General features: G+C 71.1%; 204 protein-coding genes, 4 tRNA genes, 1 pseudogene and 1 riboswitch (2 of these 210 cut by a window edge). Of the genes and pseudogenes, 59 read left to right on the top strand and 150 right to left on the bottom strand.

Annotation, left to right across the window (positions count from 1 at the left end; translation table 11 throughout):
- Together NOSIN_RS01770 and NOSIN_RS01765 are read right to left on the bottom strand one after the other, a co-directional pair.
- A protein-coding gene (locus tag NOSIN_RS01770) for a 3-hydroxyacyl-CoA dehydrogenase (protein ID WP_077689062.1) crosses the window boundary here: on the bottom strand, window positions 1-1,027 show its 5' portion. Its footprint begins 188 nt before the window's first position; only the first 1,027 of its 1,215 coding nucleotides appear in the window; it begins with the start codon at window positions 1,025-1,027; its stop codon lies off the left edge, out of view.
- Window positions 1,028-1,178: 151 nt separating this feature from the next.
- A complete protein-coding gene (locus NOSIN_RS01765; protein WP_077689061.1) occupies window positions 1,179-1,565 on the bottom strand; it encodes an SCO5389 family protein in 387 nt (128 codons plus the stop codon).
- A gap of 214 nt (window positions 1,566-1,779) precedes the next feature.
- On the opposite strand from NOSIN_RS01765, the gene nucS reads away from it, so the two are divergent.
- The 5 genes from nucS (at window position 1,780) to NOSIN_RS01740 (ending at window position 6,991) form a co-directional block, all read left to right on the top strand.
- Entirely contained in the window at window positions 1,780-2,457 is a 678-nt protein-coding gene (gene nucS / locus NOSIN_RS01760) for an endonuclease NucS (RefSeq protein WP_077689060.1), read from the top strand.
- A 143-nt stretch (window positions 2,458-2,600) separates the two neighbouring features.
- On the top strand, window positions 2,601-3,509 hold the full coding sequence (locus tag NOSIN_RS01755) for an ABC transporter ATP-binding protein (RefSeq protein ID WP_077689059.1): 909 nt from the start codon (window positions 2,601-2,603) through the stop codon (window positions 3,507-3,509).
- Window positions 3,506-4,339, top strand: coding sequence for an ABC transporter permease (locus NOSIN_RS01750; RefSeq protein WP_236743276.1), 834 nt, complete (start codon window positions 3,506-3,508; stop codon window positions 4,337-4,339). The genes NOSIN_RS01755 and NOSIN_RS01750 overlap by 4 nt, the downstream gene beginning before the upstream one ends.
- 146 nt (window positions 4,340-4,485) lie before the next feature.
- Window positions 4,486-5,151, top strand: coding sequence for a DUF1707 SHOCT-like domain-containing protein (locus NOSIN_RS01745; protein WP_077689058.1), 666 nt, complete (start codon window positions 4,486-4,488; stop codon window positions 5,149-5,151).
- A 247-nt stretch (window positions 5,152-5,398) separates the two neighbouring features.
- Window positions 5,399-6,991 (top strand): M28 family peptidase, encoded by a 1,593-nt coding sequence (locus tag NOSIN_RS01740; RefSeq protein WP_077689057.1) that lies wholly within the window; start codon window positions 5,399-5,401, stop codon window positions 6,989-6,991.
- A 312-nt stretch (window positions 6,992-7,303) separates the two neighbouring features.
- On the opposite strand, the gene NOSIN_RS01735 is transcribed toward NOSIN_RS01740, so the two are convergent.
- Window positions 7,304-7,597, bottom strand: coding sequence for a MerR family transcriptional regulator (locus NOSIN_RS01735; protein ID WP_077693341.1), 294 nt, complete (start codon window positions 7,595-7,597; stop codon window positions 7,304-7,306).
- A gap of 160 nt (window positions 7,598-7,757) precedes the next feature.
- Here NOSIN_RS01735 and NOSIN_RS01730 point away from each other — a divergent pair, with 160 nt between their 5' ends.
- The 4 genes from NOSIN_RS01730 to NOSIN_RS01715 all read left to right on the top strand — a co-directional run bounded on the left by NOSIN_RS01730 (window position 7,758) and on the right by NOSIN_RS01715 (window position 9,833).
- Window positions 7,758-8,186 carry an Hsp20/alpha crystallin family protein gene (locus tag NOSIN_RS01730; RefSeq protein ID WP_077689056.1) on the top strand — a complete coding sequence of 143 codons (429 nt, stop codon included), beginning with the start codon at window positions 7,758-7,760 and terminating at the stop codon, window positions 8,184-8,186.
- A gap of 86 nt (window positions 8,187-8,272) precedes the next feature.
- Entirely contained in the window at window positions 8,273-8,581 is a 309-nt protein-coding gene (locus tag NOSIN_RS01725) for a hypothetical protein (protein ID WP_077689055.1), read from the top strand.
- Window positions 8,582-8,604: 23 nt separating this feature from the next.
- A complete protein-coding gene (locus NOSIN_RS01720) occupies window positions 8,605-9,201 on the top strand; it encodes a cob(I)yrinic acid a,c-diamide adenosyltransferase (protein ID WP_077689054.1) in 597 nt (198 codons plus the stop codon).
- A 185-nt stretch (window positions 9,202-9,386) separates the two neighbouring features.
- Window positions 9,387-9,833: a hypothetical protein gene (locus NOSIN_RS01715; RefSeq protein ID WP_077689053.1), complete on the top strand. Its 447-nt coding sequence runs from the start codon at window positions 9,387-9,389 to the stop codon at window positions 9,831-9,833.
- Between the two features lie 74 nt (window positions 9,834-9,907).
- Here the strand turns inward: NOSIN_RS01715 and NOSIN_RS01710 are convergent, their stop codons facing one another.
- The 26 genes from NOSIN_RS01710 to NOSIN_RS01585 form a co-directional block, all read right to left on the bottom strand.
- Window positions 9,908-10,423 carry a hypothetical protein gene (locus tag NOSIN_RS01710; protein WP_077689052.1) on the bottom strand — a complete coding sequence of 172 codons (516 nt, stop codon included), beginning with the start codon at window positions 10,421-10,423 and terminating at the stop codon, window positions 9,908-9,910.
- Window positions 10,424-10,473: 50 nt separating this feature from the next.
- Window positions 10,474-10,773, bottom strand: a complete 300-nt coding sequence (locus NOSIN_RS01705; RefSeq protein WP_077689051.1) for an MTH1187 family thiamine-binding protein — start codon at window positions 10,771-10,773, stop codon at window positions 10,474-10,476.
- A gap of 450 nt (window positions 10,774-11,223) precedes the next feature.
- Complete coding sequence (locus tag NOSIN_RS01700; RefSeq protein ID WP_077689050.1) at window positions 11,224-11,706, bottom strand: DUF2550 domain-containing protein; 483 nt, start codon at window positions 11,704-11,706, stop codon at window positions 11,224-11,226.
- A 30-nt stretch (window positions 11,707-11,736) separates the two neighbouring features.
- A complete protein-coding gene (locus tag NOSIN_RS01695; RefSeq protein ID WP_077689049.1) occupies window positions 11,737-12,126 on the bottom strand; it encodes a F0F1 ATP synthase subunit epsilon in 390 nt (129 codons plus the stop codon).
- A 128-nt stretch (window positions 12,127-12,254) separates the two neighbouring features.
- Window positions 12,255-13,697, bottom strand: a complete 1,443-nt coding sequence (gene atpD, locus NOSIN_RS01690; RefSeq protein ID WP_077689048.1) for a F0F1 ATP synthase subunit beta — start codon at window positions 13,695-13,697, stop codon at window positions 12,255-12,257.
- Between the two features lie 5 nt (window positions 13,698-13,702).
- Window positions 13,703-14,620 (bottom strand): F0F1 ATP synthase subunit gamma, encoded by a 918-nt coding sequence (locus NOSIN_RS01685; protein WP_077689047.1) that lies wholly within the window; start codon window positions 14,618-14,620, stop codon window positions 13,703-13,705.
- A 3-nt stretch (window positions 14,621-14,623) separates the two neighbouring features.
- A complete protein-coding gene (atpA, locus tag NOSIN_RS01680; RefSeq protein ID WP_077689046.1) occupies window positions 14,624-16,264 on the bottom strand; it encodes a F0F1 ATP synthase subunit alpha in 1,641 nt (546 codons plus the stop codon).
- Between the two features lie 65 nt (window positions 16,265-16,329).
- Window positions 16,330-17,154, bottom strand: coding sequence for a F0F1 ATP synthase subunit delta (locus tag NOSIN_RS01675; RefSeq protein ID WP_077689045.1), 825 nt, complete (start codon window positions 17,152-17,154; stop codon window positions 16,330-16,332).
- Window positions 17,154-17,702, bottom strand: coding sequence for a F0F1 ATP synthase subunit B (locus tag NOSIN_RS01670; protein WP_077689044.1), 549 nt, complete (start codon window positions 17,700-17,702; stop codon window positions 17,154-17,156). The genes NOSIN_RS01675 and NOSIN_RS01670 overlap by 1 nt, the downstream gene beginning before the upstream one ends.
- A 28-nt stretch (window positions 17,703-17,730) precedes the next feature.
- Complete coding sequence (gene atpE, locus NOSIN_RS01665) at window positions 17,731-17,949, bottom strand: ATP synthase F0 subunit C (protein ID WP_073704647.1); 219 nt, start codon at window positions 17,947-17,949, stop codon at window positions 17,731-17,733.
- Between the two features lie 107 nt (window positions 17,950-18,056).
- Window positions 18,057-18,911, bottom strand: a complete 855-nt coding sequence (gene atpB / locus NOSIN_RS01660; protein ID WP_236743275.1) for a F0F1 ATP synthase subunit A — start codon at window positions 18,909-18,911, stop codon at window positions 18,057-18,059.
- Window positions 18,912-19,004: 93 nt separating this feature from the next.
- Complete coding sequence (locus NOSIN_RS01655) at window positions 19,005-19,226, bottom strand: hypothetical protein (protein WP_077689042.1); 222 nt, start codon at window positions 19,224-19,226, stop codon at window positions 19,005-19,007.
- Between the two features lie 60 nt (window positions 19,227-19,286).
- Window positions 19,287-19,727 carry a hypothetical protein gene (locus NOSIN_RS01650; protein WP_077689041.1) on the bottom strand — a complete coding sequence of 147 codons (441 nt, stop codon included), beginning with the start codon at window positions 19,725-19,727 and terminating at the stop codon, window positions 19,287-19,289.
- A 225-nt stretch (window positions 19,728-19,952) separates the two neighbouring features.
- A complete protein-coding gene (locus NOSIN_RS01645) occupies window positions 19,953-21,116 on the bottom strand; it encodes an MraY family glycosyltransferase (protein WP_077689040.1) in 1,164 nt (387 codons plus the stop codon).
- Between the two features lie 12 nt (window positions 21,117-21,128).
- A complete protein-coding gene (locus NOSIN_RS01640) occupies window positions 21,129-21,935 on the bottom strand; it encodes an L-threonylcarbamoyladenylate synthase (RefSeq protein ID WP_077689039.1) in 807 nt (268 codons plus the stop codon).
- 85 nt (window positions 21,936-22,020) lie between these two features.
- Window positions 22,021-22,884, bottom strand: a complete 864-nt coding sequence (gene prmC / locus NOSIN_RS01635) for a peptide chain release factor N(5)-glutamine methyltransferase (protein ID WP_077689038.1) — start codon at window positions 22,882-22,884, stop codon at window positions 22,021-22,023.
- Window positions 22,881-23,948: a peptide chain release factor 1 gene (gene prfA / locus NOSIN_RS01630; protein WP_077689037.1), complete on the bottom strand. Its 1,068-nt coding sequence runs from the start codon at window positions 23,946-23,948 to the stop codon at window positions 22,881-22,883. The genes prmC and prfA overlap by 4 nt, the downstream gene beginning before the upstream one ends.
- 108 nt (window positions 23,949-24,056) lie before the next feature.
- The gene (gene rpmE, locus NOSIN_RS01625; protein ID WP_077689036.1) at window positions 24,057-24,266 is read right to left on the bottom strand and encodes a 50S ribosomal protein L31; all 210 of its coding nucleotides are present in this window, start codon (window positions 24,264-24,266) and stop codon (window positions 24,057-24,059) included.
- Between the two features lie 199 nt (window positions 24,267-24,465).
- On the bottom strand, window positions 24,466-26,298 hold the full coding sequence (locus tag NOSIN_RS01620) for an L-lactate permease (protein ID WP_077689035.1): 1,833 nt from the start codon (window positions 26,296-26,298) through the stop codon (window positions 24,466-24,468).
- Window positions 26,299-26,553: 255 nt separating this feature from the next.
- Window positions 26,554-28,545, bottom strand: coding sequence for a transcription termination factor Rho (rho, locus tag NOSIN_RS01615; protein ID WP_077689034.1), 1,992 nt, complete (start codon window positions 28,543-28,545; stop codon window positions 26,554-26,556).
- 443 nt (window positions 28,546-28,988) lie between these two features.
- Complete coding sequence (gene thrB, locus NOSIN_RS01610; protein WP_216349821.1) at window positions 28,989-29,927, bottom strand: homoserine kinase; 939 nt, start codon at window positions 29,925-29,927, stop codon at window positions 28,989-28,991.
- 201 nt (window positions 29,928-30,128) lie between these two features.
- Window positions 30,129-31,187 (bottom strand): threonine synthase, encoded by a 1,059-nt coding sequence (gene thrC / locus NOSIN_RS01605; RefSeq protein ID WP_171986544.1) that lies wholly within the window; start codon window positions 31,185-31,187, stop codon window positions 30,129-30,131.
- Between the two features lie 261 nt (window positions 31,188-31,448).
- Entirely contained in the window at window positions 31,449-32,735 is a 1,287-nt protein-coding gene (locus tag NOSIN_RS01600) for a homoserine dehydrogenase (RefSeq protein WP_077689031.1), read from the bottom strand.
- A gap of 65 nt (window positions 32,736-32,800) precedes the next feature.
- The gene (gene lysA / locus NOSIN_RS01595; RefSeq protein ID WP_077689030.1) at window positions 32,801-34,186 is read right to left on the bottom strand and encodes a diaminopimelate decarboxylase; all 1,386 of its coding nucleotides are present in this window, start codon (window positions 34,184-34,186) and stop codon (window positions 32,801-32,803) included.
- 121 nt (window positions 34,187-34,307) lie between these two features.
- A complete protein-coding gene (locus NOSIN_RS01590) occupies window positions 34,308-35,396 on the bottom strand; it encodes a DALR anticodon-binding domain-containing protein (protein WP_077689029.1) in 1,089 nt (362 codons plus the stop codon).
- Window positions 35,393-35,779, bottom strand: a complete 387-nt coding sequence (locus NOSIN_RS01585; RefSeq protein ID WP_077689028.1) for a response regulator — start codon at window positions 35,777-35,779, stop codon at window positions 35,393-35,395. The genes NOSIN_RS01590 and NOSIN_RS01585 overlap by 4 nt, the downstream gene beginning before the upstream one ends.
- A 130-nt stretch (window positions 35,780-35,909) precedes the next feature.
- Here NOSIN_RS01585 and NOSIN_RS01580 point away from each other — a divergent pair.
- Window positions 35,910-35,981: transfer RNA gene (locus NOSIN_RS01580), tRNA-Arg, on the top strand.
- Window positions 35,982-36,052: 71 nt separating this feature from the next.
- Here NOSIN_RS01580 and NOSIN_RS01575 read toward each other — a convergent pair.
- Entirely contained in the window at window positions 36,053-36,586 is a 534-nt protein-coding gene (locus NOSIN_RS01575) for a helix-turn-helix transcriptional regulator (RefSeq protein ID WP_227014907.1), read from the bottom strand.
- Between the two features lie 67 nt (window positions 36,587-36,653).
- Entirely contained in the window at window positions 36,654-37,064 is a 411-nt protein-coding gene (locus NOSIN_RS01570) for a VOC family protein (RefSeq protein WP_077693340.1), read from the bottom strand.
- A gap of 165 nt (window positions 37,065-37,229) precedes the next feature.
- Between NOSIN_RS01570 and NOSIN_RS01565 the strand changes: the two genes are divergently transcribed.
- Window positions 37,230-37,730 (top strand): LURP-one-related/scramblase family protein, encoded by a 501-nt coding sequence (locus NOSIN_RS01565; protein ID WP_077689027.1) that lies wholly within the window; start codon window positions 37,230-37,232, stop codon window positions 37,728-37,730.
- A gap of 179 nt (window positions 37,731-37,909) precedes the next feature.
- On the opposite strand, the gene NOSIN_RS01560 is transcribed toward NOSIN_RS01565, so the two are convergent.
- From NOSIN_RS01560 to NOSIN_RS01550, 3 genes are all read right to left on the bottom strand, one after another.
- Window positions 37,910-38,464, bottom strand: coding sequence for an ATP-binding protein (locus NOSIN_RS01560; protein WP_077689026.1), 555 nt, complete (start codon window positions 38,462-38,464; stop codon window positions 37,910-37,912).
- Window positions 38,465-38,689: 225 nt separating this feature from the next.
- The gene (locus NOSIN_RS01555; RefSeq protein ID WP_077689025.1) at window positions 38,690-40,225 is read right to left on the bottom strand and encodes a glycerol-3-phosphate dehydrogenase/oxidase; all 1,536 of its coding nucleotides are present in this window, start codon (window positions 40,223-40,225) and stop codon (window positions 38,690-38,692) included.
- An 82-nt stretch (window positions 40,226-40,307) separates the two neighbouring features.
- Window positions 40,308-40,910, bottom strand: coding sequence for a TetR/AcrR family transcriptional regulator (locus NOSIN_RS01550; protein ID WP_077689024.1), 603 nt, complete (start codon window positions 40,908-40,910; stop codon window positions 40,308-40,310).
- A gap of 17 nt (window positions 40,911-40,927) precedes the next feature.
- Here NOSIN_RS01550 and NOSIN_RS01545 point away from each other — a divergent pair, with 17 nt between their 5' ends.
- Window positions 40,928-42,568 carry an FAD-binding oxidoreductase gene (locus NOSIN_RS01545; RefSeq protein ID WP_375539666.1) on the top strand — a complete coding sequence of 547 codons (1,641 nt, stop codon included), beginning with the start codon at window positions 40,928-40,930 and terminating at the stop codon, window positions 42,566-42,568.
- A gap of 66 nt (window positions 42,569-42,634) precedes the next feature.
- Here the strand turns inward: NOSIN_RS01545 and NOSIN_RS01540 are convergent, their stop codons facing one another.
- Window positions 42,635-43,558, bottom strand: coding sequence for a hypothetical protein (locus NOSIN_RS01540; protein ID WP_077689023.1), 924 nt, complete (start codon window positions 43,556-43,558; stop codon window positions 42,635-42,637).
- Between the two features lie 181 nt (window positions 43,559-43,739).
- Between NOSIN_RS01540 and NOSIN_RS01535 the strand changes: the two genes are divergently transcribed.
- Window positions 43,740-46,292, top strand: coding sequence for an ATP-binding protein (locus tag NOSIN_RS01535; RefSeq protein WP_077689022.1), 2,553 nt, complete (start codon window positions 43,740-43,742; stop codon window positions 46,290-46,292).
- A complete protein-coding gene (locus NOSIN_RS01530) occupies window positions 46,273-46,968 on the top strand; it encodes a response regulator (protein WP_077689021.1) in 696 nt (231 codons plus the stop codon). The genes NOSIN_RS01535 and NOSIN_RS01530 overlap by 20 nt, the downstream gene beginning before the upstream one ends.
- Before the next feature lie 25 nt (window positions 46,969-46,993).
- Here the strand turns inward: NOSIN_RS01530 and NOSIN_RS01525 are convergent, their stop codons facing one another.
- On the bottom strand, window positions 46,994-47,923 hold the full coding sequence (locus NOSIN_RS01525) for an aminoglycoside phosphotransferase family protein (protein WP_077689020.1): 930 nt from the start codon (window positions 47,921-47,923) through the stop codon (window positions 46,994-46,996).
- Window positions 47,924-48,299: 376 nt separating this feature from the next.
- Window positions 48,300-48,977, bottom strand: coding sequence for a sirohydrochlorin chelatase (locus tag NOSIN_RS01520; RefSeq protein WP_077689019.1), 678 nt, complete (start codon window positions 48,975-48,977; stop codon window positions 48,300-48,302).
- 810 nt (window positions 48,978-49,787) lie between these two features.
- On the opposite strand from NOSIN_RS01520, the gene NOSIN_RS01515 reads away from it, so the two are divergent.
- The 3 genes from NOSIN_RS01515 to NOSIN_RS01505 all read left to right on the top strand — a co-directional run bounded on the left by NOSIN_RS01515 (window position 49,788) and on the right by NOSIN_RS01505 (window position 52,464).
- On the top strand, window positions 49,788-50,603 hold the full coding sequence (locus tag NOSIN_RS01515) for a nucleotidyltransferase domain-containing protein (RefSeq protein ID WP_077689018.1): 816 nt from the start codon (window positions 49,788-49,790) through the stop codon (window positions 50,601-50,603).
- 108 nt (window positions 50,604-50,711) lie between these two features.
- Window positions 50,712-51,266, top strand: coding sequence for a peptide deformylase (gene def, locus NOSIN_RS01510; protein WP_077689017.1), 555 nt, complete (start codon window positions 50,712-50,714; stop codon window positions 51,264-51,266).
- Window positions 51,267-51,498: 232 nt separating this feature from the next.
- The gene (locus NOSIN_RS01505) at window positions 51,499-52,464 is read left to right on the top strand and encodes a coiled-coil domain-containing protein (RefSeq protein ID WP_077689016.1); all 966 of its coding nucleotides are present in this window, start codon (window positions 51,499-51,501) and stop codon (window positions 52,462-52,464) included.
- A gap of 30 nt (window positions 52,465-52,494) precedes the next feature.
- On the opposite strand, the gene NOSIN_RS01500 is transcribed toward NOSIN_RS01505, so the two are convergent.
- The 3 genes from NOSIN_RS01500 to NOSIN_RS01490 are packed head-to-tail and all read right to left on the bottom strand — an operon-like array spanning window position 52,495 to window position 55,790.
- A complete protein-coding gene (locus tag NOSIN_RS01500; RefSeq protein WP_077689015.1) occupies window positions 52,495-53,778 on the bottom strand; it encodes an MFS transporter in 1,284 nt (427 codons plus the stop codon).
- 48 nt (window positions 53,779-53,826) lie between these two features.
- The gene (locus NOSIN_RS01495) at window positions 53,827-54,618 is read right to left on the bottom strand and encodes an alpha/beta hydrolase (RefSeq protein ID WP_077689014.1); all 792 of its coding nucleotides are present in this window, start codon (window positions 54,616-54,618) and stop codon (window positions 53,827-53,829) included.
- A gap of 17 nt (window positions 54,619-54,635) precedes the next feature.
- Window positions 54,636-55,790 (bottom strand): CPBP family glutamic-type intramembrane protease, encoded by a 1,155-nt coding sequence (locus NOSIN_RS01490; RefSeq protein WP_077689013.1) that lies wholly within the window; start codon window positions 55,788-55,790, stop codon window positions 54,636-54,638.
- A 177-nt stretch (window positions 55,791-55,967) separates the two neighbouring features.
- On the opposite strand from NOSIN_RS01490, the gene NOSIN_RS01485 reads away from it, so the two are divergent.
- The gene (locus NOSIN_RS01485; RefSeq protein ID WP_077689012.1) at window positions 55,968-58,124 is read left to right on the top strand and encodes an elongation factor G-like protein EF-G2; all 2,157 of its coding nucleotides are present in this window, start codon (window positions 55,968-55,970) and stop codon (window positions 58,122-58,124) included.
- Window positions 58,125-58,268: 144 nt separating this feature from the next.
- Here the strand turns inward: NOSIN_RS01485 and NOSIN_RS01480 are convergent, their stop codons facing one another.
- Together NOSIN_RS01480 and NOSIN_RS01475 are read right to left on the bottom strand one after the other, a co-directional pair.
- A complete protein-coding gene (locus NOSIN_RS01480) occupies window positions 58,269-59,072 on the bottom strand; it encodes a M48 family metallopeptidase (RefSeq protein ID WP_171986543.1) in 804 nt (267 codons plus the stop codon).
- Between the two features lie 6 nt (window positions 59,073-59,078).
- Window positions 59,079-60,938, bottom strand: coding sequence for an amidohydrolase (locus NOSIN_RS01475; protein WP_077689011.1), 1,860 nt, complete (start codon window positions 60,936-60,938; stop codon window positions 59,079-59,081).
- A 445-nt stretch (window positions 60,939-61,383) separates the two neighbouring features.
- Here NOSIN_RS01475 and NOSIN_RS01470 point away from each other — a divergent pair, with 445 nt between their 5' ends.
- A complete protein-coding gene (locus NOSIN_RS01470; RefSeq protein ID WP_077689010.1) occupies window positions 61,384-62,550 on the top strand; it encodes an acyltransferase family protein in 1,167 nt (388 codons plus the stop codon).
- Window positions 62,551-62,667: 117 nt separating this feature from the next.
- Here the strand turns inward: NOSIN_RS01470 and NOSIN_RS01465 are convergent, their stop codons facing one another.
- Window positions 62,668-63,606, bottom strand: coding sequence for a CDP-alcohol phosphatidyltransferase family protein (locus NOSIN_RS01465; RefSeq protein ID WP_077689009.1), 939 nt, complete (start codon window positions 63,604-63,606; stop codon window positions 62,668-62,670).
- Between the two features lie 235 nt (window positions 63,607-63,841).
- On the opposite strand from NOSIN_RS01465, the gene NOSIN_RS01460 reads away from it, so the two are divergent.
- Complete coding sequence (locus tag NOSIN_RS01460) at window positions 63,842-65,281, top strand: GuaB1 family IMP dehydrogenase-related protein (protein WP_077689008.1); 1,440 nt, start codon at window positions 63,842-63,844, stop codon at window positions 65,279-65,281.
- Between the two features lie 111 nt (window positions 65,282-65,392).
- Here the strand turns inward: NOSIN_RS01460 and NOSIN_RS01455 are convergent, their stop codons facing one another.
- A complete protein-coding gene (locus NOSIN_RS01455) occupies window positions 65,393-66,187 on the bottom strand; it encodes an endonuclease V (RefSeq protein WP_077693337.1) in 795 nt (264 codons plus the stop codon).
- 233 nt (window positions 66,188-66,420) lie between these two features.
- On the opposite strand from NOSIN_RS01455, the gene NOSIN_RS01450 reads away from it, so the two are divergent.
- The 8 genes from NOSIN_RS01450 to NOSIN_RS01415 all read left to right on the top strand — a co-directional run bounded on the left by NOSIN_RS01450 (window position 66,421) and on the right by NOSIN_RS01415 (window position 75,168).
- Window positions 66,421-66,816 (top strand): DUF3592 domain-containing protein, encoded by a 396-nt coding sequence (locus NOSIN_RS01450; protein WP_077689007.1) that lies wholly within the window; start codon window positions 66,421-66,423, stop codon window positions 66,814-66,816.
- A gap of 573 nt (window positions 66,817-67,389) precedes the next feature.
- Window positions 67,390-69,975, top strand: a complete 2,586-nt coding sequence (locus NOSIN_RS01445) for a nitrate- and nitrite sensing domain-containing protein (protein ID WP_269087582.1) — start codon at window positions 67,390-67,392, stop codon at window positions 69,973-69,975.
- Between the two features lie 2 nt (window positions 69,976-69,977).
- The gene (locus NOSIN_RS01440; RefSeq protein WP_077689005.1) at window positions 69,978-70,433 is read left to right on the top strand and encodes a roadblock/LC7 domain-containing protein; all 456 of its coding nucleotides are present in this window, start codon (window positions 69,978-69,980) and stop codon (window positions 70,431-70,433) included.
- Between the two features lie 8 nt (window positions 70,434-70,441).
- The gene (locus tag NOSIN_RS01435; protein WP_077689004.1) at window positions 70,442-70,882 is read left to right on the top strand and encodes a DUF742 domain-containing protein; all 441 of its coding nucleotides are present in this window, start codon (window positions 70,442-70,444) and stop codon (window positions 70,880-70,882) included.
- Window positions 70,863-71,444: a GTP-binding protein gene (locus tag NOSIN_RS01430; RefSeq protein WP_077689003.1), complete on the top strand. Its 582-nt coding sequence runs from the start codon at window positions 70,863-70,865 to the stop codon at window positions 71,442-71,444. Before NOSIN_RS01435 ends, NOSIN_RS01430 begins: the two co-directional genes overlap by 20 nt.
- Window positions 71,445-71,694: 250 nt before the next feature.
- The gene (locus tag NOSIN_RS01425; protein ID WP_077689002.1) at window positions 71,695-72,702 is read left to right on the top strand and encodes an oxygenase MpaB family protein; all 1,008 of its coding nucleotides are present in this window, start codon (window positions 71,695-71,697) and stop codon (window positions 72,700-72,702) included.
- A 127-nt stretch (window positions 72,703-72,829) separates the two neighbouring features.
- Window positions 72,830-73,807, top strand: coding sequence for an oxygenase MpaB family protein (locus NOSIN_RS01420; RefSeq protein ID WP_077689001.1), 978 nt, complete (start codon window positions 72,830-72,832; stop codon window positions 73,805-73,807).
- Window positions 73,804-75,168, top strand: a complete 1,365-nt coding sequence (locus NOSIN_RS01415) for an MFS transporter (protein ID WP_077689000.1) — start codon at window positions 73,804-73,806, stop codon at window positions 75,166-75,168. Before NOSIN_RS01420 ends, NOSIN_RS01415 begins: the two co-directional genes overlap by 4 nt.
- A gap of 12 nt (window positions 75,169-75,180) precedes the next feature.
- On the opposite strand, the gene NOSIN_RS01410 is transcribed toward NOSIN_RS01415, so the two are convergent.
- The 4 genes from NOSIN_RS01410 to NOSIN_RS01395 all read right to left on the bottom strand — a co-directional run bounded on the left by NOSIN_RS01410 (window position 75,181) and on the right by NOSIN_RS01395 (window position 79,284).
- On the bottom strand, window positions 75,181-75,933 hold the full coding sequence (locus NOSIN_RS01410; RefSeq protein ID WP_077688999.1) for a decaprenylphospho-beta-D-erythro-pentofuranosid-2-ulose 2-reductase: 753 nt from the start codon (window positions 75,931-75,933) through the stop codon (window positions 75,181-75,183).
- 55 nt (window positions 75,934-75,988) lie between these two features.
- Entirely contained in the window at window positions 75,989-77,356 is a 1,368-nt protein-coding gene (locus NOSIN_RS01405; RefSeq protein ID WP_077688998.1) for an FAD-binding oxidoreductase, read from the bottom strand.
- Window positions 77,353-78,288: a decaprenyl-phosphate phosphoribosyltransferase gene (locus tag NOSIN_RS01400; protein WP_077693336.1), complete on the bottom strand. Its 936-nt coding sequence runs from the start codon at window positions 78,286-78,288 to the stop codon at window positions 77,353-77,355. The genes NOSIN_RS01405 and NOSIN_RS01400 overlap by 4 nt, the downstream gene beginning before the upstream one ends.
- 72 nt (window positions 78,289-78,360) lie before the next feature.
- A complete protein-coding gene (locus tag NOSIN_RS01395; protein WP_077688997.1) occupies window positions 78,361-79,284 on the bottom strand; it encodes a DUF3068 domain-containing protein in 924 nt (307 codons plus the stop codon).
- Window positions 79,285-79,455: 171 nt separating this feature from the next.
- On the opposite strand from NOSIN_RS01395, the gene NOSIN_RS01390 reads away from it, so the two are divergent.
- Window positions 79,456-80,772, top strand: coding sequence for an acyltransferase family protein (locus tag NOSIN_RS01390; protein WP_077688996.1), 1,317 nt, complete (start codon window positions 79,456-79,458; stop codon window positions 80,770-80,772).
- Between the two features lie 166 nt (window positions 80,773-80,938).
- On the opposite strand, the gene NOSIN_RS01385 is transcribed toward NOSIN_RS01390, so the two are convergent.
- Window positions 80,939-83,014 carry a hypothetical protein gene (locus NOSIN_RS01385; RefSeq protein WP_077688995.1) on the bottom strand — a complete coding sequence of 692 codons (2,076 nt, stop codon included), beginning with the start codon at window positions 83,012-83,014 and terminating at the stop codon, window positions 80,939-80,941.
- Between the two features lie 176 nt (window positions 83,015-83,190).
- Here NOSIN_RS01385 and NOSIN_RS01380 point away from each other — a divergent pair, with 176 nt between their 5' ends.
- Together NOSIN_RS01380 and NOSIN_RS01375 are read left to right on the top strand one after the other, a co-directional pair.
- The gene (locus NOSIN_RS01380) at window positions 83,191-83,925 is read left to right on the top strand and encodes a class I SAM-dependent methyltransferase (RefSeq protein ID WP_077688994.1); all 735 of its coding nucleotides are present in this window, start codon (window positions 83,191-83,193) and stop codon (window positions 83,923-83,925) included.
- On the top strand, window positions 83,922-84,683 hold the full coding sequence (locus NOSIN_RS01375) for a class I SAM-dependent methyltransferase (protein ID WP_077688993.1): 762 nt from the start codon (window positions 83,922-83,924) through the stop codon (window positions 84,681-84,683). The genes NOSIN_RS01380 and NOSIN_RS01375 overlap by 4 nt, the downstream gene beginning before the upstream one ends.
- A 107-nt stretch (window positions 84,684-84,790) precedes the next feature.
- Here NOSIN_RS01375 and NOSIN_RS01370 read toward each other — a convergent pair whose 3' ends face one another.
- The 11 genes from NOSIN_RS01370 to NOSIN_RS01320 all read right to left on the bottom strand — a co-directional run bounded on the left by NOSIN_RS01370 (window position 84,791) and on the right by NOSIN_RS01320 (window position 99,088).
- Entirely contained in the window at window positions 84,791-86,275 is a 1,485-nt protein-coding gene (locus tag NOSIN_RS01370; RefSeq protein ID WP_077693335.1) for an aldehyde dehydrogenase family protein, read from the bottom strand.
- Window positions 86,276-86,408: 133 nt separating this feature from the next.
- Entirely contained in the window at window positions 86,409-86,690 is a 282-nt protein-coding gene (locus tag NOSIN_RS01365) for a hypothetical protein (protein WP_077688992.1), read from the bottom strand.
- A gap of 126 nt (window positions 86,691-86,816) precedes the next feature.
- Window positions 86,817-87,695 carry a non-homologous end-joining DNA ligase gene (gene ligD / locus NOSIN_RS01360; RefSeq protein WP_077688991.1) on the bottom strand — a complete coding sequence of 293 codons (879 nt, stop codon included), beginning with the start codon at window positions 87,693-87,695 and terminating at the stop codon, window positions 86,817-86,819.
- Window positions 87,696-87,818: 123 nt separating this feature from the next.
- Window positions 87,819-88,763 carry an electron transfer flavoprotein subunit alpha/FixB family protein gene (locus NOSIN_RS01355; protein ID WP_077688990.1) on the bottom strand — a complete coding sequence of 315 codons (945 nt, stop codon included), beginning with the start codon at window positions 88,761-88,763 and terminating at the stop codon, window positions 87,819-87,821.
- A gap of 33 nt (window positions 88,764-88,796) precedes the next feature.
- A complete protein-coding gene (locus NOSIN_RS01350; protein WP_193371927.1) occupies window positions 88,797-89,576 on the bottom strand; it encodes an electron transfer flavoprotein subunit beta/FixA family protein in 780 nt (259 codons plus the stop codon).
- Between the two features lie 416 nt (window positions 89,577-89,992).
- Entirely contained in the window at window positions 89,993-92,272 is a 2,280-nt protein-coding gene (locus NOSIN_RS01345) for a serine/threonine protein kinase (RefSeq protein WP_077688988.1), read from the bottom strand.
- Between the two features lie 386 nt (window positions 92,273-92,658).
- The gene (locus tag NOSIN_RS01340; protein ID WP_077688987.1) at window positions 92,659-93,465 is read right to left on the bottom strand and encodes an enoyl-CoA hydratase/isomerase family protein; all 807 of its coding nucleotides are present in this window, start codon (window positions 93,463-93,465) and stop codon (window positions 92,659-92,661) included.
- A 35-nt stretch (window positions 93,466-93,500) separates the two neighbouring features.
- Window positions 93,501-94,301, bottom strand: coding sequence for an energy-coupling factor transporter transmembrane component T family protein (locus tag NOSIN_RS01335; protein WP_077688986.1), 801 nt, complete (start codon window positions 94,299-94,301; stop codon window positions 93,501-93,503).
- Window positions 94,294-95,892 (bottom strand): ABC transporter ATP-binding protein, encoded by a 1,599-nt coding sequence (locus NOSIN_RS01330; RefSeq protein WP_077688985.1) that lies wholly within the window; start codon window positions 95,890-95,892, stop codon window positions 94,294-94,296. Before NOSIN_RS01330 ends, NOSIN_RS01335 begins: the two co-directional genes overlap by 8 nt.
- Window positions 95,893-95,895: 3 nt before the next feature.
- Window positions 95,896-96,510, bottom strand: a complete 615-nt coding sequence (locus NOSIN_RS01325; RefSeq protein ID WP_077688984.1) for an ECF transporter S component — start codon at window positions 96,508-96,510, stop codon at window positions 95,896-95,898.
- Between the two features lie 114 nt (window positions 96,511-96,624).
- A riboswitch (TPP riboswitch) is annotated at window positions 96,625-96,732 on the bottom strand.
- 100 nt (window positions 96,733-96,832) lie between these two features.
- Entirely contained in the window at window positions 96,833-99,088 is a 2,256-nt protein-coding gene (locus tag NOSIN_RS01320; protein ID WP_077688983.1) for a transglycosylase domain-containing protein, read from the bottom strand.
- Between the two features lie 739 nt (window positions 99,089-99,827).
- On the opposite strand from NOSIN_RS01320, the gene NOSIN_RS01315 reads away from it, so the two are divergent.
- From NOSIN_RS01315 to glgB, 4 genes are all read left to right on the top strand, one after another.
- Window positions 99,828-101,798 (top strand): alpha-1,4-glucan--maltose-1-phosphate maltosyltransferase, encoded by a 1,971-nt coding sequence (locus NOSIN_RS01315; RefSeq protein WP_077688982.1) that lies wholly within the window; start codon window positions 99,828-99,830, stop codon window positions 101,796-101,798.
- A gap of 109 nt (window positions 101,799-101,907) precedes the next feature.
- On the top strand, window positions 101,908-103,953 hold the full coding sequence (treS, locus tag NOSIN_RS01310) for a maltose alpha-D-glucosyltransferase (RefSeq protein ID WP_077688981.1): 2,046 nt from the start codon (window positions 101,908-101,910) through the stop codon (window positions 103,951-103,953).
- Window position 103,954: 1 nt separating this feature from the next.
- Entirely contained in the window at window positions 103,955-105,346 is a 1,392-nt protein-coding gene (locus NOSIN_RS01305; protein WP_077688980.1) for a maltokinase N-terminal cap-like domain-containing protein, read from the top strand.
- Between the two features lie 91 nt (window positions 105,347-105,437).
- Window positions 105,438-107,987, top strand: coding sequence for a 1,4-alpha-glucan branching protein GlgB (gene glgB / locus NOSIN_RS01300; protein WP_375539667.1), 2,550 nt, complete (start codon window positions 105,438-105,440; stop codon window positions 107,985-107,987).
- A 325-nt stretch (window positions 107,988-108,312) separates the two neighbouring features.
- Here glgB and NOSIN_RS01295 read toward each other — a convergent pair whose 3' ends face one another.
- The 6 genes from NOSIN_RS01295 to rpsB form a co-directional block, all read right to left on the bottom strand.
- Window positions 108,313-109,494, bottom strand: coding sequence for a pyridoxal phosphate-dependent aminotransferase (locus NOSIN_RS01295; RefSeq protein WP_077688979.1), 1,182 nt, complete (start codon window positions 109,492-109,494; stop codon window positions 108,313-108,315).
- Between the two features lie 114 nt (window positions 109,495-109,608).
- On the bottom strand, window positions 109,609-110,541 hold the full coding sequence (locus NOSIN_RS01290) for a phosphatidate cytidylyltransferase (RefSeq protein WP_077688978.1): 933 nt from the start codon (window positions 110,539-110,541) through the stop codon (window positions 109,609-109,611).
- A gap of 3 nt (window positions 110,542-110,544) precedes the next feature.
- Window positions 110,545-111,102, bottom strand: a complete 558-nt coding sequence (gene frr / locus NOSIN_RS01285; protein WP_077688977.1) for a ribosome recycling factor — start codon at window positions 111,100-111,102, stop codon at window positions 110,545-110,547.
- A gap of 54 nt (window positions 111,103-111,156) precedes the next feature.
- The gene (pyrH, locus tag NOSIN_RS01280) at window positions 111,157-111,882 is read right to left on the bottom strand and encodes a UMP kinase (RefSeq protein WP_216349820.1); all 726 of its coding nucleotides are present in this window, start codon (window positions 111,880-111,882) and stop codon (window positions 111,157-111,159) included.
- 180 nt (window positions 111,883-112,062) lie between these two features.
- Window positions 112,063-112,899: a translation elongation factor Ts gene (gene tsf, locus NOSIN_RS01275; RefSeq protein ID WP_077688975.1), complete on the bottom strand. Its 837-nt coding sequence runs from the start codon at window positions 112,897-112,899 to the stop codon at window positions 112,063-112,065.
- A 120-nt stretch (window positions 112,900-113,019) separates the two neighbouring features.
- Complete coding sequence (rpsB, locus tag NOSIN_RS01270; protein WP_077688974.1) at window positions 113,020-114,027, bottom strand: 30S ribosomal protein S2; 1,008 nt, start codon at window positions 114,025-114,027, stop codon at window positions 113,020-113,022.
- A 277-nt stretch (window positions 114,028-114,304) separates the two neighbouring features.
- On the opposite strand from rpsB, the gene NOSIN_RS01265 reads away from it, so the two are divergent.
- Window positions 114,305-114,787: a murein hydrolase activator EnvC family protein gene (locus NOSIN_RS01265; RefSeq protein ID WP_077688973.1), complete on the top strand. Its 483-nt coding sequence runs from the start codon at window positions 114,305-114,307 to the stop codon at window positions 114,785-114,787.
- A gap of 209 nt (window positions 114,788-114,996) precedes the next feature.
- Here the strand turns inward: NOSIN_RS01265 and NOSIN_RS01260 are convergent, their stop codons facing one another.
- The 13 genes from NOSIN_RS01260 to NOSIN_RS01205 all read right to left on the bottom strand — a co-directional run bounded on the left by NOSIN_RS01260 (window position 114,997) and on the right by NOSIN_RS01205 (window position 123,120).
- Complete coding sequence (locus NOSIN_RS01260) at window positions 114,997-115,866, bottom strand: tyrosine recombinase XerC (RefSeq protein WP_077688972.1); 870 nt, start codon at window positions 115,864-115,866, stop codon at window positions 114,997-114,999.
- 3 nt (window positions 115,867-115,869) lie between these two features.
- Window positions 115,870-116,226, bottom strand: a complete 357-nt coding sequence (locus NOSIN_RS01255) for a RidA family protein (protein ID WP_077688971.1) — start codon at window positions 116,224-116,226, stop codon at window positions 115,870-115,872.
- A gap of 69 nt (window positions 116,227-116,295) precedes the next feature.
- Window positions 116,296-118,611 carry a recombinase family protein gene (locus NOSIN_RS01250; protein WP_077688970.1) on the bottom strand — a complete coding sequence of 772 codons (2,316 nt, stop codon included), beginning with the start codon at window positions 118,609-118,611 and terminating at the stop codon, window positions 116,296-116,298.
- Window positions 118,612-118,676: 65 nt separating this feature from the next.
- On the bottom strand, window positions 118,677-119,174 hold the full coding sequence (locus NOSIN_RS01245; RefSeq protein ID WP_077688969.1) for a hypothetical protein: 498 nt from the start codon (window positions 119,172-119,174) through the stop codon (window positions 118,677-118,679).
- 146 nt (window positions 119,175-119,320) lie between these two features.
- Complete coding sequence (locus NOSIN_RS01240) at window positions 119,321-119,575, bottom strand: hypothetical protein (RefSeq protein ID WP_077688968.1); 255 nt, start codon at window positions 119,573-119,575, stop codon at window positions 119,321-119,323.
- Window positions 119,572-119,730 (bottom strand): hypothetical protein, encoded by a 159-nt coding sequence (locus tag NOSIN_RS27075; protein WP_170293688.1) that lies wholly within the window; start codon window positions 119,728-119,730, stop codon window positions 119,572-119,574. Before NOSIN_RS27075 ends, NOSIN_RS01240 begins: the two co-directional genes overlap by 4 nt.
- 218 nt (window positions 119,731-119,948) lie before the next feature.
- Window positions 119,949-120,689, bottom strand: coding sequence for a hypothetical protein (locus tag NOSIN_RS01235; protein WP_143832830.1), 741 nt, complete (start codon window positions 120,687-120,689; stop codon window positions 119,949-119,951).
- Between the two features lie 73 nt (window positions 120,690-120,762).
- Complete coding sequence (locus NOSIN_RS01230) at window positions 120,763-121,182, bottom strand: hypothetical protein (RefSeq protein ID WP_077688966.1); 420 nt, start codon at window positions 121,180-121,182, stop codon at window positions 120,763-120,765.
- Window positions 121,183-121,267: 85 nt separating this feature from the next.
- Complete coding sequence (locus NOSIN_RS01225) at window positions 121,268-121,468, bottom strand: helix-turn-helix domain-containing protein (RefSeq protein ID WP_077688965.1); 201 nt, start codon at window positions 121,466-121,468, stop codon at window positions 121,268-121,270.
- A complete protein-coding gene (locus NOSIN_RS01220; RefSeq protein WP_077688964.1) occupies window positions 121,468-121,734 on the bottom strand; it encodes a hypothetical protein in 267 nt (88 codons plus the stop codon). Before NOSIN_RS01220 ends, NOSIN_RS01225 begins: the two co-directional genes overlap by 1 nt.
- Entirely contained in the window at window positions 121,731-122,039 is a 309-nt protein-coding gene (locus NOSIN_RS01215) for a hypothetical protein (RefSeq protein ID WP_077688963.1), read from the bottom strand. The genes NOSIN_RS01220 and NOSIN_RS01215 overlap by 4 nt, the downstream gene beginning before the upstream one ends.
- On the bottom strand, window positions 122,026-122,241 hold the full coding sequence (locus tag NOSIN_RS01210) for a helix-turn-helix domain-containing protein (RefSeq protein ID WP_193371921.1): 216 nt from the start codon (window positions 122,239-122,241) through the stop codon (window positions 122,026-122,028). Before NOSIN_RS01210 ends, NOSIN_RS01215 begins: the two co-directional genes overlap by 14 nt.
- A gap of 288 nt (window positions 122,242-122,529) precedes the next feature.
- Window positions 122,530-123,120 carry a hypothetical protein gene (locus tag NOSIN_RS01205; protein WP_143832829.1) on the bottom strand — a complete coding sequence of 197 codons (591 nt, stop codon included), beginning with the start codon at window positions 123,118-123,120 and terminating at the stop codon, window positions 122,530-122,532.
- A gap of 480 nt (window positions 123,121-123,600) precedes the next feature.
- Here NOSIN_RS01205 and NOSIN_RS01200 point away from each other — a divergent pair, with 480 nt between their 5' ends.
- Together NOSIN_RS01200 and NOSIN_RS01195 are read left to right on the top strand one after the other, a co-directional pair.
- Entirely contained in the window at window positions 123,601-124,221 is a 621-nt protein-coding gene (locus NOSIN_RS01200) for a hypothetical protein (protein ID WP_077688960.1), read from the top strand.
- A 183-nt stretch (window positions 124,222-124,404) separates the two neighbouring features.
- A complete protein-coding gene (locus NOSIN_RS01195) occupies window positions 124,405-124,821 on the top strand; it encodes a hypothetical protein (protein ID WP_077688959.1) in 417 nt (138 codons plus the stop codon).
- A 742-nt stretch (window positions 124,822-125,563) separates the two neighbouring features.
- Here the strand turns inward: NOSIN_RS01195 and NOSIN_RS01190 are convergent.
- The gene (locus NOSIN_RS01190) at window positions 125,564-126,265 is read right to left on the bottom strand and encodes a hypothetical protein (protein WP_077688958.1); all 702 of its coding nucleotides are present in this window, start codon (window positions 126,263-126,265) and stop codon (window positions 125,564-125,566) included.
- A gap of 50 nt (window positions 126,266-126,315) precedes the next feature.
- Here NOSIN_RS01190 and NOSIN_RS01185 point away from each other — a divergent pair, with 50 nt between their 5' ends.
- Both NOSIN_RS01185 and NOSIN_RS01180 read left to right on the top strand, forming a co-directional pair.
- Window positions 126,316-126,960 carry a hypothetical protein gene (locus NOSIN_RS01185; protein ID WP_143832828.1) on the top strand — a complete coding sequence of 215 codons (645 nt, stop codon included), beginning with the start codon at window positions 126,316-126,318 and terminating at the stop codon, window positions 126,958-126,960.
- 157 nt (window positions 126,961-127,117) lie between these two features.
- Complete coding sequence (locus NOSIN_RS01180) at window positions 127,118-127,660, top strand: DUF4352 domain-containing protein (RefSeq protein WP_170293687.1); 543 nt, start codon at window positions 127,118-127,120, stop codon at window positions 127,658-127,660.
- Between the two features lie 178 nt (window positions 127,661-127,838).
- Here NOSIN_RS01180 and NOSIN_RS01175 read toward each other — a convergent pair whose 3' ends face one another.
- The 3 genes from NOSIN_RS01175 to NOSIN_RS01165 form a co-directional block, all read right to left on the bottom strand.
- Window positions 127,839-128,135, bottom strand: coding sequence for a helix-turn-helix domain-containing protein (locus NOSIN_RS01175; protein WP_077688955.1), 297 nt, complete (start codon window positions 128,133-128,135; stop codon window positions 127,839-127,841).
- A gap of 285 nt (window positions 128,136-128,420) precedes the next feature.
- The gene (locus NOSIN_RS01170; protein WP_170293686.1) at window positions 128,421-130,637 is read right to left on the bottom strand and encodes an AAA family ATPase; all 2,217 of its coding nucleotides are present in this window, start codon (window positions 130,635-130,637) and stop codon (window positions 128,421-128,423) included.
- A 253-nt stretch (window positions 130,638-130,890) separates the two neighbouring features.
- Window positions 130,891-131,112, bottom strand: a complete 222-nt coding sequence (locus NOSIN_RS01165) for a helix-turn-helix domain-containing protein (RefSeq protein ID WP_170293685.1) — start codon at window positions 131,110-131,112, stop codon at window positions 130,891-130,893.
- A gap of 402 nt (window positions 131,113-131,514) precedes the next feature.
- Here NOSIN_RS01165 and NOSIN_RS01160 point away from each other — a divergent pair, with 402 nt between their 5' ends.
- On the top strand, window positions 131,515-131,775 hold the full coding sequence (locus tag NOSIN_RS01160) for a hypothetical protein (RefSeq protein WP_077688952.1): 261 nt from the start codon (window positions 131,515-131,517) through the stop codon (window positions 131,773-131,775).
- Between the two features lie 61 nt (window positions 131,776-131,836).
- Here NOSIN_RS01160 and NOSIN_RS01155 read toward each other — a convergent pair whose 3' ends face one another.
- From NOSIN_RS01155 to NOSIN_RS01135, 5 genes are all read right to left on the bottom strand, one after another.
- The gene (locus tag NOSIN_RS01155; protein WP_077688951.1) at window positions 131,837-132,124 is read right to left on the bottom strand and encodes a hypothetical protein; all 288 of its coding nucleotides are present in this window, start codon (window positions 132,122-132,124) and stop codon (window positions 131,837-131,839) included.
- Entirely contained in the window at window positions 132,121-132,426 is a 306-nt protein-coding gene (locus NOSIN_RS01150) for a hypothetical protein (RefSeq protein WP_077688950.1), read from the bottom strand. Before NOSIN_RS01150 ends, NOSIN_RS01155 begins: the two co-directional genes overlap by 4 nt.
- Before the next feature lie 217 nt (window positions 132,427-132,643).
- Window positions 132,644-132,967, bottom strand: coding sequence for a hypothetical protein (locus tag NOSIN_RS01145; RefSeq protein ID WP_206057627.1), 324 nt, complete (start codon window positions 132,965-132,967; stop codon window positions 132,644-132,646).
- 2 nt (window positions 132,968-132,969) lie between these two features.
- The gene (locus NOSIN_RS01140; protein WP_077688949.1) at window positions 132,970-133,221 is read right to left on the bottom strand and encodes a hypothetical protein; all 252 of its coding nucleotides are present in this window, start codon (window positions 133,219-133,221) and stop codon (window positions 132,970-132,972) included.
- A gap of 237 nt (window positions 133,222-133,458) precedes the next feature.
- Window positions 133,459-134,670 carry a helix-turn-helix domain-containing protein gene (locus tag NOSIN_RS01135; protein WP_077688948.1) on the bottom strand — a complete coding sequence of 404 codons (1,212 nt, stop codon included), beginning with the start codon at window positions 134,668-134,670 and terminating at the stop codon, window positions 133,459-133,461.
- Window positions 134,671-134,784: 114 nt separating this feature from the next.
- On the opposite strand from NOSIN_RS01135, the gene NOSIN_RS01130 reads away from it, so the two are divergent.
- A complete protein-coding gene (locus NOSIN_RS01130; protein WP_077688947.1) occupies window positions 134,785-135,489 on the top strand; it encodes a hypothetical protein in 705 nt (234 codons plus the stop codon).
- A 6-nt stretch (window positions 135,490-135,495) separates the two neighbouring features.
- Here the strand turns inward: NOSIN_RS01130 and NOSIN_RS01125 are convergent, their stop codons facing one another.
- From NOSIN_RS01125 to NOSIN_RS01040, 18 genes and pseudogenes are all read right to left on the bottom strand, one after another.
- On the bottom strand, window positions 135,496-135,999 hold the full coding sequence (locus tag NOSIN_RS01125; RefSeq protein ID WP_143832827.1) for a TRADD-N-associated membrane domain-containing protein: 504 nt from the start codon (window positions 135,997-135,999) through the stop codon (window positions 135,496-135,498).
- A 295-nt stretch (window positions 136,000-136,294) separates the two neighbouring features.
- Window positions 136,295-137,212 carry a helix-turn-helix domain-containing protein gene (locus tag NOSIN_RS01120; protein WP_330359706.1) on the bottom strand — a complete coding sequence of 306 codons (918 nt, stop codon included), beginning with the start codon at window positions 137,210-137,212 and terminating at the stop codon, window positions 136,295-136,297.
- 111 nt (window positions 137,213-137,323) lie between these two features.
- A pseudogene (locus NOSIN_RS01115) lies at window positions 137,324-138,193 on the bottom strand (DNA-processing protein DprA); the annotation flags it as partial.
- 53 nt (window positions 138,194-138,246) lie between these two features.
- The gene (locus tag NOSIN_RS01110) at window positions 138,247-139,767 is read right to left on the bottom strand and encodes a YifB family Mg chelatase-like AAA ATPase (RefSeq protein ID WP_077688945.1); all 1,521 of its coding nucleotides are present in this window, start codon (window positions 139,765-139,767) and stop codon (window positions 138,247-138,249) included.
- Complete coding sequence (locus NOSIN_RS01105) at window positions 139,767-140,132, bottom strand: YraN family protein (protein WP_077688944.1); 366 nt, start codon at window positions 140,130-140,132, stop codon at window positions 139,767-139,769. Before NOSIN_RS01105 ends, NOSIN_RS01110 begins: the two co-directional genes overlap by 1 nt.
- A 110-nt stretch (window positions 140,133-140,242) precedes the next feature.
- Window positions 140,243-140,572, bottom strand: a complete 330-nt coding sequence (locus tag NOSIN_RS01100; RefSeq protein WP_073704569.1) for a DUF2469 domain-containing protein — start codon at window positions 140,570-140,572, stop codon at window positions 140,243-140,245.
- Window positions 140,573-140,858: 286 nt separating this feature from the next.
- A complete protein-coding gene (lepB, locus tag NOSIN_RS01095; RefSeq protein ID WP_077688943.1) occupies window positions 140,859-141,734 on the bottom strand; it encodes a signal peptidase I in 876 nt (291 codons plus the stop codon).
- Window positions 141,735-141,814: 80 nt separating this feature from the next.
- On the bottom strand, window positions 141,815-142,159 hold the full coding sequence (gene rplS, locus NOSIN_RS01090; RefSeq protein WP_077688942.1) for a 50S ribosomal protein L19: 345 nt from the start codon (window positions 142,157-142,159) through the stop codon (window positions 141,815-141,817).
- Window positions 142,160-142,343: 184 nt separating this feature from the next.
- On the bottom strand, window positions 142,344-143,108 hold the full coding sequence (gene trmD, locus NOSIN_RS01085) for a tRNA (guanosine(37)-N1)-methyltransferase TrmD (protein WP_077688941.1): 765 nt from the start codon (window positions 143,106-143,108) through the stop codon (window positions 142,344-142,346).
- A gap of 11 nt (window positions 143,109-143,119) precedes the next feature.
- Window positions 143,120-143,632, bottom strand: a complete 513-nt coding sequence (gene rimM, locus NOSIN_RS01080) for a ribosome maturation factor RimM (protein ID WP_077688940.1) — start codon at window positions 143,630-143,632, stop codon at window positions 143,120-143,122.
- Window positions 143,633-143,759: 127 nt separating this feature from the next.
- Complete coding sequence (locus NOSIN_RS01075; RefSeq protein ID WP_073704564.1) at window positions 143,760-144,002, bottom strand: RNA-binding protein; 243 nt, start codon at window positions 144,000-144,002, stop codon at window positions 143,760-143,762.
- Window position 144,003: 1 nt separating this feature from the next.
- Window positions 144,004-144,519 carry a 30S ribosomal protein S16 gene (gene rpsP / locus NOSIN_RS01070; protein ID WP_077688939.1) on the bottom strand — a complete coding sequence of 172 codons (516 nt, stop codon included), beginning with the start codon at window positions 144,517-144,519 and terminating at the stop codon, window positions 144,004-144,006.
- Window positions 144,520-144,798: 279 nt separating this feature from the next.
- A complete protein-coding gene (ffh, locus tag NOSIN_RS01065) occupies window positions 144,799-146,391 on the bottom strand; it encodes a signal recognition particle protein (protein WP_077688938.1) in 1,593 nt (530 codons plus the stop codon).
- Window positions 146,392-146,510: 119 nt separating this feature from the next.
- A complete protein-coding gene (locus tag NOSIN_RS01060; RefSeq protein ID WP_077688937.1) occupies window positions 146,511-147,719 on the bottom strand; it encodes a LolA-like protein in 1,209 nt (402 codons plus the stop codon).
- A gap of 397 nt (window positions 147,720-148,116) precedes the next feature.
- Window positions 148,117-149,448: an ammonium transporter gene (locus tag NOSIN_RS01055; protein WP_077688936.1), complete on the bottom strand. Its 1,332-nt coding sequence runs from the start codon at window positions 149,446-149,448 to the stop codon at window positions 148,117-148,119.
- 455 nt (window positions 149,449-149,903) lie between these two features.
- Window positions 149,904-151,085, bottom strand: a complete 1,182-nt coding sequence (gene ftsY / locus NOSIN_RS01050) for a signal recognition particle-docking protein FtsY (protein WP_077688935.1) — start codon at window positions 151,083-151,085, stop codon at window positions 149,904-149,906.
- A 272-nt stretch (window positions 151,086-151,357) separates the two neighbouring features.
- Window positions 151,358-152,392, bottom strand: a complete 1,035-nt coding sequence (locus NOSIN_RS01045) for a FecCD family ABC transporter permease (RefSeq protein WP_077688934.1) — start codon at window positions 152,390-152,392, stop codon at window positions 151,358-151,360.
- 1 nt (window position 152,393) lies between these two features.
- Complete coding sequence (locus tag NOSIN_RS01040; RefSeq protein ID WP_077688933.1) at window positions 152,394-153,392, bottom strand: ABC transporter substrate-binding protein; 999 nt, start codon at window positions 153,390-153,392, stop codon at window positions 152,394-152,396.
- A 612-nt stretch (window positions 153,393-154,004) separates the two neighbouring features.
- Here NOSIN_RS01040 and NOSIN_RS01035 point away from each other — a divergent pair.
- Window positions 154,005-156,656, top strand: a complete 2,652-nt coding sequence (locus NOSIN_RS01035; RefSeq protein ID WP_077688932.1) for a S8 family serine peptidase — start codon at window positions 154,005-154,007, stop codon at window positions 156,654-156,656.
- 245 nt (window positions 156,657-156,901) lie between these two features.
- Here NOSIN_RS01035 and smc read toward each other — a convergent pair whose 3' ends face one another.
- From smc to recG, 10 genes are all read right to left on the bottom strand, one after another.
- Complete coding sequence (gene smc, locus NOSIN_RS01030; protein ID WP_077693331.1) at window positions 156,902-160,447, bottom strand: chromosome segregation protein SMC; 3,546 nt, start codon at window positions 160,445-160,447, stop codon at window positions 156,902-156,904.
- Window positions 160,448-160,816: 369 nt separating this feature from the next.
- On the bottom strand, window positions 160,817-161,008 hold the full coding sequence (locus NOSIN_RS01025; protein WP_077688931.1) for a hypothetical protein: 192 nt from the start codon (window positions 161,006-161,008) through the stop codon (window positions 160,817-160,819).
- Window positions 161,009-161,373: 365 nt separating this feature from the next.
- Window positions 161,374-161,661, bottom strand: a complete 288-nt coding sequence (locus NOSIN_RS01020; RefSeq protein ID WP_077688930.1) for an acylphosphatase — start codon at window positions 161,659-161,661, stop codon at window positions 161,374-161,376.
- Window positions 161,662-161,720: 59 nt separating this feature from the next.
- The gene (gene mutM, locus NOSIN_RS01015) at window positions 161,721-162,575 is read right to left on the bottom strand and encodes a bifunctional DNA-formamidopyrimidine glycosylase/DNA-(apurinic or apyrimidinic site) lyase (RefSeq protein ID WP_077688929.1); all 855 of its coding nucleotides are present in this window, start codon (window positions 162,573-162,575) and stop codon (window positions 161,721-161,723) included.
- A gap of 6 nt (window positions 162,576-162,581) precedes the next feature.
- Window positions 162,582-163,364 (bottom strand): ribonuclease III, encoded by a 783-nt coding sequence (gene rnc / locus NOSIN_RS01010; protein WP_077688928.1) that lies wholly within the window; start codon window positions 163,362-163,364, stop codon window positions 162,582-162,584.
- A gap of 359 nt (window positions 163,365-163,723) precedes the next feature.
- The gene (gene rpmF, locus NOSIN_RS01005) at window positions 163,724-163,900 is read right to left on the bottom strand and encodes a 50S ribosomal protein L32 (RefSeq protein ID WP_013151268.1); all 177 of its coding nucleotides are present in this window, start codon (window positions 163,898-163,900) and stop codon (window positions 163,724-163,726) included.
- Window positions 163,901-164,032: 132 nt separating this feature from the next.
- Window positions 164,033-164,578, bottom strand: a complete 546-nt coding sequence (locus NOSIN_RS01000; RefSeq protein WP_077688927.1) for a YceD family protein — start codon at window positions 164,576-164,578, stop codon at window positions 164,033-164,035.
- A gap of 204 nt (window positions 164,579-164,782) precedes the next feature.
- Window positions 164,783-165,277 carry a pantetheine-phosphate adenylyltransferase gene (gene coaD / locus NOSIN_RS00995; RefSeq protein WP_077693330.1) on the bottom strand — a complete coding sequence of 165 codons (495 nt, stop codon included), beginning with the start codon at window positions 165,275-165,277 and terminating at the stop codon, window positions 164,783-164,785.
- 196 nt (window positions 165,278-165,473) lie between these two features.
- The gene (gene rsmD, locus NOSIN_RS00990; protein WP_077688926.1) at window positions 165,474-166,055 is read right to left on the bottom strand and encodes a 16S rRNA (guanine(966)-N(2))-methyltransferase RsmD; all 582 of its coding nucleotides are present in this window, start codon (window positions 166,053-166,055) and stop codon (window positions 165,474-165,476) included.
- Between the two features lie 34 nt (window positions 166,056-166,089).
- On the bottom strand, window positions 166,090-168,297 hold the full coding sequence (recG, locus tag NOSIN_RS00985) for an ATP-dependent DNA helicase RecG (protein ID WP_077688925.1): 2,208 nt from the start codon (window positions 168,295-168,297) through the stop codon (window positions 166,090-166,092).
- 361 nt (window positions 168,298-168,658) lie between these two features.
- Here recG and rpmB point away from each other — a divergent pair, with 361 nt between their 5' ends.
- Entirely contained in the window at window positions 168,659-168,844 is a 186-nt protein-coding gene (rpmB, locus tag NOSIN_RS00980; RefSeq protein WP_073704548.1) for a 50S ribosomal protein L28, read from the top strand.
- 135 nt (window positions 168,845-168,979) lie between these two features.
- Here rpmB and NOSIN_RS00975 read toward each other — a convergent pair whose 3' ends face one another.
- Together NOSIN_RS00975 and NOSIN_RS00970 are read right to left on the bottom strand one after the other, a co-directional pair.
- Entirely contained in the window at window positions 168,980-169,642 is a 663-nt protein-coding gene (locus NOSIN_RS00975) for a cellulose binding domain-containing protein (RefSeq protein WP_077688924.1), read from the bottom strand.
- 235 nt (window positions 169,643-169,877) lie between these two features.
- Window positions 169,878-170,867 carry a thiamine-phosphate kinase gene (locus NOSIN_RS00970; RefSeq protein ID WP_077688923.1) on the bottom strand — a complete coding sequence of 330 codons (990 nt, stop codon included), beginning with the start codon at window positions 170,865-170,867 and terminating at the stop codon, window positions 169,878-169,880.
- Between the two features lie 133 nt (window positions 170,868-171,000).
- Between NOSIN_RS00970 and NOSIN_RS00965 the strand changes: the two genes are divergently transcribed.
- Both NOSIN_RS00965 and NOSIN_RS00960 read left to right on the top strand, forming a co-directional pair.
- On the top strand, window positions 171,001-171,234 hold the full coding sequence (locus tag NOSIN_RS00965; RefSeq protein ID WP_077688922.1) for an Lrp/AsnC family transcriptional regulator: 234 nt from the start codon (window positions 171,001-171,003) through the stop codon (window positions 171,232-171,234).
- A 64-nt stretch (window positions 171,235-171,298) separates the two neighbouring features.
- Window positions 171,299-171,733, top strand: coding sequence for a DUF3515 domain-containing protein (locus tag NOSIN_RS00960; RefSeq protein WP_077688921.1), 435 nt, complete (start codon window positions 171,299-171,301; stop codon window positions 171,731-171,733).
- Between the two features lie 124 nt (window positions 171,734-171,857).
- Here NOSIN_RS00960 and NOSIN_RS00955 read toward each other — a convergent pair whose 3' ends face one another.
- The gene (locus NOSIN_RS00955) at window positions 171,858-172,643 is read right to left on the bottom strand and encodes a DUF3105 domain-containing protein (RefSeq protein ID WP_077688920.1); all 786 of its coding nucleotides are present in this window, start codon (window positions 172,641-172,643) and stop codon (window positions 171,858-171,860) included.
- Window positions 172,644-172,732: 89 nt separating this feature from the next.
- Between NOSIN_RS00955 and NOSIN_RS00950 the strand changes: the two genes are divergently transcribed.
- From NOSIN_RS00950 to NOSIN_RS00920, 7 genes are all read left to right on the top strand, one after another.
- Window positions 172,733-173,455: a DUF305 domain-containing protein gene (locus tag NOSIN_RS00950; RefSeq protein WP_077688919.1), complete on the top strand. Its 723-nt coding sequence runs from the start codon at window positions 172,733-172,735 to the stop codon at window positions 173,453-173,455.
- 381 nt (window positions 173,456-173,836) lie between these two features.
- Window positions 173,837-175,282 (top strand): cytochrome ubiquinol oxidase subunit I, encoded by a 1,446-nt coding sequence (locus NOSIN_RS00945; protein WP_077688918.1) that lies wholly within the window; start codon window positions 173,837-173,839, stop codon window positions 175,280-175,282.
- Between the two features lie 12 nt (window positions 175,283-175,294).
- Window positions 175,295-176,347 (top strand): cytochrome d ubiquinol oxidase subunit II, encoded by a 1,053-nt coding sequence (gene cydB, locus NOSIN_RS00940; protein WP_077688917.1) that lies wholly within the window; start codon window positions 175,295-175,297, stop codon window positions 176,345-176,347.
- A gap of 169 nt (window positions 176,348-176,516) precedes the next feature.
- Window positions 176,517-178,331 (top strand): thiol reductant ABC exporter subunit CydD, encoded by a 1,815-nt coding sequence (gene cydD, locus NOSIN_RS00935; protein WP_077688916.1) that lies wholly within the window; start codon window positions 176,517-176,519, stop codon window positions 178,329-178,331.
- Window positions 178,328-180,097, top strand: a complete 1,770-nt coding sequence (cydC, locus tag NOSIN_RS00930) for a thiol reductant ABC exporter subunit CydC (RefSeq protein ID WP_077688915.1) — start codon at window positions 178,328-178,330, stop codon at window positions 180,095-180,097. The genes cydD and cydC overlap by 4 nt, the downstream gene beginning before the upstream one ends.
- Before the next feature lie 68 nt (window positions 180,098-180,165).
- The gene (locus NOSIN_RS28150) at window positions 180,166-181,290 is read left to right on the top strand and encodes a hypothetical protein (RefSeq protein WP_077688914.1); all 1,125 of its coding nucleotides are present in this window, start codon (window positions 180,166-180,168) and stop codon (window positions 181,288-181,290) included.
- 53 nt (window positions 181,291-181,343) lie between these two features.
- Window positions 181,344-182,162, top strand: a complete 819-nt coding sequence (locus NOSIN_RS00920) for an EI24 domain-containing protein (RefSeq protein WP_077688913.1) — start codon at window positions 181,344-181,346, stop codon at window positions 182,160-182,162.
- A gap of 452 nt (window positions 182,163-182,614) precedes the next feature.
- Here the strand turns inward: NOSIN_RS00920 and NOSIN_RS00915 are convergent, their stop codons facing one another.
- Genes NOSIN_RS00915 through NOSIN_RS00900 form a run of 4 tightly spaced genes read right to left on the bottom strand, consistent with a single transcriptional unit; the run spans window position 182,615 to window position 186,981 of the window.
- Window positions 182,615-183,739, bottom strand: a complete 1,125-nt coding sequence (locus tag NOSIN_RS00915; RefSeq protein ID WP_077688912.1) for a D-alanine--D-alanine ligase family protein — start codon at window positions 183,737-183,739, stop codon at window positions 182,615-182,617.
- A 58-nt stretch (window positions 183,740-183,797) separates the two neighbouring features.
- Complete coding sequence (locus NOSIN_RS00910; RefSeq protein ID WP_077688911.1) at window positions 183,798-185,027, bottom strand: trans-sulfuration enzyme family protein; 1,230 nt, start codon at window positions 185,025-185,027, stop codon at window positions 183,798-183,800.
- 11 nt (window positions 185,028-185,038) lie between these two features.
- Window positions 185,039-186,094 (bottom strand): NAD(P)H-dependent glycerol-3-phosphate dehydrogenase, encoded by a 1,056-nt coding sequence (locus tag NOSIN_RS00905; RefSeq protein WP_077693329.1) that lies wholly within the window; start codon window positions 186,092-186,094, stop codon window positions 185,039-185,041.
- A gap of 8 nt (window positions 186,095-186,102) precedes the next feature.
- Window positions 186,103-186,981, bottom strand: a complete 879-nt coding sequence (locus NOSIN_RS00900) for a lysophospholipid acyltransferase family protein (protein ID WP_077688910.1) — start codon at window positions 186,979-186,981, stop codon at window positions 186,103-186,105.
- A gap of 234 nt (window positions 186,982-187,215) precedes the next feature.
- Here NOSIN_RS00900 and cofC point away from each other — a divergent pair, with 234 nt between their 5' ends.
- Window positions 187,216-187,908: a 2-phospho-L-lactate guanylyltransferase gene (gene cofC, locus NOSIN_RS00895; protein WP_171986542.1), complete on the top strand. Its 693-nt coding sequence runs from the start codon at window positions 187,216-187,218 to the stop codon at window positions 187,906-187,908.
- A gap of 268 nt (window positions 187,909-188,176) precedes the next feature.
- Here the strand turns inward: cofC and NOSIN_RS00890 are convergent, their stop codons facing one another.
- The 3 genes from NOSIN_RS00890 to leuC form a co-directional block, all read right to left on the bottom strand.
- The gene (locus NOSIN_RS00890) at window positions 188,177-188,458 is read right to left on the bottom strand and encodes an HU family DNA-binding protein (protein WP_017576946.1); all 282 of its coding nucleotides are present in this window, start codon (window positions 188,456-188,458) and stop codon (window positions 188,177-188,179) included.
- 362 nt (window positions 188,459-188,820) lie between these two features.
- The gene (leuD, locus tag NOSIN_RS00885; protein ID WP_077688909.1) at window positions 188,821-189,417 is read right to left on the bottom strand and encodes a 3-isopropylmalate dehydratase small subunit; all 597 of its coding nucleotides are present in this window, start codon (window positions 189,415-189,417) and stop codon (window positions 188,821-188,823) included.
- A gap of 23 nt (window positions 189,418-189,440) precedes the next feature.
- Window positions 189,441-190,847, bottom strand: a complete 1,407-nt coding sequence (gene leuC / locus NOSIN_RS00880) for a 3-isopropylmalate dehydratase large subunit (RefSeq protein ID WP_077688908.1) — start codon at window positions 190,845-190,847, stop codon at window positions 189,441-189,443.
- 152 nt (window positions 190,848-190,999) lie between these two features.
- On the opposite strand from leuC, the gene NOSIN_RS00875 reads away from it, so the two are divergent.
- Window positions 191,000-191,686, top strand: coding sequence for an IclR family transcriptional regulator (locus tag NOSIN_RS00875; protein ID WP_077688907.1), 687 nt, complete (start codon window positions 191,000-191,002; stop codon window positions 191,684-191,686).
- Between the two features lie 29 nt (window positions 191,687-191,715).
- Here NOSIN_RS00875 and NOSIN_RS00870 read toward each other — a convergent pair whose 3' ends face one another.
- From NOSIN_RS00870 to NOSIN_RS00835, 8 genes are all read right to left on the bottom strand, one after another.
- Complete coding sequence (locus NOSIN_RS00870) at window positions 191,716-192,642, bottom strand: helix-turn-helix transcriptional regulator (protein ID WP_077688906.1); 927 nt, start codon at window positions 192,640-192,642, stop codon at window positions 191,716-191,718.
- A 177-nt stretch (window positions 192,643-192,819) separates the two neighbouring features.
- Window positions 192,820-193,083, bottom strand: coding sequence for a hypothetical protein (locus NOSIN_RS00865; RefSeq protein ID WP_077688905.1), 264 nt, complete (start codon window positions 193,081-193,083; stop codon window positions 192,820-192,822).
- 276 nt (window positions 193,084-193,359) lie between these two features.
- Window positions 193,360-193,435 (bottom strand) — tRNA-Glu (locus NOSIN_RS00860).
- Window positions 193,436-193,552: 117 nt separating this feature from the next.
- Window positions 193,553-193,625 (bottom strand) — tRNA-Glu (locus NOSIN_RS00855).
- A 51-nt stretch (window positions 193,626-193,676) separates the two neighbouring features.
- Window positions 193,677-193,748 (bottom strand) — tRNA-Gln (locus NOSIN_RS00850).
- Window positions 193,749-193,892: 144 nt separating this feature from the next.
- Window positions 193,893-195,338 (bottom strand): glutamate--tRNA ligase, encoded by a 1,446-nt coding sequence (gene gltX, locus NOSIN_RS00845; protein WP_077688904.1) that lies wholly within the window; start codon window positions 195,336-195,338, stop codon window positions 193,893-193,895.
- Between the two features lie 76 nt (window positions 195,339-195,414).
- Entirely contained in the window at window positions 195,415-196,449 is a 1,035-nt protein-coding gene (locus NOSIN_RS00840) for a GDSL-type esterase/lipase family protein (RefSeq protein ID WP_077693327.1), read from the bottom strand.
- Window positions 196,450-196,546: 97 nt separating this feature from the next.
- Window positions 196,547-197,347 carry a fumarylacetoacetate hydrolase family protein gene (locus tag NOSIN_RS00835; RefSeq protein WP_077688903.1) on the bottom strand — a complete coding sequence of 267 codons (801 nt, stop codon included), beginning with the start codon at window positions 197,345-197,347 and terminating at the stop codon, window positions 196,547-196,549.
- A 343-nt stretch (window positions 197,348-197,690) separates the two neighbouring features.
- On the opposite strand from NOSIN_RS00835, the gene NOSIN_RS00830 reads away from it, so the two are divergent.
- A complete protein-coding gene (locus NOSIN_RS00830; RefSeq protein WP_077688902.1) occupies window positions 197,691-198,479 on the top strand; it encodes a DUF3152 domain-containing protein in 789 nt (262 codons plus the stop codon).
- Between the two features lie 177 nt (window positions 198,480-198,656).
- Window positions 198,657-200,216: a carbamoyltransferase C-terminal domain-containing protein gene (locus tag NOSIN_RS00825; RefSeq protein ID WP_077688901.1), complete on the top strand. Its 1,560-nt coding sequence runs from the start codon at window positions 198,657-198,659 to the stop codon at window positions 200,214-200,216.
- Window positions 200,217-200,414: 198 nt separating this feature from the next.
- Here NOSIN_RS00825 and cimA read toward each other — a convergent pair whose 3' ends face one another.
- From cimA to gatB, 11 genes are all read right to left on the bottom strand, one after another.
- The gene (gene cimA, locus NOSIN_RS00820) at window positions 200,415-202,025 is read right to left on the bottom strand and encodes a citramalate synthase (RefSeq protein WP_077688900.1); all 1,611 of its coding nucleotides are present in this window, start codon (window positions 202,023-202,025) and stop codon (window positions 200,415-200,417) included.
- A 206-nt stretch (window positions 202,026-202,231) separates the two neighbouring features.
- Window positions 202,232-203,317, bottom strand: a complete 1,086-nt coding sequence (locus tag NOSIN_RS00815; RefSeq protein WP_227014742.1) for a TSUP family transporter — start codon at window positions 203,315-203,317, stop codon at window positions 202,232-202,234.
- Between the two features lie 146 nt (window positions 203,318-203,463).
- A complete protein-coding gene (locus tag NOSIN_RS00810; RefSeq protein WP_077688898.1) occupies window positions 203,464-204,579 on the bottom strand; it encodes a branched-chain amino acid aminotransferase in 1,116 nt (371 codons plus the stop codon).
- A 214-nt stretch (window positions 204,580-204,793) separates the two neighbouring features.
- Window positions 204,794-205,858, bottom strand: a complete 1,065-nt coding sequence (locus NOSIN_RS00805) for a 3-isopropylmalate dehydrogenase (RefSeq protein WP_077688897.1) — start codon at window positions 205,856-205,858, stop codon at window positions 204,794-204,796.
- A 924-nt stretch (window positions 205,859-206,782) separates the two neighbouring features.
- Window positions 206,783-208,372: a phosphoglycerate dehydrogenase gene (gene serA, locus NOSIN_RS00800; RefSeq protein WP_077688896.1), complete on the bottom strand. Its 1,590-nt coding sequence runs from the start codon at window positions 208,370-208,372 to the stop codon at window positions 206,783-206,785.
- Between the two features lie 437 nt (window positions 208,373-208,809).
- Window positions 208,810-209,805, bottom strand: coding sequence for a ketol-acid reductoisomerase (gene ilvC / locus NOSIN_RS00795; protein ID WP_171986540.1), 996 nt, complete (start codon window positions 209,803-209,805; stop codon window positions 208,810-208,812).
- A gap of 73 nt (window positions 209,806-209,878) precedes the next feature.
- Entirely contained in the window at window positions 209,879-210,403 is a 525-nt protein-coding gene (ilvN, locus tag NOSIN_RS00790; RefSeq protein WP_077688894.1) for an acetolactate synthase small subunit, read from the bottom strand.
- A 20-nt stretch (window positions 210,404-210,423) separates the two neighbouring features.
- Window positions 210,424-212,184 (bottom strand): acetolactate synthase large subunit, encoded by a 1,761-nt coding sequence (locus tag NOSIN_RS00785; protein ID WP_077688893.1) that lies wholly within the window; start codon window positions 212,182-212,184, stop codon window positions 210,424-210,426.
- Window positions 212,185-212,597: 413 nt separating this feature from the next.
- Window positions 212,598-213,470, bottom strand: a complete 873-nt coding sequence (locus tag NOSIN_RS00780; protein WP_170293684.1) for a hypothetical protein — start codon at window positions 213,468-213,470, stop codon at window positions 212,598-212,600.
- An 81-nt stretch (window positions 213,471-213,551) separates the two neighbouring features.
- Window positions 213,552-216,257: a putative bifunctional diguanylate cyclase/phosphodiesterase gene (locus NOSIN_RS00775; protein WP_077688892.1), complete on the bottom strand. Its 2,706-nt coding sequence runs from the start codon at window positions 216,255-216,257 to the stop codon at window positions 213,552-213,554.
- Between the two features lie 506 nt (window positions 216,258-216,763).
- Window positions 216,764-218,260 (bottom strand): Asp-tRNA(Asn)/Glu-tRNA(Gln) amidotransferase subunit GatB, encoded by a 1,497-nt coding sequence (gene gatB, locus NOSIN_RS00770; RefSeq protein WP_077693325.1) that lies wholly within the window; start codon window positions 218,258-218,260, stop codon window positions 216,764-216,766.
- Window positions 218,261-218,559: 299 nt separating this feature from the next.
- On the opposite strand from gatB, the gene NOSIN_RS00765 reads away from it, so the two are divergent.
- A complete protein-coding gene (locus NOSIN_RS00765) occupies window positions 218,560-219,741 on the top strand; it encodes a thioester domain-containing protein (protein ID WP_077693324.1) in 1,182 nt (393 codons plus the stop codon).
- Window positions 219,742-220,138: 397 nt separating this feature from the next.
- Window positions 220,139-221,359 (top strand): Cys-Gln thioester bond-forming surface protein, encoded by a 1,221-nt coding sequence (locus NOSIN_RS00760; RefSeq protein WP_077688891.1) that lies wholly within the window; start codon window positions 220,139-220,141, stop codon window positions 221,357-221,359.
- A 111-nt stretch (window positions 221,360-221,470) separates the two neighbouring features.
- Here NOSIN_RS00760 and NOSIN_RS00755 read toward each other — a convergent pair whose 3' ends face one another.
- From NOSIN_RS00755 to ligA, 5 genes are all read right to left on the bottom strand, one after another.
- The gene (locus tag NOSIN_RS00755) at window positions 221,471-222,268 is read right to left on the bottom strand and encodes a CPBP family intramembrane glutamic endopeptidase (protein WP_236743274.1); all 798 of its coding nucleotides are present in this window, start codon (window positions 222,266-222,268) and stop codon (window positions 221,471-221,473) included.
- Between the two features lie 209 nt (window positions 222,269-222,477).
- Window positions 222,478-223,977, bottom strand: coding sequence for an Asp-tRNA(Asn)/Glu-tRNA(Gln) amidotransferase subunit GatA (gene gatA, locus NOSIN_RS00750; RefSeq protein ID WP_077688890.1), 1,500 nt, complete (start codon window positions 223,975-223,977; stop codon window positions 222,478-222,480).
- A gap of 2 nt (window positions 223,978-223,979) precedes the next feature.
- A complete protein-coding gene (gatC, locus tag NOSIN_RS00745) occupies window positions 223,980-224,279 on the bottom strand; it encodes an Asp-tRNA(Asn)/Glu-tRNA(Gln) amidotransferase subunit GatC (RefSeq protein WP_077688889.1) in 300 nt (99 codons plus the stop codon).
- Between the two features lie 90 nt (window positions 224,280-224,369).
- A complete protein-coding gene (locus NOSIN_RS00740; protein WP_077688888.1) occupies window positions 224,370-226,418 on the bottom strand; it encodes a putative bifunctional diguanylate cyclase/phosphodiesterase in 2,049 nt (682 codons plus the stop codon).
- 586 nt (window positions 226,419-227,004) lie between these two features.
- Window positions 227,005-228,740 carry the 3' portion of an NAD-dependent DNA ligase LigA gene (gene ligA, locus NOSIN_RS00735; protein ID WP_077688887.1) on the bottom strand. 568 nt of this gene lie beyond the right edge of the window, so only the last 1,736 of its 2,304 coding nucleotides appear in the window; the start codon falls outside the window, past its right edge; its stop codon occupies window positions 227,005-227,007.

Below are 228,740 nucleotides of genomic sequence, written 5' to 3'. Positions count from 1 at the left end.
AGCCGAACCTCATGGCGGTGTCGACGTCCTTGGCGGAGGCGTACCCGTCGCCGATCATGCGCATGGCGTCGTCGATCTGCGGGGCGATGAGCATCTCGCCCAGGTCCAGGGTCTCCTCCTCGCGGACCATCTCCGCGTAGCGGCCCGTGGGCCGGGGCTCGGGCGCCTCGTCGGTGCCCGCGTAGAAGCCCTGGCCGGACTTGCGGCCCAGGCGGCCCGCGGCGACCATGCGGCGCATCAGCGGTGAGGCGGCGTAGCGCGGGTCGCGGTACTCCTCCCACAGCACGTCCATGACGGCCAGGCAGACGTCCAGGCCGACCAGGTCGGCGAGGGTCAGCGGGCCCATGGGCAGACCGGCCGCCTTCTGGACGGCGGAGTCGATCTCCTCGCGGGTGGCGACCTTGCGCTCGTAGAGGCGGACCGCGTCGTTGATGTAGGGCACCAGCAGGGCGTTGGCCACGAACCCGGCGCGGTCACCAGCGGTCACGGGGGTCTTGCCGATGCGCTTGGCGACCTCCGAGACCAGGTCGACGGTCTCCTCACTGGTGGAGACCGTGGTGATGACCTCGACCAGCTTCATGACCGGGGCCGGGTTGAAGAAGTGCAGACCCACGACCTTGTCCGGGCGGCCGGTGAGTGCGGCGATCTCGGTGACCGACAGCGACGACGTGTTGGTGGCCAGGATCGTGCCGGGCGGGCAGATCCGGTCCAGGTCGCTGAAGACGTCCTTCTTGATGTCCATCCGCTCGGGGACGGCCTCCACGACGAAGTCCGCGTCGGCGAGGTCCTCGCGCGAGGTGGTGAACGTCAGCCGGGCGTCGATCCCGGCGCGTTCCTCTTCGGTGAGTTTGCCCTTGCTGACCGCCCGCGAGAGGGACTTGTCCACGTGGGCGCGGCCGCGGTCGACGGCGGCCTGGTCGATCTCGACCCCGATGACGTTGAACCCCGCGCGCGCGAACACCTCAGCGATACCCGCGCCCATCGCGCCGAGTCCGACGACACCGACCTTGTCAAATTCCTGCACCATACGCACAGAGTACGGGCCCCCGTGTCCCCAACCGTGCACGGGATGCCCTGGTCGTGCACTCGGTGCCGTCGGCGCACCGGCGGCGGGTCCGCCGCGCCGCTCCCCCGGCGCGGCGGACCCGTCGTTCCTCCCGGTCGGAACCCGTCCTCGCTCAGCAGTCCACGAGTTCGGGGGACTGGTTCAGCAACTGGGCCCTGGGGGAGGTGAACCTCTCGTGGGCGGCCTCCGCGCCGGGGGCGAACAGCGCCACGCGGTGGCAGTTCTGGAAGGCCAGGCGCAGACCGAAGTGCCGCTCCACCGCGGCGCGCATGGCGTCGCTGGCGAGCAGGCGCAGCAACTGGCCCCGCTCCGCCTCGCCGGGCGGGGGCACCTCGTTGGCCTCGAAGCCGGACTCGGCGCTCCGGGCGCCGTCGGCCAGACCGCTGACCACCTCCCAGGCGTAGGGCAGGGAGTCCTTGATGCAGGCGATGAAGTCGGCATCGTCGACCGGGCCGCGCTGTGCCTTCTCCAGCAGGTCCGGTGAGACCGTCAGCGACATGGATGTCCCTTCGTCGTTACAGGGCGGTTCGTCCGCGCCTGTTCCTCTGGCGACGTTAGAGGTCCGTCGGCACCCAGTCACGGGGCGTGAAGGACACAACTGCCTTCCCTCGGGGGTACATGGATATGGATACGGTTGTCATTGCCAATGGGGGTGTGCGGCGGTTACGCGACCGCGCCCCGCGCGCCGTCCGGAGGCGGTAACGTGACCTCTCGTGCGTCTCGTCATCGCTCGGTGCAGTGTCGACTACGTCGGCCGCCTCACCGCCCACCTGCCCATGGCTCCCCGCCTGATCCTGATCAAGGCCGACGGGAGCGTGTCCATCCACGCCGACGACCGGGCGTTCAAGCCGCTGAACTGGATGAACCCTCCATGCAGGCTCCGCGAGGAGACCGTCGAGGACGGCCCGGACGTGTGGACGGTCACGCACGGCAAGTCCGGTGAGAAGCTGGTGCTGAGCGTCGAGGAGGTCATGCACGACTCCTCGCACGAACTGGGCAAGGACCCCGGCCTACAGAAGGACGGCGTCGAGTCCCACCTCCAGGAACTCCTGGCCGAGCACATCACCACCCTCGGCGAGGGCTACACCCTCGTCCGCCGCGAGTACCCGACGGCGATCGGCCCGGTCGACATCCTGTGCCGGGACGGGGAGAACGCCACCGTGGCGGTGGAGCTCAAGCGGCGCGGGGACATCGACGGCGTCGAGCAGCTCACCCGCTACCTGGAGCTGCTCAACCGGGATCCGCACCTGGCGCCGGTGCGCGGCGTGTTCGCCGCCCAGGAGATCAAGCCGCAGGCCCGGGTCCTGGCCGAGGACCGCGGCATCGCCTGCGTGGTGCTGGACTACGACGAGCTGCGCGGTATCGAGCCGGACGTCCTGCGCCTGTTCTGACGGCCCCGTGTCCCGACGGTCCCCGTCCGCCCCTTCGGCGCCCTCCCCCTACTTCCGTCGGGGACCGGGGCCGCCGTCCGAGGGAGCGGACGCGTCCCGGCGGCCGATGCCCGTGCGGGCGCCGCTCCGGGAGGATCGGCGCCATGAGCGAGACAGCGATCGAGGCCGTCGGCCTCCGCAAGAGGTACGGCGACGACGAGGCCGTCGCCGGTGTGGACCTGGCCGTCCCACGCGGCGAGGTCCTCTGCCTCCTCGGCCCCAACGGCGCGGGCAAGTCCACCACCGTCGAGATCCTGGGGGGCTTCCGCCTCCGCGACGGCGGCACCGCCCGGGTCCTGGGCGAGGACCCCGGCACGGCCGGGCGCCGGTGGCGCTCACGCCTCGGCGTGGTCTGGCAGGGGGAGGCCCTGGTCCCGCGGCTGACCGTGCGCGCGGTGGTCCGCCACTTCGCCGGCTACTACCCCCAGCCCCGTGACCCCGACGCCGTGGTCGAGATGGTCGGCCTCGGCGAGAGGGCCCGGGCACGGGTCACCTCCCTGTCCGGCGGGCAGCGGCGCCGCCTGGACGTGGCCCTCGGCATCGTCGGCCGTCCCGAACTGCTGTTCCTGGACGAGCCCACGACCGGGTTCGACCCCCGGGCCCGGCGCGACTTCTGGTCGCTGGTCGGCGGCCTGGCCCGGGGCGGCACCACCGTCGTCCTGACCACGCACCACCTGGAGGAGGCCGAGGCGCTCGCCGACCGCGTGTGCGTGATCGCGCGCGGCAGGGTCCGCGCCCTGGGGTCCCCCTCCACGCTGGGCGGGCGGGCCTCGGCCCGGGCCACCGTCGGCTGGACCGCCGACGGGCGGCGCCGCGAGGTGCGCACCGACGAGCCCACGCGGCTGGTGGGTGAGCTGACCACCCTGTTCTCCGGCGAGATACCGGAGCTGAGCGTGCACCGGCCCACGCTGGAGGAGGTCTACCTGGACCTCATCGGCGACGGGCACGGCGGTGTCCCCGACTCCCCCGACGGCCGCGGTGCCCGCAGGGCCGGGACGGAGGCCACCGCGTGAGCGTCCGAGTGGAAGGCCCCTCCCCGGCGGGCCGCCCGCCCGGGACACTGCGCGTGGGACTGTCCCGGGGATGGCTGGAGATCCGCGAGTTCGCCCACGCGTGGGAGAGCGTGGTCCTCACCTTCTCCCTCCCCGCGCTGGTCCTCACCCTGCTCTCGTCGATGCTCGACGGCGTGTTCGGCGCGGGCGTGTCCGCCGTGGACCACTACCTGCCCGGCCTGGTCGCGATGGGCCTGATGTCGGTCAGCTTCCAGAACCTGGGCCTGTCCATCGCCCAGGAGCGCGACACCGGCGGCCTGCGCCGCCTGCGCGGCACCCCGATGCCGCCGGCCGCCTACTTCCTGGGCAAGACCGTGCTGGTGCTGTTCCTGGCCCTGGGCCAGGTGGTCCTGCTGCTGGGCGTGGCACGCCTGGCCTTCGGCGCGCGGCTGCCCGCCGACCCGGCCGCCTGGGCCGCACTCGCGTGGGTGTTCGTCCTCGGCACCGTCTCCTGCTCCCTGCTGGGGATCGCCGTCAGTTCCCTGGTCCGCGACTCCCGCTCCGCCTCCGGCGTCGTGGTCGTGCCGTTCCTCGTCCTGCAGTTCACCTCCGGGGTCTTCGTGCCCGTCGCCGTCCTGCCCGAGTGGGTGCTCGGCGCCGCCTCGCTCTTCCCGCTGCTGTGGATGGCGCAGGGGCTGCGCGCCGCGTTCCTCCCCGCGGGGACGGCCGCCTCGGATCCCGGCGGGGCGTGGGACCCGCCCTCGGTGGCGCTCGCGCTCGGCGTGTGGTGCGTGGTGGGCCTGGCCCTGGTGCTGCTGACGTTCCGGTGGAAGGCGCGCGAGGACGGGTGACCGCCGCCGCGTGGGCCGGGCTGCCGGGTTCCCGCTCCGGGGCGCCGGGCCCCGGTTCCGGTCCCGGGGTCCCCCCCTGGGGGAATCAGGGCCGTTCCAGGGATTCTCCCGATGTGGCACACGGCACCGGACGGAAGAATGGGCATATGGTGGAACCGATGAACGAAGTGAATCCCCCCGATCACGGTCGGATGCGCGCCTCCGACGCCGACCGTGACTCCGTCGCGCACCGGCTGCGCGAGGCCCTCGCAGAGGGGCGGCTGGACCCGGACGAGCACAGCGAGCGGCTGGACGCCGTCTACCGGGCCAAGACCATCGGCGAGCTCGTCCCCCTCACCGAGGACCTCCCCGCGGAGAACGGCTCCGACGCCCTCGCCGCGCCCGCCGACTTCCGCTCTCCGCGTCCGGTCTACGGCGGCGGCCGGATCGTGGACCGGGAGCCGACCAGCCGGGTCGCGGTCGTCGTGATGGGCGGGGCCGACCGGTCGGGAAGCTGGGTCGTGCCGGGCACCTTCGTCGCCTTCGCCGTGATGGGCGGTGTCGAACTGGACCTGCGCGAGGCACGGTTCACCCAGCGCGAGACCACCATCTGGGTCTGCACCGTCATGGGCGGGGTGGGCATCACCGTGCCCGACGACCTCCAGGTGCGGGTGCACGGGCTGCCGCTCATGGGCGGCTTCGGCGTCTCCGAGAACACACCCAGCGTGGTGGACCCGGACGCGCCGATCGTGCACATCCGGGGCATCGCCGTGATGGGCGGGGTGGGCGTCGAGTACAAGCCGCGCAAACACCAGGGCGAGATCGAGGAGTAGGGACGGTCCCCCGCCGCCGGAGACGACGGACGCACCCCAAGACGTTCTGCTCTCTCAGAGCCGTCCATCGAACCACAGTGGTTCCCCATACGTAAGGTCTGTGGCTGATTGTGGCAATTGTGGCCACTGGTCCTTGCCCGGGGAACCTTTCTGATGTCAGGCTGCACCGATACTTCGCCTACCCGAGGTGTCCATCCCCCCACACCGCGGAGCGGTGGACCCCCCCACACTTTTCGGAGGAAGATCGTTGCGTTCCACACATGAAGGGGCCGCGCCACGCACCGCGGCCCCCGCCTTCCGGCGCCGCGCCGCCACGGCCGGCGCCGCGGCCGTTCTGCTCGTCGGCACCCTGGCGGCCTCCCCCGCACACGCCGAGCCCGGTCCGCCGGACCACTCGCGCGCCCCCGAGCACGCGGGACCGCCCGAGCACGCGGGCAAGCCCGGCAAGCCGGGCAGGGACCTGCCCCTGTCGGAGCTGGTGACCGCCGATGCCGTCAGGGAGCACCTGGAGAACCTCGACACCATCGCCGAGTACAACGGCGGCAACCGGGCCACGAACACCCCCGGCTACGACGTCGCCGCCCTGTACGTCGAGGACCAGCTGGAGCGTGCCGGATACAAGCCCTACCGGCACGAGTACGAGTACGAGCTGTGGCGGGAGCAGTCCCCCGCCGTCCTGGCGCAGACCTCGCCGGAGCAGGTCGCCTACGAGGCCGACACCGACTACGTGACCATGTCCTACTCCGGCGCCGGCGACGTCACCGCCCCCGCCGTGGGCGTCAACACCGACAGCACCGCGAGCGGCTGCTCCGCCGACGACTTCGCGGACTTCCCCGAGGGCGCCGTCGCGATCACCATGCGCGGCACCTGCCCGTTCGCGGACAAGGTCCAGAACGCCGCCGACGCGGGGGCCTCGGCCGCCCTCGTGGTCAACAGCTCGGACGAGGTCTTCCTCGGCACCGTGAGCGAGCTCTCCGACATCCCCGCACTGGGAGTCTCCGGGACGGCGGGCGCCGACCTGCTGGCCACCGAGGGCCTGGAGCTGCGGGTGAAGGTGGACGCCGAGGTCAGCAACGAGACCTCCTTCAGCATCCTCGCCGAGACCCCGGGCGGCCGTGACGACAACGTGGTCATGGTGGGCAGCCACCTCGACAGCGTCGCGGAGGGACCCGGCATCAACGACAACGGCAGCGGCTCGTCGTTCGTACTGGAGACCGCCATCCAGCTCGCGAAGCAGGAGGCTCCCGAGAACAAGGTCCGCTTCGCCTTCTGGGGCACCGAGGAGGAGGGCCTGGTCGGTTCCACCCGCTACGTGGAGGACCTGACCGCGGAGCAGGTCGAGGACATCGGCCTCTACCTCAACTTCGACATGATCGGCTCGCACAACTACGCCCGGTTCGTCCTGGACGGCGGGATGGAGCTGCCCGGATCCGTCCAGGCACCCTCCGGATCCGGCGCGATCGCGAAGGTCTTCTCGGACTACTTCGCCTCCCAGGACCAGGTCAGCGAGCCCGGCGTGCTGAGCGGGCGCAGCGACTACCAGGCGTTCATGGAGGCGGGTATCCCGTCCGGCGGCCTGTTCAGCGGCGCCGACGGCGTCAAGACCGAGGAGCAGGTCCAGTGGTACGGCGGCACCGCGGGCGAGCAGTTCGACCCGTACTACCACACCGCCGAGGACACCCTGGACAAGATCAACTGGGACTCGGTGGCCGAGCTGTCGGCCGCCGGCGCGCACGGTGTGGAGTTCTTCTCCGAGAGCACCCTGCCGGTGAACGGCGTGCTGCGCTACTCCGCGAACGACGCCGGGTTCCCCAAGGTGGGCGACGCCTGGCGCATGTAGTCCGCGTTCTCCCTCGCGCGAGACCGACCGCACGACCCTGAGGGCGGGGCGGGCGGCGTGAACCCCCCGGTTCCACGCCGCCCGCCCCTCGCGGTGTCTCCCCCTCCACGACCGCCCGGGTGGCCCCCTCTGCCCACTCGGAAGCCCGTGTGCGGACACCGCCGGAAACTACTTTGCGTAGCCCCATGACTCCCTAATGTACCAGTGAGCTGCGTCACTTTCACCCCCTGCTGCGGAGTGATCATTCTGCGTCATGGGGAACGCGCCGATCCGGCGCCCGTGCTCCGACGGCCGCCCGGAGGCGGAGCCGCCTCATTCCCTCCCCGCCGCCGAGGAGTCACCGCGCAGACGGGTGTTCTCGTCCTCCAGGTCCAGGATCCGGCCGATCCCGGCGAGGTTCACGCCCTGGGCCGCCAGCTCGGCCACCCGACGCAGCCGGGCGATGTCGTCGTCGCTGTACATCCGCGTGCCGCCGTCGGTGCGCGCCGGGGCGACCAGGCCCCGCTCCTCGTAGGAGCGCAGGCTCTGCGGCGCGATGCCCGCCAGCTCCGCCGCCACGGAGATCGTGTAGAGGCCCCGCGCGGAACCTGACCCGGGTTCTGTCATGAACGGCATCCCTCCTCGGCGCACACCACGCGGCCGCGGCCGTGTGCACCCCTGCCTGACGAAACCTTTAGCTGGCACTGTTGTTTATCTCCTCAAGTATGAGGTATAAAACTTGCGTCACATCGCATCAGGTTTTGTGGTACGAGTAGAGGAGGTATCCATGATGCTGATGCGCACCGATCCCTTCCGCGACATCGACCGCCTCACCGAGCGGATCCTGGGCGCGTCCAACCGGCCGGCCGCGATGCCCATCGACGCCTACCGCGACGGGGACGTCTTCATCGTCTGCTTCGACCTGCCCGGCGTGCGTGCCGACTCCATCGACCTGGAGGTCGAGCGCAACGTGCTGACCGTGACCGCCGAGCGGGCCGACACCGTGCGCGACCGCGGCTCGGTGGTGGTCTCCGAGCGGCCCACCGGCACCTTCTCCCGGCAGCTGTTCCTGGGGGACACCCTGCGGACGGACGACATCCAGGCCGACTACACCGACGGTGTCCTGACACTGCGCATCCCGGTCGCCGAACAGGCCAAGCCGCGCAAGATCAGCATCAGCCAGGGCGAGGGCCAGCCCCAGAGCATCAACGCCTGAGAACCCGCGGCCGGCCGGGTCGCGGACCCGGCCGGCCGCGGCCCACATGGCCCCACCGTGTCCACCGATCAGGAAGTAGTGATTCGATGCCTTCCATCCTGCGTAGAACCCGTGCGGTAGCCGAGCACATCCAGCGCCAGAGCGGCGGGGAGGCGACCCACCTGGCGTGCGTCCGCTTCTTCCACGCCCTCAGGGCCTACGAGAACGCCTGGGGAAGCACCCCCGACCGCCTCCGCCTGTCCCTGGAGGAGCTCAGGCGGGCCACCACCGACCTCACCGGCGACCCCGACACCTTCCGACGGGCGTGCCGGGACCCCCGCCACCAGGGCGTACCGCAGAGCCTCGACGAGCCCCTCGCCGAGCAGCTTCGGGCGTTCCTGTCGGTCCCCGCCTGACCCCTTCCCCCTAGGGTTGGGGCATGACCAAACGGGACACCGACAAGCCGGTCGTGCTGTCGAAGATCTACACGCGTACCGGCGACGCCGGCACGACGGCGCTCGGCGACATGAGCCGGACCGGCAAGAACGACACACGCCTGGTCGGATACGCCGACGCCGAGGAGGCCAACGCCGCCATCGGCACCGCCCTGGCCATGGGCGAGCTGCCCGACGACGTCCGGGCACTGCTCCGCCGCGTCCAGAACGAACTGTTCGACCTGGGCGCCGACCTGTCCACACCGATCGTGCCCGACCCGGAGTTCCCACCGCTGCGGGTCGGGCCCGAGTACGTCGCGCGCCTGGAGGAGGCCTGCGACACCTACAACGCCGACCTGCCCACCCTGCGCAGCTTCATCCTGCCCGGGGGCTCCCCCACCGTGGCTCTCGTGCACACGGCGCGGATCGTGGTCCGGCGGGCCGAACGCAGTGTGTGGGCGGCCGTCGAGGAGCACGGCGACACGGTCAACCCGCTCACCGCCCAGTACCTCAACCGGCTCTCCGACCTGCTGTTCATCCTCGGCCGGTACGTGGCCGGGGAGGGTGACGAGGTCCTCTGGAAGCCGGGGGGAGAACGCTAGCGCCCCCGGGCTCGCCGAAGGGGCCCCGCCTCCGCGGAGGCGGGGCCCCTTCGGCGAGCCCGCCTCCGCGCACGATTGGGCTCCCCCACCTGCGAGGACAAAGAATGTTCAGGAAATGACGTGTCATCCGTAAAAACAGGGTTATGGGGTCGTTATACGGACTCTGACCAAGGAACGGGGCGCACATGACCACCAGAGCCAGACCCGCCGCCGTCACGGCGGTCTTCGTCCTGCTGATCCTGATCGCGGTCTACCAGATCGTCATGAGCCTGCTGGCCCTCGCCGGAGCCGTCGCCATGGAGACCGTCGGCTTCGTCGCCGAGAGCGCCCAGGTGCCCACCTGGGCCGTGCTGACCGCCGCGGCCATCGGGCTGGTGTACGGCGTGGCGGCGGCCGTCCTGGCCGCCATGGTCCACCGGAACCGGCCCGGCACGCGAAGGGCGGTGACCGCGGCCAACGGCGTCTACGCCGTCGTGGTCCTGGCCCTGCTGTCCACCGAGGTCACCGCGGTTCCCGAGATCATCACCGCGGCCATCGCCCTGGCCGTGGTGGGACTGGCCAACTCCGAGAGCGCCAAGGAGTACCTCACCGCCGCGGCCCCGGCCGAGCGCACACGCTCACAGGTCGGCTGAGGCATCCTGACCGCGTCCGGCCCGCCACCCCTCCCGCGGGCCGGGCGCACCCCTCCTCCGGGCTCACGGCGCCCTCAGCACTCGGGCGGGAAGGCCTCCCTGGGGGAGAACTCCGCCTCCGGGGCGTCCTCGGCCCTGACGTACACACCCGCGTCGTCGGCCAGCGCCCCCGTCGTGAACACGACCGTGCCGATGTCGTGCTCCGTCGCCTCCCCCGGCCCACCGGCCACGGACCCGACCCCGACGCGGTACTCCCTCCGCTCCGACTCCGGGACCAGCCGGTAGACGGGCTCGCCCTCCCCGTCGGTGATCCGCCAGTCCTCGCCCGGCGCGGCCAGGTCGACCTCCAGACGGTTCCCGTCGAACTCGCGGGTGGCGACCAGGTGTCTTCGCGACCGTCCGTCGACCAGGTCGATCTGCCGCGGCCCCGTGTCACCGCACCAGGCCACGATCAGGACGGGGAACTCGTGCCGGGCGCTGAAGTGGCCCGTGGCCACCGCGCCGACGTGGCCGCCCGTCGGCTGACAGGCGGCGAGCAGGGAGACCAGGAGGGCGAAGGCGAGGAGCCCGAGGAATCGAATGGCACACATGGAACCGCATCCTGCCGCGTCCGGAGATCCTCCGGAAGGGCCCCGCGCCCCTACTGGAGGTTGCCGATTTCGCGCTCGACGGCCTCGACCTTGCCGTGCAGGGCGTCGGTGACGCCCTCGCGGATGTCGGCCTTGAGGGTGAGGGTCACCCGGGAGGCGCCCTCCCCGGCGGCCTCCACGGCACGCCTGACCACGTCCATGACCTCGTCCCACTCACCCTCGACGGTGGTGAACATGGCGGAGGTCTCGTTGGGCAGCCCGCTCTCGCGGACCACCTTCACGGCGCGGGCGACGGCGGGGGTGACGGACTCACCGGTACCGAGGGGGGCTACGGAGAAGGCGACGATCATGCGGCCATGCTAGGGACCGGGAGCGCCGCTGTGAACCACCGACACGGGCCGGAGCGTGTTCACCGAACACGCCCTGGGCTTCGCTTGGCGGACTCGGTCCCGTGCCGCCGGGGGTGACGAGGGCGCCGACGGGGCTGCCGTGGGGACGAAGGTTCCCGTACCCGCGGCGCCCGAACACGAGGCGCAGCGCAGCGCAGCCTCAAAGACGACACAGCTAGGGCGCCGACGGGGTTCTGGAGGATTCGTAGGTGGGGCTGCGAGGAACGAGCCGCCATACCGGAGGATCCGAAGGTTCCCGTACCTACGGCGCACGAGCACGAGGCGAAGCGCAGCGCAGCCTCAAAGACAACACAGCAGGGCGCCGACGGGGCTGCCGTGGGGACCGAAGGTTCCCGTACCCGCGGCGTCCGGGCACGAGGCGAAGCGCAGCGCAGCCTCAAGGAAACACCGCTAGCCCTCCCAGTGGGTCCCCGGCGGCATCGACTCCAGCCAGGACAGGAAACCGGTCAGGGTGCCCTCGTTCATGGCGATCTCGTACGACGCCTCACGGGGGTCCGAGCCGTCCGCGCCGGCCCAGCCGATCCGGAGCACGGTGAGGTCGACCGGCAGGTCCTCCCCCTCCTCGGGGGCGCGCCGCCCCACAACGACGAGACCGCGGCGCGACAGCCTCGCTGTCGGCCGCGGTCTGAGTGAGAAGATGGGGAACCAGCCCAGGTTCTCCGTGCCGTACCGGCCGAAGCCGATGCGCCAGGAGCCCCGGCGTCCCCGTACTCCGACGGCGCGCAGGTAGCACTCCACCGCGCCGCCGCGCCGTACGAGGATCCAGCGGCGCAGGGTGACGGCGGCCACCAGCGCCAGGAGGACGAGGAGCAGGGCGTAGAACACCCACTGCGCGGACTCCAACCACGGTGTGCCAGGCAGCAGCCGTTCCATGCCCACTACTCGTTCCGCCGTCCCGGTACGCTAGGCGACTTCCTCGCCAGCAGCGCGCAGGCGGCTGCTCGCACGGCCCACGGCGACGTCGTCGCCGGACTCGGCCGCACTCTTCAGCGCCGTGCGCGCACGGTCCACATCGATGTCCTCGGCGAGCTCGGCGGTCTCGGCGAGGATGGAGACACGACCCTCACCCGAGACGGAGACGAACCCGCTGTGCGCGGCGGCCCGGACCTCGCCGGTCTCCCGCGCACCCAGCACGCGAACGACGGCGTCGTGGGCCAGCAGCGAGAGCAGCGGGACGTGCCCGGGCTGAACGCCGATCTCACCCTCGACGGTCTTCGCGATGACCATGTCGCCCTCGCCCGCCCAAATCTCACGTTCGGGAGAGACGATCTCGACGAAAAGCTTCTTCGACACTGCCACAAACTCCTCGGCTAGCGGGTGGTTTCGGCCGGGTCGGTCCCCGACGGTTGGCGGGGACCGACCCGGCCCAACAACTAGCCCGCCCGTCGCCCGCCACCACCCTCAACGGACGCTGTGCGGTTCTAGCCCTGCAGCTTCTTGGCCTTCTCGACGACCATGCTGATGTCGCCGACGTCGAGGAACGCCTGCTCGGGCAGGTGGTCGTACTCGCCGTCGCAGACCGCCTTGAAGGAGGAGATGGTGTCCTCCAGCGGAACGAAGACACCCGGGTTGCCGGTGAACTTCTCGGCGACGAACATGTTCTGCGAGAGGAAGCGCTCCAGGCGCCGCGCCCGGTTGACGACGATCTTGTCCTCCTCGGACAGCTCGTCCATACCGAGAATGGCGATCTGGTCCTGCAGGTCCTTGTTGCGCTGCAGGATCTCCTTCACGCGCTGGGCCACCTGGTAGTGCTCGTCGCCCACGTACTGCGGGTCCAGGATGCGCGAGGTGGAGGCCAGCGGGTCCACCGCCGGGTAGATGCCCTTCTGCGAGATCGGGCGGGAGAGCTCGGTCGTCGCGTCCAGGTGGGCGAAGGTGGTCGCCGGAGCGGGGTCGGTGTAGTCGTCCGCGGGGACGTAGATCGCCTGCATCGAGGTGATCGAGTGGCCGCGCGTCGAGGTGATCCGCTCCTGGAGCTGACCCATCTCGTCCGCCAGGTTGGGCTGGTAGCCCACGGCCGAGGGCATACGGCCCAGCAGCGTGGAGACCTCCATACCCGCCTGGGTGAAACGGAAGATGTTGTCGATGAACAGCAGCACGTCCTGCTTCTGGACGTCGCGGAAGTACTCCGCCATCGTCAGGGCGGACAGCGCCACCCGCAGACGGGTGCCCGGGGGCTCGTCCATCTGGCCGAAGACGAGCGCGGTGTCCGGGAGGACGCCCATCTCGTCCATCTCCAGGAAGAGGTCCGTACCCTCACGGGTGCGCTCGCCGACACCGGCGAACACGGACACACCACCGAAGTTGCGGGCGATACGGGTGATCATCTCCTGGATGAGCACCGTCTTGCCGACACCGGCGCCGCCGAACAGGCCGATCTTCCCACCACGCACGTACGGCGTGAGGAGGTCGATCACCTTGATGCCCGTGACCAGCATCTCGGTCTTGGACTCGAGCTGGTCGAAGGACGGGGCCTTGCGGTGGATCGGCCAGTGCTCGGTCGCACCCAGCTCGGAGGAGGGCACGTCCATGGACTCGCCCAGGGTGTTGAACACGTGGCCCTTGACGACGTCGCCCACGGGCACGCTGATCGGCGCACCGGTGTCGCGGACCTCGGCGCCACGGACCATGCCGTCCTGGGGAGCCAGGGAGATGGCGCGCACCTGGTTGTCACCCAGGTGCTGGGCGACCTCCAGGGTGATGGTCTTCGTCGTGCCACCGATGCTCACATCGGTGTGCAGGGCGTTGTAGATGGCCGGCAGGGAGCCGACGGGGAACTCCACGTCGACGACCGGGCCGGTGACCCGGGAGATGCGGCCGGTGGCGGTGCCGGCCCCAGCCGTCCCTTCAACTGTCGCAGTCACTTTTGTTACTCACTTCCCGCGCTGGCAGCAGCGAGCGCGTCGGCACCGCCGACAATCTCACTGAGCTCATTGGTGATCTCAGCCTGACGTGCCTGGTTGGCCAGGCGGGTCAGGTTCTTGGCGAGTTCCTCAGCGTTGTCCGTGGCGGCCTTCATGGCCGCGCGACGGGACGCCTGCTGGGAGGCTGCGGACTCCAGGAGCGCGAAGTAGATGCGGTTGGTCACGTACTGCGGGAGCAGCCGGTCCAACGCCTCCTCCACGGAGGGCTCGAACTCGTACAGCGGCAGCGGAGCGCCCTGTTCGGCCTCGAGTTCGCTCGCGTCGACCTCCTCGATCTCCAGCGGCAGGGCTCGGGCGGCCGAGGCGCGCTGGGTCAGCATCGAGACGAACTCCGTGGAGATCACGTGGATCTCGTCGACGCCGCCCTCGGAGGTGTCCATGGCGAACTTCTCCATGAGCGCGGAGCCGATCTCCTGGGCGTCCGCGTAGGTCGGACGCTCGGTGATGCCCTCCCACTGCCCCTCGAGCGGACGGTCGCGGAACTTGTAGAAGCCCACGCCCTTGCGGCCCACCATGTAGGTGAGGACCTCCTTGCCCTCCTCCCGCAGGAGCCCGGAGAGGGCGTCCGCCTCCTTGAGCACGTTGGACGAGAAGGCGCCCGCCAGGCCCTTGTCACTGGTGATGACCAGGACGGCCGCGCGGGTGGGGTTCTCGGCCTCGGCCAGCAGCGGGTTGTAGGTCACCCGGCTGGCCAGGGCCGAGACCGCCCGGGTGATCTCCCGCGCGTAGGGCCCAGCAGCCTCCGCCGCCCGCTGCGCCTTGGTGATGCGCGTCGTGGCGATGAGCTCCATCGCGCGGGTGATCTTCGCCATCGACTTCGTCGAGCGGATCCTCCGGCGATAGACGCGAAGCTGTGCACCCATGGGTTACTTCCCGCCCTTGGCGACCTTGATGGTCTCCTGGCCGACCTGGTCCTTGTCGAGCGCCTCAGTCTCGGCCTCGGTGCCCAGGAGGGTCCCCGCCGAGGTCTGGAAGCCCTGCTTGAACTTCTCCAGGGCGGAGTCCAGGGACTCCTTGGTCTCGTCGTCGAACTTGCCGGTGTCGCGGATGGTGTCGAGGATTCCGGGGTGCTCTCGGGAGAGGTGGTCCAGGAAGTCGTCCTCGAAGCGGCGCACGTCCTCGATCGGGACGTCGTCGAGCTTGCCGGTGTTGCCGGCCCAGATGGAGACGACCGTCTTCTCCATGGGGAACGGCGAGTACTGGCCCTGCTTGAGCAGCTCCATCATCCGGGCGCCGCGCTCCAGCTGCTGCTTGGAGACCGCGTCCAGGTCCGAACCGAAGGCGGAGAACGCCTCGAGCTCGCGGTACTGGGCAAGGCCCAGACGCAGCGTGCCGGAGACGGACTTGGTGGCCTTGGTCTGGGCCGCGCCACCGACACGGGAGACCGACACACCCACGTCGATCGCCGGACGCTGGCCCTGGTTGAACAGGTCCGAGTCCAGGAAGACCTGGCCGTCGGTGATGGAGATGACGTTGGTGGGGATGTAGGCCGAGACGTCGCCCGCCTTGGTCTCGATGATCGGCAGAGCGGTCATCGAGCCCGCGCCCAGCTCGTCGGAGAGCTTGGCGCAGCGCTCCAGGAGACGGGAGTGCAGGTAGAAGACGTCACCGGGGTAGGCCTCACGCCCCGGCGGACGGCGCAGCAGCAGCGACACCGCACGGTAGGCCTCGGCCTGCTTGGTCAGGTCGTCGAAGACGATGAGGACGTGCTTGCCCTCGTACATCCAGTGCTGGCCCAGGGCCGAACCGGTGTAGGGGGACAGGTACTTGAAGCCCGCCGGGTCCGACGCCGGGGAGGCGACGATGGTGGTGTACTCCATCGCGCCGGCCTCTTCGAGGGCGCCCCGCACACCGGCGATGGTCGAGCCCTTCTGGCCGATCGCGACGTAGATGCAGCGCACCTGCTTGTCGGGGTCGCCGGACTCCCAGTTGGCCTTCTGGTTGATGATCGCGTCGATACCGACCGCGGTCTTGCCGGTCTGCCGGTCGCCGATGAGCAGCTGGCGCTGCCCGCGGCCGATCGGCGTCATGGTGTCGATCGCCTTGATGCCGGTCTGCATCGGCTCGTGGACCGGCTGGCGCTGCATGACCGTCGCGGCCTGCAGCTCCAGGTCACGGCGCTCGGTCGTCTCGATCTCGCCCTTGCCGTCGATGGGGGCGCCCAGGGGGTCCACCACGCGGCCGAGGAAGTTGTCGCCCACCGGCACCGAGAGGAGCTGGCCGGTGCGGCGCACCTGCTGGCCCTCCTCGATGCTGGTGAAGTCACCCAGCACGACGACACCGATCTCACCGATCTCGAGGTTCTGGGCCAGGCCCAGGGTGCCGTCCTCAAACTGCAGCAGCTCGTTCGCCATCGCCGAGGGAAGGCCACCGACGCGGGCGATGCCGTCACCGGAGTAGGTGACGGTACCGACCTCTTCCGCGCGGGTGGCTTCAGGCTCGTACGACTGGACGAAGCGCTGCAGCGCGTCCCGGATCTCGTCCGGTCGGATCGTCAGCTCCGCCATCTCTACGTTGTCCTTGCTCTCAAATGGCGCCGGGCTGGCGCCGTGCGTGCTTGCCTTGCGTTCTTTCAGCCGGCCAGACGGCGCTGGACCTCGGCGATACGCCCGGCGATGGTCCCGTCGATGACCTCGTCACCCACCTGGATGGACATGCCACCCACGGTTTCGGGGGCGACCTCGATGTTCAGGTGGATGTCGCGGCCGTAGGCGCGCGAGAGCGCGGCTCCGAGCCGGGACTGCTGGTTCTCGCTCAGGGCGACGGCGCTGCGGACGACGGCGACGTAGCGCTTGGCGCGCTCGGCGACGATCTGTCCGAAGTTCTCCAGCGCCTGTTCCAGGGTACGGCCCCGGGGACGGGCGACCGCTTCACTGACCAGGGTCAGCGTCGCGGGGTTCACCTTGTCCGAGAGCAGGTTCTCCACGAGGGAGAGCCGGAGCTCGGGGGCCGCTCCGTCACGGGTGAGGGCCTCGCGCAGGTCGGGCTGGGAGGCGACGATCCGCTGGAAGCGGAACAGCTCGTCCTCCAGCTCGCCGAGCGCCGAGGCGTTCTGGAGGGGGGCGACGGTCGCGTAGACCGCCATCCGCTCCAGCGCGTCCATGAGGTCACGCGCGCTCGACCACTTGGCCGAGACCGCGTCACTGGCCACCATGACGGTGGACGGAGAAACCCTGGTCTCCAGAAGCTCTCCGACCAGCGTGGACTTGGCCTCGGCCGGGTTCGACTGGTCGGCGAGCCACCGGCGCAGCGAGTGCTCGCTCCCGAGGAGGGCGACGACCTCGAAGAGCTCCTTGCCCAGGGAGGCGCCGCTCTGCGCGGTGCTCGCCGACGCCAGGACGTTCTCGTCCAGGCGCCGGGTCACCTCGGTCAACGACGTGCGGCTTACACCACGCATCAACGCACCTCAGCCTGCTGCGTGTTCCCGCTCTGCTCCAGCTCGTCCAGGAACCGGTCGATGACGCGGTTCTGGGCGGCGCCGTCGCTGAGGGTCTCACCGACGATACGGCTCGCCAGCTCGGTGGAGAGCGCACCGATCTCGCTACGCAGCTGCACCAGGGTCTGCTGGCGGTCGGCCTCGATCTGGGCGTGGGCCGCCTCGACGATGCGACGGGCCTCTACCTGGGCCTCCTCGCGCGCCTCGGCGATGATCGCCGCCCTCTGCTCCTTGGCCTTCTCCAACTCCTGGGCGTACTCGCGGTGCGCTTCCTCGAGCTTCTCGCGGTACTGCTGGCGGGTCTCCTCCGCCTCGGCCTCGGCCTTCTGAGCGCGAGCGATGCCACCCTCGATCTGGTCGGCACGCTCGTCCAGCGCCTTCGTCAGCTTCGGCCACATCTTGTAGACGACGCCGAGGATGAGGAGGAAGGCGATGAGACCGAAGGTGAACTCGTCCCAGTGAATCCGCAGGACGTTCTCTTGCTCGGCTGCCAAATACACGGTTGGCATCCCTTCGCGTTCTATGGACCAGGTCTGACTAAACGGCGAACGCGAGAACGAAGCCGAGAATGGCCAGGGCCTCGATGACGGCGAAGCCGAAGATCATCTGACCCTGGAGGATGCCGCGAGCCTCGGGCTGGCGGGCGATGGCCTGGACACCCAGGCCGAAGACGAGGCCGACGCCGATACCGGGGCCGATGGCGGCGAGGCCGTAACCGATGCTGTTCAGGTTACCTTCGATGGCGGCGAGATCCATGTTGATATTCCCTTTACTACACGCCGGCGATCATGGTTGACGCCGGTCTGACGTTATGAATCGGACAGGTCGTGAATGCGCGTGGAAAAGGCCGGGGGGCCGTTTCCCTAGTGCGCTCCCTCGATGGCCTCACCGAGGTAGATGGAGGTCAAAAGGACGAACACGTAGGCCTGGACCGCCATGATGAACAGCTCGAAGGCCGTGAAGACCAGGAAGCCGACCAGCGCGATGGCGGAGTACCCCACCGAGAGGGCGCCGTAGAGCGCCCCCATCTGGGACAGGGGGTTGAACATGTAGAAGCCGGCGGCCGCGAACAGTGCGAGCAGCAGGTGCCCGGCGAACATGGTCGCGAACAGACGGATCATGTGCGTGGCCGGCCGGATGACGAAGTTCGACAACGCCTCGATCGGCACGACGATGGGCAGGATCCAGGCGGGGACGCCGCCGGGCACCAGCCGGGCCTTGATGTGGCCGCCGAAGCCGTGGCGGCGGATGCCGACGATGTTCCACAGCAGGAAGACGAAGAGGGCCAGGACCGCGGGGAAGGCCAGGCTGGTGGTCACCGGCAGTTGGAGGCCGGGGATCAGACCCATGATGTTCATACAGAAGATGAACAGGAACAGGGTCACGATCAGGGGGAGGAACCTGTCCCCCTCCTTGCCCATGGTGGTCCGGGTCACCTGGTCGCGCAGGAAGCCGACCAGCATCTCGGCCATGCTCTGGCCTCGGCCGGGGACGACCTTGGCCCTGCGCGTGGTGAAGTACCAGAAGGCGGCGGCGATGATCAGTGCGACCGCCGCGACCAGGTAGTACTTGTTCACTCCCGCGGCACCGGGAAGCCCGAAATCGAGCCACGGCGTCGGAGAGAAGAGGCCCACGCCCGGGGCTTCGAAACCGCAGCCGTGGCCGAAGATGTGGCAGCCTGATTCGGACGCCGCGACGACGTTCACGTCAGCACCCACGGCGATCCCTTTCGTCGTGACGCAACATAATCCTTGGTGTTGTGGTCGGTGCGGCTCCACCCTCAGCGCGGGAGGACGCATCCGAGTGTTCGGTCAGGACCGGACGTGCTGGATGTAGATGAGGTAGATCGAGCCGACCAGGCCCACGCCGAGCCCGATGGGCAGGAAGAGGCCGGAGAATCCCAGCGCCCAGTCCGCGACCCAGCCGACGCCGCCCCAGAAGGCGAGGCCTCCCAGCAGATACGAGAGGAGTGTGGCCGCGTTGGCGTTGGGCGACTCCTGAGAGTCGCTCTTCGCACTCCGTTGACCGTTCATCTCGCTCCGGAAGATAGCAGTAGGTGACCAGGCTCGGCACACCGGCCCGTACGCGCGGGCTCACCGGTGCGCCTCACTGTCCTCGGCCGTTTTCTCGCCCTCTTCGTCCGCGGGGACGATGGTCGGCTGCCTGCTCCTCTTGACGGCCACCGCATGGGCGGCCAGCCAGACGAGCACACAGGCGAGCGCCGTCCATCCGAAGACGTCCTTGTCCAGGGCCGTCGTGTCCCGGAAGAACATCAGGGCGACCATGAGAATCGCGAACTTCGTGGTGTAGACGAGGAAGGCCACCGGGAGGAGGAGCTCGGGACGCCGGCCGCCGGTCCAGGAGATGACGAAGGCCGAGACGGCGAAGGCGCCGATGACCAGAAGCGTGCCGAAAAGCGCGCCGTAGAGTCCCTGGGTACCGGAGATGGCGAAGCCTGCGATCAACGCGACCACGCCGACGACAGCCGTCGGAAGCGCGGCGCCGCGGAGAGTCCGGGCGTCGTGTTCCTGCATCAACGAAGCTCCGTGGGGTTCAGTGGTTGCCTGCTCGTGAAAGCTATCACAAGGTTTTTGGTGCTGAATCCTGGGGTTCCTTAACGCGACCTTAACGGGCCGCAAAGTGCCCGCTCCAGGCCCTTTTCAGGTCTTGTGTCGCCTTCGCCACATCCGCTCCGACCATGGTATCCACAGGTCAGCGACATCTTTTCCCGGTCTCCCGGTCGCCTGCGCGGCCCCCGCTCACGCGTCGGACCGCGCGTCGCCGTCCGAGCCCGTCTTAACGCCTTCCTTGCGCCCGCGGACCAGCAGTCCGCGCCTGCGCAGCCGGGGCAGCGCGATGAGGCCGACGGCGCACGTGGCCACCAGGGCGGTCACCGTCAGCACGATCACCGGGGAGTCGAACACCGACAGCGCCACCGCGGCGAAGGACACGATGCCCGCCCACAGGTACATCAGCAGCACCGCCCTCATGTGGCTGTGGCCCATGTCCAGCAGGCGGTGGTGGATGTGGCCGCGGTCCGGGGCGAACGGGGACTTGCCCGCGAGCGTGCGGCGCAGCACGGCGAGCACCAGGTCCGCCAGCGGCAGGGCGATCACCAGCAGCGGAAGCGCGACCGGCAGGAACACCACCAGGCCGGAGTTGAGTTCCTCACGCGCGGTGTTGGCGTCGAACTGGCCGGTCACCGTGATGGTGATCGAGGTCAGCAGCAGTCCCAGCAGCATCGCCCCGGTGTCGCCCATGAACACCCTGGCCGGGTGGAAGTTGTGGAAGAGGAATCCGACGCAGGTGCCGGCCAGGATGATCGCGATCATCGCCGGGTAGGACTGGCGCACGAAGCCCTGCTCCACCGCGACCACGTAGTAGTAGGCGAAGAACGCGAAGGCGGAGATGCCGACGATGCCCGCCGCCAGCCCGTCGAGCCCGTCGGCGAAGTTGACCGCGTTGATGGTCACCACGATGAGCAGGATGGAGATCATCGCGCCCAGCCACGGTCCCAGTGAGAGCTGCGTGCCGGGCAGCGGCAGCCACAGAAGCTGCACGCCCTGCCAGACGAGGATGCCCGCGGCGGCGGTCTGCCCGGCGAGCTTGCTCAGCGCGTCCATCCCCCAGCGGTCGTCGATGACGCCGATGACCGTGATCAGCCCGCCCGCCAGCAGCAGTCCCATCCAGGTGTCGGCGACGAAGACGTTCTGCAGGTGCGGGAGCTGGGCCGAGATCAGCAGGGCGGCGGCGAATCCGCCGTAGATGGCGAGCCCTCCCAGACGCGGGATGGGTTCTTTGTGCACGTCGCGGTCGCGCACCGCCGGGGTCGCGCCGAAGGCGATGGCGAACCGGCGCACCAGCGGAACGAGCAGGTAGGTCACCGCGGCGGCGATGACGAAGGTGAGCGCGTACTCCCGCACGTCCTGGCCCCTCTAGCTCTCGTCGCCTTCGGGGGCCCGCCCCGCCTTGGGAGTCTCCTGTGCGCCGTCCCCGCCCTCCGGCGGGGCGTCGTCCCGTGGGGCCTGCGCCTGTTCGGCCTGCTGGGCCTCCCCGTCCGTGTCGGCCTTCGCCGTACCGGTACGTCCCCTGCGCAGCTCGCCGATGACGGTGCCGCACACCGAGCGCAGCTGCTCGATGGAGATGGCGCCCGCCCGCAGCACGCGCGGGACCGCGTAGGTGAGGTCGACGATGGTGGAGGAGACCCGGACCTCGGTCTCACCACCGTCCAGGTAGACCGCCACGTCCTCGTCGCCGAGCTGCTCGATGGCCTCCTCCACGCGGGTGGCGGAGGGCCGGCCGGACTTGTTGGCGCTGCTCACCGCCATCGGCCCGACCTCCTTGAGCAGTTCCAGGGCGATCGGGTCCATCGGCATGCGCACGCCCACGGTGCCCTTGGTGTCGCCCAGGTCCCAGGACAGGCTCGGGGTGGCGCTGCACACCAGGGTGAGCGGACCGGGCCAGAACTCCTCCATGAGGTCGCGGCCGTGGTTGCCCAGGTCGTCGACGAGGGCGGTGGCGGCGCGCATGGAACCGACCAGGACCGGCGGGGGCATCTCACGCCCCCGGCCCTTGGTGGCGAGCAGCCGGGACACCGCGGTCGGGCTGAAGGCGTCGGTGCCGATGCCGTACACGGTGTCCGTGGGAAGCACCACAAGGTCGCCTCGGCGCACCGCGGACGCGGCGTCGGCGAGACCGTCCTTGCGGGCGGTCTCGTCCGCGCAGTCGTAGATGCGGCTCACCTGCGTTCACCTCATTCTCGAAAGGGACCGGCCGGCTTCGCGGCCGGGCAAGGATACGGGGATACAGGGGCGGATGCGGACACGGTCAGCCGTCCTCGTCGACGCGGCGCATGACCACGAAGCGGTCGCGCCGTGCCATGTCCTTGCGGTTGAGCACGTCACGCCAGCCCTTGTCCTCGGGGAACAGCCAGGGGATGTCGATGCCCTGGCCGTCGTGGTGCTCGACGGCCATCACGCCGCCGGGACGCAGCAGCCTGCGGCCGACCGCCTCCAGGTCGCGGATCATGTCGAGGCCGTCCTCGCCCGACCACAGCGCGGGGGCGGGGTCGTAGTCGCGCACCTCGGGCGGGATGACCGCGGCCTCGCCCGTGGGGACGTAGGGCGGGTTGCTGATGAGCAGGTCGACGCGGCCGTCGAGCTCGGGCAGGGCGGTGCGCATGTCGGCGTGGTGGGCGGTGACCCGGTCGGCGTGGCCGCTGGCACCGATGTTGCGGCGCGCCCACTCCAGGGCGAGGGGATCGATCTCCACCGTGTGCACACGCGAGCGCGGCACCTCCTGGGCGATGGAGATGGCGATGGCGCCCGATCCCGCGCCGAGGTCGACCACCAGGGGGTCGGCCACGTCCATGGCACGCAGGGTCTCGATCGCCCAGTCGACCATGATCTCGGTCTCGGGCCGGGGCACGAACACCCCGGGCCCGACCTGGAGTTCGAGGTAGCGGAAGTAGGCGCGGCCGGTGATGTGCTGCAGGGGCTCGCGGGCCTCGCGGCGGGCCACGTACTCCCAGTACCGCGCGTCGAAGTCGGCGTCGGCGACCGCGTGCAGCTCTCCTCGACGGACACCGTGCACGAACGCCGCGAGCTCCTCGGCGTCGGTGCGAGGTGAGGCCACACCCGCCTCCGCGAGCCTCAGCGTCGCGCGGGCGACCTCGTCGAGCAGGAAGTTCATGACTGAGCGGCTTCGAGCCTTTCCTTGGTGTCCGCGTCCACGAGCGCCTTGATGACCCCGTCGAGCTCCCCGTTGAGGACCTGGTCGAGGTTGTAGGCCTTGTAGCCGACGCGGTGGTCGGAGATCCGGTTCTCCGGGAAATTGTAGGTGCGGACCCGTTCGGAGCGGTCCACGGTGCGCACCTGGCTCTTGCGCTCGGCGGCGGCGTCGGCGTCCGCGCTGGCCTGGGCCTCGGCGTAGATGCGGGCGCGCAGGATGCGCATGGCCTGCTCCTTGTTCTGGAGCTGGCTCTTCTCGTTCTGGCAGGAGGCGACGATGCCGGTGGGCAGGTGGGTGATGCGCACCGCCGAGTCGGTGGTGTTGACGCTCTGGCCGCCGGGCCCGGAGGAGCGGTAGACGTCGATCCGCAGGTCCTTCTCGTGGATGTCGACCTCGATGTCCTCGGCCTCGGGCACGACCAGCACACCCGCGGCGGAGGTGTGGATGCGGCCCTGGGACTCGGTGACCGGGACGCGCTGGACGCGGTGCACGCCGCCCTCGAACTTGAGCATGGGCCACACGCCCGAACCGGGCTCGGGGGTGCCCCTGTTCTTGAAGGCGATCGTGATGTCCTTGTACCCGCCCAGGTCGGAGTAGGTGGCGTCGATGACCTCGGTCTTCCACCCCTGGCGCTCGGCGTAGCGCAGGTACATGCGGACCAGGTCCCCGGCGAACAGGGCGGACTCCTCACCGCCCTCGCCCGCCTTGACCTCCATGATGAGGTTCTTGTCGTCGGCGGGGTCGCGCGGGACGAGGAGGACGCGCAGGCGCTCGGTGAGGGCCTCGGCCTCCTCGGTCAGGCGGTCGGCCTCCTCCGCGAAGGAGGAGTCCTCGACGGAGAGTTCGCGCGCGGCGTCGATGTCGCTCTCGACCTCCTTGAGCGCGCGGTAGGCCTCGATGATGGGGGTGAGCTGTGCGTAGCGCTTGCCCAGCGTGCGCGCCCTGCCCTGGTCGGCGTGCACCTCGGGGTCGGCGAGCTGCTGTTCCAGCTCGTAGTACTCCCCCAGAAGGTCGTCCAGCTTCACTTTCGCCCGTCCCCGTCTTGTTGTGCTTGCCTCGCCTGTGCGTCCCCCTCGGGGCCTACCTGGTCCCGCGGCGCCGGTGGCACCGGAGCCGCGGGACAGCGGGCAGCGCTACTTGCGCTTGCCGAAGCGCTTCTCGAAGCGGGCGACCCGGCCACCGGTGTCCATGATCTTCTGCTTGCCGGTGTAGAACGGGTGGCACTCGGAGCACACCTCGGCGCGGACCTTGCCCTCGGGAATGGTGCTGCGGGTGGTGAAGTTGGCACCGCAGGTGCAGGTCACCTCGGTCACGAAGTACTCGGGGTGGATGTCGGCCTTCATGTGTGTCTCCTCATCAGGGGCGCGGCCGCCGGACGCATGACAAGCCGCGCCACCCGAGGAGGTGGGGCGGTCATCGTGGGCCATGCGCGAACCGGTGCCGCGGCGATCCAGGTAACGGGGCGGCGGACCCCGCCGAAGCAGGGGTGGGCCACTCTCCACCCCCAGTTTGCCAGACCCACAACGATGCCGGGACCAGTGTCTATTCCGCTCCCCTCCCGCCGGCGCCTTCCGCCCCGCTCCGGAACCCGCGCGAGGGGGGCTTGTCCGCGTCGGCCCTGCGCATGAGGAGGACGAGTCCGGCCAGCGCCGCGAGGACGAGGACGAGCATCACGGTTCCGGCGTTGGGGCCGAACCCGTAGACGAACACGTAACTGACCGAACCGGCCATGAGCACGTAGTAGGTCATGGGCAGGATGCTCTGCCGGATGAGGTCGCCCTCCCTGCCGACCAGGCCGACCACCGCGGAGGCGGCGACCACGTTGTGCACGGTGATCATGTTCCCGGCCGCGCCGCCGACGGCCTGGGTGGCCACGACGGTCTCCGGCGGGATCCCGATGTGGTCGGCCGTGGAGAACTGGAAGAGGGAGAACATCAGGTTGGACACGGTGTTGGAGCCCGCGACGAAGGCGCCCAGGGCACCGATCCAGGGCGCGTAGAGCGGCCAGGTGCCTCCGCCCAGCTCGGCGGCTCCGACGGCCAGGGTGAGCGGCATGCTCTCCAGGCCGGTGTCCCCGAACTCGGCTCCGGTGTTGATGAAGACCCGGACGAGCGGGACGGCGAAGAGCAGCGCGACGGCGGCCCCGGCCAACTGCGATCCGGCCATCTTCCAGGAGTCGGCGATCTGGCGGACGCTCATGCGGTGCAGGCCGTAGGTGATCAGGCAGACCAGGACGAAGGTCGCGCCGGGCGAGTAGAGGGGCTCCACGGTCTGGGCTATGGAGGTGCCGAGGATGTCGCCGGCCCCGACGCTGACGCCGGCCAGCCAGTCCTTGACGGGGACGACGGTGCGGGTGGCCACCAGTACCGCGGCGACCAGGAGGTAGGGCGCCCAGGCGTTCAGGAAGCCGACGCGGCGGTCGTCGGTGAGCACGGTCTCCCCGTCGCCGGGGGCGATCCTGCCGCTCCAGCGGGCCAGCCAGTCCTCCCGGGGCGGGAAGTCCCACGTCCGCTCGGGCATGAGGAAGCCGCGGCGCGCGGCGAGGACGACGATGACCAGCCCGGTGAGGCCGCCGAGGAGGCTGGTGAACTCCACGCCGAGGAAGTAGTTGTAGGCGATCGAGGGGATGGTCATGGCGAAGGCGGCGAAGAGCGCGAACCTCCATACGCCGAGGCCGTCGGAGAAGCGGCGCTCGCCGCCGTAGAAGCCGCAGAGCATGCAGCAGATGAACAGCGGGATGAGGGTGCCCGAGACGGCGTGGAGCACGACGGTCTGGAACCCGATGTGGCTGACGAACCCGGGCATGGTCAGCCCGAGCGCCGCGGCGCGTTCGGCGACCTCGGGTGATCCCTCCAGGCCGCCGGAGACACCGACGAGGATGGGCGTGCCCACCGCGCCGAAGCTGACCGGGGTGCTCTGGATGACCAGGCCGACCATGACGGCGGCCATGGCGGGGAAACCCAGTGCGAGCAGGAGCGGGGCGACCACGGCGGCGGGGGTCCCGAAGCCGGAGGCGCCCTCGATGAAGCTGCCGAACAGCCAGCCGATGATGATCGCCTGGACGCGGCGGTCGGGGCTGATGTCGGTGAAGGTGGAGCGGATGGTGGCGATGGCGCCGCTCTTGGTCAGTGTGGAGAGCAGCAGCAGCGCGCCGAAGATGATGTAGAGCAGGCCGAGGGCGAGGATCAGGCCCTGGACCGTGGAGGCCGCGACGACGACCCAGTCGGTCTGCCAGAACACGACGGCGATGCCGACCACGACGACGTAGCCGATGGGCATCGCGTACATGGCCGGAAGGCGGAATCCGACGAGCAGGACTCCGACGAGGAGGATCGGGGTGAGCGCGAGGACGCTGAGTACGGCGAGGTTGTCCATCCAGTCTGCTCCCTGGCATGGGGGGCTCGGCTGGCGTGACCCTAAATCGTTTTCCTCCGCGGGGACATCCCCCTTGGTGATCCGCAACACATCGGTGATCTTTTTCGTGTCCCGGTCAGGCCCTTCCGCGATCCGAAAGGAGCTCAGCGATGGTGCGGACACCGGTGTTCCGTGCGCGCTCCGGACACGACAGGGCCCCCTCCCCGGCATCGGGAAGGGGGCCCTGTCGTGATCCGTGGTGGCCCTGCCCGCGCCTCAGCGCTCGGGGCCCACCGTGGTCTTCTGGATCTGGAGCAGGAACTCCGCGTTGCTCTTGGACTCCTTCATCTTGTCCAGGAGCAGCTCGATGGCCTGCTGGGCGTCGAGCGCGTGCAGCACCCGGCGCAGCTTCCAGACGACGTTGAGCTCCTCCGGGGACATGAGGATCTCCTCCTTGCGCGTGCTGGAGGCGTCCACGTCGACCGCGGGGAAGATCCGCCTGTCCGCCAGGCTCCGGTTGAGCTTGAGCTCCATGTTGCCGGTGCCCTTGAACTCCTCGAAGATCACCTCGTCGGCGCGCGAGCCGGTCTCCACCAGCGCGGTCGCCAGGATGGTCAGCGAGCCGCCGCCCTCGATGTTGCGGGCCGCGCCGAAGAAGCGCTTGGGCGGGTAGAGGGCGGTGGAGTCCACACCACCGGACATGATGCGCCCGCTGGCCGGGGCGGCCAGGTTGTAGGCGCGGCCCAGGCGGGTGATGGAGTCCAGCAGGACGACGACGTCCATGCCCATCTCCACGAGCCGCTTGGCACGCTCGATGGCCAGGTCGGCGACGACCGTGTGGTCCTCGGCGGGCCGGTCGAAGGTCGAGTGGATGACCTCGCCCTTGACCGTGCGCTGCATGTCGGTGACTTCCTCGGGCCGCTCGTCGACCAGGACCACCATCAGGTAGCACTCGGGGTTGTTCTCGGTGATGGCGTTGGCGATCGCCTGCACCACCATCGTCTTGCCCGCCTTGGGCGGCGAGACGATGAGCCCGCGCTGACCCTTACCGATGGGTGCCACGAGATCTATGATCCGCGTGGTGAGGATGTGCGGCTCGGTCTCCAGGCGCAGTCGGTCCTGCGGGTAGAGCGGGACCAGCTTGGAGAACTCCTGGCGGCCCTTGGCCTGGTCCGGCGACATGCCGTTGACCGAGTCCAGCCGCACCAGGGCGTTGAACTTCTCCCGGCGCTCACCGTCGCGCGGCTGACGCACCGCGCCGATGATGTGGTCGCCCTTGCGCAGGCCGTGCTTGCGCACCTGGGCCAGGGAGACGTAGACGTCGCTCTGCCCGGGCAGGTAGCCGGTGGTGCGCACGAAGGCGTAGTTGTCCAGGATGTCGAGGATGCCCGCGACCGGCAGCAGGACGTCGTCGTCGCCGATCACCGGCTCCGGCTCCTGCTGGGCCCCGCCGCGTCCGCGTCGGTCGCGCCGGTCGCGGCGACGTCCGCGGCGACGTCCGCCGCCGAAGTCGTCGTCGTCGCCACCACCACCCCGGCCCTGGTTCTGGCCACCTCCGCCCTGCTGGGCGTTGCCGCCGGTGTTCTGATCGTCGCCGCCCCTGTTGCGGTTGCGGCGGTTGCGCTGGCGCTCGCGACCCTGTCCGGACCTGGTGTCACGGTCCTCGGAGGAGTCGGGGCCGTTCTTCTGGGGGGTGCTGGATGTCTTGGTCACGCTGCTCGCGGAGGTAGTGGAGTCGGTGCCGTCCACCGATCGGGTCTGTTCACCGGGCTCGTCACCGCGTCTGCGGGACGAGCGGCGGCCGCGGGGCGGCTTGTCCCCCCGCCCACCCTGGGTGTCGGTGACGGCCTGGTCCGACGGCTGCTCGGCCACACGTTTGCGCGGAGCTTCGTCCGTGCCCGACGTGTTGGGGACCTGGGCCTCGGTCTGGCCGTCGGTTGCCTCGACCTTACCGGCCTTGGGCACCGTCTCGGCGTTCTTTGCGGATTTGGCCTTCGCCGGACTGCTGACAGGGCCGCCCTGCTTGGCCTCGATCGCGGCGATGACGTCGCTCTTGCGCATACGCCCCGTACCGGTGATGCCCAGGCTCGAGGCGAGTTTCTGGAGCTCGGGGAGCTTCAGGGCCGCCAGCCCGGTTCCGCGCGACGCCGCGCGGGGCCGCGACGACGCACCTGTGGGCGCGGCTTCGCCAGCCTCCGCTCCGGAGGCGCCGGTGGTGGTTTTGCTGTCGACCGCCGCGTCCGTTCGGAGTTCGGTGGTGTCGCTCACTAAGGGTCCTTCCCAAGGAGCGGGCTTCGGCCGTCAGCGGGTGCTGGAGCGGCCGGCCCGGTGGTGCGAACCGGCAGGGCCGGGTAGGGCGTGCCCCACGTGGATGTCGGAAACCGGTGTGGAAAGCGGTCCCCTACCTACCCAATCGCGGCGGGCTCTGGGTACAGCCAGACGTCGGGGCATATGGCTCGGTGGTGTTGCCCGTCGATCGTGAAGACACGCTCATCCGAGGAGGAGCGGGCTGCGATGACGTTGGCACAGTCGCGGAAGAACCGCTGACTCGACACGTTGGCTGCCGCTTCCGGGGGGTCGCAAGACGGAACCACCGGAGTATGAGATGCGGAGGCCGCTGTGGCGGATGAGCACTCACCCCGCAACGGGGCGTCTGGTGCTTCACCTAGCCTAACATCAACAGAGGCCACGGCTATTCCTCGACACAGGTGCTACGGATGGGGAGATGGGGTCCGCACCCCAGCCGGCTCGACGGGCAGGGGGCGTACGTCCCAGTCCTTACCCGCCCGCCGGCGGATCGAATCAGTCTGGCGGGTGATTTCCGGTGAATCCGGGACCGCCTCCCCCTCCTCCACCGAGCACAGCACCAGCACCGTCGGCCCCGCTCCGGAGACCACGGCGGGCAGTCTCCCGTGTCGCCGCAGGTCACGGATGAGACCGAGGGTGCGCGGCATGGCGGGTTCCCGGTAGGACTCGTGCAGCCGGTCCTCGGTGGCCGCGTACAAGGATTCCGGGTGGCCACAAACGGCCGCGGTCATCAGCGCGGCGCGCCCGGCGTTGAACGCGGCGTCGGAGTGCGGTACCTCCTCGGGCAGCAGGCCGCGGGCCCGCTCGGTGGACAGGCGCCACGAGGGAACGCACAGCACCGGCAGGATCCGTGCGTCGGGGACCAGGGACACCGCGCCCCAGCGGTCGCCGTCGCGGTAGGCGACCGTGTATCCGCCGTATACGCAGGGGGCCACGTTGTCGGGATGGCCCTCGATGTCCGCGGCGATCCGGTAGATGCCGTCGCGGTCCGGCCCGCCGTCGGGTCCGGTGCGCCCCAGCAGGGCGCTCGCGGCGGCCACGCCGCCGACGATCGCCGAGGAGGACGAGCCGAGCCCCCGGGCGTGCGGGACGTTGTTGACGCAGGCCAGGTCGAGCCCGGGCAGCTTCTCCCCGGCCCTCTCGAAGGTCTCGCGCATGGCGCGCACGACGAGGTGGCGCTCGTCGGTCGGCACCTCTCCGGCGCCCTCCCCCTCGACCCGGACGCGGAGTTCGCCGTCGTTGCGCAGGCGGACCTCGAACTCGTTGTACAGCCGCAGGGCCATGCCCAGGGCGTCGAAGCCCGGACCGAGGTTGGCGCTGGTGGCGGGGGCGCGGACGGACACCCGTGTGGGGCGTGGTGGGGTCACGGTGGGCTTCTCCAGTGTTCTTGTACCCTCGCGAGCTCGGCCGGGGCCCGGGCGCCCCGGGGGCAGGGACGCCTCGTTCTCGTGCGCGCCCGGCGCTCATTCCCCGCCGGCGGCCCGACTCGCCTTGCGTCACCCTGCCGGCGCCCGCGCACGGCTCCCCGGGCGGAGCAGCCGGGCTCAGGCGAGGTCGAGGGCCTTGGCGGCGGTGAGGGCGTCCACCGGCACGGTGGTGGCGGAGGAGGCTCCGGCCAGCGCCCAGTCGGGGTCCTTGAGTCCGTTGCCAGTGACGGTGCACACCACGCGGCTGCCGCGCTCGACCTGCCCCGCCTCCACGGCCTGCAACAGACCGGCCACGCTGGCGGCGGAGGCCAGCTCCACGAACACGCCCTCCTCGGCGGCGAGGAGCTTGTAGGCGGCCATGATCTGGCGGTCGGTGACCTTGTCGATGAGGCCGCCGGACTCGTCGCGCGCCTGCTCGGCGAGCTTCCAGGAGGCCGGGTTGCCGATACGGATCGCGGTGGCGATGGTGCTCGGGCTGGTGACGGGCGCGCCGTTGACGATGGGCGCGGAGCCGCTGGCCTGGAAACCGAGCATGCGGGGGCCGCGCGTCGCGACCTTGTCCCTGAGGTACTCGGTGTAGCCCATCCAGTAGGCGGTGATGTTGCCCGCGTTGCCCACGGGGATGCAGTGGACGTCGGGGGCGTCGCCGAGGGCGTCGACGATCTCGAAGGCGGCGGTCTTCTGCCCCTGGAGGCGGTAGGGGTTGACCGAGTTCACCAGGGCGACCGGGTAGTCGACGCTGAGCTTGCGCGCCAGTTCGAGGCAGTCGTCGAAGTTGCCGTCCACCTGTAGGAGGCGGGCGCCGTGGACGAGGGCCTGGGCGAGCTTGCCCATGGCGATCTTGCCCTGGGGCACCAGCACGGCGCAGGTCATGCCCGCGCGGATGGCGTAGGCGGCGGCGCTTGCGCTGGTGTTTCCCGTGGAGGCGCAGATGACGGCCTTGGCGCCGTCCTCGGCGGCCTTGGTGATGGCCATGGTCATCCCGCGGTCCTTGAAGGACCCGGTGGGGTTGAGCCCCTCGACCTTGAGGAAGACCTCGCAGCCCGTGAGCTCGGAGACGCGCGTGGCGGGCAGCAGGGGCGTGCCGCCCTCCTGGAGGGTGACAACGGGGGTGCTCTCGTTGACGGGGAGGCGGTCGCGGTATTCCTCGACGATGCCTCGCCACGCCCGTGCCATGCTCACGACTTTGTCCCTTTCGGGTGGATGCGGCTTCGCTTTGACGCGCGATGGATGCGGGGGGCCGTCCGGGCGGCAGCGTGGCGCGTCCGTCGTCCCACCAGCCACGAGTCTATGACCCCGCCCGGGGTATCTCGAATCGCGGTCTTCCGCGTCTCACGATGCGGAACGCCCGGGTTCGGCGAGCAGGCCGTACGCGTGTGCGCACGGCCTGCTCGCGGCCACGCCGGTCCCCCGCCCGGTCCCGGCCCGGGCGGGGCCTCAGTCGGCGAAGTTCTCCACGCGCATCACACTGGCCACCTCGCGCACCATGTCGTGCGTGCGCAACTGCTCGACCGTGGCGCTGAGCGCGGCGTCGGGGGCGGGGTGGCTGACCAGCACCAGCTGGGCGTCGTCGCCGCTGCCCTCCTGACGCACGTTCCTGATGGAGACCCCGTGGTCGGCGAAGATCTCCGCGACCTTGGACAGCACACCCGGGCGGTCGGCCACGTCCAGCGCCACGTGGTAGCTGGTGATGGTCTGGCCCATGTCGTGCACCGGCATACCGGTGTCGTGGCCCCCCTCGGACACCGACGTGCCCGCGAGGCGGTTGCGCGCCACCGCCACCAGGTCGCCCAGGATCGCGCTGGCGGTGGGGGTGCCTCCGGCGCCCGCGCCGTAGAACATCAGGCGCCCCGCGGACTCGGCCTCGACGAACACCGCGTTGTAGGCCTCCTTGACGCTGGCCAGCGGGTGCTCGACCGGCAGCATCACCGGGTGGACGCGCACCCCCACCGAGCGGCCGTCCTGCGAGCGCTGGCAGATGGCCAGGAGTTTGACCACGCAGCCCATCGCGCGGGCGCTGGCGATGTCGCCCGCGGACACTCCGGTGATGCCCTCGCGGTGCACGTCGGCGGCGGTCACCTGCTGGGTGTGGAAGGCCAGCCGGGCCAGGATCGCGGCCTTGGCGGCGGCGTCGAAGCCCTCCACGTCCGCGGTGGGGTCGGCCTCGGCGTACCCGAGGGCCTGCGCCTCCTCCAGGGACTCGGTGAACCCGGCGCCCATGGAGTCCATCCGGTCGAGGACGTAGTTGGTGGTGCCGTTGACGATGCCCAGGACCCGGTTGACCCTGTCCCCCGCGAGCGAGTCGCGCAGGGGCCGCAGCAGCGGGATGGCTCCCGCCACGGAGGCCTCGTAGTACAGGTCCACCCCGGCGTCGCGGGCCGCCGTGTGCAGGGTCTGGCCGTCCTCCGCGAGCAGGGCCTTGTTGGCCGTGACCACGGACTTGCCCGCCTTGACCGCGGCGAGGATCAGCGAACGGGCCGGTTCGATACCGCCGATCACCTCGACCACGAGGTCGATGTCGGGGCGCGTGGCCAGGGCCGTGGCGTCGGTCGTCAGCAGCTCCGGGGCGACGCCGCGGTCGCGGTCGATGCGGCGCACCGCGATACCGCCGATCTCGATCGGCGTGCCCACCCGGGCGGCCAGTTCCTCGGACTGGTCGTTGACCAGGCGGACGACTTCCGAACCCACCACGCCGCATCCGAGCAGCGCCACCTTCATCGCCATTTGGGCGTGACTCCCAGTTCTCTCGTGTCCTGTCGCCGGGCGGCCGGGCCGCCGTGCAGGACTGTTCAGCCGACGTCGAGGCGGAGCAGGTCCTCCTCGTTCTCCCTGCGCACGATGACGCGGGTGCTCCCGTCTCGGACCGCGACCATGGCCGGTCGGGGCAGGTGGTTGTAGTTGCTCGCCATGGAGTAGCAGTAGGCCCCGGTGGCGGCGACCGCCACCAGGTCGCCCGGCCGGAGGTCGGCGGGCAGGTAGAGGTCGTGCACGATGATGTCGCCACTCTCGCAGTGCTTGCCGACCAGTCGGGACAGCATGGGCTCGGCGTCGCTCTCGCGGGAGACCAGCTGGCTGGTGTACTCCGAGCCGTACAGGGCGGTGCGGATGTTGTCGCTCATGCCGCCGTCGACGCTGACGTAGGTGCGGATGCCCTCGACGTCCTTGACGGTGCCGACCTCGTAGAGGGTGATCCCGGCCGGACCGGCGATGGCGCGGCCCGGCTCCACGGCGATACGTGGCATGGGCAGCCCGCCCTCCTCGCACTCCCTGCGCACGATGGAGGTGAGGCTCTCGGCGATGGTCTTGGGGTCGAGCGGGTCGTCGCCCGAGGTGTAGGCGATGCCCAGGCCGCCGCCGAGGTCGAGCTCGGCCAGGGTGATGCCCAGGTCCTCGTGGACGCCGGCGAGGAAGCGGGCGACGCGGCGGGCGGCGACCTCGAAGCCGGAGGTGTCGAAGATCTGCGAGCCGATGTGCGAGTGCAGGCCGACCAGGTCCAGGTGCTGGGCGTCGAGCACGCGGCGGACGGCGTCGGCGGCGGCGCCGGTGCTCATCGCGAAGCCGAACTTCTGGTCGTCGTGGGCGGTGGCGACGAACTCGTGGGTGTGCGCCTCCACGCCGGTGGTGACCCGGATGAGGACCTTGGGGCGGGCGTCGAGCCCGGCGGCGACGGCTTCGAGGCGCTCGATCTCGTCGAAGGAGTCGATGATGACGCGCCCCACCCCGGTCTCGACGGCGCGGTGCAGCTCGGCGGTGGACTTGTTGTTGCCGTGCATGCCGATGCGCTCGGCGGGGAACCCCGCGGCCAGGGCGACGGCGAGCTCCCCGCCCGAGCTCACGTCGAGCTTGAGGCCCTCCTCCGCGACCCAGCGGGCGACGGCCTTGGTCAGCAGGGCCTTGCCCGCGTAGTAGACGTCGGCGTCGGAGAAGGCGGTGCGGAAGTCGCGTGCGCGACCGCGGAAGTCCTCCTCGTCCATGACGAAGAGGGGCGTGCCGTGGGTGGCGGCGAGTTCGCGCACACCGACACCGCCGACGGCGAGCTCGCCGTCCGTGCGGCGCGCGGTGGCGGGCCACACCTGGGGGTCGAGCTCGTTGAGGCTCTTGGGCGGCAGCGGCGGGTTGTCCTCCGGCAGGATCTCCGCGTGGCGGGAACCGGCGGGATGGGCGTAGCGGCTCATGATGGGCTTTCGGCTGGGACTGTACGGCTGTGCGGGTTGGCGGCACCCTCCCACCATTGTCCACTGAACCGGTCGGGACGAAAGGGTTGGGTGCGCTCCACCGGACGGCGGCACGGGGTGCCTACAGCCTTGTGGGCGCTGACACTCCGAGCAGGAAGAGCCCGGTACGGACGACCCCGGCGACGGCGGCTGGCAGGGCCGGGGGCGCGGCGGCCCGTTCCGCGGGTTCGGATACCGCGGTGGGACACGTCCGCCACTCATCGTAGGCACTGGCCAGCGCCTCCAGGTATCGAACCAGGATATGGGGTTCCTCTCGGCGCGCGGCCGTGTCCAGGACGCTGGGCCCGTCGAAGAGGAGGCCGCGCACGGGGGCGGTGTGCCCGGAGCAGGCCGCGGGGGGCGGGGCCCCCTCCTCGGCCCAGCGGCACAGGCTGGCCGCGTGGGCGTGGGCGTAGCGCAGCCGGAAGGCGGGGTTGGCGTCGGTCAGGCGGGCCCAGGCTCCGGGGTACTCGACGGAGGGCAGTACCGGCAGGTCGCGGCCGGTGGTCTCGGTGTCCCTGGGCCGTTCGGGCACCGAGCGGCAGAAGGCGACGCGGGCGCTGGCCTCGCCCACGGCCCCGAGTGCGCGGGCGGCGGGGGTGATCAGCTCACGGGGGCCGCCGTCCAGGTAGGGGTCGCGCCAGGAGACCTCTCCGCGGGGGCCCGGCGGCGGGGCCTGCGGGCCGACGGCCAGGCCGATGCGGGCGCGGGCGTCGGCGCGGGCGAGCCTGCGGGCCTGGGCGACCGGTCCGGCCTCGTGCAGGGCCGAGGAGGGCCACTCCCCCGCTCCGTCCCAGTCCCGGCCGGTGAGGAACCGGGGGCCGTCGGCGGCCTCGGCGAGCAGGGCCTCACGCTGTCGTCCGGTGAAGGTGACGTTGAGGAAGCCGCGTCCGTCGTGGAAGACGCGGTCGAAGTCCACCAGGCCCTCGTCGCGCATGTCCGAGAGCCCGTCGGCGACCCGGGCGGCGACCGCCGCGCGGCGGTCGCCCCGGGACACGTCCAGCCGGTCCCCCACGCTGCCGGCCAGTCGGGGCGGCAGCGCGGTGGCGACGTCGGCCCCCTCGTCCGCGTGGTCGTTGCGGGGCCACACGAACGGGATCCGGGCGGGGTCCAGGCCGAAGATCCGCACGGCGGCCTCGCGGACGGCCGCCTCCAGTGCCCTGGGGGTCACTCCCGGCTCCCGTCGACCAGGCCGCGGATGACGTCGACGAGCACGTCGGGGTCGAAGGGCTTGGTGAGGTAGGCGTCGACCCCGATGCGCTCACCGCGCCGCTGGTCCTCGTCCTGCGTACGCGCGGTGACCAGGATGATCGGCCGGTCGCGGGTGCGCGCGTCGGCGCGCAGGCGTTCGGCGGCCGTCCACCCGTCCACGCGGGGCATCATCACGTCCAGGGTGACCACGTGGGGGTCGATGTGCGCGGCACGGTCGAGGCAGTCCTGTCCGTCCACGGCGGTGAACACCTCGAACCCCTCCAGTTCGAGGTTCAGGCGGATGAGTTCCCGGATCACGTCGTCGTCCTCGACGACGAGAACCCGTGTGGGTAGGGCGTTCACGGGCGTGACACTACCGCCGCGGGGCGGCACGGCACCACCGGATCGCGGGTATCGGCGGGCTCGGCCGTGCGCGCCCGCAACGAGTGGACGAAGGGCCCGGCGCCCCTGCTACAGTTGTTCTCGCAAGCCAGCCCCCTTAGCTCAGGGGATAGAGCAACGGCCTCCGGAGCCGTGTGCGCAGGTTCGAATCCTGCAGGGGGCACTTCACTGAGGGGAACACCGCGACGGTGTTCCCCTTCTCTCGTTTCCCGCCCCGCGCGTGCGGCGACCGGTTCAGGGAGTACCGGCGGGGACCGCCGGATCCGCGCGGCCCGCGACCGTTCCCGGCCTCGTGCGCGGCGCCCGTCCCCGTTGCGGCTCGGTGGCCGGCGCCTCTCGGCTCCTGACCGGTCTGGTCACCTGCTTGGCCACGCACGAGGGCATCCCCGCCGTCGCCCGCGCCGCCTGGCGCCGGTAGACGCTGGGCGCGACACCGACCAGCTCGGTGAAGCGGGTGCTGAAGGTGCCCAGCGACGAGCAGCCGACCTCGAAGCAGACCTCGGTGACACTGAGGCCGCCCCGGCGCAGCAGCGCCATCGCGCGCTCGATGCGCCGTGTCATCAGATAGGAGTACGGCGACTCACCGTAGGCCCGCCGGAACTCACGGCTGAGGTGCCCGGCCGACATGTGCGCACCACGGGCGAGCGCCTCCACGTCCAACGGCCGCGCGTACTCCCGGTCGATCCGGTCGCGGACACGACGCAACCGCGCGAGGTCGCTCAGGCGATGCGCCTCGGTGCGCACGCGTCCCCATGAGGGATGGCACATGGGAGAACTCCGTTTCGTCGATGTCCGGGCGCGTGCCGGAGCAGGTGGCGGGGTCGGAGGCCGGGGCTCAGCAAAGCTCCTGGATGCGGACCAGGTTGCCCGCGGGGTCGCGGAAGGCGCAGTCGCGGACGCCGTAGGGCTGCTCGGTCGGCTCCTGGACGACCTCGGCGTCGCCGGACTGCACCTTCTCGAAGGTGCCGTCGAGGTCCCGGGTGGCCAGCAGGATCCAGCCGTAGGTTCCCTTGGCCATCATCTCGGCGATGGTGCGGCGCTCCTCCTCGGTGATCCCCGGATCGGCCGCCGGCGGCGCCAGGAGGATGGACGTGCCGGGCTGGCCGACGGGGCCGACCGTGATCCAGCGCATCACGCCCTGTCCGACGTCGCTGCGGACCTCGAAGCCGAGGGTGTCGCGGTAGAAGGCCAGGGACGCGTCCGGGTCCTCATGCGGAAGGAAGCTCGTGTGAATGGTGATGTCCATGACGTTCATGCTAGATACGGCCCCGTGGCCCGCGCTTCTCGATTCCTGACCGGTCCGGTCCCAGTGGAGCCCTCCGCCCCGTACGGGCACCGCGTTTCGAGGGCGGTCGTCCACAGGGCGGAGAGGCCCCTGGTGCGCCGGGCGGGGGTGCCCTAACTTCGGAGTATGAAGTTCTTGATACGCGAACGCGTGTTCGACATCGGTGACGACTACTGGGTGACCGACGAGGAGGAACGCAAGGTCTTCCTCGTCGACGGCAAGGCGTTGCGGGTGCGCACGACCTTCGAGCTCAAGGACACCGAGGGCAACGTCCTGGCGGTCATCCGCAAGAAGCTGTTCAAGGTGCGCGACCAGATGCGCGTCGAACGCGAGGGCGGCGCCTCGGCCACCGTGCGCAAGCGCCTGGTCAACCCCGTGCGCGACAAACTCACGGTGGAGGTGGAGGGCGCACCGGACTGGGAGGTGGTCGGGGACTTCCTCGGCAAGGAGTACGTGATCAGCGACGAGCACGGCACCGTCGCGCACGTGTCCCGCAAGTGGTTCCGTGTCCGGGACACCTACGCCGTGGACGTCAACACCCACCGCCACGACGTCGGCGGCGACCCCGCACTGGTGATCGGCGTGGCGGTGGCGGTGGACGCCCTGACCGGCGACGAGGACGACTGAGCGGCGCCGCCTTCCTCACGGGCCAGGCGCCCCTCCCTCCGGGGACAGGTGTCGCGCCGGTGGAACAGCCGGGCCGCCACCGCCCGCACCAGCACCACCCGGCCGCCCTCAGGCGGGCGAGTGGCCGTTCGGCGGGACCCGGTGCGCGGCCTCGGTGCCCGCCACGCCCGCGGCGGTCCTCAGGCGGCGGGCCAGGAGCTGCCGGTGAGGTCGTAGGCCAGGTGGAACCACACCTTGCGGATGCTGGGGTGCCCGTTGTCGCCCCAGGCGGTGGCGAAGCTGTCCACCAGGGCCAGCCCCCGGCCGCTCTCGGCGGTGAGCCGGTCCCCCTCCATCGGCGCGGCGACCAGCGGGCCCTCCTCACCGTCCGTGGAGCTCGTCGGCTTCCCGTTGTCGCGGCAGACCAGGGTGATCCCGCTGGGCGCCCGGGTCACCTTCAGCACGAAGCTCTGGCCCTCCTCCCCGGAGCGGCTGTGCCGGATGGCGTTGGTCGCCAGCTCGGTGCCCAGGAGCGAGAAGACGTACCGGTAGTCGGCGTCCCGGCCGGCCGCGCAGGTGTCCAGGAAGGCGCGGGCCAGCGGCACGCTCGCGGGCTCGCCGGGGAACTCCCAGTGGCGCTTGGTGAACGGGACCGGCGGACGCCCGCTGAAGTAGTGCCGGTACTCGTCCGGTACACCCGCGAGGACGGTGTCCTCGGCCTTGGTCAGGGCGGGCACGGAAACGAGCGTGGGCATGGATGACTCCTTCGGCGGGTGCGGTTCGACGGGCGGGAGAACCGCGTGAGGGGCGGCTGGGGAGCGTCCGACGGCCGTCTCGGGGGAGGACGGCGCGGAACGGCTACGACCTTACGCGATCAAGCCCTTGCGGGACAGGGGATCCGGGTGTGGTCGGTCGCGTGAATCCGGCCGCGTATCCGTTCCCGCACCCGCCGGTCCCGGCCACCGCCCCGGCCCGGCCCCTCAGCCCGCGGCGTCGATCGCCTCCTTCGCGGCGGCCTCGGCCCGGGCGCGTTCCGCGGGGACCAGGCCGACGCGCGTGCGCCGGTCCAGCAGGTCTCCGGCGTCCATGGCCCCCTCGTGGCGTACCCCGAACCGGAGCTCGGCGCCGGTGATCCCGCGTACGGCGGGCACCAGCAGCGCCGGGTCCGTGCCGGCCTCGGCCAGGACGTCGGCCGCCTCGGTGCCGTACCTGGCCACCAGGCGGCGCGGGGCGTCGACGGCGTCGAGCTCCTCGTGCGCGGCGGCCCCCACCAGCGGCAGTGAGCGGGTCCGGCAGGGCCCGGCGGACAGGCGGCGGACGCGCACGGCGGTGTCCACGGCCTGTTCGGCCATCGCGCGGTAGGTGGTGAGCTTGCCGCCGACCACGGTGACCGTGCCGTTCGGGGCGACCGTGACGGCGTGCCCGCGCGACAGGTCGGCGCTGTGGCCGTCGCCCTCCAGCAGCGGGCGGAGCCCGGCGAAGGCGCCGAGGACGTCGCTCCGGTCCAGGCGTGTCTCCAGGGCCCGGTTGATCTGGCGGAGCAGGAAGTCCACGTCGGCCTCGGGGGCCTCGGGGACACGCGGGGCGGGGCCGTCCACGGGCTCGTCGGTGAGCCCGGCGAACACCCGGCCGTCCGGCTGGGGCAGCGCGAACACGAACCGGCTGACGCTGCCGTCGATCGGCACGGTGAGCGCGGCCCTCGGGTCGCCGATGGAGGCGCCGTCGAGCACCAGGTGGCTGCCCCTGCTGGGGCGCAGGCGCACGTTTGGGTCGAGCTGGTCGGCGTGGACGCCGGTGGCGTTGACGATCGCGCGCGGGCGCACGGGGACGATACGGCCCGTGACCTCGTCGCGCAGCACGGCGCCGTCGGCGGAGACGCTCTCGGCCGAACAGCGTGTGATGATCCGGGCCCCCTCGCGTGCGGCGGTGCGCGCCAGACCCACCACGAGGCGTGCGTCGTCGACGAGTTGGCCGTCGAAGGAGAGGATGCCCCCGAGCAGGCCCCGCCGGGCGACCCCGGGGAGCAGGCGCCGGGTCTGCCGGACGTTGAGCAGGCGCGACCCGGGCAGCACGCCGCCGGGGGTACCGGCCAGGGCGCGCAGGAGGTCGCCCGCGCCCATGCCCATGCGGACGAACAGCGCCTTGGACAGGCTGTCCCCCCGGTGGACGGGAACCACCATGGGCAGGGGCCGTACCAGGTGGGGCGCGGTCACCCGCATGAGGACGTCCCGCTCGCGGGCGCTCTCGTAGGCGATGCCGAGCTGTCCCTTGGCGAGGTAGCGCAGGCCGCCGTGGACGAGCTTGGAGCTCCAGCGGCTGGTGCCGAAGGCCAGGTCGTGGCGTTCGACCAGCACGGTGGACAGGCCGCGCGAGGCCGCGTCGAGCGCGACACCGGCACCCGTCACTCCCCCGCCGACGACCAGGACGTCCACCCGGGGATGGTGCTCCAGCGCGGCGAGGTCCGCGGTGCGTCTCGCGGCGTTGAGGGAGGAGGACGCGGTGACTGTGGGGCTCATGGGCGGTCCTGATTCGTTCGTCGGTGGTTTCGGCTGGTCCTGTCCGGGTGCCGCCGGACGCGGGACGTACCGGCCCCGCGGGTCACGGGGCGAGGTAGCCGTCCAGCGAGGCGGCGAGTTCGTCGACGAGCCCGGCCTCGTCGAGCACGTCGGCGAACAGGCGGCGGGAGGTGACGGTGCCCTGGACGGTGACCAGCACGAAGCGGGCCAGTACCGCGGGGTCGCCCGCGCGCACCGAGCCGTCGCGCTGGCCCTCGGCGACGACCGGCTCGACCAGCTCCAGGGCGACCCGGTGGCTGGTGCCCAGCCGTTGGAAGGTGTAGGTCGTCAGGAGTTCGGGCTCGGTGTCCACGATCCGGGTGAACAGGGGGTGGGCGAGCATGGCGCGGGCGACCCCGGACGCGCGGCGGACCAGGCGGACGCGCACGCTCTCCCCGGGCCGGTCATCCTCCCCGGGCCGGCCGTCGGAGGCGACCCCCTCCTCCAGCAGGATCCGGCGCAGCTCCCGGGTGATCAGGTCGGCGACGAGCGCGGTCGCGTCGGGCCAGCGCCGGTAGACGGTGGGCCTGCTGACCCCGGCGCGTCGGGCCACGTCGGTCAGGGTGGTGCGACGCACCCCGAAGTCCTCGACGCAGGCACGGGCCGCGTCCAGGATCCGGTCATCAACGTTACGTTTTGACGCCATATGTAAAACTGTAGAGCATGACTGACGACACTGTCCCTCCCGGTCGTTCCGGGGCCGCCTCCGGCGCCGACCCCGCGCCCGACATGAGCTGGTTCGCCTGGGGTGATCCCGCCAAGGCCGCCACCCTGGACCCGGGGCTGCGCGACCTCGTCTCCCAGGTGCTGCGTGCGCCGCTGGAGGACCTGCCCCCGGTCCCCGAGGAGCGGGTGGAGCTTCCCCCCTCGCTTTTGGGGGCCCGGCTGCGCGAGGCCCTCGCCGGGGTGGTCGGGGACGGCCACGTGCGCACCGACGACGCCGTGCGGCTGCGCCACAGCGGTGGCAAGAGCACCCCCGACCTGCTGTCGCGCCGCGCGGGCTCGGCCGATCCCGCCCCGGACGCCGTCCTGTACCCCGCCGACCACGACGAGGTCCAGCGCGTGCTGGAGGTGTGCTCGGCCGAACGCGTCGCCGTGGTGCCCTTCGGCGGGGGCACCAGCGTGGTGGGCGGCGTGGCCCCGCTGCGCGGCGGCTTCCGCGCCGTGGTCGCCCTGGACCTGCGCCGTCTGGACCGGCTGGTGTCCGTGGACACCACGTCGATGACCGCCGTCCTGGGCGCGGGCGTGCGCACCCCGCACGCCGAGGCGATGCTGGCCGAGCACGGGTGCACGCTCGGGCACCTTCCGCAGAGCTACGAGTACGCGAGCGTCGGCGGCTACGCGGCCACCCGGTCCAGCGGCCAGGCCTCCTCCGGCTACGGCCGCTTCGAGGACATGGTGGTGTCCCTGCGCGTGGCCACCCCGCGCGGCACCCTGGAGACGGGCGGCCCCCCGGCCTCGGCCGCCGGACCGGACCTCGGCCGCCTGATGCTGGGCTCGGAGGGCACGCTGGGGGTGATCACCGAGGTGGGCCTGCGGATGCGCCGACGCCCGGAGCGGGTGCTGGACGAGGCGTGGTCCTTCCCCGACTTCGCGACCGGTGTGGAGGCACTGCGGTCCCTGGCCCAGTCCGACGTCCGCCCGACCATGGCGCGCGTGCTGGACGAGTCGGAGACCTTCGTCGGCGCGGCCATGGGCGGGCGCGAGGCCACACCCGGCTGCCAGGCGGTGCTGGGCTTCGAGGGCACCGGGACCGAGGTGGAGGCCCGGGCGGCGTCGGTCCGGGAGGCCATGGCCGCGGCGGGCGGCGCCCCGCTGGGCCCCGACCCGGTGGCGCACTGGCGAAGCAACCGGTTCTCCGCGCCCTACCTGCGCGACACCCTGCTGTCGGCGGGGATCCTCGCCGAGACCCTGGAGACCGCCGCGTCCTGGACCGACCTGCTGCCCCTGTACACGGCGGTGTCGGACGCGCTCACGGGGGCGCTGGAGGACGAGGAGGGCGGCGCGGTGGTGATGTGCCACGTGTCGCACACCTACCCCACGGGTGCCTCCCTGTACTTCACGGTGGCCACGGCCGCCGGCGCGGCGCCGTTGGAGCGGTGGAGCCGGGCCAAACGCGCGGCCTCGGACGCGATCGCGGCCCACCACGGGACGATCACCCACCACCACGCGGTGGGCACCGACCACCGGCCGTGGATGGCCGCGGAGATCGGGCCGCTGGGCGGCGAGGTGCTGCGCGCGGTCAAGGCGGCGCTGGACCCCGGGGGCGTACTGAACCCGGGCAAGCTCATCCCCGAGCCGTAGGGAGCACCGCGGACGGCGCGGCGGGCGTCCCCGGGCCCGGGGGAACCGGCCCCGGGGACGCGTCCGCTAAGCCCTCTCCCCCTCGCGGGAGAGCTGCCGCTCCACCTGCGGGGCGAAGTCGTCGAGGAAGCCCAGGGCCTCCTCCCCGTCGGAACCTTCGTCCAGTACGTAGTCGATGGCGACCATCGTGTTCACCGTCGGGAAGAAGGCACTCGCGTAGCCGGCCGCCCCGGAATCGTCCTCGCCGCTCTCGTAGAGTGCGGCGACACCGCCGTCACCCGCCGAGACGGGGCGCCAGTCGATCAGGGCCACACCCGAGTCCTCGTCGCCGGTCTCCACCTCCTCCCGCCGCTCCTCGTACTCCCTCACCATGGCCTCGGCCGCCTCGCCGCCGTCGTCGTACTCGTAGAGGGTGACGGAGACCCACATGGGGGTGCGTCCGCTCTCCGAGGCAGCGGAGTCGGAGACCGTGCAGAGCAGGATCCCGAGAGCCCCCTCCCCCAGTTCGCCGTACTGGAACTCGTCCGCCGGGGTGTAGTCACCGTCGGCCGTCAGGCGTCCGGCGCCGGGAACCCGGTCCAGCATGTCGGAGGGCAGCAGCTCACGGCATGTGGGCAGGCCGGCGTAGGGGCGGCCGTCCGCCAGGCTCCACGCCACGACGCCGACGGAGGCCAGCAGAAGCAACGCGGCGGCGGCGCCGCCGACGATCAGGCCCGTCCGGCGGCGTCCGCCCGTACCCGGCCCTCCGGGAGGACCGGGTACGGGCGGCTGCCGCGGCGGTGTCCAGCCGGGAGCGCCGTGTCCCGGCAGGGCGGGCGGGACCTGCGGCCGTCCCTGCCGGGGCCCCGGACCGCCGTGGGGCCCGGGCCACTGCCCGGGGTGGGGCTGCTCGGACTGGGGTGGTCCGGGCTGGGGTGGTCCGGACTGGCCGGGGAAGGGCTGCCCGCCGGGCGGGCCGGGAAAGGAACCGTCGTTCGGGGGATGGGTCATCGGTCTCGCGGCGTGGACACATCCGGTGGATGACCGCCGCGCCTCCTCACAGGTGCTCGTCGACCGCGCGGATCGGCCAGGGGTGGTGTTCCGCTCCATGCCGGGCGCATGGGGGTGCGTGCCGGTACGTCGCCCCGAGTATTCCCGACTCCGGCCGATCCGGCTCCCCGATGCCCCGACAATGGATCCCGTGGCACGAGGAAAGCTCCGCATCTACCTGGGATCGGCACCCGGTGTCGGTACCACGCACAACGCCCTGGCCGAGGCCCACCGTCGGGCCGAGCACGGCGCCGACGTGGTGGTCGCCGCCGTTCACACCCACCACCGCGAGCGCACCTCCGCCCTCCTGGAGGGCCTGGAGGAGATACCGCCGCATCCGTCCGGTTCCGTGGACACCGCCGCCGTGGTCTCCCGCGCGCCGGGGACCGCCCTGGTCGACGACCTCGCCCGCGCCAACGCCCCCGGAGCGCCCAACGCCACCCGTTGGCAGGACGTGGAGGAACTGCTGGAGGCGGGCGTCGACGTGCTGTCCACCGTGGGCATCCACCAGCTGGACTCGCTCAACGACGTGGTCCACCAGATCACCGGCGTGCGTCCGGACCAGACCGTTCCCGACCACGTGGTGCGCCGCGCCGCCGAGGTCGAGCTGGTGGACGTCACCCCGCAGGAACTGCGCCGCAGGATGGCCTACGGCGACATCCACCCCGCCGAGCGGGTGGACGCGGCCCTGTCCGACTACTACCGCGAGGGCAACCTGGCGGCCCTGCGCGAACTGGCGCTGCTGTGGACCGCCGACCGGGTGGAGGAGAGCCTGGCCCGCTACCGGGGCGAGCACGAGATCCGGCGGACCTGGGAGGCCCGGGAGCGTGTCGTGGTGGCGCTCACCGGCGGCCCCGAGGGCGAGACGCTGATCCGGCGCGCCGCCCGTGTGGCCGCGCGCTCGCGGGGCGGCCATCCCCAGCCCAGCCACCTGCTGGCCGTGCACGTGGTACCGCCGAAGGGGATGGCCCAGACGCCCAGCGCGGACCTGCTGCGACAGCGCAGGCTGCTCGCGGAACTGGGCGGCACCTACCACCAGGTCGTCGGTAACGACGTCCCGACCGGGCTGCTGGACTTCGCGCGGGGCGTGCACGCCACCCAGATCGTGTTGGGCTCCTCGCGCCGCCGCGCCTGGCAGTACGTGCTCGGTCCCGGGGTCGGCGCGACCGTGGCGCGCGACTCCGGGGACATCGACGTGCACATCGTCACCCACGAGCGGGTGGGGAGCGGGCGGTGGCCGCTGCCACAGCCGGGCCGGGGCCTGGGCGAGCACCGGCGGGTGGCCGGGTGGTCGCTGTCCCTGCTGGCCCCCACCCTGCTGGCACTGGTGATGGCGCTGCCCGTGTTCGAGAACGTGGGGGCCGCCTCGGACGCGATGCTGCTGTTGCTGGCCACCGTGGCCACCGCGGCGGTGGGCGGCCTGCGCCCCGCCCTGGTGTCGGCGCTGTGGAGCGCGGTCCTGCTCACCATGCTGTTGTCCCCGCTGCACGGACGGCCGCCGGTGTCCCTGGACAACGCGCTGGCGCTGTCCGCGTTCGCCCTGGTGGGGGCGCTGGTGGCGATCGTGGTGGAGGTGGCGGCCAACCGGTCGGCACAGGCGGCGCGGGCCCGGGCCGAGGCCGACGCGGTGACCCTGCTGGCGAGCAGCGTCCTGGCGGGCAAGGAACCCCTCCAGGCCCTGCTGCGCCGGATCCGGGAGACCTTCGGGCAGCGGTCGGCGACGCTGCTGGAGTTGCGTGAGGACGGCCGGTGGCGGGCGGCGCACAGCGTGGGCGCCCCGGCGTGCGACTCCCCCGAGGAGTCGGACGTGCTGGTGTCGATCTCCGACAACCTGGCGCTGGCGCTGCGCGGCCGGGTGCTTCCCGCGACCGACCAGGGCGTGCTGCGGGCGTTCGCCGCGCACATCGGCATCGCCCTGGAGCACCAGCGGCTGGAGTGGGACGCGGCCGAGGCGCGCAGCCAGGTGGCGGGCAACCGCATCCGCACGGCCCTGCTGGCGGCGGTCTCGCACGACCTGCGTACGCCGCTGACCTCGATCAAGGCCAGCCTGTCGAGCCTGCGCGCCACCGACATCGCCCTCACCGAGGAGGACCGCGAGGACCTGCTGGAGACGGTGGAGGAGTCCACCGACCGGCTCAACCGGCTGATCGACAACCTGTTGGACATGAGCCGGGTGCACACCGACAGCGTGCGTCCCAAGCTACGCGCGGTGGGCCTGGAGGAGGTCGTGCCCGTCACCCTGCTGGGCCTGCCGCGCGGGGCGGTCACGGTGGACGTGCCCGACGACCTGCCCCGGGTGCTGGCCGACGCCGGACTGTTGGAGCGGTCGGTCGCCAACGTGGTCTCCAACGCGGTCCGCCACAACCCGGATCCGCGGGTGCCGGTGCTGCTCGCGGCCAGCGCGCACGGCGACAGCGTGCAGTTGCGGGTGGTGGACCGGGGGCCGGGCGTCTCCGACGAGGCCAAGCAGCGCATGTTCGAGGCCTTCCAGCGCCTGGGCGACGCCCCTCAGGGCACGGGGGTCGGTCTCGGGCTGGCGGTCGCACGTGGTTTCGTTGAGGCGATGCACGGGAGACTCGACCCGGAGGACACTCCCGGAGGTGGGCTGACCATGGTCTTCACCCTCCGGGCCGTGGAGAAGGACGAGGCGGACGGCGTGGACGAGAGGCGGGTCGATGCGGGTCCTGGTCGTTGACGACGACATGCAGATCATCCGGGCGATGCGGATCAACCTGCGGGCGCGCGGGCACGACGTGGACACCGCGGCCGACGGCGCGTCGGCGCTGCGGCTGGCCGCCGAGAACCACCCCGACGTGATCCTGCTCGACCTGGGCCTGCCCGACATGGAGGGCATGGAGGTCATCCAGCGGCTGCGCGGCTGGTCGCAGGTGCCGATCATCGTGCTCTCGGCCCGGCACTCGGCCGGAGAGAAGGTGCGCTGCCTGGACTCGGGCGCCGACGACTACGTCACCAAGCCGTTCGGCATGGACGAGCTGCTGGCCCGGATGCGGGCGGCCGAGCGCCGGTCGGTGCGCCTCGACGAGGCGCCCGTCGTGCGTACGCCGTGCTTCACCGTGGACCTGGGCGCCAAGCGGGTGCTGCGGGACGGCGAGGAGGTGCGGCTGACCCCGACGGAGTGGCACATCCTGGAGCTCCTGGCCCGCCACGCTGGGCAACTGGTCAGCCAGCGCCAACTGCTGCACGACGTGTGGGGCCCCGCCTACCAGAGCGAGACCAACTACCTGCGGGTGTACATGGCGCAGTTGCGCCGCAAGCTGGAGCCCGATCCCGCGCGTCCCCGGTACCTGATCACCGAGGCGGGCCGGGGCTACCGCTTCGAGAGGACCGGGGCCCCGCAGCCCGGGCACTGACTCCTCGCGGGAGTCCGTGCCGGGGTCAGCCGGCGAAGGCCAGTCCCTCGGACAGCTCCATGAGCATGTCGAACTCGTCGGTGCCCACGTGGCCGCGGTTGGCCTTGGCCACCGCCAAGCAGGGCGCGAAGGCGCGCACCCACGCCATCAGCCGGTCGCCGTCCACCTCCAGGATGCGGGAGAGCTTGTCCACGCGGTACACCACCTCGGTCAGGCTGGTGGCCTTCCACAGGGCCCAGTCCACGGCGTCGACCGCGCCGTCGCCCAGGCAGGCGCGCGGGTCGACGGCCACCAGGCCGCGCTCGCCGCCGTCCAGCACGTTGCCCGGGTGCAGGTCCCCGTGCACGGGCACGACGTCGACCGTCCCGTTGGCCAGGTCGCGGGCCCGGCAGAACCCCTGGTGCATGGCGGACGCGGACACCACGTCGGCGGCCGGACCCTCGGCGCGCTCGCGGTTCCACAGGTCGAAGACGAACTGCACCCGCGAGGTCAGCGGGCGCAGTTCGAGCAGTTCCGAGCGGGGCACCTCGACGCCGTGCAACTGGGCGATGAGCGAACCGATGGTCTCCATGGGCGGGACCTCCCCGCCCGCGGCGATGGTGTCCCCGTCGATCCACTCCATGAGGATGGCGCCCCGGTCGCCGTCCACTCCCCACACCCGGGGCACGCGGCCGGAGGCCTCCCACATCCGCAGCAGACGGGCCTCGGACACGGCCAGGCCGGTGTCCGGGGACAGCTTGAGCACGCCCTGGGCTCCGTCGGAGCGGAGGACGCAGACGACGACGGAGGTCCGGCCGTGGGGGGCCGGGCCCTCGACGGTCAGCCGCCACTCGGAGGCGAGCTTCTCGACGATCGACGGGAGTTCGGCCAGCCACTCCTCGACCTGGCTGCCAAAGCGCCGTTCCAGACGCCGACGCTGCCGGTCGTTGGCGAACTGCGCTGTGACGTCGTTCATACATCCACCTTAGGTTCGCTCACGTCGACGCCTGCCCGGGGCCCGGACCCCTGCGCGGGTCTGCGTCCGTGACGGGCGCTGTTCGAGGCCGGGACCGGTCGCGGAGGGACCTCCGCGCCGACGTGCGGAGTGCGAAGCCGACGGAGGGGTCGTGCCCGGATCGCCGTCGCGACGCGCTGGCGGCGGCACGGTACGGGTACCGCGTTCGTGGGTGCGGGATTTCCCGCCCGCTTGGCCCATACCCACCTCCGTGCTCGCGGTAACAGGAACGGAACGGCCAGGAGCCGGCGAGCGCTCCCGGGCCTCGGGCCCCCGCTCCCGGTGGGGGACCGCCGCCTTCCCCCCGACGTCCCGCCCGGGGGGAAGGCGGCACGGCTCAGACCAGACGGCCCTTGGCCGCCCGGTGCTGGGCGAGGAGGGTGTCCACGACCAGGTCGGAGGGCCACAGGGGCGCGGTGAGGGCGGTGACGTCCAGTCCGCGCAGCAGGTCGAAGTCGGGGCCGTCGACCAGTCTCCAGGCGGCGACGGCGACCTTGTCGTGGCCGTGGCGGCGCAGCCGGTCGACGGCGTCGAACACCGAAGGCGCCCAGGTGCGCAGGTAGCCGACCTGGACGGGAGAGTCCAGGCGGCGGCTGAGCATGCGCGCCACGTCCATGACGACCTGGCGCTCCTCGGTGCCCGTGGTGCCGTCTGCGGCCAGGACCACTCCGTCGGAGGGCCTCCAGCCGGACTCGGCGAGCCGTCCGGCGAGGTCGGCGACGATGGACGGGACCGCCCCCAGCGGCGCGGTCCGGCAGGAGTCCTCCAGGCGGCCGATGTCGAGCCGGGAGAGCAGGTGGGCGCTGGCGACGTCGCCGCCCGCGACGAACGCGGGGACGACCACCTTGGGACCGCGGACGGAGCGGAGGGCGGCGGTGACGTCCTCGGGGCTGCCGAAGGCCGGGGCCACCGGCACCTCGCCCCTGCTGGCCACCGCCTCGGCCAGGCCGCACAGGGCCTCCCGGCGGTGGGCGTCACGCGAGTCGTCGGCCACGAGGACCATCGTGGGGACCATGCACAGCTCCTTCGTACTTCGCCTGGAGAACCACCGTTACCCGCCGAGCGTAAAGCGGCACAGTTTCAGGGGGGTTCTGTGGTGTTACATGGAGGAAAACAGCGGACAATGGCTGTGGTGGTTATCTCCGCCGGGGGCCTCCGTGAACCATAACAATCGCCGAAGAAACGTAGGCTGTCCACACCCCCGCGCGGTGGCGTACACCTCACAACGCCCATCGGGGAAGGTGTTCATCCTTACTTCCAACGAAGTCGTCGGCCGCCCACCTGCCCGGACGTGTGCCCGACACCCTCTCCCGGCAATTGCCTCGCGACAGGACATGACGGGCGTCACATCGTGAATTCACCAACGGTCAAATGTCTGATTTCGCCCGGCCACCTCTCTAGAGAAATCGCCGACAAAGACTTTCCCATGCACGTGCCAAGTACGAATGCACGTGCCGATGAATGTGCGCCGAGCGCCCTGCCCGGCGCGAGGCGCATTTCCCATCCCCTTCCGGGGCCGCCGTTCCCGGCCCGCCCCGGACCCGGCGTCCGATCGGAGCCTTGCCACACGGCGTCCCTCCCTGTCAAGGGTGTGTGCTCCCCGAAGGCGCCATAGCCGCACACCACCTGGCGTGGGGAGACAGGATGCGGGTCCGGCGCGATGGCTTGCCATGGGTTTCCGACCCACCCACACTTGGTAGTGATGGAGCATGTACCTGCAGGACCGAGTTCCACGGGACTGCTCCGGGCGACCGCGCCGCCGGTCTCCTCGACACCGGACGGGCCGCGCCCCGAGATCCGCCGAACCATTCAGACTGGAGTGAGCATGGCTGTCCACCCTCGGGTGCAGACGCTGGCCCAGACCTTTCTCGCACATGCCGACCAGGAGGCCCCCGGCCTGGTCGAAGGCCTCTACCTGACCGGTTCGGTCGCCCTCGGAGACTTCCGCCCCCACACCAGCGACGTCGACTTCGTCATCGTCACCGGTCGCGCACCGCGGGCACGCGAGCTGGAGCTGCTGCGCGGCGTCCACACACGCACGCGCGCCGACGTCCCCAAGCCCCAGTTCAACGGCATCCACGTCACCTGGGACGACCTCACCGGCAACCCGGCCTCCTGCGGCCCGGTCCCCTCGGTGACCAACGGCCGGTTCCGCAGCCGCGCCAGCGCCGACGTCAACCCCGCCACCTGGCACGTCCTCGCCGAGCACGGTGTGGCCGTCCGCGGCCCCCACCCCCTCGAACTCGACGTGTGGGACGAGCTGGAGGGCCTGCGCGCCTGGTCCCTCGGCTCCCTGGACGAGCAGTGGCGGCGCTGGCGGGAGAGGGCGGGGCGCCTGGTGACTCCGCGCGGACTGGCGGTCCTCGGCTCGCTGGCTCCCTCGTGGAGCGTGCTGAGCGTCAGCCGGCTGCACTTCACCCTCAAGACCGGGGAGATCACCTCCAAGTCCGGCGCGGGCGCCTACGCCCTGCACGCCTTCCCCGAGCGGTGGCAGCGCATCGTCAACGAGTGCCTGCGCGTGCGCCGCAGCGCCAACGCGTCCTCCCTGTACGAGAGCGCCTTGGCCCGGCGGCGGGCCGCACTGGACTACATCGAGATGGTGCTGGACGACGCCCTGCGCCCCGGCCTGTCCGTCGCCTGAGGCGCCCGCGCCGTGTTCCACGGGCCCGGACGGACGGGCCGCGTCCGCCCGGGGCCCGATCCTCCGCGTCCGTACGACCTCCCGTGAGTCCCGGCTAACCTGTGGTGCATGACCATGCGCCCCATCGTCCGGTTCGGCGACCCCGTCCTCGTCACACCGACCACCCCTGTCACGAAGTTCGACCAGCACACCGAGGCGCTGGTCCGGGACCTGCTGGAGACGGTCGACGCTCCCGGGCGGGCAGGCCTGGCCGCCACCCAGATCGGGGTGGGCCTGCGTGTGTTCAGCTACAACGTCGAGGGCCGGACCGGCTACGTGATCAACCCGGAGATCGCCGAGCTGTCGGAGGAGGTCCAGAGCGGCGAGGAGGGCTGCCTGTCGGTGCCCGGGCTGTGGTATCCGACCAGGCGTGCCGAGCGCGCCGTGGTCACCGGTGTGGACCTGCGCAACGAGCCGGTCACCCTGGAGGGGACCGGGCTGATGGCCCGCTGCCTCCAGCACGAGACCGACCACCTGGACGGCGTCGTCTACGTGGAGCGCCTGGACCCGGAGGTCCGCAAGCGGGCCCTGCGCGACATCCGCCGCTCGGACTGGTTCATGCCCGCCGAACCACCCGGGCAGACGGACGTGCGGCTCCCCAGCGCCTTCGGCGGCGCGAGCTGAGGGCCCCTTACCCACGGCCCTCCCGCCGTGTCACGAGGGGCTGATCCGGTCCTTCGCTCCGGGTATCTTCGGACACATCCCCGCGCACTCCCCCAAGTCACGTGAGTCAACGCACTAGGCATGTAACGCCACGATCTCGTATGGTCTGCTGGGTAACTCCCGCCGCCACGGCGCCCCCCGCCACACGCCGTCGGCCTACCGGATGCGCTCGGACACCGTTCTCGGAGAAGACATGACATCCACTCCTTCCTCCCCTCCGCGTGGCAGGCGTGTCGCCCTGTCCCTCACGACCCTGGTCACGGCCCTCGTCGTCGGCCTGCCCGGCACGGTGCACGCGGAACCGGGTGACGACGAGGTGGACATCGACGAGCTGAACCAGCGGGCCGAGGAGCTGGAGGAGACCTACGACGGCGAGCTGCTCCAGTTCACCGAGATCAAGGAGCGGGTGGAGAAGGCCGAGGAGGACCTGGCCAAGATCGAGGAGCGCCTGGACGCCTCCCGTACCGGTGTGTCCGCCATCGCCTCCACCCGGTACAAGAGCGGCGGCCTCGACCCCGCGCTGCAGGTGGTCTTCTCCAGCGACCCGGAGGACATGTTCGCCGACGCCGCGGCCCTGAGCTACCTCGGACAGAGCCAGTCCGAGCAGATCTCCGAGCTCATCGAGACCCGCGACGAGGCCGCCCTGGTCGCCGAGGAGCTACAGGACGAGAAGACCGAGGCCGAGGAGCTCATCGAGAAGCTGGAGTCGGAGCGCGAGGAGGTCGAGGCGCGCATCGAGGAGTACGAGGAGGAGCAGATCCCCGAGACCGCCGGCGACGGCACCATCCCCGCGAGCGCCAAGGGCTGGGGATGGAGCGGGGCCTCTCCGCGCATGGCGGCGATCCGCGACGAGATCGTGATGAAGTTCGGAGCCCCCTACCCGGTGGGCTGTCTGCGCAACAGCGCCGACGACCACGGCGTGGGCAACGCCTGCGACTTCATGATGAGCTCGGGCGGCGCCATACCCAGCTCGACGAACCAGGCCCTGGGCACGCAGATCGCCCAGTACGGGATCAACAACGCCGACCGGCTGGGCATCAAGTACATCATCTGGGAACAGCAGATCTGGCAGTCCACGTCACGCCAGTGGACCTGGATGAACGACCGGGGCAGCACCACCCAGAACCACTACGACCACGTGCACATCTCGTCGTACTAGGAACGTACCGGGGACGGGCCGCGGACCGGGTCAGGCGCGGGGTCCCCGCCCGCCGAGGGCGAGCGGGAGCACCGCCAGCAGGGACACGGCCGCGACCATGAAGGCGGGACCGTAGCCCAGCATCTGGATCAGCAGGCCCAGGGCCATCGCCCCGGCGCCCGAGCCCGCGTCGAAGCCGATGTTCCACACCGCGCTGGCCCGGCCGTACCCCGCCGGGCCGGCGCGGTTGAGCATGAGGGTGACGGTCTCGTTCTGGACCGCGCCGAAGCCGAGGCCGAACACCGCCGTTCCCAGGAGCACCAGCAGCGCCGTCCACACCCCCGGGGAGACGCCCTCTCCCCCGTGCGACCACAGGGCGGCGGTGACCAGGGCCATGCCGAGGACCGCGCCGACCATGCCCGGCAGCAGCAGGAGGGCGCGCCGGTGGCGGTCGTACAGCATCCCGGCGGCCCAGCGGCCCACCACGACCGCCAGCGCGTAGGCGGCCAGGGCACCGCCCACCAGCCACGCCGCCCGCTCCAGGGGGATGGCCAGGAAGGTGACGATCGCGCCGGCCGACGAGGCGGTCAGCAGCATGAGCACCAGCGGCGCCGCCAGCGCACGCAGCAGCGGAGGCGCCGGGGACGCTCCGGGAGTCCTCACGGCCCGCCGGCCCGTGCCGCGCAGCGCCGGGCGGTTGCGGCCCCCGTCGGCGAACCAGATGCCCCAGGACAGGACCGCGCCCAGTACCGAGCACAGGCCGGTGATCCAGAACGCGGTGTCGAAGCCGATGTGGAGGGCCAGCGCCACCCCGCCGGGGAGGATGAGCACCTGGGGCAGGCCGACCGCCAGTCCGTAGTAGCCGGTGGCCCGGCCCACCTGGCGGTGCGGGACCAGGCGTGCGGCGAGCACCGTTCCGGCGACGCTGACCATGCCGAAGCCGACGCCGCGCACCGCCGAGACGGCCACGAGCGGGCCCAGGTCGTTGGTCAGGGCGAACAGCGGTGCGGGCAGCCCCATGACCAGTGATCCGACGGGGAACGCCCACCGGTAGCCGCCCCGCTCCAGCAGCCAGGGCATGGCGAGCTGGGTGAGCACGGTGGTGAGCATGAAAGCGGCCGTGGTGCTTCCGGCGCCGAACTCGCCCGCGCCGCCGCGGGTGGCCCACAGCGGGACCAGCGGGAGGACGGCGGCGAAACCGCACAGTCCGATCGCCGTGGCCGCGATGAGCAGGGCGAAGCCCCCGCCGCGCAGTCCGGGCAGGGCGTCCTCCTCGGATGCGGCGGACGGCGGTGTTCCGTCATCCCCTGAGGAGGACGAGCCAGATCGGATCATCCGTCCTTTCTAGCCGACATGCGTATACCTGTCGAAACCGGGCACGCGCTAGCCCTCCGCGGGACCGGTCCTCTCCGCGAGCCAGTCCCGGACGCGTACGGCCAGCTCGGGTGTGACGGCGCGTTCGGCGTGTCCCATCCCCGGGATGATCCACAGGTCGCGGGGCTCCCGGGCCGCGTCGTGGATCGCGATGGCGTGGGAGACCGGGAAGTAGCTGTCGGCGTCCCCGTGCACGACCAGCAGCGGTGTCGGGGAGATCTCCCCGGCGACCTCGCGCGGCTCGGCGGGCCGGGGGTCCCAGTCCTGGTCGATGACCCGGACCTTGCGGAAGCCTCGCAGGAGGAGGCGGCCCACGCGGCCGCCGATGCCGAGGTGGAGCAGGCGCATGCTGCGCGTGCCCTTGTAGTACCAGCGGCTCGGGCCGCTGACCGAGACCACCGCGGCCGTCCCGCCGTAGATGGCGGCGTGCCGGACCGCGACGGCGGCGCCCATCGAGAAGCCCACGACGGAGACGGAGGTGTAGCCGAGTTCGCGCAGGCGGGCGACGACCGCCTCCAGGTCGTGGATCTCCTCGTTGCCCACGGTGCTGAGCCCGCCGGAGCCGTGGTGGCCGCGGAAGTCGAAGGTCATCACGTCGCCGACGGGCAGCAGCGCCTCGGCGACGGCGCGGGTGTTGGGGTTGCGGTAGGTGCCGGTGAACCCGTTGGCGACGACCACGGCGGTGGCGCGGGGCCGGGCACCGCGCAGGAGTACGGCGTCGATGCCGACCCCGTCGGAGGTGGTCAGCCGGTGGCGGTCCTCCGGGGGCCGGGGGAGCGGATGGTCAATGGCGTCGGACACCCCACCATCGTGCCCGATCAGTTCCGGGGGTCGAAGCCCGGCCCCGCCGTGCCGGGTGCGTCACCGTATCCGTGGCCGGACCACTCGTCGGGGCGGGACCGCCGGCCGCCCCCGAGGATGTCACCGGAGCCGGGGGCGTCACCGTGGGCGTACGCGCCGTCCCACGCGGTGGGGCCGGGGGCCGGGGGCCCGTATCCGGCCGCCTCGTAGCCGTCGTCGTACCCCGCCTCCCCGTACCCGTCGTCGTACTCGGCGTCGTACCCGGCGGCATCGTCCCCGTACTCGTCGTAGCCCCGGTCCCAGGCGTCGCGGACGGCGGCCGGGGGAAAGGCCAGGGAGCGCAGGTTGAGCGCCACATGGACGAGGACCGGCACCCAGACGCTTCCGGTGCCCAGGTAGAGAACGGTGAACAGCGTGCCCGACGCGCCGGCGCTGACCAGCCCCCACCAGCCCTGGTAGAGGTGCGCGACGGAGAACAGCGCCACCGACAGCACGGCGGCGATCCACAGCGGCACGCCCATGCTCGCCACCAGGACGATGAACAGTCCCCGGTAGAGCAGTTCCCCGAACACGCCACCGGTGACGGACACGCCGGCGGCCAGCGCCCGCTCGACGGTGCCGCGCGGTACGAGCAGGCCGCGGTCGCGTTCGGGTTCGGGCAGGAGGACCCGCGTGTCCGGGGCGCGCCGCCTGCGGCGCCCGGAGGAGCGCCCGCCACGCGTTCCGTGTCCCGCCTGCTCCTCGGGACCCCTGGAGCCCCGGCCCCTCCTGCCGCCGCCCCGGCCCCGGCCCCGGCCCGCACCGAGCACGGGCAGGTTCTCCGGCAGTCCGTTGACCAGTACCCACAGCACCGCCAGGGCCAGAAGGCCGCCGACGGCGCCTCCGGCGATCGGCCCCCAGGCATGGGGCGCGCGCAGGCCCAGGTCGGCCGCGGCGAGGTCCGGCGAGAGCAGCAGGACTCCGAGGACCGCCAGGCCCCACAGCACGTGGACACCCATCGTGACTGCGTGCACCAGCGTGAGTGCTCGCGCGTCGCCGTCGCGTCTACGGGACAGCCAGGCGAAGGTCCTCCTTCCGAGGAGGGGTTCGCCGAGCGCGGCGAAGAGGAGCAGCAGGACCGTCAGAACGGTCCCGGCGAAGCTGAACTGAGGGAGGGACTCCGACCATGGCACGGGGCAATAGTAGAGGTCCGAAACGAGTCATAGTGCACATGCCGGATCTCAGCACCGGCCACCCCTTGCCGTACGGCCCGCGAAGGGTGACCGTAGAAGTGTCACAGGTCACAACACGGGCGGTGACGCCCGGCCCGCGTGACCACCGCTCGGACCCCGAAGGGCTGGGTAGCAGGGATGGCAGACCGAGCCGCAGGCGTACCGGGGGCCGACAGGCCCCAGAACATCCGCAACATCGCGCTGGTCGGTCCGTCCGGCGCCGGGAAGACGAGCCTGGTCGAGGCACTGCTCCTGGCCGCCGGGGAGATCGGACGCCCCGGCAGCGTGGAGGAGGGCACGACCGTCAGCGACCACGACGAGGTCGAGATCCGGCAGAGGCGCTCGGTCCACCTCACCGTCAACCCGGTCATGGTCGGCGACGTGAAGGTCAACCTGCTGGACACCCCCGGATACGCCGACTTCATCGGGGCGATGCGCGCCGGGCTGCGCGGCGCCGACGCCGCGCTGTTCGTCGTCTCCGCCCTGGACGGCGTGGACGGCCGCACCCGCGTGCTGTGGGAGGAGTGCGCCGCCGTGGGCATGCCCCGGGCGGTCGCCGTCACCAGGATCGACCACCCGCGCGCGGACTACGACGAGGTCGTCGCCCAGTGCCAGGAAGCGTTCGGCCCGGGCGTCCATCCCGCCTACGTCCCCGCGGTGGAGGGCACGGGGGACGGCCGCCGCGTGGTCGGCGTGTGGGGGCTGGTCTCCGAGCGCTACTACGACTACTCCGACGGGGACGGCGCCCCCGATCCGCGTTCCGCGCCGGACTGGCTGTGCGAGACGGCGGGCCCGCTCCGGGAGACCCTCATCGAGGAGGTCATCACCGAGAGCGAGGACGAGGCCCTCATGGAGCGCTACATGGAGGGCGGCGAACTCGACCCCGACCTGCTCATCGCCGACCTGAAACTGGCCGTGGCGGCGGGCGGCTTCCACCCGGTCCTGGCCACCAGCCCCGTCCGGGGCGTGGGCGTGCGCGAACTGCTGCGCGAGCTGCCGCTGTCGTGCCCGGATCCGACCCGCGGCCCGTTCCCGCCGGTGGTCGCACCCGACGGGAAACCGGTGCGGGGCATGTCGTGCGACCCGGACGGCCCGCTCGTGGCGGAGGTCCTCAGCACCGCCAGCGACCCGTACGTGGGCCGGGTGAGCCTGGTACGCGTCTTCTCCGGGACGCTGCGCCCCGACACCCGCGTCCACCTGCACGGACACGGCGTGCCCTGCGGGCTGGCCGGATCGGACGAACTGGACCGCACCGGCAACGACGAGCGCGTGGGCCCGCTGTCCGTGCCGCTGGGCCGGGAGAACCGCCCGGTGGACCGGGTGGTCGCCGGTGACCTGTGCCTGGTGGCGAAGCTGCCCGACGCCCGCACCGGCGACACCCTCTCCGATCCCGACCGGCCGCTGCGGGTGGTGCCGTGGCGCTTCCCGCAGCCGCTGCTGCCGGTGTCGCTGGCCGCCGCGTCCCCCGGGGACGAGGACCGGCTGTCGCGGGCGGTGGCCCGGCTGGTGGCGGAGGACCCGTCGCTGCGGGTGGAGGTGAACCCCGAGACCCACCAGATGGTGCTGTGGAGCCTGGGTGAGGCGCACCTGGACGCCGCGCTGGACCGGTTGGAGCACCGCCACGGGGTACGGGTGGAGACCGGCCAGGTGCGCGTGCCGCTGCGGGAGACCTTCGCGGTCCCGGCGCAGGGCACGGGGCGCAACGTCAAGCAGAGCGGCGGACACGGCGAGTTCGGCGTCTGCCGGATCCGGGTGGAGCCCCTGGAGCCGGGCGCGGGCCTGGAGTTCGTCGACGAGATCACGGGAGGGGTCGTGCCCCGCCAGTTCGTCCCGTCGGTGGAGAAGGGCGTGCGCGCCCAGATGGCGGACGGCGTGCACTCCGGCCACCCGCTGGTGGACATCCGGGTGACGCTCTACGACGGCAAGGCGCACTCGGTGGACTCCTCGGACATGGCCTTCCAGAAGGCGGGCCGCCTGGCTCTGAAGGACGCGGCGGAGGCCGGAAGGCTGGCGGTGCTGGAGCCGGTGGACGAGGTGTGCGTGGAGGTGGACGACGCCTACCTGGGCGCGGTGATGAGCGACCTGTCGGCCCGACGCGGCCGGGTGGTGGGGACCGAGACGGCCGACGGCGGCCGTGCGGTGGTGCGCGCGGAGGTACCGGAACTGGAGATCACCCGGTACGCGGTGGAACTGCGGTCGGTCTCGCACGGCACGGGGGTGTTCACCCGCGACTACCTGCGCCACGAGCCGCTGCCCCGGCAGGTCGCCGACAGACTGCCCGTCCCCCAGGGCTAGGTTCCGTTCGGTGGACTCGGTCCTGCGCCGCTGGGGGCGGCGGGGGCGCCGACGGGGCCGCCGGAGGTCCCGTACCCGCGGCGTCCGGGCACGAGGCGAAGCGCGGCGGAGCCTCAAGGAAACACCGCCCAGCGGAGGGCGCGGCTACAGAACGCGGCCCGGCCTGCCGCGGTCGGCGAGGGCGGCGAACCGGAACGTGTTCACCGGATGGCTGGACAGGAGGTTGACCAGCAGCACGAAGAAGTCGGTGTCGGTGTGGGCGCGCGCGGCGATGTCGTCGAAGTCCACGTCCTGGTACAGGTACTTGCCCGCCGCGAGCACCCGGAGGCCCTGCACGCCCTCGGGACAGAACGCGTGGGCGTGGTTGTCGGCCGTGTACTCCTGCGCCCGGCTCAGGGTGGTGCCCACACCGGGGATCACGTTCGCCACCGAGATGCCGAACTGCCGCCAGAACGACGTGTGCCCGGCGGCGATGTGCCCGACCTCGTGGCCGATCACGAACCGCAGCGCGTCGGGGTCGGCCAGGCGCCCGCCCACCTCGAACAAGTCGCTGTTGACGGTCACGTAGCGGCGGAACCCGTGCCCCGAGGCGAACGCGTTGAGCACGCCGTTGCCCAGCACGATGTAGGCCTCGGGCACGTGGCGCATGTTGAACGCCGCGGCGGCCTCGGCCACCATCCGGTGCGCCTCGGGGAACTGCTCCGCGGTGATGCGCACCCCGTTGACGCGCTGGCGCGCGTACAGCTGCCCTCGCACGAAGTACACGAGCACGGGGATGCTGAGCAGCAGCAGCGGCTCGTTCGGGTCACCGGAGTAGGCGCGGCTGAGCGCGCCCGCCACGGTGAACAGGGTCACCCCCACGCACATGACGAGGAGGGGGATCTCCCGGGGATGGCGCAGCGACCCGCGCAGGCGGCGGTCACCCCACCGCCAGGAGGCGACCCCCATCCGCGGTCAGATGCGGCGGTCGGAGTCGGGCCGGTCGTCGTCGGACCCGGAGGGCGGCGGACCGCCGTAGGACGGACCGGACGGCGGACCCTGCGGCGGGCGCTGCCCCTGCGGGAGGTCGTCCTCGTCCAGCAGCGCGGCCATGTCGGCGGACAGCGTGGACTCCTCGACCTTGTCGTCGCCCCACTCCCCGCGGAGCTCCTCGTCCCGGGATCCCGTCACCGCGTCCGTGCCGGCGTCGTGGGTGGACCTGGCCCCGTCCTCCTCCGGGGCGGGCCAGGAGGACGACAGGTAGGCGCTGTCGTAGGCGTCGTTGGGCTCGTGGTGGGGAACCGACGGGCCGGTCACCGGTGAGCCGGACGGCGGCGGGCCGAGCGGGTCCGAGAGCGGATCGGCGAACGGGTCGCCCTGCGGCGCGGACGCGCCGAACGGGGCGCCGCTCGGCGGTTCGACCGGGTCGCCCGTGGACGCGTACGGGTACGCGGGGGCCTCGGGCGCCGGGCCGGGGAAGGCCGTGCCCGCGGGGGCCCCGAGGGCCTCGGGCGCACCGTCGTCCTGGTGGCCCAGGTAGGACAGCGCGGCGACGGTGATCGCGGCGAGCCCGGCGCGCAGGGTGGGCTCGCGGGCGGGCGCGAAGAACGGCGAGTGGTTGCTGGGGACGTTGCCCATCTTCTCGTACGGGGTGTCGCCGGGCGCGGCCTCCCACACGTCGTGCGGGGTGGCGCCCACGAACCAGAGCACGTACGGGATGGGCTGCGGGTCGTCGGGCAGCCCGAAGTAGCTGAAGTCCTCGGTCGCCGGGGAGGGATCGGGCAGGTGGATGACGTAGTCGTCGCCGAAGTAGGCGTGGTGCGCGGCGGCCACGTCGGCGGTGCTCTGGGCGTCGTTGAAGGTGACCCCGGCACTCTGGAAGCGCTCGACGTCGGGCTCGCGGGTGGCTCCGGAGGCGGCCGCCTCGGCGCGCACGACCCGTTCGATGGCGGCCTCCAGCTGTGCGGAGACGTTGTCGTTCAGGGCCCGGGTGTTGATCTCCAGGTACGCCTCGTCGGGGATGATGTTGGCCTTCGTCCCGGCCTGGATCCTGCCGACGGTGAGCACCGCCATCTCGCTCGGGCTGATCTCGCGGGAGACCACGCCCTGCAGGCGGGTGACGATGTTCGCGGCGATGAGCACGGGGTCCACGGTCGTGTTCGGCTGGGAGGCGTGGCCGCCCTCGCCGTACACGCGTACGCGGTAGGAGCTGGCGGCGCCCAGGATGACCCCGGCGCGGTGGGAGATCAGTCCGGCGGGCTGGGGGCCCAGGTGCTGGCCGAGGATGACGTCGGGGCGGCCGAACCGGTCGAACAGCCCGTCCGCCAGCATGGCCTGCGCGCCGTCGAGGGTCTCCTCCCCCGGCTGGGCGACGATCATCACGGTCCCGGACCACTCGTCGCGCGTCTCCGAGAGCAGGTCGGCCGCCCCCACCAGGCAGGCGGTGTGGGCGTCGTGTCCGCACGCGTGCATGACGGGGACCTCAACGCCGTCGTCGACGGCACGGGTGGTGCTGGCGTAGGGCAGCCCGGTCTTCTCCTGGAGGGGGAGCGCGTCCATGTCGGCGCGCAGCATCACCGTGGGGCCGGGGCCGTTGCGCAGGACGCCGACCACCCCGGTGCCGCCCACGCCCTTGTGGACCTCGTAACCGGTCCGGGTGAGCCACTCGGCCACACCGCTGGCGGTGCGGTGCTCGGCGTGGGAGAGCTCGGGGTTCTTGTGCAGGTCGACGTAGAACCCCTCCACGAGCGGGAAGAGTTCGTCCAGGAGTCGCATGACCACGTTCCCGTGCTGGGCGGCACGGTCGGGGTCCACCGCGTGCGGCACGGCTTCCACCGCCTTCTTCCGTATCTCGGCCGGGTCGGAGCTGCCCCAGCGGGCACCCGTCTGACGGCACAGCCTATCTGCGCCTCTCCCGCGGGCACACACTGGCACGTTCACCCACGGTGCGCCACAGTGTCACGCGTAGGTTAAGGTCTGAGCACGGAAAGCAATCCCCCGCCGAACCGCTCACATCACACGTGCCTCGCACGCCCCGGCTTCGCGCCGAGCGAGGCGAAAGTTCGGCGACTTTCCACCAAGCACGGAGGAACCGCTGGCATCCCTTGCTACATCACAGTAAGGTAACGCAGCACATGTTCACTCGTCCGAACTCGCGGTGTCCCCCTCGCGCGCCACGCGGCACCACCCCGTACGTGCCCCTGACCAGCGCACACGGCCAGGGAGAATACGCACACGCCCCAGAAGCCGAAGACCTCGGAGTCCACTCGTGGCCTCACCCATGACCAGTCCGGCAGACCGGAGTCCGGAGCCAGGACAGGGCGCGACCGTCCCGACCACGGACAAGAAGACGGGTACGGCGTCCCGGCCCCCCGGCCGTGACGCCCGCCTGGACAACGCCAAGTTCGTCCTGATCGCGTTGGTCGTCATCGGCCACTCGATCGGTCCACTGGACGAATACGGGCCCGCCCGTACCCTCTACTACTGGATCTACTTCTTCCACATGCCCGCGTTCATCCTGATCAGCGGCTACCTCTCACGGTCCTTCGACGCCTCGCCGAAGCGTGTGGAGAAGCTGGTCCTGACGCTCGCGGTGCCCTACCTGATCTTCTGGACGATCCACCAGGCCGTCCACACCGTCGATCGCGGCGGGCCGCCCGAGTCCCTGTCGCTGCTCCAGCCGACCTACGCCCTGTGGTTCCTGGTCGCCCTCTTCCTGTGGCGCCTGAGCGTGCCGATCTGGCAGCGGCTGCGCTGGCCCGTGCTCATCGCGGTCGCCATCTCGGTGTTCGCCTCCACGGCCGCACTCGGCGACACGCTCTCGCTGGGACGCGTCCTCAGCTTCCTGCCGTTCTTCGTCCTGGGCCTGACCCTGCGGCGCGAGCACTTCGCCCACCTGGACAGGCTGTGGGTGCGGATCGCGTCCGTGCTGGTCCTGGGTGTGACGGCGATGCTGGCCGTGCCCATCTCCGGCAACATGAGCCGGTCCTGGCTCTTCTGGGAGAGCAGCCTCACCGACCGGGACATCGACCCGCTCCTGCCCAGCCTGGGCGTGCGGGTGGCCTTCATGGTCCTCGCCCTGGTGATGACCTTCGCCGTGCTCGCGCTGGTCCCGAAGCAGCGAACGTGGTTCACGGCGCTGGGCGCCTACACCCTGTACGTGTACCTGGGCCACTCGGCGGTCATCGTCCTGCTCCAGGCCTCTCCGTGGTACGGCCTCATGTCCGGAGCGACGGAGATGGTCGTCATGCTCGCCTTCGGCATGGGCCTGACGCTGCTGCTGTGCACCCCGTGGGTGCGCGCGAGCATGCGGTGGGCGGTGGAACCGCAGTTGACGTGGTTCCTCCGGGAGGACTCCGTGCTGCGCGAGGCCAAGGAGGCCGGGGGTGCCCCCGGCGGCGGGCGCTCCGGCACCGGAAGCGGTGAGAGGGAGAGGGCCGGAGTCTGATCCGGTCCCCGGACCCCTGCTCCCCGACGACACGCAGGAGGGCGGGAAGCGGTGAGGGGCGGTGCGCCGAAGCGCACCGCCCCTCACCGCTTCCCGCCCGGTCCGTGGCCGGCGGGATCAGCTTCCGCCGGACGCGTCCGCTCCGGGGACCGCGCCGGGAACGGCCCCCGAGGCGAGCAGCTCGCGGCGGCGCTTCTCGAAGCGACGCGTCTCCTTCCACAGCCGCAGCACCAGGACGCACTCGAAGAAGGCCAGCGCCAGGACGGAGAACACCGCGACCGGGATGATCAGGCTGTTCAGCGGCGTGACGAAGGCGACCAGCACGGTCACCGGCGCCACCACGCACAGGAACATCTCGAACTCGATGCCGCTGAACAGGTGCGGGCGCACCCGGTGCCGCAGGAGCATGTCGCGCACACGCGGGTAGAAGCCGGTCGGAGCCGGGGCGTCCGGGCGGTCGGGGGCCTCCCCCATCTCGTCGTCCTCGGGGTCGGCGTCGCCCATGCCGGCCAACCGGTCGGTGTCGCCGGTCAGCTCGGCGAGGGTCTGTTGCATGCCCCTACGGGTCTTGGCGACCTGGGAGCCGTTGAGGTAGCGCAGCAGGTCGAAGAAGACCACGACCGGCGCCACGACCAGGTAGGCGGCGTTCCCGGTGACGGCCCACTGGCCGATCAGCAGGGCCATCACGCAGCCGAAGAAGCGGATGCGGTCGAAGACGAAGTCGACCCAGGTGCCGAAGACCGAACCGGTGCCCTTCAGCCGGGCGATCTTGCCGTCCATGCAGTCCAGCACGAAGCTGAGGTGGAACAGCAGGGCGCCCAGCAGGAGCCAGGGCCAGCCGCCGCCCGCGACGAGGGCCGGTGCGACGAAGCACAGCGCGGAGAACAGACCGAGGATCCCCGCGCCCAGCGTCAGCTGGTTGGGGGTGACGCCGGTGCGGTTCGCCGTCCAGACGACCAGGCGACCGGCCAGGGGATCCACCAGGAAGACCGTCCACCAGGCGTCCTTCGCCTTGTAGGTCTCTTCCTTGACTTGCGCGAACGTGAAACGCGGCATGCGGGCTCTCCAGGAAGGCCCCTTCCACACGAAGGCCCCCGGCGCTCGAAGACGCGCTGACGAGGGCGTGGAGAAGGGCTGTGTCGGCGGGAATCGAGTCATCATGCCAGATCGGAGGTCGCCCGACCTAATCGATGACGGCATACTTGACTGGTAAGAGGGGGATCAACGGGCGGTCGCGCGCGGTCACAGGCGGACGGTCCACCCCCTGCGGTCTCGACCAAGGTATGAGGCATTGCGTTTTCTGAACGACCAGGCACCCCAGCAGGACCTGACCTACAGCGACGTGTTCATGGTCCCGGGCCGCAGCGCCGTGGGCTCCCGGCTCAGCGTGGACCTGTCGTCGTCGGACGGCACCGGCACCACCATCCCGCTGGTGGTGGCGAACATGACGGCGGTCGCCGGACGGAGGATGGCCGAGACCGTCGCCAGGCGCGGCGGGATCGCGGTCATCCCGCAGGACATCCCCCTGGAGGTGGTCGCCGACGTCGTCTCCTGGACCAAGCAGCGGCACCTGGTCCACGACACCGCCATCACGCTCAACCCCGCCAGCACCGTCGGTGAGGCGCTCAACCTGTTGCCCAAGCGCGCGCACAACGCCGTGATCGTGGTCGACGGGGGCCGCCGCCCGGTCGGTGTGGTCACCGAGGCCGACTGCGCCGGTGTCGACCGCTTCGCGCAGCTTCGCGACGTGATGTCCACCGAACTGTTGACCATCCGTGTGGACACCGAGCCGCGTGAGGCGTTCGGGACACTGCACGACTTCCGGCACCGGCTGGCACCGGTCGTGGACGGCGACGGCGCCCTGGTGGGCGTGCTCACCCGCACCGGCGCGCTGCGGTCCACCCTGTACACGCCCGCCGTGGACTCCGAGAACCGCCTGCGGGTGGCCGCCGCCGTCGGCATCAACGGCGACGTGGTGGGCAAGGCCGCCGAGCTGCTGGCCGCCGGTGTGGACACCCTGGTGATCGACACCGCGCACGGCCACCAGGAGAAGATGATCGCCGCGGTCGCCAAGGTGCGCTCGCTGGAGCCCCGGGTGCCGATCGTGGCGGGCAACGTCGTCACCGCGCAGGGCACCCGCGACCTGATCGAGGCGGGCGCCGACATCGTCAAGGTCGGTGTGGGCCCGGGCGCGATGTGCACGACCCGCATGATGACCGCGGTCGGCCGACCGCAGTTCTCCGCGGTGCTGGAGTGCGCCGAGGCCGCGCGTGAGCTGGGCAGGAACGTGTGGGCGGACGGCGGTGTGCGCTACCCGCGCGACGTGGCCCTGGCCCTGGCGGCGGGCGCGTCCAACGTGATGGTGGGCTCCTGGTTCGCGGGCACCTACGAGTCGCCGGGCGACGTCATGCGCGACGCCGAGGGCGGGCAGTACAAGGAGAGCTTCGGCATGGCGTCGGCCCGCGCGGTCCGCCTGCGCACCTCCGAGGACTCCCCCTTCGAGCGGGCCCGCAAGGCCCTGTTCGAGGAGGGCATCTCCACCGGACGCATGTACCTGGACCCGGAGCGTCCGGGCGTGGAGGACCTGATCGACCAGATCATCGCCGGTGTGCGCAGCTCGATGACCTACGCGGGCGCCACCTCGCTGGCGGAGTTCCACGAGCGCGCCGTGGTGGGCGTGCAGAGCGCCGCCGGCTACAACGAGGGGCGCCCGGTTCCCACCAGTTGGTAGAGGACGTGCCCTCTGCGCCCTCGCGGGCTCGGCCGGGGCGGGGCCAGGTCGGGCCGGGGCCGGGTCGGGACCGGGTCGGGGGTGTGGACCACCCGTCCCGGGGCGCCACGGCTACCGGTCCCCGGCCGGGCCCGCCTCCCGGGCCTCCTTCTCGGCGAGTACCGCCTTGCGGTGCTCGCCGCACAGCCGGTCGGCGTGCCGTACCGGCTCGGGCACCCGGTACTTGGGGGACATCCGCAGCACGAGCTCGGTCGCGCCCTCCAGGTCCACGCGGTGGCCGACGGACACGTAGACGGGTTTGACGCCCTCGCGGGTGCGCAGCACGCGTCCGATGACCTCGCTGCCCCGCTCGGCCAGCGCGCGGGAGTCGGGGACCACCTCCGAGCGCCCGGCGACCATGGGCGTCCACGACCCCCTCTCGTTCCCGGGCACGCTGTGCTTGCCGTAGAGCACCGACTTGGCCGACCCCACCACCGGCAGGTCCAGCAGGACCCCCAGGTGGCAGGCGACCCCGAAGCGGCGCGGGTGCGCGAGGCCGAAGCCGTCGCACAGGTACACGTCGGGGGTCACCTTCAACCGGCCCAGCGCCTCCAGGACCGGCGGGGACTCACGGAACCCGAACAGCCCCGAGATGTAGGGGAAGGACGGCTCGGAGGAGATGGTGGCGGACTCGACCACCTCCATCGTCCGGATGTCCATGACCACGGCCGCCGCCGAGAGCGCCGTGTTGTCCTTGGCGTAGCTGACGTCCAGTCCGGCCACCAGCCGCACCGAGTCCACGTCCAGCGGTTCCTCGCGCACCCGGTCGGCCATGCGCCGCTGGAGCGCGACGGCCTCCTTCGGGTCGTCGGGCCAGTGCTCGGGGTCGTCCAGGACCCGTGCGACCCGCTCAGAGATCTCTGACACCCTGATCCTCCCGTTCGTCCGGTGGTCCGCGCCCTCCATCCAACCCCATCCCCGTCCCCGCGCGGCTGCTCCACCCGCCTACCCGCCGCGCGTGGCACGCCCGACCCCGTCCGGGCAGAATGGGACCGATCGAACACGGACGTCCCCGACCAGCCGGTGCGCGGTCGGCGAGAGGCCGTCCGGCGCCGCCCGCACCGAACCAGCTCCGAGGACGTCTGAGAGGACACCCCACGATGGTCCACCTGTACCCCCTGCTCCCCCTTCTGGCAGGGGTGGTCATCCTCTGGGTGGTGGCGCGCGACACCCGCCTCGAACTGCGCCTGGTCCGCCACGGGGCGCGCGCCAAGGCCCGGGTGATCGGCTACCACGAGACCTCCACGGCCTCGCGCATGATCGTGCAGTTCCGTACCGAGGAGGGCGAGGAGGTCCACGCCGAGCACGAGAACACCGGGTGGACCGCCTCCCGCGCCGGGGAGATCGTGACCGTCGCCTACGACCCCGACCGGCCCGCGGTGGCCCGGATCGTGTCCGGGCCGTGGCTGTCGCACTGGGTACGGGGGCTGTTCGGGGGTCTGGGCGCGGTCCTGGTGTTCACGGGGCTGTTCCTGGGCTACCTGGAGTGGCGCTGACGGGCGGGGCGGGACGGGCCGGGGCCACCGCCTCCGCGGCGGTCCGTCCCCCGCCGAACGGCCGGCCCACGGCGCCTCCCCCGTCCTGTGGCGGCGTCGCCGCGCTCGGCCCCGGATCGCAACGCTAGTACGCTTCACGACGGTGTGCGGGCCGAACGCGGACATCCCGCCCGTCCGGATCCCTGAGCAAGCCGACGGCGGCGACCGCGCGGAGCAGGGGTTGCGCATCCTCTTTGCCTTATGTGACCTTTGCCCTATTGTCACAATGGTTCACAGGGGACAACACCTCTACCATCCATCGAGGAAGTGGACATTCTCGTCCTTCGTGGCAGACTGCTTCCTCACCCGGATATTTCAGCGTTTCATCGGCGAGATACGATCCCCACGCCGAAATGCCGTGTTTGTGGTTACCCTGCGGTACGTCCCGCGTCGAGAACCCCCGACGGACGCCGCCCCGCGGGGCAGGAGGCCGCGCTCAGCGGGCCGAGAAGTGCCGGATCCCCCGGCACCCGGCGCCCGCGGCCCCGCACCGCACCCCGACCCAGACTCCAGACGCGGATCGACAGGAGAACCGTGCAGGCAGTACCCAAGCGACGCAGGCGGACGATCACCGCCCGTATCCGCGCAATGGTCATGATTCCCACCACCGCCTTGGTGGTGCTCTGGCTGATCCTCACCCTCGCCCTCACCGGTGACGCGGTCATGCAGCTCATTCGGGCCAAGGCGACCGACGACCTGGTCACCCCGTCCGCCGTCGGCCTCGTGGACGCGATGCAGGAGCGGTCGCACACGATCGCCTTCCTCGAGCACCCCGACGACGCCGAGCTGGAACGGCAGCTGGCCGAGGCGCGCAACCACACCGACGCCTCCCTGGGCACGGTCATCGGGGAGCTGATCGGCTTCGCCGACATCGCTCCCGGTGAGAGCGGCCACCACATCGAGATGCTGCACATGCGGTACGGCGAGATCGGCGCGATGCGCGAGTCGGTCGACAGGGGCGAGGCGTCCAGGAAAGAGGTCCTCGACTACTACAACGAGCTGATCCTCCACGGCGCCGACAGCTTCGACAGCCAGGCCCGTGAGGGCCTGAACGGCCCGGACGCGGTCAACCCGGGCTTCACCGCGACCTACATGTTCCGCACCGTGGACCTGCTCTCGCAGGTCGACGGCCAGATCGCCCGCGCCTTCGCCAACGACGAGCTCACCCGGGAGGACCAGCGCAGGTTCACCGAGCTGGTCGGCTCCTACGAGAGCTTCCTCGCGGCCAACGGCCACTACCTGGAGGGCGAGGGCCAGAAGGAGCGCCTCGAGACGCTGCTCGCGAGCCCCGAGTACCAGCGGCTACAGGAGATGCAGCAGGCGATCATCGACCGCCAGGTCACCACCGAGACGGTCACCGACCCCGTCACCCTGGTGCCCACAGAGGTCGAGGACCTGTCCATGCCGGTGAACTCCACCGAGTGGTCCGAGGCCTACGACCACGTGCTCTCCGAGCTCACCGCCATCGGCGCCGACGAGGCCCTGTACGCGGCCCAGACGACCCGCGAGGCCGCCAACCAGGCCGTGCTGGTCGCCATCGCCGGCAGCCTCGGCATCGCCGCCGTCACCGTGGGCGCCTTCCTGCTGGCACGCCGCTCCTCGGAGGCGCTCACCAGGCGCCTGCTGCGTCTGCGCGACGACTCCAACGACCTGGCCGAGCAGCGCCTGCCCGAGCTCATGCGCCGCCTGCACCGGGGCGAGCGCGTGGACACCGAGGCCGCACTGCCGGGCCTGGCCACCGACGAGGACGAGATCGGCGACGTCGCCAAGGCGTTCAACACCGCCCAGCGCGCCGCCGTCCAGGAGGCGGTGCAGCAGACCGAGCTGCGCCAGGGCGTCAACCGCGTGTTCCTCAACATCGCGCACCGCAGCCAGACCCTGGTCCACCGCCAACTGCGCCTGCTGGACCGGATGGAGCGCGAGCAGGAGGACCCGGAGCAGCTCTCCCAGCTGTTCAAGCTCGACCACCTGGCCACCCGCTCGCGCCGCAACGCCGAGAACCTGCTCATCCTGGGCGGCGAGGCACCGGGCCGCACCTGGCACCGCCCGATGCCGCTGATCGACGTGTTGCGCGGCGCCATCTCCGAGTCCGGCGACTACACCCGGGTCAAGCGCGAGCGGATCGCCCGCGTCCACCTCAACGGCCCGGCCGTCGCCGACGTCATCCACCTGGTCGCCGAGCTGGTCGACAACGCCGCGATGTTCTCCCCGCCGCACACGCACGTGCGTCTGAGCAGTGACGACGTCCCCAACGGCGTGACGATCGAGATCGAGGACCGCGGCCTGGGCATGACCGAGAGCGAGCTCGAGTCGGCGAACGAGCTGCTGGCCAACCCACCCGAGTTCGACGTGATGCGCCTCAACGAGAAGATGCGCCTCGGCCTGTTCGTGGTCTCGCACCTGGCGCACCGCCACGGTATCCGCGTGCACCTGCGCCCCTCGCCGTACGGGGGCGTGCAGGCGATCGTCCTGCTTCCGCACGAGCTGATCTCCGGGGAGCGCGCCCCGCTCACCGCCACCGAGGACGACGGCGAGGACACCTGGGAGGTGAACGGGGTCCCCCGCCACGCGCCCGGTGAGCTGGAGTCCGGCAAGGGCACCAAGCCCGTTCTGACGACGGTGTCCGCGCCCGCCGAGGACACCCGGCACGAGGACGCCCCGGCCGAGGAGGAGGCCGAGGTCCGCCCGGCGCCCGCCCCCGAGGTCCGCCCGGTCCCCGGTCCCGGGAGCGAGCCGTCCCACGGCGACGACCTCCTGGACTCGGACCCGAACGGCGACCGGCCCTCCCTTCCCACCCGGACCCCGACCATCAGCGCGGTTCCCAGCCCCGGCGCTGACTCCGGTGCCGAACCGCCCGCCACGGTCCCGGCCGGCGGGGGACGCCCGCCGCTGCCCAAGCGGCGTCCCCAGGAGAACCTGGCCCCGCAGCTGGCGACCGAGCCCGAGACCGACACCCGGAGCGGGCCCGCGGCCGGTGGCACGCCCTCCCAGGGAACGGCTCCGGGCAGCGCGGAGCGGCTGGCGCGCCTGCGCCGGAACATGTCCGCGTTCCAGAAGGGAACCGACCGCGGACGGCGCGAAGGCAAGCAGCAGACCAACGACACCGACAAGGACGCGTAACCGTGACGAGTACTCCCGAGAACGCCCAGCGCGACAGTGGAAGCGGCGCGGGCAAGAAGGACATCAACTGGCTGCTGGACGAACTGCTCGATCGCGCGGTGGGGTCCCGGCACGCGATCCTGCTGTCCGCCGACGGCCTCCTGATCGGGCACTCCCACGAGCTCGTCAAGGAGGACGCCGAGCACCTGTCCGCGGTGGCGTCCGCGTTCCAGAGCCTGGCCCGGGGCACCGGACGCCACTTCGGCGGCGGAGAGGTGCTCCAGACCGTGGTGGAGATGGAGAACGCGTACCTGTTCGTCACCGGCGCCGGACGGGGCGCGTGCCTGGCGGTGCTGGCCGAGGAGAGCTCCGACGTCGGCCTCATCGCCTACGAGATGAACGTCCTGGTCGAGCAGGTGGGCCGCTATCTGGACGCCGCGCCCAGGCATGAGGGCGCTTCCGGGGAATCCACACGTTAGGGGACGTCATGCAAGCGCACAGCGAGTTGCCACCCGACGGGATACCGCACGGCCTTCCGCACCGTGACGCGGTCGGCGGATACGACGAGGGCGCGTCCGGAGCGCAGGAAGCCGGACCACTCGTCCGCCCGTACGTGATCGCGCAGGGACGCGACCACGCGGACACCGTCCAACTGGACATGATCAGCGTGGTGATCGCGGCCAAGCGCGCCGAGGTCGACGAGATGGCCCTGGAACCGGAACAGGTCCGCATCCTGGAGCTGTGCCGCCGCCCCCAGTCGGTCGCCGAGGTGTCCGCGCACCTGGACATCCCGGTGGCCGTGGTCAAGGTTTTGCTGAGCGACCTCCTCAACCGCGGCCTCGCGTTGGCCCGCGCCCCCTACACAGCGAAGAGCCCGGTGAGCCGGGACGTACTCCAGGCGGTTCTCGATGGCATCCAACGACTCTGACGACACGCAGGCGCCCGTTCCGGCCGCCCTGAAAATCCTGGTTGCGGGAGGTTTCGGGGCCGGTAAGACCACACTGGTCGGATCGGTCAGCGAGATCGCGCCGCTGAGCACCGAGGAGGTGATGACCGAGGCCAGCTACGGGGTCGACGACCTGTCGGGGGTGGAGTCCAAGACGACCACCACCGTGGCGCTGGACTTCGGCCGCATCACCATCAACCCCACCCTGGTGCTGTACCTGTTCGGCACGCCCGGGCAGGAGCGCTTCTGGTTCATGTGGGAGGAGCTGTCGGAGGGCGCTCTGGGCGCGGTGGTCATCGCCGACACCCGGCGCCTGGAGACGTGCTTCGCCGCGGTGGACTTCTTCGAGCGGCGGGGCGTGCCCTTCGTGGTGGCGGTGAACTGCTTCGAGGGCGCCCACACCTACGAGGTGGACGAGGTCCGCAGCGCGCTGAGCCTGGATCCGGCGATCCCGGTGGCGCTGTGCGACGCGCGGGACCGCGAGTCGTCCAAGAACGTGCTGGTGACGCTGATCAACCGGGTGGCCGAGCAGATGGCCGCCTGACACACGTGCGCTGGAGGGGGTTCGGGGCCGCGGCCCCGAACCCCCTCTTTTGTGCACCAAGGACGTAACCGCATAAAAGAGAACATTCCGGACACGCACCGGGGTTTCGGACAAGGTTTGAACCCCGGAACCGCTGTACACAAGGGCCTTCCAGGTAAAGTGCGCCCCGTGGGACGCCGTCGGGCGCCATCCACCCGCAGACCATGGACCCGTCTGGGGCGGGCCCATACGAAGGTGACTGGAGTTCTCCATGAAGCGGTTCGAGTGGTACGAACGGATCCACGCTCTGGACGCCGAGGCCGACTGCGAGCAGATCGTGCGCATCCTCGGCAGCCACGAGTTCCCATGGGACATCGAGCAGGCACTGGGCCTGGCCCTGTACCGCACCTACGCCGTGCCCAGCGTCGGCGAACTGCTGGCGCACACACGCGAGTTCACCGAACGCACGCAGCACCGCTACGACGACACCGCGCTGATCCTCAACGACATCATGGAGCACGGCTTCGGCCCCGGTCGCGGCCGGGACGCGCTGCGCCGTATGAACCAGATGCACCGCTCCTACGACATCAGCAACGACGACTACCGCTACGTCCTGAGCACGTTCGTGGTCATGCCCGTGCGCTGGCTCAACGACTACGGATACGGCTGGCGCAGACTGACCGGCCACGAGATCGCCGCGTCCACGAACTACTACCGCAAACTCGGCAGGCACATGGGGATCAAGGACATCCCCGAGACCTACGAGCGGTTCCGCGACCTCATGGACTCCTACGAGGACGAGCACTTCGCCTACACCGAGGGCGGGCGCGCGGTCTCCGACTCCACCCTCGACCTGATGGTGAACTTCTATCCGGCCTGGCAGCGGCCCCTGGTCCGCCCCTTCACCAAGGCGCTGCTCGACGACCGGCTCATCCGGGCCTTCGACTACCCCGAGCCCTCGGCCGCCTGGCGCAGGCTCAGCGACGCCGCGCTGAAGCTGCGCGCCGGGGTCGTGCGCCGGATGAGGCCGCGCGAGGAGCCGCGCTGGGCCCGCCAGAGTCCCAACATCCGCAGCTACCCCGGCGGCTACGACCCCTCCCGGATCGGCACCTTCCCCCAGGGCTGCCCGGTCCCGCACGACATGGCCACCCGGAAGGTCGCGGCCACGGGCGCCCACGTGCCCGCACCGGGCCAGGCCGTGGCTCCGGCGTCCCCTCCCGACCCCGCCCCCTCCGGTGGCACGGACACCGCGGCGGCTCCCCGAGCCGCGGAGGAGTAAGCCCCCGCGCCGCACGCGGCCGGCCGAGCCCCCGGCCACACCCGGGCCTTCGCGCCCCCACAGCTCCCACCACCCCCATCGCGCGCTCCCAGCGCCGTGCCATCCCCTTCCCCGAAGGAACCCGCGAATGAAGCGTTTCGCTTTCCGAGACGAGATCCACCGCCTGGACGCCGAGGCCGACTGCGTACGGATCATGCAGATCCTCAACGCCCATGAGTTCCCCTGGGACATGGGCCGCGCACTCGGCATCGCCCTGTACCGCACCTACGCCGTGCCCAGCATCGGGGCGCTGCTCGGCAGGACCAACGAGTTCACCGGCAGCACCCAGAAGCGCTACGACGACACCGCGCTGATCCTCAACAACATGATGCGGTACGGGTTCGAACCGGGCCGGGGACGCGACGCGCTGCGCCGGATGAACCAGATGCACCGCTCCTACGACATCAGCAACGACGACTACCGCTACGTCCTGAGCACGTTCGTGGTCATGCCCGTGCGCTGGCTCAACGACTACGGATACGGCTGGCGCAGACTGACCGGCCACGAGATCGCCGCTGTCACGAACTACTACCGCCGGCTCGGAAAGTACATGGGGATCAAGGACATCCCCGAGACCTACGAGCGGTTCCGCGACCTCATGGACTCCTACGAGCGCGAGCACTTCGCCTACACCGAGGGCGGGCGCGCGGTCTCCGACTCCACCCTCGACCTGATGGTGAGCTTCTACCCGCCACGTGTGTCCGGGCCGGCCCGGAAGTTCTCCATGGCGATCCTGGACGAGTCGCTCATCGAGACCTTCCGCTACGACCCGCCCAGCAGGGCGTGGCGCAGGGCGGCCGACATCGCGCTGAAGCTGCGCGCCAGGGTCGTGCGCCGGATGAGGCCGCGCGAGGAGCCGCTGTGGGCGGACGGCAACCCGAACATCCGCAGCTACCCGCAGGGGTACGACGTCAACCGGATCGGCACGTTCCCGAAGGGCTGCCCGGTGGCGCACGACGTGGACCCGGTCGCCCACGAGGAGCTGTACGCCGCGCAGACCCGGGAGGAGGAGGCCCCCCGGGCGGACGACGCGCGGGCCGGGACGTCCGCGGACGGCCGTCCGTGACCGCCGCGGTCGGTCCCGTACCGTCCGGCGCCGCCGCGCACGGCGGGCACGCCGCGCCGCTGCCCCGGTCCGTGCACGCCTGGTACGGCAGCGGAGCGGTGGCCACGGGCATCTTCAACACGGTGCCGGGGCTGCTGCTCCTGATCTACCTGACCGACACCCTGGCGGTGGGTCCCGCACTGGCCGGGCTGGTGGTGTTCCTGCCCAAACTGATCGATCTTCTGGTCAGTCCGTATATCGGTATCTGGTCAGACAGGACACGGTCGTCCTGGGGACCGCGCCGCCCGTGGATGCTGGCCGGGGCGCTGACCCTGCCGGTGCTGTTCGCCGCGATGTTCGCCGGTCCGCCGCTGGAGGGCGACGCCGCCGCCGGATACGTGGCGGTGGTGTTCGTGGCCGCCGCGCTGGCGTCGTCGGTGTTCCAGGTGCCGCACACCGCCATGCCCGGGGAGATCACCTCCGACTACCACGAGCGGTCCACGCTCAACACGTGGCGGACCGCGTTCGTGGGGCTCGCCCTGATGCTGGGCGGCGCCCTGGCCCCGGTCCTGCAGTCGGCCACCGGGGACGCCGTGTCCGGCTACCGGCTGATGGGCCTGGCCATGGGCGGCGTGGTGCTGGTGTCGATGCTGGGCTCGGTGGCGGGGACGCGCCGGGCACCGCGCCCGGTGTTCCCGCACCGCACCGAGGGTCTGCTCACCCAACTGCGGACGGCCTTCGCCCACCGGCACTTCCGGGTGCTCTTCCCCGCCAACCTGCTGATGGCCACGGCGGGCGGGACCATGGTGGCCGGTGTTCCCTATGTGACGGCCAACGTCATGGGCGCACCGGAATACACGAGCATCCTCATGGTCTGCGTACTGGTGCCGCTGATCGCCTCGGCCCCGTTGTGGAAGCGGCTGTCGGTACGGGTGGACAAGCGCCGTGCCGCCGGGTGCTCGGCCGCGGTGTTCGTCCTGGGAGCCCTGGGGCTGCTGATGATCCCCCTGTGGGGTCTCCCCTGCGCCGTGCTCTCCTCCGCGCTGGTGGGCGTGGGCCTGTCCGGGACGACGCTGCTGCCGTGGTCGATGCTGGCCGACTGCCTGGCCGCCGCCGACGCCTCGGGCCGGCGCCAGGGCGGGGTGCTGTCGGGTGTGTGGACCTCGGGTGAGGCCATGGCGCAGTCGGTGGGCACCGGCCTGCTGTCGCTGTCGCTGGCGCTGAGCGGCTATGTCGAGTCCGGCGCGGGCGAGGTCGTCCGGCAGAGCGACGGGGCGCTGCTCGGCATGCTGGTCGGCAGCACGCTGGTGCCAGCCGCGGTGATGCTGTGCTGCCTGGTGCCGCTGGCGTTCTACCGGCTGACCGCCGAGGACGCGGGGTAGTCCCAGCGCCCCTCAGCGGCCCAGGCGGCGCCACAGGGCGCGCGGCATCAGCCGCATGCCCGTGAAGAGCGGCTGGAGCACACGCGGCGCCCACACGGTCGTGGCTCCCGAGCGCAGCCCGGACGACACCGCGTCCGCGACCTGGCCGGGGGTGGCCGGGAACGGCGCGGGCTCCACGTGCGCGGACATCCGTGTCGGCACGTAGCCCGGCCGTACCACCAGCACCCGCGCCCCGGACCCGTGCAGGGAGTCGGCCAGCCCCTGCGCGAAGCCGTCCAGGCCCGCCTTGGCCGACCCGTACACGAAGTTGGACCTGCGCACCCGTACGCCCGCCACCGAGGAGAGCACCACGAGGGTTCCGTGCCCCTGTTCGCGCAGGCGCGCGGCCACGGCCAGTCCGGCGGACACGTGCCCGGTGTAGTTGACCGCGGCGGCGCGGGCGGCGGCGGCCGGGTCGGCCTCGTACTCGGACTGCTCCCCGAGCACCCCGAAGGCGGCCACCACCACGTCCAGGTCGCCCACCAGGGCCACCGCCTCCGCCACGGTGCCGGTGTGGGTGTCGGGCAGGCCGGCGTCGAAGTCCACCGAGTGCACGGCGGCGCCGAGCCCGGTGAGCGCGTCCGGTGTGGAGGACACCCCTCCCCGGGCCGCCAGCACCACCTCGCGGGCGCCCTCGCGGACCAGCCGCTCGACGATGGCCAGGCCGATCTCGCTGCGTCCGCCGAGCAGCAGCACACTCCGTACCGATCCCACCGAGTCGCGCACGGCGCTCCCCCGCCTTCCCTGAACAGTCGTCATCGTGTCCCCGCCCGGCCCCGTGTCACAGGAGCCGCAGGCGGCGTGCCATGTCGGAGACCAGTACCCCGTCCGGATCGGCCCGCTCCCGCACCCGGCGCCACGCGGGCAGTTCCGGGTACATGGCGTGCACGGTCTCGGCACGGGCCCGGCTGTCCTTGGCCAGGTACAGGCGTCCCCCCGCCCCGACCAGCCGCTCGTCGAAGCCCCGCAGCAAGGCGCCGAGCCCGGGCAGGTCCGCGGGCAGGTCCACGGCCAGCGACCACCCGGGCCGGGGGAAGGACAGCGGCCCCGGCGTCGGGTCGCCCATCCGCTTGAGGACCGCCAGGAACGAGGGCACCCGTGCCCGTGACAGCCCCTCGGCGACACCCGCCAGGGTGCCCTCCTCCCCGAAGGGCACCACGAACTGGTACTGCACCACCCCGGGGCGCCCGTACATCCGGTTCCACCCCCGCAGGGCGTCCAGCGGATGGAAGTAGGAGGCCAGCGGCTGGACCTGGCCGCGCCGGCGCCGGGGGGCCCTGCTGAGGTGGAGGGCGTTGAACGCGCCGACGCTCCACCGGTTCACGGTCCCCACCGGCGGGGTGAGGGGCGGCACGGGCACGCCCGCGTTCCGGTACCGCAGCGGCTGTCGGCGCAGCGGTGGCGGAAGGTCGCCCACCCGTGCGTGGCGGGCCCGGGTGACCACTCCCCTGCCCAGGTCCCCGCCCCGGGCGAACAGGTCCAGCCAGGCCACCGAGTACCGGTCTCCGGCGCGCGCCATCAGCTCCAGGGTGTCCTCCAGGCTCCCGGTCCGGTCGGTGTCCACCCGCATGTAGGAGGACTCGACCGGGAACACGGCCAGGGTCGCCTCGGTGACCACCCCGGTCAGTCCCATACCGCCGACGGTCGCCCAGAACAGCTCGGGGTCCCCGCCGTCCGGGCCGGGTCCCAGGCGGCGCGTGCGCCCGTCCGCCGTGACCAGGGTGAGGGCGCGTACGTGCGCCCCGAGGGAGGAGTCGGCGGGGTGGTTCTTGCCGTGGACGTCGGCGGCGATCGCCCCGCCCAGGGTGACGTGGCGGGTTCCGGGGGTCACGGGGACGAAGCGGCCGCGGCGCAGCAGGTGGGCGATGAGGCCGTCCATGCTGGTGCCCGCGGGGGCGGTGACCTCACCGCGTGCGGTGTCCAGGCGCACGGGCCCGGTCAGCCCGGTGCAGTCCAGCACCAGTCCCCCGGCGTCCTGGGCGGCGTCGCCGTAGGAGCGTCCGAGTCCGCGCGGCAGCGCTCCGCGCTTCCCGGCCCGGGCGAGCGCCTCGGCCACCTGCTCCGGGGTGCGGGGACGCACCACGTGGGCGGCCGTGGGCGAGGTGAGCCCCCATCCGCTCAGGAGGGTCCGCCGTTCCGGTCGGTTCACAGGTAGATCCCCAGTCCCACCAGGACCACGAGTGCGCCGAGGACGAGTTGCAGGGGACGGTCCCGCAGGGCGATCTCCTCGGGCTCCTCCCCCACGCCCCGGTCCACGAGCAGGTTGTAGCGCAGGACGAACATGATGAACGGAACGATACTCACCGCGTGGAAGAGCGTCCGCGGCCCCTCGCTCTGGTCCAGTGCCCACAGGCAGTAGGTGACCACCATGGCGGCCGACGCCATGGTGCGGGTCTGGGTCAGGTAGGCGGCGGTGTAGCCGCGCAGGGTCGGGCGGACGGCGTCCGCGCTCCCGGCCGCGTCCCCGCCCGCGCGCAGTTCGGCCTCGCGCTTGCCGACCACCACCAGGAGCGCGGCCAGCGACACCACGATGACGAACCACGGGGTCAGCGGCACGCCGACGGCCACCCCGCCCGCGACGGCGCGCAGCACGTGGCAGGCGGCGACCGCGACCAGGTCGCACACCACCACGTCCCGGAGGTGGCGCGTGTAGACCAGCGTGAGCAGCACGTACCCGGCGACCAGGGCCGAGAGAGGGGGATTGCCCAGCGCCAGGGAGGCCAGCGGCGCGGCGGCGCAGAGCAGGATCCCCGTCGTGACAGCCACCGGGACGGGGAGCGTGCCGGAGGCGACCGGCCGGTGGCGCTTGCGCGGGTGCGCGCGGTCCCGGTGCACGTCGTTGACGTCGTTGAGCAGGTAGGTGCCGCTCGCGGCCACGCAGAACAGGGCGAACACCGCCGCGCAGGTCAGCAGCGCCTCGGGGCGGACGAGCGCTCCGGCGGCGGCGGGGGCGGCCAGGACGAGGAGGTTCTTGAGCCACTGCCGGGGCCGGCACGCCCTGACCAGCGCGGCGGCCGCTCCCCGGTCACCGCGCGGCGCCCCGTCCGCCGCGGGTCCCGTGGCGTGGGTCCTCTCCGTCATCAGAGGCCCGGGGTGGAAGGACACGCGCCGGCACGCCCGGTCGGGCGCACCGGCGAGGGACGGGTGCGGAGCTCAGCTGTACTGGACATGGCGGCGACCCGTGAGGAACAGCACGACCGCGGCGCCGACGAAGCCGACACCGACGACGAGGAAGGCGATGGGAAGGGTGGTGTGCAGCAGGGGGAGCATGGTGCGGCCCCGCTCGGACTTCTCGACCGCGTTCTGGACCGACTCCTCGTTGGAGACGAGTTCGGCGTCGAACAGGGTCAGCACCTCCTCGCCGTCCACCTCGACGACGCGCTCCTGGTCCTCGCTGATCTTGAGGGGGGAACCGGTGACGGGCTCGATCCAGTAGGTGCGGGTGATGGAGAAGACCTCGTCCCCGGTGACGTCGCCCTCGCCCTCCAGCCCGGCCACCGAGCGCGGCAGGGTGCGCTCGCCGATGGTGGCCCCGTCGACCTCCTGGACGAACTCGTAGGTCTCGACGCCCTCGATCTCCTCGGTCCCCCGGAACTCCATGGGGACGACCTCACCGACGGTGGTCTCGAAGAAGTCGTGGTCGCGCTGCTCGGTGAAGAAGGGGAACTTCCACGCCTGCCCGCTCTGGACGACGGACTCGTCGTTGACCATGGAGTCGCAGCAGTCGACCGCCTCCCCGGTGACGCGGTCGTGCCCGGCCCGGCGGCTGCTGGAGGTGATGCCGAAGCCGGTCTCGGCGTCCTTGACCCAGGTGAACTGGTCCCACACCACCGTCTCGTCGGTGCTGGAGGCCACGTCGGCCCGAATGGTCGAGGTGGCCTCCAGTGCGGCGTCCTCGACGAGTTCCACGTCCTCGATGTTGAAGTAGGTGGCCCCCTCCGCGGTGAGGACCGTTTGGCTGTAGTAGTCCAGAGGGGTCTTCATCAGGGAACTCGACAACCACGTGCGCGTCATGGGGGCAAGGGCGAGGAAGAAGACCCCAAACGCGACGAGAACGACCGCAACGGTACGGCGCATGTGCCCTCCTGGGCGTATGAGAGTCCAGATCTGGAACTGGGTCTAGTGGAACTAGGTCCAGTTCCGGGTAGAGTACTGCCCAGTAGGGAACGACGTCACCAGGGCGTGTCGAAATTTTTATAACACGTTCTAGTGCAACGCGTTCTGGCTCCTCCTCCCTCTGGAAGGCCCATGGCGCCCCACTCCTCCGCGCCCGAGGACCGCGACGTGCACGTCCCCTCCCGGGCCGCCGATCCCCGGCTGGTGCTCCCCCAGGTCGACGGCCGCCACGAGGCCCTCGACGGCATCCGCGCCGTGGCCGCCCTCATGGTCCTGGTCTTCCACGTCGCCTCCGAGACGGGCGAGGCCCTGGCCCCGGGCGTGTACGGCGGGCTGCTGGCCTCCCTCGACCTGGCCGTGCCCCTGTTCTTCGCCCTCTCCGGCGTGCTGCTGTACCGGCCCTGGGCCCGTGCCGCCCTGGACGGTGTGCGCGGACCGCGCGCCCGCCCCTACCTGTGGCGCCGTGCCGCGCGAGTGCTCCCCGCCTACTGGGTGGTGGCCGTGGCGGCGCTGCTGGTCTACGCCGAGGACGAGATCGACTCACCGAGGCACTGGTGGGAGGTCCTCACCCTGACCTTCCCCTTCAACACCGACCCCTCGTGGTTCGGCACCGGACCCTACGGCCTGGGCCAGATGTGGAGCCTGTCGGTGGAGGTCAGCTTCTACCTGCTGCTTCCGCTGTTCGGCCTGCTCCTGGCCCTGTGGGCGCGCCGGGGCCGAAGCGTGGACGCCAGGGGCGCACGCCTGCTCGCCGGCCTGGCCGTGATGGCGGTACTGGGCCTGGCCGCGCTGGTCCCGCAGTTCCATCCCGAGCCGCACGCGTACATGCACACCTGGCTGCCCCGGACGATGGGCCTGTTCGCGGCCGGGATGGCGCTGGCCGTGCTCTCGGAGTGGGCCTGGCGCGAACCCGGCGCGGACGGCCCGGTGCGCCGTTTCTGCCGGACCGTCGCCGCCTCCCCGGGGGTGTGCTGGCTGCTCGCGGGCGGGTTCTTCGTCCTCAACGCCACCGACGCCGCGGGGAGCCGGTTCATCGGCTCCGGCGACATCTGGACGTCGGCGGTGCACTCGCTGACCGGGATCGGATTCGCGTTCTTCCTGGTCGCGCCCGCCGCGCTGGCCCCGCGCCCGGCCTCGGCGCCGGTTCCGCTGCGTCGGGCCGCCGCCTGGCGGGACGGCCGGTGGATGGAGGCGCTGCTGCGGCACCGGGTGTGCCAGTTCCTCGCCCGGATCTCCTACGGCGTGTTCCTGTGGCAGTTCATGGTGCTGTACCTGTGGCGCGACTTCACCGGGCAGGAGATCTACACCGGGTCGTTCTGGCTGGACGCGGTGCCGGTGACGGCCGGAACGATCCTGTTCGCCATGGCGACGCACCGGTGGGTGGAGGAGCCCAGCCGCCGCTGGTCCCACCGGTTCTTCCAGCGGGGGGCCGGAGCGCCCAAGGTCTAGGGCCTGTCCGGTGGACCGGCCCTGTGCCGCCGGGGGTGGCGCGGGCGCCGACGGGGTCCTGGGGACGCGCCCGTGAGGCAGGAGCGGACGCACCGCGGGCCGAGGGTCCCTGCCCTCGGCGTCCGAGCACGAGGCGCGGCGCAGCGGACCCCCAAGGGGACACGGCCTAGCCTCCGGCGCGGTCGTCCTCCTCCGACACCCACGGGTCGCCCTCCGCGGCCGGCGCCATCCCGCCCACCGACACCCAGTCCAGGCACAGCCCGCCCCGGTCCTCGGGTGCCTCGGGCAGGAACAGCGACAGCTTCTCCCCGGACGCGCCCACCGGTACGTGCCAGGTGCCGTCCTCCGGCGCGGCGGGCAGGTCCACCTCGATCCAGTCGCTGCCGAGCGCCACCACCGCGCCGACGTCCTTCTCGGACGTGTAGCCGAAGGTGACGATCTGGGTGGGACCGCCGTACGCCAGCACCGGCCAGGCCATCATCCCCTTCCAGGGCTCCAGGCAGTCGTCCCCCGGTCCGGGGACGAACACGGCACTGCCGTCGGCGGGCCGCGCCGGGACCAGGCTGCCCGAACCGTCGAACACGTAGGCGGTGCCGGACGCCTCGGGCACGGTCATCCGCCGGGCGACCTCGGGCGGGGCCAGCGGCGTCAGCACCCACGAACTCAGGCGGCGCGCGCCGTTCCAGTCCAGGACCACGTCCTCCGGGACCGGGCGCGCGTACAGGCCGCCCTCCTCCGGGACGTCCTCCAGCGACGTCCGCACCGTGTCCAGGTACCGCTGGAGGCGGTCGCCGCTCAGGGTCTGCGCGTAGGTGTGCGTGGAGTAGCCCGCCGCCGCCGCGTACACCACCGTCGCCAGTACCGCGGCGGTCCTGGCTCCGCGCCGGGGCCGCGTCCGGTAGGGCGCCGCCGTCGGGGCCGCGCCCGCCCCCGCCCCGCCGACCAGGGCGCGCGCCCTCTCCTCCCGGGCGGGCAGGTAGGCCAGGGCCAGGCACAGCGCGAACACCAGCGCCGCGTCCGCGACGTACCGGGGGTCGATGGAGGCCACGTCGTGGGCCCGGCCCCGCGCGATGACCGTCGGAATGACGTCCACGACCACCACGTAGCCCAGCAGCAGGACCCACGCCCGCCACGACCCGCGCCGCATCCACAGGCTGACCAGCACGATCGCCGCGAACACGGCCCAGGCGCCCAGCACCATCACGCCGCGCGGGTCGATGAGCCCGCCCGCGGGGGTGACGGGCCCCCACTCCAGAGGGCCGCCCAGGGCACCGATCGGGAACACCTCGGTGAGCAGTCCGCGCAGCAGCGCCAGCGCGGGACCGCTCTCGGGCACGCTCGCGCCCTCGCCGCCCTCCTCCACCCGCGTCCGCACCAGGTAGAACACCATATAGGCGGTGAAGAGGCCGCCCATCACCGCCCAGAACGGCCGGTGCAGCGCCCAGGCGCGGCGGGCCCCGGCGATCGGGCCGCCGGGGTAGAGGTGGGAGGCGGCCAGTGCGAACAGCAGCAGCGGCAGGAACACCGCCTTGACCGTGAACAGCATGCCGAACACGACGGCGCCGCCCGCCCACCAGGCGACGCGCAGGTCCTCGGTGCGCAGGTAGCGCACGGTCCACAGCAGGGCGAGCGCCATGGCCAACTGGAGGGGGACCGCGTTGAGCGCCGCCGACCACCAGCCCAGGACGGGGACGGTCAGCGGGGCCAGCGCGTACACGGTCAGCGGGACCAGCAGCGCCCAGCGGCGGCCGAACAGCTCCCACAGCAGGCGGAGGAAGACCAGCATGGCGGCGGCCTGGAGGGCCAGCATCGAACCCGCGCTGACCCACCACTCGTAGGGCCAGAACGCGGTCTGGAGGTAGACCAGGAACAGGGCGCCCGGCATCAGGTGGCCCTTGTGCAGGCTGAACAGGTAGTCCGGCCCCAGGTCGTTGGCGTAGGCCTTGGCGAAGAAGAGGTAGTCGTCCTCCACGAAGTGGGACTCGCCGAGCACGTGGAGCCTGAGCCCGACGGCCACCGCCACCACCAGCAGTCCCGCCAGGACCAGGCGGTCGCGCGCCAGGCGCCGCCCGGTGGCCAGCGCCGCCCGGGCCAGCTCACCGAGGCCGGGGCCCTGCTCGTCGGGCTCCTCGACCGGACGGCGTACCCTGGGTGGCCCGTCCGGGGCTTTGGCGGGTACCGCCGCCGGGGTTCCGGCACCGGAGCCCCCGTGCCCACTCGCCGTGGGGGGAACAGGCGACATCGATTTCCCTCCCGCCGCAGAGGTTGGCCAACCCAGAAGATGGGTGCCAGAATACAACACGTTCCACTTTCTTCCCTGACCCTTTCGCAGGCCCTTTGGGTCCGCACACCCAGAACAGGAACACGATGCAGAATCGTGTCCCGCCGGGGTCATGAGCACCGTGGAGGTGATGGCCGGTGGGACTCGAACAGGTCCGCCGTGACTGGACCCGGCTGGGTTCCACCGAACCCCTGTGGGCGGTGTGCGTGGACCCCGGCAGACGGGACGGCGGCTGGGACGACGACGAGTTCCTCGCCTCCGGGCGGGCCGACGTCGACCCGTCCGTCGCACGACTGGAGGAGTTGGGCATCCGCCCCGGGGGCGGCCGGGTACTGGACTTCGGATGCGGCGCGGGACGGCTGTCCAACGCGCTGGCCGCGCACTTCGACGAGGTCGTGGGAGTGGACATCTCCGCGCCGATGCTCGCGGAGGCCCGCCGCCTGGACCGCTCCGGCGGCCGGATCAGGTTCGAGCTGAACGAGCGCCCGGACCTGTCGATGTTCGAAGACGACTCGTTCGACCTGGTCTACACCGACCTGGTCCTACAGCACCTGCCGCCCGACCTGGCCGAGGGTTACGTGCGCGAGTTCGCGCGGGTGGTGCGCCCCGGCGGTGCCATGGTCCTGGGCGTGCCCGAGTCCGAACGGCGCACCTTCAAGGGGATGGTGTTCCGGTACGCGCCGTGGCCGCTGGTGGCCCTGGCGCAGCGGACGCTGCTGCGCTACCCGGCGCCGATGCGGATGCACACCCTGCCCGCCGAGCGCATCGCCGCGCTGGTCGCGAACGGCCGGATCGCCGCCTCCGACGAGTACTGGGGCGGGGACCACTGGCGCCACCTGCGCCACTACGTGGTGATGGAGGGCCCGGCGTGACCGGCGAGGCCGCCCGTGCCGACGGCACCGTCCCCTTCCGCGCCACCCTGGGCCGCTCGGCGGGACTGTTCGCCGCCTTCCGCGTGGAGCAGACCGACCCCGCCCGCTTCTACGGCACCCTGGCCCGCGACACCGCCGCCCAACTGCGCTCCTACACCCCCCTGGACGGCAGGCTCGTGGTGGACGTGGGCGGCGGACCCGGCTACTTCGCCGACGAGTTGCGCGCCGCCGGGGCGCGCTGCCTGTGCGTGGACTCCGACGCCCACGAGATGACCCTGCACGGCCGTGAGGCCGACGCCCACGGCGTCCAGGGCAGCGCCCTGGAACTGCCGCTGCGCAGCGGTTCGGTGGACGTGTGCTTCTCCTCCAACGTGCTGGAGCACGTGCCGGACCGGATCCGGATGGCCGACGAGATGGTGCGGGTGACCCGGCCCGGCGGGCTGGTGTACCTGTCGTACACGCTGTGGCTGTCGCCGTGGGGCGGGCACGAGACCTCTCCCTGGCACTACCTGGGCGGCTCGTACGCGGCCGAGCGGTTCGCGCGGCGCCACGGGAGGCGGCCCAAGAACGACTTCGGCCGCACCATGTACGCCGCCCACGCCAAGGAGATGCTGCGCTGGACGCGCGGACGCTCCGACGTGGACGTGGTGGACGTCCGCCCCCGCTACCTGCCCGGGTGGGCCAAACCGGTCGTGCGCGTACCCCTGCTGCGCGAGATCGTCACCTGGAACCTGCTGCTGGTGCTGCGCAGGCGCTGACTGCGCCTGCCGGCGGTGATCTTGCTCCTGGCGTCACTGTGGAGCGTCGACAGTGCCACTGGGAGCAAGATCACCGTGGTGGAACACGCACCGGTGCGCCTCCCCGGTCAGTCGAGGCCGAAGGGCAGCCTGCGTAGCGTGTGCTGGAGACTGATCCAGTGGTCGGTGGTGAACTCCTCGATCGCCCACTCGCCGCCGAAGCGCCCGAGCCCGGAGTGGTTCTCGCCGCCGAACGCGGTGTTGGCCTCGTCGTTGAGCGTGGCGTCGTTGACGTGGGTCATGCCCGCCTGCATGCGGCGGGCGAACCGCACCCCCCGTTCGGCGTCGCGCGTGTACACCGCGCTGGACAGGCCGTACTCGGTGTCGTTGGCGATGCGCAGCGCGTCCTCCTCGTCCTCGGCCCGGATCACCGTGGCCACCGGGCCGAACACCTCCTCGGACGCGCTGGGAGCCTCGTTGGAGGCGAGCAGCAGGTGGGGCGGCAGGACCCTGCCCGCCGGACCGCCCGGCTCTCCGGACAGCAGGAGCCGCGCGCCCTGTTCGACGGACCGGGTGATCAGGTCCCGGATGCCGTCGCGCTGGTCGTCGTCGATGACGGGGCCGATCTGGGTGGACGGGTCGGCGGGGTCGCCCACCCGCAGTTTCCTGGCGCGCGCGAGCATCCGCTCGACCAGCTCGTCGTGGACGCCGGCGGTGGCCACGACCCGGTTGGTGGCCATGCAGATCTGGCCCTGGTGGTAGTAGGAGCCGAACACGGCGGCGTCCGCGGCCAGGTCCAGGTCGGCGTCCTCCAGCACCACCAGGGGGCCGTTGCCGCCGAGTTCGAGCGAACGCCTCTTGAGCGGGGCCTGCCGGGAGATGTGGCGGCCGACCTCGGTGGACCCGGTGAACGAGATCATCCGGGAGGCCTCGTGGGTGGCGAGCGCGTCCCCGATCTCACCGCCCTTGCCGATGACCACGTTGAACACGCCGGGAGGAAGGCCGGCCTCCTCGTAGATCCGCGCGAGCAGGAGCCCGCCCGTGACCGGGGTGTTCTCCGCGGGCTTGAGGACGACGGTGTTGCCCAGGGCGATGGCGGGCGCGACGGAGCGGTGGGAGAGCTGGAGGGGGAAGTTCCACGGGCTGATCACCGTGACGACGCCGAGCGGCTCACGGTAGACGCGGTTCTCCTTGCCCGGGGTGATGCCGGGCAGGATGCGGCCGGTGACCCGCGTGGGGTAGGAGGCGACCTCGACCATGCCGCTGCGCACCAGTCGCCACTCGAACTCGGCGCGCTCGCGGACGGCGCCGGCCTCGTGCACGAGCCAGTCGACGATCTCGGCCCGGCGCGCGTCCAGGACGCGGATGGCCCGCAGGAACAGCTCGGCGCGGTCGGTGGCCGGGGTGGCCGCCCACTCCGGCCACGCCCTCTCCGCCTCCCGGTAGGCGAGGTCCACGTCGCCCTCGTCGGCCAGGCGGATCTCGGTGAGGACCGTGTCGTCGTAGGGGTTGACGTCCTGGAAGACGGTCCCGGAGGATCCGTGGCGCCACCGGCCTCCGATGGGCATGCGGTCCAGTCCCGTGTAGGCGCTCGGCCGCTGGTCGGCGTGCATCGGCATCTCCCCCGCGTAGGCGTCGCTGCCTGCCACGGTGGCCCGGCGTCCGTGCGCGGGCAACGGGACTTGCCGCCTCTTGGCCAACTGTTCAGCGACTTTCGGGGCCGCCCTGCCCGGGACCGGTGCGGTCTCAGCCCCCGAGGCCCTTGGCGAGCACCGCGCGGATCCACCGCATATGGGCCCGGGCCTCCTCCACGGTCGCGAAGCGCGGCGGTTCAGCGGACACCACGCGCGCCGCCTCCGGGGACAGCGTGTCCCCCATCCGCAGGAGCTCGGCGTGGACGGCGTCGATCTGCCGGTGCATCGCGTCCAGCGTCCGCTGCTCCTCCTGCGCCCGGAGCCGCTCGGGCGCCGGGGGACTGGCCTCCCTCCGCCCGCCGAACCACTCCCCCAGGCGCTTCCTCAGTCCCATGTCCGCCGCTCCCCACCGCTTCCGTCGCGGAGGAACACGGTAACGCGGAACCGGAGGCGCGGCACCTCTTCCGTGGGCACCGCCCTCCCGTGCGCCCGGCCGGGGGCGCTCCCGCCTCCCGGCCCCTCAGCCCAGCCGCTCCAGGGCCCTGCGCGGGGACCGGGCGTGCCGCCCCATGCCCGCGAACGGACACCCGTCCCTTTCCAGGCCGATCGTGAACGCCCGGGCCGACTCCAGTCCGTCCAGCTCCTCCCAGGTGATCGGCGCCGCGACCGGCGCGCCCGGCCTGGCACGCACCGAGTACGGGGCGACCGCGAGCTGTTCGAGGCCGTTGCGCAGGTAGTCCACGAACAACCGGTCCCCCCGCGCGGCCTTGCGCACCTCGGTGGTCAGCTCGTCCGGGCGCCGGGCCGCGATCCGGCCCGCGACCGCCTCCGCCAGGCGCCGGACCCCCTGGTCGTCCACCTCCGGGCGCAGCGGCGAGCGCACGTGCAGCCCCCTGGACCCGCTGGTCATCACGTACGCGGCCAGCCCCAGGTCGTCGAGCACCTCCCGCGTGTCCCGGGCGGCGGCCCTACAGGCGTCGAAGGCCTCCGGGCCGTCGCCGGCGGGGTCCAGGTCGATCACCAGACGGTCGGGGCGGCCCAGGTTCGGCTCCCTGGACTGCCAGGCGTGCACGGTGATCGCCGCCTGGTCCGCGCACCACACCAGCGCCGCCGCGTCCTGGCACACCATCATCCGCCCGCCGCTGGTCTCCACGGTGCGCACCCAGTCCGGGACCGACGGGTGCTTGACGAAGAAGCCCTGCGCCCCGACCCCGTCCGGGAACCGCTCCAGGGCGACGGGCCGGTCGCGCACGTGCGGCAGCATCAGGGGCGCGATCCTGGCGTGGTACTCCGCCAGGTCCTCCTTGGTCGCACCGTTCTCGCCGAACAGCGGCTTGTCGGGCCTGCGCACCCGCACCACGCGCCGCCCCGCGCGTATCTTCGCCGATCCCGTCGCCATCGGCCCTCCCGCTCACCGCCGTGCGTCCCGCCTACCCGGCCCGCACCGCCGGAAACGGCCCCCCACAGCGCGAACGCCCGGCCAGGAGGACCTGGCCGGGCGTTCGGGATCGGGCGCGCGGTACTACTTGCGCTTCTTGATCTCCTCGGTGAGCTGCGGGGCGACCGTGTGCAGGTCGCCCACGACGCCGAAGTCGGCCAGCTCGAAGATCGGGGCCTCGGGGTCCTTGTTGACCGCGACGATGTTCTTCGCGGTCTGCATGCCCGCGCGGTGCTGGATCGCGCCGGAGATACCGAGGGCCACGTACAGGTTCGGGCTGACCGTCTTACCGGTCTGGCCGACCTGGAACTGGTTCGGGTACCAGCCGGCGTCGACGGCGGCGCGGGAGGCGCCCACGGCCGCGCCGAGGGAGTCGGCCAGGTTCTCGACGACGGAGAAGTCGTCGGAACCGACGCCGCGGCCACCGGAGACCACGATCGCGGCCTCGGTGAGCTCGGGGCGCTCGCCCTGCTCCTCGGAGACGCGCTCGACGACCTTGGCGGTCTTGGCGGCCTCGGAGACCTCCACCGACACGGCCTCCTCGACCGCGGCGCCGGTGGCGGCCTCGGCCGGAACGGAGTTCGGACGGACGGCGACGACCGGCACGCCGGTGCGCACGCGGGCGTGGGTGACGACGCCGCCACCGAAGATGCTGTGCTCGGTGACGACCTCGGCGTTGACGTCCACGACGTCGGTGAGCACGCCGGAGCCCAGCTTGACGGCGGTGCGGCCGGCGATCTCCTTGTTCTCGGCGGTGGCCGAGACCAGGATCGCGGCGGCGCCCTTGTCCTGGGCGAGCTTGGCGAGCAGCTCGGCCTTGGGGGCGACGACGTAGTCGCCCAGCTCGGCCGGGGCCACGTAGACCTTCTCCGCGCCGTACTCGGCCAGCGCGCCCTTGCCCGACTCCGCACCGTCGCCGACCCACACTGCCGCGGGCTCGCCGATACGGCGGGCGGCGGTGAGCAGCTCGGCGGTGACCTTCTTGACCTGTCCGTCGACGTGGTCGACGAGGACGAGGACCTCAGCCATAATCCTTGAACCTTCCTGAGTCTCTCGCCGGACCTACACGAACTTCTTCTCGACGAGGAATTCGGCGACCTTGGCGGCGCCGTCGCCCTCGTCCTTGACGACCGTGCCCGCGGCGCGCGGCGGCGCGGCGGCGAAGTCGACGGTCTCGGTGGCGGCGTTGGCCAGGCCGACCCTGCCGGTGTCGATGCCCGCGTCGGCGGTGGACTTCTTGTCGACCGGCTTCTTCTTCGCCTGCATGATGAGCTTGAAGGACGGGTAGCGGGGCTCGTTGATCTTCTCGACCACGGAGACGACCGCCGGGAGCTGGGCCTCGACGACGTCGTAGCCGTAGTCGGTCTGACGCTGGATCCTGATGGTGCTGCCGTCGACGTCGACCTTGCGCGCGAACGTGAGCTGCGGCAGGCCGAGGTACTCGGCGAGCGCGGCGCCGACGACGCCGGTACGGGCGTCGGTGGACTCCGAGCCCAGCACGACCACGTCGTACTCGATGGTGCCCAGGGCCTGCGCGAGCGCGTAGGCGGTCTGGAGCGCGTCCGAGCCGTGGAGCGCGTCGTCGTTGACGAAGACGGCCTTGTCCGCGCCCATCGACAGGGCCTTGCGGATGGAGTCCGTGGCCTGGTCCGGTCCCATCGTCAGGACGGTGACCTCGCCGCCGTGCTTCTCCTTGAGAAGGAGGGCCTCCTCGATCGCGTACTCGTCGAGCTCGTTGATGACGCCGTCGGACGCTGCGCGGTCGAGCGTCTTGTCATCGGCGTTGAGCTTCCGCTCGGTCGCCGTGTCCGGGACCTGCTTGACCAAAACGACAATATTCATGGCCGGTGGCCGACCTCCCTGCACTCCATGGATCCGCCGTGCGGCGGTCGGACGCTGGCGCGCCCCGTGATGCCAACAATGCCGAATGCCGTTCGGTCATCCGACGGCGGGGCCGTCTTCATGTCAGACAGGTCCCGCAGTGTGCTCATACAGCCAAATGTTACTGGCTAGTAGCTTGGAGGCCAACCCGGGGCCCCCGGTGTGACCGAGGCAACCCCGGACACCCCCGCGGCACCGGCCGCCGGCGTTCGCCGCGGCTCACGGCACCGGTACGGGAATCCGGCCCCGGTTTCCACCCTAGTCGCCACGGGTCCCTGCGGAACCGGTCACACCACCGGTGACGGTCAGGAAAAGGACGACGCCCTCCCCCGCGGCGGGAGGGAGGGCGTCGGCGGCGTCCGGCGCCACGGCGACGTCTAGGCGGAACCGGAAGCGAACCAGTCCGACGGGCCGCCCCACGGGGCCCAGGCGGGGGCCGCGCTCAGACCGATGGACATGATCAGCATGGTCAGCAGCAGGATGCCGATGACCACGCCGATGTACAGGTACAGGTTGTGGAACCGCACCCGCTCGACCAGCCACACCGCCTGGTGCCGCGCCCCGCGCCCGCTCGGCATGATGTAGCTGAGCAGGACCATCACGAAGACGGCGAACGAACCGGTGTAGTTGGCGCCGTGGTTGCCCGTCTCCACGAGCTGCGCGTAGACCATGCCGACCAGGACCCCGACCAGCAGGTAGACCAGGCCGAACCCGACCGTGCGCAGCACCATGCGCCCGAAGGCCCAGGGGAAGCTCAGCGCCACCACCATGGTGTCGGAGCTGCGCGGTCCGCGCGTCTGCAGGCGGCGGGCGTGCTCGGCCTTGACCACGTCCAGGGCGCTCAGTCCGGCGATGACCACGATGCCCAGCAGGATGCCGAACCACGGGAACCACAGGGCCACACCGGCCAGCGAGAGCATGACGGGGATGAGCACCAGCGGGTGCATCCGCCACGCCTCGGCCTCGTACTCCTCGTCGTCGTACTCGTCGTCGCCGCCCCGGAGGTAGTCGCCCATCCGGTCGTTGCTGCCGCGCCTGAACCGGCTCAGCCAGCCGCCGCGTTCCTCGTACGCGTCCTCCTCGAACTCCTGCGTCCGGCCGCTGTGGCGGTCGTCGCCCACGGGGGTGAGGATGTCGCCGAAGTCACCCTTGTGCAGCGGGGTGTTGAAGAACTGGGTCTGCGGGGCCTGGTGCCCCTCGTCCTCCGCGACGGGGCGGTACCCGTGGTCGTTCCCGTAGCCGTTCGCGTCCACGGGGTCCATCATCATGGTGCCCTGCGGCTCGTCGCGGGACGGCTCACCCGGCTGGAAGCGCCGCGTGCCCTGCATGTCGTCGAGGTCGTCCCCGGCGCCGACCGGGTTGATCCGCATGGTTCCCTGCGGGTCGTCCAGGTCGTCGGAACCGCTGGGGGTGATCCGCTGGGTGCCGCCCCCGAGGTCGTCGGTCGCGTCCTCGTCGGCGTCCCAGCCCCGCCGGGCGTCGCCGGCGGCGCCCGACAGGTCGTCCGTGGCCTCCGGGTCGCCCTCCCAGCCGTTCGCGTGGGCCGAGGAGGTCTGGTGCGGGGGCTCCTTGGGCAGGGACCAGGAAGCGGCGGCCTGGTTGGCCCCGCTGCTCGTGTGCGAGGGACCCCACCCCTCGTCGCCCCCGGACGCGCGCCCGGCCAGGTAGCCGGCGGCGCCGCCGAGTCCCGCACCCGCGGCTCCCGCCGCGGCCGCGCCGCCCGCACCACCGCGGCCGGCGGGGTCGGACTCGGGAAGTCCGCCCACGGACGGGTTGTACACGGTGTGGCTGCCGGTCAGCCCGGTGGGCCGGCCGCCGACGTCCTCGGTCCAGGGCAGGTCGAGGTTGAGCCGGCCGGTCTCCTCGACCAGCTGCGCGGCCGTGGGGCGCCTCGCCATGTCGCGGGAGACGGCGCGGTTGACCAGCGGCCGCAGCGCCTCGTGCATCCCGTCCATGTCGATCTCGCCGTTGAGGATGCGGAAGAAGATGACCTCGAAGGAGCCCGCGCCGTAGGGCGGGCGGCCGGTGGAGGCGAAGGCGACGGTGCCGCCCCAGGCGTGGATGTCGGTGGCCGGGCCCAGGTCGGTGCCCTCGATGACCTCCGGGGACAGGTAGCTGGGCGTGCCGACGAACGTGCCGGTCTGGGTCAGCTTGGCGCCGTCCACGGCGTGCGCGATGCCGAAGTCGATGACGATCGGCTCGCCGTTGGAGATGATCACGTTGCCGGGCTTGAGGTCGCGGTGGATCACCTCCACCTCGTGGATGTCCTTGATCGCCCGGGCCAGGCCGGTCACGAAGCGGGTGAGAGCGCGGCCGCGCAGCGGGCCGTGGTCGGTGACGGTCGCGTCCAGGGTCGGGCCCGGGATGTACTCGGTGACCACCCACGGCAGCTCGGCCTGGGTGTCGGCGTCGATGACCTCGGCCACGTTGGGACTGTGCACCCGGCGCATGGTCTCGACCTCGCGTGCGAGCCGGGCCCGCGCGATGTGGTCCCCCGCGACCTCGGGTTTGAGGACCTTCACCGCGACGAACTGCTCGGTCCGGGGGTCCTCGGCCTGGTACACCACGCCCATGCCGCCCTGTCCGATACGGCGGCGGATCACGTAGTGGCCGATGCGCTCCGGCAGCTCCTCGCCCGTGGGGAAACCTGCCGACATTGCCATCGAGAACTCATCCCCTCAAAAGACCGCATACCGCCACGTCCAGCTTATCGGCCGGGGGGATGGGTCAACCTTTGGCTTGTGTGGCCCGTCCGGGGCCCGTGCGGCCGCTTCCGCGTCGCCGGGGTCGTCCAGGGGGCTCCGGCGGTGCGTCCGTCCTCGGACGACCACCACGAGTATGACGGAAAACTCGCGTGCGCGGTTCCCTCCTCCGCGTCCGGACTGGCCGGATGCGGACGTTGGTCCGGGTCCTTCCCGTCACCGTCCGGCACCGAGGAGAGGGAGGTCCCTCCGCGCACCGGGAAACCGAGGAAAGGGGGCGGGGAGGGCGGCCCCTCACGGTATCCGCCCTCCCCGCCCGACCGGCTCAGCGCCCGACCGGCTCAGCGCCCGACGAAGGAGGCCTTGCCCGGCCCCTGCTCGACGAAGCTGCGCATACCGCTCTTCTGGTCCTCGGTCGCGAACAGCCCGGCGAAGTGCAGGCGCTCGATCTCCAGGCCCGTGTCCAGGTCGGTCTCCATCCCCCGGTCCACGGCCTCCTTGGCGGCGGCCAGCGCCACGGCCGGGCCGTCGGCGTACTTCGCGACCCGGGCCACGGCCGCCCCGTAGACCTCCTCGTCCGGGACGACCTCGTCCACCAGCCCGATCTCACGGGCCTCGTCCGCCTTCACGTGGCGGCCGCTGAAGATCATCTCCTTGGCCCGAGGCGCTCCCACGAGGCGGGGCAGGCGCTGGGTGCCGCCCGCGCCGGGGATCACGCCGAGCTGGATCTCGGGCACGCCCAGCCTCGCCCCCGCGCCCGCGACCCGGAAGTCGGCGGCCAGCGCCAGTTCCAGGCCGCCGCCCAGCGCGTATCCGGTGACGGCCGCCACGACCGGCTTGGGAACGCGCGCCACCAGGGTCAGCGCGCCCTGCAGGTTGCGCGCGTACTCGCGCATCTCGGCTGCGGTGCGGTCCGCCATCTCCTTGATGTCGGCGCCCGCGACGAACACGCGCTCGCCGCCGTAGACCACCACGGCGCGCACGTCCGGGTCGGTGGACACCTGCTTCGCGGCGTCGGCGATCTCGGCCGTCATCGCGGCGTTGAGCGCGTTCACCTTCGGTCTGTCCAGCCTGATCACGGCCACACCCGGGTGGTCCGGGTCGGTCTCCACGCGAACGAACTCGCCCACGATCCCCACCTCTTCCATTCGACGTCGGTGTCCTGAACTGCCTACCACCAGGTTCAGGAGAAGAGCAGCACCAGGGTGCCCAGCCGGGCGGACAGCGTGTACGCCGCCACCAGGAGCAGGGCCGCGCCCGCGAGCAGCAGCGTGTCCGCCCGGCGCCAGCGGCTCCGCCTGGCCCGCGTGCGCGGCCCGGTGCCGAACGCGCGGGCGTCCATCGCCGTGGCCAGCAGCGTCCCGGTGCGGATGGACCGCACCAGCAGGGCGAACAGGCGGCCGAAGAACAGCGTGACCATCCGCACGGGGTTGCGTCCGGCCTCCAGCCCGCGCGCCCGCCGCGCCAGTGTGATGGTGCGCCACTGGTCGGCCAGCAGCGGGACGAGGCGCAGTGCCGCCAGCACGCCCATGGCGGGCCGCTCGGGCACCCGCAGCCGCTGCACCAGCCCGTCGGACATCTCCGTCGGGTCGCTGCTCACGGCCGCGATCAGGCCCGGCAGGGCGATGGCCAGCAGGCGCACCGCAGCGCCCAGGGCCCCCTCCGCGCCGTGCTCGCCGTACAGGTAGTTGACCAGGCCGTTGGAGAGCCCCATGAGCAGGAAGGGGCCGCCCAGGACGAGCAGGGTGCGCCGGTCGATCCCGCTGAACGGCAGGAGCAGCAGGGCCCCCGCCAGCACCACGCCGCCGGTCACGGCGTCCACGGCCGGGACCAGGCCGAGGCCCAGGAGCAGGGCGGCGAGCAGCTTGGCGGCGGGGTTGAGCCCGACGAGCCAGTAACGGAACCCGCCGTCCTCCGGCGCGTCCAGGGTCAGCGTGTCCCCGCCCGGGGTCCGCCGGTCGTCCGCGGTCCGCCGGTCACCCACGGGTCCTCCTCACTCCCGCGCCGCCCCGCGCGGCGACGGGCTCGGCCGCTCCCGGCTCCGGGACTGCGGCCTCGTACACGGCGCGGCCGTCGGCCACGCGCACCCGCGCGTCCGCCAGGTGCCGCAGCAGCAGGCCGTCGTGGGTGGCCATGACCACGGCCCTCCCCTCGGCCCGCAGGGCTCCCAGCAGCTCCACCAGCTCGGTCCACGTACGGGTGTCCTGGCCGAAGGTCGGCTCGTCCAGCACGAGCACGTCGGGCGCGTGCGAGGGGCCGGAGCTGAGCGCCGTGGCCACCGACAGTCGCCGCTTCTCCCCGCCCGAGAGCGTGTAGGGGTGCACGTCGGCCAGACGGGTCAGGCGCAGCCGCTCCATCAGCTCGTCCACCCAGGCGTCGGTCTCGGCCGCACCCATCCCGGCGCGCAGCGGGGCGAACCGCAGCTCGTCGCGGACGGTGGTGGTGACGAACTGGTCCTCGGCGTGCTGGAAGACCGTGCCCACGTGCCGGGCCAGCCTCCGGGCGGGCCAGCGCGCGAGGGGGCGCCGGTCGGCCCCGGCCAGCGGCCCGCGCGGCAGCACCTGTCCCCGGTGGGGCCTGGACAGCCCGGCCAGCATGGTCAGCAGCGTGGACTTGCCCGCACCGTTGGGGCCGGTCAGGGCGGTCGCGGTCCCGGCGGACACGGTGGCGTCCACGCCGTCGAGCACCACGCGCCGGGGCGCGGAGCGCACACCCAGTTGGAAGGGGGTGCGCGCGGCCACGTCCACGGCCTCCAGCAGGGCTCCTCCCCCGGGCGCCGGAGGCAGTTCGGGGGAGGGCTCGTTCCCGGGCACCCACACCCCCTGTGCGGCCAGTGAGCGCCCGTGCCCGGCGAACACGGCGGCCGGGTCCCCGTCGGCGACCACGCCGCCGCCGGGCTCCACGACCACGACCCGGTCCACCAGGCCGACCACCTCGGCCACGCGGTGCTCGACGAGCACCATGGTCGCCTCGGTCTCGGCGAGCAGGCGTGCGAGCACGCCGCGCACCAGCGCGGCCCCCGCCGGGTCGAGGTTGGCGGTGGGCTCGTCGAGCAGCAGCAGGCGGGGGCGCATGGCCAGCGCCCCGGCGATCACCAGGCGCTGCTTCTCCCCTCCCGACAGCGCGCCGGTGGAGTGGCGCGGCCCGTACGGAAAGCCCACGGCGTCCAGGGCCTCGTGCACCCGGGGCCAGATCAGCCCGGGCTCCATCCCCAGGTTCTCCGGGCCGAAGGCCACGTCGTCGCCCGCGCGCGCCATCACCAGCTGCGTCTCGGGGTCCTGGCTGACCAGGCCGACCGCGCCCCGCCCCCGGTCGGCGGGCTCGCCGTCCACGAGCAGGCTGCCCTCCTGGTCGCCGCTGATCGCGCCGTCCGGGCCGGTCAGACCGGCCAGCGAGTGGAGCAGGGTCGACTTGCCCGCCCCGGAGGCGCCGAGAAGCAGCACGCGCTCACCGGGTTCGACGACCAGGTCCACGCCGCGCAGGGCGTGCTCCCCGCGCCCGGAGTGCCGCCAGCCCCAGCCGGACAGCTCCACGCGCGCGCCGGGACGGGCGGTCCGCCCGTTCGTCCGCGCCACGGGTCAGCCCTTCGCCGACGGGAAGGGCGCCAGGGCCCCGGACCTGGCCAGGGCGGTGGTGAGGAGGCGTGCGCCCACGCCCGCGATGACGGCGGCGCTGATCACCACGATGACGCCGTACACGATCTGGAAGTGCAGCGGCCAGGTGACGTTGTAGGCGATGTTGTCCCGGATGGCGGGGGAGACGCCCGCGACCGCCGCGGCGAGCACGGCCACGCCCATGCCCCACCGCCGGTAGCCGAAGGCGAGGAAGACCAGCTCGGGCAGGATGCCCTGGAGGGTTCCGTCGAGGATGACCATGATCCCCCACTGGGTGCCCAGGACCGCGGACACCGAGGCGGCGGCGACCGAGGTGAGCAGGGCGGCTCCGGGCTTGCGGATGATCAGGCCGCCGAGCACGCCGGAGATCAGCCACATGCCGTAGACGACGGCCTGCGCGGGCGGGAATCCCACGAACAGCGGGGTCGTGACCGACCAGACGATGTTCCAGAGCCAGAAGACGACGCCGACCGCGACGCCGATGACGGCGGCCACGACGATGTCGACGGTGCGCCAGCTCCGCAGCCGGCCGAGGACGTCCTGCCGGAAACCGGTCCTCGCGGTGCTGTTCCTCTTCATGTCCTGCTGTCCCTTCGTCGGGGGATGACGAGGGGCCATGTGGCCAAGAGCGGCACCGACGGAGTGTGCCACGCGCGGCCGGAGTACTGCCGGTGCGCGGGAGCACGCCACCGGTGACGGGTTCCTACGACTTCCTTCGCTGGCATGACCCAGATCAGGTGTGTAAGGGTCTGCGGCCGGGTGCCGCACTCTCAGCGCTCACGCGCTCCCCTGTCGGTTCTTCCTCCAGTATGGGGCACAAAGGAGGATCGTGGGGTTTTTCGCCCCCACGATCCTCGTCTTTTCCCGGACGACCCGGTCCCGCGGCGGCTCCGTGAGGGCGTCAGGCGTCGCCGCCGTCGCCGGATCCGGACGGCCTGCCGGGTGAGGGATCGCCGAAGGTCTTCGGTGACGGCGCGAAGTCCTCCTCCGGAAGCTCGTCCACGGCCTCCTCCATGGTGGCCTGCCAGATCGGGCCGGGCAGCGTGGCGCCGTAGACCATGCCGTAGTAGCGGTCGCCGATCTTCACGTTCTGGAGCGGGTGCTGCTCGCCGCCGCGGATGTCGCCGACCGCCACGGTCCCGACCAGGTTCGGGGTGTACCCCGCGAACCACGCGTAGGCCGCGCTGTCGGTGGTACCGGTCTTGGCCGCGGCCGGGCGCCCGATCCCCAGGCCGTTGGTGGTGCCGCCCTTGAAGGTCTGCTGGAGCAGGTGGCTGACGCCGTCGGCGACCTTGGTCTCGATCACCTTCTCGCAGTCGGGCTTCACCTCGACCTTCCTGCCGTCCTCTCCCTCGAACCTGATCGAGGTCACCGGGGTCGGCTCGCAGTGGGTGCCCCGGGAGGCGAAGGTGGCGTAGGCGCCGGCCAGGGTCAGCGGGGAGACCTCCTGGTCGCCCAGGGTGAAGGAGTTCCACACACCCAGTTCCGCGCCGTCCGCGCGGTGGATGCCCAGCTTCTCGGCCATCTGCGCGGTCTCGCACAGGCCGACGCGCTCCTGCAACTGGGCGAAGTAGGTGTTCACCGACCCCTTGGTCCCGCTGACCATGTTGTGCGTGCCCCCGCTGCTCTCACCGGCGTTGCTCACGTTCCACGTGGCCATCCTGCCGCCCTCGCAGTTCCTCATCCCGCTGACCGACGTGCTCTCGGGCGAGTTGAAGCTGGTGCCGTACCCGAGGCCGGCGTCCAGGGCGGCGGCCAGGGTGAACGGCTTGAACGTCGATCCCGCCTGGTAGCCGTGGGAGCCGCCGTCGTCCTTGTCCACGGCCAGGTTGATCGAGGTGTTGCCCGGTTCCTCGTCGAAGCCGTAGCTCATGTTCTGGGCCATCGCCCGCACCCGTCCGGTACCGGGCTCCACCAGCACCTCGGCGGCGAACTTGGTGGACTCGTCCCCGGGGACGTACTTCTTGATCGCCTTCTCCGCGGCCTTCTGCATGTCGGTGTCGAGCGTGGTGCGGACGGTGATACCGCCCCTCTCGAGTATCTTGTCGCGCTCCTCCTGGGTGTCGGCGAGCGCGTCGGAGTCCCTCAGCCAGTGCATGACGTAGTCGCAGAAGAACGGCTGCTCGCTGTGGAAGCAGCTGCCGCCGCGCGGGGTCACGTCCACCTTCAGCTCTTGGGCCTTGTACTTCTCCGCCTCCTGCGCCTCCAGGTACCCGGTGTCGACCATCCGGTCCAGCACCATGTTGCGGCGCTTCGTGGCGGCTTCGGGGCGGGTGATCGGGTCGTAGTACGACGGGGCCCGCACCATTCCCGCGAGCGTGGCGGCCTGCGCGGGATCCAGTTCCGAGGCCGGTACGGAGAAGTAGCGCCGCGCGGCGATCTCGATGCCGTACGCGTTCTGACCGAAGTAGGCGAGGTTGAGGTAGCCCTCCATGATCTCGTCCTTGGTGAGCCGCTCCTCGATGTCGACGGCGTAGCGCAGTTCCTGGACCTTGCGCCCCAGGGTCTGCGCGGTGGCGTCCTCCACCTCCTCCTCGCCGTCGGCCTGCTCGATGAGCAGGTTCTTCACGTACTGCTGGGTGATGGTGGACCCGCCCTGGGTGTTGCCCATGGCGGTGCGGACCGCGGCGCGGAACGTGCCGCGCAGGTCCAGTCCGCCGTGCTCGTAGAAGCGCTCGTCCTCGATCGCCATGAGCGCCGCCGGCGCCCAGGGGCTCATCTCGTCCAGGGGCACCACGTCGCGCTCGCGTTCGGCGACCTCCGCGATCGGGTCGCCGTCCGCGTCGGTGAGCAGGACCCGCTCTGCCAGGGGTTGTATCTCCAGGTTTCCGGACATGTCCATGAAGGCCGCCGCCGAGTCCCTGGCCACCAGCCCGGCTCCACCCACCCACGGCATGACCAGTGCCGCCGACAGCAGCCCGGCGACCGCGCTCGTCCCCGTCAGACGCAGGAGCACGTCCTTCCTCGTCCCGCCCGGGACCGGTTCCGCCAGTCTCCCGCGCAGAACCGCGACCCGCCGGCTCACTCCCGGTACCGCGGCCCACCGCTTCGGGACCGCCTTCCGCAGCCCTGCGCGCGGGGAGGCGGTGCGCTCCCTTCCCCGCGAGGCCCGGTTTCGCCGCCATCCGCGCGGCGGGCGCTGGTTCGGCTCCGTCACATCGCCCCCCTACGGCCGTGTACCTCCCGGCCCGCGGACCACACGGGCAGGGTCGTCCACAGACCACGCTCGCATAAGGGGTGCAAAGGGCAAACCGTCAAAACGGGCGTGTCACCGAAAAGCTTCCCCAATCACCAGCAAAGGACCTCAGAACGAACATGTTTCATCAACAGTCACAAAGCAGACGCAGCACAAGCCCGGCACCGAGAGAGGAGAGCGTTTTCCGGAGGGATTCGCCGACCGGGGACGGCCCGCACCGGGGCGAGCACCGCGCCGACGGCCATTCGGCCGCGCCCGGGTGTCCGGAATACGGCCACGCGCTCCGGAGGTGCATTCGGACATCCCTACCCACCGCTCCACACCGCCCAACATGACCGATCAGTTTTTCGGCATTTCCCCATAACCCAGCGGAAAACAACCACAGAGACCCCTGAATCAGGTGTGGCCTTATGACCGCTTTGAGAGGTTTACCCAGGTGAAACCCGGAAAATACTCACTCTTAGCACACACGGCAAGTGTGATGAGGATCACACAAATTATTCGGCCCGGCCACTCCGCCAAACCCCGCAAGAGGGCAGACGATAGACAGCGGAGAGCACCGAAGCCGTAATCCGGACAGTTTCAGTTCCGGACACTTCGTTGACTCCACCTCGCCTTGGATTAGTCCCCGGTTATTTCCGCCTGCCGAAAATCGGCACGCTTCCATAACGCCCAAATCATGACAATTACGGTGTAGCCAGTGATCGGACGCCTGCCCATACTCGACATCTCTCCAGACAACGACCTAGGCCCGGTGAAAGCCGTCCCCGGAGAACGTTTCACCGTGGGAGCCACGGTGATCCGCGAGGGCCACGACTCCCTCGCCGCGGGCGTCGTCGTCTACTCGTCCCGGGGACGCCGCGAAAGCCTCGTCCCCATGCGCGAGCGCGCGCCCGGCACCGACCGGTACGAGGCCGAGATCAGCCTCCCCTCCGAGGGAGGGTGGTCGTTCGCGATCGAGTCGTGGACCGACCCCTTCGCCACCTGGCACCGCACCGCCCGGGTCAAGCTCCCCCTGGACCAGGACACCGGCCTCGTCCTGGAGGAGGGCGCCCGGCTGCTCGCGCGCGCCGGTCGCCGTGTTCCCCGCAAACCCGTGCTCACCAGGGCCGCCGAGGTCCTGCGCGACCCCTCGCGGCCCCCGATGGAGCGCCTCGCCGCGGCGCTCACCCCGCGGGTCCTCGACGAGATGGAACGGGCTCCCCTCCGCGAACTGGTCACCAGGTCCCGGCGTACCCGCGTGGTCGTCCACCGCGAGCGCGCGCTGTTCGGCTCCTGGTACGAGTTCTTCCCCCGCTCGGAGGGTGCCCAGACCGGTACCGCCCCCGGCCAGGAGCGCTCGGGCACCTTCGCCACCGCCGCCAAGCGCCTGCCCGCCATCGCCGACATGGGCTTCGACGTGGTCTACCTGCCGCCCGTCCACCCGGTCGGCACCAGCCACCGCAAGGGCGCCGACAACGCCCTGACCGCCGGCCCCGGCGAGCCCGGATCGGTGTGGGCCATCGGGTCGGCCGACGGGGGCCACGACGCCGTCCACCCCGACCTCGGCACCCTCGCCGACTTCGACTCCTTCGTCGCCGAGGCCCACGAGCACGGCCTGGAGATCGCCCTGGACCTGGCCCTCCAGTGCTCGCCCGACCACCCGTGGGTCGCCGAGCACCCCGAGTGGTTCACCACCCGGGCCGACGGCTCCGTCGCCTACGCCGAGAACCCGCCCAAGAAGTACCAGGACATCTACCCGCTGAACTTCGACAACGACTTCGAGGGCCTGTACGCGGAGGTCCTGCGCGTGGTCGAGCACTGGATCGGCCACGGTGTGCGGATCTTCCGCGTCGACAACCCGCACACCAAGCCGGTCGCGTTCTGGGAGAGGCTGCTCGCCGACGTCGACCGCAGGCACCCGGACGTGCTGTTCCTGGCCGAGGCCTTCACCCGCCCCGCCATGATGCGCACCCTGGCCAAGGTCGGATTCCACCAGTCCTACACCTACTTCACCTGGCGCAACAGCAAGGAGGAGCTGACCGACTACCTCACCGAACTGAGCCGGGAGAGCGCCCACTACCTCCGCCCCAACCTCTTCACCAACACCCCGGACATCCTGCACGCCTACCTCCAGCACGGCGGCCGCCCCGCCTTCGAGGCGCGCGCGGTGCTGGCGGCGCTGCTCTCCCCCACCTGGGGCATCTACTCCGGCTTCGAACTGTGCGAGAACACCCCGGCCGCGCCGGGCAGCGAGGAGTACCTCCACTCGGAGAAGTACCAGTACCGGCCGCGCGACTGGGCCGCCGCCGAGGCCTCCGGAGAGACCCTCACCGGACTCATCACGCTGCTCAACCGGCTGCGCCGCGAGCACCCGGCCCTGCGGGAGCTGCGCAACCTGCGCTTCCACCACGTGGACCGGCCCGAGCTGCTCTGCTTCTCCAAGCACCGGCCCGGCGACGGGCCCGATGATCCCGACGACACCGTGATCGCCGTCGTCAACCTCGACCCGCACCACGCCCGCGAGGCGACGGTGCACCTGGATCTGCCGTCCATCGGCCACGCGCGAGAGGAGGAGCTCAGGGTGACCGACGAGCTGACCGGCCGTTCCTACACCTGGGGCACGGACAACTACGTCCGGCTCGACCCCGCGACCGGTCCCGCGCACGTGTTCACCGTCAACGGCAGATAGCGGACCTCGGACCGGGCACGGGGTTCCGGCGGCGCACCTCCGCCGGAGCCCCTCCCATGTCCGAAACGCCTGTTGATCCGAGTCGAACATTCTTGGTGGGGAGCAGTAGATGAGCAAAGACGAGCCCGGCCCCGGCGGACACGGTCACGCCGAACACGGTCCGCTCGCCCCAGCCACCGGGGCCGCCACCGGCCCGCTCATGTCCTCCGGTGGTACCAGTGATCCCCACTGGTACAAGCACGCCGTCTTCTACGAGGTACTCGCCCGGGGTTTCTTCGACTCCAACGGCGACGGCACCGGTGACCTCGCCGGGCTGGTGCAGAAGCTGGACTACCTCCAGTGGCTCGGGATCGACTGCGTATGGCTGCTGCCGATGTACGAATCCCCTCTGCGCGACGGCGGATACGACATCTCGGACTACTTCAAGATCCTCCCGGAGTTCGGACGCACCGCCGACTTCGTGGAACTCCTGGACGAGGCGCACCGGCGCGGTATCCGCGTCATCACCGACCTGGTCATGAACCACACCAGCGACCAGCACCCGTGGTTCAAGGCCTCGCGGGAGGACCCCGACGGGCCCTACGGCGACTTCTACGTGTGGTCGGACACCGACGACCGCTATGACGAGGCGCGCATCATCTTCGTCGACACCGAGAAGTCCAACTGGTCCTACGACGAGGTCCGCGGCCAGTACTACTGGCACCGGTTCTTCTCCCACCAGCCCGACCTCAACTTCGAGAACCCCGCGGTCCAGGAGGCGCTCCTGGAGGTCCTGCGCTACTGGTTGGACCTGGGCATCGACGGTTTCCGCCTGGACGCCGTGCCCTACCTGTACGAGCGCGAGGGCACCAACTGCGAGAACCTCAAGGAGACGCACGAGTTCCTCAAACGCGTGCGCGCCGAGGTGGACCGGCTCTACCCCGACCGCGTGCTGCTGAGTGAGGCCAACCAGTGGCCGTCCGACGTCGTCGACTACTTCGGCGACTTCGAGTCCGGCGGCGACGAGTGCCACATGAACTTCCACTTCCCGCTGATGCCGCGCATGTTCATGGCGGTACGGCAGGAGCAGCGCTTCCCGATCTCGGAGATCCTCGCCCAGACGCCGCCGATCCCGCGCAACTGCCAGTGGGCGATCTTCCTGCGCAACCACGACGAGCTGACCCTGGAGATGGTCACCGACGAGGAACGCGACTACATGTACTCCGAGTACGCCAAGGAACCCCGCATGCGCGCCAACGTGGGGATCCGCAGGCGGCTCGCGCCCCTGCTGGACAACGACCGCGACCAGATCGAGCTGTTCACCGCCCTGCTGCTGTCGCTGCCGGGATCGCCCGTCCTCTACTACGGCGACGAGATCGGCATGGGCGACAACATCTGGCTCGGCGACCGCGACGCCGTGCGCACGCCCATGCAGTGGAACTCGGACCGCAACGCCGGGTTCTCCACGGGCGACCCCGCCCGCCTGTACCTGCCGCTGATCATGGACCCGGTCTACGGCTACCAGGCGCTCAACGTGGAGGCCCAGCGCGACAACCCCGGTTCGCTGCTGCACTGGACGCGGCGCATGATCCGTATCCGCAAGCGCCACCCGGTGTTCGGCACGGGCGCTTTCACCGAACTCAACGCCTCCAACCCGAGCGTGTTGGCGTTCATCCGCGAGCACGGCGACGACCGCATGCTCTGCGTCAACAACCTGTCGAGGTACCCGCAGCCCGTGGAGCTGGACCTGTCCCGGTACGCCGGGGTCAGCCCGGTGGAGTGCGTGGGGGGTGTGCGCTTCCCCGAGGTCGGTGAGCTGCCCTACCTGCTCACCCTGCCCGGACACGGCTTCTACTGGTTCCAGTTGCCCACGGCCGTCGAGCCGGAGCCCGCGCACGGGAGCCGGGACGGCATGCCGTCCTACGGCCTGCCCGCCGCCGGGGTCCGCGTGCACGCCCTCGACACCTCCACGGGGCGTGCGGCCCCATCCCGGCCGCACGGATCCGACCATCCAGTCAGCACGACGTCCAGCATTCCGGCCGGGTTCGTCTCCACGTTCGGCGACAGCGCGCCCGGTTCCTCCTCCGGGACGCCGACGCGCGCCGCGGGCCCCTCAGGCCCGATCGCCGAGCGCACGGACCGGGGTGGTGGCGAGAAGGGAAACGGGCCGCTCTGACATGTCCCAACTCGAAGAACTCCTGGCAGTCTGGCTGCCCCGGCAGCGCTGGTTCTCCGGCAAGGGAATCCCCATCCGGCAGATCCGGGTCGAGAGCAGGCACACCCTGGTGTCGGCCGGTCCCGAGGGCCCGGACCTGCACGTCCTCGTCATCCAGGCCGGACAGCGGGGCCTCAGCTCCCGCTACCAACTGCTCCTGGGCTCACGGCCGCCGCGCTCCCTGCCACCCGACCTGGCCCGCGTCGCCATCGGCGTGTGCCAGGTGTCGGGCGGCAGACCCAAGGTGATCTACGACGCGGCCCACGACGCACAGCTGACCGGGCTGCTGCTCGAACGGTTCACCGCGCCCACCGGGGCGGAACCCTCGGGCAGGGTGCGCTTCCGGACCCTGCCGGGCGGCCGTATCCGCGTCGGGTCGACCGGGCGGATACTCACCGGCGAGCAGTCCAACACGTCGCTGGTCTACGGCGAGGACTACGTCCTCAAGACCTTCCGCAGACTCTGGCCCGGCACCAACCCGGACCTGGAGCTGAACATGGCGCTGTCCGGGTCGCCGTACGTGGCCCGGCCGTGCGGGTGGATCGAGGCCGACCTGGCCGGACACTCCACCCCCACGACGCTGGCCATGCTCCAGACCTACATCCCGCAGGCCACGGACGGATGGGTGCTCGCCACCGCCGACGTGCGCGCCCTGCTGGAGGGGTCCGGGAGCGGGCACGAGCCCGGGTTCACCGGAGAGGCCGCCCAACTGGGCCGTACCACCGCCGAGGTGCACCGGTCGCTGGCGCGGGCCCTGCCCACGGACGTGCTCACGCCCGCGGGGGCGGCCGAGATGGCCGACGCCATGGTCGAGCGCCTGGCGATGGCCAGCGCCGAGGTGCCCGAACTGGCCGAGCACGCGCCCCGGGTGATGGAGGCCTACGCCGACTTCTCCGAGGTGGACGAGCCGTTGCCGATACAGCGCATCCACGGCGACTACCACCTGGGGCAGGTGATCCGCACCACGCCCGGGTGGGTGGTGCTGGACTTCGAGGGCGAGCCCACCGTGCCGGTACGGGACCGCCAGCGCCTGTCCAGCCCGCTGCGGGACGTGGCCGGGATGCTCCGCTCCTTCGACTACGCGGCCGGGTACCTGCTGGTCGGGCACCCGGGCGAGGCCGGGCTGGAGTGGGCGGCCCGGTCCTGGGCCCGGCACAACCGGGAGGCCTTCTGCCGGGGATACGCCGACGGGGGCGGGGCCGATCCGGAGAAGCACCTCACGGTCCTGCGGGCCTTCGAGTTCGACAAGGCCGTGTACGAGGTGCTGTACGAGGCCAGGAACCGGCCCAACTGGCTGCGTGTCCCGCTTGAGTCCATCGCCACCGCGGCCGCCGCGCCGCCCGTTCCCGGATGACCCGCCGGCGGCCGTCTTCCACGGGGGCGGCGGCCGCCACGACCACCCTTCCACCCCCGATCCGTACGCCACGAGAACCACGGAGCCCGTATTGACCTCGCCGCGCAGCGAACAGCGTCCGCGTGCCAGCACCGCCAAGGACGCGACGACCGCGAAGAACACGAAGAGCACGAAGAAACCCGCGGTCACCGAGGCCGCCGAGGCCGGAGCCGCCGACGGCGGCATACCGGTCGTGGAGGAGTTCCCGGTCGAGAAGGCGGAGGCCGTACCCGGGACCGCCGATGAGGCCGCGCCCGCAGGGAAGCCCGCCAAGACGGCGGCCAGGGGAAGGACGGCCGCCAAGGGCAGGGCCGGGAACGGGGGCAGGGCTGCCTCCGCGAAGGCTCCGGCGGCCGGGGCCGCCAAGGCCGGTACCGGCGCGGGGGCCAGGGCAAGGCCCGCGGCCAGGCGCAAGGCGGCGCCCGACCCCGGACTGATCGCCGAGCTGGACCGGTTGGTGGACGGCCACCACCACGACCCGCACGCGCTGCTGGGCGTGCACACCGAGGGCAGGGGCACCGTGGTGCGGGCCCTGCGGCCGGGTGCGCTGGAGGTGCACGCCGTCCTGGCCGACGGCTCCCGGCTGCGCCTGGACCACCTCCACCGGGGCGTGTTCTCGGCCAAGGTGTCCAGGAGCAGGCTGACCGCCGCGCCCGACTACCGGATCGCCGCACGCTACGAGGCCGACGGTCCCGAGCACGTGGCCGCGGACCCGTACCGGTTCGCCCCCACCCTCGGCGACCTGGACCTGCACCTGATCGGCGAGGGCCGCCACGAGGAGCTGTGGAACGCCCTCGGCGCGCACACCCGGGTCGAGGACACCGCGATGGGCGAGGTCGCCGGGACCGGCTTCGCCGTGTGGGCGCCGGACGCGCGCGGTGTGCGGCTGATCGGCGACTTCAACTACTGGAACGGCACCGGGCACCCGATGCGCAGCCTGGGCGCCACGGGCGTGTGGGAGCTGTTCCTGCCCGGAGTGGGCGACGGCGCCCTGTACAAGTTCCAGATCCTGGGCGCCGACGGGCACTGGCGGGACAAGGCCGACCCGATGGCGCGGTGCACGCAGATGCCGCCCGCGACCGCCTCGGTGGTCACCACCTCCGCCCACACCTGGGGCGACCAGGAGTGGATGGCCGAACGCAAGGGCGTGGAGCAGCACCGTGCTCCGATGAGCGTGTACGAGGTGCACCTGGGCTCCTGGCGGCCCGGCCTGGGGTACGCGGAACTGGCCGAGCAGCTGGTCGAGTACGTGAGCGACATGGGATTCACGCACGTGGAGCTCCTGCCCGTGGCGGGACACCCCTACGACGGGTCCTGGGGCTACCAGGTGACGTCCTACTACGCGCCCACGCCCCGGTTCGGGTCCCCGGACGAGTTCCGCCACCTGGTGGACTCCCTGCACCGGGCGGGGATCGGCGTGTTCCTGGACTGGGTGCCCGCGCACTTCCCCAAGGACGACTGGGCGCTGGCCCGCTTCGACGGGACGGCGCTGTACGAGCACCCCGACCCCCGCCGGGGCGAGCACCCCGACTGGGGGACGCTCATCTTCAACTACGGGCGGACCGAGGTGCGCAACTTCCTCATCGCCAACGCCCTGTACTGGCTGGAGGAGTTCCACATCGACGGCCTGCGGGTGGACGCCGTGGCCTCGATGATCTACCTGGACTACTCGCGCGACTCCGGCGCCTGGGAGCCCAACGCCTTCGGCGGCAGGGAGAACCTGGAGGCGATCGACTTCCTCAAGGACCTCAACACCGTCGTCTACCGGCGCAACCCGCACGCGGCGATGATCGCCGAGGAGTCCACCGCCTACACGGGCGTGACCACCCCGGTGGACCACGGCGGGCTCGGCTTCGGGTTCAAGTGGAACATGGGGTGGATGCACGACACCCTGGAGTACGTCAAGAAGGAGCCGATCCACCGGCAGTACCACCACGACGACGTCACGTTCTCGATGGTGTACGCCTACAGCGAGAACTACGTGCTGCCGCTGTCCCACGACGAGGTGGTGCACGGCAAGCAGTCGCTGTTCAACAAGCCGCCCGGCGACGAGTGGCAGCGGTCGGCGACCCTGCGCGCGCTCCTGGCCTTCATGTGGTCGCACCCGGGCAAGCAGCTGCTGTTCATGGGCGGGGAGATCGCCCAGGGGGACGAGTGGTCGCACCAGGAGGGCGTGCCGTGGTGGCTGCTTCAGTTCGACCACCACGCCGGTGTGCAGCGCCTGGTGAGGGCGCTCAACGAGGCCTACCGGCCGCGGCCCGCGCTGTGGTCGCGGGACACCGACCCGGCGGGCTTTCGCTGGCTGGACGGCGGCGACCGCGAGGGCAACACCCTGTCGTACCTGCGCCACGGTGACGGCGGATCGGTGCTGGCCTGCGCGGTGAACTTCTCGCCGGTGCCCCGCACGAACTGGCGGATGGGCCTGCCCTCCAGCGGCCGGTGGAACGCGGTGCTCAACACCGACGAGGCGCGCTTTGGCGGGTCGGACCACCCGGCGCCCGCGCACGTGGACGCCGAGGCCACCCCGTGGCACGGCCAGCCGTTCTCGGCGGAGGTCACCCTGCCGCCGCTCGGCGGGGTCTGGTTCGAACCCGAGCGCTAGGTCCTGTTCGGCGGGCCCGGGCCTGTGCCGCTGGGGTGGCGACGGGGTCCTGGCAGGTCCCGAAGGTGTGCCCGTGAGGTAGGAGCGGGCGCACCGTAGGGGCCGGGGACTCCCGCGCCTTCGGCGTCCGTGCACGAAGTACGGCGCAGCCTCGGGGAGACACGGCCCAGGTCCCGCAAACGCCCGTGGGCCCCGGAGCGATCCGGGGCCCACGGGCGTTTCCTGTCGGCCGCGCCTGTGCGCCCTCCGCCACCGAGGCGACCGTCGGAGGGCTCCCGGTCCGGCGGCGGACCGGGGCCCACCGGGCCCTCGGAAGGGGCGGCGTCTACGCCTCGCGCTTGTGCCAGCCGGTGAGGCGGGCGATCGCCTCGTCCAGCACCTCGTCCCTCTTGCAGAACGCGAACCGGAGCAGGTGCGCGCCCTCCTCCTGGTGGTCGTAGAACACCTGCGCGGGCACCGCGGCCACCCCCGCCTCCCTCGGCAGGGCACGGGCCACCTCCACCCCGTCCGTGTAGCCGAGCGGGCGGATGTCGGCCATGAGGAAGTAGGTGCCCTCGCACACGTTCACGTCGAAACCGGTGCCGGCCAGCCCCTCCGCCAGCCGGTCCCGCTTGTCCTGGAGCGTGGCGCGCTGGGCGGCGACCCACTCCCCCTGGTGGTCGATGGCCTCGGCGGTCGCCAGTTGCAGCGCGCCGTTGGCGGAGAAGGTCAGGAACTGGTTCACCGTCCGCACCGCGCCCACCAGCGGTGCAGGCCCCATCACCCAACCGGTCTTCCACCCGGTCACGGCGAACATCTTGCCCACCGAGGACACCGACAGCGTCCGCTCGCGCATCCCCGGCAGGGCGGCCAGCGGCACGTGCGGCCTGCCGTCGAAGGTGAGGAACTCGTACACCTCGTCGGTGAACGCGATCAGGTCGTGCTCACGGCACACCCGCGCGATCTCCTCCAGCTCGTCGGCGGTGAACACGGTGCCCGTGGGGTTGTGCGGCGTGTTCACCAGGACCATCCGGGTACGCGGTCCCACGGCCGCGCGCAGCTCCTCGGGGTCGAATGCGAAGCGGCCGGTCTCGGCGTCCGGGCGCAGGGTCACCGACCTGCGCACACCGCCCGCCAGGGTGATCATGGCGGCGTAGGAGTCGTACATCGGCTCGAAGACGATCACCTCGTCGCCGCGCTCCACCAGGGCGAGCATCGCCGCGGCGATCCCGGCGGTGGCGCCGACGGTGACGTAGACCTCGGTCTCCGGGTCCAGCTCGATGCCGTAGTTGCGGGCCCGGTAACGGCTCACCGCCTCCCGCAGCTCCGGCCGCCCGGGCCCCGGCGGATACTGGTTCACCCCCTCCAGGATGTGCCCCGAGGCGGCCTCCAGCAGGGAACGCGGGCCGTCGGTGTCGGGGAAGCCCTGCCCCAGGTTGACCGATCCGGTCTCCACCGCCAGTCGGGTCATCTCGGCGAAGATCGTCTCTCCGTACACACGCATTCGTTCGATCAGCGGTTCTTCCACCCGACGAGCGTATCCACCCGTCCGCCGCCCGGGCCATCCCCGTCCGGGGCGCCCGCGCACGGACACGAAAGGGGCGGACCGCGAAGGTCCGCCCCGTCGGGTCCGCCATCCTCCCTACAGGAGCAGGCTGAGCACCATCCACGCCACCGGACCGGCGATCAGCAGCGAGTCCAGGCGGTCCATCAGTCCGCCGTGCCCCGGCATGAACCGGCCCATGTCCTTGACCCCGAGGTCGCGCTTGAACAGCGACTCGATGAGGTCGCCGACGGTGGCGGCCAGCACGGTCGCCAGCCCGAGGACCACGCCGACCCACCACGGCCCGTCCAGCATCAGCACCACGCACAGCGCGCCGGCCACGGCGCAACCCACCACGGAGCCGCCGAAGCCCTCCCAGGTCTTGTTGGGACTGATCACCGGCGCCATCTTGTGCCGTCCCAGCAGGATCCCGGCGAAGTAGCCGCCGATGTCACTGGAGATCGTCACCACGATGAACGTGATGAGGCGGTACTGGCCGTCCTCGGGGTGCGAGGTGAGGAGCAGCCACGTCCCCAGCAGGAACGGCAGGTACACCAGGGTGAACAGGTTCGCCGCGACATCGGCCACGAACCCCTCCGTGCCGCCGCGCAGCCGCCACACCAGGGTGAGGATCGCGGTCAGCGCGGTCGCCCCCACCAGCCACTCGGTCCCTCCGAAGTAGGCGGCGACCTGCATGGCCACACCGCCGGCCGCGAGAGGGACCACGGCCAGGCCCATGCCCTTTCCGGCGAACGCCCGGTTCACCTCCCGCAGCCCGATCAGCACCGCGAGCGAGGTGATGATCGTGAACAGCTGGGGCCACGGGAAGATGGAGAAGAACACGAGCGCGCCCAGGACGCACCCGCTGGCGATGGCCACCGGGAGGTTGCGGCCGGTCCGCACCGGCTCGCCCCCCGGCTTGTGCAGCACGAAGCGCTGACCGGCCGGATCGGAGTCGTCCCCGGAGCCGCCGGGTCTGTGCTCGGGCGAGTGGTCATCGCCTTCGGAGCCGCTGGAGGAAGGAAGGGTCACCGACTAAACCTCGAGCAGTTCCGATTCCTTGTGCTTCAGCAGTTCGTCGACGGAGGCGACGTACTTCTGAGACAGCTCGTCCAACTCGGTCTGGGCGCGGTGCGCCTCGTCCTCGCCGATGTCACCGGCCTTGACGGCCTTCTCGAAGGTGTCCTTGGCGCGGCGGCGGACGTTGCGGATCGAGACCTTGCTGTCCTCGGCCTTGGTACGCGCGACCTTGATGTACTCCTTGCGGCGCTCCTCGGACAGGTCCGGGAACACCACTCGGATGACCTGGCCGTCGTCGGAGGGGTTCACACCCAGGTCGCTGTTGCGGATGGCGTTGACGATCTCGGTGCGGGCGCTGACGTCGAACGGCGAGATGACCATCATGCGCGGTTCGGGGACCGAGAAGGAGGCCAGCTGGTTGATCGGCGTCCGGGCACCGTAGTAGTCGACGGTGATCTTGTTGAAGGTCGCCGGAGAGGGACGGCCGGTGCGGATCGTGGCGAAGTCCTCCTTCGCGACGATCACGGCCTTCTCCATCTTCTCCTCGACCTCGAGGAGTGTCTCTTCGATCATGTGCGCGCTCCCGGTTCGGACTGTGGTGTTCTTGCTGTGGTCGCGGGGGCCGGTTCAGGCGGGGGTCGGCCCGACGATGGTGCCGATCTTCTCACCGCGTACCGCGCGCAGGATGTTTCCCTGGCTCATCAGGTCGAACACGACGATGGGCAACCCGTTGTCCATGCACAGGCTGACCGCGGTGGCGTCCATGACCTTGAGTCCGCGAGTGAGGACCTCGTTGTAGTTGAGCTTGTCGAACTTGACCGCGTCGGGGTTGCGCTGGGGGTCGGAGTCGTAGACCCCGTCGACCTGGGTGCCCTTGAGCACCGCCTGCGCGCCGATCTCCAGCGCACGCTGGGCGGCGGTGGTGTCGGTGGAGAAGAACGGCGCGCCCAGGCCCGCTCCGAAGATGACCACGCGGCCCTTCTCCAGGTGGCGGACGGCGCGGCGCGGGATGTAGGCCTCGGCGACCTGGCTCATGTGGATCGCGGTCTGCACGCGGGTGTCCACACCGAGCCGCTCCAGGAAGTCCTGCAGGGCGAGGCAGTTGATGACGGTGCCGAGCATGCCCATGTAGTCGGCGCGGCCGCGCTCGATACCGCCCTCGGTGAGCTGGGTGCCGCGGAACATGTTGCCGCCGCCGACGACCACGGCGACCTGGATGCCCTCGGAGACCGCCTCCGCGATGGACTCGGCCACGTACTGGACCACCTCGGGGTCGATGCCCAGACCGCCCCCGCCCGCGAACGCCTCTCCGGAGAGCTTGAGCATCACACGCTTCCAGCCGGAGTCGTGCATGGCGGGTTGGGTGCTCGTTGCTTCGTTCACGGCCTGTGGCCTCCCTTGTCGTCCCCGAGTGGCACAGGGTCCCCCGAGTCCTCCTGTCGCGGGCCGGGATGACGCACGCCCCGAACCCGCCCATATCCACCGAAGGTGCCGGGGAGCAGTCTCCCCGGCACCTCCATCATCTCAAAGCTCTCAGGCCTGGCCGACCTTGAAGCGAACGAAGCGCTTGACGGTCACACCGGCCTCCTCGACGACCTTCTGGACCGTCTTCTTGTTCTCCTTGACGAACGGCTGGCCGAGCAGCGTCACGTCCTTGAAGAAACCGTTGAGGCGACCCTCCACGATCTTGGGGATCGCCTGCTCGGGCTTGCCCTCCTCGCGGGTGGTCTGCTCGGCGATGCTGCGCTCGTGCGCCACGACATCGGCGGGGACGTCGTCCTTGCCGACGTACTGCGGGGCCAGCGCGGCGATCTGCTGGGCGAGGTCCTTGCCGACCTCCTCGTCGGCCTTGTCCAGCTCGACCAGGACGCCCATGGTGGGGGGCAGGTCCGGGTCGGACTTGTGCAGGTAGCTGGCGACGTAGGCGCCCTCGAACTTGGCGAAGCGGCGGAACTCCAGCTTCTCCCCGATGACGACGCTCTTGTCCTCGATGAAGGCCTGGAGGCTCTTGCCGGGCTCGATCTCGGCGGCGGCGACGGTGGCGAGGTCGTCGGCCTCCTGGGCGGCGACGAAGTCGGCGACCTGGTTCGCGAGCGCGATGAACTGCTCGTTCTTGGCGACGAAGTCGGTCTCGCAGTTCAGCTCGACGAGGGTGGCCTTGCCCTCGGACTCCTGCTTGAGGACGACCATGCCCTGGGCGGCGGTGCGCTCGGCGCGCTTGCCGACGTCCTTGGCGCCCTTGACGCGCAGGGCCTCGACGGCCTTGTCGAGGTCGCCGTCGGCCTCGGTCAGGGCCTTCTTGCAGGCCATCATGCCGGCGCCGGTCGTGTCGCGCAGCTTCTTGACGTCCGCGGCGGTGAAGTTCGCCATGACTGTTCTCGGATTCCCTTGGAGTGGAGAGTCTGTACGAAAAGTGGAGCGGGTCCGGCCGCGCACCGTCGCCGCCCCGCCGACAGCGGCGGGGCGGCGACGGTGCGCTGGAGCACGGAACTACTCCTTGGAGGCCTCGGTGGTCTGCGGGGCCTCGCCGGCCTCGGGGGCCTGGGCGGGAGCGTCGGCCGGGGACTCCTCGGCGGTGGCCTCGGACGGGGCCTCGGCGGCGGCCTCGGACGTCGGGATGACGTCGGCGGCGTCGGCGGGGACCTGCTCGGCGGCGGCCTCGGCGGCACCGGCCTCGGTCTCGGCGGCGGCCTCGGGCTTGGCCTCGGCCGTACCGGCCTCGCCCTTGCCCTCCAGGAGCTCGCGCTCCCACTCGGCCAGGGGCTCCTCGGCGGCCTTCTGCTCGCCGGCGCCCTCGGAGGCACCGGAGCGGGCCATGAGGCCGTCGGCGACGGCGTCGGCGACCACGCGGGTCAGCAGGCTGACACTGCGGATGGCGTCGTCGTTGCCCGGGATCGGGTAGTCGACCTCGTCCGGGTCGCAGTTGGTGTCCAGGATGGCCACGACCGGGATGTTCAGCTTGCGAGCCTCGCTGATCGCGATGTGCTCCTTCTTGGTGTCCACGATCCACACCGCGCTGGGCACGCGGGACATGTCGCGGATACCGCCGAGGGTGCGCTCCAGCTTCTCCTTCTCACGGCGGAGGTTGAGCAGCTCCTTCTTGGTGAGCGTGGAGCCGGCGACGTCGTCGAAGTCGATCTCCTCCAGCTCCTTGAGGCGCTGCAGCCGCTTGTGGACGGTGGAGAAGTTGGTGAGCATGCCGCCCAGCCAGCGCTGGTTCACGAAGGGCATGCCGACGCGGCGGGCCTGCTCGTCGATGGCCTCCTGCGCCTGCTTCTTGGTACCGACGAACAGGACGGTGCCGCCGTGGGCGACCGTCTGCTTGACGAACTCGTAGGCGCGGTCGATGTAGGCCAGCGACTTCTGGAGGTCGATGATGTAGATGCCGTTGCGCTCGGTGAAGATGAAGCGCTTCATCTTGGGGTTCCAGCGACGCGTCTGGTGCCCGAAGTGGACGCCGCTCTCCAGGAGCTGGCGAATTGTCACGACTGTGGCCATGACTGGTCCTCCTTGCGGTGGCGGGAGGTGACTCCCGCCTTCGGTTGTGCCTGACGTCCCGGCCGTACCGCCGCACACCGGAGAAGGAGTGCGGACCGCAGGTACGGTCCCTCGCTGAGGAGGCTTGTGGACGTGCGTATTGTGGTCGGTCCCTAAGGGCCGGAAACGATTCTATCCTCCGTCGGGAATACACAGGACGTACACTGCCGCCTCCGGAGTTGTCCACAGTCTCCGGCTCTCCCTGGCGGAGCCGCCCCGTCCAGCGGACCCTTGGAGTATGGCCCCCCTCCTCCTCGCCCGTCTGCTGCTGGTCCTTCCGCTTCTGCTGTTCCCCCTCCGCCCCGAGCCAACCGCCGCCGACTGGCGCTGGCCGGTGGATCCCCCCGCCCAGGTGCTGCGCCCCTTCGACCCGCCCGAGCAGCGGTGGCTGCCCGGGCACCTGGGCGTGGACCTGGCCGCGGAGCCCGGCCAGGAGGTACGCGCGGCCGGTCCCGGCCGTGTGCGCTTCTCGGGCACGGTGGCGGGCACACCGGTGGTGAGCGTGAGCCACGGCGGGCTGCGCACCACCTACCTGCCGGTGGAGTCCGGCCTGGCCCGGGGCGACCCGGTCGCCGCCGGGGACCCGCTGGGCACGCTCGCCGCCGCGCCCTTCCACTGCCGCGACCGCCCCTGCCTGCACTGGGGGCTGCTCCGCGGCGCCGACTACCTCGACCCCCTCGGCCTGTTCGGCCTCGGGGAGTTCCGCCTACTGCCGCTCTGAGGGGGCCCGCCCGGAGGCGGTGGGGGCGGTGGGTGCGGCGGAGCCGGGTGAGGAGGTGGAACGGGGAGAGCCGGATACGGGAGGAGCCCGGGAACAGGGAGGCCCCGAGCGCAGGGGCCCGGAGGCGAAAGGCCCTCCGGGCGCGAGGGGCGCGGGAGAGGAGGGGCGCGGAGGAGGACCCGAAAAGAGTCCGGGATCACCGGGGAGCGTCAGGCCCGGGGGTGGGCCCGGCGGTAGGTGTCGCGCAGGCGCTGCACGGACACGTGCGTGTAGATCTGCGTACTGCGGGGACTGGCGTGGCCCAGGAACTCCTGCACGCTGCGCAGGTCGGCCCCGCCGTTGAGCAGGTGGGTGGCGGCACTGTGCCGCAGCCCGTGCGGTGTCCCGTCCACACCGGCGGCACGCAGGTAGGTGTGCACGTCCTCACGGGCCTGGCGGACTCCCAGGCGTCCGCCGCGCGCCCCCAGGAACAGCGCCGTACCGCTCCCGGGAACCGCCATCTCCGGGCGGCCTCCGGACAGCCAGGCGTCGATGGCCTCCAGCGCGGGTCCGCCCACGGGGACCGTGCGCTCCTTGGCGCCCTTGCCCAGGACCCGCACGGTGTCGCGCTCGCGGTCCACGTCGGCCAGGTCCAGGGCGCACAGCTCGGCGACGCGCACACCGGTGGCGTAGAGCGTCTCCACCACCGCACGGCCGCGCAGGGCGGCCGGGGTCTCGTCGGGGCCCCGTGAGAGCGCGGCGGCGGCCTGGCGCTCGTCGAGCACCGCGGGCAGGGCGCGCTGCTGGGCCGGACCGGCCAGTCGCGGGCCCGGATCCGTGGCCAGCACCCCCTCGCGGTACAGAAAACGCGTGAGGGCGCGCACTGCCGCCACGCGACGGGCCACCGTGGCGCGGCTCGCTCCCGTGTCGCGGGCATGCGAGAGCCACGCGCGCACCAGGGGCACGTCCAGGTCCTCCCAGCCCCGTCCCCGGGACTCCAGGTGGGCCCGGAGCGAGCGCAGGTCGGCCAGATAGCCGCGCACGGTGTGGGGCGAGCGCCCCAGCTCGCCCGACAGGTACGCGGCGAAGCGGTTCAACACGCTCTACTCCCCCGGGGACAGGCAGGCGATCCCGTCGATCTCCACGAAGTAGGCGGGGTTGACCAGGCCGCCCACCTCCACGAGGGAGGCGGCCGGGCGGTGTCCCTCGGGAAGGCACTCGACCAGGGCGCCGCGGAACTCGTCCAGGTCGGAGATGTGCCGCAGGTAGTAGGTGAGCTTGACCAGGTGGCCGAGGTCCGCGCCGTGCCGGGCCAGGACGGCCTCCAGGTTGCGGAAGATCTGGCGGGTCTGTCCCCCGACGTCCCCGGCGACCTCGCCCCCGGGTCCCTCCGGGACCTGTCCGGAGACGAACAGCAGCGGCCCGTCCGCCAACAGGGCGTCACTGTAGGTTTTTGCCATGGCGACACCGTACCCACAGCGTTGTCGCCCTATCGCGGTTTCCCCCGAACCAGATCGCGGCCCCTCCCCTCAGTTCGGCTTCTCCCCCTCGGCTCGGCTCCCCTCCCAGCGCGGAAGCCGCCAGCCCGACTGGCAGCGCTCCACCAGGCCGGTGGCGGCCAGCAGCCCCAGGACGCGCATGGTCTTGTCCAGGCCGACCCCGCAGGCCGCCGCGATCACCGCCGGGCCGGCCCCGGAGCGCGGCACCGCTTCGAGCACGCGGACGCCGTCCCGGTCGAGTTCGGCCGACACCCGCAGCGGTCCGGTTCCGGGCGGTGGTTCCTCCCCCAGCGCGCCCACCTGGGCGAGGACGTCGTCCGCGCAGGTGACACACCCCGCCTGCCAGTCACGGAGCAGCAGGTGGCAGCCCGCCGACATCGCCGAGGTGACCGGACCGGGCGAGCCTGTTTCGTGGGTACCCGCTTCGTGTCCGGCTCCGGTGTCGGCAACAAGCCGGGGGTCTACGCGGCCCTCGATCCGTACGGACGGCAGCCCGACCATGCCCAGGTGCGGCGTGCCCACGTTCGGCAGCGCCTCCATGACCCGGGCCCACGTCCCGTCAGCGTCCCAGCGCTTGAACCGGGTGTGGATGCTGTTGCCGTTGCCGTACCGGTCGGGGATCTCGCGCCACGTGCACCGGGTGCGCGCCTTGTGGAACACCGCGTTCAGCACCGCCCGCCCGTCCAGCATCGTGCCCGAGTGCGTGCGGCGCCCGCCCTCCCACTCGTCCACGATCGGCGCCACCAGCGCCCACGCCTCGTCGCACAGCTCCGGCGGCACCATCCGGTCGTTGTTGATGAACCACTGCGACAGCGAACACGGCTTGCCGATCTGCGGCATCGGCACCGGCCCCGTGACCGTCACTCGCACGTCCAGCAGCTCCAGCACCTCGGCGCGCTCGTCCGGCCCCAGGTCGGCCAGCCGCTCGCGCGCCATGTCGGCCAGGTCTGCAAGATCGTCGGCACGGCTGCGCGCGGCCTCGGTCTCGGCCTGCCACGCGATGGCCTCGGCGCGCATCGCCTCCAGCTGCTCCAGCTCGCTGGTGAGCGTGCGCGTCGCGGCCTCCACCGCGACGGCGGGCAGCCCCGCCTTTGCGTAGTCGGTGACGGTCTGGGTGATGGCCCGGGAGTGCTCGGCGATCTGGCGGTCAAGGTCGGCGATGCGCTCGGCGTGGTCGGTGGCCGACCCAGAGGCGACCGACTTCACCCATTCGGCGGCCATGGCGCGCAACCGGTCGGCATCGCCCAGCAGCGCCACCACCTCATCCCACACGCGCGCCTCCATCTCGCGCGCCGGAATGGCCGAGTCGTCGCACACCTGCGCGCCCCGGTGGTGGGCCACTCGCCCCTTGCACCGGTAGGTCGGGCCGACCCCTACGCCGTTTGGTCGGTCCTTCCGCCCGCCCTTGCCACCCACGTAGTACGCCCCGCACTGCCCGAACAGCCGCTTTGACAGCGGGTACGCCCTACGCTCGGGGCCCGTGCCCGGCCTGGTCGGGCGCAGCGCCTCGCGCAGCTCAGTCACTTCGGCAGGGGTGAAGATCGGGTCAAGCGGGATGACCACCGTCGCGCCGTACTTGGGAGTGCCGTCGCGGTTGATCTTGGCCCCACGCCCGGCGCTGGCCCGAGCGGGGTTGCGGAACACAACCTGTGCCTTGGTGGTCGAGTCGCTCAACAGCCGGGCACGCAGGTTCACCGCCGACCAGGGGCGCCCAGACCTGGTCAACATGCCCATGGCGTTGAGCCGCGCGGCGGTGTCGCCCACGTCCAGGCCACGCTCCACCAGGTATGCGCGGGCAGTGCGCAGGACAGTGGCCTCGTGCTCGTCGGCAACCAGGTACGAGCCCCTCTTGCCCTGGCCCTCGATGCGCCACCCGTAAGGAGGTGCCCCGCCAACCCAGCCGCCCCTGGCGGCCTTCGCCTGCAATCCGCCCTGTGTGCGCTCCCGGATCAGGTTGTATTCAAGCTCGGAGAACGCGGCGTACTGCTGGAGCATCAGCTTGCCGTGCGTGGTGGTGGTGTCGATGTCCTGCGTGACTGACACGATCGCGATGTCGAGGTCTTCCAGCCGCCAGATCCAGCGCCAGAACGCACGCCCTGTACGTCCGACCCGGTCGAACTTGTGAACGACCACGGTGTCGATGTGGCCCGCTTCGGCGTCTGCCATCAGCCGATCGAATTCGGGGCGCGAGGTCAGCGACCCGGACACGCCTTCGTCGGCGTAGACGTCCACCAGCGACCAACCCCGGGCGCCGACGTAGCCCTTGCAAGCCTCGTCTTGAACATCCAGGCCGTAGCCGAGGGTCTGCTCCTCAGTGCTGACCCGTTCGAGAACTGCCGCCCTCACTTGGTTTCCCTTCTGTCGATCGATACGGGACGGCCCCCGCTGGGTGGGCGGGGGCCGGGGGATGGTCAGACCAGCTGGTGCTTGGTGGTGCGCCGCTCGGCGCCATTGACCGTATAGACAAACTCGGACGATTCGAGGCGGCCCTCGTAGGTGGCGCGCCCGACCTTGGCGCGCACGGTGTCGGTGCCGGTGCTCTCCTTCTTCTCCTTGGCAGCGGCGCGGGCGGCTGCGCGCTCGGCCTTGGCGCGCGCCTTGGCGTGGGCGCGCTCGATGCCGCTGGCCACCATGTGGGCGAAGCCGTAGCCCTCAGCGGCCTTGACGGCGTCGCCTGTCAGCGCCATCCCGTCCACGACGCGCCGGACCTCGGCGCCCATGGCTCCGGCCCGGATGAGCAGGCTTTTGAGCTTGGCGTCGTGGCCGGGGGCGAACTCGCGCGTGGTGGTCTTGGTGCAGCCGGTGGCCTCTCCGGTCTCCTCGTTGGTGAAGCGGGCGCAGTGGCAGGGGCGCTCGACCTTGGCCTTCGGGGCCTTGCTCTCGGCAGGAGCGGTAGCGGTCTCGTTCATGTCGGGCTTCCTTTCGAGCGGAGAAACGGGAGGCGGAGCCCTCCGCGCTGTTAATAAAATTAAATTATTCCAATAATTACCCCCACAATTTCAAAAGGGAACTCTGTGAATCGCGGACTGATAACGCCTTTGTTGTCGAAGGGGGTCTAGTCGGCGAGAGCGCAAGCCAGGGCGCGCATGTCGGCCGTGGGGTACGTGGAGCGGTTCACAAGGTCGCCGAACTGGTCGGTGTGGTCGACCACGAACGCGTCCCCCCGCACCTGCACCACGGCGCTCCCGATCACCAACAGGGGCGCGTCCACACCGTGGATGCCCGAGTCGATGACGCCCCCGGGACCGAGGATGCGCAGGGCATGGTTCAGCTCGATCAGCAGGTTCATGCTGCTCTGCCACTCGCTCATCGGGCGCACACCTCCAGCCACGTCCGCACGGCTCCGGCCAGTTCGGACATGTCGGGGGCCACCCGGGCCAGTGAGGGCCTGGCGGGGGCCAACCGCACAAAGGGGCGGGGGCGGGCCGCGCGTCGGGGGCGGGTCCAGCAAGTACGGTTGTTCATGCCGACAGCTCCATCTGTTGGCGCGCCGGGGGGTGGGTAGGGTCCGCCACCCCGGCACCTTAATTGGGCTCAAAAAACGGCGGGATTAGCCCGCCGGAATTCCCAATTAAACTATTACCATTTCCCACGCGCAATTACCCGGCAGACATGCGCTTATAACCGAGCGCATAAAAGAGCCCCGAGCGCTATCGAATAGCAATCGGGGCTTCGGGGCTTGGTCAGGCCACGGGGGCGGGCGTCCGCCGGACCTCGCGCAGGTACCGCTTGCCACTGGTCAGGCTGACCCCCAGCTCATGGGCCACTTGCTGGGCCGTCAGGTCCGGCCGCTGGTCCAGCAGCTCACGCACTCGGGCCACCCTCTGGGTCTTGAGGGTCACCGGGTCAGGCCCAGGGCCGGGGTGGACCATCGGCAGGGCCGGGCAGGGGTCAGGCTCGGGGGCCACCCGGTCCAGCTGAACCGGGGCGGGCGCGGTGGCCTGGTCCGGCTCAGGTCCAGGGGCCACTTCGCGGGCGGGGGTGGCCTCGGCCTGGCCCAGGTCGGGTTCAACCCCGGCGGCCCTGGTCGGCAGCATCAGGCTCAGGGCGATGCGGTAGGCCAGCTCCATGGACAGGATCGGCACCAGCCCGACCACGAGCCCGAACCAGCTGGCGAACTGGAAACCGACGAAGGCGTTCGCGAACCCGGTAAACCCCAGCGCCAGCACGAACGCCGCACGCGCCCACCAGTCGCGGAACACCAGCGCCACCAGCAGGCCGGACAGGGCGAGTGAGTCGACCATGCCCGCGCTGGCGTAGGCGGTCCACCCCTCCTCCCCGTAGCGACCCATGAACCCGTGCAGCCGCGTGTACGAGACGGCGAACCCGGTCACGGTCAGGCCGGACAGCACCACCAGTGCCACCCACCGGACGGCGCGCTGCGCGGACTCGGGCGCACTGTCGGCGCCTGATTGAATGGACATCGACACTCCAAGAGTCGAAAACAGCCCCGTGCCGACCGCCATCGGCCCGGGGCTGGTCTGTGTTCGGACTCGGTCACTTGCGGGGCAGGGTGCGGCGCGGCGTCGGCCGGGTGGCGGGCACCACCGGGGCCGCAGCGCTGGCCGCAGCCGCAGCCCGAGCCGCACGGCCCGTCCGGCCACCACGCACCCGGTCGGCCACCTGCTCGCGGCTGAGCTGGGCGGCCTCGGACCGGACCTGGGCGGCCAGGTGCTGGGCCGCGTGGGCGGCCAGGTCGGTCGCCCCCCGCCGGTCACCCTCGCTCGCCAGCTCGGCCACTCGCCGGGCGGTCTGGACAGCCTCGTCCAGGACCTCGCCGTCCAGCCCCCGGCTGGCCATCCGCTCTCGGGTCTGGTTGGAGTCGTGCCCGTCGCGCGCCTGGAGCAGGTACGCGTACACCGCCTGTCCCCTGCGCTCGGTCTCGACCTGGGCCGGGCCGCTGTTGTTGCTGTTCATGTCGGTTCTCCTCGGTGTGATTCGCTTGAGTCGGGGTGGCTACTCCAGGGGCGCCCACCAGTCGCGAGGTGGGCGCCCCGCCCACTCAGTCGTCGGCCACCAGCGCCCGGGGGTCGACGTCCAGCCGCTTGGCCACCGCGAACAGGTGGGCCGCGCTCGGACTCGACCTATTGCCCTCCCAGAGGGTGACCTGTTTCCGGCTCGCGCCGATGGCGTCGGCGAGCTGCTGTTGCGTGAGCCCCCGCTTGCGCCGTACAGCCCGGATCACCTCGCCCCGCACCCTCATCAAGAGGCGGCCCCCTCCTTCGTCAGGCTCGGGGTGCACGACGGGCAGCCGACGCCTCCGGGCCTGTGCGCGGCCTCGGCCATGAGCCTGTCGGGCATGGCCCCGGTCCCCACTCGGCGCAGGGCCCAGGCCAGGTCGCTTTCGGCGCGTGCCTCGGCTGCCTTGCGGTCGGCCGGGTTGGTCTCGCCCTTGATGTCCTGCGCTACGCGGCGCCCGATCCACCAGGCTGCGGCGGTGGCGGTGTGCTTGCGGTTAAGCTTCTTCATCGGTCAGCTCCCTCGGGGCCGCTGAGGATTCCGGCGTCTTCCATGGCGATGCGGACCTGCGCCAGGTCGCCCAACACCCACAGCAGGCGGAGGTGGTCGGACTCGTCCTCGGCAGCCTGTCGTAGCTGCTCGGGCGTGGCGTCGGGGTTGTTCAAGGTCTGCCCGGCCGCAGCTGCGCGGTCGGCGATGGCCCGCTGCCTGGCCGGGTCGAATACCACCGGCGGCAGCTCGATGCCCATGCCGCGCGCCGCTGCCAACGTCGCCTGGACCTCGCCGGGGCCCGGCTCACGCTCACCGCCCGTCATCGAGAGTCTCCACGGTGGTGTTGAGGGCGCGGGCCAGCCGGACCAGCTGCGACGACGGCGGGCGCACGGTGACGCCCTGCTCCAGCTTTGCCACCGTCAGGGGGTGGACCCCGGCCATCTCGGCTAGCTCGCGGCGGCTCAGTTTGGCCCTGCGCCGGGCGCGCCGGACTTCGTTCGCGTCGATCACTGTGCAGCTCCTCATAGGTGGGATCATCCGATCTATCTCCACCCCAGCAGCCCCGGCGCACGCGCGCCAGGTTAGGGGCGGGTAGCCCTACCTCGTGACGCTGACCACACCAACCCCGTCGCCGGCCGAACTCGTCGCTTACGGCCACTCACTCGCCGCGGCTAGCCCTGAACGCCGGGGTGTGGCCTGGCAGGGGGCACACGGGCGTGCATATGTCTTTCTGAGGCTCGGACGGCCCTCCGAGCGCACGAGGGCGCGCCCCGGGGTGCTGGGCCGGGTGCACCCACGCCAGGTCGCGGGCGTTCAAGAAAAACCGTGCAGCACCCGGGCGGGCCACCACATGTGGGGCGGCTCCTCGATGACCAAGGCGCGGATGTCATGCCAGTCGGTGGCCAGGGCGTCGGTGTCGACCTGGGCCCACCGGTCAGCGCGCGCCCACACCTGGAAGGGTTCGCCACGCTCGGGGGCGGTCACGATGGCGTCCAGCTCCTTGACCAGGCGCCACTGGTCAGCGTTGAGCCGGTCGGCCTCGACCCACACCACGACCGAGGGCACGTGGTCGGGCTCGGCTTCGGGGGCGGGCAGGTCGTACCCGGACACCATCGGGTCGAAGTCCTCGGGCAACAGGTCGCGCGCCCCGGCCCACTCGGAGTCAGGGGGCGGGGCCACGCACAGCTCCGGGTCGAAGCGGGTTTCGGGGTCTGCCGCCCCCTCGGCCAGCAACTCGGCCGCCTGGTCGGGCCAGCGGAAGTAGCGGGACTCACCAAGCGGCTCGGCGTCGCGGGCCACGGGGCACAGGTCGATCGGCGCGGGCAGCACCAGCCGCGCCCACCCGCGCTGGCCGGTCCACATCCAGTTCAGCAGCATCCACGCCGCTGTGTTCTCGTCGTTCATGCAGGCAGGCTGCCACGGTTGGCGCGAACAATCGCATTGCGCAGCAGGCATGGTCACCGTGGGTGACGCACTGCTGGTCCGGCTGGCTGCCGCCGCGCGCCGCGCGGGTGTGTCTATCCAGCGCTCGGTGGGATCTTGATGGCCACAGGAGCACCCGAGGCCGGTTGAATCACACGTCCTACGCAGTCACACGGTGCCGCGAGCTGTGCGGTCGGCTTCAAAGTGAGAACATTAGTCTGGTGTAAGAGGTGACTTTCCGGAAAGCAGACTTTCGTGTCCATAGATCCCCCCAAACGGTTCAGTTTTGACCCTTCTCTGTCTGCGTCGAGTGCCCAAGAGCTTGCTTGGGCGCTAGATCCCCAGACAGCGAAGAAGCATCAAGAGAGGTTGGGGGGCGTCCTATTGGCAGTGATTGCGGTCGCGGTCGTCGTCGCGGCTGCTTGCTGGGGAGCTTTCGGGCCCGTCGGTGGACTGACCACCGTGGGTGCCGCCCTGGCCACAGTGCTGGCCCTTACGATGTATTCCACCAACCGGCATGAGCAGCGCATAGCGTCGGTCATGAAGCAACACGAGCACCACCACGTGCGCCCGGACGACTTAGCTACGACCGAACGCAACCTCTTGCTGCGTACCCAGCAGGGCGTGGACGCGATTGTTCACTCGGACCTACATGGCAAGGAGATCATCGATGACGAGATCCTCAGTGCCGTGGTCCTAAGTGACGTTGAGTGGAGCATTGCTCGCCAGCTGCGCAGCCAGTCCGAACGGCGAAAACGCATCGAGTCCTCCCCAGCGCCGGGGAAGCGAAGCCAGGGCGTTGCGGCTGAACTTCTCGCAGCTGTGGAAGAGGAACAGCGGCTGACCGAAGGCCAGGTGCGCACCATCGCCGAGTACGAGGCGCACGTTCGCGCGGCTGGAAAGGAACTGGCCGACCTGGCCGCAGCGCGTGAGCTGTCCCATCTGAAATCGGAGCTGGAATCGGCGAATCCCTGGGTTGAGGCTGCAGTCAGTGCTGACGCCGCGTCCCTTCAATCCCTCACCCAAGTCCGTGACATGGCGAAGCGGATCGCTGAACTGGCGATCTTTCCGGAAGAACGATAATTCCGACAGAATCGAGTCCCAAGTCACACACCCACCCCCGCTCCAGCGGCTACCGCGCCCCGCGCGGGTGCCTCTCTCTAGCCCTCCGTGGGGTCTTCCTGGACACGGGAGCGCCCCGGGCGTGCGCTGGGCCCGGGAGCCGTTCCCGGCTCAGGGGAGAGCGGCCGGTGGCATCATCGGGGCATGAGCGACACGGACAAGGATTACGTACTGGACCTGTGCGACGAGGTCATCGGCCAGCCCTGCGAACGCCGGTACACGTTCGACTGGCTACGGGGCGACCCGCCCGCGCCGGGCCGCGAGGGCAAGAAGCTGCCCGCCATCGGTGGCTACTGGCCAGACCTGCGGCTGGTCGTGGAGTACCGGGGGCCGCACTTCGACCAGCCGGAGCGGCACTACGCCAACCGGGCCACGGTCAGCGGTGTGGAGCGCGACGAGCAGCGCGTCATCTACGCCGCCCGGCGCGACGAGCTGATCCCGCAGCACGGCCTGCGCCTGGTGGTGGTCGGGTCCCGGCACCTGGGCCACGACTCCAGCGGCAAGCTGACCCGGGACCGCGCCCACGACCTTGAGGCGCTCCGGTCGCTCCTGGCCCCCTGACCGGCCCGGGTCAACCGGCCGCTGGGGGCGTACGGTCGGGACGGGTGAGCCGCCAGGGATCGGGGGAACCTAGCCGTCACCTTTCTCGGTGACCTGAGGCGAGGGCCCGGGCGGCGAGTAGCCGATTGAAGCGAGCCCGGTCCCCTCAATCGGGATCTCAGCTCTAGGGCTTTTTCGGACCGACACCCAGTCTCCCTTAGTGCGGTGCGGCCACGCTTTCCACCAGGGGTCCCCCTCCCGAGGCTTCACCCTGAGAGAACGCCAAAACCACCTCCACTCCTGGAATTCTCGCGTACACAGATTGACCCTTTCGCCACGGTGAAGGCTAGGACGGAAAGTGATCCATCGAACTTCGACCCAGGCGTCCCCCTTCTCCGGGGGGTAGATGAATGCCGACAGTTCGATGGGGTCCGAATATCGGGCCATGGCGTTCTCACGCTTCCAAACACCGGAAAACCTAACACCCGGGCCGTATATGCCCGCTAGAACATTGAAGAACAGACCGGTCCCCCCGGCGTGCACGGTAACGCGGACCGCACCGGTTTGGTCAGCTTTTTCGTGGTGGGTGCGATACCTCCAAACATGTTGAGGGCGATCCAACCACTCCCAACGCGCTGCCAGTATCGCGGCCACCGCAGCCACACTCGCAGCAATAAACGTCAGCCAGTCCACGTGAACCTCCAGCTCACCCGGGTTGCCTCACTGGTCTACCCGTCCCACTGGGGCTCTGAACGCAGTCGACTTAGAGCCCCGGAAGCTGGTTGACCAGGTAGCCGATGAGCCCGCCCCCGATCAGCCCGACCGCAGCCCAGAAGAACGACACCCCGCCATCGGCCACGAGCCGCTGCCCGAACGTGGGCCGCTCGGCCCTGGGCACGTTCAGGATGATGTCCTTCACCTCGGAACCGCCCTTCTCGCTACTGGCCCTGACAGCGGCTCCAGAGATGCCGAGTCCAAGCCCGCCGAAGATCAAGGCGATAACACCGGAGACGAGACCTGTTTCCTGAAACATTCTCTCATTCAAGGTGAGGGCGACTATGCCGCCAGCAACCGACACAAAGCACACCGCCGCGAGAACAAGCAGCAACCACCACGACCTCCCCATTCGACAGGGGGCGCAAATCTGCTGGACCCGAGTCAGAGCGCCGTAGGCGGCGATATCCGGTTCGACGAGCCCAACTTTGGCACCCGGCCCAATCTCGACAACGACATGCAACCCCTCCCTGGTGGCCGCCATCTGTACAAGGTCGAGCCGTTCGGGTAGCTCGTCGCGTATCTTCGCGAAATCCTCGGGCTCGTTGCCCGAGACCTCCTCATTCACCAGGAACGACAAGGTGCCAAACTCAGCTAGCACGCGCGCGATGGCTTCCATGTCGTCCCGGTAGAGCTTGAGACGCCCCAGTGGGTGGGTCTCCCGCCTCTTCTTAACTCGTTCAACCGCCATACCGACATCTTGGCGCAGATCGGGCCGGGACGGCTCCACAAGGCCGGAAAGTGAAGCGCATCCGTTGCCGGAACCGGTTCACCGACACAACCGCTGAAACGATGACCAGCGGCGTTCTCTCGCTGTATGGTGCCGCCATGGAGTCTCAGCCACCAACGGGCTTGGACATCGCCACCTTCGTGATCGCCGTCGTCGCGGTCGTCACTGCTGCCGTGTCACTGACCTGGAACGTCCTGTCCTGGCTGTTCTCAGGCGGACTGGCGAAGGTCGAGTTGGACGACGGCGTTATCCACGCTAACGGCACCACGTACGCGCTGACGGAGAGAGGCGAGCCCGTCGATCCCAGCGTAACCAAAGCCGGATTCACGAGGCGGGCCCTGTTCGTGACCGTGCGCAGCAAGGGGCGGCTGCCCGTCACCGTCGCGCAATGGCACCTCAAACTGCCTAAGCACAAGTATGTCGAAATGAACTCGCTTCACGGTCCAAGCTTGCCTCATCGCCTTGAACCGGGCGAGCAAGCTATGTGGGCCATCGAGGTCGACGAACAGATGCTCTCCATCCTCCGCGATGACCGAGCATGGGCGAAGGTCGATGACGTTGAGGTCTACGCGGTGGTCTCGCTCGGCAGCGGCAAGGAGATCAAGACCCCGCAGCGGATCACCTTCACGGCCAACGAGCTGGAGCAGGGCGAGTAGCGGCTACTGCTCGTTGGCGTCGGAGGGCGGGGCCAGGTCGACCGTTCCCGCGTAAAGCCCGTTGGGTCACCGACCCAAACGGTGCGCGCCCAGCCAGTCGCCGAACTGGGCCGACATAATGGTCTCCGCACAGACCATCCCCCTCCCGGAGGACCCCATGACGGCCCCATCCCCCACTCCGCCAGCTTCCAAGTTCCCGGCCGGATGGGCGTTCGGCTGCGGATGCGGGGGCATGATCCTCGGCGCCGTGGCCATGCTCATCTTCGTGCTGGCCACGTACCCGATGCCCGAGGACACCGCGACCACCGCACAGGCCGAGGTGGAAGAGCAACAGGTCGGGCGCGATGAGGCGTTCGAGTTCAACCAGTTCAACGTCACTGTCGAAGACGTCGAGATGGACGCCACGCACTTCGACGGCGACATGATCACCTCGGCGGGCACCTACGTGGTCGTGACGGTGCGGGTCGAGAACACCTCCCAGGAACCTCAGGAGGCGGACCGGCGGTGGTTCCGTCTGGCGGACGCTGAGGGGGCCGTCTACGAGTACGACAGCAATCTGGCCATCCGGACGCGGCAGGACGTGAACCCGGGCAACGCGCTGGTCGTCCCAAACCCCTACAGCGTTCCGGCCGATGCGGAGATCACCCACCTTGTCGTCGGGGACGAAGAAGACGAGGCAGTGGTCAGAGTCGAGCTGTAGGCCACCGGCGCCCCCAGCTCCGCGGCTAACGAGTGGTCATTGCTTCACAACGACGAGTGCAGCCGGCCACGGGCCGCTCCCCCTTGACCTGGCGGGGCCGGGTGGGCCCGACACCCGCCCCCACCCACGCCAGGCGCCCGGAGACACCCCCGGACGTCAGAGAAAGGCCACCGGGGGCTCAGCCCTCGGCCGCGTCCCGCTCGGCAGCGGCCTCCCGGCGCTCGCGCGGGGTCACCTCGTCGGTCGACCACTCCAACAGGTCGGCGGGGTCGCACTCCAGCGCCCGGGCCAGGCGCCCAATGTTGCGCAACTGGGGCGCCGACCACCCGGCCTCCCAGTCCGCGACCAGGGGGCTGGTCGGGCGTGTGTCGATCAGGCGGGCCAGGGCTTCGCGGCTCAGGTTGCGCTCGGTGCGCAGCCGCTTGAACGCCTTCCGGTCGAACCGCAGAGTCGGGGTGGGGTCGGGTTCTGTCATGTCTGGTTCCTCCTCATGGTCGGCAGTCAGTCCAACCGTCTCCGTGTAAAGGCCGCTGGGGGGCGGGACGTGCGTGACCGGAGTGTGCGCCGGGGGGCGGTGTGCCGAGAGTGTGCGTCTCCCCCTCCCCAGAGGGGAGACGCACACTCGCACACCCGTCTGTGCGCATACTGTGCGCACACCTGCACAGTCCCGTCCCCTCGGACACTTGACGCTCTGCGGGGGGTGTGCACGACACTATGCACGCACACCCCTTCGGGGCAGGTCTCGTGCACACCCTTCGGGTCACTTCACGCGCCGGTACTGCTTGGGCCCGTCACCGCTCTTCCAACCGGGCTTCTCAGCCAGGTAGCCACCCTCAACCAGGTTCTTCACCGCGCGCGTTACGGTGCTGGGGTGTCGGTCTGCGGCCTTGTCCAACTGGTTCTTGGACACCCACTTGTCGGCAACGCCAAAGGTGGGCTTGGCAGTCTTCAAGATCCCCATCTCAACCGGCCCCAAGTCGTCCGCCCCCCGTTGGCCCTGTTTCGCGTTGCCGCTGTCGGGGTCGGTGCCCAGGTCGGTCCAATGCATTTCGAGCGGCCCGCGCCCGGTAGTCGTCACGTCCACCTGGAACTCGTGGCCGGTGCTGAGGCCGTTCCGGTGCTTGAGCACCGTGGCCGTGAGCTGGCCGTCCTCGGTCTTGGTGAACTTGCGCTTCATGGACAGTCGGACGGCGATACTGCTCTGCTGGACCTTCACCGACGCGCCCCGGGCGTGCAGACCGCCCCCCATGCCCTGGTGGTCGATAAGGCAGAAGGCCACGCCCGGGTGCCGGGACACGAACTGCTCGATGTTGGTCCACAGCCTCATCGCGCCCGCGTTATCGTCCTCCAAGCCCGAGTTGCTCATCAGCCGTGAGACCGAGTCCGCGATGACCAGGGTGGCGTCCGGGTGTTTCTCGATCAGCTTGTCGAGCATCTCCGGATGAGCAGCGAGGTTCCACCCACGGTGGCCGTACCGCTTAAACCCGGCGCGCTGCTCGGGTGTGAGCTGGAACGCTGACAGCTTGTCGAAGGTCTGATCCTTGGGCGACTCCTCGTCGATGAAGACGACGGTCTCGCCCCGACGCAGCCGCTCGGCAGTCGCCCACAGCAGCACCATCGTCTTGGCCGACTCATAGTCGCCGATAACCAGTGACAACCACCCGGGCTGGATGAACAGGCCGGAGCCGGTGAAGTCGCGTTCAACAGTCTCGGTCTCGTCCCAGTCGTCCGGCTCCCCAAGCTCGGTGTTGCCTCCGGCCGCCAGGATCTTGGCGCGCTCCTCGCCCCGAATCCGGGCGATCTGTCGGACCAGTTCGGCACGGGCGTACGGGGTCTTGTCGAACGCTTCCGGGTCACGTTCAGCGAGCGCAGCCAGGTGGCCGTAGTACAGGTCGAACGCGTCGTCCCGGATGACCCACCCGGCGACGTCGTTGAACAGCTTCTCGCGGTAGCCGTCCCACGACCGCACGACCTCGGCGGGGTCGACGTCGCCCCGGAGCAGCTGGGCGCCGAGCTTAGCCTCTGTCGATTCCTCGTCACGCTTGGCCTTCTCGCGCCGCCAGATGCCGACCTTCTTAGCGACCTCGGCGTCTGTGAGCGGGTACGCCATGCGGCTGTTGACCCACCACAGGAACCACTCGAACATCGCCTCGGAGTCGGTGACCTGAGCGGCGTACCCGGCCACCCTGGTCATCTGGTTGTCGCGCCCGATGCCCTCACCCGGCTTCATCGGCAGCAGCTCGTCCACTGCCGCGCGCAGCCGCTGTTCGATGCTGCCCTCGTACTGGGCGGGGCTGGAGCCACTGCCCGTGACGGCCCCGCCCTTGGGGGCAGGCTCGGGCAGCATAGCGTTCAGCTCGTCGGGGTCCCAGCCCTCGAACTCGGGGTCGATGTACTCCAACACGACGGGGTTGGCAGGGTCGGTCTTGTGGTTGAACGTGCCCGGCAGCCGCAGGACCGAGCTGGCGTTCTCCTTCGTGGAGTCACCAGCAAGAGCAGCGGTGAGCTGGGCGTTCAAGCGGTCGATGACCTCGCGCGGGACGTCCCGGTTCAGCTTCACGTACGCGTGGAAGTTGCCGCTCGTGCCGGACCTGACAACAGCCGCGTTCAGCTTGTCGAGCAGCGCCAAGCGGGTGGCCCTCTCCTCGTCGGTCCATTCGTCGGTGTGGTCGGCGTCAACCTGGCACACACGGCCGTTGTCGGTGGCGTTGTTCGCCTTACGGTGCTCCGAGTTGAGGAGCGCAGGCGTAAACCACACCTCGCGGCTGCCCATGACCATCTCGGCGTACGCCGGGATCTTGTCGCGGTCCTGCGGCCACGAGTACCAGGCCGCGTTACGAAAGTCGGACGGCTTGCGCCCCGACTTGATGTCGCGGAGGCGGTGGTCGGTTGCCAGGCAGACCAGCCCCGGCCGCTCGCCCCACAGCCAGTCCAGCAGCCGCAAAGCCGCGCTGGGGTCGACTTGTTCGCTGGTCACCGGACCTGCTTCGATGGGGTCAGAGTTTTGGGGTTGTGCCGGGCTCTGGTGGCCCCCCGTCTGGTCAGCGGGGGGCTGCTGCGTGTCCGGGGCCGTCATCGCTGTTCACCCCCCGACCGCTGGTCGGCGTCGGCGGGGCGCGCTCCGAACAGGATGGCCAGCAGCCGCCTGTACGCGGCGTCGCTCATGGGTGCGGTGGTCCACTGAACGTCGGCGGTGCCCTCTTCGTTCGGCACAGCGTCGGCGAGGGCGCTCACTGGTCGTCCTCCGCCCACTCGATGAGGGCGGTGGGGTGACAGCCGAGGGCGTTGGCCAGCTGGCCGATGGTGCGCAGGTCGGGCTGCTGCCGACCGGTCTCCCAGCGCCACAGGGTGGCACGGTCCTTACCGCTGACAGTTGCCAGTCGGTTCCGGGACAAGCCCCGCTGCTCGCGGATACGCTGCAGGGCGCGGTGGTTGAATCTCAGCGTGTACACGGGTGGTCTCCCGAGACGAAGGTCGGTACGGCTCCGACCTCGTCCCGACCCCCACTCGCCCTTTCGGGTAGCCAAGATCTACGAGTTCAGTGCTTGGTGGTGATCCCACTCCAGCACCCGAGCTGGGGCGGCACAAGCCGTGGGGGTGCCCCTGTTACCGCCCTCCCCCGGTACCCCCAGTACGGCAACGACACGCCGGGCTCTTACGGGGCTCGTTACTCGTCGTCTGGGCCGGCGCGACGAGAAGTGACAACAAGGCGTGTTCAGGCCGACGCAGCCTCGTGATTCGCTCGTGATCGCTCCCGGCAGCGCATCACAGGTCGGCCACACCGGCTCCCCCGTGTCAGCAGGGGGTGGCATCATCCGCATGAGTGGAGACAACAGCGGCAGAGGGCGGGACCCATGGCAACCTTTGAAAGCGTCTGGCGCAGCATCGAGGCGCACTCGGGCCAGGTGTTCCACACCAAGACCGGTGTCCCGTTCAGCTACGCCGTACAGAGCGGGCAGGTCCACCTCGCCAACACCAACCGCGTCATCCCGCGCAACGACTTCGCCAAGGCGCACGCGCTCATGCCGTTGAGCGGCCCCGGGCAGATTCGGGACCTCGTCCAGGGGTCCGCCTACGTCTTCGGCATCCTCACCGACCAGCGCATCGGTGCCTAACCCCGGCCCCTCTGGATGACCACGCGCCCCGACCCACGCCCGGGGCGTAGCCGGGCGCAGCCTACTCGGCTTGCTCGTGAAGGTCCTCAACGCGGGCGTCGACGCCGTGAGTGAAACTGACGATGCGCGTCACGAAGCCCAAGCTGACCGTGACGCTCTTCTCCCACAACCCGATGAACTTGGTCGAGAAGAAGTCATTGGCGCCTGGCATCTCGCCCCTGATGGTCTTCTCCTCGTCCTTGCCGGACGCGACGTACCGGATCAGCAGGTTCGTCAGCTCCTCTGCGTCCTGGGCCTCGTAGACCTTGATTCCCTGCTCGTCATCGTGGTGGCGAACGACTGCGATCACGCCTTACCTCCAGCCACATCGACGGAGTAAGTAGCGCTGACCAAGTGCGTCAGTGCCCCCTCGACAACCTGCACACTCGCCGTGATCCTGCGCTTCTTGTTGCGGGTGCCGCGTTCCTTGCCCAGGTCGAAGACCGTCCCGGTCGATCCCATGTTGGAGAACGCCCTGTTGATGATCCTCGTGTCGTAGCCGTCGAGTTCAAGGCACTGGATCAGCAGGTCCCTCAGCAACTCGGCATTGGCAGCCTCATAGACCTGAAGTGCCCTTTGGCGGTTACTGAAGTAGTTGACAGTCGCTATCACGGGGCGTCCTTTGGGCTCGGCTCGGCTACTGCTCGGGGGTGCAGTGCGTTCGTGAAGCTACACCACCCAGGGGCGCATGGGGCATGCCTCGGTGGTCCCTCCGCGCCGTTCGGTGGGGTCTCGGAGCGCACGAGCAGCCCCACCGGGCCCGAGCCCCGCCCCGCACACGAAAGAGCCCCGGAAGCCCATCCGAGAGCTTCCGAGGCCCGTCTCTCGATCAGTGCGCGCGCTTGCGCTCGATCCCCTCCCGGACCGCGTCGGCCCAGCCCAGGTCAGCCGCCCACCGCTCGGCCGTCTTGCCGATGACGGTGTCGTCGCCCGTCCACAGAACCTGGTGGCCGCCCGCCCCTGCCTCGATCAAAAAGCCCTTGAGCTTGGCGTCGTGGCCCTGCGCGTACGTTGCCCGCGTGGTCGACAGGCACCCGGTGGTGACCCGGCGCCAGATCGACTCCCCACCGGGACCCGGCTGCTGCGGGATCAGGTACGAGTACGCCCCGCAGGCGCACACCTTGGCCAATGTCTCGTTCTTCACGTCCAACATGATCACACCTCAGACTCGGCAGGGCGGGCCCGGCGCTCGGTCAGAACCCGCTGCGCCTTGCGCCAGGGCTCGGGCAGGGGGTTGCCAGCGGTGAGCCACAGGTGCAGCTGGTCGAACGCCTCGTCAGCACGGGCCAGCGCCGCCCGCAGCGTGGCCTTAGTGGCGCGGGTGTCGTGGTGCTCGCGCAGGGCTTCGGACAGCCGATCGAACAACTCGTCCGCGTGGTCGTCGGGGCTGCGGCCTTCGGCCGTCATGGGGTCTCTCCTCGTTGCTCTCGACGCTGGTCCGCGCCCCGGCTCCGCCGAGGGAGCGGGGGCCGCTGGGTCGGCCACACAACCGGAGCGGGGCGTCTGCGCGGCCGGGTCAGTCGCGCCAGGTCGGCGAGGGTGACGGCGGGGGGGCTGCTGGTCTCGCGACTGGGCGTCCATGGGCCCAACGATGCCGAGGAGTCACGCAACGTGACAGGGATAAAGCGTCCTAGTTTTGCGCGCTTAAGGGGTCACGCCCACGAACTCGGCGAGCTGGCACAGCCCCGGCGGCTGCACGGGCCCGGCGTACAGGTCCTGGATGATCGCAACCGCCAACGTGTGGTGGCGCATCCAGTCGGGGGACGCCCGGCGCAGCCGCTGCAACGTGGCCACCGCCCCGTGGGCGTCGCCAACGTCGGTGTACGCTCGCGCGACGTCCAGCAGCAGCCATGTCCGCCAGCTGGGCGGGGTGTCAGCGCTCAGCCGCATCCCCTTCGCCAGCTCCAGGGCCTCGTCCGGGCGCTTGTGCTGCACGGCCAGCCGCACCCGCTCGATGCGGACCGAGCTGCGGCTGAAGATCGACACCGACCGGCCGTCCCTGGGCTGGGGCAGCTTCGACAGACGGCGCGCCTGCTCCTCGGCCGTCACCATCATGTCCTTGGCCTGCTCGTAGTCGCCCGACCGTGCGGCGCTGGTGGCGCCGCTCATCACCAGACCGCCCCACACACGCAGGCTGGCAGCGGTGTCGGTGCCGACCTCGCGGTCCACGCCGTCAGCCGCGTGGATGACCAGGTTCCCGGCATCGTCCAACCTGTTCTGGCGCTGGTAGGCCCACGCCACCGACCCGAACACCATCGGGGCCAGCAGCGGGTCACCCGAGTTGTCGGCCGCGTTCGCGGCGCGCTCCAGGCTGGCCAGCGCCAGGTCTGTCTTGCCCAGCCGGATGGCCAGGTGCCCGGCGAGCTGGAGCGCCTTGCCGAGCGCGTGCTCACCCTCGGCCCGGCTGTAGCCGGACCCCACGGCGGCAGCAAGCCGGGCGTCGGCGATGATGTCGGGCAGCACGTCCAGCAGCCGCCCGAACTGGGCCCCGTGGTACAGCGACCAGCCGTCGGAGACCTCGGCGCGCAGCAGCGGCAGCGACAGCGACTCGGCCGCGTCGCGCGGGGGCGGTGGCGCGAAGAGCGGGGGCATGATGGCCCGGCGCAGGGCGACCAGTTGCGGGGGTTCGGCGTCACCGTTGGAGGGCACGGCGGGCGGGTCGCCGAGCAGGGTGGTCAGCTCCACGCCCAAGCCGGTGGCCAGGGCGTGCAGGGTGGGCAGCCGGGCGCTGTGCTTGCGCTGCTGCTCCAGCTTGCGAACGACGTCGACGGACACGCCCGACCGCTCGGCCAGCCCTTCCTGGGTGAGGTCGGCAACGCGGCGCAGTTGGGCGAGTCGTACCCCGAGGTGCTCCATGCCGACATGCTATTGACCGCGTCCAGCCCCGGGCATCGAGTTCGGATACACCCATGCGGTAACAGCTGCGCGAAACTGAGCACACAGCGATAGAACCGCTGGGATGCTCAGAACATGGACTCCGAAACTTGGGCGGCCGTCGCCGCTGTGGGCGCCGTCGCCGCTGCCGCCATCGCCCTCGTAGCGCTCTTTTTCACCGGACGGGCCGCCAACGCCGCGAAGAAGCAGACCAAGCATCAAAAGGACGCGGTCAAGGCTGCAGAAGCGCAGACCAGGCTTCAGGAGAAGGCGGTTAAGGCTGCGATCGCCCAAACCGAGCTTCAGCGTGAGGCAGCCGAAACCGCAGCTGCTCAGACCGAGCTTCAGCGCAAGGCAGCACAGGACGCTGTCCAGCCTTATGTCTGGGTGGACGTAGTACCGGACGAGGCCCAAGGAACGATCCTCAACCTGGTACTGGGTAATTCAGGCCCGACGTTCGCCCACAACGTCCGGGTCACGATTGAACCGCCTCTACCTCAAGGGAAACTCCACGGCGCGACGAGTGGCCAGAAGCGGCTCAGCGAGGGCATCACAGCGCTCGGGCCCGGTCGCAAGCTCGTCTGGTCCCTAGGGGTCGGGCATGAGGTCGTCCAGGAGGACGAGCCGAAAATCCACACGATCACGATCGACGCTGATGGGCCGTTCGGACCGCTCCCCCAGCAGCCCTACAAGATCAACCTCACCGACATCCGAGAGACCCGAGACGCGCCTGAGGGCAACCTGCACTACGTCCGCAAGGCCATTGAAAAGGTCGCGAAGAAACTCGACGGCTCGGACTAACGTTCGTCAGGGCTTGGGGCCGCCCGGCTCGATCTCGCCCTTGGGGTCGGCCAGGAGGCTACTGGCGATCGTCTCAGGATCGGCTGTTACGCCCAGGGCCTGCAACGCCACTGCCGTGCGGATACGGTCGCGCAGGTCCTTGTCACTGACCTGGTCGATCAGCCTGAGGGTGGTCCGCAGTCCGTCGTCCTTGTCGGCCTTGTCGCCGATGCGCTCGGCCTGCTCCGTCACGTGCGTCTTAGCCCGGCGCGCGTGAAGGGCGAGCGCCCCGCCTCCAACGGTGATCAAGGCACCGGTGAGGGCGGTGACCAGGGGCACGTAACTCAGGTCCGCGCTTTGGGCGTACACCAGGGCGAGCGCGGCCCCCACCAAGATGACGATCGCGCCAGCGGCCATAAACGCGATGCTGAGCCAGAAGGTGACCTCGGCCTGCTTGAGCGACTGCTTCAGGAAGTCGAGGTAGAACTTCTGGCGTTGCTTGGCCAAGCTGTTGTCGGCTTGCTCCTGCAAGACCTTCCGAGACTGGACACCTGTCCCAACAACCACGTCACCGTGGACAACGTTGTGCACCTGCGGCCTGCCCAGCACGGACTCTAGATACCTTTGAAAGTTTTCAAGACCCGGCCTGTTGATGGTGAAATCGGTCGACTCAGTCGAACGTCCCTCTTCGGGCTCTCCGTCGGGTGCGCCTGTCGTTACCGCCATGGGGGTCCCCTGCTGCCGCTGGAGCTGTATCGGTGAGCTTCAGGGTAGCCCGGTAGCGGCACGGGTGAGCCAAACTCAGCCCCACGCTTAGCGAAGGGCGTCAGGACTTCGAGTCACCCTGATCGATTGCGCCCCTGGGGTCGGCCTCGCCCTCCGGCAAAGCCTGAGTAGAGACCGAAGGGTCGACCGGCTTCAGGGTCGTTAGCCACCTCACGGCGTCCCTGCGGGCCTCGTCGCGCTGCTGAGGATCGTCAATAGTGTTGGCGACCTTGAGCACCTTGTCGAAGGTGTCGTCCTCCTCGATCTTCTGCTCAATGCGATCGATTCGGGAGTCAAGAGCGGCGTCGGTCCGGCGTACATGCCACCTCAGCCATGCTCCAAGCGCTGCGAACGGGACACCGAACAAGCTCACAAGCAGGGGCATGGCATCGGCTCTCACCAGCGCCACGACAGGTCCAGCCACGACGATGCCGACACCGACCACAATGAACACGACACTGAGCCACTGGTTCACCTCGGAGTGCCGGGCCTTCTGCTGGAGGACACTGAGGTAGATGTTCTCCCGCTTCGAGGCCAGAGTCTCAGGCGTCTGAGGCTCTCTGTCCCCTCCGGCAGCAGTCTCCCCATCTCGGAAGAAGTTATTGACGTGGACGTTGCCGCCCCCGGTGACAACCACAGACTGGTTGCTGACGCCCTCAGCAGTTACGCGTTCCCAGCGTTCCTTCCAAGTCTCAAGAGCTTCGTGCTCATCGTTGGGGCCCAGCGACAGGCACACACGAACAAAAGCCATGACAACTTCGAGGCTGGGGACTCGCTCTCCCGAGAGGGCATTGCGCAGCGAGGTGGCTGCCACCGGCGTGCCCAGTTCCCGCGTCCGTTGGGACATCTCACGGAAGCTAAGGGGCCCCGCATCCTCCCGCAGCTGGCGCAGTTCAAGCGCGAAGCGTCCCAGCGGACTGTTGCTGTGCGGGACTGGGTGCAGAGGGCGTCCGGGGCGGGGAGGTTCAGTCACAGTCATCCGTCCATGGCGTCTGGGGGCGTCGCTCGTGTGGAACCGATTATCCCCAACCTCCCCGCCGTTATGAGGCTGCTACACGACGTTCAGGACGAACGGCACGACTCCAGCCGGACCCAGAGCGGATGCCCCGGAAACAGGCGTGGGGACCGCCATCAGCACCCGGTTGAGCTCCGCTGCGTGCGACGCGGTGTTGAGCGCTCCGCTGCGCCGCCCCGCCTCCACGACCACCGTCCCCGGGGTGAGCGCCGCGATCAGCCGGTTGCGTACGAGGAAGTCCGGCGCGCGCGGGGTGGAGCCCACCGGCCGCTCGCTCACCAGCGCGCCGGTGCGGACGACGTCGGCGAACAGCCCCGCGTGTCCGCGCGGGTAGTCCACGTCCAGCCCGCAGGCCAGCACCACCACCGTGCTTCCCACGGCGTGGGCGGCCCGGTGCGCGGCCCCGTCGATCCCGTACGCGCCGCCGGAGACCACCACGACCGCGCGCTCGGACAGCTCGTAGGCCATCTCCGCGGCCACGTGCTCGCCGTAGGCGGTGGCCGAGCGCGCCCCCACCACGGCCACCGAGCGCAGGCACAGGTCGCGCAGGTCCCCGCCGCCACGGACCCACAGTCCGTGCGAGCGGCGGCCTCCGGGCAGGTCCAGCTCGTCGAGCCGCCCCGGCCACTCGGGATCCTCGGGGGCCACGAACCGGATCCCGGCCGCCGCCGAGTCGCCGAGCAGCCCGTCGGGGTCCACCCCGGCCGCCGTGGCGCTCCACCTCCGCCACCGCCGGTGCAGCCGGTCCAGTACCTCCGGCCCGGGTTCCTCGTCCCCGGCGCGGGGCACCGCCGGCGGGGGCGCGCCCGCCACCAGCTCCGCCCACACCCGTGCGGCCCCGTGCTCGGCGAGCACCGCCCCCAGCCACAGGTCCCCCGGCGGGGCCACCGCCGTCAGGCAGGCCCGCGCCCGCGCGTCGGCCTCGCCCTCCGTGTCCCGCGCCACCGCACCGCTCCCCTCTTCCCCGTCCGCTCCCGGCCCGCGTCCGCTGACGGCGCTCACCACGCGCGCCCCGACCACAGCGCGAAGGCGTAGGCCGTCTCCTCCTCGCCGGGGCGTCCCCGGTCGGCGAGGTCGGCCAGCGTCCACGCCACCCGCAGCGCCCGGTCCACGCCCCGGGCGCTGATCTGTCCCAGGTCCATCGCCCGCCCGAGCACCCTCAGCGCGGCGGGCTCGACCGGGAACTCGCGGCGCAGCCTCGACCCGGGGATGGCCGCGTTGGTGGCCCACGGAGTGTGCGACAGCCGCTCGGCGGCACGGGCGCGGGCCTTCTCCACCCTGGCCGCCACCACCTCGGAGGACTCGGCGAAGGCGCGGTCGGCGAGCAGTTCGGCCCTGGACACCGGTTGCAGCTCCACCTTGAGGTCGACCCGGTCCAGCAGGGGTCCGGACAGCCGGGAGAGGTAGCGGCGCCTCTCACCCGAGGGGCAGGTGCACAGGTTGCCGGGTTTGGCGCAGGGACAGGGATTGGCCGCCATCACCAGTTGGAAGCGGGCCGGGAAGGTCACCGTGGCGGAGGCCCGCGCCAGGACCACCTCGCCCCGCTCCAGCGGTTCGCGCAGGGAGTCGAGCACTCCGCGCCCGAACTGCGGTGCCTCGTCGACGAACAGCACACCGCGGTGGGCCTTGGACACCCAGCCGGGAGAGGGGTGGCCGCTGCCGCCGCCGATGATCGAGGCCCGGGTGGAGGTGTGGTGCGGCGCGGCGAAGGGCGGCATGGTGACCAGGGGCGATCCCGGGGGCAGGATGCCCGCCACCGAGTGGATGGCGGTGGCCTCCAGCGCCTCGGCGGGCCTCAGCGGGGGCAGCACCGTGGGCAGCCGTTCGGCCAGCAGGCTCTTGCCGGTTCCCGGAGGCCCCAGCATCATAAGGTTGTGGCCCCCGGCCGCGGCGATCTCCACCGCGCGGCGCGCCACCGGCTGCCCCAGCACGTCGGACAGGTCGGGGCCCTGGTCCCGGGGCTCACGCGGCCGGGGCACGGACGGCTCGGACTCCTCCGGGAGGTACTCGCCGCGCAGCCACCGGCACAGGTCCGTCAGGCCGTCCACCGCCGTCACCTCGACGTCGGGCACCAGTCGGGCCTCGGCCGCGTTCCCCCTCGCGACGACGAACCTGCGGTAGCCCTGTCCGGCGGCCGACACCACCGCCGGGAGCACTCCGAGCACCGGCCGGGCACGCCCGTCCAGGCCCAGCTCCGCGATGAGGACGGTGCCCTCCAGCCGCTCCACCGGCACCGAGCCCGCCGCCGCAAGGACGGCACCCGCGATGGCCAGGTCGAAGAGGCTGCCCGCCTTGGGCAGGCTGGCCGGGGAGAGGCTGATGATGATCTGGCCGCTGGGCCACTCCTCACCGCTGTTGACCACGGCCGCGCGGATGCGGTCCCTGGCCTCGCGGAGCGCGGCGTCGGGCAGTCCCACGAGGGTCACCCCGAAGTCGCCGCCGCCCAGGTGCACCTCCACCTCGACGATGTGCCCCTGCACCCCGAGCAGGGTGATGCAGTGGGTGCGGGCGAGCGTCATCACGACATCCCCCGCTCGTGGGAGACGAACACGTGCCCGCCGCTGATCAGGACGCACACGCCGTCCACCCTCAGGGGGTGGGCGGGGATCCGGTGCCGGACCGCCCAGGCGCGGCCGAGGCGGCGCAGGCGGCGCCGTTTGGCGGGGGTGATGGCCTCCACCGGGTGTCCGTACCGGACGGAGGTGCGGGTCTTGACCTCGGCGACGACCAGGACGGGTCCGTCCCGGGCCACGATGTCGATCTCCCCCGCGGGGATGCGCCAGTTGCGGGCGAGCACCCGCATCCCGGCTCGTCGGAGGAAGGCCGCGGCGAGGTCCTCGCCGCGGCCCCCCAGCGTCCTTCGGTACTCGGCCCACCGATCCAAGGTCGACCACCTCCCGTTACCACGGTCGGTGATCGCCGGTCACTGCGCCAGAGCGAGTTCTCTCCTGTGGACGACCGGAGCCGGGCCGCCCCACGGGTGCCCTGCGCCGCTCAGCCCTGGGCGCCCCCGTCGGTGGGCGGCATCTCCAGGTCGGCCTTGGTGATCTCCTCGACGTTGACGTCTTTGAACGTCACCACGCGCACGTTGCGGACGAATCTGGCAGGACGGTACATGTCCCAGACCCAGGCGTCCTCCATCACGACCTCGAAGTACATCTCCCCGTTCTCGGTCGAACGCGGCTGGAGGTCGACATGGTTGGTGAGGTAGAACCGCCGCTCGGTCTCCACCACGTAGCTGAACAGACCGACGACGTCCCGGTACTCGCGATAGAGCTGGAGCTCCATCTCGGCCTCGTATTTCTCCAGGTCCTCAGAACTCATCCACGTGCTCGCTTTCGTCGCACTCTCCGGTCGTGGTGTGCCGGTCCCTTCCACTGAACACCGTCGCCGCGCGGCGCTCTCCCGCCCGGCGGCGGCCCCACGCGTCGGGGGACGCCAATACGATCCAAGTCCATCATGCGTCACGGAAGTGGCTTGTGTACTCCGTCGGCCGGATTTCCTTCGGTGAATCGCCCGCCGGGCGTCGCCGGGTCCCCGGGCCGGCCGCCGCGCGGCGGCCGTGCCGCGGCCCGGAACCCGGCGGTCGGGGCGTCCCCGGCCGGGGGCCTCACCCGTCCTCGGCGTTGAGCTTCTCGAAGGTCTCCGGGACCTCCAGCCAGCCGGCCTGGCTGAACGGCCAGATGATCACGAACGCCCGGCCCACCACGTGGTCGATGGGCACCGCGCCGTCACCGGGGTTGTTCTGGTTCACCCGCGAGTCGGCGGAGATCGCCCGGTGGTCACCCATCAGCCACAGATGCCCCTCGGGAACCTCGACCGGTCCGAACTCGGTGTGGCTGGCCGTGCTGCCCGGGTACAGGTAGTCGCCCTCTTCCAGGGGGACACCGTTGACCAGGACGCGGTTCTGCTCGTCGCAGCACTCCACGGTGTCGCCGGGAAGGCCGATGACCCGCTTGATGTACTCCTTGCCCGTGGGCGCCGCCCCCAACTGCTGCTGCACCCAGGTGAACGCGCCGGAGACCGGATTGGTGGGCTCGGGGACCGAGACCGTGCTCGGGTCGTCCCACGACCCGTTGCCGTCGAAGACGACCACCTCGCCGCGCTCGATGTCGCGGATCTGGTAGACGACCTTGTTGACGAGTACGCGGTCCCCGATGAGCAGCGTGTTCTCCATCGAGGAGGAGGGGATGTAGAAGGCCTGCACCAGCCAGGTCCTGATCACGAACGCCAGGACCAGGGCGATCACGACCAGGATGGGCAGTTCCTTCCAGAACGACCCCTGCTTCTCGCTGCTCTGGGACTTGCTCATCTGGGTGTCCGCCTTCTCCTCTGGCTCCTGTCCCCCGGCTTCGGAGACGCCACTGGCTCCCGAGAGCTCGTGCTCTCGGGAGCCAGTGGCGGAGCTTCGCTCCTCCGGGCCGGACCGGGCGGAATCCTCGTCCTGGGCCCCGTCCGCGCCGAGGTCCCTCTCGTCTTTGCTCATCGAGTCGAAGCCTATCCTGAGCCCCTGCCGGGAGCGGAGGGTTTCGACCCGTGAAAAGCGCGTGTGAGGGTCTGCGGCCGCTAGCGGCGCTCGCGGATGCGGGCGGCCTTGCCCCGCAGCTCACGCAGGTAGTACAGCTTGGCGCGACGCACGCGGCCGCGGGCGGCGACCTCGTACTTCTCGACGGCCGGGGTGTGGATCGGGAAGGTACGCTCCACGCCCACGCCGTAGCTCACCTTGCGGATGGTGAAGGTCTCGCGGCTGCCCGCGCCCTGGCGGCGGATGACAACGCCCTTGAAGACCTGGACACGGGTACGGTTGCCCTCGGTCACACGGACGTGGACGTTGAGGGTGTCACCCGGACGGAAGTCCGGGACGTCGGAACGCAGCTGGGCCTTCTCCAGCTCCTGAATGGCGGTGTGCATCTCGCGAATCCTCATCGGTAGCGCTCCGCGTCCTGTCCCCCGAGGGGGAGGGGTGCGCGGGCGAGGGCCCTTGTGGGTCTGAACTTTCGAACCGCCCGGGTGACCGTCACAGAGGCCGACGTCGTGCCGCCGGCATGCGGATGCCGCCGATCACCTGGGGGGAACCCACCCAGTTTGCCACACCTCAGGTGGCGTCTCGAACGGCCTCCTCCGCGATGACCTCGCGGTCGCGCCGGTCCAGGGCCTCCTCGGGCAGGGCGGCGACCAGGTCGGGGCGGTTGCGCGCGGTCCTGCGCAGTGCCTGGTCGCGGCGCCAGCGGTCCACGGCGCCGTGGTTTCCCGACAGCAGCACCGGGGGCACCTCCCGGCCGCGCCAGGCGGCGGGCTTGGTGTAGACCGGCCCCTCCATCAGGTTCTCCATGCCGCCGGAGGCGAAGGAGTCCTGCACCGCCGACTCCGTGTTTCCGAGCACACCCGGCAGCAGCCGTGTGATCGCCTCGACCATCACCAGCGTGGCGGACTCGCCGCCGTTGAGCACGTAGTCGCCGATGCTGACCTCCTCGACGGGCATCCGGTCCGCCGCGTCGGCCGCGACCCGGGAGTCGATGCCCTCGTAGCGGCCGCATCCGAAGACCAGGTGCTCCTCGCCGGCCAGGCGCTCGGCGTCGGCCTGGCGGAACGGGCGGCCGCTGGGGGTGGGCAGGATCAGCCGCGCGGGCCCGCCCGCCACGACCTCGTCGAGCGCCTCGCCCCACGGCTCGGGTTTCATGACCATGCCGGGACCGCCGCCGTAGGGCGTGTCGTCCACGGTGTTGTGCCGGTCGTGGGTCCACGTGCGCAGGTCGTGCACGCGCACGTCGAGCAGGCCGGAGACGCGTGCCCTGCCGATCAGGGACAGGTCCAGGGGGCCGAAGTAGTCGGGGAAGATGCTGATGATGTCGATACGCACGGCGTGCCCCTTCAGTCGGCGAGGTCGAGCAGGCCGGGCGGGGGGTCCAGGACGATCCGGCCTCCGGCGACGTCGACCTCGGGGACGAGGGCGGCCACGAAGGGCACGAGGACCTCACCGCCCTCGGGAGTGGTGATGACCAGGACGTCCTGTGCGTGGTGAAGGACGTCCTCCACCGTGCCGACCGGCTCGCCGTCGGTGGTGACCGCGTCCAGGCCGACGAGTTCGTGGTCGTGGAACTCGTCCGGGTCGTCCAGGGGGGCGATCTCCGCAGAGTCCACGAGCAGGAGGGTGCCGCGCAGCCTCTCGGCGGCGTCGCGGCCGGCCACGCCCTTGAAGCGCACCAGCAGGCGGCCGCTGTGGCGGCGGGTGGAGGAGACGGTCAGCGGACCGGCTCCGGCCGGGTCGGTCTCCAGTACGGAGCCGTCGGCGAACCGCGCCTCCGGGTCGTCCGTGCGCACGTCGACGGCGACGTCACCGCGGATGCCGTGCGCGCGGCCGATCCGGCCGACAACGAGTCGCATGGGAACTCCCGTTCTTGGTCCGTCCCGCGTTCGCGGGGACGTGGAGAGAAAACCGTGCCCGGGGCGAGTCGCCCCGGGCACGGCTGCGGGGCGCCGACCGTTCGCGGTCGGCGCCCCTTGAGGCGCGTCAGCGCACTTCGTGCAGGTCCAACAGGTCCACGCGGACGTAGCGGCCCCCGGCCAGGGAGCCGATGACGGTCCTCAGTGCCTTGGCGGTGCGGCCGTTGCGGCCGATCACCTTGCCCAGGTCGTCGGGATGGACCCGGACCTCCAGGACTTTGCCCTTGCGGAGCCTCTTGGCTCTCACCTGGACATCGTCGGAGTTCGCAACGATCCCCTTCACGAGGTGCTCAAGCGCCTCTTCCAGCACGTCAGGCCTCGCCCTCGGACTTCTTCTCGGCCGTGGCGGTCTCGGCGGGCTTCTCAGCCTTGTCCGCCTTGTCGGCCTTCTTCTCGGTCGCGGCGGGCTCGGCGGGCTTCTCAGCCTTGTCCGCCTTCTTCTCGGACTTCTTGCCCTTGCCCTTGCCCTCGGCGCCGGGGAGCACGAGCTCCTTCAGCGCGGCCTGGAAGGCGGCTTCCTTGGCCTCAGGGTCCTTGGGCTCGGCGACCTGGAGCGGAGCCGGAGCGGGCAGGCCCTTGAACTTCTGCCAGTCACCGGTCTTGCGAAGGAGGACCTTGACCGCGTCGGAGGGCTGGGCGCCCACGGACAGCCAGTACTGGGCCCGCTCGGAGTCGACCTCGATGAGGCTCGGGTGCTCCTTGGGGTGGTACTTGCCGATCTCCTCGATCGCCCGGCCATCACGCTTGTTGCGGGCGTCGGCGACGATGATGCGGTACTGGGGCGTACGGATCTTGCCCATACGCTTGAGCTTCAGTTTGACAGCCACTGGAGTGGTCTTCTCCCGATTAACGGTGTGAGGCGCCCGTCGGTGAAACCACGTGGGGTTGTGGCACCCGGCGGGACAGACGTGAGTGGCGGGCTAGTTAGAGGGCTGGCCCGTCACCGTTAGTCGACTACTCATTGTGCCAGACGCGGACGGGTTCCCTGCACACGACACCGCGGGGCACCCTGACGGGAGCGGCCCGCCCCCGGAACGTGGACGGGCCGCCGTAGGCATGGTAGCGCTCCGCCCGCCGCGCGACGGAGGGAAGAGCCGCTGACCGCGCTACTTCTTCGGGAACTTGAAGTTCGACAGGTCCGGCATGTTGGGGCCGCCGCCGAGGCCGGGCGGGAGCTTGGGCTGGTCGCCGCCCAGGCCCGGGGGCAGCTGCGGCGCCTGCTGGCCGCCCTCCTCCTGGCGCCGCTGCCGCTCGGCGGCGCGCTCGGCCTCCTGCTGGCGGGCCTTCATCGGGTTGCCGCTGCGCTGCTTGCCCTTCTTCAGCTTCTTGGCCTGGGCCTTGGCCTTCTTGCGGTTGCCACCGCCGCCCGGCGCCCCGGGCATGCCCGGCATGCCGCCGCCGTTCTTCATCTTGCGCATCATCTTCTGCGCCTCGAAGAAGCGGGTGACCAGGCCGTTGACGTCGCTGACCTGCGTACCGGAGCCGTTGGCGATGCGCAGGCGGCGCGAGCCGTTGATCGACTTCGGGTTCGAGCGCTCGCCCGGGGTCATCGACTGGATGATCGCCTGGATACGGTCCAGGTCCTTGTCGTCGATGCTGTCGATCTGCTCACGCATCTGCCCCATACCGGGCATCATGCCGAGCAGGTTCCCGATCGGGCCGAGCTTGCGGACCATCGACATCTGCTGGAGGAAGTCGTCCAGCGTGAAGTCCTCGTCCGAGGTCATGGTCGAGGCCATCTTCTCGACCTCGGCCTCGTCGAACGTGCGCTGCGCCTGCTCGATGAGCGTGAGCACGTCACCCATGTCCAGGATGCGCGAGGCCATCCGGTCCGGGTGGAAGAGGTCGAAGTCCTCCAGCTTCTCGCCGGTGGACGCGAACATGATGGGACGGCCGGTGATGTGCCGGATGGACAGGGCCGCACCGCCGCGCGCGTCACCGTCCAGCTTGGTGAGCGCCACCGCGTCGTAGCCGACGCCGTCGAGGAAGGCCTGCGCGGTGTTGACCGCGTCCTGGCCGATCATCGCGTCGACGACGAACAGGATCTCGTCGGGGCTGACCGCGTCACGGATGTCCGCGGCCTGCTGCATCATCTCGCTGTCCACGCCGAGACGGCCGGCCGTGTCGATGATCACCACGTTGTGGTTGTTGCGGCGGGCGTGCTCGACCGACTCGCGGGCGACCTGGACCGGGTCGCCGACGCCGTTGCCGGGCTCGGGCGCGAACACGGGCGTCCCGGCGCGCTCACCGACCACCTGTAGCTGCGTGACGGCGTTGGGGCGCTGCAGGTCGGCGGCGACCAGCAGCGGGGTGTTGCGGTCGGCCGCCAGCCACTTGGCGAGCTTGCCCGCCAGAGTGGTCTTACCGGCGCCCTGGAGGCCCGCGAGCATGATCACGGTCGGCGGGTTCTTGGCGAAGCGGACCTGCCGGGTCTCGCCACCGAGGATCTCGACCAGTTCCCCGTTGACGATCTTGATGACCTGCTGTGCCGGGTTGAGGGCCTTGGACACCTCCTCGCCCCGCGCGCGCTCCTTGACCCGCGAGATGAACTCGCGGACCACCGGCAGCGCGACGTCCGCCTCCAGCAGCGCGAGACGGATCTCCCGCGCGGTCGCGTTGATGTCCTCCTCGGACAGGCGCCCCTTGCCGCGCAGCGAGGAGAAGACCGATGTCAGCCGGTCGGAAAGCGTCTCGAACACGAGTGTGGCCAGTCCTTCGTCTCGGAATTGGTCTCCCAGCCTACCCGTCCCACGTCACCCTGGAGTATCACGGGAAGGTGAGGTGTCGGTACGCGGGATCGTGCGGCGGGGACCGCGGGTCAGTTGCCGCTCTCCTCCCCCTCCGTTCCCTCGGAGGGAGAGCTGTTCCCCGACAGGGTGGCCTCGCGCTGCTCCTTGAGGCCGGCCAGCATCTTCTCCTGCTGGCCACCGGTCAGCCCGTACGTGGAGAGCTGCGCCTCCCCGTCGATGGGGTAGGTCTGCTGCTCGGCGCTGACGATGTTGTAGTTGGCGCCGCACGACAGCTCCAGGGTGCTGCCCGCCTCCAGCTCGCCGCTGTCCTCGCACTTCTGCTCACCGATGTCGGCGTTGCTGAAGGTGACGTCCATGCGCACGGTGACCGTACCGCTGCCGTCGCCGCCCGCGTCGCGCACGGTGCCGGACCAGGTGCAGTCGGGGCCCTCCTCGCACGACATGCTGGGGCTGCCGTCCCAGCCCACCTCGATACGGGCGTCCCGGGAACCGGTCAGCTCCTCCTCGGCGGTGGCGATGACGCCGTCGTAGAGCTCCTCGACCGCGGCGGTGTCGGCCTCGGCCAGGTCCAGGCGGACCTGCGGGCCGCTCTCGGCCTCCTCGGGGACGAGCTCCTCGATGGCGATGCGCTGGACCTGCTCGGTCTCGGCGTTGATCCACATCTGGTTGCGCTCGCCGGCCAGGTCGATCCGGTAGGTGAGGGTGCCGTCCAGGTTCTCCTCCACGGCCTCGTCCGACTCCAGCGCGATCCCTCCCAGGGCGGCGGAGAGCTCCGAGGGGACCAGGACGGCGCTCGGGTCGAACCCGGCCTGGGCCGCGGAGGCGCGCACCCAGTTGCCGTCGAAGTCGTCGAAGTCGGGGCTGAAGACGCCCTGGTCGAGCCAGAAGTTCTCCGCGGCGCGGATGAAGAGCTTGCTGTCGGCGCTGATCAGCTCGGCCTCGATGCCGTTGGCGCGGACCGTGCCGCTGGCCGTGCCGGAGTCGGCCACGGTCAGGGAGGTGTCGCGCACGTCGGAGGAGTCCACGCTCTCGGCGACCTGGCCGGTGGCGGTGAGCGCCGGGTAGGAGGCGAGGTCGGCCAGGGCCTCCTCCACGAGGGGTGCGGCGGCGACCGGCTCGGCGGGTTCGGGGCTGGGCTCCCCGTCTCCCCCGCCGCCCGGGCGCAGGTGGCTGAGGTCGATGGAGCATCCGGCCGACCCGAGCGCGACGACCGCGCCCGCGGCGGCGAGCGCGGCGCGCCCGCCCCTGCGACCCCTGATATGACTAACCGGCGCCATCTTGCCTCCTGACCCCGACATGTGGGGCACTGTACGAATCAGCATGGTTTCCGGGTGGGCGGGGGGATGAACGCACGGCCCTGACCCGTTTCTCGGCGTGAGACGCGGATGTGCGGCTCCGGGTTTCGCCTCGTGCTCTTCACGGGGACCCGGGACGGTTCCGTGACGGGCTGTTCGCCGTCGACCAGGCGCCCCCGTGCCCGGGATCCACCGCCGCACCGCTCAGAAAGGGTATCGAACCGATACGCAGGTCATGGCCAATACGGATCCATGAATGCCCACATATGCCACGAAGAGTATCCGAACATACGAACGGGGCTGACGGGAGTGACTCCCGCCAGCCCCTGGAACACCTCACCGCGTCAACGGTGAAGGCCCGCGGCCTCGACGTTGAGGCCTAGGCCCTGACCTGCGGCGAGGTCGTCTCCCCGCCCGGAGGCGTCGGCGAGGAGACCGCTTCTGTCTCCGTCTCGTCCAGCTCGTCGAAGGCGTAGGCGGACTCGGCGTGCAGCTCGTGGTCCAGCCCGTTGGTCTCGACCTCCTCGGGGATGCGGAACCCGATGATGAGGTCGATCACCTTGGCGATGACCCAGGTGACGGCGAAGGAGTAGACCGTGACGCCGACGACCGCGATGGCCTGGACGGCCAGGAGGCCGACGCCGCCGCCGTAGAGCAGGCCGTCGGAGCCGCCGGTCACACCCGCGGCCAGGAGGCCCAGGACCAGGGAGCCGATGATGCCGCCGACCATGTGGATGCCCACGACGTCGAGCGCGTCGTCGTACTTGAACTTGAACTTCCAGCTGATGGCGTAGGCGCAGACGGCGCCGGACAGCAGGCCGACGGCGATCGCGCCCAGCGGGGTGACGTTGGCGGCGGCCGGGGTGATGGCGACCAGGCCCGCGACGGCGCCGGAGGCGAAACCGAGGGCGCTGACCTTGCCGTAGCGGAAGCGCTCGACGAGCATCCAGGCGCCGGTGGCGGCGGCGGTGGCCACCTGGGTGTTGACCAGGGCCAGTGCGGCGGTGCCGTCGGCGGCGTAGGCGGAGCCCGCGTTGAAGCCGAACCAGCCGAACCACAGCAGCGCGGCGCCCAGCAGGACGAACGGCAGGTTGTGGGGGCGCATCGACTCCGAGCCGAAGCCCTTGCGGCGGCCGAGGACGAAGGTCAGGGCCAGGGCGGCGGCGCCGGCGTTGATGTGGACCGCGGTACCGCCCGCGAAGTCGATGACCTCATAGCCGCCGATCTCCAGGTCACCGATCCAGCCGCTGCCCCAGACCCAGTGGGCGACGGGGAAGTAGGCCAGGAGCGCCCAGAGCGGGGCGAAGAGGATCCAGGCGCCGAACTTGGCGCGGTCGGCGATGGCGCCGCTGATCAGGGCCACGGTGATGACCGCGAACATCATCTGGAATCCGGCGTCGACGAGGAGCGGGTAGCCCCCTCCGCCCTCACCGTCCGCGGGCTCGATCTCACCGATGAGGCTGGACAGGCCCACGTAGTCGAAACCGCCGATGAAGGCGTCCACCGGGCCGCCGTCGGAGTAGGTGAGCGAGTGGCCGACGACCACCCAGAGCACGCTCACGACCGCGATGCTCGTGAAGCTCATCAGCATCATGTTCAGGACGCTCTTCGCCCGCGACATACCTCCGTAGAAGAAGGCCAGGCCCGGGGTCATGAGCATCACGAGGGCCGCGCTGATCAGCAGCCACGTCGTGTTGCCGGTGTCAATCATTGCGTCGCCTCCATAGGACGGACGGGGGATTGTCTGTGAGGGCGGCGATCAGCGAGCGCATCATCGGGCCCGGTGCAGAACACCACACGGGCAACCTTCCGACCGGGGTGTTTCTCTCCTGGGCCCGACATGTTGCGGCCGGGTAAAAGGACAGACAGAAGTGTTAAGGGGCCGTGAACCGGGACCCCGGTACGTGCGGGCGCACGTGCACCGCCACGGAGCGGCATCCGCCACATCCGCGCGGGGCGACGAAGCAGGCACGCTCCGTGACACCTCACGCCCGGAGCGGCGACCCGGTCAACTGGTCGCCTCCCGTGTTGCGCCGGGGTTTCCTTCCTGTGTCCCGCGTCACATCCCGTACGCCCCGGGAGGCGGCCGGCGTCACCTCCCCGCCCACACACGGGTGCGGCCGGACACCCGGTCGGGTGTCCGGCCGCGTCGCCGGTGTGTGCCGCTCAGTCCTCGGACAGGATCGTGTCCACGAAGACCTCGGGGTCGAAGGGCGCCAGGTCGTCGGGGCCCTCGCCGAGCCCGACGAGCTTGACCGGCACGCCGAGCTCCCGCTGGACCTGGACGATGATGCCGCCCTTGGCGGTGCCGTCCAGCTTGGTCAGCGCGATGCCCGTGACGTTCACGACCTCGCCGAACACCCGTGCCTGGCGCAGGCCGTTCTGTCCGGTGGTCGCGTCCAGGACGAGCAGGACCTCGTCCACCTGGGACTTCTTCTCCACGACCCGCTTGACCTTGCCCAGTTCGTCCATCAGGCCGGTCTTGGTGTGCAGGCGCCCGGCGGTGTCGATGATGACGGTGTCGGCGCCGTCCTCGATGCCCCGCGACACGGCGTCGAAGGCCACACTGGCCGGGTCGGATCCCTCCTCCTTGGTCACGACCGGGGCCCCCACGCGGCCGCCCCAGGTCTGGAGCTGCTCGCTGGCGGCGGCGCGGAAGGTGTCGGCGGCGCCGAGCACCACGCTGCGGCCGTCACCGACCAGTGCGCGGGCCAGCTTGCCGGTGGTGGTGGTCTTTCCGGTGCCGTTGACGCCCACGACCATGATCACGGCCGGCCGGTCACCGTGCGGCTCCGTGTGCACGGTGCGGTCGGCGGCGGTGGTGATCTGGGCGAGGAGCTCCTCGCGCAGCAGCGTCCGGACCTCGTCGGGGCCGCGGGTGCCGAGCACCTTGACGCGGGTGCGCAGGCTCTCCACGATCTGCGAGGCGGAGGTCACTCCGATGTCGGCGGTGATGAGGGTGTCCTCGATCTCCTCCCAGGCGTCCTCGTCCAGGGAGTCGGAGGAGAGCAGGTTGAGCAGCCCCTGGCCGAAGGAGCTCTGCGAGCGGGCCAGTCGCGCGCGCAGGCGGACCATGCGCCCGGCGGAGGGCGGAGGGGACTCCAGTTCCGGTTCGGCGGGTTCGGCGGGCCTCGTGGCCGGCGGCGCCTGGGCGGGAGGCGTGCGCACGGTCCCCGTATCCCGTTCCCGGTCCTCCACGGCGGTCGCCCCCGCCGCCTCCCCGGTGGCCTCGGGCGTGGTCTCCTCCTTGCCCGGTTTGCCCGGGCGCTGGGTCCTGACCAGGAAGAATCCGACGACGGTCAACAGCACGACGGCGATGACGATGGCAGCGAGCAAGGTGATGTCCATAGCGCCACCAGTCTCCCAGAGTGTCCGACGCGTTCGTGTCACGGTGGGATGGCGTGCCGGGAACGAAGGGCCCCGCTTGCCTTGGGCCTCCGCGCCGCCCTCCCGCCACCCTCAGCGGACGCCTGCGGCGCGGCCCCCCTGCCGTCTCCCTCCCACCACCCTCAGCGAACGCCTGTGACGCGGTCCTTCGCTTGTTCGGGCGCCCGAAAGGCGGGGACCTTCGGCGTCCGAACCACACCCCGGGCGCCGAGCAAGGCGTTCGGCACACGGGTCTAGATACTGCGGTGGCGTGTGGTGCGCAGGATGAGTACGAAGAAGGGCGCGCCGAGGAAGGCGGTGACCACGCCGATGGGCAGTTCGGCGGGGGCGATGAGGGTGCGGGCGACGATGTCCACCACGACCAGGAAGGCCCCGCCGAAGAGCACGGTGACCGGCAGGATCGCCCGGTAGCTGGAGCCCACCATGCGGCGCACGATGTGCGGGACGACGATCCCCACGAAGCCGATCAGGCCGCTCACCGACACGGCGGCGGCGGTGGCCAGCGACGCGGCGCTGATCACCACGACGCGCACGGCGGCCGGGTTCAGGCCCAGGCTGACCGCCTTGTCGTCGCCCAGGGAGAGCATGTCCAGCAGGTAGCCGCAGGCCAGCAGGACGACCAGTCCGACCACCGCGTAGGGGGCGACCAGGCGCACGTCGTCCCAGCCGCCCCGGCCGAGCCCTCCGAGCAGCCAGGCGAAGATGCGCTGGAGTTCGTCGATCTCCATCTGCTGGACGAGGGTCTGCGCGGCGGACAGGAAGGAGGAGACCGCCACGCCCGCCAGGACCAGCGAGGCGGTGCCGCCCCCGCCCGCGGTGGAGCCGAGCAGGTAGGCGGCGAACACGCCGAGCAGGGCGCCCAGGAACGCGGCGACCGGGACCAGGGCGCGCGGGGAGTCGCTGAACTGCTGGCCGAAGACGATGACCATGGTCGCGCCGAGTCCCGCCCCGGAGGCGGCTCCCAGGAGGTAGGGGTCGGCCAGCGGGTTGCGGAACACCCCCTGGTAGGCGCCGCCCGCGGTGGCCAGGAGGGCTCCGACGACGGCGCCCATCACCACGCGTGGCAGGCGCAGCTCCACCAGCACGGCCGCCTCCCGCTCGGTCAGCGGGGAGCGGACGTCGAAGGGCAGGAGGCTGAGCAGGTGCAGGGCGATGTCGGCCGCGGAGAGGGAGGCCGCGCCCGCGGAGACGCCGAGGAGGGCGGCCACGGCCAGCGCGGCCAGACCGCCCGTGATCCACCCGACCGGGAGGCCGGCGCCGCCCCGCACGCTACCGGCCCGCGTTCTCGATGACGGCCTGGCCGACCGTGTCGGCGAACTCGACCACGCGCGGTCCCCAGCGGGAGGCGATGTCGGCGTCGAGCAGGTAGACGGCGTCGTTCCTCACCGCGGTGACGGTGTCGAAGGCGGGGCGCCCGGCGACCTCGGCGACCGTCGACTCGTCCCCGTAGGACAGGAAGATCAGGTCGGGGTTCTGCTCGACGACGTACTCCTGGGACAGTTGCGGGTAGCCGCCCGCGGCACCGTCCTCGTCGGCGGCGTCGGCGATGTTGACCAGGCCGAAGGACTCGTAGACGTCGCCGACGAAGGTGTCGGAGGTGGCGGCGTAGGAGGTCTCGTCCAGCTCCTGGTAGAAGGTCAGTCCGCCTTCGGTCCTCTCGCACACGTTCTCGACGATCGCGTTGAACTCGCTCTCGACCCGGTCGGCCTCGGCATCGGCCTCCTCGGTGTGGCCGGTGACGTCGCCGAGCATACGGATCTGGGCGTAGGTGTCCTCCAGATCGGCGGCGGCGTCGATGACCAGTGACGGGATCCCGACGGCGTCCAACTGCTCCGCGCTCGCCTCGGCGCTGCGGGCGAGCAGGACCAGGTCGGGGTCGTACTCGGTGATGGCCTCCACGCTGGGCTCGAAGCCGCTCAGCGAGGTGGTGGGGGCCTCCTCCGGGTAGTCGGAGTACTCGTCCGCGGCCTCGACCTGGTCGCCCGCGCCGATGGCGAAGAGCATCTCGGTGTGGCTCGGCGAGAGGGAGACGATCCGCTCGGGCGCCTCCTCGATGGTGACCTCGCCGGTGGCGCCGGTGACGGTGACGGGGAAGGTGCCGTCGCCCACGGTGGGGCGGTCGGGATCGGGCTCGGAGACGCCGCAGGTGTGGGAGGCCTCCTGGGCGGTCGGTTCGGCCTCGGGCTCACCGCCGTCGGGCGCACCGCAGGAGGTCAGGACGAGCACGGCTCCGAGGAGGGCGGGGGAGAGATGGCGCGCGGTTCGCACGGTGCTCCTTTTCGGGCGGAGGAAGGAGCACGGCCCGATGGAGACGGCCTGTCCTTCCCACGAGGACGGGGACGTCGGCGTCGGGAAGGCGACCTGGCTCGTCCCCGTACGGACGGGGCTTCACAGTTGCGGGACAGCGCCGGGTTGGCGGCCGGTTGCGGCCGCGGTACCGGACTTCGCTTCGTCGACACCGGTCGGGCCGCCCGTGGGCGGCCCGTCCCCTCCAGCGTACTCGGCCCTCCGTGCGCTCCGGCGAGCGCCCCGGGCCGCGCCGACCTGCGTCTTCCTCCCGGCGGCCGTATTCTGCGTGGGGGGACGGCGTACTCCGCCGGCATTCCTTTTTATCCCTTTAGAGCCAAAAGAGAATATTGTCCGCTTCTGTGTAGAAATAACTAACAGTGCACCCCCTGTCCCGCCATGTGGCCAGATTGAGTCTTGATGCACATTGACACCTTCATGGCGCACAGCAATGATCTCGTTGCTATGCGCGCCGATTAACCGAGTACGGACATTAAGCGGCGTATCCCCCTGAACACCACAGTCGTGTACCCAGCGGGGTGCCCGCTCCCCCGGTGTCCGCCGGCGCGCACCGAGAAGGGATGTGTTGACAAGGTGGTACCCCACCGAACGCGCCTGGCACCGCTCGCCGGGTTGACCCTCGTCGCGGGTCTGGTCGCGGCCACACCGGCAAGCGCCGACGAGATCTCAGAGCTCGCCCCCCTGCACCCCGCCCCCACCGCCGAGAACGGAGAACTGACCCACCAGGCCAGCGGCCTGTGGTTCATCGAACTCGACAGCCCGCCCACCACGCAGGGCTCCTCCACGGCCCGGGTCAAGAACGAACAGAAGAAGTTCCGGACCGAGGCCGAGGCGTACGGCCTCGAATACGACGAGCGGCGCTCGTTCAAGGACCTCTGGAACGGGTTCTCCGTCGAGATGGACGACGCACAGGTGGGCACGGCCCGGGAGATCCCCGGCGTCAGCGCCATCTACCCCGTCGTCAGGTACGAGCTCCCCGAGCCCGACGACAGCGCCCCCGACCTGGACACCGCGCTACCCATGACCGGGGCCGACATCGCGCAGAACGAACTGGGCCTGACCGGTGAGGGCCTGCGCGTGGCCATCATGGACACCGGCGTCGACTACACCCACCCCGACCTGGGCGGCGGCGGCTTCCCCAACGAGCGCGTGGTCACCGGCCACGACTTCGTCGGCGACGACTTCAACGCCGGCGACCCGGGCTCCGTGCCCGTCCCCGACGACGACCCTCAGGACTGCCACGGCCACGGCACCCACGTGGCCGGGATCGTGGGCGCCGACGGCAAGGTCACCGGCGTGGCCCCCGACGTGGAGTTCGGTGCCTACAAGGTGTTCGGCTGCGGGGGCTCCACCACCTCCGACATCATGATCGCCGCCATGGAGCAGGCCCTGGACGACGGCATGGACGTGCTCAACATGAGCATCGGTTCCGCGCACACCTGGCCGCAGTACCCCACCGCGGTCGCCTCGGACAACCTGGTCGACGAGGGCATGACCGTGGTCGCCTCCATCGGCAACGAGGGTGACACCGGCCTGTACTCCTCGGGCGCACCCGGCCTGGGCGAGAACGTCATCGGCGTCGCCTCCTTCGACAACACCCACATCCAGGCCGCGTCCGTGACCGCCAACCCCAGCGGCGAGACCCTGGCCTACATGGAGATGGGCGAGGCCACACCGCCGCCCACCTCCGGGGAGACCGACGAGCTCGTCTGGATCGGCCGGGGCTGCACGTCCCTGGGCGACGAGCTGGAGGGCGACCCCGAGGGCGCGACGGCGCTGATGGTGCGCGGTGCGTGCACCTTCGCCGAGAAGTACGAGACCGCCCTGGCCGCGGGCGCCACCGGCGTGGTGATGTACAACAACGTCGCGGGCATGTTCGCGGGCGGCGGCATCGTCGACCAGGGCGCGTTCGCCATCGGGGTCTCCGACACCGCCGGCGCCCACCTCCGTGAGCTGCTGGCGGGCGAGGAGCCCGTCACCCTGACCTGGACCGGCGAGAACACCACCGTTCCCAACCCGACCGGCGGCCTGATCAGCTCCTTCAGCTCCTTCGGCCTCTCCCCCGACCTGAGCCTGAAGCCGGACATCGGCGCCCCGGGCGGTCTGATCAACTCCACCTACCCCGTGGCCAAGGGCGGCTACGCCACCCTCAGCGGCACATCGATGTCCTCCCCGCACGTGGCGGGCGGCGTCGCACTGCTGTTGCAGGCCCGGCCCGACCTGGGCGCGCACGAGGTGCGCGACGTCCTGCAGAACAGCGCCGACCCCAAGGCCTGGTGGGGCAACCCCGACCTGGGCTACCTGGACAACGTCCACCGGCAGGGCGCGGGCATGCTGGACGTGCCCGGCGCCGTACTGGCCACCACGTCCGTGGCTCCCGGCAAGCTGTCCCTGGGCGCCACCCAGGGCCCCGTGACCAAGACGGTCACCATCACCAACGACGGTGACGAGGAGGCCACGTACGAGCTGGGCCACGAGGCCGCCCTGGGCACCCACGGCAGCACCTTCTCGCCCGGCTACAACGACGGCTTCGCCGAGGTGGCCCTCGACACCGCCGAGGTGACCCTGGCTCCCGGAGCGTCGGCCGAGGTCGGGGTGACCGTCACCCCGCCCGCCCAGGACTACGAGCAGATGATCTACGGCGGCTACGTCACCGTGGCCGAGGTGGACGGCGAGACCTACCGCGTCCCGTACGCCGCCTACAACGGGAACTACCAGGCGATCGAAGCGATGACCCCGGTCACCGACGGCGAAGGCAACACCGTCGAGCTGCCGTGGCTGACCAAGATCACCGACTGCGGCGCCTTCTCCGGCCTGGAGTGCGCGAGCGCCGACGGCGGCACGTTCGAGAACCAGCCCGACGGCGCCACCTACACGATGGAGTGGGTCGACGGCCTGCCGGACATCCCGTACGTCATCGCGCACTTCGACCACCACGTCACCAAGCTGGAGATGGTCGTCATCGACGAGCGCACCGGACGCCCGGTGCACCCGCACCGCAACGTCGCGGTGTCGGTGGACCACGTGAGCCGCAGCGCGACCGGAACGTCGTTCTTCAGCTACCCGTGGGACGGCACGGTCGTGGACAGGCACGACAAGATCAAGTCCGTCAAGGACGGCGACTACCGTCTGGAGGTCCGCGCGCTCAAGGCGCTCGGCGACCCGGACAACCCCGAGCACTGGGAGACCTGGACCTCCCCGGTGATCACCATCGCACGCGGATAGTGGCGCCCCTTGGGGCTCCGCTCAGGGCGGTTCCCCAAGGGGTTGGTTCGGGCGTCCACGGGGTTCTGGAGGCGCCGGAGGTGAGACTGCGAGGAACGAGCCGTCTCACCGTAGGCGCCGAAGGTTCCCGTTCTCCGGACGCCCGAACACGGGCCGAAGCGAAGGCCCAAAGAAGGCACGGGGCCGCTCTCCCCGAGGGGAGGGCGGCCCCTGCCGTGTGCCGGGCGCGCGGCCGGATCCGGCCCTCAGGCGGGGCGTTCGAGCTTCTGGCTGATCACTTGGGAGATGCCGTCGCCCTGCATGGTCACGCCGTACAGAGCGTCGGCCGCCTCCATCGTGCGCTTCTGGTGGGTGATCACGATCAGCTGCGAGGAGGCGCGCAGCTCCTCGAAGATCACCAGCAGCCGCTGCAGGTTGGTGTCGTCCAGGGCCGCCTCGACCTCGTCCATCACGTAGAACGGGGACGGGCGGGCCTTGAAGATCGCCGCGAGGAAGGCCACCGCGGTCAGGGACCGCTCGCCGCCGGAGAGCAGCGACAACCGCTTGACCTTCTTGCCGGGCGGGCGCGCCTCCACCTCGATGCCGGTGGTCAGCATGTCCTCGGGCGAGGTGAGCAGCAGCCGCCCCTCACCGCCGGGGAACAGCCGCCCGAAGATCGCCGCGAACTCGCGCTCCACGTCCAGGTAGGCGGCGGAGAAGACCTCCTGCACACGGGCGTCGACCTCCTGGACGATGTCCATCAGGTCCCGGCGGGTCTTCTTCAGGTCCTCCAGCTGGGCGTTGAGGAAGGCGTGCCGCTCCTCCAGCGCCGCGAACTCCTCCAGCGCGAGCGGGTTGATCTTGCCCAGCTGGTTGAGCTGGCGCTCGGCGGCCTTGGCCCGCTTGGCCTGCACCTCGCGCACGTACGGCAGCGGGGCCGCGTCCTCCCCCGCGTCGGCGGGCGGGGGCACGGGCACGCGGGGCCCGTACTCGGCGACGAGGGTGGGCACGTCCACGCCCATCTCCTCCATCGCCCTGGTCTCCAACTGCTCCAGGCGCATGCGCCGCTCGGCACGGGCCACCTCGCCGCTGTGCGCCGAGCTGGTCAGCTTCTCCAGCTCCACGGACAGCTCGCGCACCCGGGCGCGCACCGCCTTGAGCTCGGCGTCCCGCGAGTCCTTCTCCGCCTCGGCGGCGGCCCGCTCGGACTCGGCGGCGGCCTGGGACACCGCGATCCGCTGCAGGGCCAGCCGGGCGCTCTCGGCGACGGACTCGGCGATGACGGCCTGCGCGGCGCGGGTGCGGCGGCGCTCGGCCGCGCGCTCCACGGCACGCCGCTCCTCGAAGGCCTGGGCGCGCAGCCGCTCGGCGCGGCCGGCGATCGAGCGGGCGCGCTCCTCCGCGGTGCGCACCGCCAGTCGGCGCTCCATCTCGGTGGCCCTGGCGCGCGAGGCCTGGGCGGCCAGCTCGTCGCGGGTGTCGGCGTCGGGCGCCTCCTCCTCGATGGAGGCGGCCATCTCCTCGGCCTCGGCCAGCTCCTCCTCCAGACGGGCCAGCCTGTCGGCCTCCTCCCCGCGCGCGGCCGCGGCCTTGGCGGCGGCGGCCGCGTACCGCTCGGACTCGGCCTCGGCGGAGCGGGCCTGGCCGCCGAGCTTGCCGAGCCGCTGGGCGGACTCGTTGCGCTTGCGGTCGCTCTGGCGGCGGCGCGCGGTGAGCTCCTCCACCTCGGCGGCCAGAGCGGCGCGCTCGCGCTTGCGCTCCTCCAGTTCGGCGGCGATCCGGCCGGCGGCCTCGGCGGCCACCTCCAGCCTCTCGCCCGCCTCGTCCACGGCCGCCTGTACCTCCAGCAGGCTGGGAGCCGCGGCCGAACCGCCGTGGACCAGCTCGGCGGCGAACACGTCGCCCTCGGGGGTGACGGCGCGCACGCCGGGGACCTTGTCCACGAGGTCGCGGGCGGCGGCCGTGCCGGAGGCCAGGGCGGTGCGGTCCAGCAGGGCGGTGACCGCGCCGTGCAGGTGTTCGGGCGCGACGACGGCGTCGACGGCGTAGCGGACCCCGGCGGGCAGCTCGGGCCACTCCCGGCGGGGCACGGAGGGGACGGCCTGGGCGATGACGATCCCGGCCCGGCCCGCGTCCTCGGACCTGAGCAGGTCGAGGGCGGCCACGGCGGTGTCGATGTCGCTGACGGCGACCGCGCCCGCGGCGGCGCCGAAGGCGGAGGCCACCGCGGTCTCCTGGCCCGACTCGACCTGCACGAGCGCGGCGAGGCTGCCGAGCATCCCGGGCAGGCCGGCGCCCAGGAGGGTGTCGGCGCCGTCCTTGTGCGCCAGGCCCATCTCCAGGGCCTCCTTGCGGGCGGCGAGCGCGGCGCGCTCGCCCTCGGCGGTGCGCTCGGCGTCGCGCAGGCGGTTGAGCTCGGCGTCGGCCTCGGAGAGCCGCAGGGTCGCGCGTTCCTGGGCCGAGTCGAGCTCGGCGTCGCCCTCGTCGAGCCCTGCGGACTCCTCGGCGGCCATCTCGTACTCGGTCTGTGCCTGTTCGGCGCGTTCGGAGGCCTGCCGGGCGGACTCCTCCAGGCGGGTGATCTCGGCCTCGCTGGAGGTCAGGCGACCGCGCAGGCTCTCCACCCGCGCGGACAGCCGCACGAGGCCCTCACGGCGTTCGGCGGAGGCCCGGGTGGCGGCCTCCAGCCGCTTCTCCTCGCGGTGCAGGGCGTCCTCGGCGGCGGAGCGCTCGGTGACGGCGGTCTCCAGGACCTCCCGTGCCTCCTCCAGCCTGGTGAGGAGTTCCTCCTCCTGGGCCGCGGCCTCCTCGGCCTCCGTCTCCAGTTCCTCGGGGTCGCGGCGGTGCACGGGCTCGTCGTCGACGGAGGCCAGGTTGCGGTGGCGCTCGTTCGCGAGGCCGCGCACGGCGTCCAGGCGCTCGGTGAGGCGGGACAGGGCGTGGTAGGTCTCCAGCGCCCGGGCGAGGGCGGGGGCCGCGGCGGCGGACTGCGCCTCCAGCTCCGCCTCGCGCTCCTGGGCCTGGTTGAGGGCGGCCTCGGCGGACGCGCGGCGGGCGAGGACCTCCTTCTCGTCCGCCTCCTCCCTGGCCAGCTGCTCGGTGAGGGCGGTGATGTCGTCGGCGAGCAGGCGCAGGCGGGCGTCGCGCAGGTCGGCCTGGATGACGGCGGCCCGGCGCGCGAGCTCGGCCTGCCTGCCCAGGGGCTTGAGCTGGCGGCGCAGTTCGGCGGTGAGGTCGGTGACCCGGTCCAGGTTGCCCTGCATCGCGTTGAGCTTGCGGATCGCCTTCTCTTTGCGCTTGCGGTGCTTGAGGATGCCCGCGGCCTCCTCGATGAGGGCGCGGCGCTCCTCGGGGCCGGCGTGCAGGACGGTGTCCAACTGCCCCTGGCCCACGATGACGTGCATCTCGCGGCCGATGCCGGAGTCGCTGAGCAGGTCCTGGATGTCGAGGAGGCGGCAGGTGTCGCCGTTGATGGCGTACTCCGAGCCGCCGTTGCGGAACATGGTCCGCCTGAGGGTGACCTCGGTGTAGTCGATGGGCAGGGCGCCGTCGGTGTTGTCGATGGTGAGGCTGACCTCGGCACGGCCCAGCGCCTGGCGGGTGGAGGTGCCCGCGAAGATGACGTCCTCCATCTTGCCGCCCCGCAGGGACTTGGCCCCCTGCTCCCCCATCACCCAGGACAGGGCGTCGACGACGTTGGACTTGCCCGAGCCGTTGGGACCGACCACACAGGTGATCCCGGGCTCGAAGCGCAAGGTGGTGGCCGACGCGAACGACTTGAAACCGCGCAGCGTCAGGTTCTTCAGGTACACCCACACCTCCCACGACGGTCACCTTCGACACGGACCGCGATCACCCAAGGGTGCCACGAAGCAGTGACCTACGGGTGGGGTTCGGCCCGGTGTCCCCGGATGGAGCAGGCCACTGAGCAGGCGCTCCCGTGACCGGGTGGGGGGAGGGGGATGTCCGGCGGACACGGAGGGTTGCGACAGGGTCCGCCGGGTACAACGTAAAAAAGGCCGCAAAGGGAGAGGAAAAACCGCGGCTCGGTGGACGGGGGTCAGACCCGGTCCGTCGACGGTTCCGGCCAGGGACGCCTGGTTCGTGCTCTCGGCGTCCCCGTCGGTGGATCAACCGTGAAGGTTCAGCCTGGCTGGAGCCGAAACGTCGACGGTGTCAGGTCAGGCGAGCGCGGGCTCGCGCTCGGTCGCGCCGGGAGTGGCATCGGTCACGGCCATGCTGAGCTGGTCGTTCCGTGCCTGGAGACGGCTGATCTCGTCCTCGAGGTCGCGTACCCGCTTCTGAAGCCGCCGCATCTCCGAGACCATCCGAGGGTCGGAGCCGCCGACGTGGCCAAACAGAGCCTTCGCCATGATATGGGTCCTCCACGCTGAGTGACCAGTGGTGATCCGCGCGTGTGACACCCCGCGGTAACGCCGATGACGTTGTCTCACACGGGTCTGGAAAGTTGCGCGATGTACCTTCCAGAGTCTCACTGTGCGCGCCGCTGGTCAAGATTGGATTACAACGGTCCGTAACGGCCACAACCCGGGATGATGCACCTGGGCAGGTGGCAGCGCACGATCCGAACACGGTTACCCCGGTCTGCGCCGGAGTGTGCGGACGACGCGGACGCCGCACAGTGGTCGCCTCACACTCCGCGAGACCCCCGCCGCGAACCCCTCGGGGCCGCCGCGGTCGCGCGGTGTGCTCGAATCGCGTTACCCCACAAGCATACTCACCGTTCGACGAATCCGGTGAAGGTCCCCCGGCAAGAGGACCAACGTTCGACCACGGAGTCCACACGACCGGGTGTCGCGCCGCCCCTGAGATGGCCAAGAAGGCGCTCGCAGTCACTTCTCGGCCCCTCGGCGACCACTTCGACCCGGCCGTCGCCGAGGTTCGTGGCCGCCCCGGTCAGGCCCAGTTCCAGCGCCTTGGAACGCGCCCACCAGCGGAAACCCACGCCCTGCACGCGTCCGCGCACCCACGCGGTCAGCCGGACGGCCCCGACGTCGTCCCCCACGGACCGACTCCTTACTTACCTGAACGACACACTTTGCTCACCGACACGCCGAAGCCGCCTCAGCCTCGGGCTCCGGGCGGCTTCTGGCAGCCGGGGCAGCTGTAGGAGGAGCGGTTCATGAACGCCTCGCGGACGATCAGTACGCCGCACCGGCCGCACGGGCGGTCGCGACGGCCGTAGGCGTTGAGCCCCCGCTCGAAGTAGCCGCTCTCACCGTTGACGTTGACGTACAGGCCGTCGAAGGTGGTACCGCCCACCTCCAACGCCTCGGTCATCACCTCGCGCACGTGTCCCAGCAGCTCCGTGGCCTGCGCGTCGGAGAGGTCCTGCGTGGAGCGCGCCCAGTGCAGCCGTGAGCGCCACAGCGCCTCGTCGGCGTAGATGTTGCCGACGCCGCTGATCAGCGACTGGTCCAGCAGCGCCCGCTTGACCTCGGTGCGCCTGGCCCGCAGCGCCCGCACGAACACCTCGGGGACGAACGCGGGGTCCAGCGGGTCCAGGGCGATGTGGTCCACCGACGAGGGCACGTCCTCGCGCACACCGGGCACGTCCACCATCAGGTGGCCGAAGGTGCGCTGGTCGACGAAGCGCAGCTCGGTGCCGTCCGACAGCGGCAGCCGCACCCGCAGGTGCTTCTCGTCGGGTTTGCCCGTGGGCTGGACCAGCATCTGACCGCTCATGCCCAGGTGGGTGAGGAGCATCTCACCGCTGTCCAGGAGCAGCCACAGGTACTTGCCGCGCCGGTGCGCGACCGTGGGCACGCGGCCCGACAGGCGGGCGGCGAAGTCCGCGGCGCCGGGTACGTGCCGCCGCACCGACCGGGGGTGCAGCACCTCGACCGCACCGATGGTGCGGCCCAGGGCGTGCTCGGTCAGGCCGCGGCGGACGACCTCCACCTCGGGGAGTTCGGGCACGTCCTCTCACCCCCGCCCGTCGCCGGAGAGCTTGTCCTCGGCGGCGTCGGAGGTGCCGGCCATCTCCTCGGCGACCTTGGCGGTGGCCTCGGAGCGGGCCTTGATGGCCTTCCACGCCGACTCGGCGGCCTGCTGCTCGGCCTCCTTCTTGCTGCGCCCCTCGCCCAGGCCGTAGCTCTCCCCCGCGACGTGGACCCTGGCACGGAAGGTCTTCTGGTGGTCGGGGCCGCTCTCGTCCACGTGGTACTCCGGGACACCGAGCATCTCGGCCGCGGTCAGCTCCTGCAGGGAGGTCTTCCAGTCCAGCCCGGCGCCCAGGCCGGAGGCCGTGGCGATGAGCGGGTCGAAGAGCCGGTGCACGAACTCCGAGGCCACGTCCAGGCCGCGGTCCAGGTAGACGGCTCCGATGACCGCCTCCAGGGTGTCGGCGAGGATCGAGGACTTGTCACGGCCCCCGGTGCCCTCCTCCCCGCGCCCGAGCCGGATGTAGGCGCCGATGCCCAGGCCGCGGGCGACGTCGGCGAGCGCGCGCATGTTGACCACGGCGGCGCGCAGCTTGGCGAGCTGTCCCTCGGGAAGGTCGGGGTGCTTGCGGAAGAGGGTGTCGGTGACCACCAGGCCGAGCACGGAGTCGCCGAGGAACTCCAGTCGCTCGTTGGTGGGCAGACCGCCCTTCTCGTAGGCGTAGGAGCGGTGGGTCAGGGCCCGGAGCAGGATCTTCGGGTCGACCTCGACTCCGATCGCCCCGTGGAAGGACTTGGCCTCGGAGGCGGAGAGTTGGCTGGCCACTGGTTCACTTCCCTGTTCGTGCGCGCCGGGGTACGGCGCGGTGGTCGGAGGGATCCGCGGCCGGCCAGGGTGCTCGAAAACGAGGTGACCGCCGCGGGAGGCTCCGCTCCCCCGGCAACCACCACGAACTCGGGAACCCGGAGAGCCCGGATCACTGCGCGGTGCGCTGTCTGGTGCTACTGGGTGTGCCTGGGTCCGTCGTGTGTCGTGCGTTGTTCCTCGGTTAACTCTACAAATCCTTGCACGGCGACGCCCGGAGGGCACCCGGTGCCCTGACAACACTTCGGGGCGGACCCGTCGGACGGGTCCGCCCCGAGGCGGATCGGAATCGGGGGCCGGGCCCCGAGGCCGGGCATGCCTTAAGCCGGGTTGGTGACCTGGCGGTTGTTGTAGGTGCCGCAGGTCGGGCACGCGATGTGGGGCTGCTTCGGGTCGCGGCAGCGCGGGCAGTTGACCAGCACCGGGCGCGACGCCTTCCACTGGGAACGGCGGGTCCGGGTGTTGCTCCGCGACATCTTCCGCTTCGGGACGGCCACTTCAATCCTCCTGGGTCACCCCCGCGATCGCGGGAGGTCGCTTATCTGGTCACCCCGCGCGCTGTGGCGGGGAGGGTGTGCTCCGGTCCACGGGGGCGCCCGGGGGCGGCCGTCCGTGATCGGTTCACGAGCTCATCGTTCGCCGGGATCCTCCGCGATCTTGCGGAGTGCCTCCCAGCGCGGGTCGACGTCGTCGCCGTGGCCGTGGTCGGGACCGGCCTCGGCGAGCTTGGCGCCGCACTCGGAGCACAGGCCGGGACAGTCCGGTCCGCACAACGGTGTGAGCGGGAGCGCGAGCACGACGGCGTCTCGGACCACGGGTTCGAGGTCGAGCAGTTCGCCCTCTAGATAGTAGTCCTCATCCTCGTCGTCCTCGTCCTCGCTCTCGCCGGGCGCCGCGTCCTCGTCCGCGGGATACCGGTACAGCTCCTGGAACTCGGCCTCGATACCGTCCGAGATCGGGTCCAGGCAGCGCGAGCACTCGGCGGTGAGCTGGCCGCGGACGGTACCGGTGACGAGGACGCCCTCCATCACCGCTTCCAGCCGCAGGTCCAGCTCGATCTCACTGCCCTCGGGTACGACCGCCATCGCCGACGAGAACGCCTGGGGGACGGTCACGATGCGGTTGACGGTACGCATCGACCCCGGCTGGCGGCCCAGCTGGCGTGTGTCGACCACGAACGGGTTGCGAGGATCTAGGCGAGACAGGGTTATCGAACTTTCACGAGGAATTCGGGAGTGCCGAGTGCGCGAGAGGTCTCGCGTGCGACCGACACGGGAGCGCACCGGGAACCGGCGACGCCCATGGTCAAACCACGATTCTACCTACCATGTCCCCGACCACCCAAATCAACGCGGTCGAGGCCCTGGAGCCAGCACGGGCTAGCGTCCCTCGGAGGCCCGTTCCGCGTACTTCTCCCGCAGGCGCTGCTCGACGTAGGGAGTGACCAGGCTGGAGACGTCCCCGTGGTGCTGGGCGATCTCGCGGACCAGGCTGGAGGACAGGAACGAGTACTGCGGGTTCGCCGTCATGAACACGGTCTCCACTCCGGAGAGCTGGTAGTTCATCTGGGCGATCTGGAGTTCGTAGTCGAAGTCGCTGACCGAGCGCAGGCTGCGGACGATGGTCTCGATGCCGTTCGACCGGCAGAAGTCGACGAGGAGCCCGTCGAACTCGCTGACCCGCACGTTGCCGAACTCGGCGGTGCCCTCCCGGAGCATGTCGAGCTTCTCGGGGACGGTGAACAGGCCGCGCTTTTGGACGTTGTTGAGTACGGCGGCGACGACCTCGTCGTACTGCTTGGCCGCCCGGCCGATGATGTCGATATGGCCGTGGGTCACCGGGTCGAAGGAACCCGGGCAGACGACTCGGCGCACGGTGATCGCCCCTTTCACAGAACTACGTTCGGGTATCGCGATCGTAGGGGTTCGGCCGCGTGGCGATTCGGGCAACACCCGCTTAGTGACCACATTCGCCCACGCCGGTGACGAGCGGGCACGGGAGGTGCCGCGCCGCAGGCGTCAGTCGAGGGTGGCGGCGGGCGACGGGCACGGAAGCACCGCGCCGCAGGCGTCAGTCGAGGGTGGTGGCGGGTGACGGGCGGGAGTACCAGAGAACCGCCTCCCCGTACCCCCGGCTACGGACGCGCTCCAGGCCCTCGGGCCAGACGGGTTCGGTCCCGCGCTTGGAGCGCTCGACGACGACCACGGCGTCCTCCGCCAGCCAGCCGCGGCCGACCAGGTCGGCCAGTACGCGGGTGACCTCGGCGTCGGTGACGGCGTAGGGCGGGTCGGCGACCACGAGGTCGTAGGGGTCCCCGTCGTTGCCCCGGCCCAGCGCCCTCTCCACCCGGTCGGCCACCAGCCGGGCGCCGGGGAGGCCGAGCGCCGCGATGTTGCCCCTGGCGACCTGGGCCGCCCTGCGGTCCGCCTCCACCAGCAGCGCGTGCGCGGCGCCCCGGGACAGGGCCTCCAGGCCGATCGCCCCCGAGCCCGCGTACAGGTCCATCACCCGCAGGCCGTCGAGGGCGCCGAGGTCGGACTGGACCGAGGAGAACAGGGCCTCGCGTGCGCGGTCGCTGGTGGGGCGGGTGGTGCGGCCCTCGGGGACGGAGATGCGCCGTCCGCCGGCCGTTCCGGCGATGATGCGGGTCATGCCCCCAAGGTAACCAAGGAAGCGGCTCGGCCGTTCAGGCCTTGTCCAGGTACTCCGCGCGCTCCTCGGGCAGGAGCGTCTCCAGCGCCTCCGCGAGCGGCGGGTACCCGGTCAGCCCGGGATCCCCGGACACGTACTCCGCGGCCTCCTCGCGCGCCTGCCCGATGAGGTCCTCGTCCTTGAGCAGCGTGAGCATCCTCAGGCTGGAGCGGGCGCCCGACTGCGCGTCGCCCAGCACGTCGCCCTCCCTGCGCATCTCCAGGTCCACCCGGGAGAGCTCGAACCCGTCGGTGGTCGCGGCCACGGCGGCCAGCCGCTCCCGGGCCGGCGAGCCCTCCTCCGCGTCGGTGACCAGCAGGCACAGCCCGGGCAGCCGGCCCCGGCCGACCCGGCCGCGCAACTGGTGCAGCTGCGAGACGCCGAAGCGGTCCGCGTCCATGATGACCATCACTGTGGCGTTCGGCACGTCCACGCCCACCTCGATGACGGTGGTGGAGACGACCGCGTCGGTCTCCCCCGCCGCGAACCGGCGCATCACCGCGTCCTTGTCGTCGGGGGCCATCCGGCCGTGCAGGACCTCCACCCGCTGGCCGGAGAGCGGCCCCTCCACCAGCCGCGCGGCCACGTCCAGCACCGCCAGCGGCGGCCGGGCGCCCGGGACGTCCTCCTCCGGGTGGCCGTCGGCCTCCTCCTCCGCCCCGCCCCTGTCGTCGTCGCCGATCCGCGGGCAGACCACGAACGCCTGGTGCCCGTCGACCGCCTCCTCCCGGATGCGCTCCCAGGCCCGTGCCAGGAAGTGCGGCTTCTCCTTCGCGGGCACCACGTGCGTGGACACCGGGGCGCGGCCGGTGGGCAGCTGGGTGAGGGCGACCACGTCGAGGTCGCCGTACACGGTCATCGCGACGGTGCGCGGGATCGGGGTGGCGGTCATCACCAGCACGTGAGGGCGCCCGTCCACGGCCTTCTCACGCAGGGCGTCGCGCTGCTCCACGCCGAAGCGGTGCTGCTCGTCGACCACCACCAGGCCCAGGTCGGCGAAGGTCACGTGCTCCTGGAGCAGGGCGTGGGTGCCCACGACGATGCCCGCCGAACCGGACGCCGCGTCCAGCAGGGCCTCCCTGCGCGCGGCGGCGTTCATGGAGCCGGTGAGCAGGGCCACCCGGGTGGCGTTCTCGGCCCCGTCGATCTGCCCGGCGCGGCCGAGCGCCCCGAGCATGGCGCTGATGGACCGGTGGTGCTGCTGGGCGAGGACCTCGGTGGGAGCGAGCATGACGGCCTGGCCGCCGGAGTCCACGACCCGGAGCATGGCGCGCAGCGCCACCAGGGTCTTGCCCGCGCCCACGTCGCCCTGGAGCAGGCAGTGCATGGGGTGCGCGGCGTCGAGCCGGTCGGCGAGGCGCTCGCCCACCTCGCGCTGGCCCTCGGTGAGGGTGAACGGCAGTCGGGCGTCGAAGGCGTCGAGGATGCCGCCGACCGCGCCGGGACGGGGCTTGGCGGGCAGCTCCTCGGCCTGGTGGCGCCGCCGCGCGAGCGCGAGTTGCAGGACGAAGGCCTCGTCCCACTTGAGGCGGCGCCTGGCGGCTCCGACGTCGGCCCACTCGGCGGGGCGGTGGATCGCGCGCAGGGCGTCGGCGATGCCGAGGAGCTTGTGGCGCTCGCGCAGTTCGGGCGGCAGCGGGTCGGACAGGCTGTCGACGTCGGCCAGGACGACGTCGATGACGCGGGTGATGGTCGTGGAGTCCATGCCCTTGACCGCGGGGTAGACCGGGATGAGCTCGTCGGCGTAGGCCCGGGCCCGCTCGCCCTCGCGGCCGTCCTCGTCGAGGAGCTCGTACTGGGGGTGGTCGAGCTGGCGGCGGCCCTTGAAGGTGGAGACCCGGCCGGAGAGCATGGCCAGCCGTCCAGGGACGAGCGCGTTCTGGTGGTAGGAGCCCCGGTTGAAGAACGTCAGGTGCAGGCGGCCGGTGCCGTCGGTGACGGTGGCCTCCATCATGTCCATGCGGCGGCGGCCCTGCCTGGCGGGCACGGTGCGCCGTTTGGCGTCCAGGACGCGGGCCTGCACGGTGACCTCCTCGCCCTCGCGCAGTTCGGCGAGGTCGGTCAGGTCGCCGCGCCGGTCGTAGCGGCGCGGGTAGTAGCGCAGCAGGTCGCCCAGGGTGTGCAGGCCGAGTTTCTCGGCGAGGGCCTTCGCCGTCTTGCCCCTGAGCGGTCCCTTGCTCAGCGGTTCGTCCCAGGTGCTCACGTGTGCTTCCCCGTCTCGGATGGCCGGTCACCGCAACGGTAGTCCTCCGGTGCGACGCCCGTGGGCTCCCGACCGCTTCCAACCGGGGTATACTCATCGAAGTTCATCGCGTTTCCGCCGTGCCCGCATGGCGGATTCGATGCTCCGGTGGGTTACCGAGGCCGTCGTCGGTCACGCGGTACCACCGTTGCGCGTACGGGCACCGGTCGGCGGCACAGGGCTTTTCCGCGTCCGACCGCGTCCTTCGTGTACTCTTCCACGGTTGGCTTCTACGTCAACCAGTCCGCCCGACCTCTTCCGGTCGGATGAACCTTCGCGTGCGGCGACGTGCGCGATCCCGAGCGTCTTGAATGGAGTTACCGTGGCTTCCGTCTGCGACGTCTGCGGCAAGGGACCAGGGTTCGGTAACAGTGTTTCCCACTCGCACCGTCGCACCCGCCGCCGCTGGAACCCCAACATCCAGACCGTTCGCACCCGTGTGGGCGGCACGCCCAAGCGCGTGAACGCCTGCACCTCGTGCATCAAGGCCGGCAAGGTGGCCCGCTAGGGTCACCGCCCCTTCTGGATCTGTCGAAGGCCCCCGACCCTCGTGGTCGGGGGCCCTCGTCGTTTCCGGACGGCGGCTGGCGGCGGGCGCCCAAGGGCGTGCCCGTACCCCCGGGCCCGGGCACGGGCCGCGGCCTCAGAGCCGGCAGACGTGCCCGTTCAGGGAGCAGCGGACCGGGCTCTGCGGTACGCCCACGGCCTCGAAGGTGAGCGCGGTCGAGTCGCCGGGCTCCAGATCGTCCTGCCCCTCGGCCTGGCGGGCCAGGATGCCGCCCTCGATCTCCTGCCAGTCGGCGCCGGTGACCGCCGTGACCTCGGCGGAGTCGAAGGCCAGGGCCAGCTCCCAGGCGTCCAGCCTGGTCTGGGAGGTGTTGGTGACGGTGACGTGGCCGCTGAACCCGGTCGACGTGGAGTCCGTGATCCGGTAGACGACCGTTGTGGGCTCCGAACCCGCCTGTGTCCGCGGCCCCCTCGACCCGTCGCCGCCGGCGGCCGCGCCGCCCTCCGCCTCCGCGGAGGAGTCGTGCGTGGGACGGGAGCCGTCCTGGGCCCCGGGGGACTCGGCCGCGCCCGGGGTACCGCCGAACTGGAGGTAGATCTGGGTGGTGCTGTAGCCGAACAGGAGCAGGCCGAGGATGACCCCGGAGACGACGAGCACGTTGATCAGCTTCGGCGGTTCGACGCGCTTGGGAACCGTGCTCTCGACGAAGCCGCCGAGACGCCTCAGTACGCCCGCGTCCCTCGGCTCGCTGCGGTGCGCACCCCGGCGGGGACCGTCCCGCCAGTCCTGCCGCCCCATAACCCGCCCCTCGACGTTCCCGTCGCCCTCCACCGAGGGCTCCCGGCTCCGGCTGCCTCCCTCTGCGTCGCCCTTCGCCGCGTACGCCCTCACCCTTCTCGGTCAGTCGCTCACGGGATATCCCGCGGGGACCGCTGTGTTCCACGATCCGGGCACTCTGTCCGAAAGCGGCGTGAGCCACATTCGCAAAGCCTAGCGCGAGAGCTAAACAGGACAAATCCAAACAGGCTCATTTTCAGCGGAAATGGTCCCAGCCAGTACCGCCGGGCGGATGTCCGTCGACCGTGACCGGATTACCGCTTTTCCCCGCGGTCCCGTGCGCGGCCTCGACCACGGTCCCCACGCGGTGCCAGTGGTCGGGCAGCACGGTGTCCGGCGGGAAGGCGGCGGCGAGCGCGTGGTCCTCCCCTCCGGCGACCATCAGGTCGCGCGCCACCCGCTCCGCCCGCCCGGGTCCGGCGCCCAGGACGCGGACCGCCTCCAGCAGGGAGGGTTCAGGCCGCAGCGCCTCCGACTCCAGGTCGACGCGCACCCCGCTGGCCCGGCACACGTGGCCGAGGTCCTGGGCGAGGCCGTCGCTGACGTCGAGCATGGCGGTCGCCCCGAGCAGGGCCGCCTCGGCGCCCCGCGCGTAGGGCGGACTGGGCCTGCGGTGCTCGGACAGGCACTCGGCGGGGCCGTCGACGCCCCTCTCCAGCAGGGCGAGCCCCGCGGCGGACAGTCCCAGGTGGCCGGTGTAGGCGACCACGTCGCCGGGCCGGGCGCCGTCGCGGCGCACGGGCGCGCGCCCCTGGAGGTCGCCGAGCGCGGTGACGGCGATGGTGAGGGTGTCCGATCCCACCATGTCCCCGCCCACGACCGTGCCTCCCGAGACCGCGCACTCGTCGCGGACCCCGGCGGTGAACTCCTCCGCCCAGGAGACGGGGAGGTCGGCGGGCGCGGCGAAGCCGATGAGCAGGGCGGTGGGGCGGGCGCCCATGGCCGCGACGTCGGCGAAGTTCTGCGCGACGGCGCGGTGCCCCACGTCGCCGGCGGTGGACCACTCGCGCCGGAAGTGGCGTCCCTCGACCAGCAGGTCGGTGGTCGCCACCGTCCGGCCGTCGGGCGCGGCGACCACCGCCGCGTCGTCCCCCGGTCCGAGGATTACGTCGTCCGTCATGGGGAATTGGCTCGTCACACGCGTGATCAGAGCGAACTCCCCGAGACCCCCAATGGTGTTACGCACAGGGATCAGGGTACGGTGACGCTCCAGCGCGGTGGCCTGGACCCACGTTCGTCATCCGTTCGTCGTCGACCGCACCGCCGGCTCGGCCTGGAGCCGCTCGACTCCCACGCCCGGCACACACGAAGGAGTACCCATGGTGCAGGCATACATCCTGATCCAGACCGAGGTCGGGCAGGCCGCTGAGGTGGCGGGACGCATCCGGAGCATCGAGGGGGTCGAGAAGGCCCACGACGTGACCGGGCCCTACGATGTCATCGTCCAGGCCCGCGCCGAAGACGTCGACTCCCTGGGCGCCCTCGTGGTGGCCCGGATCCAGCGGTTGGACGGCATCGCCCGGACACTCACCTGTCCCATAGTCAATATCTGACGCGTCCCGTCGCGTCGTCCGAAGCGAGGTCCCTGTGAGGCGGTACGCGTACGCCGGAGCGGTCATGGCCGTCGCCTTGGCGGCGACGGGCTGCGGAGCGCAGACCGTGCGGATCGATCCTCCGGAGACGGATGCGGCGACCGCCGGGACCTGCGCGGACCTCGTCGCCGCCCTTCCCGACACCCTGCTGGACGCCGAGCGGGCGCGGGTGCGCCCCGAGTCGGACCTGACGGCGGCCTGGGGCGACCCTCCCATCGGGCTGCGCTGCGGTGTTGCCCGCCCCGCGGCCCTGGCGCCGGACTCCTACGTGGAGGAGGTCAACGGCGTGACGTGGCTGCCGCAGCCGCAGGACGCGCCCACCCTGTACACGGCGGTCGGCCGCGAGGCCTACGTGGAGCTGACGGTCCCCTCCGCCCACGGCAGCCCCGCCGCCGCGCTGTCGACGGTCAGCGACCTGGTCACCGAGCACGTGCCGCCGCTGCCCGAGGGGCGGCTCTGACCGGCTGTTCCCGGGGTCGGTGGACGACGCGTGCGGGGCCGCCGGCTCATGCCGACGGCCCCGCACGCTCGTGCCGCGGGGGCACGGAGGGATCACGACGTCAGGGAGCGGGCGGGAGGTCCCGTCACTGCTCCTCTGCGGTCGGCTCGTCCTCGGCCGCGCCGGAGGGGGCGTCGGAGGCCTCCGCCTCGTTCCCGGATCCCTCCCCGGCACCGGCGTCACCGCCCTCGGGACCCTCCATACCGCCGCTGGTGTCCACTCCGCCACCGCTGAGCATGGCGTCGATCTCGGCCGCGGTCTCCGACACCTGTCCGGAGCAGGAGGCGCCCGGCTCGGGGACGTCGGTGCCGCGCTCGTAGAGGCGCACGAAGCGCTGGAGGTTCTCGTCGCCGGCGGTCTCGGCGGAGATCTGGCGGCCCCAGCTGGAGGCCACGATCGGGGCGTCCATCTCACCCTCGTAGGGGCTGATCACCAGGTAGTCGCCGGGGCTGTACATCTCGTTCAGCGCCTGCACCTGGTCCTCGGGCAGGTCGGGCCGGTAGTTGATCCACACCGCGCCGTGCTCCAGGGAGTGCACCGCGAACTCGGAGGTCACCGGCTCGGGGTAGACCCCGCAGTTCTGCCAGGCGTTCCAGTGGTCGCCGCCCACGGGCGGGGTCTGCTCGTAGTCCACGCGCTGCCCCGTCTCGACGTGCTCGTAGGAGCCGACCTCGAACTCCTCCACGCCCGAGACCGTGCGGCTCCGGAACTCCATGAAGAGCAGGAATGCGAGCAGTCCCACAACCAGGACCACAGCGGTCGTCACACCGGCGATGGTGAGAACCTTGCGGCGTCGTTCCTCTCGAAGGCGTTGCGCCTTCAGCTCGGCTGCTCGGCGGCGACGCTCCTCCGCCGTCTTCTTCTTGGCCACGGGGTCTCCTGGGGTGGGTGGTGACAAAAGGGACTTACCTATCCTCTACTTTGGCACCACAGCTGTGCGATTCGACCAGGATGGTTCCCATGGAACACAGAAACGGCCCCGCGCCCGGAGCCGTCGACGGCGTCGAGGACGCCGAAGACGGGCACACGTGGGCGGATGACGGGACGGCGCACGAGGATGCGTCACCGAAGGTGTCCCTGCGCTCGGTACCGACATGGATCGCTGTGGTCCTGCTCGTACTGGCCCTGGGAGCGGGCTACCTGCTGGGGCGCCCGTCCCACCCGCTGGACACCAGCCCGGACGCCGGGTTCCTACGCGACATGAGCGCGCACCACGCCCAGGCCGTGGACATGTCGATGATCATCCTGGACAAGACCGAGGACTCGGAACTGGACACGGTGGCCACCGACATCGCCCGCACCCAGCAGGCCCAGATCGGGATCATGCAGGGATGGCTGATGGCCTGGGACCTGAACTCGCGCGGCACGCGGTCCTCGATGGCCTGGATGGAGGGCCACGACCACGGCGGCGGCGGGGAGGTCCCCGACACCATGCCGGGCCTGGCCTCCTCCGAGGAGATGGTGGCCCTGGAGGAAGCCGAGGGCGTGGAGGCGGAGATCCTCTTCCTGGAGCTGATGATCGCCCACCACGAGGGCGGCATCGACATGGCCCAGGCCGAGGTGGACCTGGGCGAGAAGGACCTGGTCGTCGACCTCGCCCAGGGGATGATCGAGGCCCAGCAGACCGAGATCGACCTGATGGAGAACATGATCGACAAGCGCGAGGGCGGCGCGGAGGACTGATCCCGCGCCCGGCCACCGGCGGCGGCGCGCTCCCCGGCGAGGGGGCGCGCCGCCGTCGTACGTGCACGCCCCGTACGTAGGACGTCCCCGGACGTGGACGCCCCCGCCCGTGGCCGCCGGCGCCGGGGAGCGCGCGCACTCGCGTGTGTCCGAACCCACACGGGTGCTTCTCCGGCCCCTCCCCGACCGCCCCGCCACGGCTCCGCCCCAGGTGGGAGCGGTCCGGGCACTCCGCTCCTCGTGGGAAGCGGCGCCCCGAAGGGCCCTCCCTCCCCCGGGGAGACGTACGGAACACCCCTTTCGCCCGGGGCGGATGGCGCTACGACAGCCTGTAGAACTACAGTTTGTAGTACTACCGATGGTCGGTCATGAGAGGCGGATATGGAAGCCCTTGAACTCGCGCGGTGGCAGTTCGGTGTCACCACGATCTACCACTTCCTGTTCGTACCCCTGACCATCGGGCTGTCGTTCATCGTGGCCGTGCTCCAGACCCTCTGGTACCGCACCGGCAGGCACGAGTACCTCCAGGCCACCCAGTTCTTCGGCAAGCTGTTCCTGATCAACTTCGCCATGGGCGTGGTCACCGGCATCGTGCAGGAGTTCCAGTTCGGCATGAACTGGAGCGAGTACTCCCGCTTCGTCGGCGACGTGTTCGGCGCGCCGCTGGCCATGGAGGCCCTGCTCGCCTTCTTCCTGGAGTCCACCTTCATCGGCCTGTGGATCTTCGGCTGGCACCGGCTGCCCCGGGGCGCGCACCTGGCGTGCATCTGGCTGGTCGCCGTCGGCACCAACCTCTCGGCGTACTTCATCCTCGCCGCCAACGCCTGGATGCGGCACCCCGTCGGCTTCACGGTCAACGAGGAGACCGGCCGCGCCGAGCTCACCGACATCCTGGCCGTGCTCGGCAACGACCAGGCCTGGTCCACCTACCTGCACACCGTCTCGGCCGCCTTCGTCACCGCCGGGCTGTTCGTGGTCGCGGTCAGCGCCTACAAGCTCTGGCGCAACAGCCACCACAACGACACCGGCGTCGCCGGGGTGGTCCCGCCCAAGGGCGACTTCGCCCTGTTCCGCGGCGCCCTCAAGGTCGGCCTGGTCTTCACCCTGGCCGCCGGCGCTCTGGTGGTCTTCTCCGGCGACCACCAGGCCAAGCTCGCCGCCCAGTACGAGCCGATGAAGCTCGCCGCCGCCGAGGCCCTGTGGGAGACCGAGGAGGGCGCGGCCTTCTCCGCGCTGGCCGTCGGCGACACCGAGGAGCGGTACAACCCCATCGACATCACCATTCCCAACGTGCTCAGCTTCCTCGCCACCGGCGAGTTCGACGGCGAGGTACACGGGATGAACAACCTCCAGGAGGCCTACGAGGAGTACTACGGCCCCGGGAACTACACCCCCAACGTGTTCGTCGTGTACTGGTCCTTCCGCCTGATGATGGGCCTCGGCATGTTCGGGGTCGCGTTCGCCGCACTGGGCCTCTACCTCACCCGGGGCAGGGAGCGCACGCCCACCGGCAAGTGGTTCTACTACGCGGCGATGCTCGCCCTGCCCGCGGCCCTGGCCGCCAACATCTTCGGCTGGGTGCTCACCGAGATGGGCCGCCAGCCCTGGACCGTGCACGGCGAACTGCTCACCGCGGCCAGCGTCTCCCCCGGCGTCAGCCTGGGCGCCGTCGCCACGACCCTGGCCGGGTTCACGGCCGTGTACGGGCTGCTCTTCGTCGTCGAGGTCGGACTGCTGCTCAAGTACGTCAAGGCCGGCCCCTCGCACCTCGTCCCCGACCTGGAGGACGACGAGGACGAGTCCCGGATCCCGCACTTCAGCTACTAGGAGCCACGGACCATGGAACTGACCGTCATCTGGTTCATCGCCATCTCGGTCCTGTGGACCGGGTACTTCGTCCTGGAGGGGTTCGACTTCGGGGTGGGCACGCTCATGTCGTTCATGGGCGGGCGGGACTCCGTCGACCGCCGGGTCGCCCTCAACTCCATCGGCCCGGTCTGGGACGCCAACGAGGTGTGGCTGATCACCGCGCTCGGCGCCACGTTCGCCGCCTTCCCTGCCTGGTACGCCTCCCTGCTCAGCGGGTTCTACGCCCCGATGTTCCTCATCCTCGTCGCGCTCATCCTGCGCGGCGTGGCCTTCGAGTACCGGGGCAAGCGCGACAGCGCCCCCTGGCGCGCCTGGTGGGACCGGGCGATCCTCCTCGGCAGCGTCCTGCCCGCCTTCCTGTGGGGCGTGGTGTTCGCCAACATCGTCCGGGGGGTGGCCATGGACGCCGACCAGGTTGTCACCGCCTCCGTGCCGGACCTGCTCAACCCCTACGCCCTGCTCGGTGGACTGACGACGCTGTCGCTGTTCACCCTGCACGGAGCGGTCTTCCTGACCCTCAAGACCGACGGGCCGGTGCGGGTGCGCGCGCGGCGGGCCGCCCTGTGGGCCGCGTGCGCCGCGGTCCCCTCCGGCACGCTCTTCCTGGCGTGGACCCAGCTCGCGCACGGCGGCGGGACGCGCACCCTGCCGCTCGTCCTGATCGCCGCCACGGCCCTGGTGGGCGGGGTCGCGGCGGCCTGGCACCGCCGCGAGGGATGGTCGTTCGCCTTCACGGCGGTGACCGTCCTGACGGTGTTCGCGGCCCTGTTCGGATCGCTGTTCCCGAACGTGCTGCCCTCCACCACCGACCCGGCGTTCGGCCTGACCGTGTCCAACGCGTCCTCGGCCGAGTACACGCTCACCCTCATGTCGTGGGTGGCGGTGGTGTTCCTGCCGCTCGTGCTGCTCTACCAGGGGTGGAGCTACTGGGTGTTCCGCCGCAGGGTGACCGGGGAGACCGTCACCGGAGCGACCGTCACCCGGGGCGAGGACCGGGACGGAAGGCCCGAGCCCGCCGTCTGAGCCCGACACCGGGGCGCCCGGCCGGTGCACGGGTCCGGGTGGATACTGGGGCCGTCGCCCGCCCCGGTCCTTCGGACCCGCACCGTGCCGCCACGAGGCCCCGCATCCGTACCGAACACCCGCACACCCGGCCGAGACGATCGAGACGATGCCGTGAGGTCCCGCGCGTATGAAGCCCCTTGACCCGCGCCTGGTGCGTACCGCCGACGCGGTCCGGACACACCTGGCCGTCTCCGTGGCCTGCGGAGTACTCGTCACCGGCCTGATCCTGGCCCAGGCCTGGCTGCTCGCCCGCGCCATCAGCGGCGCCTGGCGGGGCGAGGGGCTGGACACCCTGGGCTGGGTGATCGGCTCGGTCGCGGCCATCGCCGTGGCCCGGGCCCTGCTGTCCTACCTCGCCGAGACCTCCGCGCTGCACAGCGCCGCGCGCACCAAGTCGCAGCTGCGCCGCCGCCTGGTGGCGCACGTGACCGGGTCGGGCAGGGTGTGGACGGCCGGGCCGGGCTCCGACACGGACCAGGGATCGCCCAGGGCGGGCGAACTGGTCACCCTGGCCACCCGCGGCCTGGACGCGCTCGACGACTACTTCGCCCGCTACCTGCCCCAGCTGGTCCTGGCCGCGATCGTGCCGCTCGCCGTCCTGGCCGTGGTGTTCTGGGCCGACTGGATCTCGGGGGCCGTCGTCCTGGTGACGCTGCCGCTGATCCCGGTCTTCATGGCGCTGATCGGCATGCACACGCGACAGCGCACCGAACGGCAGTGGCGACTGCTGAGCCGGTTGGGCGGGCACTTCCTCGACGTGGTGGAGGGCCTGCCGACCCTGGCCGTGTTCCGCCGGGCCAAGGCGCAGGCGGCCCTCCTCCGCGAGGTGGGCGAGGAGCACCGCCTGGCGACGATGGGGACGCTGCGGATCGCGTTCCTGTCGGCGTTCGCCCTGGAACTGCTGTCCACCCTGGCCGTGGCACTGGTCGCGGTCGAGGTGGGACTGCGCCTGCTGGGCGGCTACATGGACTACCAGACGGCGCTGCTGGTGCTCATCCTGGCGCCGGAGGCGTACCTGCCGCTGCGCGAGGTGGGCGCCCGGTTCCACGCGAGCATGGAGGGCGTGGCCGCGGCCGAGCAGGTCTTCGCCGAGCTGGACCGCGGGCGCGGCGTACCCGTCCGTCGCGACGGGGCGGCGGGCGGCGCGGCCGTCGACACGGCCGACGGTGCGGTGGGGAAGGCGGCCGGCGAAGCCCCTGCCGCGGCCCCTCCCCCGGCCACCGGGCGGCCCGCGCCCGCCGCCGGCGGCGACATCCGCTTCGAGGGCGTGGAACTGCTCTACCCGGGCCGGGACGTACCCGCTCTCTCCGGACTGGACCTGGAGGTGGCGGCCGGGGAACACCTGCTGCTCACCGGCCCCAGCGGCGCGGGCAAGTCCACCCTGCTGTCGCTGCTGCTGCGGCTGACCGAACCCACACGGGGCCGGATCAGCGTGCGCGCGCCCGGCGGGCGGTGGGAGCCGCTGGAGGCGGCTTCGGCCCACGACTGGCGGCTGGGCACCGCCTGGGTGCCCCAGAACCCCTACCTGTTCGACGTGTCCGTGGCCGACAACATCCGGCTGGGCGCACCGGAGGCCTCCATGGAGCGGGTGCGCGAGGCGGCCCGTCTGGCCGAGGCCGACGCGTTCGTGTCCGCGCTCCCGGACGGGTACCACACCCGGCTCGGCGAGCGCGGCGCACGGCTGTCGGCCGGGCAGCGGCAGCGGATCGCCCTGGCCCGGGCGATGTGCCGGGACGCCCCGCTGGTACTGCTGGACGAGCCGACCGCCCACCTGGACCCGGAGAACGCGGCGGCGGTGCGCACGGCCGTCGCCCGGCTCCTGCGGGGCCGGACCGCCGTCATCGTCGCCCACGACACCGGCTGGGCCCGTGAGGCCTTCGGCGGCACCCTGCGCACCGTGTCGCTGCCGCTGCCCACCCAGGAAGGGAGCGTGTCGCGATGAGCTCCGACACCACCGTCCCCGCCGACCCGCTCCCGGTGCCCGAGCGCGAGCGCCGCCGCGACCCGCTGCTGCGGATGACCGCACTGGCCCGGCCGCGCGGAAGCCGGTTCGCGCTGGGCGTGCTGCTGGGCGCCGCCGCGACCGGCGCGGGGGTGGCCCTGCTGAGCCTGGCCGCGTGGATGCTGGCCGTCGCCGCCGACCACCCGCCGATCACCGCGCTCGGCGTGGCCGTGGTCGCCACCCGCGCGCTGGGGGTGGGCCGCGGGGTCGCCCGCTACCTGGAGCGGCTGGTCACCCACGACGCCGCGTTCCGCACGCTGGCCGAGGTGCGGGTGCGGGTCTACGAACGGCTCGCCGCGACCGAGCCGTTCGGCCGCTTCCGGACCGGCGACCTGGTGTCCCGGCTGGTCAGCGACACCGAGGCCACCCTCGACCTGCTGGTGCGCGGACTGACGCCGCCGCTGGTCTCGGTGGTGACGGGCGGTGCCACGGTCCTGTTCCTGACCGCTCTCCACCTACCGGGCGGACTCCTGCTGGCGGCGGGACTGCTGCTGGCCGGGCTCGCCGTGCCGCTGGCCGCCGCCGCGCTGAGCCGGGGACCGGGCAGGCGCCAGGCCAGGGCGCGCGGAGAGCTGTCGACGGCGCTGGTGGACACGCTGCACGGGGCACCGGACCTGGTCGCCTACGGCGCCATGGAGCGGCAGGTGGAGCGGGTGAACGCGGCCGACGCCGAGCTGACCCGGCTGGCGCGCGGGGACTCGGCGCTGCTGGGGCTGGGCGCCGGCGCGAGCGCGCTGATCACCGGACTGACCGTGTGGGGCTCCCTGTTCCTGGGCGTGGCCGCGGTGGAGGGCGGCGCGCTGGACGCGGTGTCCCTGGCGGTGCTGGTGCTGACGACGCTGGCGGCGTTCGAGATCGTGGCGCCGCTGCCCGCCGTGGCGGCGAGGCTGGGGGCGATCCGGGCCGGCGGGGCCCGGCTGTTCGGGGTGCTGGACACCCCGGCCGGAACCGCGCCGCCCACCCGCGCGGGCCTGGACGTCGAGGGCGACGCGACGGTCCGGGTGCGGGACCTGCGGGTGCGGTACGGACCCGGGGAGCCGTGGGCCCTGGACGGGGTGGACCTGGAGATCCCCGCCGGGTGGACGGTGGCGGTGATCGGGCCGAGCGGTGCCGGCAAGAGCACGTTGGCGTCTGTGCTGCTGCGGTTCCGGGACCCGGACGGGGGACGGGTGGAGATCGGCGGGGAGGACATCACGGCGTATCCGGCGGACGAGGTCCGCGGGGTGGTGTCGGGGGTACCCCAGGACCCGCACGTGTTCGCGTCGACCCTGCGCGAGAACCTGCGGCTGGCCCGGCCCGGCGCCGGGGACGGGGAGCTGTGGGAGGCGCTGCGGCGCGCGCGGCTGGCCGGCGAGGTGGCGGCGACGCCCCTGGGGCTGGACACACAGGTGGGCACGCACGGCCTTGGGCTGAGCGGTGGGATGGTGCAGCGGTTGGCGCTGGCCCGGGCCGTGCTGGCGTCGCCCCGGGTGCTGGTGCTGGACGAGCCGACCGCCCATCTGGACCCGGACACGCGCGACGCGGTGGTGGAGGACCTGCTGGCCGCCGCCGAGGGGTTCTCCACCCTGTTGATCACGCACGACCTGACGGGCCTGGACCGGGTGGACCGGATCTACGTGGTGCGCGACGGACGGGTGCTGCAACAGGGGACCCACGAGGAGCTGTCCCGCCAGGAGGGGTGGTACCGCGACGTGGGCACGGACTGAATTCCGCGAAACCATATCGCTCCGAACTCGAGTTCGCTATCTTCTCTCCAGGAGCCAACGATCCCAGGATGGCCATGGAAGAGAAGCACACCGGGCTGCACAGCGAAACACGAATATCCATGGCGGATGGCACACGAAAGCGCCTCGTCCACGTCAGAAGTAGTGATGAAGTGCTTGGAACTGACCATGATGCTCGCGTCGTCTCGACCCATGTATCCGAAGTGCGCCGCGAAGAACCGGGATATTCCTGGACAAAACTTTCGGGACGACGACTGCGAGCGGGGCGCGGAAGCTCCTTCTTCTCCTTGATGTCCGGCTCCGAACACCGCGTCTGGTCACCAGGGACAGACACCTACACACCGGTTGGAGAGTACTCACCCAGCCAGCGGATCACGCTGCTGCGCAGTGAACTGGACCTGACCCCCTGTCAGCGCTCCGTACTGCTGGGGAAACTGCTGGGTGACGGTCACCTCCACAGGGCCAAGTCCGGAAGCGCGTCCGTCGTGTGGGGCCATCGGCAAGCCGACGAAGAGTATGTCCGATGGACTTTGCGGGCTATCGGTGATCTTGCCAGCCCCAGTACACGGACGTTGACCAGTGGTTATGGCTCAACCATCATTACCGCGCGCTCGACCTTCCATCCGAGTGTGTCGGAGCACTTCGGAGAAATGACCGATAATGGAAGGAAAAGGGTTCCGCCCGGGGTTGCCGAGCACCTCGATCCGATCGCCCTCGCGTTCTGGTACATGGACGATGGGTCACTCTGCCACATAGCAGGCCAAGAGGATAGGGCATCACTTTCCACGTGCGGTTTCGATGAGGACGACTGCCTCGTGCTCATGACCGGGCTACGCAGACTCGGCATCGCAGGGACTCTCATGCGAGATGGCCGGGGATACCTCACTATTCGCCTCAACGTTGTCGCCGCGGAACGGTTGTTCCTGCTTGTCGCTCCTTATGTCCCTCCTGCGATGCAACGGAAGCTCCCACAACGCTATCGCGGCCATGACGGATGGCTCCCCCCAGCCGGAAAGCGGCAGTTCAAGCCGCAGCTTGTACCCCAGCTGGTGGAACACGTCGAGAGCGACGCTCAGAGCAGGAAGCCCGCTTCGCGTACTCCAGGACGCTGCTCAATCACTACTGGTACACGAAATCTCTTCGCAAACGGTCTCCTCGTCCATGACTCATCCTGAGAGCCTCAAGCCCTGGATCTGACACCGGGGCCGGGTTCCTCTAGTGTTCCCCCGTGGCCAATCCTGTTCGTGAGTTCCTCGGTGGTGTCGGTACCCTCCTGCGCGGTTTCACCCTGCTGCTGCGCAGACCACGCCTGTTCATGCTCGCCGCCCTGCCCGCGCTGATCACGTCACTGCTGTTCCTGGCGCTGTTCGTGCTCCTGGTGGTGAACCTGACCGACATCGTCGGCTGGGCGACCCCCTTCGCCGACGGCTGGGATCCCGTGTGGCGGGGACTGGTGCGCGGCGCCGTGTCCGTGGCGCTCCTGGCCGGGTCGTTCCTGCTGATGGTGGTGGCGTTCACGACCGTCACGCTGACCCTGGGCGGGCCGATCTACGACAAGGTCACCGAACTGGTGGAGAAGGAGCTGGGCAACGACCCCGGCGAACTGGACGAGTCGCTGATGACGTCGATGTGGCGGTCGATCCGCCAGTCGCTGGCGATCGTGGCGATGTCCCTGCTCGTGACGGTGGCCGTGTTCGCGATCGGTTTCGTCCCGCTGGTGGGCCAGGTGGTCGGTCCGGTGCTGGCCGCCCTGCTGGGCGGGTGGCTGCTGGGGATCGAGCTGCTGACGAGCGCGTTCGACCGCCGGAACCTGCTGACCATCCGCGAGAGGCGCAGGCACATGAAGACGCGGCGGGCCCGGGTGCTGGGCTACGTGGTGCCGACGTACTTCCTGCTGGCGATCCCGTTCCTCGCCGTCCTGGTGTTCCCCGCCGCCGTCGCGGGCGCGGTGTTCCTCACCCGCGACCTGGTCCCCGCGGCCCCGCACCGGCCGGGGCCCGGAGGCGCCGTGACCGGCCCGGACGCCCCCGGCGGACCCGGGGCCTGAACCCGGAAAGCCCCGTGCCCAGCGGCCCGGGCCCCTCCCCACGGGCCTCCCCGAGAACGGTCCGGGCGTCCACGGGGTTCTGGAGGCGTCGGACGTGCGATGAACAAGTACTGCGGCCGTAGGCCGTCGTCTGAGGGTGGCGGCGGGCGACGGCGTGGGCACGAGCCATCGCACGGGAGGCGCCGAAGGTTCCCGTTCTCCGGACACCCGAACAAGAAAGAACCGCGCGCAGCGTCCGTTGAGGGTGGTGGCGGGCGACGGGCGGGACGAAGCGAAGCGAAGGCCCAAAGAGGACAGAGGGTTGGTTCGGGCGTCCACGGGGTTCTGGAGGTGACGGAGGCGAGACTGCGAGGAACGAGCCGTCTCACCGTAGGCGCCGAAGGTTCCCGTTCTCCGGACGCCCGAACACGGGCCGAAGCGAAGCGAAGGTCCAAAGAGAACGAGGACACTGCCTAGCGCAGGCCGGGGGAACGGCGCAGCGCGGAGGAGATCATCCGCTCCACGAGCGTCGCGTAGTCCACGCCGGTGGCGTCCCACATCTGCGGGAAGGCCGAGGCCGGGGTGAACCCGGGCATGGTGTTCAGCTCGTTGACGAGGATCTCGCCGCTCTCGGTGTAGAAGAAGTCCACGCGGGCCAGGCCCTCGCAGCCCATCGCCTCGAACACGTCGGCGGCCATCGCGCGCAGCCGCGCCGTGGCCTCCTCCGGGATCCGGGCGGGGATGGTCAGGCTGCTCGTGGACAGGTACTTGGCCTCGAAGTCGTAGAAGTCGAAGCCCTCGGCCACGTGCACCTCGGCCGGGAAGGACACGTCGGGCGTACCGCCGTCCTCGGACTCCAGTACGCCGCACTCGATCTCGCGGCCCACGACCTGCGCCTCCACCAGCACCTTGGGGTCGTGCTCGCGGGCGGCCTCCACGGCGGCGACCACCGCGTCGGCGTCGGAGGAGTCGCCGACCCTGCTGATGCCCACGCTGCTGCCCGCGCGGGCGGGCTTGACGAACACGGTGGCGCCCAGAGCGGCCACGTCGTCCAGCACACGCTTGCGCTCGTTGCGCCACTGGCGGTCCGAGATCGGCACGAAGTCGCTGGTGGGGATGCCGTTGCCGCGCAGCATGGCCTTCATGAAGACCTTGTCCATGGCCGCGGAGCTGGAGAAGACCCCGGCGCCCGCGTAGCGCACGCCCATCATCTCGAACAGGCCCTGGATGGTGCCGTCCTCGCCGAACGGCCCGTGCAGCAGCGGCAGCACGACGTCCACACCGGCCAGGCGCTCGGGCCCCCTGACCGGGTCGACCACCATGAGCTGGCCCGCCGCGTCGAAGGGCAGGGCGATGTCGGTGCCGTCCTCGGACACGGACGGCAGCGCCTTGGTCCCCGCGTCGATGCGCAGCCGCTCGGGATCGCCCGAGGTCAGCACCCAGTTGCCCGTGCGGGTGATACCGACCGGCACGACCTCGTAGCGGTCCTGGTCGATGACGGACAGCACGCTGCCCGCGGTGACGCAGGAGATCTCGTGTTCGGAACTACGTCCGCCGAAGACGACGGCGACCCGAATCTTGCGCTGCTCGGACGACATGCTGCCTGACCCTATCTCGCCTGTGAATGGAACCGGAATCGGGAGAAACCGTCGCGTGTCACCGTGCTCCGTCGAGGGCCGCCAGGGCGTCCTCGACGAGGTCGCGGGGGTCCTCCAACCCGATGGAGAACCGCACCGCACCCGGTGAGATGCCCGCGGCCGCCAGTTCGTCCGCGTTCATGTTGCGGTGGGAGGTGGAGGCGACGTGTCCGGCCAGCGTGTGCGTGCCGCCCAGCGAGGCGGCGATGGTCGCCACCCGCAGACGGTCGGCGAAGGCCATTCCGGCCTCCTCGCCCCCGCGCGGGTGCACCGTCACGACCGCGCCGTACCGTCCCTGGTCGAAGAGCTTGTCCGCCAGCGACGCCTGGGGGTGCGACTCCAGGGAGGGGTGGTCGACCCGCTCCACCAGGGGGTGTCCCTCCAGTGCGGCGGCGAAGACCGCGGCGCTCTCGCACTGGCGCTGCACCCGCAGCGGCAGGGTCTCCAGGCCCCGGTGCAGCAGGTAGGCCTCGTCGGGGGCCAGGCAGGGGCCCAGGTCCACGCGCGCCGAGCGGATCCGCTCGATCAGGGACGGCGAGGCCACGGCCACGCCGCCGGTGGTGTCGCTGTGGCCGCCGATGTACTTGGTGGCCGAGTGCACGACCACGTCGGCGCCGTGCTCCAGCGGGCGGCACACGGCCGGGGAGGCGAACGTGGAGTCCACGACCAGCGCGGCACCGGCCTCGCGGGCGGTCTGCGCCAGCGCGGGCAGGTCGGAGACGGTCATGGCGGGGTTGGACAGCGTCTCGGTGAACACCATCCGCGTGTCGGGGCCCACGGCGGCGCGCACCGCGTCCAGGTCGGTGATGTCCACGAAGTCGGTGCGTACGCCGAACCGGCGCAGCAGCCCGTCGAGCAGCGAGTGGGTGTTGCCGTAGATGGACTGCGACGCCACCACGTGCGCGCCCGCCTCGGTCAGCGCCATGAACACCGTGCTGAGCGCTCCCATGCCCGAGGCGAAGGCCTGCCCGCGCACCGACTCGGACAGGCCCGCTCCCTCCAGGGCCGCGACCCCGTCGGCGAACGCGTCCACGGTGGGGTTGTCGATGCGGGCGTAGGAGTAGCCCTGCCGCGTGCCCGCGAGCACGTCCGCGTACTCCTGGGAGGTGTCGAACGCGTAGGTGGTCGCCCGGTGGACGGCCATGCGCATCGGGCGCTCGGCGGGAACCGCTGCCCGCGGGAGGGACACCGCGCGGGTGTACTCGCCCTCGCTCCCGGTCCCGGCGGCGCTTCCTGGTGTGTGTGACATCGTGCTCGCTCTCAGACCCCGTAGCGCTCGGGCTTGGCGGTTCGCGCCATGAAGGCCACGAGCGCCTCGGCCGGACTCAGGTCGTGGTGCATCATCTTGACGACGGCCTCGGTGATCGGCAGGTCGACCCCGTTGGCCCATCCGAGTTCCAGGACGGACTCGGAGGACTTGACCCCCTCGGCCGTCTGCTTGGTCTCCGCGACGACCTGTTCCAGGGTCTTGCCCGCGCCCAGTTTCTCACCGAAGGTCCGGTTCCGCGACAACGGCGAGGAACATGTCGCCACGAGGTCACCCATCCCGGCCAGACCGGACAGGGTGTGCTCGTCGGCGCCCAGGGCCACCGCCAGGCGTGTGGTCTCGGCCAGGCCGCGGGTGATCAGGGAGGCCTTGGTGTTGTCCCCGAAGCCCATGCCCTCGGCCACGCCCACAGCCAGTCCGATCACGTTCTTCATCGCCCCGCCGATCTCCACCCCCACCAGGTCGGTGCTGGTGTAGGGGCGGAAGTAGGAGGACTTGAAGAGGCCCTGGAGCCGCACGGCCGTCTCCTCGTGCGGGCAGGCGACCACGGCGGTGGCGGGCTGGCGCTCGGCGATCTCCCGGGCCAGGTTGGGACCCGAGACGACCGCGATGCGCTCCTTCGGGTACTCCAGGACCTCCGCGATGATCTGGCTGACCCGCATGCTGGTGCCCAGCTCCACGCCCTTCATCAGGCTGACGACCACCGCGTCCTCACGCAGGTGGGGACGCCAGTCCATGAGGTTGGCCCGCAGGGTCTGCGACGGTACCGCCAGCACCACCACGTCGGCCCGCTCCAGCGCCTTGGCGGCGTCGGTGGTGGCGTGCAGCCGGGGGTTCAGCCCGATCCCGGGGAAGTAGTCCGGGTTCTCGGAGGTCTCGTTGATCGCGTCGACGACCGAGGACCGCCGTCCCCACAGGACCACCTCGGCCGCGGGGCCGTCCGGGTCCCTCTCCCGGGCCAGGTCGGCCGCGTCCGCGACGATGTTCGCGAACACGGTGCCCCAGGAGCCCGCGCCGAGAACGGCGATCCTCACGTTGTCGGTATCCATCCGCTGCGTCATGCCCCCGTGCTGCTCTTTCCGTTCTCGCCGTCCGGTCCGGACCGGCCGTCGGCCGGCGCCGTGCCGTCGACGGCCCCGCCGGTCTCCCCGCCGTCCTCGGCGGGCCGCTCCCCCGCGCCGCCGACCCGGTGCTCCGCCCGCTTGGCCTCGGAGGCCTCGGCACGCGCCCGCTTGAGGTCGTAGGGGACCGCGGGCGGCTCCTCGCCGCGGATCTGCGCCTGCAGGGCCGTGATGTCGGCCATGATCACCTCGGTGGCCTCCTTGAGGACCGACCCGGTCAGCGGCTGGTCCCGGAAGCGCGCCAGGTCCACCGGCGGACCGGCCCTGAACTCCAGGCGCTTGCGGGGGAACAGGCTGGGCTTCTTGGAACCGTAGGGCAGGATGTTCTGGTCGCCCCAGTGCGCCACCGGCACGACCGGCACGCCCGTGGTGAGCGCCAGGCGCGCCACACCGGTCTTGGCGGTCATCGGCCACAGGTCCGGGTCCCGGGTGCAGGTGCCCTCGGGGTAGAAGATCACCGAGGCCTCGTCGCGGGTGAGCGCCAGCTCGGCCTCCTGGAGTGCCTTGACCGCGTCGGTGCTGCCTCGCTTGACGGGGATCTGGCCCGTGCTCCTGGCCACCGCGCTCACCACGGGGATGCGCATGACCGAGTCCTTCATCGTGAAGGTCGGCCAGCGCCGGGCGCCGATGTAGAGGAAGTGGGCGACCGTCAGAGGATCCACCAGCGACAGGTGGTTGGCGGCGATGATCACCCCGCCCCGCTCCGGGACGTGCTCGGTGCCCTTCCAGTCCGGCTTGGTGACGAACCACAGGACGAACCGGACGACCCGGGAGACGACCGCCTTCACCCACCGCGATTCTCGTTGCTTGGCCACGGGACTCCTCACTCCATCACTGCCGGGCCCGTCCGGACCTCGCAGCACAACCGGTTCAGTCTAGGGCGCGTTCGCAGGTGTATGCCCTGCTGTGCGTCGTTCGGGCGGCGCCCGCGCCGCGCCTCCCCGTCCGGCGGGACGGGATCCCGGCACGCCCCGGAGCGCCCGCGCCGCGCGAACCCCGACCGCCTACCCTCGTCACTGTCACAGCCGTATCGATGTCCCGGGGGAACCGTGACCGGCTTCGGAGAACGGGGCGGGGCGCCGCGCCTCGGGGTGCGCTGGTCCCTGATCGTCCCAGTCAAGCACCTCAGCCGCGCCAAGTCGCGGCTGGCCCCGGCCGTGGGGGACCGCCGCGAGGACCTGGCGCTGGCCATCGCCTGTGACACGGTCTCCGCGGCGCTGCTCTGCCCCGGGGTCTCGGCGGTGTTCGCGGTGACCGAGGACCCGCGTGCGGGCGCCGAACTCGCCGAGCTGGGCGCGGTGGTGGTGGGCGGTGAGCCCGGCACGGGGCTCAACCCCGCGTTGGCGCACGGGGCTGCGGTCGCACGGCGGCGCCTGCCCGGTTCGGGGGTGTGCGCCCTGTCCGCGGACCTGCCCGCGCTGCGCCCGGAGGAGCTGGAGCGGGTCCTGGCGGCGGCGGCCGGGCACGGCAGGTCCTTCCTGCCGGACGCACCGGGGGTGGGCACGACCCTGCTCGCCGCGGCACCGGGGCATCCGCTCGCCCCGGCGTTCGAGGGGGCCTCGCGCGCACGTCACCTGTCCGGGGGCACCCGGGAGCTGGTGGTCCCGGGCGCGGCCTCGGTGCGGCGCGACGTGGACACCCCCGAGGACCTGCGCGCCGCGGTGGCGCTGGGCGTGGGCCCCCGGACGCGGGAGCTGTGGGAGCTGGTGGGCGGGGGCCTGTGCCCGCAGAACACGCCCTGAGCCCGTTCGGGACCGTATCCGGGGCCGTATCCGTGTCAGCGCGGCCGCATCCGGGCCGCGGCCCCGGCCGTCTCGGCCTGTACGGCACGGGAGTGCGCTCTCCCGGCCCGGAACCGCCCCTCCCTCACGGAGGGCGGCTGAGGGGGCCATGGGTGCGCTCCGGGCATCTGAGAGCCCTCTCGCGCCTCGGGCGCCTGCCCGAAAAGGTTCCGCCCGGGCCCCCTGAGGGAACCCGGGCGGACTCGACCCGTCGCTGTGCGGTGGCGGGCTACTTCTTGTCGCCGTTGACCAGGGCCTTGAAGTCAGCGCCGGCGCGGAACTTCGGTACGAAGCTCGCGGGGACGTTGATGGTGGCGCCGGTGGCGGGATTGCGGGCGGTACGAGCCGCACGCTCGGACTTCTCGAACACTCCAAAACCCGTGATGGCGACCTTGTCACCCGATGCCACGGTGGTCTGGATGGTTTCAAGCACAGCGTTGACCGCTTCGGTCGCGGTCTTCTTGTCTCCGAGACGATCGGAGATCGCGTCGATCAGGTCACGCTTGTTCATAAGGTTCCTCCGGTTCCCCCTTGCTCGCACGAAATTAGGGGAAACAGAGGCCCTTACACAAATACAAACGCCTGCGGGCAAGGCGTGTCGAGGCCTGTCCCCACCTGCGGAGCAGTCGCGGAGGAGCTCTGGTCCGGACCGGGAGCACCTTCCACTCCAGTCCCTTTTGACCCCTTCTGTGAACCTCAAATGCCTACGTATAACCGGATTCCGGGCGCTGGACACATCGAGCTTAAGGACAGAAGACCCGTAAGCAGGTGCTCACTCCAAGTGAAGGTAAAATATTTCTGGACCGGGGGTGTCCTACGTCACACAGGACTGAATCCCCGGCCCAGAAACCGATCCGTGCCCGCCTTCCGTGTCTACAGGGTCACGGGCAGCCAGGACTTGCGGGTGCTCTCGAAGGCTCCGATGGCGTCCGTGTGGCGCAGGGTCAGCGCGATGTCGTCCAGACCCTCCAGGAGCCGCCACCGGGTGTAGTCGTCCAGCTCGAAGGGCTCCCGCACGTTCGCCGCGGGAGAGCGCACCTCGCGCTCGACCAGGTCCACGGTGACCTCGGTGGCGGGGTCGGCCTCCACGGCCTCCCACAGCCGGTCGATGACCTCCTGCGGCAGCAGGACCGCCAGCAGGCCGCCCTTGAGCGCGTTGCCGCGGAAGATGTCGGCGAAGCGCGAGGACAGCACGACCCTGAAGCCGTGGTCCTGCAGCGCCCACACGGCGTGCTCGCGCGAGGAGCCCGTGCCGAAGTCCGGCCCGGCCACCAGCACGGACGCGTCCTGGTACTCGGGGCGGTTGAGGACGAAGTCCGGGTCGGACTTGCGCCACTCGGCGAACAGGCCGTCCTCGAAGCCGGTCCGGCTGACCCGCTTGAGGTAGACGGCCGGGATGATCTGGTCGGTGTCGACGTTGCTGGCGCGCAGCGGCACGGCCCGACCGGTGTGGACGTCGAATTTCTCCATGGGAGTCTCCTTACGGGTGCGCGCTACTGGGCGACCAGGTCGGCGGGCGAGGACAGCGTTCCGCGCACGGCGGTGGCGGCGGCGACCTGCGGCGACACCAGGTGGGTGCGGCCGCCGCGGCCCTGGCGGCCCTCGAAGTTGCGGTTGGAGGTGGAGGCGCTGCGCTCGCCGGGCTTGAGCTGGTCGGGGTTCATGCCCAGGCACATCGAGCAGCCCGCCTCGCGCCACTCCGCCCCGGCCTCCTCGAAGACCCTGCCCAGGCCCTCCTCGTTGGCCTGCTCCTTGACCCGCATGGAGCCCGGGACGACGAGCATGCGCACGCCCTCGGCGACCCTGCGGCCGCGGATGATCTCCGCGGCGGTCCGCAGGTCCTCGATGCGTCCGTTGGTGCACGAGCCGAGGAAGACGGTGTCCACCCTCACCTCGCGCATCGGCGTCCCCGCCTTGAGGTCCATGTAGGCCAGGGCCTTCTCGGCGGCGGCGCGGGCGGAGGGGTCCTCGTAGGAGGCGGGGTCGGGCACGGAGCCGTCCAGCGGCACGCCCTGGCCGGGGTTGGTGCCCCAGGTGACGAACGGGCTGAGCTCGTCGGCGTCCAGGACGACCTCGGCGTCGAAGACCGCGCCCTCGTCGGTGCGCAGGCTCTTCCAGTGCTCGACGGCGGCGTCGAAGTCCGCGCCCTTGGGCGCGTGGGGACGGCCCTCGATGTAGTCGAACGTGGTCTGGTCCGGCGCGATCATGCCGGCCCGGGCACCCGCCTCGATGGACATGTTGCACACCGTCATACGGGCTTCCATGGACAGGGCCTCGATGACCTCGCCCCGGTACTCGATGACGTAGCCCTGGCCGCCGCCGGTGCCGATCTTGGCGATGACCGCGAGGATGATGTCCTTGGCCGACACACCCGGCCTGAGCGTCCCGTCGACGGTGACGGACATGGTCTTGAAGGGGGCCATCGTCAGGGTCTGGGTGGCCAGGACGTGCTCGACCTGGCTGGTGCCGATACCGAAGGCCAGGGCGCCGAACGCCCCGTGGGTGCTGGTGTGGCTGTCACCGCAGACGACGGTCATACCGGGCTGGGTCAGGCCCAGCTGGGGGCCGACCACGTGCACGACGCCCTGGTCGATGTCGCCCATCGGGTGCAGGCGCACACCGAAGTCGGAGCAGTTCTTGCGCAGCGTCTCGACCTGTTTGCGGGAGACGGGGTCGGCGATGGGGGCGAGCAGGTCCTGGGTGGGGACGTTGTGGTCCTCGGTGGCGATGGTGAGGTCCGGCCGGCGCACGGACCTGCCTGCCAGGCGCAGCCCCTCGAAGGCCTGGGGGCTGGTCACCTCGTGGACGAGGTGAAGGTCGATGTAGAGCAGGTCCGGCTCGCCGTCGGCACGTCGGACGACGTGCTCCTCCCAGACCTTCTCGGCCATCGTGCGTGCCATGGGCGGTCGCCTCTCTCGTGTCATCTCGGGCGCGTCTCGTGTGGTGCCCCGCGCGGACTGCGGCTCGACTTGCATTCCATATTTCGAGACGGCAATATCAAGCCATGGACAACTCTAGCTCATCCAGCGGCGTTGGTGTTCTGGACAAGACAATGTCCGTTCTCGACGCCCTGGAGTCGGGACCCGCGTCCCTGGCCCGGTTGGTACAGATCACCGGTCTGGCCCGGCCCACGGCCCACCGCCTGGCCGTGGCACTCGAACGGCACCGCATGGTCACCCGCGACAGTCAGGGCCGCTTCGTCCTGGGCCCGCGCCTGGGCGAGCTCTCCATCGCCACAGGCGAGGACCGGCTGCTGGCCGTGGCCGCTCCCGTCCTGGTGCAGCTGCGGGACCTGACCGGGGAGAGCGCGCAGCTCTACCGCCGCCAGGGCGACCTGAGGGTGTGCGTGGCCGCCTCCGAGCGCAGCAGCGGCCTGCGCGACACGGTGCCGGTCGGCAGCGAGCTGCCCATGAACGCCGGTTCGGCCGCCCAGGTTCTGCTCGCCTGGGAGGACTCCGACCGGATCCGCCGCTCCCTGGTGGGGGCCCGCTTCACCGCGGCCAGCCTGGCCCAGGTGCGCCGCCGCCGGTGGGCCCAGAGCGTGGCCGAGCGCGAGCAGGGCGTGGCGTCGGTGTCGGCGCCGGTGTCCGGCCCCGGCGGGCGCGTGATCGCCGCCGTGTCGGTGTCCGGGCCCATCGAGCGGCTGACCCGCTCCCCCGGGCGCATCCACTCACAGGCGGTGCTGTCGGCGGCGGAGAAGATCAGCGAGTCCCTGCACACCTACGAGGGCGCCCGCTGAGGAGGCGCCCGTGGGCCCCGGGCCGGCGGTCAGGCGCCGACCAGGTCCATCGGCGACCTCGCCGCGATCGTCGCGGCCCCCGCCGTCCCGCCCCGCCGCGCGACGGTGAACCCGCGCCCGGGCGACAGGGCGATCATCCCCAGCCAGTCGCGCACGGTCATCCCGGGCACGAGCTCGGTGGTCTCCCCGCCCTCGTCCTCGTCGCCCTCCATGACGAAGGCGTGGATCCGCTTGCCGCTCACCGTGGCGAGCACGACCGGGTGCGGGAAGGAGTCCAGCCGGCGGAACACCTCGACGGCCTCGTTCCTCGGCGAGCACACAAAGACCGTGTACTTCCCGCCCGCGTCGCACACCTGCGGGTTCACGAGGAGGTAGCGGATGAACTCCGGGTTCGTGCGGGCGTGCTCCGCCAGGTGCCTCGCTATACGCCGCACGTCCGCGCCGTCGGAGTGGAGCACCAGGTTCAACCGGATCGCCCTGAAGTTCCTCAGGCCCCAGTCGATCTCGGTCATCTCGTCGCGGGTGGGCCAGTTCAGGCCGTCGTCGAGGTCGAGCCCGCGCAGCCACTCGTTGACCTCGGGCCACAACCAGGCGAGTGAGCGCCCCACCACCGTCTCGGGACGCGGGAAGGGCACGCCGTCATGCCGTTGACCGTGGACCCACTGGGTGACGTTCTGCCGTGTCCGCCCGGTGAGCTCGGCGATGTCGGAGACTCCGACCATGTCCCGGTCGAGCCGGACGATCCTCATGGACGGGACCAGCTCGTAGGCGCGCTTCACCACCGCGAACGCGGCGGCGACGGCGCTCTTCCCCTCACCGGAGACGGACATCCGGGGAACACCGTGGAAGGTCGAGACGAGCGCTCCCAGGTTCTCGCTGAGCGAGCGGACAGCGTCGTGGTCGTCCAGGGAGATCCCGTCCAGGACGAACACGAACTCGTACTCGTACTCGTACACAGCGCGGTCCTCCTTCCGCGGCGCCGACGTACACGGCCCCGCGCGAACCCCTTGTCCGCTGAACATCCAGCATCACATCCGCTGTTGACATACGTCAACACGGTCGAGCCTACCCTTACGGTCCACCGGTCCCCGCCCCCGGCTCCGAACCCGGCCTCACGCACCCGCGGCCGGCACCTAGCCGCGCGCGTCGCGGGGCCCCCGGCGCGGGTCGTCCTCGGGCAGCGGACAGCGCCTCGTCTGCCGCCGGATACGGCGGACCTCCCTGACGACGTTCCTGGGCGTCCCGGCCACCTGGAGCACGGAGCATCCGCAGTCGCAGTACAACCGCCCCCAGTGCCCCTCCTTGCGGAGCTCCCATCCCGACTTCGTCAGCTCCTTGAGCAGCTCCCGCATCCCCTTGTCGGGATGGTCCGCGGGGCTGATCTCCCTGCCCGTCACCCGCACGCTCCCCACGGGAGACGGGCACGGGGCCAAAAGCCGGCATCCGGCACAGCTGCACCCACTCTCCAGACGTGCTGACGGGACGGAAGGCTCGAGGCATCGTCCGCATCAGCATCCCAGAAGGGCGACCGGACCACCAAGGGGCCGCCCTCCGTGAGCGGACGGGGCGTCCGGGGCCCGCGAAACGCACAGGTCGCGCGGGGCGCGCGGCGCGGAGGGCGGGAAGCGCGGGAAAAGCGAAAAGGCCCCATCCCGAAGGATGGAGCCTCGCCGTGGTACCCCCGAGCGGATTCGAACCGCCGTTACCGCCTTGAGAGGGCGGCGTCCTAGGCCACTAGACGACGGGGGCCGGACTGCTGGACCGGTCTGAGCGAAGTGCGGTCGCATACCCGCTCGAACCGGACACCGGTGGCACGCACCAGCCAGAAAGAAAGCCCCCACATGAGTGGGAGCTCCTCCCTGCGCGTACCCCCGAGCGGATTCGAACCGCCGTTACCGCCTTGAGAGGGCGGCGTCCTAGGCCACTAGACGACGGGGGCGCATTTTCGGGCCCGCGGCCCGTGATGTCCACAGCTTCCCGAGGACATGCGCTGGGCTACCAGGACTCGAACCTAGACTAACTGAACCAGAATCAGTCGTGCTGCCGATTACACCATAGCCCAATGCTCTGGGAGGACCTGGTAGCTCTTCGCTTCCCTGTCCCCCTCGGCGACGTGGATAACTCTAGCGGAGATTCCGAGTGGTCGCGAATCGAAATCGGGGTGGCCGGCCTGTGGTTCCGGCCACCCCGGCGCGGGCTCCCGGGCTCAGGCCCCGGCCGCGTCCTCCCCGGTACCCAGCTTCTCCAGGGCCGCCGCCAGCCGCGCCTGGACGCGCTCGCGTCCGAGCAGCTCCAGCGACTCGAACAGCGGCAGCCCGACCGTGCGGCCGGTGACCGCCACGCGCACGGGGGCCTGCGCCTTGCCCAGCTTCAGCCCCAGCGACGCGCCGACCTCCTCGGTGGCGGCCTTGAGCGCTTCGGCGTTCCAGGGCAGCCCGGGATCGGCGAAGCGGGCCAGGGCGGCCTGCAGCATCTCCCTGCCCACGCCCGGCTTCATCGCCTTGGACCAGCTCTTCTCGTCCTCGACGGGCTCCTTCAGGAACAGGAAGTCCACGTTCGGCACGATCTCGCTGAGCACCGCCACACGGCTCTGCGCGAGCGGGGCCACGGCGGCGAAGACCTCGGGGTCGTAGTCGGCCGGGTCCCACGGGACGGAGTCGCCGGCCAGCCACGGCCGGCAGCGCTCGACGAACTCCTCGACGGTGAGCGCGCGGATGTACTCACCGTTGAAGGCGCGCAGCTTCTTCTCGTCGAAGAAGGCGCTGGAGCTGTTGACGTCCTCGACACGGAAGAGCGGCTGCATCTGCGACCACGGCATGATCTCGCGGTCGTCGCCCGGCGCCCAGCCCAGCAGCATGAGGTAGTTGACCATCGCCTCGGGCAGGTAGCCCTCCTCCTGGTAGGACTCCAGGGCGACCTTGTCGCGGCGCTTGGACAGCTTCTTGCGCTGCTCGTTGACGATGACCGGAAGGTGCGCCCACACCGGCGGGGCCAGGTCCAGCGCCTCCCACAGCAACTGCTGCTTGGGGGTGTTGGACAGGTGCTCCTCGCCGCGGATGACGTGGGTGATGCGCATCTCGACGTCGTCGACGACATTGGCCAGGACGAACAGCGGCGAGCCGTCGGCCCGGGCGATCACGAAGTCCTCGATGGCGGAGTGCTCGAACTCCACCCGGCCGCGGATCCGGTCGTCCACGACCGTGGGGCCGCCCTCGGGCACCCGGAAGCGCAGCGCCCGGCCCGGGCCGGGCGCCAGGTTGCGGTCGCGGCAGAAGCCGTCGTAGCCCAGGTTGGGGTTGTCGCGCCGCTCCTGCACCTGCTCGCGGGTGCAGTCGCAGTAGTAGGCACGGCCGCTCTTGTGCAGCTCCTGCGCGGTCTCCCGGTGCTTGTCGGCGTAGTCCGACTGGAAGTAGGGCCCCTCGAAGTGCGGGTCGTCCTCGCCGATGCCGAGCCAGGCCAGCGCGCGGACGATCCCCTCGGTCCACTCGGGACGGTTGCGGGCGGCGTCGGTGTCCTCGACGCGCAGCACCATGCGGCCCTCGGGCCGCTGCTGTGCCAGCGCCCAGTTGAAGAGGGCGGAGCGCGCGCCACCGACGTGGAACATGCCCGTGGGGGACGGGGCGAAGCGGGTACGAATCGAAGTCTCAGTCACGCGCCCAGGGTATCCGCGCCGCGCGGGGCCCCGTGGGAATCCGCTGGTCCCCGCGTCCCGCACGGCCGCGGCCCCCTCACCCTCCGGCGGTCTCCGCCGGCGACGAGGACAGGGGACGGGGATAGGGCTCACCGATCCCGTACGCGGCCGCCAGGGCGTCGGCGAACGCGGCGGCGATCTTGACCTCTCCCCCCGCGTCGGGGTGGGTGCCGTCATAGGTGTCGCCGGACACGTCCCAGTCCTCGCTGCCCGCGATGTCCAGGCTGGTCACCGGCGACTCCTCCGTGGACATGTCGGCGGCGACCTCGCGGACCAGCATGTTGTAGGCGTACAGGCGCAGGGCGAAGCCCTCGTCGGAGTCGGCGAGGGCGATGGGCGGGGCCTCGGCCAGCACCACGCGCAGGTTCGGGTTGCCCTTGCGGGCCGACTCCACGTAGTCGCGCAGGCGGTACTCCATCTCGTCCACGCCGACCGGCCACAGCAGGTCGTTCACGCCGAGCATGACGCACAGCACGTCGGGCTCGTGGACGCGGACCTCCTCCTGGATGGAGGCGGCGGCGTCGCGCAGGGTGCGCCCCCACAGGGCGTTGTGCTGCTGGTCGAAGTCGGGGTCGCGGTACTCCGCGGTGTCCGGGTCTCCGTCCGTGCCGGGCCAGACGACGTCCCCCGGCCCCTCCGGCCCCTCCGCCGGCACCGTGCCCCCGGGCTCCGGCCCGCCGGCCGACGGGTCGGCCGCGCCGTCCTCCTGGTAGCCCTCGGCGGGGTCCTCGGAGGGGCTCGGCGCCTCCTCGTGCTCGGTGGTGGGCACCGGGAAGATCATGTTCCGCGAGGCGGGATCGGTGTAGGGGCCGACGAAGTCCACCCCCTCCACCTGCGGGGAGAGGTGGTTCCACAGGTGGTAGCGCCAGGTCCGGTCACCGTTGGCGCCCTGGGTCATCGAGTCGCCCGCCAGCATGATGCGGTGCGTTTTCACGGGTGCCTCCGCTTCGGTGTCGGGGCCGCCCTCAGCGCGCACGGCCGTCCAGTAGACGGACCCCGCGGCCACCAGCACGAGGGAGAGCACACCGGCGAGCACGAGGAGGCCGGTACGGCGGCGCCGGGGGATGGTCACGTGCTTCCTCCGCTCTTCGGCGGGGCCGGCGGCGCCGGGCGCCGCCGGTCCCGCGGTCTGTCCGGGCGCGGACCTCACGCCGCGCACGGGCCCGGGTTCAGTCCCGGGCGACCACCCTGTTGCTGATGGTGCCCAGCCGCTCCACCGTCACCGAGACCTCCTGTCCGATCTCGACCGGCCCCACACCGGCGGGCGTGCCGGTGAGGACCACGTCACCCGGGAGCAGCGTCATGAAGGAGGAGACGTGGGCGATGATGTCCGGGATGTCGTGGATGAACTGTGACGTTCGTCCTTCCTGCCGGGTCTGGCCGTCCACGGTGGTGGTGATGGCCAGCTCCTGCGCCTCCTCGATGCTCATGCCCGTGGTGATCCAGGGTCCGAGGGGGCAGAAGGAGTCGAAGCCCTTGGCCCGCGTCCACTGCTTGTCCTTCTTCTGCAGGTCGCGGGCGGTGACGTCGTTGGCCACGGTGTAACCGAGGATGACGTCCTTGGCGCGCTCGCGCGGCACCTCCCGGCAGGGCCGGGCGATGACGATGGCGAGCTCGCCCTCGTAGTCGACCCGCTCGGAGGCCTCGGGGTAGAAGACGGCGTCGTGGGGTCCGGTCACGGCGGTGGAGGGCTTGAGGAAGACCACGGGCTCGTCGGTGGACTCCCCCGTGACGTCCTTCATCTCGGCGACGTGGTCGGCGTAGTTCTTGCCGACGCAGACCACCTTGGTGGGCAGTACCGGTGACAACAGGCGGACGTCGGAGAGCTTCGCCCGCTCGCCGGTCAGCTTGATGTCGCCGAGGAGGGGGTGTCCGCTCAGCCGTGCGACGAACTCCTCCCCGCTGTCCGAATCGGTCTCGACCAGGCCGAACCCGACCTCGTCACCGGCCGCGAACCGTGCGATGCGCACCTGTATGCCTCCCAGCAGCCCTGTTCTCTCTCTTGCGTCTGAAGGGTATCGGCGCGGCGGGCGCCAACGGTGCCGACCGGTCGTGTGGAGGCTCCGAAGGGGCGCGCGGGATGCGCGAAGACATCCCATGAGCACACGGATACTCTTGAATCCTCTGATGTGGCACAAGGCGGCGAAGCCCTGCCACACCTGGCTTTCCTGGACACTGCCTTGGCTTTTCCTTGGGGCGGACTCTGGCATGCTGGGTCCGTCATCCGCTGCTGAGGGGTTGATCCTCGTGCCCACGTCCACTCCGCCCACGGGCCGGCCCCGTGCCCGGCACCGTCGTCGACGCCGGTACCCGATGGGGCTGGCGCTGGGACTGTGCCTGGTGTCCGGAGCCTCCGCCGTGCTCATGGTCAGTGCGCCCGAGCCTCCGGCCGGCTCCGGCGATCCCGTCGAGACCTCGGCCTCCGGCCCCGTCGGGGACGGCGTTCCCGACAGCTCCGACGACCGGCGCACACAGCAGTCGGCCGAGAGCACCACCTCCCCCGCCCCGGGAGAGGGCTCGGGGGAGAAGCCCCCGGTCCTGCTCCGCTCGGTGGAGGAGGAGGTCGACAGCGCCGACGGCGAGCTCAGCGTCGTGGAGGGTGAGAGCGAGGTCATGGGCGAGGGCCCGCTGACGACCTTCGCCGTGGAGGTCGAGGAGGGGCTGCCCGGCGAGACCGAGGACTTCGCGGCCGCCGTGGAGAAGATCCTGGGCGACCCGCGCAGCTGGCGCGCCGACGACGAGCGCTCCGTGCAGCGTGTGGACGACGAGGACGCGGACGTCCGCGTGCTGCTGGCCGCCCCGGACACCGTGGACCGGCTGTGCGCCCCGCTGAACACCAACGGGTACGTGTCCTGCGCCAACGGCAACCGGGCCATCATCAACCAGAACCGCTGGGTGTCGGGTGTCCCCCACTTCGAGGGCGACCTGAGGACCTACCGGATCTACCTGATCAACCACGAGGTGGGCCACACCCTGGGCCGCGGCCACGTCGACTGCCCCGGCGAGGGCGAGCTGGCGCCGGTGATGCAGCAGCAGACCCTGAGCCTGCAGGGCTGTGAGCGCAACGGCTGGGTCCACCCGGAGAACGACTCCGAGAACTGACGCGCCCGGGAACCGCGGCGTCGGGACCGGCCCCGGCACTCGCGCCGACCGGGACCGCGCACGTGCTCAGTGCCCGGCCACCGGGCCTGAACACCGGCACTCGGGGTAGCGGTACGGGGACAAGGAGCTATACCGACCGCCGCGCGGGTGGTCCGTGCTGCCGAGGAGGGACCGCGCATGCTGGTGATGGGCATCAAACCCGGCCACGATGGTTCGCTGGCCGTCATCGAGGACGGAAGACTCGTCCTGTCGCTGGAATCGGAGAAGGACTCCTTCCCCCGCCACGCCGAGGTCACGCCGATGACCTTCCTCGACGTGGCCGAACGCGTCGGCCGCATGCCCGACGTCGTCGCCCTGGGCGGCTGGGAGGCGACCGGGGGCGCCACGCACCGCCCGGTCGGCGCCGGATACGACGGAACGGCCCCGCCCGAGCTGAGGAAGATGCGGTTCCTCGGTGAGCAGGTGACCCACTTCTCCTCCTCCCACGTGCGCTCCCACATCATGTCGGCCGTGGGGATGGCGCCGCGCGAGTACCACTCCCAGCAGGCCGTACTGGTCTGGGAGGGCGTCGTCGGGTCCTTCTACCTGCTGGACGGCTCCCTCACCGTGGTCCGTGAGATCCCCGTGCTCTCGGAGCCGGGCGCGCGCTACGCCTTCCTGTTCGCGATCGCCGACCCGACCTTTCCCGGCTCCGGCGCGGTGCCCGACCTGGACTTCAGCGGCAAGCTCATGGCCCTGGCCTCCTACGGCGACGCCGACGCCGCCGACGCCCGGACCGCGGAGGCCGTGGAGCGCGTCCTCGACGTCGACACGATCTACCCCGCGCCCAAGGACCTGTTCCGCGACGCGCCGTTCCACAACACGGGCGTGACCGCTCCGGAGGCCGTGAACGCGGCAGCGCTGCTGAACCGGCGTATCTTCGAGGTGTTCGCCGAGGCGGCCGAACGCCACCTGCCCCCCGGGCTCCCGCTGCGCATCGCGGGGGGATGCGGCCTCAACTGCGACTGGAACACGCTGTGGCGCCGGTCGTCGTTCTTCTCCTCGGTGTTCGTGCCCCCGTGCACCAACGACTCCGGTTCGGCGATAGGCACGGCGATCGACGCCCAGTACGCGATGACGGGCGACCCGTTCGTCGACTGGGAGGCGGACAGCGGCCTGGAGTTCGTCCGGGACGCCGAGCCGGACCCGGGCCGGTGGGAGCGCCTGCCCCTGGACCACGGGGAGCTCTCCCGGCTGATCGGCGGGGGCCACGTCGTGGCGTGGGTGCAGGGCCGCTGGGAGATCGGGCCCCGGGCTCTGGGCCACAGGTCGATCCTGGCCGAGCCGTTCGCGGCCGCCACCCGCGACCGGCTCAACACGATCAAGAAGCGCGAGGACTACCGGCCCATCGCCCCCTGTTGCAGGATCGAGGACGTCGGCAAGGTGTTCGGGGAGGACTTCCCCGACCCCCACATGCTCTACTTCCGCACCCTGCGCTCGTCCGACTTCGCGGCGGTCACGCACGTGGACGGGTCCGCGCGCGCCCAGACCGTGGAGCCGGCGCAGAACCCGCCGCTGCACGCGCTGCTGTCGGCCTTCGCCGACCGCCACGGTGTCGGGATGCTGTGCAACACGTCCCTGAACTTCAAGGCGCGCGGGTTCGTCAACCGGATGTCCGACCTGGTGGACTTCTGTGAGGCGCACGGGTTGGACGACATGGTCGTGGACGACGTCTGGTTCCGTCGGCGCGGGGCCTGAGCGGCTCCCGGACGCCGGGGCCGCCGGGGCGGGGATCGGTGACCGCTCCCGGATGGACGAGGACCATCTGCTGGAGGTCCTGTCCAAGCGCGTCAGGTGACGCGCACGAACGAACGCGGGCGGGGGGCGCGGAGGCGGTGCCGTCACCGCTCCCGCGCCCCTCTCCCGTCCCGGTGGAGGGGGATCCGCGCTCCCCCGTCAGCTCTGCGGGTAGCCCTGCCGGAGCAGCCCGTAGGTGACGGCCTGTTCGAGCGCGACCCACGACGCGTCGATGACGTTGGGGCCCACACCGACCGTGGTCCACTCCCCCGTCCCGTCGCCGAAGGTGATGAGGATGCGTGTGATGGCGTTGGTACCGGAGGTGCCCTCCAGGATGCGGACCTTGTAGTCCGTCAGCTCCAGTCCGGCCAGCGCGGTGTAGACCCCCTCCATGGAGTTGCGCAGTGCCCGGTCCAGCGCGTTCACCGGGCCGTTGCCCTCCGCGGTGGCGATCACGCGCTCGCCCTTGACCCGCAGCTTGACGGTGGCCTCGGTGCCGCTCTCGTAGTCGTTGGACAGGGGGCTGGAGCCGCTGCGGGGACGGCGCTCGGTGATGACCCGCCAGGACTCGGTGTCGAAGTAGCGGACCGGCCGGCCCAGCTCCTCGCGCAGCAGCAGTTCCAGGGAGGCGTCGGCGGCCTCGAAGCTGTAGCCCGACAGCTCCAGGCCCTTGACCCGCTCCACGACCCGCCCCGACAGGGCCCGGTCCCCGGACAGGTCCAGGCCCAGCTCCTGGGCCTTGAGCTCGATGGAGGCGCGCCCGGCCATGTCCGAGACGAGCATGCGCATGGTGTTGCCGACCAGCCCGGGGTCGGTGTGCTGGTACAGGTCGGGGTCGACCTTGATGGCCGAGGCGTGCAGTCCGGCCTTGTGGGCGAAGGCCGACACCCCCACGTAGGGCTGGTGGGTGTCGGGGGCGAGGTTGACGATCTCGGCGATGGCGGTGGCCACGCGGGTCATCTCGGCCAGGCAGCCCTCGGGCAGGACCTCCTGGCCGCGCTTGAGGGTGAGCGCGCCGACCACGGAGAACAGGTTGGCGTTGCCCACCCGCTCGCCGTACCCGTTGGCGGTGCACTGCACGTGGGTGGCGCCCGCGTCGACGGCGGCGAGGGTGTTGGCGACGGCGCAGCCGGTGTCGTCCTGGGCGTGGATGCCCAGGCGCGCGCCGGTGGCCTCGCGGACCTCGGTGACGACTCGGGCGACGTCGGCGGGGAGCATGCCGCCGTTGGTGTCGCACAGGACGACGACGTCGGCCCCGGCCCCGGCGGCGGTGCGGACCACGTCGAGCGCGTGGTCGGGGTTGTGGTGGTATCCGTCGAAGAAGTGCTCGCAGTCCACGAACACGCGCTGGCCGTGTTCACACAGGTGGGACACCGTGTCGGAGATCATGGCGAGGTTCTCGTCGAGGGTCGTGCGCAGTGCGCGTTCGACGTGCCGGTCGTCACTCTTGGCGACAAGGGTGACGACCGACGCGCCGCTGTCGCGCAGGGCGGCCACCTGTGGGTCGTCGGCGGCCCTCACACCGGCACGGCGGGTCGCGCCGAACGCGGTGAGTCGCGCGTGTTCCAGCGTCAGCTCTCGTGAAGCGCGCTGGAAGAACTCGGTGTCCTTGGGGTTCGACCCCGGCCACCCTCCCTCGATGAACGCCACCCCGAACTCGTCCAGCAGCTTCGCGATGGCCAGCTTGTCGGAGACCCGCAGGTTGATCCCCTCGCGCTGGGCCCCGTCGCGCAGCGTGGTGTCGAAGACGTGGAAACTGTCGTCCCTCATGGGTGGAACTCCCGAAGGTGGATGCTGTGGTGTGGCCGACCGGTCCCCGCCAACAAAAAAGACCCCTCGTGGACACGAGAGGTCAGCGCGCTGGCGAGGTCCGATGGTCAGCCAGCGCGCCTCACGATAATGAGAACCTGAGACGGCATGAGGTCAGTGTGCCACACGGTGGCGGAGTCTCCGGTGCTCAACGGCCGATTGTCCCATCATTCGAGATACGAATTCCTCACACCGGACATATCCGCTGCTCCGCCGGGGGCCCGGGGTGACACACCCGGGACGGAGGTGGCCACCGGGATCGGTACCGCGTCGGGGGCACCGCGAACCCCTGCGCCGGGGCAGGCGTAACGCGTCGTCCGGACGAACGCGACCGAGAGCAGTGTGAGGGCGATGAGGACCCCTCCGCTGACCAGGGCTATCCCTGGGGTGAACGGAACGAACAGCAGCGTGCTCACGAACTCGGTTCCGATCAGAGCGAAGAGGAGCACACGGATGGTGAGTGGTGTGAGCCGAGTGCAGATCCAGGCCCCGAGCGGTGCCCCCACCACGACGACCGGCACGGAGGCGATCCAGTAGTCGCGGACCGGCCCCGTGAAGTCCCCGACGACGAAGGCATGGGCGAGGAAGGCCGCGATCGACACCACGGTCATCATGACCACCGTGGTCGGTGTCGCCACCTTCTCGGAGACGCGGAAGAGCAGGACCAGCAGGAGGAACATCACGCAGTTCTCGCCCACCCCGGCCACACCGCTGAGCAGGCCCCCCGCGAGGCCGAAACCACTGACCAGCAACACCTCGCGCGCTCCCCAGCGGGGGACGCGGGGGTGACGCCGGTACCCCCGCTGGCGCAGTTGCAGCGCCAGGGCGATCGCCAGGGCGACCAGCAGCATGGTGAACAGGGCACGGACCGTCGGCAGCGGCACCAGGGGCGCGATGAGGACGACGCTGGTGAGGACGCCGACCACCCCGGCGGAGGAGCCGTACAGGATCACCCGCCCTTCGACGGGCACCCTGGAGCCCAGGATCGAGAGGGACGCGGCGCCCATGCCGAGCGACTGGATCGCGAAGGTGAAGACCCGGGCCCGGTCGGCGGGTACGTCCAGCACCTTGGTCAGCACGGGGAAGGCGATCGCCCCGCCTCCCTCGCTCGTCCCTCCGCCGACGAGTGACCCGAAGACCATCGTCAGCGCTACAGCCCAGTGGTCGGCCAGGGCGTCGAGGTACCGGGCCCCCCACACGAACGCCCACACGGCCCACACCAGGAGTCCGACCAGAGCGTTGACGGCGAGCATACGGGGCCTCCGGAGGAGGCGTCTGCCGTCTTTTCTCATGGCACGAAGGTCGCACGCGCCGGAAGGCGGCGACCACTCCTGCTCTGCGGTCCGCGCACAACAGGGCGGGCCGCCCGGATCCCGTCCGGGCGGCCCGCCGGATCACCCTAGAACCTGGTGATCCAGCCGTACTTGTCGGCGCGCAGGCCCGTCTGCAGGCCCACCAGCTCCTCGCGCAGGCGCATGGCGACCGGGCCCGGGGTGCCGTCGCCGATGGTGAACTCGCCGTCGTCGCTCTTGACGTGGCCGACGGGGGTGATCACGGCCGCGGTGCCGCAGGCGAACACCTCGGTGATCTCACCGGACTCGGCGGCCTCGCGCCACTCGTCGGTGGAGATCGACGCCTCCTCGGCCGGGATGCCCAGGTCGGGGGCCAGGGTCAGCAGCGACTCGCGGGTGATGCCCGGCAGCAGCGTCCCGGTCAGCGCGGGTGTGCGCAGCCGCGCGTCCTCACCCGAGCCGAACACGAACCACAGGTTCATGCCGCCCATCTCCTCGACCCAGCGGTGCTCGCGGGCGTCGAGCCAGACCACCTGGTCGCAGCCCTTCTCGACGGCCTGGGCCTGGGCCAGGAAGCTGGCCGCGTAGTTGCCCGCGAACTTGGCCGCGCCCGTGCCGCCCGGCGCGGCGCGCGTGTAGTCCTTGGACAGCCACACCGTCACCGGCTTGACGCCGCCCGAGAAGTAGGAGCCGACCGGCGAGGCGATCAACAGGTAGACGTAGGAGCGGGACGGGTGGTTGACGCCGAGGCCGACGTCCGTGGCGATCATGAACGGGCGCAGGTACAGGCTGAAGCCCTCCTTGCCGGGGACCCAGTCGCCGTCGTGCTCCACGAGGAGCTCGATGGACCTGAGGAAGAGCTCCTCGGGAAGCTCGGGCATCGCCATGCGCGCCGCGCTGCGGTTGAAGCGGGCCGCGTTGGCCTCCGGCCTGAAGGAGGCGAGCGAGCCGTCGGGGTGCCGGTAGGCCTTGAGGCCCTCGAAGATCTCCTGGGCGTAGTGCAGGGCGGCGGTGGCCGGGTCCAGGCTCAGCGGGCCGTACGGCTCCAGCTTCGCGTCGTGCCACCCCTTCCCCTCGGTGTAGCGGATGCTCACCATGTGGTCGGTGAACACCTGGCCGAACCCCGGGTTCTCCAGCAGTGCCTCTCGCTCCTGCGGGGTCTTCCGCGTGTCGGAGAGCTGGATCTCGAACGCCAACCCGCTTGTGGTGGTGTCGTTGTTCATGTGTCGGTGGTCCTCTCGGGTGCATCAGGTCGGCAGCATCGCCGACCTGGAATCTAGTCTGGCGGAAGAGCGCACCCGTTGCCAGGGCAGGAGCACCGCACACGAAGCGGCGACGGGCGCGCCCGGTTCTCCAGGCGCGCCCGTCGGCGGTGGTTCGGTGGGGCCGTCGGCCGCGCCTCGGAAAAGAAGAGGGCAGGGCTTCCGGCGTGTGGCCTCAGCCCTGCTCGGCTACTCGCGCGGCGAGGTCGTCGCCGATCTGGGAGGTGGAGCGGACCGCGCCGCTCTGCGCGCGGGTCTTGAGGTCCGCGGCGACCGCGTCCTCGATCCGGCGGGCCGCCTCGGGCACGCCGAGGTGGTCCAGCATGGTGACGGCCGAGAGCACCGTGGCGGTGGGGTCGGCCTTGCCCTGGCCCGCGATGTCGGGCGCGGAGCCGTGGACGGGCTCGAACATGCTGGGGAAGTCACGGCCGGGGTTGATGTTCCCGCTGGCGGCCAGTCCGATGCCGCCGGCGATGGCGGCGCCGATGTCGGTGATGATGTCGCCGAAGAGGTTGTCGGTGACCACCACGTCGAAGCGGGCGGGCTGGTTGACGAAGAACATCGACGCGGCGTCGACGTGGCAGTAGTCCACGGCGACCTGCGGGTACTCGGCGCCGACCTCGCGGACCACGCGCTGCCACAGCTCTCCGGCGAAGCTCAGGACGTTGTCCTTGTGCACCAGGGTGAGCTTCCTGCGCGGGCGCGCTGCGGCCTTGTCGAAGGCGTAGCGGACGACGCGCTCGACACCGAAGCGGGTGTTGACGCTGTCCTGGGTGGCGATCTCGTGCGGAGTGCCCTTGCGCAGGACGCCCCCGGCGCCGGCGTAGGGGCCCTCGGTGCCCTCGCGGACCACCAGCATGTCGATGTCCTCGGGGCCCACGCCCGCCAGGGGACTGTCCACACCCGGGTAGAGGCGGACCGGCCGCAGGTTGACGTGGTGGTCGAAGTCGAAGCGCAGGCGCAGCAGCAGGCCGCGCTCCAGCACGCCGCTGGGCACCGACGGGTCGCCGACGGCGCCCAGGTAGACGGCCTCGTGTCCGGCCAGCTCGGTCTCGACCGAGTCGGGCAGGGTCTCACCGGTGCGGTGCCAGAGCTTGGCGCCAAGCTCGTACTCGGTGGTCTCGATGGCGAGGTCGTGCTGGGAGGCCGCGACCTCCAGCACCTTGAGGCCCTCGGCGATGACCTCGGGGCCGATCCCGTCGCCGGGAATGACCGCCAGTTTCACGGTGCGCGCTGCCATACGGACTGCCTCTGATTCGGACACGGCCCCACCGGCTTCTTCTCGAATAGTGAGACCAGGATGAGCACTGGGTGAGACAACCCTATCGCCCCGGCGGACTGCCGTCACCCCGTGGACCCGAGGCGGCCCACGGGTCTCCGGCGGTCCGCCGGGGCCCCTCCCCTCCCGGGCGGGCCGTCTCAGGCTCGGCGGTTGAGCGCGTCCTGCAGGGCTCGGTTGATCTCGTCCTGGGAGTCGGACGTGGACGGGTACTCGGTCATGTCGTACATGCGGTTCCTCCGGATGCGTTGCGTGACCGGTTCCGGGAACGGCTCGGCCACGGGTGCTGATGCTCTACGCGATGTGCCCCACCGGGCCCGGGGCGGATGGAGCCGGACGGAGGTGGAGCGCGGAACGTGGGCGACGGTGTCCACGGAGGAAGGAGCCCCGCCCAGGCGGGATCGTCTGCCGTAGGACGCCGGCACGGGCCCCGGTCGGGGCGGGTGCGGCGCCGGGCGGCGGCATCGGACGGTGTTCCGCGTGCCGCTGACTCCTAGGACTTCAGAATATCGGATGTCCAACTATATGACCAGGATTTCTCACCATGTGAGACCAGTGCGTGTCTCCCCTGGTCGGAGCCCACACGGGTCGCCCGGACCGCCCGGGCGGCGGGCCCGGCCCGGCCGGATCGGCCCGGGCCGCCCTTCCCGGGAAACACGAGGGGGCCGCACCGCGCCGCCTCCACCGGTGTGGTGGAGACGGCGCGCGTGCGGCCCCGAGCGGTCTCGGAAGGCGTCCGGAGCCCCGCGCTCCGGCGTCGGCGTCCTGCTGCGTGATCTCGTACCTACGGCGTGGTCCGGCGCTCCGGCCCGCTACGAGTACGCGGTCGACCCGGCGTGGACCTCGTGGTCCACACCCGCGGCGCTTCCGGTCAAGCCCCGGTCCCTAGTCCTCCAGGTCGATCTGGCGGTTGATGTCGGCCTCGATCTCGCCGGAGATCGAGTTGAGGATCTCCTCGGGCACGGCGGAGTCCACGGTGAGCGCGATCAGCGCCTTGCCGCCCTCCTCGTCCCGGATGACCTGCATGCCCGCGATGTTGACGCCCGCGTCGCCGAGCAGGGCGCCGACCTTGCCGACGACGCCGGGGCGGTCCTCGTAGGACAGGAACACCATGTGCTCGGCCAGGCCGATCTCCATGGTGTAGTTGTTGATCTCCACCAGCTTCTCGACCTGGCGGGGACCGGTCAGGGTGCCCGAGACCGACACGCGGGTGCCGTCGGCGAGCACGCCGCCGACCGTGATGAGGTTGCGCCAGTCACTGCTGTCGTCGCTGGTGACGAGGTTGACCTCCACACCGCGCTCCTTGGCGAGCAGCGGGGCGTTGACGAAGGTCACGGTGTCCTCGACCACGTCGGCGAAGACGCCCTTGAGGGCGGCCAGCTCCAGGACCTTGACGTCGTGGGAGGCGATCTCGCCGCGCACCTCGACGTTGATGCGGCTGGCGATCGTGCCCGCGAGCGAGGTGAACACGCGGCCGAGCTTCTCGGTCAGCGGCAGGCCGGGCTTGATCTCCTCGGCCACACCCGTGCCCTGGACGTTCACCGCGTCCGGGACGAACTCGCCCGACAGGGCCAGCTTGACCGAGCGGGCGACCTGGGTACCCGCCTTCTCCTGGGCCTCGGCGGTGCTGGCGCCCAGGTGGGGGGCGACCACGACGTTCTCGAACTCGAAGAGCGGGCTGTCGGTGCACGGCTCCTTGGCGAACACGTCGATACCCGCGCCGGCCACACGGCCGTCCTTGAGGGCCCGGTAGAGCGCGTCCTCGTCGAGGATGCCGCCGCGCGCGGCGTTGATGATCCGCACGTTGGGCTTGACCTTGTTCAGGGCCTCGTCACCGATCAGGCCCAGCGTGTCCTTGTTCTTGGGCAGGTGGATGGTGATGAAGTCCGAGCGCTCCAGCAGCTCGTCCAGCGTGGTCATCTCCACGCCGATCTGGGCCGCGCGGGCGGGCTGCACGAAGGGGTCGTAGGCGATGACCCTGGTGCCGAAGGCCGAGAGGCGCTGCGCGACCAGGGCGCCGATGCGGCCGAGGCCGACCACGCCGACGGTCTTCTCGTACAGCTCGACGCCGGTGTACTTGGACCGCTTCCACTCGCCGTTGATGAGCGCGTTGTGCGCCGGGGCGGTGTTGCGGGCGCTGGCCAGCAGCAGGTTGATGGCCTGCTCGGCGGCGCTGATGATGTTGGAGGTCGGGGCGTTGACCACCAGGACGCCGGCCTTGGTGGCGGCGTCCACGTCCACGTTGTCCAGACCGACACCGGCCCGGGCGACCACCTGCAGGCGGGAGGCCGCGGCCAGCGCCTCGGCGTCCACCTGGGTCGCGCTGCGCACGATGAGGGCGTCGACGTCGGCGAGGGCGGGGAGGAGCTCGGAGCGGTCGGCGCCATCGACGTGGCGCACCTCGAAGTCATCCTCGAGCAGCGCGATTCCGGCGGGCGAGAGCTTTTCCGCTACGAGTACGGCGGGTTTGGGCACAACGGTTCCTTTTCGGGTGGTGCGACCCGATCGCGCAGGTGATGGGCACTGCCCGGATCGGGGGTGACGGCCGGTCTGAAGTCTACTGCCGGGGTAGGGAACCCGATGGGGGCAGGTGGTATGTCCACCTGCCCCCGTGGTTCACCAGGCCCTCCCCGGACCGGGAGCCTGTTCTTGGGCGGGCCTCGGCCCCAGGGGGTCGGTCCGGGCGCCCACGGGGTCCCGGAGGATTCGCAGGTGGATCCGCTCGTTCCTCACGAACCCACCGAAGGCTCCACTGCGCCTTCCCGAACCCGGTCCCCGTTCTTCGGGCGCCCGAACAAGGACGGTACTGCGCTCGGCGTCCGTTGAGGGTGGCGGCCCGCATCCCGCGAAGCGCCCCGACGGGCGATGGCGGGCGGCGGGCGGGCCGAAGCGAAGCGGAGGCCCCAAGAGGACTAGGCCTTGAGCCAGCTCATCAGGGGACGCAGTTCGGCGCCCACCTTCTCGATCTGCTCGTTCTGCTCGGCCTCGCGGCGCTTGCCGAAGGTCGGCTGACCGGCGTCGAACTCGTCCATGAGCTCCTTGGCGTAGGAGCCGTCCTGGATCTCTCCGAGGATCTTGCGCATCTCCTCGCGGGTCTGCTCCGTGATCAGGCGCGGGCCGCGGGTGTAGCCGCCGTACTCGGCGTTCTCCGAGACCGACCAGTTCATCTTGGAGATGCCGCCCTCGTACATGAGGTCGACGATCAGCTTGAGCTCGTGCAGGCACTCGAAGTAGGCGATCTCGGGCTGGTAGCCCGCCTCGACCAGGGTGGCGAAGCCGGCCTTGACCAGCTCCTCGGTACCGCCGCAGAGCACGGCCTGCTCACCGAACAGGTCGGTCTCGGTCTCCTCGGTGAAGGTGGTCCTGATGACCCCGGCCTTGGTGCCGCCGATGCCCTTGGCCCAGGACAGCGCCAGGTCCCAGGCCTGCCCGCTGGCGTCCTTCTCGACCGCGACCAGGCAGGGCACGCCGCGCCCGGCCTCGAACTGGCGGCGGACCAGGTGGCCCGGGCCCTTGGGGGCGACCATGGCGACGTCCACGCCCTCGGGCGGGGTGATGAAGCCGTAGCGGATGCTGAAGCCGTGGCCGAAGAAGAGGGCGTTGCCCGCCTCCAGGTTCGGCGCGATCTCGGCCGCGTACAGGTCGCGGTGGATGTGGTCGGGGACCAGGATCATGATGACGTCGGCCTCGCGGGTGGCCTCGGCGGGGGTGAGGACGCGCAGGCCCTCCTCCTCGGCCTTCGCGCGGCTCTTGGACCCCTCGGCGAGGCCGATCCGCACGTCCACGCCCGAGTCGCGCAGCGACAGCGCGTGCGCGTGTCCCTGGCTGCCGTAGCCGATCACGGCGACCTTCTTGCCCTGGATGAGCGAGAGGTCCGCGGCGTCGTCGTAGTACATCTGTGCTGCCACTTGGGTTTACTCCTGTTTCTGAACATTTCGTGGAACGCGGTTCGGGGCCCGGCCGTGTCCGGGCCCCCGGCTCCTAGGCGCTGCGCTCGACCGCGCGGAAGGAGCGGTCGGCGATCGACCGGGGTCCGCGTCCCAGGGCGACCAGCCCTGACTTGACGAGTTCCCGGATGCCGAACGGCTCCAGGTTCCTGACCAGGGCATCGAGCTTCTCGGGGTCGCCGGTGGCCTCGATGACGACGACGTCCGGACTGACGTCCACGACGTTCGCGCGGAACAGTTCGGCCGTCTGAAGCACGTGGGTGCGGCTCGACGCGTCGGCCTTGACCTTGACGAGCAGCAGCTCGCGCCGGACCGACGCGGTGGTGTCCATCTCCACGATCTTGACGACGTTGACCAGCTTGTTGAGCTGTTTGGTCACCTGCTCCAAGGGGTGGAGGTCGCAGTTGACCACGATCGTCATCCGGGACAGTCCTGGGTGCTCGGTGGTACTGACACTGAGCGAGTCGATGTTGAAGCCGCGGCGGGAGAAGAGGGAGGAGGCACGGGCGAGGATACCCGGGGTGTCCTCCACCAGAACGGAAAGCGTGTGACTGCTCATGGTGGTTCGGCCTTCTCCTCTTAGTCCTCGTGTTCCCAGTTCGGCGCCATGTCGCGCGCGTACTGGATGTTGTCGTTGCTGACACCGGGGCCGACCATCGGCCAGACCATGGCGTCGTGGTTGACGGTGAAGTCCACGACGACGGGAGCGTCGTTGATCGCCATGGCCTTCTCGATGGTGGCGTCGATGTCCTCGACGCGCTCGCAGCGCAGGCCGACACAACCGTACGCCTCCGCGAGGCGGACGAAGTCGGGAATGCGGACCTTCTCGTCGCGCGGCGAGGTCTGCAGGTCGGTGTTGGAGTAGCGGCCCTCGTAGTACAGGGTCTGCCACTGGCGGACCATGCCCAGGTTGCCGTTGTTGACCACGGCGACCTTGATGGGGATGCCCTCGACGGCGCAGGTGGCCAGCTCCTGGTTGGTCATCTGGAAGCAGCCGTCGCCGTCGATCGACCACACGGTGCGGTCGGGGTCGCCCGCCTTGGCGCCGAGCGCCGCGGGGACGGAGAAGCCCATGGTGCCCAGGCCGCCGGAGTTGACGAAGGCCCCGGGCCGCTCGTAGTCGATGAACTGGGCGGCCCACATCTGGTGCTGGCCGACGCCCGCGACGTAGGTGGCCTCCGGTCCGACGACCTTGCCCAGGCGCTCGATGACGGCCTGCGGGGACAGGCTGCCGTCGTCGGGGGCCTCGTACCCCTTGGGGTAGGTGGTGCGCAGGCGGTTGAGCTGCTGCCACCAGCCCTCGTAGTCGCCCTGGCGCCCCTTCTCCTGGTCGGCGCGCACGGCCACGACCAGGTCGGCGAGGACCTCGCGGCAGTCGCCGACGATGGGCACGTCCGCGTGGCGGTTCTTGGAGATCTCGGCGGGGTCGATGTCGGCGTGGACGACCTTGGCGTCGGGGGCGAAGCTGTCCAGCCGGCCGGTGACGCGGTCGTCGAAGCGGGCGCCCAGGGCGACGACGAGGTCGGCCTTCTGCAGGGCGCCGACGGCGGCGACGTCGCCGTGCATACCGGGCATGCCCACGAACAGCGGGTGGCTGTCGGGGAAGACACCGCGTGCCATCAGGGTGGTGACCACGGGGACGCCGGTGAGCTCGGCCAGGACGCGCAGTTCGGCGGCGGCCCCGGCGCGCAGGACGCCGCCGCCGACGTAGAGCACGGGGCGCCGGGCCTCGGCGATCATGCGGGCTGCCTCGCGGACCTGCTTGCCGTGGGGCTTGGTGACCGGCCGGTAGCCGGGCAGGTCGAGGCGCTCGGGCCAGACGAAGTCGGCGGAGGCCTGCAGGGCGTCCTTGGCGATGTCGACCAGGACGGGTCCGGGGCGGCCGCTGGAGGCGATGTGGAAGGCCTCGGCGATGGTGCGCGGGATGTCGCGGACGTCCTTGACCAGGAAGTTGTGCTTGGTGATCGGCATGGTGATGCCGCAGATGTCGGCTTCCTGGAAGGCGTCGGTGCCGATCGCCGGGGAGGCGACCTGGCCGGTGATGGCGACCATCGGGACCGAGTCCATGTGGGCGTCGGCGAGGGGGGTGACCAGGTTGGTGGCCCCGGGGCCGCTGGTGGCCATGCACACGCCGGGACGGCCCGTGGCGTAGGCGTAGCCCTCGGCGGCGTGACCGGCCCCCTGCTCGTGGCGCATGAGGATGTGGCGCACCCTGGCCGAGTCGTAGAGCGGGTCGTAGGCCGGGAGGATGGCGCCGCCGGGAATCCCGAAGACAGTGTCTACGCCGACCTGCTCCAGCGACCTGATCAGCGATTGGGCGCCGGTCATCTGCTCGGTCATCTCAAGATCCTTCAGCGAGGGTCCAGAGCTGTACGAGGGCTCTGGCTGGGTGGGTCTGATTCTGGTCCGGCAATAAAAAAACCCCCACCGCCCGGTGGCGGTTGAGGGGTGGCGCGCAGCAGAAGTAGCTCAGTGGGCTGCGCGCCGACCAAGTACGAGAATCAGGGAGTTGCTCTGCACGCTCATAACATTGGCCGACCGGAGGGCGGTCCGTCAACAAGAACGCCATATTGTCTCAGGGTACGAGACGCGCATGTCAGGATGCGGCTGCACGGACAGGCACGGCCAACCGCGTGAGCTGGGATAACGCGAAAAAGAGCCGCCACGGTGTGTAACACACGACACAGGGCGCCAGAACGGGGTCCACGGTGTGGGACGCCGGCAGGGGCGCCCCGCCCGGTACCCGCGCCTCGTCAGCCGAAGAGGTCCTCGGCCCGGTCGACCCTCACCGCACGGCGGACCCACAGGTCCAGCTCGTCGAGGTCGGTGGACCCGGTGATCCGGTCACGCGTCCGGTCGGAGACCGCGATCCCCCTGGAGTCCAGCACTCCCAGAATCGCCTCGGCCCGGCCCTTGGCCTCGCCCTCTCGGAAGGGGCGGCCGATCAGCTCGGTCCTGAACTCGTAGTCACTCAAGGTCATGATCTCCTCCAGGGAGCTTAGTGCGGTCGCGGACAGAGCCGCGAGCACATAGTCAGAGTACAGCGACGACGCGGACGTATCGAGGCTCTTCAGGGCCACGAACAGGGCCTCCAGGGCAGCCTTGTCGTCCGTCGGGTTCGAGGCCAGAGCGAGCACGGTCAGCACCGGATGCGCGGCCGCCACGCTCTGGTCGGTGACCGGTTCGAGCGTGTCCAGGGCGAGGACCAGGGGACGGATCTCACCGCAGCCCAGGTCGATGGGCGCGGAGTAGCGCCGGGCGAGGGCCGTGGTCGGGGTCAGTACCAGGAGCGCGATCGGGCACTTGATCCGGTGACGGATGTTGGCCACGTAGCAGGGCCAGCTGTAGGGCTTGCGCGGATCCCACTTGTTCTGGGGCTCGGTGATGATCCCGAGCACCGGCACCGGCTCGTCCTGCTTCTCGTGCGGGAGCGGTGGCCGCTCACAGACCACGAACGAGTCGGTGATCAGTTGCGAGGGCGCGGACCGTGTCGCCTCGGACGCGTCACAGCGCACCCGTGTGTGCTCGGGCAACGGCTTCCCGGTGACCTCCTGGAGAAGCTCCGCGGCGAACCTGGGGTCGTTGCGGATGAGGTCGACCGGAAGCTCGTGTTCTTGTGAGGGCATGCCGGAAAATTAGCGGGCGTGTCGACGTCTCCGCAGGTAGAGGACGTAACGTCCGAATATGTCGCTTCCGGACGGATGTGCCTACAGGCTGGCGCCGGCCTCGCCGCCCACGAGCGACTCCACACCGCTCGCGGCCATCGGGCGGGCCACCAGGAAGCCCTGGCCGTGGTCGCAGCCCATGGCGCGCAGCTGCTCCAACTGCTCCGGGCGCTCGATGCCCTCGGCCACCACCTGCACGCCCAGGTCGCGCCCCAGCTGGATGATCGTGTGCGTGAGCAGCGTGACCGTGTCGTCGCGGCCCAGGTCCGCCACGAACGACGGGTCGATCTTGATCGCGTCCACGCTCAGCCTGCGCAGGTGCGCCAGCGACGCGTAGCCCATCCCGTAGTCGTCGATGGCCAGCCGCACGCCCAGGTCGCGCAACTCCCCCAGCCGCTGCACGGCCTCGCCGCCGCCGTCGAGCAGGACCTCCTCGTCGACCTCCAGTGTGAGCACCTCGGCGGACAGGCCCGTCTCGGCGAGGACGCCCTCCACCCTCTCCACGAAGTGCGGCGACAGCACCTGCTTCACCGACAGGTTCACCGACAGGCCGATGTCCCAGTCCGAGATCCGCCACACCGCGACCTTCTCGCACGCCTCGCGCAGGATCTGCTCGCCCAGCGGCACGATCAGCCCCGACTCCTCGGCCGCGCCGATGAACGTCTCCGGTCCCACCGTCTCGCCGTCGCGGTTCCAGCGCACCAGCGCCTCCACCGAGGTCACCTGGGAGCTGCCCAGGTCCACGATCGGCTGGTACTCCAGGAAGAAGTCGCCGTCGGCCAGCGCCTGGCGCAGCTGTATCTGCAGTTCCAGGCGCGAGATCACGGTGTCGTGCATGTGCGCGGCGTAGACCTCCACGTGGCCGGTCCCGCGCTCCTTGGCGCGGGTCATCGCCACGTCGGCGTTGCGCAGCAGCTCACCGCTGTCGGTGGACGGTTCGGCGAAGGCCACGCCGATGCTGGCCGTCAGCGGGATGTTCCGGTCGGCGACCTGGAACGGCTCGGAGGCGATCACGTGCCCCAGCCGCTCGGCCAGGTCCACCACCCGCTGTGCCTTGGGCACGTCCTCGATCAGGACCGCGAACTCGTCGCCGCCCCAGCGCGCCAGGGTCGCCTGGGACTCCACCGCGCCGCGCAGCCGGCGTGCCGCCTGGCCGAGCAGGTGGTCGCCGCGCACGTGTCCGGCGGAGTCGTTGACCGCCGTGAACCCGTCCAGGTCCAGGAAGATCACCGCGACGTCCCCGGTGGCCTCCTCGCTCATCGCCCGGTGCGCCAGCACGTCGCTGGCCCGCTCCTCCAGGTAGGCCCGGTTGGGCAGCCCGGTCACACCGTCGTGGAAGGTCAGGTGCTCCACCTCTTCCTGCAGCGCCACCTGCGCGCTGATGTCACGGGTGGTCACCAGCAGCCGGTCGGGCTCACCCGGCTGCTCGTACAGCGAGATCGTCGACTCGGTGTGCCTCCAGGTCCCGTCCGCCGCCCGGACCCGCAGCCGCATGTGCACCCCCTGGGTGCCGCGTTCGGCGAACAGGTCGTCGATCGCCTTCGTGCGTCCCAGGTCCTCGGGGTGGATGAGCGCGGTGACGGGCGCGGCGAGCACGTCGTCGAGCCGGTAGCCGAAGGCCTCGGCCGTGCCCGGGCTGACGTGGTTCACCCCGCCGTCCCGGTCCAGGACGAGGATGACGTCGCCGCTGTTGCGCGCCAGCTCGTGGAAGTGGCCCTCGCGGTTGCGCACCATCCGGGACAGGGTGGCGTTCTCCTCCAGCATCCCCGCCATGCGCACCAGCAGCACCACGACGGCGGTGCCCGCGGCCAGCGGCAGCACCGGCGCCACCCCGGGCAGGCGGATCCCGGCCACGGTGAGCACCACGGCGGCGACGAACACCGCGCCGATCGCGGCGAACTCGGGCGCGAACCGGTACAGGCCCCGGCCGGTGATGCGGCGCGGACCCGTGCCCGGCCGGTGCCCCACCAGCCAGGGCAGGGCGCCCAGCAGGGCGAAGCCCAGGAACTTCACCGGGTGCTCGATGCCCCCGGCCACGGGCGGGCCGATCAGTCGGGTGACCGCGCCGATCATGTCCGAGGCGGCGATGACGACGAGCGCGCCGATCGCCACCAGCACCGCACGCCGCGTGCTGTGCGGCGACATGAACACCAGCGGCACGAGCAGGCACAGCACGACGATGTCGGCGACCGGGTAGACCAGGGCGAAGCCGAGGAACCCGGCTCCCTCACCCAGTTCCCGGTAGAGCGGGGAGAACAGCAGCAGCCACACCATGGCGAACACCGCGGCCGCGCACACGTAGCTGTCGGTGACGTGCCGCACAGCGGTCCGGACCCCGCCCGGCCAGGGGGCGAACTTGGTGAAGCCGACCACGAAGAGTGGCAGGGCGGCCAGGGAGAAGAGGTCACCGAGGGTGATCGAAAGGACCGACCCGGAGCTGAACAGGCGGATCAGAGCGTGAGCGAGGCCACCCGCGCACCAGGCGAGCGCGGCGAAGCCGAGGTGTCGCAGGGCGGCGGCGCCGTCCGCGCCGTCCGCGCGTGCGTCCCGGTCGGCGCCGGTGGCGGCCCAGTGGCGCGAGGCGTAGAGCAGGGCCAGCCCGGCGGCTCCGGCCGCGGCGGACGTCGGCCACTCGCCGAGTTGCGCGGTCACGCTGGCATCCCCCGCGGGAATGAACGTTCCCGCGACGTAGAGCAGGAACAACACGCCCAGGACGACGGCCCACAGGCGGCGTGTCCGGGTTCCCATCACCGACCTCCCAGTGGGCGCGCCGCGGCTGACACTGCGGTTGGCCGCCATCACGCTCTCTCCTCAGACATGGAGCACCCACCTCGCGTCGTTCGAGTCCGGGCGCGGCACAGCACCCGGCGCCGCGTCTCGCCCAGGATCTCGCGGGATTGGGACGAGCTGGTGGCGGGAACGGTCCGCGGGACCGTACACGCCCCCGTGCATCGCAACCCTACGCAACCAAGGTCACACAGCGATTGAGGACCGGATGAGAGATGACGACGGAATCCTCACTCAGCGTGATGGTTTCGCGCCGCCCGTTCGCCGGCGCGCCTGACGCGCCGTGACCCGGGCGAACCCCCTCGCGGATCGGCCGGGCCGCGAGGAACACACCGCGGACACGGGCCCCTCCACCGGCGGGAGGGGCCGCCGGGAACGGCCCGCGGCGAGCGGTGTCCACCGCGGGACGTCCCCGGAGAGGGGGAGGTGCCCCGGAGCCGGGATACGAGCGCCCCGGGGCAGGCGGGTCAGTTCGCGCCGAGCTTCTCCAGGATGAGCTCGCGGGCGCGGCCCGCGTCGGCCTGGCCCCGGGTCGCCTTCATGACGGCGCCCACCAGGGCACCGGCCGCGGCGACCTTGCCGCCGCGCACCTTGTCGGCGGCGTCGGGGTTGCTCGCGATGGCCTCGTCCACGGCCGTGCCGAGCGCGCCGTCGTCGCTGACCACCTTCAGGCCGCGGGCCTCGACCACGGCGTCGGGCTCGCCCTCACCGGCCAGCACGCCCTCCACCACCTGGCGGGCCAGCTTGTTGGTGAGGGTGCCCTCGGCGACCAGGGCGATGACCCGGGCGACCTGGGCGGGGGTGATGGGCAGGGCGCCCAGCTCCACCTCCTGCTCGGTGGCGCGGCGGGACAGCTCGTTCAGCCACAGCTTGCGGGCCTCGGCCGACGGGGCGCCCTCGGCCACGGTCGCCTCCACCAGTTCGATGGCGTCGGCGTTGACCAGGTCGCGCAGTTCGGTGTCGGTGAGGCTCCACTCGGCGCGGACCCGGGCGCGCTTGGCGGCGGGCAGCTCGGGCAGGGTGGCGCGCAGCTCCTCCACCCACGCGTCGGAGGGGGCGACGGGGACCAGGTCGGGGTCCGGGAAGTACCGGTAGTCCTGCGCCTCCTCCTTGGAGCGGCCGGGGATGCTGCGGCCGGTGTTCTCCTGGAAGTGGCGGGTCTCCTGCACGACCCTCTGCCCGGCGTCGAGCACACCGGCCTGGCGCTCGATCTCCGAGTGCACGGCCCGCTCGACCGAGCGCAGCGAGTTGACGTTCTTGGTCTCGCTGCGGGTGCCCCACTCGGCGGCGCCGCGCTCGTTGATCGAGACGTTGACGTCGCAGCGCATGGAGCCCTCCTCCATGCGCACGTCGGAGATGCCCAGGGAGCGGACCAGGTCGCGCAGCTCGGCGGCGTAGGCGCGGGCCACCAGGGGCGCCAGCTCGCCGGTGCCGGCGATGGGCTTGGTGACGATCTCCAGCAGCGGGATGCCCGCGCGGTTGTAGTCGACGATGGAGTGGTCGGCACCGTGGATGCGGCCGGTGGCCCCGCCCACGTGCGAGGTCTTGCCGGTGTCCTCCTCCATGTGGACGCGCTCGATCTCCACACGGAACTCGCGCGGCCCGTCGGGGGTGTCGACGGTGACGTCGAGGTGGCCGTCGACGCAGATCGGCTCGTCGTACTGGGAGATCTGGTAGTTCTTCGGCATGTCCGGATAGAAGTAGTTCTTCCGGGCGAACCGGCCCCAGGGGGCGACCGAGCAGTTCAGTGCCAGGCCCAGGCGGATGGCGCCCTCGACCGCCTTCTCGTTGACGACCGGCAGCGAGCCGGGCATCGCCAGGCAGACCGGGCACACCTGCGTGTTGGGATCGGCCCCGAACTCCGTGGGGCAGGAGCAGAACATCTTGGAGGCGGTGCCCAGCTCGATGTGGGTCTCCAGGCCGAGCACGGGCTCGTACTTGGCCAGCGCCTGCTCGTAGGCCACCGGCACAGGAGCGCTGTTGGTGGCAGGGCTAGGAGTTACCGCGTGGGCCATCGCCGCAAACCCGTTTCCGTAGAGGACATACCTTCCAGCTCAGCCTACCGAGCGCGCGGGGGTGGAGTGCCCGGTGCCAGGACACGGAAGGGTCACCGGACATCACGGCCAGTACACGATTGGGCTGCTGTCGAGGGAACATCCGGGGTCTGCGACCTCCGGACCGTTAGCCTGGGTGCTCCGACAGAAGACGATCTCGCCGGTCGGCCCCCATGGTGGCCGCCGCCCTCGCACAGGAGCGCAAGAGCATGTCCGGCATTCTGCGTCGGTGCGCCGCGCTGCTTTCCTCCGCCGCCCTGGTCGGCGTTCTGGTCGGCGTCCCCGCGGCGAGCGCCGACGACTTCTCACGTGTGGACCGCGACCCGGTCGCGGGCGCGGTCCTCGTCCTCGCCGACGGCCGGGAGGCCGACACCGCGCTGTTCAGCCTGCGCGTGGCCGCCCAGGACTCGGTGCGGGCCTACACGGCCACCTCCGACGACGAGGTGGTCCCGCACGCCGCCTACGTGGAGTCCACGTGGTCCGACAGCCCTCAGTGGACCGAGGCCCCCCGTGAGACGGACCCCGCCGACCGGGCGGACTGGATCGTCTCCCACTCCTACCCGATGGTCGATCTGCCCGCCCTCGCGGAGAGGTCGGGCCTGCCCCAGCTGGACGAGGGCCAGGCCATCGCGGGCACCCAGGCCGCCCTGTGGCACGTGCTGGACCGGGTGGAGCCGGACCGGGAGGCCAACGACGCCCCGGTCCTCGCCCTGTACGACCACCTGGTCGAGGGCAGCACGACGGCGGCCGACACAGCCGCCTCCCAGTCCCTGAACGTGGTCCCGGCGCACGCGGAGGCGGTCGCCCCCGAGGAGCCCCTGGGACCGCTGACCGTGCACACCTCCGGCTCGGATCCGGTGAAGGTGTCGGTGCGCGGTGCCCCGGCGTCGTGGCTGGTCGACGGGGACGGTGACCAGGTGGCCCAGGTCCATGACGGCGACGAGGTCTACCTGGAGGTGGACCCGTCGGTTCCGGCCGGGGTGGCGACCCTGCACCTGCGCAGCCGCGACGTGCCGCTGCCGCAGGGACGGCTGTTCACCGGACGGGACGGCGTGCGCACCCGGCCGCTGGTGACCGCGGAGGCGGGTACGGCGACGAGCTCGGCCAGCGCGACCTTCACCTGGCATCCGGAGCAGACCGGGGAGCCGGGGCCGGAGGGGACCCCGGAGCCCGTGCCGGAGGAGGAGCCTCCCGTGCGCGGCGAGGCCGGGCAGGAGGAGGCCGCTCCGGAGGATGAGGAGCGGCAGGAGCCCTCGGCGGAGGAGGACCGAAACCCGGAGGGTGGGTTGGCCCACACCGGCACCTGGTTGTCGGGGCTGTTGGTCATCGCCGGCGCCCTGATGGTGTCCGGCCTGATCATCCTGGTTCTGGGCCGTAAACGGCGCACCTGAGCGCGGGCGGGACGCCTGAATCCGCTTTTGGTTGCGTGACCTATGGCCATAATTTGGCCCGCCTGCGCAGAATTTTTTTCCTGGCCGTATCGGGGCATATTTTCCGCGAACCGGGTTGGAAGTAGTCAGGGGGATCGCTAGTATCAGGCTGGCGTTGGCACACCACGGCACTGCGGCCGGTTCCCGCATCACAGAGCCCACTTCGGAAGATCGCGCCACCCCACATGGCGTCACGCCCCGACCCCGACGTGGTGACTTCCCGGAACTGACGAACGCGAAGGCGGCACAGGTTTTCCAGTTGCCACCGTGCCGTGGCCAGCGCTTCCGCCCTTCGGCCTCAGGGCCTCGTGGACGGATGCTTCTATCCGGTTACCCCTAGAACACACCGGGACACGATTTGAGTATTTCCTCCCTCCCCCGCACCGTCGGGCGCACCGGCCTCGCCGCCTCCGCCGCCGCGTTCCTGGCCTTCGGCCTGGCCGCCGCCCCCGCGGCCGCGGAGCCGGAGACCCATGACGGCTCCGCCCGCGCCCAGTACGTCGGCAACGCCAAGAGCGGTGTCAACGTCAAGATGGACGGCCAGAGCGTCGGAACGACCCTCTTCAACCTGAAGCTCGAAGACGGCACCCTTCTGACGACGTACTGCATCGACCTCGAAACCGGTATCCGCAGCAGCGCCTGGTACCGCGAGGACGACTGGTCCACCTACCCGGGCGCGGGCGACTTCGCCGCACCCGCCAAGGTGCGCTGGATCCTCCAGAACAGCTACCCGGAGCTCAGCGCCGCGGAGCTGGCCGAGGCCGCCGGGGTGGACAACCGCCACTTCGGTGACAAGCAGGCCCTCGCCGCGACCCAGGCCGCGATCTGGCACTTCAGCAACGGCGCCGAGCTGACCGGCACCGACCCCGACGGTGTCAGGGACGTCTACGACTACCTCGTCGGGGCGGCCAAGGACGTGGAGCAGCCCGCTCCCTCCCTGAGCATCACTCCGGGCGAGGCCTCCGGCAAGGCCGGGGAGACCGTCGGCGAGTTCCTCATCGAGACCAACGGCAGTGGTATCCCGGTGAACCTGGAGGCCCCCGACGGCGTCACGCTGGTCGACATCGAGACCGGCGAGCCCGTCGACAGCGTCGACGACGGCGACAAGGTCGGCTTCTCCGTCCCGGCCGACGCCGAGGCGGGCCAGGCCAGGTTCTCCCTGGAGGCCAGCGCCACCGTCGAGAACGGCCGCCTGTTCAGGGGCGAGTCGGACAAGGCCGCGACCCAGACGCTGATCACCGCCGAGGACGGCGAGGCCACCGTCTCCGCGTCCGCCGGCGCCTCCTGGACCGAGGGCGAGGTCACTCCGCCGGAGTCCCCGGAGCCGAGCGACGAGCCGAGCGAGCCCGAGTCCCCCGCGCCCAGCGAGCCGGAGTCCCCGGAGCCGACCGCTCCGGAGGAGCCCAGCGAGAAGCCGTCCGCTCCCGCCGACGACCAGAACGAGCCCACCCTGCCGGTCACCGGTGGAGCGCTCGCCGGCCTGGTCGCCGCCGGTGTGGCCGCCCTGGGTGCCGGTGGCGGAGCCATCTACCTCAGCCGCAAGCGCAAGGCCGCGAGCGCCGAGGACCTGGAGGGCTAGACCCCTTCCGGCCGCCTCACAGCGGTGGTGCCTGAGGGCCCGCCCCGTGGAAGACCACGGGACGGGCCCTTCGCCGTTCCCGGGAGGCGGCGGCGGTGCCGGTGTCCTTCGCTACAGCGAACTGAGGGCGATGACCGTGACCAGTGCGTTGTTGCAGCAGTGGAGCACGACCGACGGGACGATGGACTCGTACCGGCGGTGCAGCCAGCCCAGCCAGAGGCCCAGGACCAGCGTGTAGGGCATCAGCAGGGGAGTCACGTGGACGAGGGAGAACACCGTCGCCGAGAGCACGGCCGCCGCCCACGGGGCCACGTGGCGGGACAGGGCGCCGTGCAGCATACCGCGGAAGAGGATCTCCTCGAAGAGGGGGAAGAGCAGCGCCATACCGACGGCGACGGCGACGCCCGCGGGGAGTGGCAGATCCGACACGAGGCCGGAGGGCGTGGAGGACGCGGAGCCGCCGGCGTCCTCCGCACCCAGCAGGGAGGCCGCGCCGAGTGCGATCCCCGTGGAGAGCGCCGCGGACAGGACGGCCAGCGGAATCCACAGGACTAGGCCGACGGGGACGCGGTTCGGCTTCGCGAGGCCCACGTCCTCCAGGGCCAGGCGGGGCCCGCGGCGCACGAGGAGGGCGTGGCCCGCGGCGCAGGCCACCAGCGGGGTGAGCAGTACGAGGGGGCCGATCGCCAGGGCGACCCGTGCGGCGGGCGTCCAGCCGGAAGCGGTGAGCGTGACCGCCAGCAGCCCCAGACCGGTCAACAGCGCCCCGGAGCCGATGGTGACCGCTCCGAGGAGGGCCGTGTCCCGCAGGCGTACCCGGGTTCCCAGCAGCGGGACGACGCGACGCCTGGAGCGTGTACCGTCTGCGGGAGCGGCTTGGTCGCGGCCGCCGGCGTCTGTGGCACTCACGCGTGTCGTCACTTCTCTTTTCCGGCAAAAGCATCAACAGAGCATTTATCTATACAAAGCTCTCATAATGCCCGCCTGAGCGGTCCGCCCCTCGGGCCGCCGGGGAATCCGGCTCCCTCCGCCCCGGGCGCCGCCCCGGAACGCAGAACGGTGCCCGCCGCCCCTCTCGGGACGACGGGCACCGTGGTACCGCCGCGGACCTGCCGCTCCTACCGGCCGACCGCGTAGGGGCTGCGGGCCAGCAGGGCGCCGTCGCGCTCGTCCAGCGCCCGCTCGACCGCGGCCGCGACCCGGTAGGTGCGGTCGTCGGCCAGGGGCGGGGCCATGACCTGGAAGCCGACGGGCAGGCCGTCCTCCGGGGCCAGGCCGCACGGCACCGACAGCGACGCGTTCCCGGCCAGGTTGGACGGGATCGTGCACAGGTCGGCCAGGTACATGGCCATGGGGTCCTCGGAGCGCTCCCCGATGGGGAAGGCCGTGGTCGGCGTGGTCGGCGAGACCAGCACGTCCACGTTCTCGAACGCGGCGTCGAAGTCGCGCTTGATCAGCGTGCGCACCTGCTGGGCGCTGCCGTAGTAGGCGTCGTAGTAGCCGCTCGACAGGGCGTAGGTGCCCAGCATGATGCGGCGCTTGACCTCGGGGCCGAAGCCCTGGGCACGGGTCAGCGACATGACCTCCTCGGCGCTGCGCGTGCCGTCGTCTCCCACCCGCAGGCCGTAGCGCATGGCGTCGAACCGGGCCAGGTTGGACGAGCACTCGCTGGGCGCGATGAGGTAGTACGCCGACAGGGCGGCGTCGAAGCTCGGGCAGGACAGCTCGACGACCTTCGCGCCGAGGGACTCCAGCAGCTCCAGGGTCTCGTGGAAGCGCTGGCGCACACCCGGCTGGAAGCCGTCGTTGTCCAGTTCCTTGACCACGCCCACGCGCAGGCCGTTGACGTCGCCCAGGCGGGCGGCGTCCACGACCGGCGGGACCGGGGCGTCGACGGAGGTGGAGTCGTGCGGGTCGTGCCCGGAGAAGGCCTCGTGCAGCAGGGCGGCGTCGAGCACGTTGCGCGCGAACGGGCCGGGCGTGTCCAGGGAGGAGGCGAAGGCGATCAGCCCGAAGCGGGAGGAGCCGCCGTAGGTGGGCTTGGCGCCGACCAGGCCGCACACGGCGGCGGGCTGGCGGATGGATCCGCCGGTGTCGGTGCCGGTGGCCAGGGGCGCCTCGAACGCGGCCACGGCCGCGGAGGAGCCGCCGGAGGAGCCGCCCGGGACGCGGTCGGTGTCCCACGGGTTGCGGGTGACCTGGTAGGCGGAGTTCTCCGTGGAGGAGCCCATCGCGAACTCGTCCATGTTGGTCTTGCCCAGGAGGACCAGCCCGGCCTCGCGCAGGCGCGCGGTGACGGTGGCGTCGTAGGGCGGCTGCCAGCCCTCCAGGATCTTGGAGGCCGCCGTGGTGGGCATGTCCTTGGTGGTGAACACGTCCTTGTGGGCGACCGGGACACCGGCGAGCGGGCCCAGCTCCTCACCGGCGGCGCGGCGGGCGTCCACCGCGCGGGCCTGGTCCAGGGCGGTCTCGCGGCGCACGTGCAGGAAGGCGTTGATCTCGCCGTCCACGGCCTCGATCCGGTCCAGGTAGGCGGTGGTGGCCTCCTCGGAGGAGACCCTGCCCTCCTTGATGGCCTCGCCGAGCTGTGCGGCGGTCATGCTGACGACGTCGCTCACCTCTACTCCTCCTCCCCGAGGATCCGCGGGACCCGGAAGCGCTGGTCCTCCACCGCGGGGGCTCCGGCCAGGGCCTGGTCGGGGGTGAGGCCGGGCCTGGCCTCGTCGGGGCGGTAGACGTTGGTCAGCGGCAGGGCGTGCGAGCTGGGCGGGATGTCGCCCTGGGCGACCTCCTGCACCTTGGCCACGGCGGTGAGGATGTCACCGAGCTGGGCGGCGAGCGTGTCGAGCTCGCTCTCGTCGAGCGCCAGCCGCGACAACCGGGCGAGGTGTGCGACCTCATCGCGGGTGATGGCGGTCATGAATGCGAACCGTTTCTTCGGCGGAAGGACTATCGGCGTCAATCCTATGGCGCCGGGGCCGGTCCCGGTGCCGGTCGGGGACGAGGCGGGTCAGACGCGGGTGTCGGCCGCGGTGCCGCCGTCGCGGGCGGCGACCCAGCCGGCGACCTCCCGCGCGGCCAGCGGCGGCGCGAAGTAGCAGCCCTGGGCGGCGTGGCAGCCGGTGTCGCGGGCGGCGCGGACGAGCTCGGCGCTCTGGACGCCCTCGGCGGTGGCGCGCATGCCCAGTGCCTTGACCAGGGCGATGGCGGCGCGCACGACGGTGTGGCCGCTGTCGGACCGGTCGACCAGCCGCGCGGTGAAGGACTCGTGGATCTTGACCTCGTCCAGGGGCAGCCCGGCGAGCTGGGCGAGGGTGAAGTGGCCGGTGCCGAAGTCGTCCAGGGACAGGCCGACGCCGAGGTCGCGGAGCCGGTGGACGGCCTCGGTGGCGGCTTCGGGGTCGGTGATCAGGGCGTGCTCGCCGACCTCCAGGACGAGCCGTCGGGGTTCCACGCCGTGTTCGCGCAGAGCGGCGGCGACGGTGCCGGGCAGCTCGGGGTCGAGGAGTTCGCGCATGCCGAGGTTGACGGCGACGGGCAGGGTCATGCCCTCCTCGTGCCACAGGGCCGCGTGGGCCAGGGCCAGGTCCAGGACCTGGGCGGTGAAGGCGCGCAGCAGGTTGGACTGCTCCACGACCGGCATGAACTCGTCGGGGGTGAGCAGGCCGCGACTGGGGTGGTGCCAGCGGGCGAGGGCCTCCAGGCCGATGGGGCGCTCGTCGTCCAGGCTGACCTTGGGCTGGTAGCGCATCTCCAGGGCGCCCTCGGACAGGCCCCGGCGCAGTTCGCTGTACAGGCTCAGCCGGGCGGTGGAGTTGCGGTCCTTGCCGGGGTCGTAGGACTCCACGCCCGTGCGGGCGGCCTTGGCGACGTACATGGCCACGTCGGCGCGCTGCATGAGGAGGGCGAGGTCGGACGCGTCGTGGGGGAAGAGCGCGATGCCGATGCTGGCCTGCAGGTCGAACTCCATGCCGTCCATGCGGACGGGCTCGGTGAGGGCTCCCCTGAGACGGGAGGCGACCTCGTGGGCGGCGGCGGTGTCGCGGATCTCGGGCAGCAGGACGGCGAACTCGTCGCCGCCGAGCCGGGCCACGAGATCGCCGGGGCGGACGCTGTGGGTGAGCCTGCGGGCGACGGTCTGCAGGAGGCGGTCGCCGATGGGGTGGCCCAGGGTGTCGTTGATCTCCTTGAACCGGTCCAGGTCGAGCAGGAGCAGGCCGACCGAGCCGCCGCGCTGCTGGGCGCCGACGAGTTCCTGTTGGGCGCGGACCGTGAGGAGTTTGCGGTTGGCCAGCGCGGTGAGCTCGTCGTGGTTGGCCTGGTGGTCGCGCTTGACCGAAAGCAGGGCGCTCGTGTACAGCGCGCCCAGGGGAAGGACGAACAGCGGGACGTAGAGCACCGAGTGGTTCATGGCCACGACCACGAGCGGGGCGAGGCTGAGCAGGATTCCGTTGATGTAGGCCTGCTGGCCCAGCCCTCTGGACATGGTGTGCCTGAGGGAGACGCGCTCGTGCATGGCCACGGCGCACAGGACCAGCACGCGGTTGGTCACGAAGTAGGCGGCTCCGGCCAGGGCGACGGTGACGAGCTCCCCCGCGGCGGGGAACCGGGCGCCCTGGACGAGCACGGGCCCCAGGAGGCGCAGGACGGCGTCGGCGACGCCGAGGGAGAGGGTGTACTGGGCGGCGTTGAACACGGCGCGGTGGGACGCGTGGCCGCGCGCGACCCCGGCGACGAGGGTGGCCGTGACCTGGATGAGGGCGGCCACGGGCAGCCCGTACTGGATGACGAGGGCGAAGGAGAAGGGCAGGGAGGTGGGCACCCCGTTGCCGGGCGGCTGCCCGGGGATGGAGACGGGCCGCAGCTCGCCGAGGACGATCACGCACAGCAGGACCCAGAGGAGCGGCTGGATGGCGAGTGTGCGCAGTTCGTCCGGGGACAGCCCGAGGGCGGAGAGGGCGAGCAGTCCCGCCCCGGCGACCGTGGTGCCCAGCATGTACAGCCACAGCGGCGTTCCGGCCCTGGGGCCGATGTCCCTCGTGCTGATGGGATCCTTCATGCCTGGTCCTCGTGAGGGGGCCGTGGAGCGGGGGCGCTGCAGCACCGCCGCTCCTGATGGTTCGGAGTGTCCGGAACTCGGCCACCCCTCCTGACCGAATCCTGGTTCTAGATGCGCCCGTATCTAGGTCTACTACGTCCACCTTACGTGGCTTCGTCACCAAGTGTCGCGCACCAGGGACTATCAGTTAACCAGGATGAAGACTGTGTGGGATGAGAAAGCGCCGAAAAGGTACCCAGACCCGACACGTCCGCAGGTCCGGCACGGTCGAGGTGCCACCCTCGCGAAGGGATATCGGTCACCTCCGTCGACCACGGATGTCCGCACCGGTCAGCGCAGCGCGGCGGCCGAAAAGCCCGTCCGGTTCACGCACGTTCCATGGGAGGGCTCCCGCCGGGCCGCGGACGCCTCCCCCGGTCCGGCGGGAGCCGGCTCCCCGGGACCCGGGCGCCGCCGGTACCGCTCCCACCGCCCCCAGCGATCTCCGGGGTTGCACCGGTTCCGGTCACGTCGTTTCCGGTCCCACCGGGTCCGGAACCGGTCTCCCCGGCCCCGGACCCGGTGGCCGTCCTCGGACCGCGGCCTCTCAGGCTCCGCTCTCCCCGCCTCCGGCGCCCCCGGTGCCGCCTCCGGCCTCGTCGGTACCGGCTCCCTCCGCCTCGGCCCCGGCCTCCTCCGGCTCGGGGTTGATCCGCATGGCGGCGGCCGCGTCCGGACCGGCCTCCAGCAGCACTCGGAAGCCCTCCTCCTCCAGGACCGGAACCCCCAGCTTGACCGCCTTGTCGTACTTGGAGCCGGGGCTGTCACCGACCACCACGAAACCGGTCTTCTTCGACACCGACGCCGTGGCCCGGCCTCCGCGCTCGGCGATCGCCTCCTTGGCGCCGTCGCGGCTGAAGCCCTCCAGGGATCCGGTCACCACGACGGTGACCCCCTCCAGGTGGCGCGGCCGGGAGCCGTCGTCCTCGTCCTCCATGCGCACCCCGGCCGCGGCCCACTTGCGCACGATCTCGGCGTGCCAGTCCACGGCGAACCACTCACGGATCGACGCGGCGATGGTCGGGCCGACACCGTCCACCGCGGCCAGCTCCTCCTCGTCGGCCTCGCGGATGGCGTCCATGGAGCGGAAGTGGCGGGCCAGGTCCTCGGCCGCGCGCGGGCCCACGTGCCGGATGGACAGTGCCACGAGCACCCTCCACAGCGGCTTGGACTTGGCCTCCTCCAACTGCTCGAAGAGCTTCTCGACCGTCTTCTTGGGCTCGCCCTTCTTGTTGGCGAAGAAGGACACCACCTTGGGCTCGCCGGTATTGGGGTCGGTCTTGGGCTCGGTGGTGTCGGGGTCGAGCACGTGGGTGCGGATGGGCAGCAGCTTGTCGACGGTGAGGTCGAACAGGTCGCCCTCGTCGCGCAGCGGCGGCTCGGCGGGCTCCAGCGGCTGGGTGAGTGCGGTGGCGGCCACGTAGCCCAGAGCCTCGATGTCCAGGGCCTTGCGGCTGGCCACGAAGAACACGCGCTCGCGCAGCTGGCCGGGGCAGGAACGGGCGTTGGGGCAGCGCAGGTCGACGTCGCCCTCCTTCTGCCGGCCGAGCCTGGTACCGCACTCGGGGCAGAACTCGGGCATGGTGAAGGGGCGCTCGGTACCGTCGCGGCGGTCGGTCACCGGGGCGACGATCTCGGGGATGACGTCGCCCGCCTTGCGCAGCACGACGGTGTCGCCGATGAGCACGCCCTTGCGCTCGACCTCGCTGGCGTTGTGCAGGGTGGCGAACTCGACCTCGGACCCGGCCACGACCACCGGCTCCATGACGCCGTAGGGGGTGACGCGGCCGGTGCGGCCCACGCCCACCTTGATGTCGAGCAGGCGGGTGGTGACCTCCTCGGGCGGGTACTTGTAGGCGATCGCCCAGCGCGGAACGCGGCTGGTGGAGCCCAGGCGCCGCTGGAGGGAGAAGTCGTCGACCTTGATGACGATGCCGTCGATCTCGTAGGCGGGCTCGTGGCGGTGGGCCGCGTAGTGGGAGACGTACTCGCGGACCCCGTCCATGGTGGGGACGACCCGGTAGAGGTCGCTGGTCGGCAGCCCCCACTCCCCCAGCAGGCGGTAGGCCTGCGACTGGCTGGTGAAGGCCACGTCCTCGCCGCCGTCCCCGCCACTCCCCGAACCGCCGGCGGGGACGTAGGCGCCGACCCCGTGCACGATCATCGACAGCGGCCGGGTGGCGGTGACGCGGGGGTCCTTCTGCCGCAGCGAGCCGGCGGCGGCGTTGCGCGGGTTGGCGAAGGGCGGGTGCCCCGAGGCGGTGATGCGCTCGTTGAGCCTGC

The sequence above is a fragment of the Nocardiopsis sinuspersici genome (assembly GCF_001998325.1).
Classification (GTDB): Bacteria; Actinomycetota; Actinomycetes; order Streptosporangiales; family Streptosporangiaceae; genus Nocardiopsis; species Nocardiopsis sinuspersici.
The sequence above is the reverse complement of the archived record's forward strand: the minus strand, read 5'-3'. Positions and strand labels throughout refer to the sequence as shown.

Excerpts from the sequence above, each read along its gene's own strand:
- NOSIN_RS01220 (WP_077688964.1), bottom strand. The coding sequence starts at position 121,734 with ATGAAGAAGCTTAACCGCAAGCACACCGCCACCGCCGCAGCCTGGTGG.
- frr (WP_077688977.1), bottom strand. The coding sequence starts at position 111,102 with ATGATCGAAGAGACACTCCTCGAGGTCGAGGAGAAGATGGAGAAGGCC.
- ligD (WP_077688991.1), bottom strand. The coding sequence starts at position 87,695 with ATGGCGACGGGATCGGCGAAGATACGCGCGGGGCGGCGCGTGGTGCGG.
- NOSIN_RS01130 (WP_077688947.1), top strand. The coding sequence starts at position 134,785 with ATGGACTCCGAAACTTGGGCGGCCGTCGCCGCTGTGGGCGCCGTCGCC.
- rpmE (WP_077689036.1), bottom strand. The coding sequence starts at position 24,266 with ATGAAGGCCGACATCCACCCCGAGTACTTCGTGACCGAGGTGACCTGC.
- NOSIN_RS01370 (WP_077693335.1), bottom strand. The coding sequence starts at position 86,275 with ATGCACGCCGACCAGCGGCCGAGCGCCTACACGGGACTGGACCGCATG.
- NOSIN_RS01620 (WP_077689035.1), bottom strand. The coding sequence starts at position 26,298 with ATGGACAACCTCGCCGTACTCAGCGTCCTCGCGCTCACCCCGATCCTC.
- NOSIN_RS01145 (WP_206057627.1), bottom strand. The coding sequence starts at position 132,967 with ATGTTGGACGTGAAGAACGAGACATTGGCCAAGGTGTGCGCCTGCGGG.
- rplS (WP_077688942.1), bottom strand. The coding sequence starts at position 142,159 with ATGCACACCGCCATTCAGGAGCTGGAGAAGGCCCAGCTGCGTTCCGAC.
- NOSIN_RS01425 (WP_077689002.1), top strand. The coding sequence starts at position 71,695 with ATGAAGCGGTTCGAGTGGTACGAACGGATCCACGCTCTGGACGCCGAG.
- NOSIN_RS01325 (WP_077688984.1), bottom strand. The coding sequence starts at position 96,510 with ATGAAGAGGAACAGCACCGCGAGGACCGGTTTCCGGCAGGACGTCCTC.
- NOSIN_RS01755 (WP_077689059.1), top strand. The coding sequence starts at position 2,601 with ATGAGCGAGACAGCGATCGAGGCCGTCGGCCTCCGCAAGAGGTACGGC.
- leuC (WP_077688908.1), bottom strand. The coding sequence starts at position 190,847 with ATGGCACGCACGATGGCCGAGAAGGTCTGGGAGGAGCACGTCGTCCGA.
- NOSIN_RS01450 (WP_077689007.1), top strand. The coding sequence starts at position 66,421 with ATGGTCCACCTGTACCCCCTGCTCCCCCTTCTGGCAGGGGTGGTCATC.
- NOSIN_RS00950 (WP_077688919.1), top strand. The coding sequence starts at position 172,733 with ATGGAACACAGAAACGGCCCCGCGCCCGGAGCCGTCGACGGCGTCGAG.
- NOSIN_RS01550 (WP_077689024.1), bottom strand. The coding sequence starts at position 40,910 with ATGGCGTCAAAACGTAACGTTGATGACCGGATCCTGGACGCGGCCCGT.
- thrC (WP_171986544.1), bottom strand. The coding sequence starts at position 31,187 with ATGGCACGGGCGTGGCGAGGCATCGTCGAGGAATACCGCGACCGCCTC.
- NOSIN_RS01600 (WP_077689031.1), bottom strand. The coding sequence starts at position 32,735 with ATGGCGATGAAGGTGGCGCTGCTCGGATGCGGCGTGGTGGGTTCGGAA.
- NOSIN_RS00810 (WP_077688898.1), bottom strand. The coding sequence starts at position 204,579 with ATGAACAACGACACCACCACAAGCGGGTTGGCGTTCGAGATCCAGCTC.
- NOSIN_RS27075 (WP_170293688.1), bottom strand. The coding sequence starts at position 119,730 with ATGAACAACCGTACTTGCTGGACCCGCCCCCGACGCGCGGCCCGCCCC.
- NOSIN_RS01520 (WP_077689019.1), bottom strand. The coding sequence starts at position 48,977 with ATGGTCCCCACGATGGTCCTCGTGGCCGACGACTCGCGTGACGCCCAC.
- NOSIN_RS01110 (WP_077688945.1), bottom strand. The coding sequence starts at position 139,767 with ATGACGCTCGCCCGCACCCACTGCATCACCCTGCTCGGGGTGCAGGGG.
- tsf (WP_077688975.1), bottom strand. The coding sequence starts at position 112,899 with ATGGCGAACTTCACCGCCGCGGACGTCAAGAAGCTGCGCGACACGACC.
- NOSIN_RS00890 (WP_017576946.1), bottom strand. The coding sequence starts at position 188,458 with ATGAACAAGCGTGACCTGATCGACGCGATCTCCGATCGTCTCGGAGAC.
- NOSIN_RS01560 (WP_077689026.1), bottom strand. The coding sequence starts at position 38,464 with ATGCCCACGCTCGTTTCCGTGCCCGCCCTGACCAAGGCCGAGGACACC.
- NOSIN_RS01230 (WP_077688966.1), bottom strand. The coding sequence starts at position 121,182 with ATGAACAGCAACAACAGCGGCCCGGCCCAGGTCGAGACCGAGCGCAGG.
- NOSIN_RS01420 (WP_077689001.1), top strand. The coding sequence starts at position 72,830 with ATGAAGCGTTTCGCTTTCCGAGACGAGATCCACCGCCTGGACGCCGAG.
- NOSIN_RS01485 (WP_077689012.1), top strand. The coding sequence starts at position 55,968 with ATGGCAGACCGAGCCGCAGGCGTACCGGGGGCCGACAGGCCCCAGAAC.
- NOSIN_RS01025 (WP_077688931.1), bottom strand. The coding sequence starts at position 161,008 with ATGGCGAAGGCTCTGTTTGGCCACGTCGGCGGCTCCGACCCTCGGATG.
- NOSIN_RS01265 (WP_077688973.1), top strand. The coding sequence starts at position 114,305 with ATGGCCCCCCTCCTCCTCGCCCGTCTGCTGCTGGTCCTTCCGCTTCTG.
- lysA (WP_077689030.1), bottom strand. The coding sequence starts at position 34,186 with ATGAGCCGCTACGCCCATCCCGCCGGTTCCCGCCACGCGGAGATCCTG.
- atpA (WP_077689046.1), bottom strand. The coding sequence starts at position 16,264 with ATGGCGGAGCTGACGATCCGACCGGACGAGATCCGGGACGCGCTGCAG.
- NOSIN_RS00960 (WP_077688921.1), top strand. The coding sequence starts at position 171,299 with ATGGCCGTCGCCTTGGCGGCGACGGGCTGCGGAGCGCAGACCGTGCGG.
- NOSIN_RS01545 (WP_375539666.1), top strand. The coding sequence starts at position 40,928 with ATGACTGACGACACTGTCCCTCCCGGTCGTTCCGGGGCCGCCTCCGGC.
- NOSIN_RS01160 (WP_077688952.1), top strand. The coding sequence starts at position 131,515 with ATGGCAACCTTTGAAAGCGTCTGGCGCAGCATCGAGGCGCACTCGGGC.
- NOSIN_RS01500 (WP_077689015.1), bottom strand. The coding sequence starts at position 53,778 with ATGATCCGATCTGGCTCGTCCTCCTCAGGGGATGACGGAACACCGCCG.
- cydC (WP_077688915.1), top strand. The coding sequence starts at position 178,328 with ATGAGCTCCGACACCACCGTCCCCGCCGACCCGCTCCCGGTGCCCGAG.
- NOSIN_RS01735 (WP_077693341.1), bottom strand. The coding sequence starts at position 7,597 with ATGACAGAACCCGGGTCAGGTTCCGCGCGGGGCCTCTACACGATCTCC.
- NOSIN_RS01365 (WP_077688992.1), bottom strand. The coding sequence starts at position 86,690 with ATGGGACTGAGGAAGCGCCTGGGGGAGTGGTTCGGCGGGCGGAGGGAG.
- NOSIN_RS01535 (WP_077689022.1), top strand. The coding sequence starts at position 43,740 with ATGGATCCCGTGGCACGAGGAAAGCTCCGCATCTACCTGGGATCGGCA.
- NOSIN_RS01225 (WP_077688965.1), bottom strand. The coding sequence starts at position 121,468 with ATGAGGGTGCGGGGCGAGGTGATCCGGGCTGTACGGCGCAAGCGGGGG.
- NOSIN_RS01470 (WP_077689010.1), top strand. The coding sequence starts at position 61,384 with ATGACCAGTCCGGCAGACCGGAGTCCGGAGCCAGGACAGGGCGCGACC.
- NOSIN_RS01345 (WP_077688988.1), bottom strand. The coding sequence starts at position 92,272 with ATGTCGGCAGGTTTCCCCACGGGCGAGGAGCTGCCGGAGCGCATCGGC.
- NOSIN_RS01235 (WP_143832830.1), bottom strand. The coding sequence starts at position 120,689 with ATGTCCATTCAATCAGGCGCCGACAGTGCGCCCGAGTCCGCGCAGCGC.
- rpsB (WP_077688974.1), bottom strand. The coding sequence starts at position 114,027 with ATGGCCACAGTCGTGACAATTCGCCAGCTCCTGGAGAGCGGCGTCCAC.
- NOSIN_RS01195 (WP_077688959.1), top strand. The coding sequence starts at position 124,405 with ATGAGCGACACGGACAAGGATTACGTACTGGACCTGTGCGACGAGGTC.
- NOSIN_RS01210 (WP_193371921.1), bottom strand. The coding sequence starts at position 122,241 with ATGAGGAGCTGCACAGTGATCGACGCGAACGAAGTCCGGCGCGCCCGG.
- NOSIN_RS00975 (WP_077688924.1), bottom strand. The coding sequence starts at position 169,642 with ATGGGGCGGCAGGACTGGCGGGACGGTCCCCGCCGGGGTGCGCACCGC.
- NOSIN_RS01655 (WP_077689042.1), bottom strand. The coding sequence starts at position 19,226 with ATGAACGGTCAACGGAGTGCGAAGAGCGACTCTCAGGAGTCGCCCAAC.
- NOSIN_RS01730 (WP_077689056.1), top strand. The coding sequence starts at position 7,758 with ATGATGCTGATGCGCACCGATCCCTTCCGCGACATCGACCGCCTCACC.
- leuD (WP_077688909.1), bottom strand. The coding sequence starts at position 189,417 with ATGGAGAAATTCGACGTCCACACCGGTCGGGCCGTGCCGCTGCGCGCC.
- NOSIN_RS01565 (WP_077689027.1), top strand. The coding sequence starts at position 37,230 with ATGAAGTTCTTGATACGCGAACGCGTGTTCGACATCGGTGACGACTAC.
- NOSIN_RS01400 (WP_077693336.1), bottom strand. The coding sequence starts at position 78,288 with ATGACGGAGAGGACCCACGCCACGGGACCCGCGGCGGACGGGGCGCCG.
- NOSIN_RS01650 (WP_077689041.1), bottom strand. The coding sequence starts at position 19,727 with ATGCAGGAACACGACGCCCGGACTCTCCGCGGCGCCGCGCTTCCGACG.
- pyrH (WP_216349820.1), bottom strand. The coding sequence starts at position 111,882 with ATGCACGACTCCGGCTGGAAGCGTGTGATGCTCAAGCTCTCCGGAGAG.
- NOSIN_RS01720 (WP_077689054.1), top strand. The coding sequence starts at position 8,605 with ATGACCAAACGGGACACCGACAAGCCGGTCGTGCTGTCGAAGATCTAC.
- NOSIN_RS01355 (WP_077688990.1), bottom strand. The coding sequence starts at position 88,763 with ATGGCTGAGGTCCTCGTCCTCGTCGACCACGTCGACGGACAGGTCAAG.
- NOSIN_RS01575 (WP_227014907.1), bottom strand. The coding sequence starts at position 36,586 with ATGTGCCATCCCTCATGGGGACGCGTGCGCACCGAGGCGCATCGCCTG.
- NOSIN_RS01245 (WP_077688969.1), bottom strand. The coding sequence starts at position 119,174 with ATGAACGAGACCGCTACCGCTCCTGCCGAGAGCAAGGCCCCGAAGGCC.
- NOSIN_RS00775 (WP_077688892.1), bottom strand. The coding sequence starts at position 216,257 with ATGGGAACCCGGACACGCCGCCTGTGGGCCGTCGTCCTGGGCGTGTTG.
- NOSIN_RS00945 (WP_077688918.1), top strand. The coding sequence starts at position 173,837 with ATGGAAGCCCTTGAACTCGCGCGGTGGCAGTTCGGTGTCACCACGATC.
- NOSIN_RS01140 (WP_077688949.1), bottom strand. The coding sequence starts at position 133,221 with ATGACGGCCGAAGGCCGCAGCCCCGACGACCACGCGGACGAGTTGTTC.
- NOSIN_RS01505 (WP_077689016.1), top strand. The coding sequence starts at position 51,499 with ATGACATCCACTCCTTCCTCCCCTCCGCGTGGCAGGCGTGTCGCCCTG.
- NOSIN_RS00875 (WP_077688907.1), top strand. The coding sequence starts at position 191,000 with ATGTCCGTTCTCGACGCCCTGGAGTCGGGACCCGCGTCCCTGGCCCGG.
- NOSIN_RS01765 (WP_077689061.1), bottom strand. The coding sequence starts at position 1,565 with ATGTCGCTGACGGTCTCACCGGACCTGCTGGAGAAGGCACAGCGCGGC.
- rsmD (WP_077688926.1), bottom strand. The coding sequence starts at position 166,055 with ATGACCCGCATCATCGCCGGAACGGCCGGCGGACGGCGCATCTCCGTC.
- NOSIN_RS01205 (WP_143832829.1), bottom strand. The coding sequence starts at position 123,120 with ATGAACGACGAGAACACAGCGGCGTGGATGCTGCTGAACTGGATGTGG.
- NOSIN_RS01350 (WP_193371927.1), bottom strand. The coding sequence starts at position 89,576 with ATGAATATTGTCGTTTTGGTCAAGCAGGTCCCGGACACGGCGACCGAG.
- NOSIN_RS01060 (WP_077688937.1), bottom strand. The coding sequence starts at position 147,719 with ATGGCGCCGGTTAGTCATATCAGGGGTCGCAGGGGCGGGCGCGCCGCG.
- NOSIN_RS01710 (WP_077689052.1), bottom strand. The coding sequence starts at position 10,423 with ATGTGTGCCATTCGATTCCTCGGGCTCCTCGCCTTCGCCCTCCTGGTC.
- lepB (WP_077688943.1), bottom strand. The coding sequence starts at position 141,734 with ATGAGCAAAGACGAGAGGGACCTCGGCGCGGACGGGGCCCAGGACGAG.
- NOSIN_RS00910 (WP_077688911.1), bottom strand. The coding sequence starts at position 185,027 with ATGTCACACACACCAGGAAGCGCCGCCGGGACCGGGAGCGAGGGCGAG.
- NOSIN_RS01215 (WP_077688963.1), bottom strand. The coding sequence starts at position 122,039 with ATGACGGGCGGTGAGCGTGAGCCGGGCCCCGGCGAGGTCCAGGCGACG.
- NOSIN_RS01555 (WP_077689025.1), bottom strand. The coding sequence starts at position 40,225 with ATGAGCCCCACAGTCACCGCGTCCTCCTCCCTCAACGCCGCGAGACGC.
- rimM (WP_077688940.1), bottom strand. The coding sequence starts at position 143,632 with ATGCGACTCGTTGTCGGCCGGATCGGCCGCGCGCACGGCATCCGCGGT.
- NOSIN_RS00805 (WP_077688897.1), bottom strand. The coding sequence starts at position 205,858 with ATGGCAGCGCGCACCGTGAAACTGGCGGTCATTCCCGGCGACGGGATC.
- NOSIN_RS01385 (WP_077688995.1), bottom strand. The coding sequence starts at position 83,014 with ATGTCGCCTGTTCCCCCCACGGCGAGTGGGCACGGGGGCTCCGGTGCC.
- def (WP_077689017.1), top strand. The coding sequence starts at position 50,712 with ATGACCATGCGCCCCATCGTCCGGTTCGGCGACCCCGTCCTCGTCACA.
- NOSIN_RS01395 (WP_077688997.1), bottom strand. The coding sequence starts at position 79,284 with ATGCGCCGTACCGTTGCGGTCGTTCTCGTCGCGTTTGGGGTCTTCTTC.
- NOSIN_RS01240 (WP_077688968.1), bottom strand. The coding sequence starts at position 119,575 with ATGAGCGAGTGGCAGAGCAGCATGAACCTGCTGATCGAGCTGAACCAT.
- NOSIN_RS01675 (WP_077689045.1), bottom strand. The coding sequence starts at position 17,154 with ATGCGTGGTGTAAGCCGCACGTCGTTGACCGAGGTGACCCGGCGCCTG.
- NOSIN_RS01055 (WP_077688936.1), bottom strand. The coding sequence starts at position 149,448 with ATGATTGACACCGGCAACACGACGTGGCTGCTGATCAGCGCGGCCCTC.
- NOSIN_RS00825 (WP_077688901.1), top strand. The coding sequence starts at position 198,657 with ATGCTGGTGATGGGCATCAAACCCGGCCACGATGGTTCGCTGGCCGTC.
- NOSIN_RS01700 (WP_077689050.1), bottom strand. The coding sequence starts at position 11,706 with ATGGAACGGCTGCTGCCTGGCACACCGTGGTTGGAGTCCGCGCAGTGG.
- NOSIN_RS01180 (WP_170293687.1), top strand. The coding sequence starts at position 127,118 with ATGACGGCCCCATCCCCCACTCCGCCAGCTTCCAAGTTCCCGGCCGGA.
- NOSIN_RS00765 (WP_077693324.1), top strand. The coding sequence starts at position 218,560 with ATGTCCGGCATTCTGCGTCGGTGCGCCGCGCTGCTTTCCTCCGCCGCC.
- NOSIN_RS01530 (WP_077689021.1), top strand. The coding sequence starts at position 46,273 with ATGCGGGTCCTGGTCGTTGACGACGACATGCAGATCATCCGGGCGATG.
- treS (WP_077688981.1), top strand. The coding sequence starts at position 101,908 with ATGAGCAAAGACGAGCCCGGCCCCGGCGGACACGGTCACGCCGAACAC.
- NOSIN_RS01705 (WP_077689051.1), bottom strand. The coding sequence starts at position 10,773 with ATGATCGTCGCCTTCTCCGTAGCCCCCCTCGGTACCGGTGAGTCCGTC.
- NOSIN_RS01100 (WP_073704569.1), bottom strand. The coding sequence starts at position 140,572 with ATGAGTTCTGAGGACCTGGAGAAATACGAGGCCGAGATGGAGCTCCAG.
- NOSIN_RS01120 (WP_330359706.1), bottom strand. The coding sequence starts at position 137,212 with ATGACTGTGACTGAACCTCCCCGCCCCGGACGCCCTCTGCACCCAGTC.
- NOSIN_RS01685 (WP_077689047.1), bottom strand. The coding sequence starts at position 14,620 with ATGGGTGCACAGCTTCGCGTCTATCGCCGGAGGATCCGCTCGACGAAG.
- ilvN (WP_077688894.1), bottom strand. The coding sequence starts at position 210,403 with ATGAGCAGTCACACGCTTTCCGTTCTGGTGGAGGACACCCCGGGTATC.
- cydB (WP_077688917.1), top strand. The coding sequence starts at position 175,295 with ATGGAACTGACCGTCATCTGGTTCATCGCCATCTCGGTCCTGTGGACC.
- NOSIN_RS01715 (WP_077689053.1), top strand. The coding sequence starts at position 9,387 with ATGACCACCAGAGCCAGACCCGCCGCCGTCACGGCGGTCTTCGTCCTG.
- NOSIN_RS01340 (WP_077688987.1), bottom strand. The coding sequence starts at position 93,465 with ATGGAAGAGGTGGGGATCGTGGGCGAGTTCGTTCGCGTGGAGACCGAC.
- NOSIN_RS01390 (WP_077688996.1), top strand. The coding sequence starts at position 79,456 with ATGGCGCCCCACTCCTCCGCGCCCGAGGACCGCGACGTGCACGTCCCC.
- prmC (WP_077689038.1), bottom strand. The coding sequence starts at position 22,884 with ATGAACTTCCTGCTCGACGAGGTCGCCCGCGCGACGCTGAGGCTCGCG.
- NOSIN_RS00785 (WP_077688893.1), bottom strand. The coding sequence starts at position 212,184 with ATGACCGAGCAGATGACCGGCGCCCAATCGCTGATCAGGTCGCTGGAG.
- NOSIN_RS00915 (WP_077688912.1), bottom strand. The coding sequence starts at position 183,739 with ATGTCGTCCGAGCAGCGCAAGATTCGGGTCGCCGTCGTCTTCGGCGGA.
- NOSIN_RS01190 (WP_077688958.1), bottom strand. The coding sequence starts at position 126,265 with ATGGCGGTTGAACGAGTTAAGAAGAGGCGGGAGACCCACCCACTGGGG.
- NOSIN_RS01540 (WP_077689023.1), bottom strand. The coding sequence starts at position 43,558 with ATGACCCATCCCCCGAACGACGGTTCCTTTCCCGGCCCGCCCGGCGGG.
- NOSIN_RS01745 (WP_077689058.1), top strand. The coding sequence starts at position 4,486 with ATGGTGGAACCGATGAACGAAGTGAATCCCCCCGATCACGGTCGGATG.
- NOSIN_RS01255 (WP_077688971.1), bottom strand. The coding sequence starts at position 116,226 with ATGGCAAAAACCTACAGTGACGCCCTGTTGGCGGACGGGCCGCTGCTG.
- NOSIN_RS01480 (WP_171986543.1), bottom strand. The coding sequence starts at position 59,072 with ATGGGGGTCGCCTCCTGGCGGTGGGGTGACCGCCGCCTGCGCGGGTCG.
- NOSIN_RS01570 (WP_077693340.1), bottom strand. The coding sequence starts at position 37,064 with ATGGACATCACCATTCACACGAGCTTCCTTCCGCATGAGGACCCGGAC.
- NOSIN_RS01725 (WP_077689055.1), top strand. The coding sequence starts at position 8,273 with ATGCCTTCCATCCTGCGTAGAACCCGTGCGGTAGCCGAGCACATCCAG.
- NOSIN_RS00965 (WP_077688922.1), top strand. The coding sequence starts at position 171,001 with ATGGTGCAGGCATACATCCTGATCCAGACCGAGGTCGGGCAGGCCGCT.
- NOSIN_RS00740 (WP_077688888.1), bottom strand. The coding sequence starts at position 226,418 with ATGAAGGATCCCATCAGCACGAGGGACATCGGCCCCAGGGCCGGAACG.
- NOSIN_RS01435 (WP_077689004.1), top strand. The coding sequence starts at position 70,442 with ATGCAAGCGCACAGCGAGTTGCCACCCGACGGGATACCGCACGGCCTT.
- NOSIN_RS01175 (WP_077688955.1), bottom strand. The coding sequence starts at position 128,135 with ATGACAGAACCCGACCCCACCCCGACTCTGCGGTTCGACCGGAAGGCG.
- NOSIN_RS01670 (WP_077689044.1), bottom strand. The coding sequence starts at position 17,702 with ATGCCAACCGTGTATTTGGCAGCCGAGCAAGAGAACGTCCTGCGGATT.
- NOSIN_RS01430 (WP_077689003.1), top strand. The coding sequence starts at position 70,863 with ATGGCATCCAACGACTCTGACGACACGCAGGCGCCCGTTCCGGCCGCC.
- cimA (WP_077688900.1), bottom strand. The coding sequence starts at position 202,025 with ATGAGGGACGACAGTTTCCACGTCTTCGACACCACGCTGCGCGACGGG.
- gatC (WP_077688889.1), bottom strand. The coding sequence starts at position 224,279 with ATGACCGCCATCACCCGCGATGAGGTCGCACACCTCGCCCGGTTGTCG.
- NOSIN_RS01515 (WP_077689018.1), top strand. The coding sequence starts at position 49,788 with ATGGCTGTCCACCCTCGGGTGCAGACGCTGGCCCAGACCTTTCTCGCA.
- NOSIN_RS01525 (WP_077689020.1), bottom strand. The coding sequence starts at position 47,923 with ATGAACGACGTCACAGCGCAGTTCGCCAACGACCGGCAGCGTCGGCGT.
- NOSIN_RS01135 (WP_077688948.1), bottom strand. The coding sequence starts at position 134,670 with ATGGAGCACCTCGGGGTACGACTCGCCCAACTGCGCCGCGTTGCCGAC.
- NOSIN_RS00815 (WP_227014742.1), bottom strand. The coding sequence starts at position 203,317 with ATGCTCGCCGTCAACGCTCTGGTCGGACTCCTGGTGTGGGCCGTGTGG.
- NOSIN_RS00780 (WP_170293684.1), bottom strand. The coding sequence starts at position 213,470 with ATGCCCTCACAAGAACACGAGCTTCCGGTCGACCTCATCCGCAACGAC.
- atpE (WP_073704647.1), bottom strand. The coding sequence starts at position 17,949 with ATGGATCTCGCCGCCATCGAAGGTAACCTGAACAGCATCGGTTACGGC.
- ftsY (WP_077688935.1), bottom strand. The coding sequence starts at position 151,085 with ATGGACATCACCTTGCTCGCTGCCATCGTCATCGCCGTCGTGCTGTTG.
- NOSIN_RS00905 (WP_077693329.1), bottom strand. The coding sequence starts at position 186,094 with ATGGATACCGACAACGTGAGGATCGCCGTTCTCGGCGCGGGCTCCTGG.
- NOSIN_RS01305 (WP_077688980.1), top strand. The coding sequence starts at position 103,955 with ATGTCCCAACTCGAAGAACTCCTGGCAGTCTGGCTGCCCCGGCAGCGC.
- NOSIN_RS01465 (WP_077689009.1), bottom strand. The coding sequence starts at position 63,606 with ATGCCGCGTTTCACGTTCGCGCAAGTCAAGGAAGAGACCTACAAGGCG.
- NOSIN_RS00830 (WP_077688902.1), top strand. The coding sequence starts at position 197,691 with ATGGGGCTGGCGCTGGGACTGTGCCTGGTGTCCGGAGCCTCCGCCGTG.
- NOSIN_RS28150 (WP_077688914.1), top strand. The coding sequence starts at position 180,166 with ATGGCCATGGAAGAGAAGCACACCGGGCTGCACAGCGAAACACGAATA.
- cydD (WP_077688916.1), top strand. The coding sequence starts at position 176,517 with ATGAAGCCCCTTGACCCGCGCCTGGTGCGTACCGCCGACGCGGTCCGG.